This is a genomic window from Lysinibacillus sp. FSL M8-0337 (assembly GCF_038593855.1).
Classification (GTDB): domain Bacteria; phylum Bacillota; class Bacilli; order Bacillales_A; family Planococcaceae; genus Lysinibacillus; species Lysinibacillus sphaericus_D.
Genome location: NZ_CP151996.1, coordinates 2,249,183 through 2,479,868 on the forward strand (window position 1 = coordinate 2,249,183; position 230,686 = coordinate 2,479,868).

208 protein-coding genes, 2 pseudogenes, 3 riboswitches and 1 other annotated feature (2 of these 214 cut by a window edge) are annotated in these 230,686 nt (G+C 34.3%); of the genes and pseudogenes, 47 read left to right on the top strand and 163 right to left on the bottom strand.

Annotation, left to right across the window (positions count from 1 at the left end):
* On the bottom strand, positions 1-40 hold the beginning of the coding sequence (locus MKY08_RS10670) for a hypothetical protein (RefSeq protein WP_069512584.1). The gene continues 773 nt to the left of window position 1, outside the view; the window shows 40 of its 813 coding nt (coding positions 1-40); the start codon lies at positions 38-40; its stop codon lies off the left edge, out of view.
* 247 nt (positions 41-287) lie between these two features.
* On the opposite strand from MKY08_RS10670, the gene MKY08_RS10675 reads away from it, so the two are divergent.
* Positions 288-1,454 carry an aminotransferase class I/II-fold pyridoxal phosphate-dependent enzyme gene (locus tag MKY08_RS10675; RefSeq protein WP_069512583.1) on the top strand — a complete coding sequence of 389 codons (1,167 nt, stop codon included), beginning with the start codon at positions 288-290 and terminating at the stop codon, positions 1,452-1,454.
* A 111-nt stretch (positions 1,455-1,565) separates the two neighbouring features.
* On the opposite strand, the gene MKY08_RS10680 is transcribed toward MKY08_RS10675, so the two are convergent.
* Entirely contained in the window at positions 1,566-2,765 is a 1,200-nt protein-coding gene (locus MKY08_RS10680; RefSeq protein ID WP_069512582.1) for an AI-2E family transporter, read from the bottom strand.
* 63 nt (positions 2,766-2,828) lie between these two features.
* Positions 2,829-3,779, bottom strand: a complete 951-nt coding sequence (locus tag MKY08_RS10685; protein WP_069512581.1) for an LCP family protein — start codon at positions 3,777-3,779, stop codon at positions 2,829-2,831.
* A gap of 174 nt (positions 3,780-3,953) precedes the next feature.
* On the opposite strand from MKY08_RS10685, the gene msrA (MKY08_RS10690) reads away from it, so the two are divergent.
* Positions 3,954-4,475 carry a peptide-methionine (S)-S-oxide reductase MsrA gene (gene msrA, locus MKY08_RS10690; RefSeq protein ID WP_081327984.1) on the top strand — a complete coding sequence of 174 codons (522 nt, stop codon included), beginning with the start codon at positions 3,954-3,956 and terminating at the stop codon, positions 4,473-4,475.
* A 78-nt stretch (positions 4,476-4,553) separates the two neighbouring features.
* Here the strand turns inward: msrA (MKY08_RS10690) and recQ are convergent, their stop codons facing one another.
* The 13 genes from recQ to MKY08_RS10755 all read right to left on the bottom strand — a co-directional run bounded on the left by recQ (position 4,554) and on the right by MKY08_RS10755 (position 20,581).
* Positions 4,554-6,317, bottom strand: coding sequence for a DNA helicase RecQ (recQ, locus tag MKY08_RS10695; protein WP_069512580.1), 1,764 nt, complete (start codon positions 6,315-6,317; stop codon positions 4,554-4,556).
* An 8-nt stretch (positions 6,318-6,325) separates the two neighbouring features.
* Positions 6,326-7,513, bottom strand: a complete 1,188-nt coding sequence (locus MKY08_RS10700; RefSeq protein ID WP_256093195.1) for a hypothetical protein — start codon at positions 7,511-7,513, stop codon at positions 6,326-6,328.
* Positions 7,514-7,720: 207 nt separating this feature from the next.
* Positions 7,721-8,902, bottom strand: coding sequence for an MFS transporter (locus MKY08_RS10705; RefSeq protein WP_069512579.1), 1,182 nt, complete (start codon positions 8,900-8,902; stop codon positions 7,721-7,723).
* Positions 8,903-9,090: 188 nt separating this feature from the next.
* Positions 9,091-10,764, bottom strand: a complete 1,674-nt coding sequence (gene argS, locus MKY08_RS10710) for an arginine--tRNA ligase (protein WP_069512578.1) — start codon at positions 10,762-10,764, stop codon at positions 9,091-9,093.
* 41 nt (positions 10,765-10,805) lie between these two features.
* Positions 10,806-11,023 (bottom strand) — a binding site (T-box leader).
* A gap of 142 nt (positions 11,024-11,165) precedes the next feature.
* A complete protein-coding gene (locus tag MKY08_RS10715; RefSeq protein WP_069512576.1) occupies positions 11,166-11,480 on the bottom strand; it encodes a hypothetical protein in 315 nt (104 codons plus the stop codon).
* 293 nt (positions 11,481-11,773) lie between these two features.
* The gene (locus MKY08_RS10720) at positions 11,774-13,234 is read right to left on the bottom strand and encodes an aminotransferase class I/II-fold pyridoxal phosphate-dependent enzyme (protein ID WP_069512575.1); all 1,461 of its coding nucleotides are present in this window, start codon (positions 13,232-13,234) and stop codon (positions 11,774-11,776) included.
* Between the two features lie 106 nt (positions 13,235-13,340).
* A complete protein-coding gene (locus MKY08_RS10725) occupies positions 13,341-14,867 on the bottom strand; it encodes an MFS transporter (protein ID WP_069512574.1) in 1,527 nt (508 codons plus the stop codon).
* Between the two features lie 30 nt (positions 14,868-14,897).
* A complete protein-coding gene (locus tag MKY08_RS10730) occupies positions 14,898-15,800 on the bottom strand; it encodes a prephenate dehydrogenase dimerization domain-containing protein (protein ID WP_069512573.1) in 903 nt (300 codons plus the stop codon).
* Positions 15,790-17,250 (bottom strand): aminodeoxychorismate synthase component I, encoded by a 1,461-nt coding sequence (gene pabB, locus MKY08_RS10735; RefSeq protein WP_069512572.1) that lies wholly within the window; start codon positions 17,248-17,250, stop codon positions 15,790-15,792. Before pabB ends, MKY08_RS10730 begins: the two co-directional genes overlap by 11 nt.
* Complete coding sequence (locus MKY08_RS10740) at positions 17,231-17,842, bottom strand: aminodeoxychorismate/anthranilate synthase component II (RefSeq protein WP_069512571.1); 612 nt, start codon at positions 17,840-17,842, stop codon at positions 17,231-17,233. Before MKY08_RS10740 ends, pabB begins: the two co-directional genes overlap by 20 nt.
* Entirely contained in the window at positions 17,839-18,135 is a 297-nt protein-coding gene (locus MKY08_RS10745) for a chorismate mutase (RefSeq protein WP_069512570.1), read from the bottom strand. Before MKY08_RS10745 ends, MKY08_RS10740 begins: the two co-directional genes overlap by 4 nt.
* 176 nt (positions 18,136-18,311) lie before the next feature.
* Positions 18,312-19,142, bottom strand: coding sequence for a HemK/PrmC family methyltransferase (locus tag MKY08_RS10750; RefSeq protein ID WP_069512569.1), 831 nt, complete (start codon positions 19,140-19,142; stop codon positions 18,312-18,314).
* On the bottom strand, positions 19,142-20,581 hold the full coding sequence (locus MKY08_RS10755; protein ID WP_069512568.1) for an FAD-dependent oxidoreductase: 1,440 nt from the start codon (positions 20,579-20,581) through the stop codon (positions 19,142-19,144). Before MKY08_RS10755 ends, MKY08_RS10750 begins: the two co-directional genes overlap by 1 nt.
* Before the next feature lie 353 nt (positions 20,582-20,934).
* Here MKY08_RS10755 and MKY08_RS10760 point away from each other — a divergent pair, with 353 nt between their 5' ends.
* From MKY08_RS10760 to MKY08_RS10780, 5 genes are all read left to right on the top strand, one after another.
* Positions 20,935-21,852, top strand: a complete 918-nt coding sequence (locus MKY08_RS10760; protein WP_081327982.1) for a polyprenyl synthetase family protein — start codon at positions 20,935-20,937, stop codon at positions 21,850-21,852.
* Between the two features lie 14 nt (positions 21,853-21,866).
* The gene (gene comX / locus MKY08_RS10765) at positions 21,867-22,028 is read left to right on the top strand and encodes a competence pheromone ComX (protein ID WP_141705594.1); all 162 of its coding nucleotides are present in this window, start codon (positions 21,867-21,869) and stop codon (positions 22,026-22,028) included.
* 348 nt (positions 22,029-22,376) lie between these two features.
* Positions 22,377-24,674 carry a hypothetical protein gene (locus MKY08_RS10770; RefSeq protein ID WP_069512567.1) on the top strand — a complete coding sequence of 766 codons (2,298 nt, stop codon included), beginning with the start codon at positions 22,377-22,379 and terminating at the stop codon, positions 24,672-24,674.
* Between the two features lie 16 nt (positions 24,675-24,690).
* Entirely contained in the window at positions 24,691-25,347 is a 657-nt protein-coding gene (locus tag MKY08_RS10775; protein ID WP_069512566.1) for a response regulator transcription factor, read from the top strand.
* Positions 25,348-25,486: 139 nt separating this feature from the next.
* Positions 25,487-26,044: a delta-aminolevulinic acid dehydratase gene (locus MKY08_RS10780; RefSeq protein WP_069512565.1), complete on the top strand. Its 558-nt coding sequence runs from the start codon at positions 25,487-25,489 to the stop codon at positions 26,042-26,044.
* Positions 26,045-26,328: 284 nt separating this feature from the next.
* Here the strand turns inward: MKY08_RS10780 and MKY08_RS10785 are convergent, their stop codons facing one another.
* The 5 genes from MKY08_RS10785 to MKY08_RS10805 form a co-directional block, all read right to left on the bottom strand.
* Complete coding sequence (locus MKY08_RS10785; RefSeq protein ID WP_069512564.1) at positions 26,329-28,845, bottom strand: ABC transporter permease; 2,517 nt, start codon at positions 28,843-28,845, stop codon at positions 26,329-26,331.
* On the bottom strand, positions 28,838-29,518 hold the full coding sequence (locus MKY08_RS10790; protein ID WP_069512563.1) for an ABC transporter ATP-binding protein: 681 nt from the start codon (positions 29,516-29,518) through the stop codon (positions 28,838-28,840). Before MKY08_RS10790 ends, MKY08_RS10785 begins: the two co-directional genes overlap by 8 nt.
* Before the next feature lie 112 nt (positions 29,519-29,630).
* Positions 29,631-30,476 carry a HAMP domain-containing sensor histidine kinase gene (locus MKY08_RS10795; protein WP_081327980.1) on the bottom strand — a complete coding sequence of 282 codons (846 nt, stop codon included), beginning with the start codon at positions 30,474-30,476 and terminating at the stop codon, positions 29,631-29,633.
* A complete protein-coding gene (locus tag MKY08_RS10800; protein ID WP_103976583.1) occupies positions 30,477-31,157 on the bottom strand; it encodes a response regulator transcription factor in 681 nt (226 codons plus the stop codon).
* 324 nt (positions 31,158-31,481) lie between these two features.
* Positions 31,482-32,093: a membrane lipoprotein lipid attachment site-containing protein gene (locus MKY08_RS10805; RefSeq protein WP_069512562.1), complete on the bottom strand. Its 612-nt coding sequence runs from the start codon at positions 32,091-32,093 to the stop codon at positions 31,482-31,484.
* A 551-nt stretch (positions 32,094-32,644) separates the two neighbouring features.
* On the opposite strand from MKY08_RS10805, the gene MKY08_RS10810 reads away from it, so the two are divergent.
* On the top strand, positions 32,645-33,034 hold the full coding sequence (locus MKY08_RS10810) for a spore coat protein (protein ID WP_069512561.1): 390 nt from the start codon (positions 32,645-32,647) through the stop codon (positions 33,032-33,034).
* 474 nt (positions 33,035-33,508) lie between these two features.
* On the opposite strand, the gene MKY08_RS10815 is transcribed toward MKY08_RS10810, so the two are convergent.
* Positions 33,509-33,919, bottom strand: coding sequence for a hypothetical protein (locus tag MKY08_RS10815; RefSeq protein ID WP_069512560.1), 411 nt, complete (start codon positions 33,917-33,919; stop codon positions 33,509-33,511).
* A gap of 393 nt (positions 33,920-34,312) precedes the next feature.
* Positions 34,313-34,741: a HEAT repeat domain-containing protein gene (locus tag MKY08_RS10820; RefSeq protein ID WP_069512559.1), complete on the bottom strand. Its 429-nt coding sequence runs from the start codon at positions 34,739-34,741 to the stop codon at positions 34,313-34,315.
* 556 nt (positions 34,742-35,297) lie between these two features.
* On the opposite strand from MKY08_RS10820, the pseudogene MKY08_RS10825 reads away from it, so the two are divergent.
* Positions 35,298-35,513: pseudogene (locus tag MKY08_RS10825) on the top strand (DNA integration/recombination/inversion protein); the annotation flags it as partial.
* A 103-nt stretch (positions 35,514-35,616) separates the two neighbouring features.
* Positions 35,617-37,221: an ATP-binding cassette domain-containing protein gene (locus tag MKY08_RS10830; protein ID WP_069512558.1), complete on the top strand. Its 1,605-nt coding sequence runs from the start codon at positions 35,617-35,619 to the stop codon at positions 37,219-37,221.
* Between the two features lie 106 nt (positions 37,222-37,327).
* Here the strand turns inward: MKY08_RS10830 and MKY08_RS10835 are convergent, their stop codons facing one another.
* Complete coding sequence (locus MKY08_RS10835) at positions 37,328-37,798, bottom strand: DinB family protein (protein WP_069512557.1); 471 nt, start codon at positions 37,796-37,798, stop codon at positions 37,328-37,330.
* A 226-nt stretch (positions 37,799-38,024) separates the two neighbouring features.
* Here MKY08_RS10835 and MKY08_RS10840 point away from each other — a divergent pair, with 226 nt between their 5' ends.
* From MKY08_RS10840 to MKY08_RS10865, 6 genes are all read left to right on the top strand, one after another.
* Positions 38,025-39,020 carry a S66 peptidase family protein gene (locus tag MKY08_RS10840; protein WP_069512556.1) on the top strand — a complete coding sequence of 332 codons (996 nt, stop codon included), beginning with the start codon at positions 38,025-38,027 and terminating at the stop codon, positions 39,018-39,020.
* Positions 39,021-39,080: 60 nt separating this feature from the next.
* Positions 39,081-39,737 (top strand): hypothetical protein, encoded by a 657-nt coding sequence (locus tag MKY08_RS10845; RefSeq protein WP_069512555.1) that lies wholly within the window; start codon positions 39,081-39,083, stop codon positions 39,735-39,737.
* Between the two features lie 58 nt (positions 39,738-39,795).
* A complete protein-coding gene (locus MKY08_RS10850) occupies positions 39,796-40,623 on the top strand; it encodes a serine protease (RefSeq protein ID WP_081327979.1) in 828 nt (275 codons plus the stop codon).
* Between the two features lie 309 nt (positions 40,624-40,932).
* Positions 40,933-41,298 (top strand): DUF2089 domain-containing protein, encoded by a 366-nt coding sequence (locus tag MKY08_RS10855; protein ID WP_069512554.1) that lies wholly within the window; start codon positions 40,933-40,935, stop codon positions 41,296-41,298.
* A gap of 13 nt (positions 41,299-41,311) precedes the next feature.
* The gene (locus MKY08_RS10860; RefSeq protein WP_069512553.1) at positions 41,312-41,701 is read left to right on the top strand and encodes a hypothetical protein; all 390 of its coding nucleotides are present in this window, start codon (positions 41,312-41,314) and stop codon (positions 41,699-41,701) included.
* 10 nt (positions 41,702-41,711) lie between these two features.
* Positions 41,712-41,993, top strand: a complete 282-nt coding sequence (locus MKY08_RS10865; protein WP_069512778.1) for a hypothetical protein — start codon at positions 41,712-41,714, stop codon at positions 41,991-41,993.
* 104 nt (positions 41,994-42,097) lie between these two features.
* Here MKY08_RS10865 and MKY08_RS10870 read toward each other — a convergent pair whose 3' ends face one another.
* The 3 genes from MKY08_RS10870 to MKY08_RS10880 form a co-directional block, all read right to left on the bottom strand.
* The gene (locus MKY08_RS10870; protein ID WP_069512552.1) at positions 42,098-42,577 is read right to left on the bottom strand and encodes a DUF1232 domain-containing protein; all 480 of its coding nucleotides are present in this window, start codon (positions 42,575-42,577) and stop codon (positions 42,098-42,100) included.
* A 208-nt stretch (positions 42,578-42,785) separates the two neighbouring features.
* A complete protein-coding gene (locus tag MKY08_RS10875) occupies positions 42,786-42,986 on the bottom strand; it encodes a cold-shock protein (protein ID WP_004230088.1) in 201 nt (66 codons plus the stop codon).
* Between the two features lie 222 nt (positions 42,987-43,208).
* Positions 43,209-43,490 (bottom strand): DUF1033 family protein, encoded by a 282-nt coding sequence (locus MKY08_RS10880; protein ID WP_069512551.1) that lies wholly within the window; start codon positions 43,488-43,490, stop codon positions 43,209-43,211.
* 131 nt (positions 43,491-43,621) lie between these two features.
* Here MKY08_RS10880 and MKY08_RS10885 point away from each other — a divergent pair, with 131 nt between their 5' ends.
* From MKY08_RS10885 to MKY08_RS10900, 4 genes are all read left to right on the top strand, one after another.
* Positions 43,622-45,349 (top strand): globin-coupled sensor protein, encoded by a 1,728-nt coding sequence (locus MKY08_RS10885; RefSeq protein ID WP_069512550.1) that lies wholly within the window; start codon positions 43,622-43,624, stop codon positions 45,347-45,349.
* 42 nt (positions 45,350-45,391) lie between these two features.
* The gene (locus MKY08_RS10890; protein ID WP_069512549.1) at positions 45,392-45,673 is read left to right on the top strand and encodes an acylphosphatase; all 282 of its coding nucleotides are present in this window, start codon (positions 45,392-45,394) and stop codon (positions 45,671-45,673) included.
* Positions 45,674-45,914: 241 nt separating this feature from the next.
* Positions 45,915-46,565 carry a 5-bromo-4-chloroindolyl phosphate hydrolysis family protein gene (locus MKY08_RS10895; RefSeq protein ID WP_069512548.1) on the top strand — a complete coding sequence of 217 codons (651 nt, stop codon included), beginning with the start codon at positions 45,915-45,917 and terminating at the stop codon, positions 46,563-46,565.
* Positions 46,562-47,632 carry a toxic anion resistance protein gene (locus tag MKY08_RS10900; RefSeq protein WP_069512547.1) on the top strand — a complete coding sequence of 357 codons (1,071 nt, stop codon included), beginning with the start codon at positions 46,562-46,564 and terminating at the stop codon, positions 47,630-47,632. Before MKY08_RS10895 ends, MKY08_RS10900 begins: the two co-directional genes overlap by 4 nt.
* 64 nt (positions 47,633-47,696) lie before the next feature.
* Here MKY08_RS10900 and MKY08_RS10905 read toward each other — a convergent pair whose 3' ends face one another.
* From MKY08_RS10905 to MKY08_RS10945, 9 genes are all read right to left on the bottom strand, one after another.
* Positions 47,697-47,894 carry a DUF6501 family protein gene (locus MKY08_RS10905; protein ID WP_025219552.1) on the bottom strand — a complete coding sequence of 66 codons (198 nt, stop codon included), beginning with the start codon at positions 47,892-47,894 and terminating at the stop codon, positions 47,697-47,699.
* Between the two features lie 481 nt (positions 47,895-48,375).
* Positions 48,376-49,107, bottom strand: coding sequence for an amino acid ABC transporter ATP-binding protein (locus MKY08_RS10910; RefSeq protein WP_069512546.1), 732 nt, complete (start codon positions 49,105-49,107; stop codon positions 48,376-48,378).
* 13 nt (positions 49,108-49,120) lie between these two features.
* The gene (locus MKY08_RS10915) at positions 49,121-49,846 is read right to left on the bottom strand and encodes an amino acid ABC transporter permease (protein ID WP_069512545.1); all 726 of its coding nucleotides are present in this window, start codon (positions 49,844-49,846) and stop codon (positions 49,121-49,123) included.
* A gap of 315 nt (positions 49,847-50,161) precedes the next feature.
* The gene (locus MKY08_RS10920; RefSeq protein WP_069512544.1) at positions 50,162-51,016 is read right to left on the bottom strand and encodes a transporter substrate-binding domain-containing protein; all 855 of its coding nucleotides are present in this window, start codon (positions 51,014-51,016) and stop codon (positions 50,162-50,164) included.
* Positions 51,017-51,135: 119 nt separating this feature from the next.
* A riboswitch (Lysine riboswitch) is annotated at positions 51,136-51,321 on the bottom strand.
* A 389-nt stretch (positions 51,322-51,710) separates the two neighbouring features.
* Positions 51,711-52,943 (bottom strand): 2-oxoglutarate dehydrogenase complex dihydrolipoyllysine-residue succinyltransferase, encoded by a 1,233-nt coding sequence (odhB, locus tag MKY08_RS10925; protein WP_069512543.1) that lies wholly within the window; start codon positions 52,941-52,943, stop codon positions 51,711-51,713.
* Positions 52,944-53,034: 91 nt separating this feature from the next.
* Positions 53,035-55,857, bottom strand: a complete 2,823-nt coding sequence (locus tag MKY08_RS10930; RefSeq protein WP_069512542.1) for a 2-oxoglutarate dehydrogenase E1 component — start codon at positions 55,855-55,857, stop codon at positions 53,035-53,037.
* A gap of 232 nt (positions 55,858-56,089) precedes the next feature.
* The gene (locus tag MKY08_RS10935) at positions 56,090-57,475 is read right to left on the bottom strand and encodes a HAMP domain-containing histidine kinase (protein WP_069512541.1); all 1,386 of its coding nucleotides are present in this window, start codon (positions 57,473-57,475) and stop codon (positions 56,090-56,092) included.
* Positions 57,472-58,149, bottom strand: a complete 678-nt coding sequence (locus MKY08_RS10940) for a response regulator transcription factor (RefSeq protein ID WP_069512540.1) — start codon at positions 58,147-58,149, stop codon at positions 57,472-57,474. The genes MKY08_RS10935 and MKY08_RS10940 overlap by 4 nt, the downstream gene beginning before the upstream one ends.
* 109 nt (positions 58,150-58,258) lie before the next feature.
* Positions 58,259-60,283: a diguanylate cyclase gene (locus tag MKY08_RS10945; RefSeq protein ID WP_069512539.1), complete on the bottom strand. Its 2,025-nt coding sequence runs from the start codon at positions 60,281-60,283 to the stop codon at positions 58,259-58,261.
* Between the two features lie 549 nt (positions 60,284-60,832).
* Here MKY08_RS10945 and MKY08_RS10950 point away from each other — a divergent pair.
* On the top strand, positions 60,833-61,381 hold the full coding sequence (locus MKY08_RS10950; protein WP_024361631.1) for a GNAT family protein: 549 nt from the start codon (positions 60,833-60,835) through the stop codon (positions 61,379-61,381).
* Positions 61,382-61,435: 54 nt separating this feature from the next.
* Here MKY08_RS10950 and MKY08_RS10955 read toward each other — a convergent pair whose 3' ends face one another.
* Positions 61,436-62,512 (bottom strand): undecaprenyldiphospho-muramoylpentapeptide beta-N-acetylglucosaminyltransferase, encoded by a 1,077-nt coding sequence (locus tag MKY08_RS10955; protein ID WP_069512538.1) that lies wholly within the window; start codon positions 62,510-62,512, stop codon positions 61,436-61,438.
* A gap of 172 nt (positions 62,513-62,684) precedes the next feature.
* Here MKY08_RS10955 and MKY08_RS10960 point away from each other — a divergent pair, with 172 nt between their 5' ends.
* Positions 62,685-64,031, top strand: a complete 1,347-nt coding sequence (locus MKY08_RS10960; protein ID WP_069512537.1) for an MATE family efflux transporter — start codon at positions 62,685-62,687, stop codon at positions 64,029-64,031.
* Between the two features lie 78 nt (positions 64,032-64,109).
* Here MKY08_RS10960 and MKY08_RS10965 read toward each other — a convergent pair whose 3' ends face one another.
* The 7 genes from MKY08_RS10965 to MKY08_RS10995 form a co-directional block, all read right to left on the bottom strand.
* Entirely contained in the window at positions 64,110-65,189 is a 1,080-nt protein-coding gene (locus MKY08_RS10965; RefSeq protein ID WP_069512536.1) for a Ger(x)C family spore germination protein, read from the bottom strand.
* Positions 65,171-66,208: a GerAB/ArcD/ProY family transporter gene (locus MKY08_RS10970; protein WP_069512535.1), complete on the bottom strand. Its 1,038-nt coding sequence runs from the start codon at positions 66,206-66,208 to the stop codon at positions 65,171-65,173. Before MKY08_RS10970 ends, MKY08_RS10965 begins: the two co-directional genes overlap by 19 nt.
* On the bottom strand, positions 66,205-67,638 hold the full coding sequence (locus tag MKY08_RS10975) for a spore germination protein (protein ID WP_069512534.1): 1,434 nt from the start codon (positions 67,636-67,638) through the stop codon (positions 66,205-66,207). The genes MKY08_RS10970 and MKY08_RS10975 overlap by 4 nt, the downstream gene beginning before the upstream one ends.
* Positions 67,639-67,828: 190 nt before the next feature.
* Positions 67,829-68,500 (bottom strand): CAP domain-containing protein, encoded by a 672-nt coding sequence (locus tag MKY08_RS10980; RefSeq protein WP_069512533.1) that lies wholly within the window; start codon positions 68,498-68,500, stop codon positions 67,829-67,831.
* A gap of 388 nt (positions 68,501-68,888) precedes the next feature.
* Positions 68,889-69,791 carry a CobW family GTP-binding protein gene (locus tag MKY08_RS10985; protein ID WP_069512532.1) on the bottom strand — a complete coding sequence of 301 codons (903 nt, stop codon included), beginning with the start codon at positions 69,789-69,791 and terminating at the stop codon, positions 68,889-68,891.
* Positions 69,792-69,859: 68 nt separating this feature from the next.
* Positions 69,860-71,377 (bottom strand): S41 family peptidase, encoded by a 1,518-nt coding sequence (locus MKY08_RS10990; RefSeq protein WP_069512531.1) that lies wholly within the window; start codon positions 71,375-71,377, stop codon positions 69,860-69,862.
* A 364-nt stretch (positions 71,378-71,741) separates the two neighbouring features.
* A complete protein-coding gene (locus tag MKY08_RS10995) occupies positions 71,742-72,482 on the bottom strand; it encodes an N-acetylmuramoyl-L-alanine amidase (RefSeq protein ID WP_069512530.1) in 741 nt (246 codons plus the stop codon).
* 631 nt (positions 72,483-73,113) lie between these two features.
* Between MKY08_RS10995 and MKY08_RS11000 the strand changes: the two genes are divergently transcribed.
* From MKY08_RS11000 to MKY08_RS11020, 5 genes are all read left to right on the top strand, one after another.
* Positions 73,114-73,248 carry a DUF3953 domain-containing protein gene (locus MKY08_RS11000; RefSeq protein WP_256093194.1) on the top strand — a complete coding sequence of 45 codons (135 nt, stop codon included), beginning with the start codon at positions 73,114-73,116 and terminating at the stop codon, positions 73,246-73,248.
* A 153-nt stretch (positions 73,249-73,401) separates the two neighbouring features.
* Complete coding sequence (locus tag MKY08_RS11005; RefSeq protein ID WP_069512529.1) at positions 73,402-73,695, top strand: hypothetical protein; 294 nt, start codon at positions 73,402-73,404, stop codon at positions 73,693-73,695.
* Positions 73,696-73,847: 152 nt separating this feature from the next.
* Positions 73,848-74,048: a hypothetical protein gene (locus MKY08_RS11010; protein ID WP_069512528.1), complete on the top strand. Its 201-nt coding sequence runs from the start codon at positions 73,848-73,850 to the stop codon at positions 74,046-74,048.
* A gap of 95 nt (positions 74,049-74,143) precedes the next feature.
* Positions 74,144-74,326, top strand: a complete 183-nt coding sequence (locus MKY08_RS11015) for a hypothetical protein (RefSeq protein WP_069512527.1) — start codon at positions 74,144-74,146, stop codon at positions 74,324-74,326.
* Positions 74,327-74,532: 206 nt separating this feature from the next.
* Complete coding sequence (locus MKY08_RS11020; protein ID WP_069512526.1) at positions 74,533-75,714, top strand: amidohydrolase; 1,182 nt, start codon at positions 74,533-74,535, stop codon at positions 75,712-75,714.
* A gap of 140 nt (positions 75,715-75,854) precedes the next feature.
* Here the strand turns inward: MKY08_RS11020 and opp4C are convergent, their stop codons facing one another.
* From opp4C to MKY08_RS11100, 16 genes are all read right to left on the bottom strand, one after another.
* A complete protein-coding gene (opp4C, locus tag MKY08_RS11025; RefSeq protein ID WP_069512525.1) occupies positions 75,855-76,778 on the bottom strand; it encodes an oligopeptide ABC transporter permease in 924 nt (307 codons plus the stop codon).
* A complete protein-coding gene (locus MKY08_RS11030) occupies positions 76,775-77,749 on the bottom strand; it encodes an ABC transporter permease (RefSeq protein ID WP_069512524.1) in 975 nt (324 codons plus the stop codon). The genes opp4C and MKY08_RS11030 overlap by 4 nt, the downstream gene beginning before the upstream one ends.
* Positions 77,746-78,597 (bottom strand): ATP-binding cassette domain-containing protein, encoded by an 852-nt coding sequence (locus tag MKY08_RS11035; RefSeq protein WP_069512523.1) that lies wholly within the window; start codon positions 78,595-78,597, stop codon positions 77,746-77,748. The genes MKY08_RS11030 and MKY08_RS11035 overlap by 4 nt, the downstream gene beginning before the upstream one ends.
* Positions 78,581-79,585, bottom strand: a complete 1,005-nt coding sequence (locus MKY08_RS11040) for an ABC transporter ATP-binding protein (RefSeq protein ID WP_069512522.1) — start codon at positions 79,583-79,585, stop codon at positions 78,581-78,583. The genes MKY08_RS11035 and MKY08_RS11040 overlap by 17 nt, the downstream gene beginning before the upstream one ends.
* Before the next feature lie 21 nt (positions 79,586-79,606).
* The gene (locus tag MKY08_RS11045) at positions 79,607-81,217 is read right to left on the bottom strand and encodes an ABC transporter substrate-binding protein (protein ID WP_081327977.1); all 1,611 of its coding nucleotides are present in this window, start codon (positions 81,215-81,217) and stop codon (positions 79,607-79,609) included.
* A 36-nt stretch (positions 81,218-81,253) separates the two neighbouring features.
* Entirely contained in the window at positions 81,254-82,033 is a 780-nt protein-coding gene (locus tag MKY08_RS11050; protein WP_069512521.1) for a DUF1684 domain-containing protein, read from the bottom strand.
* A gap of 7 nt (positions 82,034-82,040) precedes the next feature.
* A complete protein-coding gene (locus tag MKY08_RS11055; protein WP_069512520.1) occupies positions 82,041-82,898 on the bottom strand; it encodes an alpha/beta hydrolase in 858 nt (285 codons plus the stop codon).
* A 147-nt stretch (positions 82,899-83,045) separates the two neighbouring features.
* Positions 83,046-83,246 (bottom strand): hypothetical protein, encoded by a 201-nt coding sequence (locus tag MKY08_RS11060; protein WP_069512519.1) that lies wholly within the window; start codon positions 83,244-83,246, stop codon positions 83,046-83,048.
* A 1,018-nt stretch (positions 83,247-84,264) separates the two neighbouring features.
* Positions 84,265-84,627, bottom strand: coding sequence for a hypothetical protein (locus tag MKY08_RS11065; protein ID WP_069512518.1), 363 nt, complete (start codon positions 84,625-84,627; stop codon positions 84,265-84,267).
* A 244-nt stretch (positions 84,628-84,871) separates the two neighbouring features.
* Positions 84,872-85,147 carry a PucR family transcriptional regulator ligand-binding domain-containing protein gene (locus tag MKY08_RS11070; protein WP_069512517.1) on the bottom strand — a complete coding sequence of 92 codons (276 nt, stop codon included), beginning with the start codon at positions 85,145-85,147 and terminating at the stop codon, positions 84,872-84,874.
* A gap of 350 nt (positions 85,148-85,497) precedes the next feature.
* Positions 85,498-85,977 carry a magnesium transporter gene (locus tag MKY08_RS11075; protein WP_256093193.1) on the bottom strand — a complete coding sequence of 160 codons (480 nt, stop codon included), beginning with the start codon at positions 85,975-85,977 and terminating at the stop codon, positions 85,498-85,500.
* A gap of 55 nt (positions 85,978-86,032) precedes the next feature.
* A complete protein-coding gene (locus MKY08_RS11080) occupies positions 86,033-86,299 on the bottom strand; it encodes a CPCC family cysteine-rich protein (protein ID WP_069512515.1) in 267 nt (88 codons plus the stop codon).
* A 26-nt stretch (positions 86,300-86,325) separates the two neighbouring features.
* Positions 86,326-87,339 (bottom strand): S66 peptidase family protein, encoded by a 1,014-nt coding sequence (locus MKY08_RS11085; RefSeq protein ID WP_069512514.1) that lies wholly within the window; start codon positions 87,337-87,339, stop codon positions 86,326-86,328.
* Between the two features lie 178 nt (positions 87,340-87,517).
* Positions 87,518-87,778 carry a hypothetical protein gene (locus MKY08_RS11090; protein WP_256093192.1) on the bottom strand — a complete coding sequence of 87 codons (261 nt, stop codon included), beginning with the start codon at positions 87,776-87,778 and terminating at the stop codon, positions 87,518-87,520.
* Positions 87,779-87,808: 30 nt separating this feature from the next.
* The gene (locus MKY08_RS11095; protein ID WP_256093191.1) at positions 87,809-87,910 is read right to left on the bottom strand and encodes a DUF202 domain-containing protein; all 102 of its coding nucleotides are present in this window, start codon (positions 87,908-87,910) and stop codon (positions 87,809-87,811) included.
* Positions 87,911-88,450: 540 nt separating this feature from the next.
* Positions 88,451-88,909 (bottom strand): DUF2231 domain-containing protein, encoded by a 459-nt coding sequence (locus MKY08_RS11100; RefSeq protein WP_069512513.1) that lies wholly within the window; start codon positions 88,907-88,909, stop codon positions 88,451-88,453.
* 368 nt (positions 88,910-89,277) lie between these two features.
* Here MKY08_RS11100 and MKY08_RS11105 point away from each other — a divergent pair, with 368 nt between their 5' ends.
* Both MKY08_RS11105 and MKY08_RS11110 read left to right on the top strand, forming a co-directional pair.
* Positions 89,278-89,547, top strand: coding sequence for a translation initiation factor 2 (locus tag MKY08_RS11105; RefSeq protein WP_069512512.1), 270 nt, complete (start codon positions 89,278-89,280; stop codon positions 89,545-89,547).
* 41 nt (positions 89,548-89,588) lie between these two features.
* On the top strand, positions 89,589-90,011 hold the full coding sequence (locus MKY08_RS11110; RefSeq protein ID WP_069512511.1) for a ferritin-like domain-containing protein: 423 nt from the start codon (positions 89,589-89,591) through the stop codon (positions 90,009-90,011).
* A gap of 337 nt (positions 90,012-90,348) precedes the next feature.
* On the opposite strand, the gene MKY08_RS11115 is transcribed toward MKY08_RS11110, so the two are convergent.
* The 6 genes from MKY08_RS11115 to MKY08_RS11140 form a co-directional block, all read right to left on the bottom strand.
* Positions 90,349-91,413 (bottom strand): DUF4085 family protein, encoded by a 1,065-nt coding sequence (locus MKY08_RS11115; protein ID WP_069512510.1) that lies wholly within the window; start codon positions 91,411-91,413, stop codon positions 90,349-90,351.
* Between the two features lie 307 nt (positions 91,414-91,720).
* Positions 91,721-91,951 carry a hypothetical protein gene (locus MKY08_RS11120; RefSeq protein WP_069512509.1) on the bottom strand — a complete coding sequence of 77 codons (231 nt, stop codon included), beginning with the start codon at positions 91,949-91,951 and terminating at the stop codon, positions 91,721-91,723.
* Positions 91,952-92,166: 215 nt separating this feature from the next.
* Positions 92,167-93,153, bottom strand: coding sequence for a HAMP domain-containing sensor histidine kinase (locus MKY08_RS11125; protein WP_069512508.1), 987 nt, complete (start codon positions 93,151-93,153; stop codon positions 92,167-92,169).
* A complete protein-coding gene (locus MKY08_RS11130) occupies positions 93,150-93,845 on the bottom strand; it encodes a response regulator transcription factor (protein WP_305143793.1) in 696 nt (231 codons plus the stop codon). The genes MKY08_RS11125 and MKY08_RS11130 overlap by 4 nt, the downstream gene beginning before the upstream one ends.
* On the bottom strand, positions 93,835-94,806 hold the full coding sequence (locus MKY08_RS11135) for an alpha/beta hydrolase (protein WP_069512507.1): 972 nt from the start codon (positions 94,804-94,806) through the stop codon (positions 93,835-93,837). The genes MKY08_RS11130 and MKY08_RS11135 overlap by 11 nt, the downstream gene beginning before the upstream one ends.
* Before the next feature lie 137 nt (positions 94,807-94,943).
* Entirely contained in the window at positions 94,944-95,159 is a 216-nt protein-coding gene (locus MKY08_RS11140; RefSeq protein ID WP_069512506.1) for a DUF3955 domain-containing protein, read from the bottom strand.
* A 202-nt stretch (positions 95,160-95,361) separates the two neighbouring features.
* Between MKY08_RS11140 and MKY08_RS11145 the strand changes: the two genes are divergently transcribed.
* Entirely contained in the window at positions 95,362-97,110 is a 1,749-nt protein-coding gene (locus tag MKY08_RS11145; RefSeq protein WP_069512505.1) for a methyl-accepting chemotaxis protein, read from the top strand.
* 123 nt (positions 97,111-97,233) lie between these two features.
* Here the strand turns inward: MKY08_RS11145 and MKY08_RS11150 are convergent, their stop codons facing one another.
* The 4 genes from MKY08_RS11150 to MKY08_RS11165 form a co-directional block, all read right to left on the bottom strand.
* Positions 97,234-97,788, bottom strand: a complete 555-nt coding sequence (locus MKY08_RS11150; RefSeq protein ID WP_069512504.1) for a DUF6241 domain-containing protein — start codon at positions 97,786-97,788, stop codon at positions 97,234-97,236.
* Between the two features lie 384 nt (positions 97,789-98,172).
* Complete coding sequence (locus MKY08_RS11155; protein ID WP_069512503.1) at positions 98,173-99,099, bottom strand: DNA/RNA non-specific endonuclease; 927 nt, start codon at positions 99,097-99,099, stop codon at positions 98,173-98,175.
* 297 nt (positions 99,100-99,396) lie between these two features.
* Positions 99,397-100,170 (bottom strand): hypothetical protein, encoded by a 774-nt coding sequence (locus MKY08_RS11160; protein WP_069512502.1) that lies wholly within the window; start codon positions 100,168-100,170, stop codon positions 99,397-99,399.
* A 362-nt stretch (positions 100,171-100,532) separates the two neighbouring features.
* The gene (locus tag MKY08_RS11165) at positions 100,533-100,988 is read right to left on the bottom strand and encodes a GNAT family N-acetyltransferase (protein ID WP_069512501.1); all 456 of its coding nucleotides are present in this window, start codon (positions 100,986-100,988) and stop codon (positions 100,533-100,535) included.
* Positions 100,989-101,489: 501 nt separating this feature from the next.
* Here MKY08_RS11165 and MKY08_RS11170 point away from each other — a divergent pair.
* Together MKY08_RS11170 and MKY08_RS11175 are read left to right on the top strand one after the other, a co-directional pair.
* The gene (locus MKY08_RS11170; protein ID WP_069512500.1) at positions 101,490-101,681 is read left to right on the top strand and encodes a hypothetical protein; all 192 of its coding nucleotides are present in this window, start codon (positions 101,490-101,492) and stop codon (positions 101,679-101,681) included.
* Between the two features lie 208 nt (positions 101,682-101,889).
* On the top strand, positions 101,890-102,144 hold the full coding sequence (locus MKY08_RS11175; RefSeq protein WP_069512499.1) for a hypothetical protein: 255 nt from the start codon (positions 101,890-101,892) through the stop codon (positions 102,142-102,144).
* Between the two features lie 594 nt (positions 102,145-102,738).
* On the opposite strand, the gene MKY08_RS11180 is transcribed toward MKY08_RS11175, so the two are convergent.
* From MKY08_RS11180 to MKY08_RS11275, 20 genes are all read right to left on the bottom strand, one after another.
* A complete protein-coding gene (locus MKY08_RS11180) occupies positions 102,739-103,452 on the bottom strand; it encodes a UDP-N-acetylmuramyl pentapeptide phosphotransferase (protein ID WP_069512498.1) in 714 nt (237 codons plus the stop codon).
* Positions 103,453-104,457: 1,005 nt separating this feature from the next.
* Entirely contained in the window at positions 104,458-109,746 is a 5,289-nt protein-coding gene (locus MKY08_RS11185) for a DEAD/DEAH box helicase (RefSeq protein WP_256093190.1), read from the bottom strand.
* On the bottom strand, positions 109,730-110,668 hold the full coding sequence (locus MKY08_RS11190; protein ID WP_069512496.1) for a hypothetical protein: 939 nt from the start codon (positions 110,666-110,668) through the stop codon (positions 109,730-109,732). Before MKY08_RS11190 ends, MKY08_RS11185 begins: the two co-directional genes overlap by 17 nt.
* Positions 110,668-112,635, bottom strand: coding sequence for a hypothetical protein (locus MKY08_RS11195; RefSeq protein WP_069512495.1), 1,968 nt, complete (start codon positions 112,633-112,635; stop codon positions 110,668-110,670). Before MKY08_RS11195 ends, MKY08_RS11190 begins: the two co-directional genes overlap by 1 nt.
* Entirely contained in the window at positions 112,632-114,137 is a 1,506-nt protein-coding gene (locus MKY08_RS11200) for a hypothetical protein (RefSeq protein WP_069512494.1), read from the bottom strand. The genes MKY08_RS11195 and MKY08_RS11200 overlap by 4 nt, the downstream gene beginning before the upstream one ends.
* Positions 114,138-114,350: 213 nt before the next feature.
* Entirely contained in the window at positions 114,351-115,436 is a 1,086-nt protein-coding gene (locus MKY08_RS11205) for a UvrD-helicase domain-containing protein (protein ID WP_069512493.1), read from the bottom strand.
* The gene (locus MKY08_RS11210; protein ID WP_081327973.1) at positions 115,423-117,027 is read right to left on the bottom strand and encodes an AAA family ATPase; all 1,605 of its coding nucleotides are present in this window, start codon (positions 117,025-117,027) and stop codon (positions 115,423-115,425) included. Before MKY08_RS11210 ends, MKY08_RS11205 begins: the two co-directional genes overlap by 14 nt.
* 118 nt (positions 117,028-117,145) lie before the next feature.
* Positions 117,146-118,429: a TIGR02679 domain-containing protein gene (locus MKY08_RS11215; RefSeq protein ID WP_069512491.1), complete on the bottom strand. Its 1,284-nt coding sequence runs from the start codon at positions 118,427-118,429 to the stop codon at positions 117,146-117,148.
* 16 nt (positions 118,430-118,445) lie between these two features.
* Entirely contained in the window at positions 118,446-122,684 is a 4,239-nt protein-coding gene (locus tag MKY08_RS11220) for an SbcC/MukB-like Walker B domain-containing protein (protein ID WP_069512490.1), read from the bottom strand.
* 2 nt (positions 122,685-122,686) lie between these two features.
* Complete coding sequence (locus tag MKY08_RS11225; RefSeq protein WP_069512489.1) at positions 122,687-124,075, bottom strand: TIGR02678 family protein; 1,389 nt, start codon at positions 124,073-124,075, stop codon at positions 122,687-122,689.
* Positions 124,065-125,567 (bottom strand): TIGR02677 family protein, encoded by a 1,503-nt coding sequence (locus MKY08_RS11230; protein WP_069512488.1) that lies wholly within the window; start codon positions 125,565-125,567, stop codon positions 124,065-124,067. The genes MKY08_RS11225 and MKY08_RS11230 overlap by 11 nt, the downstream gene beginning before the upstream one ends.
* A gap of 555 nt (positions 125,568-126,122) precedes the next feature.
* Positions 126,123-126,497 carry a hypothetical protein gene (locus MKY08_RS11235; RefSeq protein ID WP_069512487.1) on the bottom strand — a complete coding sequence of 125 codons (375 nt, stop codon included), beginning with the start codon at positions 126,495-126,497 and terminating at the stop codon, positions 126,123-126,125.
* A gap of 31 nt (positions 126,498-126,528) precedes the next feature.
* Positions 126,529-126,798: a hypothetical protein gene (locus tag MKY08_RS11240; RefSeq protein WP_069512486.1), complete on the bottom strand. Its 270-nt coding sequence runs from the start codon at positions 126,796-126,798 to the stop codon at positions 126,529-126,531.
* A gap of 150 nt (positions 126,799-126,948) precedes the next feature.
* Positions 126,949-127,653: a PD-(D/E)XK nuclease family protein gene (locus tag MKY08_RS11245; RefSeq protein ID WP_069512485.1), complete on the bottom strand. Its 705-nt coding sequence runs from the start codon at positions 127,651-127,653 to the stop codon at positions 126,949-126,951.
* The gene (locus MKY08_RS11250; RefSeq protein ID WP_176723207.1) at positions 127,653-127,814 is read right to left on the bottom strand and encodes a hypothetical protein; all 162 of its coding nucleotides are present in this window, start codon (positions 127,812-127,814) and stop codon (positions 127,653-127,655) included. Before MKY08_RS11250 ends, MKY08_RS11245 begins: the two co-directional genes overlap by 1 nt.
* Before the next feature lie 80 nt (positions 127,815-127,894).
* Entirely contained in the window at positions 127,895-128,491 is a 597-nt protein-coding gene (gene ssb, locus MKY08_RS11255; protein WP_069512484.1) for a single-stranded DNA-binding protein, read from the bottom strand.
* A 35-nt stretch (positions 128,492-128,526) separates the two neighbouring features.
* Positions 128,527-129,279 (bottom strand): hypothetical protein, encoded by a 753-nt coding sequence (locus MKY08_RS11260; protein ID WP_069512483.1) that lies wholly within the window; start codon positions 129,277-129,279, stop codon positions 128,527-128,529.
* Positions 129,279-130,511: an ERF family protein gene (locus MKY08_RS11265; RefSeq protein ID WP_069512482.1), complete on the bottom strand. Its 1,233-nt coding sequence runs from the start codon at positions 130,509-130,511 to the stop codon at positions 129,279-129,281. Before MKY08_RS11265 ends, MKY08_RS11260 begins: the two co-directional genes overlap by 1 nt.
* A 797-nt stretch (positions 130,512-131,308) precedes the next feature.
* Complete coding sequence (locus MKY08_RS11270; protein ID WP_176723206.1) at positions 131,309-131,509, bottom strand: hypothetical protein; 201 nt, start codon at positions 131,507-131,509, stop codon at positions 131,309-131,311.
* A gap of 60 nt (positions 131,510-131,569) precedes the next feature.
* Positions 131,570-131,860, bottom strand: a complete 291-nt coding sequence (locus tag MKY08_RS11275) for a hypothetical protein (protein ID WP_069512480.1) — start codon at positions 131,858-131,860, stop codon at positions 131,570-131,572.
* Between the two features lie 655 nt (positions 131,861-132,515).
* Here MKY08_RS11275 and MKY08_RS11280 point away from each other — a divergent pair.
* Both MKY08_RS11280 and MKY08_RS11285 read left to right on the top strand, forming a co-directional pair.
* Positions 132,516-132,905: a DUF5412 family protein gene (locus MKY08_RS11280; RefSeq protein WP_069512479.1), complete on the top strand. Its 390-nt coding sequence runs from the start codon at positions 132,516-132,518 to the stop codon at positions 132,903-132,905.
* 111 nt (positions 132,906-133,016) lie between these two features.
* Positions 133,017-133,835 carry a polymorphic toxin type 44 domain-containing protein gene (locus tag MKY08_RS11285; protein WP_069512478.1) on the top strand — a complete coding sequence of 273 codons (819 nt, stop codon included), beginning with the start codon at positions 133,017-133,019 and terminating at the stop codon, positions 133,833-133,835.
* Between the two features lie 508 nt (positions 133,836-134,343).
* On the opposite strand, the gene MKY08_RS11290 is transcribed toward MKY08_RS11285, so the two are convergent.
* From MKY08_RS11290 to MKY08_RS11365, 16 genes are all read right to left on the bottom strand, one after another.
* Positions 134,344-135,060 (bottom strand): hypothetical protein, encoded by a 717-nt coding sequence (locus tag MKY08_RS11290; RefSeq protein ID WP_069512476.1) that lies wholly within the window; start codon positions 135,058-135,060, stop codon positions 134,344-134,346.
* Between the two features lie 82 nt (positions 135,061-135,142).
* Complete coding sequence (locus MKY08_RS11295; protein WP_069512475.1) at positions 135,143-135,832, bottom strand: PH domain-containing protein; 690 nt, start codon at positions 135,830-135,832, stop codon at positions 135,143-135,145.
* An 81-nt stretch (positions 135,833-135,913) separates the two neighbouring features.
* On the bottom strand, positions 135,914-136,666 hold the full coding sequence (locus MKY08_RS11300) for a hypothetical protein (protein WP_069512474.1): 753 nt from the start codon (positions 136,664-136,666) through the stop codon (positions 135,914-135,916).
* A complete protein-coding gene (locus MKY08_RS11305; protein ID WP_069512473.1) occupies positions 136,659-137,810 on the bottom strand; it encodes an ATPase, T2SS/T4P/T4SS family in 1,152 nt (383 codons plus the stop codon). Before MKY08_RS11305 ends, MKY08_RS11300 begins: the two co-directional genes overlap by 8 nt.
* Positions 137,811-137,838: 28 nt before the next feature.
* Positions 137,839-138,546, bottom strand: a complete 708-nt coding sequence (locus MKY08_RS11310; protein ID WP_069512472.1) for a hypothetical protein — start codon at positions 138,544-138,546, stop codon at positions 137,839-137,841.
* A 28-nt stretch (positions 138,547-138,574) separates the two neighbouring features.
* Positions 138,575-138,934, bottom strand: a complete 360-nt coding sequence (locus tag MKY08_RS11315) for a hypothetical protein (RefSeq protein ID WP_069512471.1) — start codon at positions 138,932-138,934, stop codon at positions 138,575-138,577.
* A 32-nt stretch (positions 138,935-138,966) separates the two neighbouring features.
* Positions 138,967-141,792, bottom strand: coding sequence for a hypothetical protein (locus tag MKY08_RS11320; RefSeq protein WP_069512470.1), 2,826 nt, complete (start codon positions 141,790-141,792; stop codon positions 138,967-138,969).
* A 36-nt stretch (positions 141,793-141,828) separates the two neighbouring features.
* Complete coding sequence (locus tag MKY08_RS11325) at positions 141,829-142,248, bottom strand: hypothetical protein (protein ID WP_069512469.1); 420 nt, start codon at positions 142,246-142,248, stop codon at positions 141,829-141,831.
* A 153-nt stretch (positions 142,249-142,401) separates the two neighbouring features.
* Complete coding sequence (locus tag MKY08_RS11330; protein WP_176723205.1) at positions 142,402-142,557, bottom strand: hypothetical protein; 156 nt, start codon at positions 142,555-142,557, stop codon at positions 142,402-142,404.
* Positions 142,558-142,725: 168 nt separating this feature from the next.
* On the bottom strand, positions 142,726-143,397 hold the full coding sequence (locus MKY08_RS11335; RefSeq protein ID WP_069512468.1) for a hypothetical protein: 672 nt from the start codon (positions 143,395-143,397) through the stop codon (positions 142,726-142,728).
* A 31-nt stretch (positions 143,398-143,428) separates the two neighbouring features.
* Positions 143,429-144,160, bottom strand: a complete 732-nt coding sequence (locus MKY08_RS11340; protein ID WP_069512467.1) for a hypothetical protein — start codon at positions 144,158-144,160, stop codon at positions 143,429-143,431.
* A gap of 76 nt (positions 144,161-144,236) precedes the next feature.
* Complete coding sequence (locus MKY08_RS11345) at positions 144,237-145,073, bottom strand: S1 RNA-binding domain-containing protein (RefSeq protein ID WP_069512466.1); 837 nt, start codon at positions 145,071-145,073, stop codon at positions 144,237-144,239.
* Between the two features lie 264 nt (positions 145,074-145,337).
* Positions 145,338-147,089 (bottom strand): type IV secretory system conjugative DNA transfer family protein, encoded by a 1,752-nt coding sequence (locus MKY08_RS11350; RefSeq protein ID WP_229386752.1) that lies wholly within the window; start codon positions 147,087-147,089, stop codon positions 145,338-145,340.
* 61 nt (positions 147,090-147,150) lie between these two features.
* On the bottom strand, positions 147,151-147,504 hold the full coding sequence (locus tag MKY08_RS11355) for a hypothetical protein (RefSeq protein WP_069512465.1): 354 nt from the start codon (positions 147,502-147,504) through the stop codon (positions 147,151-147,153).
* A gap of 33 nt (positions 147,505-147,537) precedes the next feature.
* Positions 147,538-147,690: a hypothetical protein gene (locus MKY08_RS11360; protein ID WP_176723204.1), complete on the bottom strand. Its 153-nt coding sequence runs from the start codon at positions 147,688-147,690 to the stop codon at positions 147,538-147,540.
* A 271-nt stretch (positions 147,691-147,961) separates the two neighbouring features.
* A complete protein-coding gene (locus MKY08_RS11365; RefSeq protein WP_069512464.1) occupies positions 147,962-148,462 on the bottom strand; it encodes a hypothetical protein in 501 nt (166 codons plus the stop codon).
* A gap of 309 nt (positions 148,463-148,771) precedes the next feature.
* Between MKY08_RS11365 and MKY08_RS11370 the strand changes: the two genes are divergently transcribed.
* A complete protein-coding gene (locus tag MKY08_RS11370; protein ID WP_069512463.1) occupies positions 148,772-149,305 on the top strand; it encodes a hypothetical protein in 534 nt (177 codons plus the stop codon).
* Between the two features lie 288 nt (positions 149,306-149,593).
* Here the strand turns inward: MKY08_RS11370 and MKY08_RS11375 are convergent, their stop codons facing one another.
* The 10 genes from MKY08_RS11375 to MKY08_RS11420 form a co-directional block, all read right to left on the bottom strand.
* A complete protein-coding gene (locus MKY08_RS11375) occupies positions 149,594-150,727 on the bottom strand; it encodes a replication-relaxation family protein (RefSeq protein WP_069512462.1) in 1,134 nt (377 codons plus the stop codon).
* 322 nt (positions 150,728-151,049) lie between these two features.
* Positions 151,050-151,712, bottom strand: coding sequence for a hypothetical protein (locus MKY08_RS11380; RefSeq protein ID WP_069512461.1), 663 nt, complete (start codon positions 151,710-151,712; stop codon positions 151,050-151,052).
* Between the two features lie 313 nt (positions 151,713-152,025).
* On the bottom strand, positions 152,026-152,646 hold the full coding sequence (locus MKY08_RS11385; protein ID WP_069512460.1) for a hypothetical protein: 621 nt from the start codon (positions 152,644-152,646) through the stop codon (positions 152,026-152,028).
* Positions 152,647-152,662: 16 nt separating this feature from the next.
* Positions 152,663-153,691: an NlpC/P60 family protein gene (locus MKY08_RS11390; protein ID WP_229386754.1), complete on the bottom strand. Its 1,029-nt coding sequence runs from the start codon at positions 153,689-153,691 to the stop codon at positions 152,663-152,665.
* 67 nt (positions 153,692-153,758) lie between these two features.
* Positions 153,759-156,566 (bottom strand): hypothetical protein, encoded by a 2,808-nt coding sequence (locus MKY08_RS11395; RefSeq protein ID WP_069512459.1) that lies wholly within the window; start codon positions 156,564-156,566, stop codon positions 153,759-153,761.
* A gap of 114 nt (positions 156,567-156,680) precedes the next feature.
* Positions 156,681-159,272 (bottom strand): ATP-binding protein, encoded by a 2,592-nt coding sequence (locus MKY08_RS11400; RefSeq protein WP_229386755.1) that lies wholly within the window; start codon positions 159,270-159,272, stop codon positions 156,681-156,683.
* Between the two features lie 28 nt (positions 159,273-159,300).
* Positions 159,301-160,131, bottom strand: coding sequence for a TcpE family conjugal transfer membrane protein (locus tag MKY08_RS11405; protein WP_069512457.1), 831 nt, complete (start codon positions 160,129-160,131; stop codon positions 159,301-159,303).
* Positions 160,132-160,223: 92 nt separating this feature from the next.
* Positions 160,224-160,448 (bottom strand): hypothetical protein, encoded by a 225-nt coding sequence (locus tag MKY08_RS11410; protein ID WP_069512456.1) that lies wholly within the window; start codon positions 160,446-160,448, stop codon positions 160,224-160,226.
* A gap of 198 nt (positions 160,449-160,646) precedes the next feature.
* Positions 160,647-162,722: a hypothetical protein gene (locus MKY08_RS11415; RefSeq protein ID WP_069512455.1), complete on the bottom strand. Its 2,076-nt coding sequence runs from the start codon at positions 162,720-162,722 to the stop codon at positions 160,647-160,649.
* Between the two features lie 122 nt (positions 162,723-162,844).
* Positions 162,845-163,990 (bottom strand): S-layer homology domain-containing protein, encoded by a 1,146-nt coding sequence (locus MKY08_RS11420; protein ID WP_069512454.1) that lies wholly within the window; start codon positions 163,988-163,990, stop codon positions 162,845-162,847.
* A gap of 172 nt (positions 163,991-164,162) precedes the next feature.
* Between MKY08_RS11420 and MKY08_RS11425 the strand changes: the two genes are divergently transcribed.
* Complete coding sequence (locus tag MKY08_RS11425; protein ID WP_081327968.1) at positions 164,163-164,321, top strand: ribbon-helix-helix domain-containing protein; 159 nt, start codon at positions 164,163-164,165, stop codon at positions 164,319-164,321.
* A gap of 8 nt (positions 164,322-164,329) precedes the next feature.
* On the opposite strand, the gene MKY08_RS11430 is transcribed toward MKY08_RS11425, so the two are convergent.
* The 15 genes from MKY08_RS11430 to MKY08_RS11500 form a co-directional block, all read right to left on the bottom strand.
* Positions 164,330-165,433 (bottom strand): conjugal transfer protein, encoded by a 1,104-nt coding sequence (locus tag MKY08_RS11430; protein ID WP_069512453.1) that lies wholly within the window; start codon positions 165,431-165,433, stop codon positions 164,330-164,332.
* Between the two features lie 63 nt (positions 165,434-165,496).
* The gene (locus MKY08_RS11435; protein WP_069512452.1) at positions 165,497-165,718 is read right to left on the bottom strand and encodes a hypothetical protein; all 222 of its coding nucleotides are present in this window, start codon (positions 165,716-165,718) and stop codon (positions 165,497-165,499) included.
* Between the two features lie 267 nt (positions 165,719-165,985).
* Positions 165,986-166,261, bottom strand: a complete 276-nt coding sequence (locus MKY08_RS11440; RefSeq protein WP_069512451.1) for a hypothetical protein — start codon at positions 166,259-166,261, stop codon at positions 165,986-165,988.
* A 126-nt stretch (positions 166,262-166,387) separates the two neighbouring features.
* The gene (locus tag MKY08_RS11445) at positions 166,388-166,960 is read right to left on the bottom strand and encodes a hypothetical protein (RefSeq protein WP_069512450.1); all 573 of its coding nucleotides are present in this window, start codon (positions 166,958-166,960) and stop codon (positions 166,388-166,390) included.
* Between the two features lie 201 nt (positions 166,961-167,161).
* On the bottom strand, positions 167,162-167,620 hold the full coding sequence (locus MKY08_RS11450) for a barstar family protein (protein ID WP_069512449.1): 459 nt from the start codon (positions 167,618-167,620) through the stop codon (positions 167,162-167,164).
* A 178-nt stretch (positions 167,621-167,798) separates the two neighbouring features.
* Entirely contained in the window at positions 167,799-168,299 is a 501-nt protein-coding gene (locus tag MKY08_RS11455) for a hypothetical protein (RefSeq protein WP_069512448.1), read from the bottom strand.
* A gap of 19 nt (positions 168,300-168,318) precedes the next feature.
* Entirely contained in the window at positions 168,319-173,226 is a 4,908-nt protein-coding gene (locus tag MKY08_RS11460) for a DNRLRE domain-containing protein (RefSeq protein WP_069512447.1), read from the bottom strand.
* A 297-nt stretch (positions 173,227-173,523) separates the two neighbouring features.
* Positions 173,524-173,880, bottom strand: a complete 357-nt coding sequence (locus tag MKY08_RS11465; RefSeq protein ID WP_069512446.1) for a hypothetical protein — start codon at positions 173,878-173,880, stop codon at positions 173,524-173,526.
* A 17-nt stretch (positions 173,881-173,897) separates the two neighbouring features.
* Positions 173,898-174,950 carry a ParM/StbA family protein gene (locus MKY08_RS11470; protein ID WP_069512445.1) on the bottom strand — a complete coding sequence of 351 codons (1,053 nt, stop codon included), beginning with the start codon at positions 174,948-174,950 and terminating at the stop codon, positions 173,898-173,900.
* Positions 174,951-175,097: 147 nt separating this feature from the next.
* On the bottom strand, positions 175,098-175,562 hold the full coding sequence (locus MKY08_RS11475; RefSeq protein ID WP_069512444.1) for a metal-dependent hydrolase: 465 nt from the start codon (positions 175,560-175,562) through the stop codon (positions 175,098-175,100).
* Between the two features lie 741 nt (positions 175,563-176,303).
* Entirely contained in the window at positions 176,304-176,807 is a 504-nt protein-coding gene (locus MKY08_RS11480) for a hypothetical protein (RefSeq protein WP_069512443.1), read from the bottom strand.
* Positions 176,791-177,456 (bottom strand): helix-turn-helix domain-containing protein, encoded by a 666-nt coding sequence (locus MKY08_RS11485; protein ID WP_069512442.1) that lies wholly within the window; start codon positions 177,454-177,456, stop codon positions 176,791-176,793. Before MKY08_RS11485 ends, MKY08_RS11480 begins: the two co-directional genes overlap by 17 nt.
* Positions 177,457-177,576: 120 nt before the next feature.
* Positions 177,577-179,826: an ATP-dependent RecD-like DNA helicase gene (locus MKY08_RS11490; protein ID WP_069512441.1), complete on the bottom strand. Its 2,250-nt coding sequence runs from the start codon at positions 179,824-179,826 to the stop codon at positions 177,577-177,579.
* A 19-nt stretch (positions 179,827-179,845) separates the two neighbouring features.
* Complete coding sequence (locus MKY08_RS11495) at positions 179,846-180,790, bottom strand: hypothetical protein (protein WP_069512440.1); 945 nt, start codon at positions 180,788-180,790, stop codon at positions 179,846-179,848.
* Positions 180,791-180,871: 81 nt separating this feature from the next.
* Positions 180,872-181,309: a helix-turn-helix transcriptional regulator gene (locus MKY08_RS11500; RefSeq protein WP_256093189.1), complete on the bottom strand. Its 438-nt coding sequence runs from the start codon at positions 181,307-181,309 to the stop codon at positions 180,872-180,874.
* Positions 181,310-181,520: 211 nt separating this feature from the next.
* On the opposite strand from MKY08_RS11500, the gene MKY08_RS11505 reads away from it, so the two are divergent.
* Positions 181,521-181,895, top strand: coding sequence for a helix-turn-helix transcriptional regulator (locus MKY08_RS11505; RefSeq protein ID WP_069512439.1), 375 nt, complete (start codon positions 181,521-181,523; stop codon positions 181,893-181,895).
* A gap of 279 nt (positions 181,896-182,174) precedes the next feature.
* Entirely contained in the window at positions 182,175-182,639 is a 465-nt protein-coding gene (locus MKY08_RS11510) for an ImmA/IrrE family metallo-endopeptidase (protein ID WP_069512438.1), read from the top strand.
* 725 nt (positions 182,640-183,364) lie between these two features.
* Here the strand turns inward: MKY08_RS11510 and MKY08_RS11515 are convergent.
* The 3 genes from MKY08_RS11515 to MKY08_RS11525 all read right to left on the bottom strand — a co-directional run bounded on the left by MKY08_RS11515 (position 183,365) and on the right by MKY08_RS11525 (position 188,621).
* The gene (locus MKY08_RS11515; RefSeq protein ID WP_069512437.1) at positions 183,365-185,281 is read right to left on the bottom strand and encodes an ATP-dependent helicase; all 1,917 of its coding nucleotides are present in this window, start codon (positions 185,279-185,281) and stop codon (positions 183,365-183,367) included.
* 5 nt (positions 185,282-185,286) lie between these two features.
* Positions 185,287-187,284, bottom strand: a complete 1,998-nt coding sequence (locus MKY08_RS11520) for an AAA family ATPase (RefSeq protein ID WP_069512436.1) — start codon at positions 187,282-187,284, stop codon at positions 185,287-185,289.
* Positions 187,285-187,631: 347 nt separating this feature from the next.
* A complete protein-coding gene (locus tag MKY08_RS11525; RefSeq protein ID WP_069512435.1) occupies positions 187,632-188,621 on the bottom strand; it encodes a hypothetical protein in 990 nt (329 codons plus the stop codon).
* Between the two features lie 1,158 nt (positions 188,622-189,779).
* Here MKY08_RS11525 and MKY08_RS11530 point away from each other — a divergent pair.
* Entirely contained in the window at positions 189,780-190,451 is a 672-nt protein-coding gene (locus MKY08_RS11530; protein ID WP_176723203.1) for a DUF4365 domain-containing protein, read from the top strand.
* Positions 190,452-190,532: 81 nt separating this feature from the next.
* Here MKY08_RS11530 and MKY08_RS11535 read toward each other — a convergent pair whose 3' ends face one another.
* Positions 190,533-191,336 carry a hypothetical protein gene (locus MKY08_RS11535; RefSeq protein WP_069512433.1) on the bottom strand — a complete coding sequence of 268 codons (804 nt, stop codon included), beginning with the start codon at positions 191,334-191,336 and terminating at the stop codon, positions 190,533-190,535.
* Positions 191,337-191,665: 329 nt separating this feature from the next.
* Entirely contained in the window at positions 191,666-193,156 is a 1,491-nt protein-coding gene (locus tag MKY08_RS11540; RefSeq protein ID WP_069512432.1) for a DNA/RNA helicase domain-containing protein, read from the bottom strand.
* Positions 193,157-193,280: 124 nt separating this feature from the next.
* On the opposite strand from MKY08_RS11540, the gene MKY08_RS11545 reads away from it, so the two are divergent.
* Positions 193,281-193,835, top strand: coding sequence for a hypothetical protein (locus MKY08_RS11545; RefSeq protein WP_069512431.1), 555 nt, complete (start codon positions 193,281-193,283; stop codon positions 193,833-193,835).
* A 715-nt stretch (positions 193,836-194,550) separates the two neighbouring features.
* On the opposite strand, the gene MKY08_RS11550 is transcribed toward MKY08_RS11545, so the two are convergent.
* The 7 genes from MKY08_RS11550 to MKY08_RS11580 all read right to left on the bottom strand — a co-directional run bounded on the left by MKY08_RS11550 (position 194,551) and on the right by MKY08_RS11580 (position 202,264).
* Entirely contained in the window at positions 194,551-195,900 is a 1,350-nt protein-coding gene (locus MKY08_RS11550) for a cyclic GMP-AMP synthase DncV-like nucleotidyltransferase (RefSeq protein WP_069512430.1), read from the bottom strand.
* Positions 195,893-196,999, bottom strand: a complete 1,107-nt coding sequence (locus MKY08_RS11555) for an SAVED domain-containing protein (RefSeq protein ID WP_069512429.1) — start codon at positions 196,997-196,999, stop codon at positions 195,893-195,895. The genes MKY08_RS11550 and MKY08_RS11555 overlap by 8 nt, the downstream gene beginning before the upstream one ends.
* A 558-nt stretch (positions 197,000-197,557) precedes the next feature.
* Entirely contained in the window at positions 197,558-197,824 is a 267-nt protein-coding gene (locus MKY08_RS11560; protein WP_069512427.1) for a stage V sporulation protein S, read from the bottom strand.
* Positions 197,825-198,224: 400 nt separating this feature from the next.
* A complete protein-coding gene (locus MKY08_RS11565; protein ID WP_069512426.1) occupies positions 198,225-199,265 on the bottom strand; it encodes an Rpn family recombination-promoting nuclease/putative transposase in 1,041 nt (346 codons plus the stop codon).
* Between the two features lie 125 nt (positions 199,266-199,390).
* On the bottom strand, positions 199,391-200,326 hold the full coding sequence (locus MKY08_RS11570; RefSeq protein WP_069512424.1) for a hypothetical protein: 936 nt from the start codon (positions 200,324-200,326) through the stop codon (positions 199,391-199,393).
* Between the two features lie 63 nt (positions 200,327-200,389).
* Positions 200,390-201,394, bottom strand: coding sequence for a toprim domain-containing protein (locus MKY08_RS11575; RefSeq protein ID WP_069512422.1), 1,005 nt, complete (start codon positions 201,392-201,394; stop codon positions 200,390-200,392).
* A 684-nt stretch (positions 201,395-202,078) separates the two neighbouring features.
* Positions 202,079-202,264: a hypothetical protein gene (locus MKY08_RS11580; RefSeq protein WP_069512420.1), complete on the bottom strand. Its 186-nt coding sequence runs from the start codon at positions 202,262-202,264 to the stop codon at positions 202,079-202,081.
* A gap of 557 nt (positions 202,265-202,821) precedes the next feature.
* Between MKY08_RS11580 and MKY08_RS11585 the strand changes: the two genes are divergently transcribed.
* The gene (locus tag MKY08_RS11585; protein WP_069512418.1) at positions 202,822-203,994 is read left to right on the top strand and encodes a site-specific integrase; all 1,173 of its coding nucleotides are present in this window, start codon (positions 202,822-202,824) and stop codon (positions 203,992-203,994) included.
* 79 nt (positions 203,995-204,073) lie between these two features.
* Here MKY08_RS11585 and deoD read toward each other — a convergent pair whose 3' ends face one another.
* Both deoD and MKY08_RS11595 read right to left on the bottom strand, forming a co-directional pair.
* A complete protein-coding gene (gene deoD / locus MKY08_RS11590) occupies positions 204,074-204,781 on the bottom strand; it encodes a purine-nucleoside phosphorylase (protein WP_069512416.1) in 708 nt (235 codons plus the stop codon).
* A 118-nt stretch (positions 204,782-204,899) separates the two neighbouring features.
* A complete protein-coding gene (locus tag MKY08_RS11595) occupies positions 204,900-205,121 on the bottom strand; it encodes a YozE family protein (protein WP_069512773.1) in 222 nt (73 codons plus the stop codon).
* Between the two features lie 273 nt (positions 205,122-205,394).
* Between MKY08_RS11595 and MKY08_RS11600 the strand changes: the two genes are divergently transcribed.
* Positions 205,395-207,236, top strand: a complete 1,842-nt coding sequence (locus MKY08_RS11600; protein ID WP_069512414.1) for a methyl-accepting chemotaxis protein — start codon at positions 205,395-205,397, stop codon at positions 207,234-207,236.
* Between the two features lie 358 nt (positions 207,237-207,594).
* On the opposite strand, the gene msrB is transcribed toward MKY08_RS11600, so the two are convergent.
* From msrB to MKY08_RS11625, 5 genes are all read right to left on the bottom strand, one after another.
* Positions 207,595-208,023: a peptide-methionine (R)-S-oxide reductase MsrB gene (gene msrB / locus MKY08_RS11605; RefSeq protein WP_069512412.1), complete on the bottom strand. Its 429-nt coding sequence runs from the start codon at positions 208,021-208,023 to the stop codon at positions 207,595-207,597.
* A complete protein-coding gene (gene msrA, locus MKY08_RS11610; RefSeq protein ID WP_069512410.1) occupies positions 208,020-208,550 on the bottom strand; it encodes a peptide-methionine (S)-S-oxide reductase MsrA in 531 nt (176 codons plus the stop codon). Before msrA (MKY08_RS11610) ends, msrB begins: the two co-directional genes overlap by 4 nt.
* 13 nt (positions 208,551-208,563) lie before the next feature.
* Positions 208,564-209,145 (bottom strand): YpmS family protein, encoded by a 582-nt coding sequence (locus tag MKY08_RS11615; protein ID WP_024364120.1) that lies wholly within the window; start codon positions 209,143-209,145, stop codon positions 208,564-208,566.
* A 4-nt stretch (positions 209,146-209,149) separates the two neighbouring features.
* On the bottom strand, positions 209,150-210,079 hold the full coding sequence (locus MKY08_RS11620; RefSeq protein ID WP_256093188.1) for a GDSL-type esterase/lipase family protein: 930 nt from the start codon (positions 210,077-210,079) through the stop codon (positions 209,150-209,152).
* 187 nt (positions 210,080-210,266) lie between these two features.
* A complete protein-coding gene (locus tag MKY08_RS11625) occupies positions 210,267-211,109 on the bottom strand; it encodes a DegV family protein (protein WP_069512408.1) in 843 nt (280 codons plus the stop codon).
* A 266-nt stretch (positions 211,110-211,375) separates the two neighbouring features.
* Between MKY08_RS11625 and MKY08_RS11630 the strand changes: the two are divergent.
* Together MKY08_RS11630 and MKY08_RS11635 are read left to right on the top strand one after the other, a co-directional pair.
* Positions 211,376-212,010, top strand: a pseudogene (locus MKY08_RS11630) (hemolysin III family protein).
* Positions 212,011-212,308: 298 nt separating this feature from the next.
* The gene (locus MKY08_RS11635; RefSeq protein ID WP_069512406.1) at positions 212,309-212,539 is read left to right on the top strand and encodes a helix-turn-helix domain-containing protein; all 231 of its coding nucleotides are present in this window, start codon (positions 212,309-212,311) and stop codon (positions 212,537-212,539) included.
* Between the two features lie 601 nt (positions 212,540-213,140).
* On the opposite strand, the gene MKY08_RS11640 is transcribed toward MKY08_RS11635, so the two are convergent.
* Positions 213,141-213,884 (bottom strand): YwqG family protein, encoded by a 744-nt coding sequence (locus tag MKY08_RS11640; protein WP_069512404.1) that lies wholly within the window; start codon positions 213,882-213,884, stop codon positions 213,141-213,143.
* A gap of 519 nt (positions 213,885-214,403) precedes the next feature.
* A complete protein-coding gene (locus MKY08_RS11645; RefSeq protein WP_069512402.1) occupies positions 214,404-214,883 on the bottom strand; it encodes a dihydrofolate reductase in 480 nt (159 codons plus the stop codon).
* Between the two features lie 173 nt (positions 214,884-215,056).
* Between MKY08_RS11645 and MKY08_RS11650 the strand changes: the two genes are divergently transcribed.
* Positions 215,057-215,974: an alpha/beta hydrolase gene (locus MKY08_RS11650; RefSeq protein WP_069512400.1), complete on the top strand. Its 918-nt coding sequence runs from the start codon at positions 215,057-215,059 to the stop codon at positions 215,972-215,974.
* Positions 215,975-216,036: 62 nt separating this feature from the next.
* The gene (locus MKY08_RS11655) at positions 216,037-217,233 is read left to right on the top strand and encodes a class I SAM-dependent rRNA methyltransferase (protein WP_069512398.1); all 1,197 of its coding nucleotides are present in this window, start codon (positions 216,037-216,039) and stop codon (positions 217,231-217,233) included.
* 341 nt (positions 217,234-217,574) lie between these two features.
* Here MKY08_RS11655 and MKY08_RS11660 read toward each other — a convergent pair whose 3' ends face one another.
* From MKY08_RS11660 to MKY08_RS11690, 7 genes are all read right to left on the bottom strand, one after another.
* The gene (locus MKY08_RS11660) at positions 217,575-218,105 is read right to left on the bottom strand and encodes a phospholipase A2 family protein (protein WP_256093187.1); all 531 of its coding nucleotides are present in this window, start codon (positions 218,103-218,105) and stop codon (positions 217,575-217,577) included.
* Positions 218,106-218,504: 399 nt separating this feature from the next.
* Positions 218,505-219,320 carry a cytochrome c oxidase assembly protein gene (locus MKY08_RS11665; RefSeq protein ID WP_069512770.1) on the bottom strand — a complete coding sequence of 272 codons (816 nt, stop codon included), beginning with the start codon at positions 219,318-219,320 and terminating at the stop codon, positions 218,505-218,507.
* A gap of 22 nt (positions 219,321-219,342) precedes the next feature.
* On the bottom strand, positions 219,343-219,822 hold the full coding sequence (locus MKY08_RS11670) for a DUF2243 domain-containing protein (RefSeq protein ID WP_069512769.1): 480 nt from the start codon (positions 219,820-219,822) through the stop codon (positions 219,343-219,345).
* 165 nt (positions 219,823-219,987) lie between these two features.
* Positions 219,988-220,827, bottom strand: a complete 840-nt coding sequence (locus MKY08_RS11675) for an MBL fold metallo-hydrolase (RefSeq protein WP_069512394.1) — start codon at positions 220,825-220,827, stop codon at positions 219,988-219,990.
* Positions 220,828-221,026: 199 nt separating this feature from the next.
* A complete protein-coding gene (locus tag MKY08_RS11680; protein ID WP_069512392.1) occupies positions 221,027-221,230 on the bottom strand; it encodes a hypothetical protein in 204 nt (67 codons plus the stop codon).
* Positions 221,231-221,460: 230 nt separating this feature from the next.
* Complete coding sequence (locus tag MKY08_RS11685) at positions 221,461-222,135, bottom strand: precorrin-3B methylase (protein ID WP_069512391.1); 675 nt, start codon at positions 222,133-222,135, stop codon at positions 221,461-221,463.
* 38 nt (positions 222,136-222,173) lie between these two features.
* Complete coding sequence (locus MKY08_RS11690) at positions 222,174-223,169, bottom strand: ABC transporter substrate-binding protein (protein WP_069512389.1); 996 nt, start codon at positions 223,167-223,169, stop codon at positions 222,174-222,176.
* A gap of 162 nt (positions 223,170-223,331) precedes the next feature.
* A riboswitch (cobalamin riboswitch) is annotated at positions 223,332-223,518 on the bottom strand.
* A 179-nt stretch (positions 223,519-223,697) separates the two neighbouring features.
* Here MKY08_RS11690 and MKY08_RS11695 point away from each other — a divergent pair.
* Complete coding sequence (locus tag MKY08_RS11695) at positions 223,698-225,635, top strand: TetM/TetW/TetO/TetS family tetracycline resistance ribosomal protection protein (protein ID WP_069512387.1); 1,938 nt, start codon at positions 223,698-223,700, stop codon at positions 225,633-225,635.
* 87 nt (positions 225,636-225,722) lie between these two features.
* Here the strand turns inward: MKY08_RS11695 and MKY08_RS11700 are convergent, their stop codons facing one another.
* The 4 genes from MKY08_RS11700 to MKY08_RS11715 all read right to left on the bottom strand — a co-directional run.
* Positions 225,723-226,496: a hypothetical protein gene (locus MKY08_RS11700; RefSeq protein WP_069512385.1), complete on the bottom strand. Its 774-nt coding sequence runs from the start codon at positions 226,494-226,496 to the stop codon at positions 225,723-225,725.
* Positions 226,497-226,766: 270 nt separating this feature from the next.
* A riboswitch (cobalamin riboswitch) is annotated at positions 226,767-226,955 on the bottom strand.
* Between the two features lie 147 nt (positions 226,956-227,102).
* Positions 227,103-228,347 (bottom strand): HAMP domain-containing methyl-accepting chemotaxis protein, encoded by a 1,245-nt coding sequence (locus tag MKY08_RS11705; RefSeq protein WP_069512383.1) that lies wholly within the window; start codon positions 228,345-228,347, stop codon positions 227,103-227,105.
* 183 nt (positions 228,348-228,530) lie between these two features.
* On the bottom strand, positions 228,531-229,949 hold the full coding sequence (gene aspA / locus MKY08_RS11710; protein ID WP_069512381.1) for an aspartate ammonia-lyase: 1,419 nt from the start codon (positions 229,947-229,949) through the stop codon (positions 228,531-228,533).
* A gap of 152 nt (positions 229,950-230,101) precedes the next feature.
* Positions 230,102-230,686, bottom strand: partial view of an NAD(P)-dependent oxidoreductase gene (locus MKY08_RS11715; protein WP_069512379.1) — the 3' portion only. Its footprint extends 45 nt past the window's final position; the window shows 585 of its 630 coding nt (coding positions 46-630); its start codon lies off the right edge, out of view; it ends in the stop codon at positions 230,102-230,104.

Below are 230,686 nucleotides of genomic sequence, written 5' to 3' on the forward strand. Positions count from 1 at the left end.
TTCCTGTTCCACTTGGTCCACTTAAAGAACATACCTTCATCTAAAAAACCACCTTCCTTGCTTAATAATAGCAGAAATATATCGCTACTATCATTTAGCATCGTTACCCGTTATTATTTTGTACAAAAATATTGTCATTTAAGCTTAATTTTTTCCGCTAGCCTATGCAAGCATCTTCTCCATTACAAGAATATATTCTTTTTTCAGAATAACTTCCCCTTTCTGTGCTTTAGTATGATAAAATGTGTACTACTATTCTGTTATACAACTATAAGGAGTGTCCTAGTTTGAAAATCGTACCATCAAAAAAAATGTCTCTATTTACACCAGCAATTTTCGGAGATTTAAAGAACTTTGCTAAACAACAACAAGCAAAAGGTATGTCTTTAATCGATTTAAGTTTAGGTAGCCCTGACCTTCCACCACATGCAAAAATCCGTGAGCATTTATCTTACAGAGCAGGCTTGGCAGAATCATATGGCTACACATTAACTGGCACACAACGTTTTTATGATGCAGTTAGCCGTTATTATAAACGTCGTAGCAATGTCGATTTAGACCCTACAACTGAAATTATTCAAACAATCGGCTCTCAAGAAGGCTTAGTCCATCTACCAATCGCCTTTTGTGATCCAGGAGACATCGTTCTGTCAACAAATCCAGCTTACGTCGCTTACGATGCAGGCATTCATCTAGCGGGTGCCACACCCTACTATATGCCCCAAACAGCAGATAACGATTATTTACCTGATTTAGACGCTGTGCCAGAAGAAGTTGCACAAAAGGCCAAGTTACTTATCTTAAATCTACCAGGTAATCCTGTACCAGCTATGCCTTCTCTTACGTATTTCGAAAAGGTCATTGCTTTTGCTAAAAAATATAATGTGATTGTGCTACATGATGCGGCGTATTCAGAGTTTTACTTTACTGGTGACGGCCCGATAAGCTTTTTAGCGGCGCCAGGTGCAAAAGAAGTAGGGATGGAGATCAATTCCTTATCAAAAAGCTTTAGCCTAGCTGGCACACGAATTGCTTATATTGCTGGGAATGCTGACATGATTGCTGTCTTAAAACAACTCAAATCGAATTTAGACTTCGGTATTTTTGAACCAATTCAAGATGCGGCGGTAGTTGCTTTAGACCACGCGGAAGAAATTACAGAGAACTTACGTGCAACATTCTCAGTGCGTCATAAAACGTTAATGAATGGCTTACGTGAACTTGGTTGGGATGCAGCTCCTTCTGATGGTGGCATGTTCGTTTGGGCAAAATATCCGTACGATATCGACTGCACGGATTTAGCATTTAAGCTAATTGAACAAATTGGTGTTGTAACAGTACCGGGAACAGTGTTTGGTACAGCAGGGCAAGGCTACCTACGACTTGCTCTTGTTCAGCCAAAAGAGGTCTTACAAGAAGCAGTAGATCGTCTAAAAAACGTTTCCATTTCCTAATATTTAATAAAGCATGTGATAAGGATGATTCCCTTGCACATGCTTTTTATCTTTTCCGTTTGGTATTGCTAAAATAAAACAGCTACTGTATCTCACAGTAACTGTTTTTTGTTACACATCATATTTTTGTACTACTTCATCTTCGTAGCGATTATATCGTTGCTTAAATAGCTTAAATAAATGTGTGACGAGTACTTTTAAAATTGCATAGCCTGGAATCCCTAAAATTACTCCCGGTACACCAAATAATGAACCTGCTGTTAGCAAGACGAAAATGATCGAAATAGGATGGATGCTCAAGGATTTCCCCATAATTTGCGGAGAAATAAACTTCCCTTCTATTAACTGCACTATCGTCCAGACGATGGCTAGTTTAACAAGCATTAATGGCGAGTTAACAAGCGCAATAATAGCAGCTGGTGTAATTGCAATGACTGGTCCTAAATAAGGAACTACACTTGTTATCATAGCTAAAAAACCAAGTAGCAATGCATATTTCATGCCGATAATTAAGAAGCCAATTGTGACCATTGCCCCAATACACATTGACACTAAAATTTGCCCTTGTATGTAAGAACTAATTTGCTTGTCCATATCGTGTAAAACATCATGTAAACCTGGACGCATGCGAGGCGGGCATATTTTCATAACAAATTTCGGTAATTTCTCGCCATCTTTTAATAAGTAAAATAATATAAATGGTACCGTTACAAGCGATAAAATAATGCCTGTTAAAGTTGAAAGAAAACCGGTTATCCCTGTTGCAACACCTTGTGCTAAATTAGCCGCTGTATCTTTTACTGTTTCAATAATATCTGTCGTAAAATTCATAACAACTTTTTCATAATTAAAATCCATATTGGCTAAATACTCATTAACACGTGAGTTATTTAAGTATTCCACTATATTTTGTGTTAGTGCCATAAAATAGACAGGGAATTCCTGTGCTAAATTCGTAAATTGATCTCGTAAAAATGGATAGACCAACACGACAAGTAAAGTAATGACGCCAACTACACCAATATATAAAATTAAAATGCCCCAAATTCTTGGGATACGCCACTTTTCAAGTATTCCTAATAATGGTCGTAATAAATAATACCCGATTACGGCTAGTACCCCTGGTAAAATAACAACCTCAAATAATACTTGTAGCGGGGTAAATATAAAGGAAACTTTTCCAAACATGTAAATGACACATGCGAGTAATAATAAAATAATTAACGTAAATAATAAATTTTTACCACCTAAAAAGCGAATAAACTTCGTCGAAAAGAAGTTTGAATGCTCCCTCGGTCTTTTTTCACTCATCTACTCACCCCAATCCGAATGCTCACCTATATTTTACAGGATAATGTTGGCTTTTGCGAAGTTTCACTCTAAGGAAATTCCTAAAAATTTACTTAAAAACGCTTTGTTTGCCTTTTCATCAATCACAATAGCAGATCCTGCATGGCTAAAGTTTTGGAAATCATAGCTACCTTCAATAGGTATTGTCGCTTTCTCGATTGATACTTTCCCTTTAGACACCATTTTTAAAACTTGTTGGATTTCACCTGCAGATGAATAATCAGTCGTTACATAACCTTGTGCGGCACCGATGAATTTAGGTAAATTCAATAGATTTTGTGGTGCTAATATTTCATTTTTTAATGCTTCAATCACTTTTTGCTGACGAGCAACACGGCCAAAATCCCCTTCCGCATCATGACGGAACCTTGCATAGCCAAGTAATTCCTGCCCATTTAGATTATGGGTACCTTTTGTAAGGGTAACACCAATTTTTTCCGACATATCCTTTTCTACATCCATTTCCACACCATTAGGTGCTAAAATGTCTACAAGTGATTCAAAATTTTTAAAATCGACAAGTGCGTAATGGTGAATCGGTAAACCAAACATATTACTTAATGTGTCTTTTAACAGTTGAACACCGCCTAAATAATACGCCGTGTTTAGTTTATAGGATTGATAGCCGGGAATGTCTGCATAAATATCCCGCATAAATGATACTAGTTTCACATCGTTTGTTTTCTTATTCCAAGATAATACCATCATTGTATCTGTTCGCGATTTCTCCTCACCGCGTGTATCGATTCCTAATAATAAATAGTTCTCAATATCGTCCTTTACTTCGTCTCCACTAAAGTCTTCTTGGGGTACCAACGTGTCTGTAGCTAATTGCAAACCACTTCGATATTGCATAATACTGTATCCAGCAATGACAATGACACAGAGTAATAAGAACGTAAACAGTGCTCTTCCTTTACGCAATCGACGTTTCTTAGGACGTTGTGAGCGTCTTGTATAGTCTTGCTCTTCCATAACGAACTAACTCCTCTATTTTTTTATAGTTAATGTAACGATTGAAAGTAAGGAAAGTTTCATTTTTCTCCTACTATCCTCATCAGCATCTATCTATTCGTTATTTTACACCCTATTTGCCAGTAATGAACAAAATAATGCTATAATATTTTCACAAAAGAAAGGATGATGAATATGATAGAAAAAGCGACGTTTGCAGGTGGCTGTTTTTGGTGTATGGTAAAGCCATTTGTAGAATGGGACGGCATACATAAGGTTACATCAGGCTATATGGGTGGCCATTTAGAAAATCCAACATATGAAGACGTTAAAAAAGGCAACTCAGGTCATTTAGAAGTAGTCGAAATTGAATTTGATCCCACTATTTTTAGTTATGAACAGTTACTTGATATTTATTGGATGCAAATTGACCCTACAGATGCCTACGGTCAGTTTCACGACAGGGGCGAATCCTATGCAACGGCCATTTTTACGTATTCTGAAGAACAAAAAAGAATTGCGCAGGCATCGAAAGAAAAGCTTGCCAATAGTGGTCGCTTCGATAAACCTATTGTAACCACAATTCGTGATGCTCAACACTTTTATCCAGCAGAAGATTACCATCAAGACTATTACAAAAAAGAACCGAACCATTATAAACAAGATCGAGCGGTATCAGGACGTGATGAATTTATTGCGGAACATTGGAAAAAATAATAGAAATCAAAGACAGTTTCTCTAAATCATACAAAAAGAATCCATCGTGTGAAAAACACAAGATGGATTCTTTTTTCATTAAGTTAAGGTAAACGACTGCATTGCATCAAAGAAACGCTTGCCATACTTCTCGAATTTCACTTCACCAATACCACTCACTTGTCTAAGTCCTTCCAGCTCTGAAGGCTTTTTATCGCATAATTCACGCAATGTTTTATCAGAGAACACGACAAATGGTGGTACCTTTTCTTCATCGGCAATCTCTTTGCGTAATATGCGTAAGTGTTCAAATAATGGATCATTATCTGCAAGTTGTCGAACCGTAACAGCTTGTTTTCGCATAACTGTTCGCTTGCCTAACAAAACAGATTTTCCTTCCTCCGATACATAAATTGTTGGAAATGTGCCATGTTTAACTGCTAATAATCCTTCCGCAATTAAAAATTCGATAAAATTAGAAACCTCCTTCGAAGATTGCCCTTTTAAAATGCCATATGTTGAAAGTCTTGAAAATCCAAATTCAAGAACTTTTTGATTTTTAGAGCCTATTAATACTTGTGCTACCATTGTTTTGCCAAATTTTTGTCCCATTCTTACAACACATGCTAATACCTTTTGTGCATCTTCCGTGACATCTTTTACGTCCCGGTTATCTTGACAATTACTGCAACGTTTACAAGGTGCGGCTGCCTGTTCACCGAAATACGTTAAAATCGCATTTTGTAGGCAGCCTTCGGTATGACAGTAATCGACCATCGTTTGTAATTTTTCTAATTCCTGTGCGATACGCGCTTCATCACGTGTCTGCTCAATTAAAAAACGTTGTGTTTGTACATCCCCTGAAGCGTAGAGCAAAATACAAGCACTCGGCAAACCATCACGCCCTGCGCGGCCCGCTTCTTGATAATAACTCTCCATATTACGTGGCATTTGATAGTGAATCACAAAGCGAACATTACTTTTATCGATTCCCATACCAAACGCATTGGTTGCGATCATAATGCGAGCCTCATCTTTTAAAAATCGTTCTTGTTCAGTCATACGCAAGTTCTCTGACAGTCCTGCATGATATTTTGCAACCGACACACCCGCACGTGTCAGTGAGTCATACAATGCATCAACTGATTTACGTGTCGCCGCATAAATAATGCCGACTTCCGATTTATTTTTTTCAATATAATTTTTAATATAGCGCTCTTTATTTTCACCGATTAACACCGTAAAAGCTAAGTTTTCACGTTCAAAGCCTGTAATGAGTGTTGCCTTTTCGTCAATCGATAATAATTGACGGATATCCTCACAGACAGCAGGAGTTGCTGTAGCAGTTAAGGCAAGCACAGTGGGTTGTTGTGCCCATAATGTAAATAATTTTTGAATGGCGCGATAGCTGGGGCGAAAATCATGGCCCCACTGCGAAATACAATGCGCTTCATCTACAGCTAGCAATGGTACATATAATTGTGATAATGCTTGTAAAAAGGCAGCACTTTCTAATCTTTCCGGTGCAATATAGAGCAGCTTCAAATAACCTCCACTCGCTAGCTGCATCGTTTCATCCACTTCTTGTGCTGATAACGTACTATTGATATAAGCCGCCGGTATATTCGCTGCTCGCAATGACTCAACTTGATCTTGCATTAGGGAAATTAACGGTGAAATCACAATCGTTAAACCATCAAGCATTAATGCCGGAATTTGATAGCAAATCGATTTTCCTCCACCTGTCGGCATCACGCAAAGGCTCGACTGCCCACTTAATGTTTGCTCAATAATTTGCGCTTGTCCGGTGCGAAACGAATCATAACCAAAGTGATGCTGTAGCATTTGTCTTGCTTGCTCCATTCTCTTTCTCACTCCTCTGCTATAAGGCGAATTAGTTTGTAATCGCCTTGATCATTTTTGAAAATCTCATAGGTCATGATGGAATGTGCAAGTGCTTCCTGTCCCGCTGAATTGGTCAGCACGTATTCCGTTTTTGCACGCACAATAATATTTTGCCCTACTTTCTCTATCTGTTTAATAGTTGTATTAGAAAAATGGATTTTCGCTTGCTTGGACGCATAATAAGCAACCATATCTTTCAGCGTATGCTGTAAATCCTCTGCACCAGTAACAGACTGCATCACACTGGCATCATTAATCGCAACTGCCGCCTTTAAATGCTCATGAAATGTATCAATAAATATTTTTACCTCGTCCTCATTATAGGCAAAAATATTCTTCCCGTATTTATCAAGTATTTTTTGCACCGCTTCTTTGTCACCGACTTCATTATAAGCATACAAATTTTTAGATTGAGACAAACGATCCTTTGCCTTCATGCCGTCAGTAATCCATTCATCAAGTAACTGTACTATATCTTGAAGTGGCAATATGTATGGTTGAGAAACGCCCTGTTGCTGTCGATTAAAATAAACGCCCACAATTTGACCATTTTCTGCCTCCATCACAGGGCTACCGGGTGGTAAAGCTTGGTCTACATCTATATAATAAGCAGCGACCTTGTCACTATATCTTTTGATTGTGTGGGGTAAGCCATCGACATACACGGCCAAGTGATCCAACTTGCCATTGAATACAGTTGGAACATTGACCGACGCATTATATTTCACTTGTAAAATAGCAATATTATAAGCAGTAGATATATAGCGTACATCAGCTTCTACAAGTTTATCGTTACTAAATTGCACAAGGGCAGTAGGTTTTGATGCGACCAACGCTCCGTTTGTTACAATATAGAGCATCGAAGGGTCTTTCTTCACAATAATACCCGCGCCAATAGCGCTCTCCCCTACAACCGTCACCTCTGGAATAAGCTTTTCCTCTTGTTTCTCGACGGGTTTGTCAGATTTAATTGCTGTTTTTTCCTTGTTAAACATGTCGGCAACAGATTGATCACCACAACCTGTTAACAGGAGGGTTGCCGCTCCAACGATAAGCATCTTTTTTCGCATTTGTTCACCAATACTTTCTATCGAACTTCTTTCTTTACTATCATAAACAACGATGTCATTTGTTTCAAGTTTACATAATATCATTATTGAAATATATCCGTTAAAATAAGGCCATTTTTAAAAATTTATCTACTTACATTAAAGAAAAATAGCATTTTGTCATACTTTTCGAAGTGTTCTTTCTGTTCAAGAAGCACTCTTTAAACGAGCAAAAGGCAGTAACGACATGTTAAGTTGCCGTTACTGCCCTTGCAATTAAAATTTTTTTGAAACCTGCAAAAGACATGCTATTTATTTCTTCCTTAATACAAGTGCTGTAGTAATAATCCCAAACGTTAATAGCAAAAAGATAACGAAGGTAAACGAATGGTTACCTGTTAAATCATAGCAATAACCGATTAGTGTAGGAATAATTGCGCTCATCATAAATCCACCAGACATGACCATTGAGGACCAGCTATTGGCCTCTTCATGCGAGCGTGCTTCATCCAATGGTAATAATAAACCAATAGGAAACAATCCACTTAGCACAATCCCAATAATAAGAACGCCAATCCATACTAGCCATCCCGTTCCTAACCATAATAGTGCAAAACCGATAACACCGATAATTCCTAATGACAATAGCCATCGAATACGATTTGACCATTTTTCCATTAGGATCGGGACAACTATATTTCCTATCATCTGTATGATTGACAGAAAAGTTAACATCGAACTGGCAGCAACGAGTGTTAAGCCTTTATCTTGTAAAATAGGCGTTAACCAAGACATCATCGAGAAAAATAACGATGTTTGAAAACCAAAATAAAGTAAAATCGTCCACGCACGGCTGTTTTTCCACGGATTACGTACAGCTTCCTTTGTTCGCTCATCCTTTTGTACAGACGACTGCTCTACCTGATTTGGGATAACAAGCAACCAAATTATAAGAGCAAGCACAGCCAGCATTGCCCAGCTACCAAGGGCAATGGTCCAATCTTTATGAAACCCATTATAAAATGATACCGTTAATGCCGCACTTAATGTTGCACCTGTCCCAATGCCAAAAGAATACACGCCAACTACCGTTGCAAAACGATTTGGAAATTGTTCTTTAATAAATGCATTTACCATCGGCCCGATAATAGCGATGGCAAGACCAGCAGCAAAACTTGTAACCACAAGCAAAACGAAGCTTTCCTGTAACCATCGAAGTCCATTGGCTAACCCAATAATAGTTAAAAGTAGTGCAATTGAAAACTTTGTACCAAGCCGTCGCTGTAACGGAACAGCCACTGGTGCAAAAAGCCCCATACAAAAGACAGGAATGGATGTTAATAAACTCATTTGCGTATTGGATACTTGAAGAGACTCCATTAACACATTAAATAGTGGCCCTATGCTAGTTACAGCTGGTCGCATATTGAGGGCGACGAAAAAAATACTGACAACAACGACGATTGTCGAAGCTGTCCATTGTTTATTATTCATAACGTTGAATACCTTTCTAATGCCAAGTTCACTACTATGTCATTGTCCTTGATAAATAATGTTGTCAGACATCCGATTTCTTCTAGTCTTCTTTTAGCATTTTCTCTGCTTACGGTCAATATTTCATTATTTTTATATGCATCCTGCTTTATTTGTGCTTTTGGCACAATAAACTTAGAGAAGCATCATCACATATTTTTCGGTGCTTCGATTCCTAACAAAGCTAATGCTTCGTTTAGAATTATAGCTACACCTTGACATAATGTTAAACGGCAACTTTGTAAGCGATCTTTTGTTAATATTTTATTCGTTGCATAATATTTATTAAACGCACGAGCTAATTGTAAAGCATATTTAGCTACGATGGAAGGATCTACTTGTTCATAAGCGTTCGTTATTACACGAGGAAATTGTTCAAGTAACAACAAGACCTGCCATGCCTGTTGTCCTAACGGTTGGAAAGACACTTCCTCAAGTGGACCATCTGCTTTGTCCAAAATGGAGTGAATGCGTGCATGCGTATATTGGATATATGGGCCCGTTTCCCCTTCAAACTGCATCATGTCGTTTATAGAAAATTCAATATCATGGATGCGATTATTTTTTAAGTCATTGAAAATAACGGCACCTACACCAACCTGCCTTGCTACTTCTTCTTTATTTTGTAAATGTGGATTTTTCAGTTGAATACTTTGTTTTGCAGTCTCAATCGCTTCTGTCAATACATCATGAAGAAGAACAATTTTCCCTTTTCGCGTTGACATCTTTTTTCCATCTTGAAGTATCATTCCAAAAGCCACATGGCGTAAATCTTGTGCCCAATCATAACCCATTTTTTCAATAACGTGAAATAACTGTTGGAAATGCAATGTTTGTTCATTGCCCACGACATAGTAAATTTTTTCAGGATTATACTGTTGCTTTCGATAAAAGGCAGCGGCTAAATCACGCGTAGCATACAGTGTAGCGCCATCTGTTTTCATTATGATACAAGGAGGCATATCCTCTAATTCAACCACATATGCACCTTCAGATAGTGTCAGCAGTTCTTTTGTTTGTAATTCACTTACAACCGCTGGCATTTTATCATTATAGAACGCTTCTCCTTCGTAACGATCAAATTGAATACCTAACAACTGATATAGTCCCTTAAATTCTTCTAATGATACTTCTCTAAACCATTGCCATAGAGCAAGTGCCTGTTCATCTTGCTCTTCTAACGCTTTAAATGCCGCTCGCGCTTGTACAATTAACGTTGCATCTTGTTGTGCTTCTTCATGAAATTTTACATAAATTTTCAATAATTCTTTAATTGGTGCAGCTTCAATTGCTTGTTGGTTTCCCCATAGATGATAAGCGACAATTAACTTTCCAAACTGAGTACCCCAATCGCCTAAATGATTAATACAAATAGCCTTATAGCCATTTTTCTCTGCTAGATTGGCAAGGGCATTGCCTATAACTGTTGAACGTAAATGCCCCATTGAGAAAGGCTTGGCAATATTTGGTGAAGAAAAGTCGAATACGGCACTGCCTTTACTTATTGGACTTGTTCCATATAATTTTTGCTCTTTCATCACTTTGCTTAATACTTGTTGTGTGATGAGGTGTTGATTTAAAAATAAATTGACATATCCGCCAACTAGCTCGATAGATTGTATCAGCTCACACGTTACATTTTTTTGAATTTCAGTTGTAATGGTTTGTGGAGATTTACCTAGCTGTTTAGACAGTTTAAAACACGGCAGGGCAAAATCACCCAATGCTCTATTTTTAGGTTTTTCAAGTAATGTTTCAATCTCCTCGGCTGCTACTTGCTGATGTAATGCTATCGCTAAACTTTTCGCAATGTGTGTTATCAATCCATTCCCTCCTCTACAAAATAAAAAAGCTCCCGTCTCAAATAAGAGACGAGAGCAATGCATTCCCGTGGTACCACTCTAGTTGCCATTATTATGACCACTTTCAATTGATAACGGGGTGACGCCCCGGTATTCCCTACTAATATTTCGGGAAACTTCTCCAAAGTGCGTTTCATTCAAACGACCTGCATTAGGCTCACACCATCCCTAACTCGCTTGGCAGCTCAAAATGAATTACTGTCTTTTTCACAGAATGTACAATTGTTAATTTTGGAATATTTTACATGATTATATTCTTCAAGTCAACGTTGTTTTGGTTTAAGTAGCGAACGATGGATAATGTCAAATTTCTCCACTTACATTCAAGCTCACTTCTTCATTTAAAAAAATGCGAATATCTATTAACGTAATTCAATTAAATTAGGTAGCTTCTCCAATACTACTTTAAACTCTAGTAAGTCTTTAAATATATATTGTTTATCAATGCCATTAAAGAAAGTATATTGCGCACGTTCGAGATTATTCGTGATTTCAAGGGAGATCGAAACATGCGTCAAATCACAGTCCGGTAAATGACAGTGTTCTTCAGCAAACCATTTAACGAATACAGGTTCCGTTATCTCTTTTGTATAGAAAAGTAAATTTTGATCTTCATAAAATCTAAACTTAAAGCCCTTTTGCAATAACAAGTGTAATATTTGTTCTTTTGTCTCCATTGTTCATCCTCCTATAATGAAAATATTTTTTTGCTTGTAACAGTTTTACACCTAGATTATACCAAAGTAAACATTCCCAATTATATACATCTTTCTATGTTAACATTATTTGTTTGATTATTAAAATAATACACCTACATTTGCAACTACAATACCTACAGCTAATATGGTGTTTTTATACGTTTTGCAATAAGAAAAGAACATATTTTGAAAACCTATAATCAAAACATGTTCTTGATATTAAATAATTACATTTCAATAAATATGAAAGAAAGTGAATCGACAGCGTAACTTCAATTTTTGGCAGTCTGTAGCACCTTGCTCTTATTGACATCGGACAGCACTTTGACAGAAATAGCTCTTGCGTACTCATCCAAAAGTGCAATCGTCTTCTTTATTTCCATATAAGTTGTTTCAGGGTTAATCGTACACATTCTTAAAACTACTTGGCCGTTTAATATCGTCGTAAAGACCCCAGCATAAGCACTACTTACCATTTTTCTCGAAATTTCTGTATTCACTCTATTTATGATCTCATCGTCAAAATTCGATGGTGAAAATCGAAAATTGACGATTGCCAAGTTCGCTTTCGTTATAATGCTCCAATCCTTGTACTTTAAAACTTCACTTTCTGCATATTCTGCTAGACGTATACCATGATTAATCAATTCCTCCATCTTATCCGACCCTAGAACTTGCAACGTGAACCACAGCTTTAGCGCTCTAGCTGGCCGTGTCAGTTCCATACCAAAGTCCCAAAAATTAATTTCTTCATTATTTATTTGTGCATCCCTTAAATATTCAGGATTAGTATGAAAGCTATGAAATAATAGGTTTTTATTTTTAACCAAAATCATGCCACAACCATACGTCTGAAATAACCATTTATGGGCATCCCAACTGACGCTATCGGCATTTTCAATCCCTTTTAACTTACTTTTATGCTTTTTTGACAGAAGGACAGTCGCTCCATAAGCCCCATCAACATGCATCCAAAGGTTAAACTTTTGGCAAATGCGATGAATATCTTCCATACGATCAATACTTCCTGTATTAGTGGAACCAGCACTGGCAATCACTATAAATGGCTTTAAGCCTAATGATAAGTCTGCTTTTATTTGTTCATGCAGCAACATTGTATTTAATTTAAAATTATCAGTTGGAATAATTCTAATATTACGGTCGCTTAAACCAATTATTTTTAGACCTTTCATTACGGATGAATGTGTTTGATCGGAAATATAGGCTATTCCTTTGGCAAGATCACCATCCAATTTATTATCACGCGCTACGGTTAACGCAGTAATATTTGCAATCGAACCACCTGATACAAAAATTCCGCCAGATTGTTCGGTGTAACCAATTTTATTATTTAACCAAGCGATGAGTTCCTTTTCAATATAACTTGCCGTAGGTGTTGACATCCAACTTCCTGCATGCATATTGTAAGCATTGGTTACGACATCAGCTACCCATGATATGAGTGATGCAGGGCCTGGTACAAAACCAAAATAGCGAGGATGATTAAGCTTAGCTCTATATTTATAAATATATTCTACTGCATCAGATAGAACGTCGCACATCGGTCTACCTTCACTTGGTATTGCTAAATCATCCAATAGTTGAAATATATTGGCGTTTGAGAATTCAATGACCTTTTGGCTATGCAAATTTTGCTGCTCTGATAAAAATTTTCTTATAAAGTTTACCATCATCTCTTCTAGTTCAATTATGCTATCGATATTGTTATTCATACATCATCATTCCTTCATTTTAAGTTGTGCAACGTGCCATGTTTTTAGCAATTATTGTTGGTCACCCTACCAATCATCCGTTCTCCACTAAAAAATCCCCCTAATTTCAATGATTAGAGGGATGCTCTTCTTTAATAAAAAAGAAAGTTAAAATAGCCGTAAGTAATATGAAACAAAATGCTGCTAAGCTCGTATATTCAACGCCCTTTAGGAAGGCAGAGTTTGCAATATTGAGCAATTCAGTCGAGGAATCTTTTGGTAACGACTCACTTACCGCTAAAGTACCTGCAAGCGTATCTGTCGAACCTTCTGAAATCTTAGCCTGAAGATAATCTGGTAATAAAAACGATTGTCTATACCACCATGTAATCGCTCCCCCAATTAACGTCGTACCAAGGACAACGCCAACTTCATAGGCCGTTTCACTTACCGACGAGGCCCCACCCGCTTTTTCAGGAATAACTGATGAAATAATAAGGTCATTGGATACTGTAGTAATGATGCCCACACCACTACTAATGAACAGAAAAGATAAACCAATAATTAGAGGTGTAAGTGTTAAACTATAGACGGCTAAAAAAGAAATCGCAATAAGAATAAAGGACCCACTAATGATAAAATTAGGTTTCACCTTTTGCGCGATGACAACAATGCCTATTCCAGAAATAATCGCTACTATTTCACCTGGCACAAGGATAAAACTACTAATTAATGGCGATATTCTATGCGATATTTGAAGTAATTGTGTTGCAAAGAATATAAATCCTATTAATGAACCCAAGCTGACCATATTGATAAAGACAAGCGAAGAAAAGCTTTTATTTCTAAAAAGACTCATATCTAACAAAGGATTAGGTAAAACAAGCTGTCTTTTTACAAACAACATAGCAAAAATAGCGCCTATCCCTATGCTTAGTAAGCTTAGTTCCCATTCTCCACCAGTAGCAACTTGTTTTAACCCAAACATAATACCAAACATGGCAATGAAACTCATGCCAATACTGAAGAAATCTACTCTGCCAGTTAACTTTTCTTGTGATTCGGTAATAAAATTGTGAATAAAGAATATGACAGGAATAAAAAATGGAATTGAAATTAAAAAGATTGCATGCCACGAAAAGAAAGTAAGTAATACACCGCCAATAATTGGTCCAAGTACAGAACCAATTGTTAAGCAAGTAGCCCATGCTGCTACTACTAATCTTCTCTCCTCTCGGTCCAGAAAAGTAGAACGGATTAAGGCTAATGTAGCAGGTAGAATCATTGCGCCAAAAAAACCTAGCGCCGCTCTACCAGCAATAATTTGACCTGCATTTTGCGAAAAAATGATAATAAACGATATAATCGAAAATCCAAGACTACCGATAAAAAGTACTTTTTTGTGTCCTTTACGATCACCAATACCACCCATCGTAACAAGTAAACTTGCCAGCACTAAAGCGTAAGCATCTATTATCCAAAGCTGTTGAGCAGCACTCGGTGATAATGCATATGTAAGCTGTGGTAAGGCAAATGACAGAATCGTATTATCAATTGTTACACTCAAAACAGGCAATAAAATGATTAAAAGTGCCAATAGTTTTGGTTTACTTTTAATAATGGTGACGAAAGGACTTACAGATTTCTCCTCCATAATATGCCTCCTTTTCCTGTAAGCATAAGATTATTGACTATTAAAATAGCGGTTGCACTTTACTTTTAGCTCATTTAACGATTCACCTAAAACTTCTTTATGATTTTTCAACAAAAAAGAAAAGTCTTGGAAGCAATCCTCTTCAATAATCTGATTGAGATTCGTTATAGAATGGATTACATCATTTCTAATTTTCTCTGAATAAGGGTTAAACTTTTGAATATCCCAATATACATCAGGTGAATTTTGTGTGAGCCTGGCTGATAAACATAACATCATCTGCATAGGCGGTGGGGAAAGCTTCATCATTTCTTTTATGGAAAAATCATGTTTCTCCCCTAATACACTAATCAATGAAAGCATTAAAATATGAGGAAGTGCTTGCACAAGTGAAACTTTCTCATCATGGCGGTGGGGGTCAAACTCAAATACTACCATTTCATTGTATTCAATTAGATTTTTCATCATTGTATATGCTTCTGACTCTTCCTCTTTTACAAGTGCTACCGCTCTTCCTTGATAAGGTAAAGTAGGTGAAAACATAAAATTAATCCCTACCAAAGGGTTATTCGGTAAAAAGGTTTTCGCATGCTTAAAAAAAGAACTTTGTATCGAACATGTATTAATGATTTTTACTTCATCCTTCATTAAATGCGCTTTTGATGCTAATACATCTAAACAGGCGGATTCGGGTAATGCAAAAATAATTGCATCCCCCGAAGAGTAAATATCATTTATATCATCAGATAGTACATCAGATACGATAATTTCTAGGTTCGAGTAAAGATTTCCACACGCAGCCCTTAAGGAATCACCTTCACACGGCTCTTTATCTATAATGACTAGATGATGCCCAGACTTCATTAATAATGATGATAAAAAGTTACCAATTAAACCATTTCCCCCCAACACTAGTATTGTCTCATGTTTCATTGTTCTTTTGAACCCTCCTTATACTTTGAAACGGAACACATGCCTTAATTAATGTTTCACGGAACTCTTCTTCTGCATCTGATGCCTCTATAATAGCTCCTCCTACCCCAAAAGTTGCAACGTGATCTTTAATGACGACCGTTCTAATAACAATACTTAAATCTGTATAACCGTTAAAGCCAACCCAACCAATTGATCCAGAATAGATGCCTCGAGGAGACTCTTCCAACTCATCAATTATTCTCATCGTTCTCAGTTTCGGTGCTCCAGTCATTGAGCCCCCAGGGAAGCATTTTCCTATAGATTTAAAAATGCCATTATCCCAATTTAATTCGCCAACGACTGTGGAAACTAACTGATGTACAGATGAATAGGTTTCAACAACAAAAGCTTCTGGTACACTCACCGTATCGGGATGGCAAACTTCATTAAAATCATGCCTTACTAAGTCGACAATCATTAAATTCTCTGCTCTATCCTTTGAGGAAGTCATTAAACTTTCTTTCTCCAAACGATCTTGCTCTTCAGTCGTACCTCTTGCTCTAGTTCCCTTAATAGGTTTCGACGCCATTTTTCCGTTTTCGTCAATGCTTATAAACATTTCTGGAGAAGAACTTACAATTGAAAAACGTTCGGTATTGAAAAAAGCGCTATATCTTACGGGGCTCAAAAGTCTCATTTCTTTGTATAGCAGCAATGGATCAAAGCTATATGGCATGGAAGCGCGGTTTGTTAAACAGATTTCGTAAGATTCACCTTCAGTAATGTATGTTTGACACTGTTTTATCTTTTCTTTGTAGTCATCACTCGATATTTCTAAGTCAATCTCATGTTCTGTTGGAGGTATTAAAAATTCGACCGTTTTTCTTTGTATGGACTGTTCACTTTTCTGCAGTAGATCATCTGATATCGTTAAAATTTCACCCCAAAAGTTGCATACATAACGCTTTTGATTTCGATGATCAAACACTAAGATATTTTTAGGTAAATAAAGAACAGCATCTGGCAAATCTGAACTATGTTTATTCGGTATCCCTCGAAGTGCTTTTAACTCGTATCCTAAATAGCCAATGACGCCCCCATTAAATGGATGTAACACCTCTTTAGGCATTTCATTGGTTATTAAAGAAAATATACAGTCCATGACTTCGTAAAAATCTCCATAAACTGACTCTTGTCCTTTAGGACCAGTTATATCCAACCTTGAATCTTTCACATAATACATGAAGGAAATTGCCGCATCTACATCACAATTTCCCATAACTGAAAAACGGCTGCCAAACTCACTTGATAACTCTCCATCTAACCAAAAACTATCTTTTAAACCATAAAATAATTTTTCATAGATATTAATAGGAGAGGACACCAACCCTATTTCAATATTCTTGGGCGCTACAAACATTGGACACCCTACACCCTCTAGCTTTTCTTTAAGCGAAATCTCGTACATGTAATGGCCTCCCGTAGGATTTTTCCGCAGAAATATCAATAAAATTTTTAATTAATTCAACGCCAAACTCCGAATCAATGGACTCAGGATGAAATTGGACGCCATAAATAGGTAACTCTTTATGGGCAATCGCCATAATCAAACCATCTTGAGTATAAGCGGTTGCTTCAAGGGAAGGCGCAAGTTTAGTACAGATTAAAGAATGGTATCTAACTGCGAAAAAACTATTTGGCAAGCCTTTAAAGATATTATCACCACTATTGACAATCAGCTCTTTGTAACCATGTACGGGTTTAGGAGCTTTGCCAACCTCTCCGCCAAAACAATGATTAATCCCTTGATGACCTAAACAAATGCCTAAAATAGGAATATTCACTTCTTTAATCATCCTTTTACATATACCGAAATCTTCATCTTTTTCTGGAGTTCCAGGTCCAGGAGATAGAATGATATTATTAAATTCCGATAGATTAATTTTATGAAAAGGATAATCATTTGTTACGACGACGGGAGAAACATTCGTTACTCTATAAACATATTGCGCAATATTATTAGTAAAAGAATCATAATTGTCTATTATTAGTGTTTTCATTGGTTCGCTTTCATTCCTTTGATTAACTTATCTTCTACCTCACACGTTTCATTAATAATAACTTTAAATACATCTTCAATATATTTTGGGTTTAAATTCTTTTCTTTTGCTACGATGCTTGTTTTCTTTAATACATCTTCAATCCTTTTAGGCTGCATCATATTCACATTGTATTTGTATTTATATTTTGCTATTTCTGTACATACTTCCATTCTTTCCGATAACAGTGCAACAATTTTAGTGTTGATCGTATCGATTTCTGCTCTCCACTCTTCAAGTAATTCTTCTTTCATTATTTAATCCTCCTTCTCTAGTGAAATAATTTCGTTCTTACAAATTTCTAGCTAAAGATGAGCATCTAAATAAAATGCCTTTGGTATAGCATTAGAACAAATAGTAAATAAATATTGGAAATTAAGAACGGTTTATGAAAGATAAAAAATTGTTACCATTTTTCTAAGATATTTATTTATAACTTATAACCTATAGTAAAGATGGAGAGACCTGTCTCGTCAGAATATTTCTTATTTATAATTGTTTGGATGTTATAAAAATTATTGCTTGCTAATATCGCACTGACGCTTTCTCCCTGATTTTCATCATGTTCGATTAATACAACGCCATCTTTTTTTAATGCTCTATTCGCAAATAGAGCTGAAGCATTGATAATATCTAGGCCATCCTGTTCTGCATAGACCGATTCTTCAGGATGATGTACCCCCCATTCAGGAGGTTGCGCCATTTCTTTCGGTACATATGGGGGATTGGATATAACAATTTCTGCTTCGACTGGTTTTTGCAGCATTTTATCAAAATATTCTTTGATGTCTCCTTGATATACGGCAACCTTCTCGGCATGATGACGCAAGATGTTTCGCTTGAGATACTTTGTAGCTAAATCTGATTTTTCTATGCAGACAATGTTTGCATTCGTCATTTGCCAAATTTCTATCCCGATTGCACCCGAACCAGAACATAAGTCATATACTAAAGAACTCGGATCAATTGCTTGATTTTCTTTAATCCAATCAACGATCCCCAAACTTTGAATTCTCGGTATAAAGACACCTGTTCCAACAACATATCTATTAGAGTTCAGTTCTGCGTAGCCTACTATATGCTCCAACGGAATTCTATTACATCTTTCATGAATGTCTGCCTCAAATTCCTTTACTGCTTTTGGGTCATCTTGTCCCGCTTCTGTAAAATTATATTGATTGTATATTTTTTCGTAATCTCCCACAGGGTCCCATACTCCTGCGCTTTTTAAAAGGTTAATATAATCCTCTTTTGTCTTCATCATTCACTCCACGCATTGTAGTATGTTCTTAGTTGTTCTTTAGAAGATTTAGGATGTGTCAGGTAAAGAGAAAGGATTTCAGGTGGTGGAGCAAATTCCTTATGTAGCTCGTCTAAAATTTCTTCAAAACTATGAAGCATTCCTTTTTCTAAAATAGGATGCCAATAAGGTTGCACGTCCCAACGATATTCGTAACCAGTGGCGAACATTTCGGATGTTGTTTTAGCAATCAATTCATGTCTTGGTGTATTATAGAGAGGCTTTCGAATTGGATGAAAATCAGAAAGGTCAATATCGTTTTCAATCCCACTTATTTCGTTAGCTAAGTGTTCAGCGATTAAAGGAGATTGGTGTAACCCGTCTCTATATGTTCCTGTAGCTAACCAAAGACCATCATATTTAATTTGACCGATTAACGGGAATCCATCAGCTGGTATCGGTCTATTTCCAACTTGAATTTTTTTAATGTCGGCATTAAAAAGATCTAAGTGTAATTGTTCTACTGCACAATCTAATAAAAATTGTACATCCGATACATAGGCATTTTTCCTTGGAATATCCGATAGTATATTGGTTGCACCGATGTAAAGCTCTTTCCCATTTCGAGGAACGCAATGTAAACCGCAGGCAAATGCTCTATTTGGCGTTCGAATGACCCTGTTATAATTTTCTATGTCATCCAATTCTAAAAGTATTGATACACCGTATCCTGAAAACATTGGCGGTATTTTATTTTTCAATTCTAAATCGAAATCTAATAAATCTAACGACTGAACCCCTGCAGCGATAATAATATTTTTCGCAAAAATTTTCTGTTCGCTCAGTTCAATCCCACAAACTTGATTGCCTTCTGTAATTACTGATAGTGCATGTTCATTGAAAAGGGTCCCTCCAAGATTGTGAATGGCTTTGGAAAGTTTAGCTAATAAAATGTTAGGATCAACTGCATTTTCTTCTGGTATTAGTAATGCTTTAAGAGGCCTTACTTGTTCATCAGCCTTTAGCCATACGTGGTTATCTGGATCAATTATTTCATAGCGTTCCGAATTTTCTTTCAGCGCTTGTTCGATTTGCATAAAGTTTACAGAATCTACATCGCTTGTTCCTGCCGTGTTAAGGATTACTTCCGTTCCGTTGGCAATGATTACTTCTCTTTCATCACCTGAATCTTTCGTCAGTTTGGATAACCAACCTTCCCACATATTTTTAGCTTTAATATCCATTAATAATTTTTTTCGACCGAATTCACTTTTCATTAGACTTTCAGTCACTTCTCCATAACAGCCATTCATCGCGCCAGCAGCTATAGATGCTGCTGATTCACGTGCTTCCTTCCCTACAAGTGCAACCTTTTGACCTCTAGAGGAAAGTTCATATGCGATAGAAGATCCTATTGCTCCATTCCCTACAATAATCGTATCGAAATTAATATTGCTCATTATATAAGCCTCCAATGAAATTCAATTTTTTTGATGCACAGCAAATCATGAAACTACTTACTAAGATTTCTTAAAGTCTAGAAATCACTTAATTTACCGGTATTAAAATCATTCTGACATTTAAATCTTCACATATTTTCTGTTGCAATTCACCGAAAACCCCATTTCGGTATACCGAAAATAATTTGAAAAAGCCGATAAATCCATTCAGTTTGGCAGCGATAATGCGGACGAAAAAGCGTATTAAAACCTTTATTCAAACGATATTTATAGTTCCTAATTTTACAATGTTTAGGACATATTTTAATATAATGTTAATATGTGGTATTATTTACGGGATGGTGGTGTTATAGATGAGTTTAAATGTTAATAATCGATTGTATTCAACTATGGTAGATATTTTAGAGAAGTATGTAACGAATAAGGATATGAAAACGCAGTTATATGAATTTATCGACTTTAAAAAAGATGAAGGCTATTTATTTGGAGAGTTAGTCATACTCCATTATGTGATTTATAACAATAAACTAGAGAATCAAATTTTTAAAGTAGCAGCGGCAATTGAACTTCTTATTTTATCATTTGATATTTTAGATGATATTGAAGACCAAGATAATTTTTCATCGCCTTGGGTTCAACACCAAAATTTATCGTTAAATATTTCAAGTTACTTACTTTTTTTATGTCAGTTAATCATTAAAGAATCCGATTTTAAACATAAATATATCGCATTAGAACTTGTGGTCACAAAAGCTTTGCGTGCTATTGAAGGACAACATATCGATTTACTAAACAAGATATCTTGTGAAGATCGCTATATGGACATGGTTGTTTTAAAGTCTGGGTCCTTAACGGAGTTAGCTTGTTTAATAGGAACTGTTCTTGCGAATCCGGATAAAGCAACTGAAGTTCAATTTTACGGTAGTCACATCGGGGTAATCGGTCAAATTCAAAATGATATGGAAGGTATGAAACGTTGGGATGGAAAAAATGATTTGCTAAATAAAAAATGGACTTTACCCATTTTATATTTATTAGCCGTGGAACAAAATCATCCAGTGATAGAAAAAATCCAAAACTATTACAACGGTAAAATAGAAAAACACGAAATATTGAAGCTATTTAAAGTGATCGATTCACTTTTAGAAGAAACAGGTGCTTTTCTTTATTCAAAAGTCACCCAACAACTGTATCGGAACAAGGCTGAATCCAGCATTATGTCATTATCAATTAATAAAAAATATAAAGAAGCACTACTTAAATACATTTAAAAGGAGATCTTCATATGAAAAACATCATTCACTATCTAATGAAAGACACTGAAGTATTACATCTCTTAAAACACAATAAAATTTGTATTATAGGTATTTCTCCAGAAGAGAATAAGGCTCTTATAGACGTTGTCTTAAATAAAAAACCGCAGTTGCAAGCATATTATTGGAAATAAATTCAAATTAATATTATAAAACAATGGGACTATCACCTCGATAAGCAGAAAAGGAACACGATTCTACCTGTAGCTAGTCTTCTCGCATTTTTCTCGAAAAAATGTATGAGCAAACGAAAAAAGTAAGTTGAATACATCACAACTATACACACACCATCCCTGCCAATGGCTTTTGAAAGGAAAGACACCTCATAAATAAATTAAGGGTTAGACTCTTCATTTATTTGTAATGGCAACAAAACGGAATATGCTAAATCTTATTTTCTACGTCCATTTTCATAATCGCTAATGCCCTCTACCTTAATATGTCACTCCTATGGATTGTCACTTACTTCTAAGGAGGAAATAATGAAAAAGCAAAAATTTATTTGGATGGGGATCCCCATTTTTATTACTACACTATTAATCATTTATTTTTTTTACCTGACAATGAAATATCCTTTAATTGGAATAGAGGTAGTAAATAAAGATAAACATTACTTTGTAGATACCATTTATGAAAACTCATGGGGAATAAACCAAAATATCCAACCAGGTGACCAAATCTTAAAAGTCAACAACGCTCATCCTTCACTTCATCACTCTATCGTTTATTTCCAACGTATAGAGTTAGCGGATTCTCTAACTATCCTTAATGCTGCCAATGAAACGGTTTCATTTATCGTTGAAAACGGAAATAAAAGTTTAATGCTTGAGATACAACTCTTCGTTAAAATTTTATCTGTCATCATTGCGATTGCGCTAGCAATCATCTTGAATACTCGACATTCTGAAAAAAGTTCATCACAGGTTCTCACTTATTTTTTATTAACGATTGCGCTTTGTTATAGTAGCGCCCCGATTTCTGCAAGAGGTGATGTAATCGGACGTAGCATCAATACTATAACGCTTCCAATATTCGTTATTTTATTTATACATTTCTTATATTTACATTTCTCTTATTCTAAACTTCCATTCATTAAAAGCTGTTATCTTAAAGCATTATACCTTCTATACTTTCTTATTATGGCCATATCATTTGTCTCGTTTGTCAATAAAGACCTAGAAATTTCTAGCACAACTATTCAATTAAAATTTTTTTCATCTTTAATATTTTTCTTACTATTTTTACTTATAAGGTACTATTATATTAACCATGAACCTAATGTACGAATAAAACTAAAAATCATGTTTTCAGGTTATTTTATTGCCTTCTCACCATTTATATTATTTTATGCACTACCTATTATTTTCCATGGTAGTTATATCATTTCTGCTGAAATAACAGGAATTTTCATCTTTATCATTCCTATTATTCTAGTTTATCTGCAATTGACCTATGAATTAATTGATATTGACTTCTTTTTAAATAAGATTAAATACTTTACGTTATTATCTTTACCATTTTCTATACTAACGACATTAATAATAAGTTTTATGACTGAAGTACATCTATTATCGATTGAAATTCTCATACTGGGTATCTTTATATTTTATCTTTCTTGCATCTTGCTCTATATCAAAGATTATTTAGACTATAAATTAAATCCCCATTTATTTTCTAAAAATAATCGATTAGACATTAGTTTATATGGCTTTTTCCAAAAGGTGAAATTTGAAACCAATCCTTTTACATTGATTGATGCACTTCAAAAACAAATTAAAGATGTACTTTCGGTTGATAACTTAAACTATATCCAAATTGAAAAAAGACCCGCAGTAGACAATTGGACTGTTAAATCTGCTCACAAAAGCCTTGCGTATCATGCCATTCAAAAAATTAATTGGGCGCAGTATTCAAATGGTTCCTTGCTTAAAGTACATAAAGGCTTCGCAACGGTTATTGGTAGCAACGGCATTAGCAAAGAAATTATCTATTTTGAACAAAAGAAAAATAATGCAAAACTGAATCCACAAGAAAAGGCATGGCTAGAGTCGATATGTTATTTTTCAAGTATTGTATTAGAAAATAATTACTTAATCGAAGAGTTGAAATGCCAACTCGATTCTTATAAAAATAATATTGATGAAGTAATCATGCCCACTTCCTATTCAAAACTACTTATGCATGTGACCGAAAAAGAGCGTATTAATTTATCCATGGATTTACATGACAGTGTTTTACAAGGCTTATTACAATTAATAAGAACTATAGAAGGACTTATTAAAAATGCTGAAAAAACATCGTTAAGTAAAGAGTTAGACTGTTTAAAAGAAGATACGATTGACATAGCTCATCTAGTACGAGAAACATGCATTGAACTTCGTCCTCCCTTTTTGAAAGAAGAAGGACTAGAACAAGCCTTAGGGCATTTGATTGAATCAACACGACAACAGTGTGATTTTTCTATTTATTTTGATTATGATGGGAGGCTTGAAGGGCTTTCATATGAATTTGAAATTAATATTTATCGAATTGTTCAAGAACTACTCAACAATGCTCGTAAGCATGCGAATGCAAATGAAGTAGAGCTTTCGATATTTTACGATGAAAGCCACATCATTCTACTATACGATGATGATGGTGTTGGATTACTCGAGCCATCTGAAATAGATACGAATAAAATCGGTATGTTTAGCATTAAAGAACGTGTTCGGATTTTAAATGGATCGATAGAAATTAATTCTTCATTGAACAAAGGACTTCACATTTGCATCATTATTTAAAATAGAGGTGAAATTTTTGATTAGAGTTTTAATTGTGGACGATCATCCTGCGGTACGAACGGGTACAAAAACTATTTTAGAAACGGCAGGTATGGAAGTAACGATAATAAAAAATATCGATGAAATTATCCAAGCTGCCTCTAACCCATCATTCGATATTTTTCTTGTAGATTTGTATATGCCTGACATTAATGGATTGGAGCTGTCTAAAAGAATTTTACAAGTAAATCCCGAGGCAAAAATTGTCATTTACACAGGTTTTGATATTAATACACATTTTGATTTATTAATTAATGCAGGTATCTCTGGTTTTGTAAGCAAAATGTCCAGCTCTGAACAACTCGTAAATGCTATTTATTGTGCATTGAATGAAGAAGTAATTATTCCACTATCTTTATTGCGCCAACTCCGAAGAAATTCGATTTCTGCTAATAATAATTTTGAAGAAAACAGTATTATCACGCTTTCGAATAAAGAACAAAATATTCTTGAGCTTATTTCGAAAGGATACACCAATAAAATGATTGCGGAAGAATTATATGTCAGCCAACGTACAATCGAATATAGTTTAACTAAAATTTTTTCAAAATTAAAAGCAAATTCTAGAATTGAAGCACTACAAATAGCTCAAAAATACGGCTTAATCTCTAATCTATTTATTCCGGATAGCTAAATTAAATAGATTTCACCAAATGGAAATTGAAAAGACATGTCAAAGGGATACAGGCGGTTTCGTTCAGTTCGACTTGCTGCAATATCCCTTTAATTGTAGAGTTGTAGCATGTGAATTGACGTAAAAAGGAGGATGTAAGTTGAGTAGACCTGAAATGTATGTCAGTTTAGTCGTGGGACCGAATTGTGATATGGAATCGTATGCTATTAGATCAGCACTTGAGTATTTTGGCGTAAGAGTAAATATACATTGGATAGGTAGACCCAATGATCTGATCGATGTTCTATCTGGTAAAGAACTGGATAATAAAGTAGATTATTTAATTTTAAATTTTCATGGAGATGAAGGTAGATTATGTATGCCTGAACTTGGTGAGGATGTTTATGAAGGCAATGAGCCTAGAGGTCAATTTTTTGGAGAGCAAGAGATTAAACAATATACGATTATAAAAGATGTGAATGTTATAGGCTCTGGTTGTACATTAGGCAAAGAACAGCTAGCGAACGCTTTTCTTGCATGTGGTTGTCACTCTTATATAGGTCCTGATGATTACATAGATGGTAATGCTAATTTAATGTTCCTTATAACGTTTATGTATGAAATTATAAATAATCATAAAAGTCAAGAGGAAGCTTTTGAAATTGCTAGATCAATTGATGAAGAAACAGCAATGTACAAAATGTATATGTCAACGTGAAAACTACATTTATTATATTCATTTCAATTTCAGAGCAACGGCCATCATATAGACCTCATTAGGTAAAATAATATCTAAATTACCTTTAGCCAATTGAAGTTGCAAGTAATATTAATCTTGTAATAAAACCAAAGACGCGCCAAAAAGAACAGTCAAGCATTCACCGCTATCCCCTTGGCAGATAAACAAAAGGCAACCCCAAAAGAAGTTGCCTTTTTTGCGTGTAAGCTGTTTAGCATTAACAGAGCTATACTTGGCTTGCTAATGGATTTGATAACAGCATGCTACTCTATTTTACGTAATCGCTCTACAATACTGCTTTTTGAAATGACCTTTTGGCACATGACAGGAACTATTATGGCTATAACAAGTAGTACTGGAAGGCATAGCAGTGATGGAACAACTGTAAAATATAACTTCATATAGGCTGCCCCTGCTGTAAATGCATTTAGACCCAGATAGCAAATTGCACTTCCAATAGTAAGCGTTGTAGCTGTAGTTAACAGAATATACATGGTACTTTCCAGTATAAGCATTCTAATTACTTGGCTATTAAGCATACCGATGCTTTGTAACATCGCAAGCTCTCGTCGACGTTCATTGATGGAAGTAATGACAGAATTGATGAAATTCATTATGCCGATGAAAGCCACTAGAATGCTGATGGTAATCCCAACAATTTTCAACGTTTTTTGCAAGTTTTCAAATTCTGCTGCTAAAGACGCCTTGGATTCAAATTCCATGTTTTGGTCGGTGTTAGTGCTATAGTTTGCTAAAAAACGCTCCATTTTGTCCATTGCGCTATCTTGCACATCAATCGTGCTTAGCATTGGGGCTTTTTGTTCAATTTGCGCTAAAAAGACTTGGCTTGGCAAATAAAATGTTGGCGTTAACGGATGCGAGTGTCTTGCGCTTATGCTTTCTGGAATATCCGCAACAGCAAGCACTTCATATTCCCGCATTTGTCCGGTTGGATTGGGAAGCTGAATTTTATCACCAATTGCATAGTATAAAATATTGCCTTGTGCATCAAATGGTGCAGCTATCACATATTTTCCCGAATAAAGCTTTTGCTCCTCTATTTTGCCATGCAGTAAGATTAACTTTTTCAAAGCACCCTCATCAAGACCATACAGGTGCAATAGTTGTTTTGGTTCTTGAGCATAACGTTCAAGTGCTTCAACTTTCTTACTATCTGCGCCATATTCCTTCGCCAATTGTTTAGGAATATCGACAAAGCGCGGCCCTGTTGGTACTTCATATTCTGTAAAATAGATGTTATTAATGCTTTCTATGCCTTCTTGCAAGGACAGCTCAGAGAAAAAGCCTTCGCTTAACGTGTCTTGGTTGCTATAGTTGAGATTGACATTAAAGTTAGACACGTCTCCCACTGCAAAATCGTTAATGATGGAACGGCTTAAATATTCATCCATATCAAAGCTGTTTGCAATCGAATAGGTAGCATTTAAAATCACAAGCCCTAAAGAAAGTGAGATGGAGACAAGTACGACCTTCTTTTTGTTACGAGTAAGATTTGAATAGGCCATTGTCCACAAATTTACTTTAGTACCTTTCTTTAACTTACGTTTACCCCCTGTGTTGTTATCTGTGACACGAAGCGCTTCAATCGGACTGACTTTTGCAGCAATTTTTGACGGCTTAGAAACGCTGACAAAAACAGTGACTGCTGAAAAAATACCAGACAGAATAAAAATAAGAGGATGAGCCGATATTTTTATGACATCAGTGTTGATGATAGACAACACAATCGGTACCAGCAACATTCCTACAAGATAACCAGCAAGTAGCCCAATTGGCAAACCGATGAAACAAAGCCACATTGCCTGTTTACGTATCAATTTGCGAATTTGCTTTGGTGTTGTACCAATCGTTTTAATCAGTCCATAATACCGTACATCATTTGCCACACTAATTGTAAATACATTCGCAATCATTAAATAACCGCTAAAAGCAATCATTAAAATGGCACCAACAGTCGCAACGATTGTGCCTATGTCCAGAGATTCGCCGTTTCCGGTATAAGCCCAATTGACACCATAATCAATATCGTCCAGACTGAATCCACTGTCTACAATCACTTTTTGCAACTTGCTTTCAATATGAAAGCTGTTATTGAAATTGACATCAGCGCTGATATAACCTACATCATAGCCCTTCTTACTTGGTTTGTAATCAGCAAGTTGTTTTTCCACATAGCTTTTGCTCACCCATGCTTGACTTGCCTGCATAACCTTATCACCTGTCCAATAACCTACCAGTGTAAAGGTTTTGCTTATTTTTTTCCCAGCTAAAGAATAGTCCAAGGTGACTTTCTGACCTAGCTTAGCAGAAACGCCAAGTTGCTTTAAAACGAGTGTGTCTGTGGCAATTTCATCATCATTTTGTGGAAGTTTCCCTGTTGTCGGCATAGAAAACATACCCTTAGCATTGTTTTCACCGCTCGTGTATCGAATTTCAGTAGGATGTTTGGCTAGTTCTTTGTTTTCTCCCACGCCCAAAACGACAGAAAAAGAAATATCTTTGATATCAGGATGCGTTTTCAGCGTGTCATATTGTGCTTTTGACAGATATTTAAAGCTACCATGTGCACTGCCACCCACTTGTCGCATAGTACTTTCCTCAATCGATGCAACAAGGCTTGTAGCTACTGTAAAAAGCCCCGTAAACATGACCGAAGTCAAAATAATTGCAATGATAGCAAATAAGTTTCTCATTCTACTTGCTTTGAATGAACTTTTCGCAAGTAAATGAATGGTTCTTTTACTATTTACTTTAAGCATTGCTACCACCATCTACAATCTGTCCGTCTTCTATACGGACAATTCTGTCTGCAAGCTGTGCAATTTCCTCATCATGGGTAATCATGACAATCGTTTGCTTGAATTGTCTACTTGTTACTTTAAATAAAGATAGAACATCTTGACTGGTTTTAGTATCCAAGTTTCCTGTTGGCTCATCGGCTAAAATAATAGCAGGCTTTGATGCCAAAGCTCTCGCAATAGCAACGCGCTGCTGCTGCCCTCCGGATAAATTATTGGGCATATTTTGAAGTTTACGCTCAAGACCAAGCGTGTGAATAATGGCATTGACATATGCTTTATCCGGCGTATTACCGTCTAACCCGATGGGAAGAACAATGTTTTCATAGACATTTAAAGTAGGGACAAGATTATAATTTTGAAAAACAAAGCCTATTTTTCGGCGGCGAAAAATCGTAAGTTCTTCATCCTTTAACTTAAAAAGTTCTTGACCATCTACAATCACCATTCCACTTGTCGGGCGGTCAAGACCGCCAAGCATATGAAGCAACGTGGATTTGCCGCTACCGGAAGTACCTACAATCGAAACAAACTCACCGTTCTCCACTTTCATACTGACGCCATCCAATGCATGAACGGCCGTATCCCCTTTACCGTAAATTTTCATTAAATCTTTTGTTTCAAGTACGATCATTTAAATTTCCTCCAAAAAAATATGTCTTCCATCTCTGCAATTCATATTATAAACCTCGAATCTTTCGAGAATCTTTCTGAAGCAAAATCAAATCTAACAGTATTGAAAGATTTCAATTTTTTATTGGAAGAAACACCGAGAAAACAGAGCCAGTTCCCATCCTAGACTTGACCTTTATATATCCGCCTTGGGCTGTAATGATTTCTCTCGCAAGGTAAAGACCAAGACCGACGCCTTCTTTGTCGGTTACCTCCTGTGAACGATAAAAACGAGAAAAAATCTTTGCTGTTTCATCCTCTGAAATGCCGAGTCCTGTATCGGCGACATCAATTCTGCAAAAAAGCTGATACGGAGTGACAGATAACTGGACACTTTGGCCACTTGGTGTATATTTAATGGCATTATCTACAATGTTGTAAAGTGCCTCCACTGTCCATTTTGGATCAAAGACTGCCTCTACATCCCTACTATCTACTGTTAAAGCAATATTTTTTCCCATAGCTTTCGGTGTAGCCTGCTCTATAACTGTTTCAAGCATGTTCGCTACGTTGTTGTTTGTAGGGGTAACCGTTATAATTCCCGTTTCAAGCCGAGATGCTTTTACAAGAGAAGAAATAAGAAAGTTTAATTTTTCTGCCTGCTGCGTTAAAGCTGCCACACAGTTTTGATTATAGTCAGACAGCTCACTTTCGGCTAAAAGTTGGGTATAGAGCAGAATGTTGGCAAGAGGCGTTTTCGTTTGATGAGATATGTCGGAAATCAGTTGATTTATTTTAGATTTTTCGTCCGCTAACTGTATTTTTGTGGCACTGTTTGCTGTAAGGTAGTGGGATAATTTTGTTTCCAGTGCAGATAGCTTGCTTTCATCAAATCCGTTTTCAATCGGTCTTCCCTCTATTGCATTGTCAATCATTTTGTTTAATCGCTCAATGACCTTATTTGCTTTAAAAAACCCCATTTATTTCACCGCCCATAAATAACCTATTCCATATACTGTTTTTATATATACGGGTTTTGTAGGGTTATCCTCAAGCTTGTCCCGTAATCTTTTTAGCGTAACAGATAAGGCATTCTCGTCAACATAATGTGCGCCGCCATCGCTCCAAATACGTTCAACCAATACGCTACGTTCTAAAGTTACGCCTTTGTTCGCTGTTAAAATTTTTAGCAGTTTTTGCTCGGTTTTACTCAGCTCAACTGTCTTTCCGTTTTTAAAATATTCCATGCGGTCAAAGTCAAAAACAAAGTGATCTTGTTTAAATGGATTTCCTTTTGTGACCACTTGTTTTCTGAGCTGCGTATTTACTCTTGCACGCAGCACGGCAAGGCTAAATGGTTTAGTAATGTAATCATCTGCTCCCATTTCAAGTCCTGCTACAATGTCTGTTTCCATATCATTTGCCGTGAGCATAATTACGGGTATAGTACTATTTCTTTTCACTTCGCATAGCAAGTCTAGTCCGTTTCCATCAGGCAAATTAATGTCTAGTATCAACAAATCAAAGTTAGTATTTGATAACTGCTTTTTTGCTGATTGAATACTGTGAAATGTAAGAACGTCCATTTCGCTACTTTGTAATGCAAGAGCAATACCATTGGACAATGCCTTATCATCTTCAACAATCATAATTTTATACAAATACTCACCTTCCTTCAGAGCGAAGTTATGTAATTTCGCTCCTCCTCACTACCACTATAAAAATATTTTATCGGGTAATATATATATAAGTTTACCATGTTTATATCTGCTCTCGTTCAAATAACTTGCTAGAATATTATCTCCAGAACAAACAAAAAATAGTTGCACTTATTTGTGCTATGCATCGCTTTCATTATCATTTGAAGAGTACCCGTCATTCTATCAGTTAAGGTCATGGTAGTACGTACTGACATAACTCTCACCTCATTTTAGGGTTAAAAAAAGACATTACCTAACTTGGCATGTCTTTTCTGTAAATTATAATTATCTTATTATGTGTTCGTAAGTGTTGCCTTTAACTGAAATTACAGCTTTTAGAGGCTTTCCATCGTTTTCTATGTTTGAAGGAACGGACGCTAAAAAATGTAGTACGCCTGATTGTAAAGGTTCTATATTAGTAATATTCGTGTAAGTGAAGTTGGCACCTCCATCTTCTTCTAAAGTTGAAAATGTTGTGTATTCATACTTATTATCGTAAATAATTTTTACATTTACAAAATCACTTGCAGACTTTCCTGAAGTTTGTAAACTCTTCACCGTAATAACTGTATTTAAAAACACTTGATCCGGTTCTTTATTTTCGTAATATGTGTAGAAATCACCTGGATTAGGCGGATTAATTACTTGACCAAAGTTATTACTATTTACAGTGATTTCTGCAAAATCATTAACAACTGCCACTTCACCTATTTTTAATATGGGTACTGCTTTTGAATTTTTTTGTTCTGTTTTTGATTCTTTTTCATCTACTTCTGTATCACCTGTAACTTCTATTTTATCACTATTCTTATTAGTATCAGAAGCATTTTTTTCTCCTGAATTACCGCAAGCTGATAAGAATAAAATCATACCTAATAACATTAATATTTTCTTCATAAAATCCCTCCTATACATAAATATACATAATTTGGAGAGATTCTACTATGCTTTTCTAGTATTTATATCTTATCTAATCTTCTAATAAATTAATAGCTGGTAACGATTTAACTCCGTTTGCCTTTGTTTGCCCATTAGTTTGCCCTCCTAAGTGGTGATATAATTCTTTTACTAGATTGTTTTAGAAAGGCATGAACCAACTCGAGCTGTAGCGTCTAACAAATGATGCAGATTGTTTAATGTATAGGTAACCTTTATTTGCACAAAATAATTATTGAGTGTATCGCACGCACTTGCTGTGGCGCTGGTTGACCGTCACGGCCTCCAAATTATTTAGGGTCACTACTAGCTCAGTGACCTTTTTTAGTTTCTTTCCTCCAATTGTTCAGTTAATCTCCATGAATATCCGATATAAGTAAATCAATCTCACCCTTACTATTAGGTTCTAATGACTTCAGACCAGAAACTATTCTTCACTCTCCCTTCCTTAATGTCCAGACAATTGTATTCGATATGAATAAACTATTTATAGAATAGGAGGTGAATATAAGATGGCATCATTTGAAATTGGAGCGAGAAGTCTTTTCAACTTTCGAAACGAACGCTTTTTCCTATTAGTTGAAGATGAAATTACAATTCCGAATAAAGGTGTGGAGATTGATCCAGTTAATATCTATGAGATTGACCAACAAACTTTCAATTTTATCAGAGATGAAGGAGATACACGTGTAGTTGTACCACGTTTTAACCTTCCACCAGTACCACCTGGATTTGAATTAGAACGAAAATGTATTTTTACAGTCGATAATTCATACTTTGTTATCTATGATTTGGAAAATGGCACTGATAACAATGTACTATTAAGAATCAGTGCAGCTTTATTTAACTCATTGAGAAATGCTGGTGTTCGTGAATGTGTTCCTCAAGATTTCATTAATTAATAAAAATAAATCCAACCTTTATTAAAATTATTATCAATATTCAAAGTAATGTTCAGCAAGATTCCTCTTTACCTTGCTGAACATTTTCTTTCAAATCTTCACCTAGCAACCTTCGCATACGACTAATCTGCTCAAGCTCTTTCCTAATGCTCCTTAGTTCTCTATAAACCTTGCATCCTTTGCATTTCTGAGTGCTTAGGTTGTAAAAAAAACATCATTCATTCTCAATTCTTTTACTTTTCTTGACATTTATCGTCTTCCTTTCAATGAAACTTTAAAAAATATTAGGAATAAATCTATTTCATTTACTTACCTGTTCTTTCCCTTAGAAACGTTTAAAAACTATTCCTCAATCGTTATCTAATAGCAACTTCAAAAACTCCATTTTTAGATAAGTATGAGATTTTTATAAAATTCGAACATTTCCCAGCTATGTTGATCAACAATCGCCATTTTGGGATATATGAAAATTGATTAACCCTCAACAAGCCCATAGTATTTATAAAGTTTACCTTCTGATTCTACGAGTAAAATTGGTCCTCCAATTTCTTCTTTTTCTTTAACCGAAAAAACTTTTGCACCAACAGGTAATTTGTTCGACATTTCGTCTTCAAAGTTAGTATCTGTACCGTTTTTTGTTTTTATTTCTCCTACCTGCTCGTCTTTTGTTAAGTTTAGTTCTTCAACCCAATCAATTCCAGTCTGATAAATCACTCCATTGAATTGAAATATATCGGCTTCAGGATCTAATTTTAAAATCTCTTCCGCACTAGGATTTTCAGTTGTATAAACTTCTACTTTACCTTTATTCGATGAATTAGAACATCCAACAGCAGTTAATAAAATGAAAATAACCAAGCCCCAAAGTAATCTTGACACTTTCACGTTATCCCTCCTTAGAATTTTAGACGGATAAAGGTTAATTAAGTTACCTATTTATTCCGTAAATGGTCCGTTTGTTGAACAAAAAAACCCTGCATATCAACACAGGATTTTTAATCAAACTTTATTATAAATGATCCATCAGAGGTTGATATTTAGGATTGTTCTTGTTCCGCATGGAGTAAAGAAATTGTGCAGATTTTCACTTAAACTAAAAGAGTAGGTTAGTTTAATAAGTTGTTTGTTTTATCATTAAACAATAAAGATAGATGATCAAAGAAAAGAAGTAATACAATTTAATATTAGTTTCGATGAACCGCAGCGTAAGATAAGAAAAAGCCATTCCCTCCACAAGCGGAGAGAATGACTTTCCTTCATAAATCGAAAAACTACTGATTACAATTTTGCCCAACGTTCCTCTAACCAGTTCATAAATTCTGCACCTTTGTCGCCTTCATACGCATCAAAGACATCTAAACGCATACGTTTTAGTTTATCCGCAAAGTCTGCCACTGTATGGTCCTTTGGCAAGCTCTTTTTAACCCGCAGGAAAATTTTGTCTGTTCCTTTGATAATATCAAAACGTGCAGGTGATGGCTTCTCTACGTCCTCGCCAAGCGCTACAAGTGATTCATAGGCTGCTAATTGGACCTTGTTGACAGTATCATGCTCCATACGATTTTTTAATATATCTATGATTTTGTCATGTTGATAAGCCGATAATATTTCGACTGCGGCTAAACGCTCTCGCCAGCTAGACGTATAATTGGCCTGTTTTTTTAATGTTTCATACTGCTCAGGTAATGCTGTTTCAAATTGTTTCAAGTAAGTGCACCTCTTTTTTTCACTAGAGGAAAAATTTAATTCTTCATCTGCTTTTCTTATTATACATTGTCTTGGTGAAAATAGCGATGAATCGCTTGTAAGGATATATATAGAAAATGAAAACTAACTACATTAAGGTGAACCATATCATAATTAAACTAAAGCCCTCGTTAGTTTAAGAAGAAAGGCACTGGGCCTTTTTATATTTACTTATAGCGCAAATTGCTAATTAACTAACTTTATCAATAATTCTCACCAATTTTGGTTTAATAAAGTGTATCAAGTTACAATCTGTGATACCCTCCATTACAATTCATTTAAAACAGAGATAACGTTTGTTGATCCAATTCCTCAGTTTCCTTCCTTCTATCTTCCTCATGGTAAGGATTCACATAGAAAATACAATCCACTATTTAGATGCTTCATAATCACTTTCCTGTGTATTAACGACACGTACCTTATCACCCACTTTATGTTTCCATTTCTTCAAAATGCGCCATTCTTATCACCTCCCAAATACTAATTAAAAATAGGAAAAAGCTCCTTTTCTGATTAAACTTCTCTTCCCCAAATTACTTTGCATTGTTTACGTCATACTCATTGCACAATCTTATTAAATCGAGGAATGAATGTGAAAGTAATTTTAGAAAGATTGTGGAATACGCCAGATATGATCTATAAAGTGTATGGACATGTTTTAAAAGAAATGGAAATAGAATCTGTATATTTATTTAGTAACAGTTTAGAGATAACTGGACAAGAACTGTGCTAATCAATAAATCAATGAACGATAAACGTTGCTGTCATAATGTTTATAGACTATGGAACATATTTCATGATATACTAGAGCCATTGTGAAAAAAGGAGGAACTTGCATGATTCAAGTAAGTAATGTAGGTCTTCGCTATGGCGATCGTAAACTATTTGAAGACGTAAATATAAAATTCACACCGGGGAATTGCTACGGTTTAATCGGAGCAAATGGTGCAGGAAAATCAACATTCCTAAAAATTCTTTCTGGTGAAATTGAAGCACAAGAAGGAAATGTTTCAATGGGTAAGGACGAACGCTTATCTGTCCTTAAACAAAACCACTTCGAATACGATGAGCATACAGTACTGGATACTGTCATTATGGGTAACAAACGCCTATATGATGTAAAAAATGAAAAAGATGCAATTTATGCAAAAGAAGAATTCTCTGATGAAGATGGCATGCGTGCTGCTGAATTAGAAGGTGAATTTGCAGAGCTAAACGGTTGGGAAGCTGAATCAGAAGCAGCAACATTATTAAACGGTTTAGGCATCTCAGATGACCTTCACTATATGTTAATGGGTGACCTTGAAGGTTCTGACAAAGTGAAAGTGTTATTAGCACAAGCTTTATTCGGCCAACCAGATGTTCTATTACTGGATGAGCCTACCAACCACCTTGACTTAAAAGCGATTCAATGGTTAGAAGAATTCCTAATTAACTTTGAAAATACAGTAATCGTCGTATCCCATGACCGTCACTTCTTAAACAAAGTATGTACGCATATCGCGGATTTGGATTTCTCTAAGATCCAATTATATGTGGGGAACTACGATTTCTGGTATGAATCTTCTCAATTAGCGCAAAAAATGGCACAAGACCAAAATTCGAAAAAAGAAGAGAAAATTAAAGAATTACAAGCGTTTATTGCTCGTTTCTCTGCGAATGCGTCTAAGTCTAAACAAGCAACATCACGTAAAAAAATGCTGGATAAAATCGAGCTAGATGATATTAAACCTTCTAGCCGTAAATATCCTTTCATCAACTTCCAAATCGGCCGTGAAATCGGTAATGATGTTTTAACAGTTGATGGTTTAACAGCGAGTCAAGACGGTCAAACGTTATTTAAAGATATTCGTTTCTCAATGAATAAAGACGATAAAATCGTATTACTAGGTAGCCCAATGGCCAAAACAGCGCTTCTTGATATTCTAATGGAAGAAAAAGAAGCTGATGCTGGTACATTTAAATGGGGTGTTACAACATCTCAAAGCTATTTCGAAAACGATCATGATAAATACTTCGAAGGCTCAGAAAAATCATTAGTAGAATGGCTTCGTCAATATTCACCTGATGATGAAACAGAAAGCTTCCTACGCGGTTTCTTAGGTCGTATGCTATTCTCTGGTGAAGAAGTGAAAAAATCCCCTTCTGTCTTATCAGGAGGAGAAAAAGTGCGTTGTATGTTGTCAAAAATGATGTTAGCAACTGCTAATGTAATTTTACTTGATGAACCAACGAACCACCTTGACCTTGAATCAATTCAAGCGCTAAATGAAGGGTTAATCCGCTTCAAAGGTGCCATGATTTTCACATCTCATGACCATCAGTTCATCCAAACAATTGCTAACCGTGTCATTGAAATCCGAGAAGATGGTACGATTTTAGACAAACAGTTAACTTATGATGAGTTTTTAGAGTGGAAAGACAGCCAAGGTTTAAACTAAACCTTTCTCTAAATAACTAGTATGTTACTCCCCCACTACTTGGGGGAGTTTTTATTTTGGAAATTAAAAAACGACAAATACTGCTTGTATTTGCCGTCTAATTAGATTATTGCATTTCTTTCGTTGGTCCTAATACACCTGGTACAGGTAAACCAGCTTGTCGTAATAGTACAGTCATTTGTCCACGATGATGTGTTTGATGATCAATCATTGCGCGTAATAATGCTCCTTTAGAAATCGGTCCTTTAAAACTGTTCACTTCTTCTAGTAAGCCCTCATTTGAAAGCTTTGCCGCTTCCTCTTTAATACTGTTGGCTATCTTTTCATATGTCGCTACTATTTCTGCTGCTGTAGTTGGAACTGGATCTTCTTGACGAATCATTGGCACAGTTAAACCTGCTAAATAACTAAAATAGCCTGCTGCACCAACTAAATGCCAGCCTAACCAAGCTAATGAATTATGCCCTTCCACAATACATTGGTCTAACGTATCATCCGTCATTGCTTTTAGTACTTGAACCGTTCCTTCCGCTGCCATTGACCAGTCATTTAGAAAATCTTCTACTTGTCGATACATAGAAACGCCCCCCATTTTTTGACTCTGACATTATCATAGTCAATTCTAAACGGTATCGCAAGTTTCTAGAATATGGTTAACATATATAACGATATCAACTTTGCTACAAATGGTCTAAATTTCTGTTGATAGTAGCATCTATTTCATAAAGTAGCAGAGTTCACCCAAATAGTTGTAAAATCATGTATAATGGGCTACAACTTAAATAATTGGAAAGAGGTATTTTATGTTTTCCCCATTAAAACAAGGCGATACAATTGGTATTTATTCGCCTTCCAAACCAGCCTCAGTTCTTGCTAAAGCTCGTTATGAACGAGGTAAGGCAAGATTACAAGCACTCGGCTTTACCATTAAGGAAGGTCTATTAACTGGCAAGAGTGATACATATCGTTCTGGAACGCCGAAGGAACGAGCACAAGAGCTCAATGATTTACTACGGGATCCTACGGTGAAAATGATATTGCCTACGATGGGAGGCACAAATGCAAATAGTATGTTGCCTTATATAGATTATGCTGCTTTACAACAAACGCCTAAAATACTTGTGGGCTTGTCAGATGTAACAGCAATCCTACTTGCTATCTATGCTAAGACGGGTATCCCGGTGTTTTACGGTCCTTCAGTTGCATCCACATTCGGTGAATTCCCACCATTCGTAAATTATACAGAACAATATTTTAAAACTTTGTTTATGCAAGCCTTGCCAATTCCTTATGAGATGCCCACTCCCCCTATATGGACGGACGACCGCATTAATTGGCTTGAAAAAACTGTAGAAAAAACACAACATGATAATTCATGGTTTACTGTACAACAAGGAAGTGCGGAAGGTCGTTTAATCGGTGGTAATATCAATACAATGTATGGTTTTATAGGAACCCCCTTCTTCCCACAAATAAAAGAAGGCGATATTTTACTGTTAGAAGATACATCCAAAACAATTGCTGTAGTCGAGAAAAACTTCGCCATGCTAAAATTACATGGCTTCTTCGACAAAATTTCAGCAATTATTTTAGGTAAACATGAGCAATACGATGATGAAGGAACAGGACGAAAACCATATGATGTTCTGTTAGAACAGCTGGACGGGTTAAATATACCAATCTTGGCGGAGGTGGATTGTTGTCATACACACCCATTGCACGCCATGCCACTTGGTTTACGTGTCAAAGTGGATGCAACACAAAAACGCATTACATTTTTAGAGAGCTGGTTCTCTTAATATTCGTATCTAGTCGTCACTTCACGTATACTTAAAGAAAAATGGCAAAAGGAGTTGGATATGAGACAAATCCTATTCTTATGTCTAGCACTTATTCTTGTTGGCTGTACAAACAATCAAAGGACTGCGCGTCAGGAACAAACTAGCCTTGCAACGAATCATGACAAGACCCAATCAGAGGAGCAAAACACAAAACAGCTAGATGCAGAAATGTTTACTGACTATTTCCCACCAGATGGATCAACAGCTTACTTTCAAGGTGAAGGGAACGAATTTGCTAGTTACACACTTCAGACAAGCTATATCGATAAAACGGCAATTGCCCAAATTGAAAATAATGGCGGTGTCATTTTATTAAAAGTCTATCGCATTACGAATACTGCTATAGAACTTGTCTATATGGAAGCGGTCGATGAAGCACCTACTTTGCCAACAGCACAAGAAGTAGCAACCTTTCCGGTTATTGAAACAATTTTACAACAACCGCTGCAAGTTGGGCGCCGCTTTGATGGTTGGGTAATTGTATCGACTACCACCTCTATCAAAACGAGTTTCACCACCTTCCGCAATGTAATTGAGCTTAGTAAAACAAAGGACAACATAACGATAACTAAATATTTTGCCAAAGGTGTTGGGCTTATCTACACTAAAGACGAAATGAAAACAAATAGTGAAGAAATATTCAAGGTCACGTCAACGCTTGAAAAAATCGAATAAATTGTCTGCACTGGCGTCTCTCTTGGCGCCTTTTTCTTTAACTAAGGAGGTAGCTTCCATGAGCGACATACATAAGCACACTACTGAAGAAGAGTTAACAGAAGAGGAATTGATTGAACTTGTATTGGCGGAGCAACAAAAGGCTTTAGCTGAAGAACAGGAAAGACGCCTGCAAGGAAGCAAGGTAAGGAAGCAAAAGCCCATTATTAAATGGATGATATGGTGCATGGCATTCGTCTTATTTATGAATACGTTTGCACTGATTTTCCAAATTTACTCGATACCAGCTATTGAATTTCTCAAGGTCTCCAGTCAATTATCCAAACAAGAAGATATTCAGACATATAAAAAAGCGATTGTTGAAGTTTCTACTGGCTCTAGTAAAGGGACAGGCTTTGTCATTTCTCCAGATGGCTTAGTTGTAACAAATGCCCATGTGGTGGAAAATGCGCTTACATTGTCTGTTGTCTTTCCAGAACAAGGGCTTATGGAAGCACAATTAGTACAAAGTTTTCCTGAAGTCGATTTAGCTCTTTTGCAAGTTACTGGTACCAATCTACCGTCGTTAACGCTTGCCAATCGCCCTAGTTATCAAGAGGATGAAGCAGTTTATTTCATTGGAAATCCACTAGCTTTCACAGGTATTGCAAATAAAGGAACATTACTGAATGAAATTTATCTTGATGATTGGCAGGTGCCCGTTATGATGATGCAAGCACCTGTATACAAAGGCAATAGTGGGAGCCCTGTTTTCAATACAGACGGTGATGTGATCGGTATTGTGTTCGCCACCATGAAAAAGGAGCCTTATGGACGAGTAGGGTTGTTTATACCTATACATGTTTTACAAGAACAAATCGAGCAATATAACTTCTATGATGAATGAAAGCCCCGCCATCTATCTTCTATGGATAGCGGCGGGGCTTCTCATTTTACATCTTTCCTGGCATTTCGCATGATTTTTTACTCATCACTCACGATATGTTTTCAGTTAGACATACTTGTACTCTCCTTCGTAAGGTTAAGTCACTTCTCCTATCGCCCTTCCGCTCCACATAACAACACTAATATCAAAATTATTTATTAATTATTTAATGTTTTTTATAAATAAAATTAATTTATTTAATTTAAATGTTTATTTTATTTATTTTTTATTATATAATCTAATCAACAAATAGAAAGGAATGTCACGCTAATGGCTTATAAAGTAATTACGAATTGTCCGGTCTGTAGTAAAACATTAAAAATAACCAGGCTGAAGTGCTCTCATTGCCACACTACGATTGAAAATGAATTTGAATTATCAAAATTGGCTTCCTTATCAAAGGATCAGCAGCATTTTGTGGAAGTATTTTTGACATGCAGAGGGAATATTAAAGAAGTAGAAAAAGAATTGGGTATTTCATATCCTACCGTCAGAAGCAAGTTAACAGACATTATTTCATCCCTTGGATATGAGCCAAAAAAGAAAAATGAAATCGACGAGAAAAAAGTTGTCACTATGTTGGAAAATGGCGAAATCACAGCTGAAGAAGCCATTAAACTTTTAAAAGAAGAATAAGGAGGAATCAATGATGAAAGAGGAAATTTCAAGAGTGTTAACCATGATTCAAGAAGGAAAAATTGATGCAGACAAAGGATCTGAACTAATTCAAACATTAAAGGATAAAGAAGAAACGGGAAATATATCGTTAGAAAAACCAACTACCTATTTAGATAAAACATTAAAAATTCGTGTGATTTCTGCCGAAAATGATAATGTTACAGTTAATTTGCCTATAAAACTTGTAAAAGTAATATTAATGGCAGGTCACAGCATTGCTGCAAGCATACCTCAATCAGAAAAATACGTTAAAGATATAGATATCAACCTTATCTTAGAGGCAATTGAAAACGAATTGGATGGCCAAATTGTTGATATTAAATCTGCGGACGGGGATACCGTTTCAGTTATTATTGAATAGTGAAACGCTTATGATGTATGTAAAAGTGAAAGCAAAAGGTGTGCGCTTCACCTTTCCTATTCCATATGCACTTGTCAATATCGCTATTTCCGTTTTAACTTCAAAGTTATTGCAGCAAATGGCAAACAAATGGACAAAAGACCACTTTGAAAGAAACAAAATAGACTTTACGTTTCCTCCAATAGATAGAGAAATGCTCAAACCTATTGTTCGGGAGCTAAAAAATTATAAAGGAATTGTACTAGTGGATGTCAAAGCAAATGATGGTACTGAAGTGAAGGTTAAATTATAGTTTACAGTACATGGAGAAGTAACAGTGAACAAAGTGAACAATCCCCCCTTTCTAAAAGAATGGGGGGATTTTAATTCGGAATAATATAAGTTAACATAATATTATTATTTATTGTTTTTGTTCAGATAGTTTGTAACAATTGATTTTGCAGGAACCTTACTTAAAAGTTCCTCGCTTGTTTCTGTTAGTTTTTGTAAAAGTCCAAGTAATTTTTCATCACCAGTCCAATGTTTTTCAATCACTTCAGGGCCCAATTTATTAATCGTCATATTAAGAACATACGTGGCTAACATCAAGTCATCCAGAAAACCGCCAAAACCAAATATACCTTCTGGTAAAACATCCATTGGGAAAATAAAATACGTAATGGTTGCTCCAATTAATGTTTTACTTTTAGAGTCAATTGCAGGATCTGTCACGATTTTAATTAGTAAATGAAATATATCAGGTACAAATAATAAATAATCCGCATAGCGATGGTTCTTCCCTGTTTTTGAAGTGAAAAATTGTACAAATTTCTCCCGTAATTTTTGATAAAAATCATGATGTTCCTGCTTATTCTGTTTGTTTAAGTTGTTATCCATTTTGAGCTACCTCCTTCTACTCTTTAATTCCCTAATACCCTAAAACAAAAAATAATACTATTAATAATTAAAAATGAACTATTGAAAACGAGTCCATAGCAAAATACCTGTCCTTACTATTGTCGAACTAGCACAAAAGTATACAAAAAAAGCACCCTATATAAATAGGGCGCCTTTTTTTAACGAAAGTAATTTTAATTACTGAGAATTAAAGTTTAGTTACGTTAGCAGCTTGTGGTCCGCGGTTGCCATCTACAACTTCGAATTCCACTTTTTGACCTTCGTCAAGTGTTTTGAAACCTTCGCCTTGGATAGCTGAGAAGTGTACGAATACGTCGTTTTCGCCTTCAACTTCGATGAATCCAAAACCTTTTTCTGAGTTAAACCATTTTACTGTACCTTGTTTCATTTAAAAAAACCTCCAAAAAAATAAAAGTGAACAATATGTAATTTCTTCAACGAATTAAAAAAATTCACATATTACAAAGAGTACCGAACTAACGCGATCACTTTTTGTAATATGTGAATCCATGTTTCCGGTGAAGCAATTAAATTGTTAAGTTAAGTATACCATCATTCATAATTTTGTCAAATAAAGAAAATTGTTTTTTTAATTAATTTGAAAATTTATTTAACAATGCCCTTCAAACGCCATGATGCCATGGTATACTTGGGCATCATCATCACAGGCTTCACAGTAAAAACTTTCATCTTCAGACCAAAAAGCCCAAAAACCTCCCTCTTTAGTCGCTTCATGTTCATATACTGATCGAAAATGCTGTAATTTCCGTTGTAATGCCTGCTCAAATTGCTCTTTTGTATCAAACGTTTCTTTCGTTTGAATAAAAGCTTCCCAGCCTTCAAATTTCCACCAAGGCTCATAGTCAGCTTTCATGTAAAGTATTGTATACATATTTGCCACATTCCTTGCTGTTATAAGATATTCTAATTTTAGCAAACACTTCTGAAATGTCTATTAAAACACCCTGCAATATGCTATTATTACCTTATTATTCATTATTTAATTTGGGAGGTATTTTTTTTATGTTTTCAAGTATTCGACCTAAGGCCGAGCTAGAAGAATTGCTAAAGCGAGGGACCAACTTAAGTGCAACAGGCCGTTTCAACAAGACATTGGCATTTAATCATTTTAATCAACAAGATGAAGAAAATTTAAAGACTCTCTTTTATAAACTGAAGGATATTACGCCTTCTATGAATGCAATATTTAAAAATTATTTAAATGAAATCTCTCCCTCCTCTCAACAAACGATCAGTGAAGAAAATATTAGTCGCTATTTAACGCAATTTTTCTTGGCCACTCGTGATGATGAATATGTGGATGAAACGGTAAAGTTTTTTAATCTGTTTCGAAAAAACCAATATGAGCCTGGTAAGTTAATTGTAGTATTTAACCAATTTGCCTTTTATATTACGACTTACATTTTACATAACTTTGGTTTAAAACCATACAAAGCTTTTGAGTATATGAAATCTTTCCAATCAGCTGTCAATGTTGACCAGGAACTACTTGTGGAAGTATTAACAGAGCGTATTATCGAGAACGTTGTCGCTGAAATTTCTTCACTCATGGATGTAAATGCAAAAATTATGTACATGAAAGATTTAGTATTTAGTTTAGATAAACAAAATGAAGAAATACAATCATCTACTGCCGCAACAGAGGAAATTGCCGCATCGATCAATGAAGTTGCTCGTATGTCCTCGCATATTTCTGAGAAAACAACGGAATCAGTTGACCATGCTGTCAAAGGTAAGAATGCCATTGAGCATGCTTTATCGGAAATTTTTAAAACGGAAGAAACGTTTACTACCATCGTTGAATCGTTTACTGAGTTACAAAAACGCGTCAATGATATTGAACACGTTGTGACATTAATAAACCAAATTGCCGATCAAACAAACTTACTTGCACTGAATGCCTCAATTGAAGCTGCTCGTGCTGGTGAACATGGCAAAGGATTTGCTGTTGTAGCGCAAGAAGTCCGCAAATTAGCAGAAGGAACGGTTTCCGCACTTAGCGAAGTATCGACAAATGTTCACCATCTGAAAAGTTACTCCAATGATGTTTCGCATTCCATAACAGAAACAACAACGATTATTAAAGAAGCAACAATTGAAGCAAAACAATCATTACCATTGCTAAATGCTATTGTCGCTGCAATTGAAGGAATTAATCTCGATGTAACAAATACGGCTGCCATTTCACAAGAGCAAGCTGCTGCTATTGACGAAGTATCCGCACGAATGATTGAAATTTCCGGCCATCAAGATGATATTCGTGATTATAGTTATAATACATCAAGCGATATTCACTTACTCGGTCAAGAAATTAATCGCTTCCGTAATGATATTATCGCGAATAATAATGTCCAGTTATCTTCCATTGCTTTGTTACAACTTTCAAAAGCAGACCATATTTTATGGAAATGGCGTATTTATAATATGTTCCTCGGATTAGAAGAAGTTCAACCAAGCGACGTGTCTTCACATACTGAATGCCGACTTGGTAAATGGTATAGTGCTCCTCGGACAGTGGAACGTTTTGGTCATTTACAAGATTATGGTGAATTAGACGCATATCATTTACAAGTGCATAAATCGGCTAAATTGGCTGCGGAAGCATATCAAGAAGGTAATATTCAAAAAGCTGATGGCCATTTAAAAGAGGTAGACGAAGCCTCGAAGCGTGTTCTATTCTATATTAATAATTTAATTGCATACTTGGAAAAAGAACGTGTTATGCAGTAAGGTGGAGGGACTACCCTCCTCTACTTTTTGGGAGGTTTTAGCGTGAACAAGAGAGCGCTGATTAAATTTTTCGGAGATGTTTATGGAACAGGATATCGCTTTTTTATTAAACAAAAAGCGATAGAACTAGGCTTGAAAGGTTACTGCAAGTTGAATGCTCAAGAGCAAATAGAAGTAGAGGTAGAAGGTTCAAAAAAAGCAATTGATGAATTTCTACTATTTGTTCAAAAGGGTGTTAGCCTTCAAGCAGATTCAAATTCTTTTACTTTAGAACTTTTCGACGATTTAAAAGGTTATGTACGTATGGAGTCGGACATTGTTTAAGTCTGACTTCTTTTTTCTACTCATTAACGGACTTTTGCTAATGTTCTTTTATAAAACGAACATACTATAAAGAATATACGCCTATTAAAATGCGAATTCTATCCATTAGACAAGTGTATTTATTGAGAAACTTAGCAATTAGCAGTAAAATTTATGTAAGTCTTAAGATAATTATTGAAACTTTATGTCGATTTTAACGTATTAAAAGATAGACATATTGAAAAGCAAGGAGGAAGAAACGATGCTCAGTATCGGACAGTTTTTCTCAAGACATACCGCTAGCCTTTTAATTTCTCTATCAACTGTTTCTATTACAGCGTTTGCGGCAAATCCAGGATTCTTCCTTGGTGGTTGTTTGTTCGCTGGAACATATGCAACGAGCACAACATTGCTAAAACTCAATCAAAAAAGAAAAGTTATGCACATAGCAGGAATTACAAAGGATGAGTATAAACATATTGATTTACAGCTATCGACAGCTAACAAACATATTCAAACATTAAGCCAAAACTATTTACGTGTACGTTCGGTGTCAGCCTTTAAGCAATTACTCGAAATGACACGTATTTCAAAAAACATCGTCAAAATTGTCAAAACTGATCCAAGAAAGTTTTACAATGTGGAGCCATTTTTCTATGCGCACCTTCCTTCTGCTGTTGAATTGACTGAAAAGTATACAATGCTGTCAAAACAGCCTGTCAAAGATAAAGAAATCCAAATTACATTATCAAAGACGCGCGAAACATTAGCGGATTTAAATTCCACGTTTCAAATTGACTTAAAGGATGCACTGTCTAATGATATCGATCATCTTCAAATGGAAATTGAATTCGCAAACCGTTCCAATTTAAAACGGAAAGAACAATTGGAATGGCGAGGCGAGGAAAAATGACAGCTAACAGAGATGCTTTCGTCCATTTAGATTCATTGCAAGGAATCTCACCTCTTGTACAAAGCTATTTAGCATCGTCAAATCAAGAAGCGATGGAGACCTATGAGACATTGTCACCTCTTGCCCAAAGTCGTGCACTTTTATATGCAAGTCAAATCGACCTAACTAGTTTTGAATCCGTATTATCATTAGGTCAAGACTCTCAACGTGCAGTCTCTCAATTTGCAGATCGTATGCTCGCCCAAGTGAAAGATAAAGATGTCACAAAAATTGGTCAAATGCTAGATTCCTTAATGCAAACATTAGATCGAGTAGACCCTGCGGCATTAGAGCCAAAAAAACCTTCTTTCTTCAAAAAAATGTTCGGTAAAACGAGTCCTAGCATCAAACAAACGTTAACAGAATTTGAACGCATTAGTATTCAAGTCGAACGAATTGGTGTTCAACTCGAACGTGCACAACTACAACTGTTAAAAGACGTAGAACTGTTAGAACAGCTATATGCACACAATAGAGGATTTTTTGAAGAGCTTGCCACTGCTATTGCAGCTGGGCTGTTGAAAAAACAGCAAGCCATTGAAGTAGAACTACCTACAAAAATTGATATTGTACAAACAACTAAACAACCGCTAGCCGTTCAGCAGCTCAATGATTTTACTGCACAACTCGAAAGACTTGACCAACGTATTTATGATTTACAAGTGTCCCAGCAGGTTGCATTACAAACTGCCCCTCAAATACGGATGATTCAACAAGCTAATCAAACGCTTGCTGAGAAAATAGAGTTTTCAATTGTGACACTCATTCCGCTTTGGAAAAATCAATTAGCTATGATGTTATCCATGAATATGGATCATCATTATAACCAATTAGAAGAAAGACTGGCACGAACGAATGAGCGTTTTACCAGCCCTACTTTTGAACAGCAAGTAATGAAATTTAAAGAAACACAGCAGGAGCTTAAAACGGCCATTCAAGATGTTTTTGCTTTGCATACCGCTACAGAACAGGATAGACAACATTTACAACTCGATGTTGCGGGGATGAAAAAAACAACGAAGGAATAATCTACTGGGTCGCTAAATATAAAAAGGGGTGTCTCAGAAGTTCTCTGTGACACCCCTACTCATTTTATGCGAAATACTCTTTGTAGTAACCACCGATATTACCAGTGTTGTCAATAATGAAAATGAACTCTTCTGTTTCATTTTTCACTTCATACTCTTTTCCTACTGTTAATACGTTGGATACTAAATATTTTGATGCATTCGTATGTTTGCACGTAACCGTACGAAGTGTTGGCGCATCTTTCCATTTTAAATGTAACATAATTTCTCTACCTCTCTTTACTAGCACTTAGCTAACGTCTATTGTTTATTTTATACGATTTTAGCTCTTTTGTGGAGAAAAAACTATAGAAGTCTATATTTTGTACTTAATGACGTTTTATTTACACATTTACCCTAATAAAATGATACTAGAGGTGTTGTTATGAGTTTTGGTGGTGTTCCGCAATGGTTTTTTATCATCGCTGTTGCATTTGCCATCTGCTTTATTTTATATGCAGAATGGAATTCTAGAAAATAAATGAGTCCATTTGTTATGGACTTTTCAAACTGTAGAAACTTGTTTTTTCTTTCAAGATACTTTTCTAACACTCGCAAGCCCTACCACGACTTTTCATTGTAGGGCTTGCTTACTTGTAGATTTCTGATACAGAGAGCTCCCCTATTACAGACGTGACTGAAGCATTCTATCAAGTGCTAGCACGCGCTAATCCATTGATGCTGAAGATAAACGAACGCTAAACTTACTTCAGCGTTCGTTTTAAAAACTCTTTTGTACGTTCATGTTCTGGGTTTACTAGCACCTTCGATGGTGGTCCCTCTTCCACAATTACCCCTTTATCCATAAATACAACACGATCTGCAACTTCCTTCGCAAACTCCATTTCATGTGTTACGATTAACATCGTATTTCCAGAATCCGCTAACTCTCGCATAACTTTTAAGACTTCCCCGACCATTTCTGGATCTAGCGCAGATGTCGGTTCATCAAATAGCATCACATCTGGATTCATCGATAATGCCCGCGCAATCGCTACACGCTGCTTTTGACCACCAGAAAGTTGACGCGGCTTAGCATTGACGTATTGATCCATGCCAACGATTTTAAGATACTTCAAGGCTGTTTTCTCTGCTTCTTCTTTTGAACGTTTTAACACCTTTACTTGCCCTACTGTACAATTTTTTAACACATTATGATTGTTAAATAAATTAAACTGTTGGAAAACCATTCCTAAATGGGTACGATAAGCTTTAATATTATGCTTTTCGTCTAAAATATTTTCCCCTTTATAAATAATTTCGCCACCGTTTGGCGTTTCAAGTAAATTAATGCAACGTAAGAGTGTTGATTTACCGGAACCTGATGAACCGATTAAACATACAACCTCTCCTTTTTCTACTTTAAAATTCACATCTTTCAACACTTGGTTACGTCCAAATGATTTACTTAAATGCTCTATTTGAATGATTGCCATTTGTTCGTCCCCCTTAGTCAATTTCCTTTAATTCTTTTTGATAAGCATCCGGTCCATCAAGGCGTTTTTCAACGTATAATAAAATTCTTGATGCCGTAAATGTCATGATAAAGTACAGCACACATGCCACAAAGAATGATTCGAAATAGCGGAAGTTATTACCTGATATTGATTTCGTTTGGAAAAATAGTTCTGTTACGCCAATCACACTTAAAACGGCCGTATCTTTAATATTCATAATTAATTGGTTGCCTGTTGCAGGTAAAATATTACGCGCAACTTGTGGTAATACGACATACATCATTATTTGCACATGACCCATCCCAATGGCAGAAGCAGCTTCGTACTGTCCTTTATCAATGGAAACAATCCCTCCGCGAACAATTTCTGCCATATAAGCACCTGTATTAAGCGAAACGACTAAAATACCTGCCGTAATAAAGTGCATATCAATACCAAAAGCAATATCTAGTCCGTAAAATACTACCATTGCTTGTACAATCATTGGTGTACCACGGAAAAATTCTACATAGCATGTCAGTATAAAATTAAAACATTTTAATACATAATATTTTATACCTTTTTTACGTACTGGAATGGTATGCATAATCCCAATAAAAAATCCGATAAATGCACCAATGACTGTACTGATAATTGAAATAAGTAATGTATAATACGCACCTCGTAAAAACATTTGCCAGTTGTTTTCTATAATAGAAATGATCCAATCTAAACTCATGATGTTCCTCCTAACAACGCGTTGTTGCTTGATATCAAATATGCCTTAGCGAAATCATCTCTTCATTTGAATGATGTTGCTTTATTCAAATTATGTGAAATACACCATAGACATGAACATTTATCAGAAGGTGCCACCCTTCTATATAAACGAAAATAATTGAGGCTACCCCATATATGCTCCAAGCATACTATTGCCTTTGATGATAGCTGACCTTTGTCGCATTACGTAAGATTCAAACTTCTAAATCAAAAAATAGTATACTAGAAGTACTTCCAGTATACTATTTTCCATTTTGGCGCAACCCCAACTAAATTACTGTGCTGCTGGTTGTTGAAGAATTGCTTCTTCCATAATTTTTTGGCGATCATCTTCTGAAATACCTTTTAGGATTTCATTGATTTTATCTAGACTTGCATCACCTTTACGTAAACCAACTGCAATGGAAGTATTTGAAATATCTGTATCAAAGCCTTCTTCGAATGATACAAATGTAAATTTGTCATTCGCTGCTGCAGCAGAAATACCTTCTGGACGCTCTGCTACATAACCATCAATTTTGCCTGCTTCTAAAGCGACACGCATTGCAGAGAAGTTCTCCATTGCTGTTTGTTTTTCTACGCCCTTAATTTGATCGATTACATTGTAGTTAGACGTATTTAACTGTGAAGTCACTTTTGCACCTGAAAAATCTTGAATAGATTTTGCATCTTCATATTTACTACCTTTTTTAATTACCATGACGAAATCAGAAGTATAGTAGTTTTCTGTAAAATCAATTGTTTGTTTACGTTCTTCAGTTGGAGACATTCCGGCTACAATCGCATCAATTTTTTTGGATTGTAGAGCTGGAACTAAACCATCCCATTCCATTTTGACAATAACTAATTCTTTTCCTAAACCTTCAGCAATCTTTTTCGCCATTTGTACATCATAGCCGCCTGCATATTCTGCATTATCAGCAATTTTTACTGCACCATTTGCATCATCTTGCTGTGTCCAGTTAAATGGAGGATAACCTGCTTCCATACCTATACGGAATTCTCCACCTGCTTCTTCTTTCGCCGCATCGCCTGATGCTTTGTCTTCTGATTTGTCTCCAGCACCACAAGCTGCTAACAAAATCGCTGTCATTGCCGTTAACATAAATAGCAACCATTTTCTTTTCATCTAAAACTCCCCTTTTCTGTAAAAAAAATAAAGCAACTGTACAAAAAAAGACCTAAGTTTTGAACTTAGGTCTTACCTTTTATTGACAGTTGCCCAAATCCTCACTATAATTTCCATAATTCTGAGATAGCACAACCTAGTAAACTGGAATTAGATTTACTAGGACAGTCCTGCACTTATTCACTGCAGACCCAGCATAAAAGTACGAGCTCCTTTTATACTTCGGCGATATTTCCTTCTCCATTACGTCTTCGCTTGCTTTAACTCAGCAATGGACTAATAAATACCGCGCCTCTACCTCACATAATTAACAGTGAGGTTTGTTTATTTAATTGATATTTAGATATTACTATAAACCTAGTCTATTCGTCAAGATAGTTTTATCATTTTTCTGACTAATGACAAAATTAGGTTATTATCCTTCTAAAATCCATAAATTACATCTAAGAAAGTAGAAATATTGTAATTATTATTTTATATTTTTTCATAAATAATTATTATGTTCAACACCGCTGACCATACAAAAGATTCAGTATCTTTCTACATTTAAAGGCCTTTAGACTAACTTAATAATACAAAATTCAGACTATTTCTTTATAACCTTACCTAATTCCTACGATTCCTGCCTTTACATGGACAACAAAAAGCCCTGCAAACCGTTAAGTTTGCAGGGCTTTAATACATTTTTTTCGTATTAAGAATTTAGTAATAAATCTTCTGGATTTTCAAGTAATTCTTTAACTGTTTTAAGGAAGCCTACAGAATCTTTACCATCGATAATACGGTGGTCATAAGATAGTGCTAAGTACATCATAGGACGAATTTCTACTTCACCGTTCACTTCTACTGGACGTTTTTTAATTGAGTGCATTCCTAAAATAGCAGCTTGCGTACCGTTCATAATAGGTGTTGACATTAATGAACCGAATACACCACCATTTGTAATCGTGAATGAACCACCTTGAAGATCAGCGATACCTAATTTTTTATCGCGAGCTTTTTTAGCTAAATCTGCAATTGAATCTTCAATTTCAGCAAAGTTTTTACGATCAGCATCGCGAACAACTGGTACTACTAAACCTTCTTCAGTTGATACAGCTACACCAATATCAAAGAAGTTATTTAAGTGAATTTCATCGCCAACGATTTGAGCATTCACATATGGGTATTTTTTAAGAGCAGCCACTACTGCTTTAGTGAAGAATGACATGAAACCAAGCTTAGAGCCAGTTGACTCAAAGAATTGTTCTTTTTTACGTGAACGTAATGCCATTACGTTTGTCATATCTACTTCATTGAATGTTGTAAGCATTGCTGTTGATTGCTTCACTTCTAATAGACGTTTAGCAATTGTTTGACGACGACGGCTCATTTTTTCAATTGTTACACGAGATTCGTCAACAGCTACTACTGCTTTTGGTGCTGCTGGCGCTGCTTGTGGTGCTGCCACTGGTGCTGTACCATGAGCTGCAACATCTTGTACACGTACACGGCCTTGTGGATCTACTGGAGATACAGCTGCAAGGTCAATACCTTTTTCACGAGCCAGTTTACGTGCTGCAGGAGACGCAATAACACGCTCACCTGAAGTTTCTTCTACAACTGGTGCTGGTGTTGGAGCTGCTGCTTGTGGCGCTGCTGGTGTTGGAGCTACTGCAACTGGTGCTGCAGCTGGTGCTGGTGCTGCACCTTCGCCAGCTTCAACAACTGCGATTACTTGACCTACAAGAACAGTATCGCCTTCTTCAGCTAAAATTTGTGTTAATACGCCAGCTTCTTCAGAGATGATTTCAGCGTTTACTTTATCTGTTTCAAGTTCAACGATAAATTCACCTTTTTCAACGCGGTCGCCCACTTTTTTAACCCACTGTGCAATACTACCTTCTGTAATCGATTCTGCTAATTCAGGGACTTTAATTTCAGCCACTTTCATTTCCTCCTTTGATTAACGTGCATAATGCACATAAAAGGGCTACCGCCTTAGGCAAGTAGCCCAGCTTCCAGTAATGTTGATATGTTTATTTAACTTTAACCGTTTCAGCCACTGCTTCTTCAATAACAGCAGACTGAGCTGCTTTATGAGAATCTGCATCGCCTTCTGAAGTTGAGCTCATTGCAGGACGACCTACATAACGAAGCTTTTTACCTTCAGATAGCTCATATAATGTTTCTAATGCGTAATTCCAAGCACCTTGGTTTTTAGGTTCTTCTTGCACCCATGCAATTTCTTTTACATTTGGATACTTAGCAATAATATCAGCTACTTGCGCTGTTGGGAATGGGTAAAGTTGTTCTACACGCACAATGTGTAAGTGATCGAAGCCTTCTCCATCTTTTACGCGGTCTGCTAAATCAATCATTACTTTACCAGTACCTAATACAATACGCTCAACAGAATCCGTTTTTGTACCTAATCCTGGTTGCTCAATTACTTCTTGGAATGAACCATCTGCTAATTGCTCAGCACTTGCTGCTGCTAATGGATGACGAAGTAAAGATTTTGGTGATACAACAACAAGTGGGCGTACACCCTCTGTTTCTAACATTGCTGCTTGACGGCGTAATAAGTGGTAGTAGTTACCTGCATTTGAGCAGTTCGCAACAAACCAGTTATTTTCTGCTGACATTTGTAAATAACGTTCCATACGACTTGATGAGTGTTCAGGACCTTGACCTTCATAACCATGTGGTAAAAGGATGACAAAGCCTGATTTTTGACCCCATTTAGAACGCGCACCTGAAATGAAGTTATCAAACATTACCTGTGCCATATTTGCAAAGTCACCAAATTGTGCTTCCCAAACAGATAAAACATTGCCTTTTTCTAGATTGTAACCGTATTCAAAGCCTACAACTCCAGCTTCAGTTAATGGAGAGTTGTGAACTGTAAATGAAGCATTTGCACCTGAAATATGGTGAAGTGGTGTAAATACATTGCCGTTATTTTTGTCATGTAACACTAAATGGCGTTGTGAGAATGTTCCACGTTGCGCATCTTGACCAGTAAAACGAACAGGTGTACCGTCTTGAATAATTGTGGCATATGCTAATGTTTCAGCATGACCCCAGTCAATTTTAGCAGAAGTAAATGCATCGCGACGTTTTTCTAAAATTTTACCTAGTTTCTTTTGTGGCTCGAAGTTTTGTTCAAACACTAAAAGTTCTTCGTTAATTGTTTGTAAACGTTCAGCACCTACTGCTGTATCAATTTGTGGGAATTCAATTTTTAATTCTTCTGGCATCTCTAACTGTGTATGTTCATCTTTAGCTGCCATTTCTTTTACGTGATCGTAAGCCACTTGCATTTCAGCATAAATTGCAGAATCAAGTGCTGCTACTTCATCGGCAGTAACTAGGCCTTCTGACACTAATTGCGCACCATACAATGTACGAATTGTATCATGTTTTGCAACAAGTTTATATGTTTCTGGGTTTGTTACAGTTGGGTCATCTGTTTCATTATGACCATGTCGACGGTAACCAATTAAGTCAACAATAATATCTTTACCAAATTTTTGGCGATAGTGAGCCGCAAAACGACCTACTTGTGCTACAGCTTCTGGGCTATCTGCATTAACATGTACAACTGGTACTTCGTAACCTTTTGCTGGGTCAGAAGAATAAACAGAAGAACGTGAGTCTTGTAGTTCCGTAGTGAATCCAATCATATTGTTCGCAATGATATGAATTGTACCACCAGTTGAGAAACCTTCTGTTTTAGAATAGTTTAACACTTCTGTTACAATCCCTTGACCTGGGAATGCAGCGTCACCATGCACAAGGATACCTAGTCCTTTTGCAGGATTATGCACAGCTTGCCCTGGCTTAGATGTATCATCTTGTGTTGCACGAGTAGAACCTAATACTACCGGATTCCCAACTTCTAAGTGTGAAGGGTTATACGCTAGTTTGACATTCATACCTGATTCACGTGTATAGGAAGCACCCATGTGGTATTTCACATCACCAGTCCAACCTTTTGTAATTTCAAGTCGACCATGCTCTGGCATAAATAAGTCGTTTGAAACATGTGCAAAGTCAGAGAACATCATGTCATATGGCTTATTTAAAATATGTGTTAGCACATTTAGACGACCACGGTGTGCCATACCAATACGTACATTTTCTACTTTGTTTGCTTCTACTGTTTTTAAAATTTCATCAAAAAGGACGATTTGAGTATCTAAACCTTCACCAGAGAAACGTTTTTGACCAACAAATGTTTTATGAATAAATTTCTCGAAGTTCTCAACACGTGTTAAACGGTCTAATAACGCTTTTTTCTCATCTGAAGATAATGCTTGTTTTAAAGAACCAGATTCAATTTGAGATTGAATCCAATCACGTTCTTCATTTACAACAACATGCCCATATTCAAAAGCTATTTTATCTGTATATACAGATTTTAAATAATCAATTGCATCCTTACCATTTTTCACGCCCGCTGGCACATCTTTGAAGAAGATAGCAGCAGGAATTTCTGCTAAATCCGCAGGACTTAAGTTGAACGCACTTTCTTCAATTTGCGCTGTTTGAAGTGCACGATTTTTCAAAGGATAAATATCTGCTGCTAAATGTCCTTGTGAACGAATTGCATCAGCTAATTTAACAGCTGCCAATACCTTTTTATAATCGCCAGCAGGAGCTGCTGAACCACTTACTACAGCTACATCACCTTCTACTACGACTGGTGCACCAAATTGTTGGAATAATGATACTAACTCCGGTTCTACTTCTTCAGGAGACTGTAAGAATAAGTCGTATTGCTCCATCACATATCCTAAGTTAGGACCAGAGAAAGCTGACCATGGAGAACTTACAGTTGTAACGTTGTTCGACATGAAAAATGACCTCCAAATTTTGCCTATCGGCAGTTCCATTAATTAAATTACAATTAATTATATAATATTTTCCCGCTCATTAAAAGGATGTTTGACACAACTTATCCATAATTTAAAGAACGTTTTTTCCATCTCAATCTTACTACTCTTCACAGAAAATACAACTCTTTTTAGCAAATTAAGCAATTTTTTTCTCAAAGGCTAAAATTCTTAAATAAAGCGTGTATTTTTCTTAATATTTTAGCGGTATCTTCAGCAAGAAAACGGTTCCAACATTTACTTCACTCTTGACTTCTATTGAAGCATTATATTTTTCAAGTAACATTTTAGAAATACTTAACCCTAAGCCCGTACCGCCAATTTGACGATTTCTTGCTTCATCAACACGGTAAAAACGATCAAAAATATAGGGAATGTTTTTTTCAGCTATCCCAATCCCATTATCTGTTATTTGAAACTCCACTTTATCACCCTTCACCAAAAGGGAAATATTTACTTTCGGAACTTTTTCACAATAACGAATGGCATTTTCTACTATATTGCGAATTACTTGACCAAGAGCATTGGGTGTTATAAAAACAGCCCCAATTTCACCATTTTTCGACAGCGTAATAGTTGCATCTGGATACAATTTCGCCATTTCACTTATAACACCTTCAATGACTGCTACCGGATTTGCCTCACTCGTTTCATCTTTCTCTTCACGTCGTGCAAGTTCAAGCAACTCTTCAATCATTTTTCGCATCCTAGTAATTTCCGTTAATGATGTATCTATCGATTCCTCTAGAATAGCTGGATCATCCTTCCCCCACCGCTTCAGTAGTGAGAGATGGCCTTCAATTGCTTGAATAGGTGTCCGCAGTTCATGAGAAGCATCCGCAACAAATTGCTGCTGTTGAGCAAACGATATTTGTAGTTCATTCATCATTGCATTGTACATTTTCAATAAGTCACCAATTTCATCTTGTGATGCGTAAGATAGCTGGATAGGTTCATTAAAACCTTGGTCCATAACCGTTTTCATTGATGCACGCAATGCATGAAGTGGTTTCGTTAAATAATTCGCTAAATAATACCCAATGGAACCTGAAAGGAACAATGCACCGACTCCTGCAATAAGCATAGCGGTCAACAAATAACGCATTAAGGATTCAAAACGTGTTAACGGATGAATCACTTGAATATATACTTGAAAAAATCCGAGCTTTATTGGCTCGTTTACGACATATGCATCTTTTTTATCAATGGTCATTTGCACAATTTCTTGCATCGGAGAAAGAGGTGCAGCTTTTGAGGCATTATTAATTCGCAAAATTTCAATACCATCATTATTATATAGTCTAACCGTTTGCTCGCGATCCACAATCGATTTTAATAATCCTGTATTTTGCTGGATTTGTTGGATTGATATATTTGGCCCTTGTGATTCTAAAAATGAAGCGACGTCATCTCTTGTTCGTTTCACTTTACTAACTTCATCATTTAATAGCCAAGTATGCAATGAAACATAGACAACGATACAAATTATAGCGTAGCTAATAAAAATGACCGCACTCGATGTCAACATCCACTTTCTTTGCAAAGAAAGATTGCTGAAATATGCATTTATTTTGTTCATTCACGCATCACGTATCCTACCCCACGTACGGTTTCGATATAGGCATTTAAATCACCAGGTAGTTTTGTCCTTAGATGACGGATGTATACATCCACAACATTTGTCTCAATATCTGCATCATATCCCCAAATGGAAGTTAATATAAGCTCTCTTGTACATACACGATTTTTATGTTCTATTAATAACTTCAACAAATCATATTCGGTTTTTGTAAGATCCAGTTTTTGACCTTGCACTAATACCTCATATGCATCAATATCGATTTCAATATCTCGAAAATGTAATGTGTGACCCACCATTTTTTCATTAGGCTCCACTCGACGTAAAATGGTACGTATACGTGCCAGTAATTCTTCAATGGCAAACGGCTTCACGATGTAATCATCGGCTCCTGCGTCTAAACCCGCAACTCGATCCATCACAGCATCTCTGGCAGTAAGTAAAATAATGGGTACTTGAGACTGCGTGCGAATACGACGACAAATCTCAATCCCATTAATACCAGGTAGCATGACATCTAATAATAGAACATCATAGTTTTCTGTAGTAGCAAGTGCAAGCCCTTCCCGCCCATCAAAGGCTACGGTCACATCATAGCTTTCATGCTGTAACTCCAGTTCAACAAAACGAGCAATATGTTTTTCGTCTTCTACTAATAGTATTTTTTTAGGCATCTAATCACCTTCTAATTCAATCTAATAACTTCTTTTCTATCATAGCACTAGCATAACATCATTTAAAAAGCCTGTACCACAAGTAAATACTCGTTTGTACAGACTTATTTTAAAGAGGGCCAATAAATAAATTGTTTTTCCCACTTTCCTTCGCCTTATATAATGCTTGGTCTGCTAAATCCATTAGCTCCTCTAACGTAGTTGCATGGTCTGGATAATAGGCAATTCCAATAGATGCAGTAGGTGCAAAGAAATGATTTTCGATTGTCCAACCTTTTTTTAATTTATTGCGAATACGGTTAATGATATGCATCATTTGACCTTGCCTTGCTTCAGGTTTACGCGTTAAACCTGTTAAAATAATGATAAATTCGTCCCCACCCATTCGAATAACAAGATCGTGACTACGGACAGATGTTATTAACACCTTGCCAAATTTGCGGATAAAATCATCCCCCATATCATGTCCGAATTGATCATTTACATCTTTAAAATCATCTCCATCAATATATAACATGGCAATACATGCGTCTTTTGCATGTGCGTCCATCAGTATTTTTGGAAATTCCTTTGTTAAATACCTTCGATTCGGTAGCTGCGTTAAACTATCATGATAAGCTAGATAAAGTAAATCATTTTCCCGTTCTTTACGATGGGTAATTTCACGTGAAACCATAATAATTTGTGAGATTGTTTCGCGTTCCGAATCATGAACGACCGTTACATTGCCTTCTGTCCAAACAGGTGTGCCATCTTTCGCTTGGAGCAATAACTCAAATTGTGTATCCGTCTTCTCTGTAAAATCATTTAGAAACGCTTGCCACGCTGGTTTACTTTGCTCATCAATAATATCACTGTAAAACTGTCCTTGTAATTCAACAATGGCATAACCTAAATACATTCTGTAAGATGGTGAGGCATAAATAATGATGCCATCTTCATTTAAGATGACAATTAAATCATTTGTATTTTCAGTAATTAATCGGAATGTCCGTTCAATATTTTTTAATTCCGTTAACATTCTTTTCTTGTCCGTAATATCATAGTTAATGGATAAATATTGCTCCACTTGGCCAAATTCATTTTTCAAGGGCACAATAGCAGCCTCTACCCAATAGTCTGCATGATACTTTGTGCGGTAGCACAGCTCACCTCGCCACACCTCTCCTAATGCCAGGGTTTCATTGATTGCTTGAAAAACGCTTTTTTTATTATTACGGGGTTCAATAAGGTCATAAGGATGGCCTAGTAATTCACTGGCTGTAAATCCCGAAGCATTTAAAAATAAATCATTTACTTCCACGATTTTTCCTTCGATATCTAAAATAGCGATGGAAGTGGCAGAATTTAAAGCTGCCTTGTACACTTCAAGGCCATGAGATGTTGATCGCAATGCGGCCTGTTGTTCTGTAAATTGCGTAAAATCTTGCATGATTAAGAAAATAGCAAAGGAATTGTCTCCTTGCATTACTGGTGACATTGATACTAAATACATGCGCTCCTGTTGATCCAACGTATGTAATTTAATAAGCTTCTCTGCAATATTTTCGCCCATTGCTGCTCTTTGTAAATAGTCTTGTATTTTTTCTATTTCCTCTTTTGGAATGATGGGCAAATCGATAAATGGCTGATGTTTCACCATATCGTTATCCAAATCAAAATCTTCCATGAAGCTTGTATTTACTTCAAATATAGTACCTTCAGCAGATAAAATAACGGTTGAAAAAAAAGCGTGGTCAAAAATAGACCGCATAAATAAAAATTTATCTTCAACACTTCTGTCATATAAGATTTCTTTTGTAATAGCTAAAATATAGTATTCATTTCCGTCTTTAATCGGGCGGACAGATGTCTCATATTTTCGCACTTCCGATTGAACATAGGCATAATCGACATAATCGACCTGCTGATGTTGAGCAATTGCTCGATGATAATTTTCTTGAATAATGACAAAATTCCGACTAGAAGTAACAGCAGATAGCATTTTTCCAACGGTGTTATTGGATAACAGTACTTGGGCAGCTTGATTTAAGCGAATATATTGATAATCGTCTCCAACTCTCTTCATTAAATAGACGAAATCTTCTCCAATAAATAGTTGATTGAATAGTTTTTCGCTTAAAAGATATTCCATAATGTCACTCCCCATTATAAAGTCACATATATATAAATTCGTTATAAATGTATTTATTTATAAAATAAAAATTACACTAGTATTATAACATATTTACAATCATTTAACTTTGTAGAATTACGAAAGATTCTATCCTTTTTCGAGTAAAATTTGATAATATTTCACTTTTTAAAAGGCAAAACGATACTAAGGAAATACTTTTTCCGTCATTTTTATGAAACATATAACTGTAATAGTCTTTATAATCATATATAACAAAAGTAGGGAAATGATATTTTTCGCTATTTTTTCCGAATTAACTGACAATTAAACTTAATTTTCGTTTGAAAGAGCAAAATGATTGCACCAAGCAGTAGACTTGTTATATTATATTAATAAAACTAGCCATTTTTCGGTATGGTCGCAAAATCAGTAAGACAGCGGGAGATTATGGATTTCATAGTTATAACGTCTAGTTCTTTGGGTTTTTAATTCCAGTACGAATTTTAGTTTTATTCTTTATGCTTTAACGGAATTGTTTTAACTACCCTTGCAAAGGAGGCGTTTCGTATGCTTAAACATCGAGACCTACATGAATGTACAGAGCTTTATGAGCTATTATCGCATCCATCTGTTTTTCCCTTCGTTCGCCAAAAGGCACAATCTGCGGACGAATACTGGTTTATGACCAAGCAACTAATCGAAGAAGAAGCGAGAGGGCTCGCTATCTCCAGGACAATAACTGATGATTGGGGTCAACCGATTGGCACCATTAGCATTCATGATGTGGAAGACGGTGCTGGCTTCCTCGGAACGTGGATAGGGCTCCCCTATCAAGGGCAAGGTTACAACCAAAAAGCAAAAATGCTCTTCTTAAATGAATTATTTTTTGATTATAATTTCCATACGGTTTTCCTCCGTATACGAGTAGAAAATAGTAAATCACAGCGTGCCGCTTTAAAGTTGCCTTATGTTGTAAGTGCAAATGACAGTCACCCAACATTATTAGCACAAGTTAACAGCGGAGAAGCACAATTTAATCTATATAAAATACCACGTGACTTGTTCTATCTCACAACTGCCAATCAGACGCAAGAAGGCGAAGAACAAGCTATGTAATGACCAATTAAAAAAGCTATGTGCACTGTTTATTATAACAGTACATATAGCTTTTTATTTTTTATATTGCAATATTAACTTCGCCATCTCGTTTGGCGTTTTAGGTCTTTGCGTCTTTTCCATTGCTGGTATGATTTCTGATTTACGCGCTGTTAACGTATAAACTGATTTCATAAATGTTTCTTTTGTTAGTTCTTCCTCTTGTAAAACTTCAGCGTATCCTTGCTTTTTAAATAACTTTGCATTCAAAATTTGATCGCCGCGACTTTTTTGTGCAGATAGTGGAATTAATAACATCGGCTTATGAAGGGCTAAAAATTCAAATATAGAGTTAGATCCTGCACGAGATACAACAAAATCTGCTGCATGTAGTAAATCCGGTAATTCCGTCGTGACATAGTCAAACTGTTTATAGCCTTTCATTGCCTCTAAGCTTTCGTCTTTATTCCCTTTACCACATAGATGTATAACTTGAAATGTTTGAAGTAATTCAGGTAAATTATGGCGTAATGCATCATTTAACACAACTGAACCAAGACTTCCCCCCATCACTAAAAGAACAGGTTTTGACGCCGTAAAGCCACAGAAAGCAAGACCTTTCGCTTTATTACCATTAAATAATTCTTGACGAATAATGGAACCTGTACAAGTTGCCTTTTCTTTTGGCAAGTGCTGAAGTGTCTCTTCAAAAATAGTGAAGATATGCGAAGCAAATGGAAGTGCAATTTTATTAGCTAAACCGGGAGTTACATCAGATTCATGTATGACAACTGGTACGCCTGCCACTTTAGCTGCCATCACGACAGGTACAGAGACAAAACCACCTTTTGAAAAAATAACCTCTGGCTTTACTTTCTTTATAATGCGAAATGCTTGCATAATGCCAGCAAGTACTTTAAAAGGATCCGTAAAGTTTTTCATAGAGAAATAACGACGCAATTTTCCGCTAGCAATCCCATAGAACGGGACTTCCGGAAATGCCTCGCCAATTAATTCTTTTTCAATACCTTGCTCTGAACCAATATAGTGGACATCGTAACCTAGTTCAAGTAAAGAAGGTAATATCGCTTGATTAAGTGATACATGGCCTGCTGTCCCACCACCGGTTAAAATGATTGTTTGTTGTTTCACGTAAATTCTCCTATTCCTTAAAAGCCATTGTAGCAAACGCCACTTTTGTTTACAGTCTTTTATTTTACTATATGCGAAAGAAAAGATATAGATGAAGCTTTAATTTTTCATCATATTATGTTTACTATATGCTATACTAATTCATTATGCTTATAAAAGGAAGTTACTCACTATGTATAAAACGACAACATTAAAGCAAAAGTACTCTATAATTGTAAAAATCATCGTACCTATTCTAATTACCCAAGTAGCCATTTACCTCATTTCTTTTTTCGACATTTTAATGTCTAGTCGCTACGGTACTTCTGATTTAGCAGGAGTCTCTATTGGGTCGTCCATTTGGATGCCTATCTATACTGGGCTTTCAGGTATTTTATTAGCAATAACACCGATTGTCTCCCAGCTTGTTGGCGCAAAGAAAGAACAGTTAGCTAAACAAGCAGTGCAGCAAGGCTTATATGTCGCACTTGTACTTTCTGCATGTATTTTTATCATATTATTTATCGGGCTCGATTGGATACTTGGAAATATGCAATTAGACGCCTCTGTACATAACATTGCAAAATCTTATATTCATGCAATGTGCGCTGGTCTTGTACCACTTTTTTTATTTTTTGTTCTACGTTGTTTTATCGATGCGTTAGGTCAAACACGAGTAACCATGATTATTACACTGCTAGGAACACCTATTAATATCTTTTTAAATTATATTTTCATTTTCGGAAAGTTCGGTGCGCCAGAGCTTGGCGGTGTTGGTGCAGGTGTTGCGACAGCCATTACGTATTGGCTAATTTTCTTTATTACTGTGTGGATTATTGCCAAACGCGTGCCTTTTGAACACTTTACTATTTTCCGCGAATGGCCGAAGTTACAATGGCTTAGCTGGAAAGAAATCTTAGTTATTGGTGTACCAATCGGCATTTCCTTATTTGCAGAAACAAGTATTTTTTCTGCCGTCACAATGATGATGAGTAACTTTAGCACCGAAATCATCGCTGCCCATCAAATCGCTATTAACTTTACGTCTTTGTTATATATGGTTCCTCTCAGTATTTCAATGGGTGTTACGATTTTAGTAGGTTTTGAAATTGGTGCGGGACGTTTACGTGACGCAAAAATCTATAGTTATTTATGCGTAGGTACAGCGATTGTATTTAGTTTTTTTTCAGCTTGCGTTCTCTACTTACTTCGTGAACAAATCGCTACAATGTATTCAAGTGATGAGCTGGTTTTAAAAAATGCGCAAGTCTTTTTAGTGTATGCTGCCATTTTCCAACTATCTGATTCTATTCAAGCACCTGTACAAGGCGCATTACGTGGATACAAGGACGTGACCATCACATTTATCATGGCTATCATCTCGTATTGGATTATCGGATTGCCAACAGGTTATGTACTAGCTAACTATACTGATTTTGGTCCAGTTGGTTATTGGTTAGGGCTTGTAGCTGGTCTATCTGCAGGTGCTATTACCTTATTAATCCGCTTATTACTCGTACAAAGAAAATTTGCCCTATAATGAATAAAGCGCAAAAATGGTGATACAGACATCAACATTTTTGCGCTTTGTTATTTAAACAATAGATAAAAGCTCCTTTTAACGGAGTATGCCTGTACGAATAATCGTTACTTTCACTTTTGGTTCAATAGTAAGTGAAGCAAATTGCTCACGCCAGTCTTCCTGAAAGAATTTGGGATGATGAGCGCGAATATAACGTCCTATTCCTAAAGTATCGGACTTCTGTTCTTGTAATATTTTTAAAACTTCCTCAAAATCTGCTTGTATTCTTTGTTGGAACATTGCTTCTATCGTTTTAAATGTCTCTTCTTTATACAAATGATCTTTTGAAAACTCTTCTATTTCTACGTCAATTTTAAAATCCATTGTTATTTTTTTCATTTCTTCATTGATTATCCATTTTCTTTTTAAATGAATAACCTCTGAAGTGACAGGTATATCCTCATCATTGAGCTTGAGCATATATTCAATACGTGCATGCTGACTTGCTTTGTTCATTAATAAAAGCATATAAAAGGATTGCTTAGGATTTAAAATTTTCCCTGTAAACACTTGACCAGAAAATAACGCTACTCCTGCTGCTTCCGCACTATGTTCTTCTTCGTCCATTTTGATATAAGGAATGGCAATATCTTTAGCATTATCAAACAATGTCGATCCGATCATTTGTAAATTCAATTTAGGATAAATTGTATTTTTTTCTGTACTTTCAATAAAGCGTTCATAGTAACCTCCTGCATTGTCAGTTACTTCTTTTGTTAACTCAACAAAAGGTTTTACGCTCCCCTCAGTCACTGCCACTTTAATAGAAATTGGATTTTGAGGATCACGAAAATAAATATCTAGTAGGTCATATAAAGGTTCTTTCACCGTGTCAATTGAAATAAGTAATGTAGCGAGTTCAGACAAATCAAGTGTTTGTTCAACCTTTAAATCGGCATTATTCCGTACATCACGTGGAGAAATACCTTTTGCTTCAATTAACATAATTTGGCTTTGCTTATCAAGCGTTTTCGGGTAAGCATAATATCCTTTATACTCGCCCATTGTCCCTTCTATGCCAGCAAGAGATACAACTGACGAATTTTTATATAAACGCTCATCCCAACAACCCGCAAGTAGTACAACCAAAAGAACGATTATTGCTTTTCGATACACGTTTTCCCCCTCCATTTATTCCATAAAATGATGAGAATCGGTAAAAGAAAAGTGAAAAGTAATATTATATAATGGAAGGAATATTTCATCGTTTCAATCACCTTAAACTTAACAAAAAAAAGTGGAATAATCGCAAGCAATATATGATAAAAAACGATTGCCTTCTTAGAACCTTTCTTACCTATTCCAAAATGCACAACCCTTATCGTTAAATTAAAAATCAATACTGTGATGATGGACCATGACAACCAAATATATACAAAGAAAATATCAAGTCGCTTTACAAATGTAACTTCTTGAGATTTTAAAATATAAATAATTGGCTCTGGAACTAACTTAATCTCTTCAATAGTGAAAAACATTTGGGAAAACATGACAGAAATCAAATAAAAGACAAAAATTACAAGCTGATAAATCAATATTGACTTGTAATTTAAAGTCAATTCCTTTTGTAAAAAAGGACGATAAATCAGATACATTTCTGCGCCCATAAATGCAAAAACACTATGGATAAGACCTTGAATGATTTCCTTACTATTATTAAATTCAAGCGGTAATAAGTTTGTCCATGTAAGGTCTGGAACCGCAAGCATTAAAAAAATGATAAAAATAAATATAAGCGGAATAAACATAACCCCAATATTAATAACGGTTTCCGGTCGACTTATATTACCATATAACGAAAGTGCAACAATAAATAAGATGATTATCCACTCGGGCGTTTGAGGCAAAACCCATGATGCTAAAACATATACCATATAGGCTAAAAATGTCGCAATCATTAAAAACCAATACACCTTATACACCCATTGGAAAAATGTATTCAAGTAAAAATACCGATAATACCGTTCAAAAAATAGTAATACTAAATAATGTAATATGGTTGCTACGATAAATAGCACCCATGCCTTATTTTTACTTTCGCTAATTAAAGGCGTTTGAAAGGAAATATAAATAATACCTGTTTCAATGAAAAACAATAGTAAAAAAAATTGCCCTTTAGATAACGAAAAATTCAAGGTGTATCACCATTCTTTACACTGTCATCTTTCGGTGAACTAAAAGATGTCACTTGGACGGTAGGTTTAAAGAACGGTCCTCGCACGAACACTTTATAGATTTCCTTTGGTTGAAATGGCACAATTGGAGAAAAGTATGGCTGTTTTAAAGAGCTTAAATTAATTAAATGAATCAATAAAACAACTACACCAATAACAATGCCAAAAAAACCAAATAGTGAGGCTAACACCATAAATGGAAAGCGTAGCATACGAATCGAAGTATTTAATTCTACTGAAGGCACTACATAGCTAGAGATTGCTGTTAAAGCAACAACTATCACCATTAAGTTCGATACTAAACCAGCACTCACAATAGCATCTCCTATAACTAATCCCCCGACAATGCCTATCGTCTGCCCCACTGATTGTGGCAATCGTATACTGGATTCCCGTATAAGCTCCATAATGATTTCCAATATAAGCGCCTCTATTAAAGGTCGATACGGAATTTCATTTACATCATTTTTTACTTGATTACTTAATTCTAATGGTAGTACTTCAAAGTGAAAACTAATAATAGCAATATAAAAGGCTGGTAAGAATACAGCTGCAATAAATGACATTAACCGAACTATTCGATAAAAAGAACCTACCAACACTCGACCATTATAATCGTCAGGTGATTGATAAAAGGAAAAAAACGTAACAGGTGCAATCAATGCTGTTGGAGAGATATTCGTTATCAACACCACTTTACCTTCAACTAAATTAGCGACAACCCGGTCAGGACGCTCCGTATTGAGCAATTGAGGAAAAGGCGACCATACGGAATCTTCTAACTCATCACTTAGTTGACCAACACTATAAAAATAATCTATGTTAATGGCGTCAATGCGCTTTTCAATTTCAGCTAACGTTTCTGCTTTAATGACTCCGTCAATGTAAAGATAATAAGCTTTTGTATTTGTCTCTTTGCCAATTGAAAAAGATTTTACGACAAGGGAAGGATTATGAATACGTTTGCGTAATAAGGCTAAATTGGTTTCAACGCTTTCCACTAGCCCTTCATGTGATCCGCGCAGAACATGCTCATTATTCGGCTCATCAGGATTGCGATGTACTTGATTTACAATCGTGAGTGAAAGCATTTCACCTGTATCAGGAATAATGATTAGCGTTTCGCCATTACAAATATGTTCGATAGCTTGTGGTAGCGAAAACGGCTTAAGAGTCGTCATTATCGTTTCACTCCAGAACGGCTTGTTTGTATCTAAACGGGCATAAATTGTATCGAGTAATTTTTGCGCTTCTTTTGCATCCACAAGCGAGGAATAAAAACATAAAATAGCAGACGTTCCTTCTCGCCAGTCTACTTGTCTTACTGTAAAATTGGATGATTGATTAAATGCTTTTTGTAAGCTTTTCATCATTATTTCCACTTTATTCATAAAACGCCTCCTATACTTGGAAGTATAGGCAAAAATGGCTCATCTCAAACGGCATGTCTTTCGATTATGCAGTTTTCTTCACTGTTTATCATTTTTTTACCTTAAAAAAATAAAAAGACATCCAAATAAGCCACGAAGACTTATTGGACATCCTACTTGAATACGTTGTTTCTATTAAATTTTCACATTATTACTTTTGAATAAACTGTTGCGTCCAGTAGTTACCTGACTTCACATAACCTACACCAATATGTGTATAATTTGCATTTAAAATATTGGCACGGTGACCCGGTGAATCCATCCAAGCTTGCACGACTTCTTGTGGAGAACGTTGACCTTGGGCGATATTTTCACCAGCACTCTTATAAGTGATGCCTAAAGCTTTCATACGATCAAATGGTGACCCAAATGTTGGGCTTGTATGTGAAAAATATTTTTTCGATTGCATGTCTTGAGATTTTTCTCGTGCTGCAGCCATTAATTTATCATCCGTTTGTAAAGCTTTTAACCCTGCTTTTGTACGCTCAGCATTCGTTAATTTAACTACCTCTTGTTCAAAAGCATTTACATCCGATGTTGTTGTAGTCGGATTAGATGTAGTTGGTGGTGTTGTCGTTGTATTATTTTGTTGATTTGTTGGTTTATTTGTTTGTTGATTTGTTTGCGTATCTTTTGACGGTGCAGTTGTATTCGGTTTAGTTACAACCCACTTGTGATTTGACCAATTATTATAATAGTAAACTTTACAGTTCGTTGTCTGATTTGCTGTGTTCCCTTCTGTAGTATTAGAAGCAGCAGAAGCCAATTGAATTGGAGCTGCTAAAAGAAATGTTGCACAAATTGCAGTAAGTGTTTTTTTCATTTTGCAATTCCTCCTATCTGCAACCTATCGTAAAGTATGATTCTATAAAAAATCTTCCCAACATCTGCTAGCATGCCCAATAGAAAAGTAGTTTCCGTTAAACAGGGGTTTTTTTGTTATATTTTTTAGCAAGTTTGACCAATCTATGAAATACTTACGTTTTAAAGAGGGTTGACAGTATTCAATTTCTGTTCGTATTTTGGCTATGATTTTGATAGATTAGCACACTTGCCAATAACTAAAATTGCCTGGATAAAATAAAAGTGATTTAAAAATTGCTATGGCTATAAAAAATCTGCTCGGTTCCACTGAATGATTTCTAAGGATTCAGAAAGAACACGAGCAGATGAATTTGATTATATCAAGTAAAGCATGGGACACTTTTTATTTAATCAATACCAATTACATGAACACTGCCAATATTTTCACCTATTAAAACAAGCTTTGCGGGCATTTTAATGAATTCTGGCAACCATTGTACCATCCCATAGGCATACTGAAACAGCATTGGATTTTTAACGCCTTCTATCGGAACGTAGCCTTTCATTCGGTACACCGTATCTGGTAATCCACGTACCCACTCTTCTATTTGCTCTTGTGTAAAGTGAACATCTTCAAATTCAACTAAACGGGAGCCTAAATGCATGGAGGCTATCGGTGTTTTTTCAATATATTGCTTATCAATTTTAACAGTGGCAGATAAATTTTCTAGTAAATGGTACGGTACACGCCCATTTGTTGTTTGCAAAATAAATGCATGGGGATTAAAACCTTGTAGCTCATAGACGACTTGCGCTTGCTCCGCCTCTGATAGTAAATCGGTTTTATTGGCTAATAATAAATGCGCGTGACGAATTTGCTCCATAAACAATGTACGCACTTGCGGTGTTAATGTGTCCCGATGTAACCAAAGCTTCGAGTCCGCAACTGTAACAATCCCCTTGACATGTAACTGCTCGGCAAAGATTGGAGAATAGACAGCATCCAATGCTTCTACAGGGTGAGCCGCTCCAGTTGTTTCAATAATTAGAACGTCAAATTCACTATCTAATAGAAGAGACTGGATTTGAGCCTCTGTTTTTTCAGCTCCTGAACAACAAATACAGCCCTCTAGCATCTCTTTTAGCGGCACGTCCTCTTCTACAGCTTGAGAATCAAATGGCAGCTTGCCAAGTTCATTCATAATAACAGCGGGCTTTAAACCCTTTTCTTTTAGTTGTCGTATAACATCTGTCAGCATAGATGTCTTACCACTTCCAAGAAATCCGCTAAATAAATATACATCCTTCACAATTCATTCCTCCTAAAGAAAAAGCTGTCGCATTGCCGTACGAGACGACTTCTGCGACAGCTACAGTGTTAGTTTGTTGTTCCCTCTGTTTGTTTTTTTGCATCAGAAACTAGCTCTTTTGCTTTTAACAGTTGAGGATCCTCTGATTTCATTTTTTCACGTAACGCATCCATTAATGCGTAAGTTGTTTCGTTCGTTAGAATACCTGTTTCTTCAAGCTTATTGTCAGCTTGCAATTTTTTTACAGCTCGTTCTGTAAATTGATCAAAGATCCCGTCAGCTTTTCCAGGTTCATATCCTAGCACTTCTAACATTTCTTCAGCCACTTTGACAGAGTCTGACTGCAAGCCCTCTTTCATTTCAATCGTCGGGTCTAAAATTGGTAAAGAAGCATAAGCTGGATACGCTACTTTTACATCCGGTTCAATGCCTTTTTCATTAATCCAGTTACCGTTTGGTGTTAACCATTTACCGGTTGTGAATTTTAAATTAGAACCATCCTTTAAAGGTGTAACATTTTGTACGGTTCCTTTACCAAACGATGTTTCACCAACAATTTTAGCACCTACCGATTCTTTTAAAGCACCTGCTAAAATTTCCGATGCCGATGCACTGCCATTATCCACTAGAACGGTTACAGGTACGTTATATTTTTTCCCTGCTACCGCATTTGTAATAACTGGCTCCTCGTCTTTTTGCTGCACTTGTACAATCGCTTTACCTTCTGGTACAAATAAATTTGAAATTTCAACCGCAGCATCTAAGTACCCACCTGGATTTTGGCGTAAATCAAGGACAATCCCTTTCATGCCTTTTCCTTCGTACTCAACAAGGATTTTTTCTAGCTCTTCTGCTGTTTCTTCATTGAATGATGTAATTTGGATATGTGCAATATCTCCATCTAGCATTTCACCATAAACCGTTTCAACAGGAATATCATCGCGAATAATCGTCATTTGAATAGGTTCAGCATTTTCGCCACGTTTCACTGTTAGCTTTACAGGTGTACCCTTTTCGCCACGAATAAGTGCTACTGCTTCTGAAGCGCTAAAACCTTGAATGCTTTTACCATCTACCGTTAAAATAATATCTTTTGGTAATAACCCTGCTTTTTCAGCAGGTGAATTTTTAATAGGTGACACAACAGTAATAAAACCATTACGTTCTTGAATTTCAGCACCAATACCTTGGAAACTTGAAGATAATCCAGAGTTAAATTTTTCTGCTTCATCCTTCACCATAAAATCAGAATAAGGATCTTCTAATGCATCAAACATGCCGTTAATGGCGCCATCCACTACTTTTTCATCATCGATATCTTTGTAATACTTACCTTTAAGCATATCAAATGCTTCGTATAGTTTTGTAAATTCCGCACGTTCAATTGGGACTTTTACTTCTACTACTTTCTTTTCACCGAAAGTTAACGCAAAAATGGTTAAGCCTGCGGTAATTAAGATTGTAAAGAACATCAGCATAATAAACTTAAACGGCTTCATCTGAATAAATTGGCCTGCAGGTTTTACCTCTACTTGTTGTATTTGCTCTTGCTGTTGTTCTAAACCATCTTTTTTCTGTTCATCCATCTTGATTGTCACCACTCTCATATACACTAACTTGTTGTCACACTATTACCATCTTAACAGGTTATAGAGGAGACGAAAAGAAAAAGAGTGTCAAAATTTCATGACAGCTCTTGTCCCCCCTACTAACTTCATAAAATTGCACATTAATAAGCTACTTTTTCAGCATCCATACACTCACTACTAATAGATCAATGGTCTAAAAAGTCCCCTATTTTACAATTTTTCATTAAAATGTGCCTCAGATACCTTCTGAGGCACTGCCCTTAGCTGTTAAGTTTCAAGTATATAATAGTACTGCCTTTCTATTTTACTCATTTCCTAAAAGCAGTCAACTAAAATACTCATATAATTAGCTGATGCGCCATTATGCATCAATAATGTATGTCAGTTGCGCTAATTTAGCCGCTTTTATTTTATTTTCTGCACTTTTAGCAGCAGTAATACCTGTAAATGTCCCTGTTTTCACTCGATACTTGGACTCTTCCTGTTCAACATACGCAACCCAGCCAAAACGTTTTCTCATTATATCTAACACGCTCATAGCAGCGCTTCGAGTGCTATATGTTCCTGTGATTATACGATACTTCGATAACTCGTTAGGTGGTTTATCGGGCTTTGGCGTATCAATGCTTGTTACCATTTGCAAAAAATTAGTCCACGAGATTTTCCCTGTACGCATATTTCTAGGGCAGTTTTTACCACTAAAATAGTGGTGTTGAACGACATTGTCGATCGCTATATTTTCATCTTTCATTATTTTTGCTATTAAACTCGCCGCATTTTTTACTGCCTTATTATAATCTCCATCGCTATTAACGCATATTTCAACTTGAATGCCTTGTGTATTGCCTATATACGTTCCAGCTCCCCAGCATTCCCAATAATGTTCAAAAGATTGTATGGCCTCTTGATCATCCACTTGCCAATGCCAACTAGCATTTCTACTATTACCGTTGATTTGGAGTCGAGCATGGGCATCTGCGTCGGCTCCAACGCTTGTATTGTCTGTTTCATGTACAACAATATATTTTTTCGCATTATTTTTGCCATTTGTAATTTTTGCAGCTTGGGTCGCAGTTACTAATTTTTGACGTATTGATACCACGCGGTTCCCCCCTTCCAAAAGTAGATTCGTTTTAGTTCTCTAGAATGACTTATTTATGGTAGTGTTACTTTCCTTAAATAGAATGGATAGACTATCATGCTTTCTTTTTATAGTATGTGTTCGCACTCATTTTGTTTGTGTTTTTATATACACTCTCTTTTACAAAACTACAAGACTTTCGTTATGCTAATTGTAGTGATTAAGTGCTTCAATAAGAACATTAGTAGAATTTGGAGAAAGCTTCGAATAGTGGATTTTATTTTCGGTTGCCAAAAAAGCAAAGAACATCATCTACATTGGCAATCCAATTCAAAAAAATTATATACATATTAAGTGGAGACGCGTGAAACAGTGAAACTATTTACATAACGTATATACAACAAAATGTATTGGAGGAGGACAAAGTGGAGACTTGGTCTATCTGGCATGGGGAAAAGTAAGTCCAATACAATCATATGGACACTATCACATAAAATCACACTAATAGATTTAGTTAAAGTTTGAAAAAGTGAAAAAGAAATGATTTGGAGGGAATCACATTGTTAAAATATTACGTATATTATTTTCACTAGTGGGCATATCTTTGGCATTGTATGGCTTCATTACAAAAGACTTTAAGTTTCAAGCATAGATGATATTATTTTTAGGCTTAACGATGTTAATAATGGGGATACAAGAATTTCAACACCAAAAGAAATTTACAGGTTGGTTATTAATCATCATATGTCTTTTTTCTTTTTTTGTAGCCATTCAAAGCTTTACTTAATTAACCGTTTTTATAAAAAGTATTTTCATTATATATATGAAGGATTTTCAACCTCCCCCCTCGCGCTATCTTTTAACCATTAACTACCAATAATTCCTTTGTTATGTTACAATTATTTGCAAATAATTGCTAGTAAAGTGAGGTAAAATTGGTATGGCTTATATCAACGATTTACAATATTTTTTAGATAGTAGTTCTATTGGTTTGTTATTAGAACTTATTTTAGTTACTACTTGCATTTCCACAATTATTTTCTTCACCACGAAAAACCAATATATTTCCTATTTAGCATCGGCACCTATATTTTATTTTATGTCACAATGGTTTTATCAAAATACCCATTTATTATTCATCATCATAGCAATGACAGTACAAGCCTTTGTTATTGTATGTATTAAGAAGAAGCAAATTAGTCAGGATGAAACGTTAAAGAGCGAAACACTATAATTAAGATTCTACGATTAGGACTTACGCCGTTTACATTAAGCGTAATTGGCTAAGTCCCTTTGTTTAAGCATCAAAACAATAGAATAGTGATACGTATTAATAAAAGATATATACCATTCAATTCACTTAAATAAGTATGGGGGATAAGTCAATTGAGCCAAACTGTGACTTTTTCTGTTGACACGAAGTATAAAGACAGAATACAAGAAACATTTACTTTTGAACAATTAGGTCTTAGCGTAGAAATGAACGACGAAAAAATAAAAAAAGAAATAGATAAAATTTTTGAATCTTGGGTTTGGCATAAACTGAATATTTCCTACAGTATTGTCTTTAGTAAGAGTAGTGATTGACTTTATATATGTTATATCTATACTGATTCAACGACAAAACTAGGACAGATTACAATACTGCACTATCTAATGTAGAGGACATTGGAGGCATATAAATGATTTTGAAAATATTGAACGCCATTATTGGAATATTAATTATCTTTATTGGATCTATTTTCATGAATATAACCGTCTATAATGAAACAATGCAAACAATGACTTATAAAGGTTTTGGCTTTTTCATTATGATTGTTGGTTTTTTATATCTCAAAAACTTCGCAAAAATGGGGAAGCAATAAATAGACCAAAAGGATAGCACTAATGGTCATTTACACACACCAGACAAATATATTTAATTTTCAGAATATTTTGCGTGCCTGTTATTTCGCGTGCCTGTCACTCACTATCTTAAACCTAATGGCCTGCTCAATGTCTTTATACCATACTTGACAACTTGGTTTAATAAACGTATTATCAACTTCATACATTAGTTAGAGGTGATCTTGTGAATTTTCAAAATCAAGTAGCACAATTACATACACTTTTCGATGAAATTGTAGCAAATCGTCGTTATATGCATATGCATCCTGAATTATCATTTGAAGAAGACAATACAGCCATTTTTATTGCCGATACATTAAAAGCATATGGTATCCCATTCCGTGAACGAGTTGGTAAAAAAGGAATCGTCGCTAGCATTGATGGCGCGTTACCAGGAAAAACCATCGCGTTCCGTGCCGATTTCGATGCCCTTCCAATCAATGATGAAAAGGACGTGCCCTATAAATCCACTGTACCTGGTGTTATGCACGCATGTGGACATGATGGACATACCGCTGCACTACTTGCATTCGCCAAAATCGTGCAGCAAAATAAAGAGCAATTAAAGGGCTCTATTCGTTTAATTTTCCAACCTGCGGAAGAAAAACCACCAGGTGGCGCAAAATTTATGATAGAGGATGGCGCACTTGATGGTGTGGATTATGTATTTGGCGCTCATTTAGCGTCAGACTTACCTTTAGGAAAACTATCAACTGCCGCTGGTCCAATTATGGCCTCTGTTGACGCATTTACGATTAAATTATTCGGGAAAGGTGGACATGGAGCCTATCCACATACAACGAAGGACTCAATCATCGCAGCGACTCAGCTTATTCAAAACTTCCAGCAAATCGTTAGCCGCCGAGTAAATCCAACTGAAGCTGCGGTTGTCACTGTTGGTAGTTTACACGCGGGAAATGCATTTAATGTTATTGCAGATACTGCAACCTTAGAAGGTACTGTTCGTACATTAAATCAAAATGTACGTGACCAGATTGAAAAAGAGATTTTCGCTATTTTAGAAGGCTTAAAAGTTTCAAATTATGTAGACTATGAAATCGATTATTTAAAAGGCTATCCAGTGTTAATTAATACAGAAGAAGAATCTGTAGTCGTTGAACAATTAATAAAAGAGCACTTTACAGCAGAAGCGTTTGACATGAAAACGCCCGTATTAGGAGCTGAAGATTTCGCCTATTACTTACAACATGTACCTGGAAACTTTATTCACGTCGGTTCTGCTAATGAACAGACAACTACACAATTCCCTCACCACCATCCGAAATTTGATTTTGATGAGCGAGCATTGTTAAATATCGCGACAATATTCCTAAAAATTGTTGATTATTACGGTAAAGTCGAATAATAAACGCAACGGATTTGAAAAATAAATATTTTTCAAATCCGTTTTTGTGTCGTTTGCAGGAAAAAAATTTAAGCGGAAAATGGTAAATGCCAAAAAGGACAAATCCGAAAACTAATGACTTTTACGGATTTGTCCTTTTACTACTTTGAATTATGTGGGTCCAGTGCATCTCGCAATGCATCCCCAATATAGTTAATGGCTAACACTGTCAATAATATTAAAATACCTGGTGGAATCCAAAGCCATGGTTGATCTGTTAATATCGAAATCGACTGGGCATTAGATAGCATATTCCCCCAACTTGCATCTGGTGGTTGTACACCTAAGCCTAGAAAGCTTAATGCTGCTTCATCTAATATTGCCCCTGCCACACCAGATGTTGCATAAATCAAAATTGGTGCAACCGTATTCGGTAAAATATGCTTAAACAAAATACGTGGCGTGCTATATCCTAATGCAATACTTGCTTTCACATAGTCTGATTGCTTAATCGCTAAGACATTTCCGCGCACAAGTCGAGCAATACCTGGCCAACCTAATACCCCTAAAATTAAAATGATATTCGTTAACCCTGGCCCTACAATACTTGCCACAACTAAAATAAACAAAATATATGGAAATGACATAAACATATCTGTAATACGCATTACAATCCCATCTATCATGCCACCAAAATACCCGGAAATTAAACCTAACACCGTACCGATAATCGCAGAAATTGCCACAGCTCCAATACCTACGGCTAACGAAACACGTGCCGCATAAATAACTCGACTCAACACGTCTCGTCCCACTTGGTCAGTTCCTAGTAAGTGCTGCAAAGAAGGTGGTGCACTAAATTCACCAGTAATTTCAGCAGGGTCAAATGGAGCAAAAACCGGCGCAAGAATGGCTGCCATCGTTATAATCGCTAAAAACCAAAGTCCAATTACAGCTAATTTATGCCTTTTGAATCGTTTCCAAAACATGCCCTTCGTATTCGATACAGCAGATTCTTCACTCCAAGTGACCGTTTGCTCTGTATCATATTGTTTTTTATTAAAATATCGCTTAAATATACTCATCGTTTGCCACCCCCAACATAGCTTTTACGAATACGTGGGTCGACAAATGCGTATACAATATCCGTTAAAATATTGGCAGCTATAACGACGAAAGCTGCAACTAGGTTTAATCCCATAATTGTTGAGTAATCTCGACTCATAATGGATGAAAGTGTCAGCTGACCGATTCCTGGCCAAGAGAAAATTTGTTCGATGACAACTGCCCCACCAAATAAAATCGAAACCTCTAAACCGACAATTGTGACAATTGGAATTAAAGCATTACGCAACGCATGCTTATTCACGACAAAAAATTCCTTCACACCTTTTGCACGAGCCGTACGCAAAAAGTCTTGTCCCATAATTTCAAGCATAGCCGAGCGCACATAACGAATGTTCCGCCCAGCAACGTTTGCGACAAGCACGGTCACTGGTAAAATCATATGCCATAAAAGTGATCCAAGGCTTCCTTCAGAACCTAATTCTTTCATACCGCCTGAAGGCAACCAGTTTAATTGTATGGAGAAAATATAAACTAATAATAAAGCGAAAAAGAAATTTGGTATGGAAATCCCTAAAAATGAACCCGTTACAAAGGTATAATCAAGCTTTGAATATTGCTTCGTCGCACTATAAATGCCAATTGGAATGGCAATCATTAACCCTAACACTAAAGCTGTGCCCATTAAAATAACAGTTGGACCCATGCGGCTGGCAATTAACTCTGTTACCGGCTCATACGTAATCATCGAATAACCTAAATCGCCATTTAACACTAAGTTTTTTAACCAATGCCAATACTGAATGTAGGCTGGGTCATTAAGCCCTAATTCTATCATTTTAGCCTCTCTTGCCGCATCTGGTAGCTTAGGGCTTACAAGCATATCAACAGGATTACCTGGTGCCATTCGCATAATAATGAAGTTAATAACCGATACACCAAATAGCACGGGGATGGCGATTAATAATCGTCTTAAAATATAGCCTATCATGCATCTATCCCCTTTTCACGCTGAATAATACTTCGCTTCGTCGGATCCGGCTTCGGATAAGCACGTAGTAATTTTTTTGTATAGTCATGTTGAGGGTTTAAGAAAACTTGCTCTGTCGTACCCATCTCCACAATTTTGCCTGCATACATTACGGCTATCCGATCACTAATATATTTCATTGCACCTAAACCGTGTGCAATAAATAAATACGTTAAGCCCAATTCATTTTGAAGCTGCTTAAACAAGTTTAAAATTTGCGCTTGAATCGATACATCTAATGCGGATACAGGTTCATCACAAATTAATAATCTAGGTCTTACAGCTAATGCACGAGCAATGCCGACACGTTGGCGTTGACCACCAGAAAACTCATGTGGGTACCGTCCCTTGGCCGTCGCTGGAAGCCCCACTAACCCAAGTAATCGCTCTACTTCCTGTTCTATCTCATTCGTGGGGACAATTTTATGTACGCGCAGCGGTTCTGCAAGTAATGATCCGATTGTTTGTCTTGGATTTAGTGAAGAATAGGGATCTTGGAAAACAATTTGAATTTGTTGACTTAAACTTACGCGATCTGTGCGATAATCCATTTGTTGACCATCAAATAAAATACGACCACCTGTTTTCGGTTCTAGACCGATAATTGTTCGCCCTAATGTTGATTTCCCACAGCCTGATTCTCCTACAAGCCCGACTGTTTCACCTTCATAGATTTCGAATGAAACACCATCTACTGCTTTTACATAGTCGGTTTTTAAATTCATAAACCCTGTTTTATACGGATAGTATGTTTTAACCTCTTCTAAGACAAGTAACGGAGAGTTGTTTCGTTCAGTTTTGATTGTCATGACTACTCTCCTCCTTGTGCACTATCTTTTGCCATTCAAAGCATCTCGTTTTATGGCCATTTTCGACTTCAATTAATGGTGGTTGTTGTTTTTTACATTGCGCTGTTGCAAAAGTGCAGCGATTTGCAAAACGACAGCCTACAATATTTTGGTACCTTCCTGGTATCGTCCCTGGTATTGCCTTTAATTGTTTATCGTCAAAATCCATGGATGGAATAGAATCCATTAGGCCCATTGTATACGGGTGTAATGGTCGCTCAAACAATGTAAAAACATCAGCTTCTTCGACAACTTGCCCTGCATACATAACGATGACACGATCTGCCATTTCTGCCACAACACCTAAATCATGTGTAATAAGTAAGACAGATGTTTGTAACTCAGTACATAAATCATTCATTACGCGCATAATTTGCGCTTGTACCGTGACATCAAGTGCTGTTGTCGGTTCATCCGCAATTAATAGTTTTGGTTTACATACTAAGGCGATGGCAATCATGACACGTTGACGCATTCCACCTGATAATGAAAATGGGAATTGCTTCATCACACGTGTAGCATTAGGAATACCCACTTTATCTAACATATTTTGCGCAATTGCTTTTGCTTCCTTTTTATCGACATCTGTATGGAGTAAGATGGTCTCTACTAGCTGATGACCAATTGTAAAAACAGGATTTAACGCGGTCATTGGCTCTTGGAAAATCATTGAAATTTCATTTCCACGTAACGGTTGAAATTCTTTGTCAGAAAGTGCTGTTAAGTTTTTACCTTCTAAATTAATTTCACCATGCACAATTGAACCGCGCTTCCCTAATAGACGCATAATAGAAAGTGCCGTTACGCTCTTCCCGCTTCCCGACTCTCCTACAATCGCCAATGTTTCGCTTTTTTTCACATCAAAGCTTACATCGTCGACACTGACTACTTTTCCATATTCAGTTTCGAAAGCCGTTTTCAGCTGTTTTACGCTCAGCAAACTCTCCATATAAACACGTCCTATCTCTCTCTATTTAACAGTCCACTCATGTACGTTAATAAACATACCGAAGTCACTTGGTTTAGCGCCTTGAACACGTTTATTTACTGCTCCCAATGCTGTTGTTGCATAAATTGATGGCATCGGTACATCTTGTTGTGTAATTTCTTGTAATTCACCATATAACGCTTTTATTTTCACTTCATCTACTTCAGTCGCTAGTGCAGCTAAAATTTCATTCACACGTGCATTGTGATAAGCGTTTGGATTGCCTTCCCCTAAGAAGTAAGAAATATCCGGAAGTGGATTAATTGGTGTAATGGATACTGTTAAAATCGCTAAATCATATTTCTGGCTTACAATTTCATCAATAATTGTTCCGAAATCCATCATTTGGATTTCAGCTGTAATACCTGCTTCACGTAAGTTTTCTACGATGATGTTTGCAGCCTGCTCTAATGTGGCATCACCTGATAACACAGCTAATTTCAACTTTTTGCTTGAATCCCATCCAGACTCAGCTAATAATTGTTTGGCTTTTTCTAAATCATATTTAACCGGTTTAACTTCTTCATTTAAGTATGGGCTGTTGCTTGGGAAGAAGCCATCTGTTACTTCACCCGCACCTTTTAATAGGTTATCAATAATTAATTGACGGTTCATCGCATACGAAATTGCTTGACGTTGCTTCGCATCCGCTACAACGTTTTCATTAATATACATATATTGTGTAGCTAATGGCTCACCATAAGTCGATGTTAATGTATTTAAACCTTGCACATTTGCATAATCGGATACCGGAATAACACCTGCAGACGGTATATTCATATCAATTTCACCACTTTTTAATTGAGCAGCAATTTGATTTCCTTGTAAGACCTTAAAGTTTAATTGATCTAAAGAAGAAGCACCTTTGAAGTAATTTTTATTGGGTACCATTTCTACATAATGTGAACGATCCATTTTTGAAATAATGAATGGACCAGATGTTACGGTTGGATTTTGCATAAAATCACTTGCATTTAGCTCTTCCACTGCAATTTTTTCTAGTTGTGCCTTCGGTAATGTTAATAAATAACGCCCTACTGTATCTTGGAAAATCGATAACGTCGTTGGTTTTTTTGTTTTAATTTGAATTGTATCTCCATCTACTTTTGTCACGCCTGAAATAGATGTAGAACCTTGTGGTAAATAACCGCTATCATCTAAACCTTCCACAATCGCAAACATATACGCATAATTTGACGCTACGACAGGGTTTGCCATTAATTGCAATGTGTAAATGACGTCATCTGTTGTAATATCTGTACCATCTGTCCATTTTGCTTCTTTGTTTAAGTTAATTGTAAATGTTTGATTGTCTTGCGTTGTAATGGAATCAGCTAACATTGGCTGATAGTTTAATTTTGAATCTAAATCAACTAATGGTAAAAATAATAGATTTGAAACATACGTAGAAACTAATCCACTTGGTTGTAATGGATTAATGTTGCTAGCTGGGTACGTAACACCGATATTGACAACATTTTTATCACTGCTCTTTCCCTTAGAAGAAGGTTCATCGTTACCACATGCTGCTAAAACCACTAGTACTGCCATTGTTAATAACGCTAACATAAAATTTTTCGAGTTTTTGAACATTGTTATTTCTCCTATTTCTCTAAATTAGGTGCTTCATTATGAATGTAATGAAATGATTTGCTTTTCGCCCGCTTCTATCTTACTTTGTATACGATTACTCAAAGGAGGCATTGGACAGTTAAAAGAAGATGAAAATGCGCATGGCGGTAAAAAGGCTTTATTAAAATCAAGAAGTACCGTTTCATCGTCTAAATGCTCGATGACTACCATACGACCCATACTGTATGTTTCGTTACCACTTGTTGCATCTCGGAAAATAATAATTGAATATCGCCCAGATTGAAATGGTCGAAGCCTATAATGTACTCCGCCAATTTCCACTTCAATGACCCCTATTGATGCATGACTACGCGCTGCAAGATGGGCATCTCCCGTATGAGAAAATTCAATCATCGCATCATCTTTAATAAGCTTTCCGTTATAAATTGCTTGTTTGTTCATTTCGTATGCATCAATATGGCTAAATGTTTGTAATACAGGGCTGTTTTCATCCCAAATGGCTAATAAATGCATAGAGCCAGGCTGACTAGTTGCCATTGCAGAGATGCCATCTGTCGTTTGAACGACTGTTTCATCCGCAATTATATGCACCACACCATCCACTAGCACGCCGTTAATGAATAATTGGTCTTCAACAGTTGCCGTTAATGTTAGCCCTAGTTCAGTTGGACTTGTCGGCTTCCAGCTTCCAGCAATTTGTTTTACTGTTGTTTCACTTGTTAACTCGTGCATTGCGATTAAAGTTAAATCGCCTTGTGCACCCGTTACATCCAAATGGCGTTGCTTATGCCAAGCTTGTAATTGTTCAGTATTCATGGTTGCATCAGTCCTTTAATAAAAATTCACGTACAACGTTTAAGAAGTCTTTATGCTCTTCGATAAATGGCATATGACCACTCTTTTCAAATACAGCTAACTGTGAATTTTTAATTAATGAATGCATTATTTCTGACTGTGTTAATGGCGTAATCCAATCGTGGCGACCTGCTACAATCAATGTAGGCATTTCAAGATTAGCAATTTGTGCACGCACATCGTATTGTGGCATTAAATACTTAAATGTATAATTTGTAATTTCTAAAGATCCGATTGGACGGCTTCCTGTATCACCACCTAGTTCTTCTTGATAATCGTACCAGTATAAATCCCAGCAAATATCCCACCATTCAATTAAATGATTGTCATCACGAATGTTTCCTTCAAATAACTCTGGAATAGTTTGAACTTGTTGTTGCGTTCCGATACGTTGTGCAAACGCTTTAGCTTCTTTATAGAAATCATAGCTTGGTGCAGTGTTAACTAGTAATAACTTACTCACCGATTGTGGGTAGCGTGTAGCATATACCTGAGCAATCATTCCACCAAAAGAATGACCTAGTACAGCAATTTTATCTAAGCCTAAATAATTACGTAACGCTTCAATATCATCCGCTAGCTGTTCAAACGTTGCTGTCGTTACATCTATACGCTCTGATTGACCGTTGCATCTTTGATCTAAATAAACAATCTGGTAGTATTCAGCTAGTGGTGTTAACCACGGCTTAAAATCTGAGTGATCACTCCCTGGACCACCATGTACTGCAATAAGCACCGGTTTTTTTACCATCTTTGGTCCTAGTGGAATATACCCTGAACCTTCTACGTCAAAATAAATTTTCGTTCCATTGATCGCTGCAAACATTATGTTCCTCACTTTATCAGATAAATTTTATTTATATAATAATTAAAACTACTTAGTTATTATCTTAATTCCTATTTGTTTAGTCAAGTTTTTTTAAAAAGAGAAATACTATTACAAATAATAGAGTAATAGTGAAAAAAATTATAGTTATTTTTTCATAAAAAATAATGATTCTGCATAAAAACATGTTTTACCGCTAAAATTATATCCTATATAGTGTTTAGTACGATTTCCTTTTGCAATCATCTTCTTCGCAATGGCTTCCATACCTACTTGTATTCCTTTTTGGATTCCTGCTTGTTCGGCATAATATTTTGCATTTTCTATTGTCGCCGCTTCATTAATCATATATTTGACTCATGATGTTCGTTGAAATCCTACCCTATAGAATCGAGCCGTACTTTATGTGCTAAAAGTGAAAGCCACTCCAAAAGTTTGGAATGGCGACTTATTTATTTACATTATTTCAAATTCAAAATCAAAAAGAGAAACACAATGAAAATTTATATTTAGTCCTTCTCCCTTTCTTATGCCCAAATAATCGCTTTTTTAGATATATCTAATGCACTTACACTACAGCCTTGCCTAGCCATATAAATGGAATTTCTACCTGAGCCACAACCTAATTCTAAAACCCTTTTAGGAGAAAGTCCTTTACTAAAATATTCTTCCAAGTTCTCATCAGGTTCTTTAACCTTAAAAAACGGAATATCTTTTTTCTATCTTTATAAAAATTTTCCTAAAATTCCTTTCATTCTCTTATTAAATCATTTAACATTTTTAATAAATTTTCATAATCTAATATTCTTCTCTCCACCCTGATTACCTCCTTAAATAGCTCCACCTATATTTTACCAATACCTTACATAGATCTTGTTACAACAACGTTAAATTGCATTTAAATTGTAGAATTTTTAATAGGGAATACCAACTGCTAAATAGCATTTAAATAGCATGTTTTACTTGATTTAGAACGTTAATCATCTTTTTAATACCAATATACTACACAGAAATAAAAATGTTGAATGCGCTTCTATAGCAATTACAGGGTATTGTAATTTTGGTAATTTATATTTTTTGTAACAATTGTGACGATATCGTAACATCGTTCTCTAACTAAACTTCCTCATTAGTTTAAGTCCATTTAAATTAGGAGAACTACCCCAAAAAGTATCAAAAAAATCCATTTTGAGTTTAATCAAAATGGATTCTTTATTAAAATATAATTTTTATTTGGGATACTATTGCGCTCCATAACCACCATCAATAACAATAGACTGTCGCATCGCTAATTCCTCTAATACTTTATAAATATCTTCAGAGACTTTCTGTTTACGACCATCTACCATACCAACAAACACTATGTTCAGTTGACAAACTTACTTTTAATCATATGATCACTAATAAAAAAAACGGTAACATAAACAAATGCCACTCCTGTGTAAATGGAAAATAATTCTATATCCCATTCTGTTAACAGTAAAAGCACACAAACACAAATTAATCCACAGCCAAAATGTTTCATATAAGAAAGTAAAATATGTTTAGTTCGTAATTCAATCACGATGGATGCTAAAATTCCAATAGTAAATAGTATTGGAACTGAAATAATACTTACACCAAGCCCGATTGCGAAATAAGAGTTCGTAAAATCGTTAAAGAAAAAAGGTACGATAAAGTAACATATGATCGCTGTTACAAAAGCTGCTAACAATTTTCTGTTAAACATATTTTCACTCCTTCACTCACTACTCGTAATAAGCGATAATGTTTTATGTTTTCATTCAGTTGTCCTCTACTGAAAATACACAAGAACGCAAAGTGTTTCTTCTTATATAAAGATTAACTGATACACTACGCTCAATCAAATCACATAAAACTATAAACATAATGAAATAACTAGATTACAAAATCTAAATAAAACGCAAAGAGCAATCCGTTACTATTTTCGGATTGCTCTTTTTCGTATTTATTCAAATGCTACTCTGCGTCCACCATATATGATGCGAAGTTTTCGTTATGGATTTCTTCATGAACAGGGATGAAGATACTAACCTGCTCGGTAGGTTCGACATCGTCATTGGCAACCGAGTGAGTAGCAATTCGTTCTGATCAATATATGCGTAAATATCAGGTACTTCCATAAAATAGACATTTTCAACTCTGCGGCTCAATCCAGCTTCTCCTGCAAGGACTTCTACCTCTTCAAATCCCTCCATGCTCAAAACATCACTTATTGTAATAAACATATTATCACTCCAGACGAGAAAAAAGTTCCCTTATTTTCGTTTATTAGATTGCATGCATTATTACGTGACAGCTTCATTATGAACGGTTGTGGTGTTACCAATGAAAAAACACACCGACAATTCTTTTAGTTTCAATGGATACTTTGTCATACAAGATGTTTTTATTATAACAGGGATAGCGAACACCCTTTGGTCCTCGACAATTATGAAGCACTAGCTTAATTCAAAACCTATGTATTTTTATAAAAAAATGGGGCAATAAAAAAGACCCTGCTAGCTGACATAATCTTTCTAAGTCATGGATGATGCTGTTAATTTTGTTGCAACGTCATGAAGCAGTCGCGCTATTTTCAACCTTTTTTGTCGTATTGATTATTGTATCTTTCTATTACGATACAATGTTGTTCTTTAAATTTTTCATGGTTCGGATTGTACATTTGTACCAGATGATTAAGAGATAGCTCTTCGTAGTTAACGTTAACATACGGTATATGTAGATCATTCTCGTCATGACCAATCCACACCCTCCATAATTCCACTATTTGCTCTTCTCTAATATTTTTCTTTAGGTACGCCAGTAATTGCTTTGCCCTCAATTCCGAATATATAAAAGTAACTTCATAAATGAATGAATAACTTGTATATCCACTGACATCATAGTAAGCATCCTTTTTAATGACCAACTCATTTAAGTCCTCTTTATTTTCAACTACTACTATTTGGGCACTAGGATCCATCTTCTCCCAAGGTACCAACTCATGTGGTTTGATTGCTAATTCCATAGCTTCCCTAACAGTAATCGTCTTCGCTTTTGTTTCCACTTCTGGCATTGCATAATTTGTTGCGATAAAAGAACAATAACTCAGTTCAACTACCTCCTAAATTCTAAATTAACTGTTTCCAATTAAGATCTTTTTCATCTTTATCATTAGGTTTTCTGACAAACTCCATGCATCTTTCTTCACAAGCCCCAAATACCATAAAGTTTTTTTGGGCTTGCCTTAAGGATGGAAGATTAGCTCCTCCTTCCCAATCAGGGTCATCCCATTGAACGCCATCATCTTCCCAAAAACAAATTGTACATATGTCATAAGTTCCTGGGGGTTCTTCGTCTAATGTTTTATATCCACAACAAGGACAAGTATATTTCATAGCATTTCTCCTCTTATTCTCTGTCTTTACTTAAAGTTTTGCAAAACAATTCCTTTGCCCTCTACTACTTCTACTTTAGCATAAGCACCATTGATAAAAGTTATTTGTGGAGGAACATGACCACAATCCACATCATAAATAATAGGTATCCCAAGCTCATCAGACAGCTCTTTATAAACATCTTCCACTGTGTAATTATTTACAGGCGTATTCGCATCACTTCGACCGAACATAATCCCTGCACATTGCTCAAACCAACCAGCAAGCTTCATTTGAACTAATGACCTTTTTAAATCTGGTGTATTTAATTCACAATTCTCTAAATACCATAACACAGGCTCCCCACTGATATGTTGTTTTCTAAAGGTTTGGACATCACCATAAGCTGTCCCAATCAAATGTCTAATCACGTCTATACATCCGCCAAGTAAACGGCCTTGTATCTGTACTTGTTGATTGGACACAGTTTTCCAATAAGTTTGTTCTGTTAAATGAAAAACACATGGCGAGGGAGCATTGTGTTGCCATTCCTTTTGATATTTAGATGATGAATATTGCAGGACAGATTCCCCACTATTAGTCGATAATACAGCCTGCCACATGGCAGTAGTGTCATCTGAATATTCGCCTCTTAAATCTACAAGATTAGTACCATGAGCAGTAGCTATACCTGTTTTTAATGTAATTGCTAATAATAATGCACTGATATCTGAATATCCTACTACCCATTTGTTTTTTATCTGTTCAAAATCAATTTTATCAAGTATTTCAATTAACAGTTCCCCACCCCATGGAGGAATGATGATATTTATATGATCGGCACTCATCATTTCATTAAACTCATCCGCCCGTTTTTCGGCAGAAGCTGATTTAGCTTTTTCTTGAGTCCAAACCGTATCACCACAAATAATATGAAAACCTTTCGATTTCAGACGCTCACAGGATTGTTTAAACATCTCATGTAGCCCCTCCGGAACCCCTGATGAAGGTGCCGTGACTCCTATTGTTGCATCTTTTTCTAAGCGCGGGTATTTGATCATATTTATCTCTCCTGATTTTTTCATTATTTTACCAAATAGTTATAAAACGAACAATGACTAAATTGGTTAATACATACCAAAAAGCCACAAAACGTTAATTGAATAACATTTGTGGCTTTTTTATGTGTTTTCAAACCTATAAGGTCAGATTTGGTGAAAAAAGAGGATAGACTTTGATCTATGATAAAATAATCATCAAAAAGTAAATAATCACCAATAATATTAAGATAATTAAAAAATAAGAAATCCACATGATATGTCTATTTGATGGAACAAACTCTTCATTCACTATCTGTTTTCTTTTTGCAGAATAATTAAATGTAGCTGTAAAGATAATTAAAATCCCAAATAAACAAGCTAACAAGCCAATTATGGCTGATAAAAAATCTACCCAAAAATTCCGAACCGTACCTATGGCAAAGTGCAAACTTGTTGCCAAGAAAGCAACCCCTAAAATAGAAATGGCCGTTCAAATCCATGCTAAATATGTTCTTTCATTTGCCAAATGTTGCTGGGCATATTTTAATTGCTTCATTTCTATTTCTGCATGATTATAAGGGTGATTCTCCATCTAGTTAACACCTACTCTTTGGTTAGAATATTTTCAATTATTCTATTTTAATATATCCTATTGTAGAAAAAATAAAAGAGGATGATTGTTTTTTCAATTAATGTATGTTGAGAAATGATTTAAAACCATTTCTTTTAATCTTTTGTTCTACATATTGCTATGTAATGAGAAGATAAAAATGATTAATGACACACGCCACCGTCAGAATTCACTTGAAAATAACACGTTAAAATAGAAAAAATAAGGGCATCCCTCTCTCCGCTAAGAGAGGGATTCAAGTGTTTCATTGTAGAGCATATATTATATAGAGGTAGTAATGAACATTTAAGGCACAAGGAGCTATGAACTTGCACAACTTTCAATACCCTAAGTAGGTGAAGGTGAAAAAAGGAGAAAATTCAAGTATCAATGCTTTTATTATGATCATTTGAGAAATGGTACTCAACTTTAACGATCTAACAAATATTTGCAAAATAACATTACTTGCTATGAGAAATTGGCAAAACTAGCATTTACAGATAGGTAATACACGCCAATTTTTTAATCCCGATCTGGCAATTCGGAATGGTTTGTATAACTTGATTTTTCACTTTCATACACCATCTTTCCTCCCAAATGACCTGTATAAGCTAATGTAGAAGAACCTATGATACCTAAAATCACCACTAAAGTTAAGACCCATTTTGTATTAATTTTCAGTTTCTGACCAAATAATTTTAATATTGCAATCGCACCAAACAATATTAGAGATAATAAAGCCATATTTTCATGTAATTCAACTGTCGATTCTATAACTTCTCCCCATTTTTGTTCAGCAAATTCTTCTGCTCCATCACCTGTCATAAAAGAAACCAAACCGGTTACAAAACCAGTTACAAACAAAATAGTACTTGTCTTAAATAAATATTCTTTCTTTAAAAACAAATTGATGACTTCAATTACTGTTGCTGTTAATAATAATGCAATTGGAAAATGCACAACGGATGGGTGTAGTGGCACACAATTGCCTCCTTTTAAAAAAATTTACACAATAAATAAAAACAAACACCAGAAAATTTTATTCTGCGTTTATTTCACTTGTTATAAAATAGTCTATCCACTATGAATGAGATTTAACTAAAAATATTAAAATCATGAAACTTTAATTGTACTGTTATCATCAATAAAGTATTTCCATAAGGGACCACATGGGAAGTACACAATTCTTAACTATCCATCATGGCAGCGTGCTTCTTTGTGTACTGTTTTACTATCCGTTTTAACTTCATCATGCCGGCAAAAAATTTAGGTCGTCACCTTTCTTTTCCTTAATACATAGGATACGGTTAAGATTATTTTCCACTATAAAAGTAAAGGGGGATATTGTAATGAATAGACATAAAAAGAATCCACAACAAAATCTAGGTACGACGGAAATCGAAATAGCAAGACTAGCATATATCGGAGCATCCATCGCAACGTTGGGCGACGGTCTTTCTGCAGTTGCAGCAGGTCTAGCTCTAAATGCTTTAGAAAAATCAAATAATCAGGATCCTCAAAACCAAAATAGTGATAAATCGAAAGACGTAGATAATTTGCAAAAACAGATAGACCAAATAATCATTGAATTAAAACAAGTGAAAAAAATGATGCAATAATTATTACTGCCAAAGCATAATTAATAAAGGAGTGTGAACAGTTGCAATACGCAGTACAGCCAACTTCAAATAATCAATTTATTGTCAATCTTGTTAAAGCCATTAATGGCGAATATAATGCGATTCGATTTTATGAGCACTTGGCTCAACTTGCTCCAAATGAGGATGTTAAAAACCGTATTTTAGAGATAAGAAAAGATGAAATGCGACATTACCAAGGTTTTGCTTATATGTATACCGCCCTTACCGGTCAACATCCTTCTCCACAAATAACAGAGCCGTTACCATTAAATTTTAAAAACGGAATTCTAACTGCATTTAAAGACGAACAAGAAGCGGTCGAATTTTATCATCGTGTGGCTCGACAATATAATATTCCTTATATTAGTAACCAATTTAGTTCAAATGCTTCAGACGAACAAAATCACGCAGTTTGGTTTTTATTCTTTATAAGCCAATATTAACAATGCTATTACCGACTATTAGTCGGTTTCTTATTTATAATTCTCCTTTTACAATCTATATCATTTTGACACAAACCTCTTACTGTACTAGATGTTTCTACGCTGGTATTATGACTTCATATATTTTGCCACTGTTAATTATATATTTTTATAAACTTCATAAAACAATTCCGCTTTTAACAAATCTCTTAAATAATCCTAATGTATTTCCCTATCATACATATTACAAAATAATATGTTGAAACAACTTTAAGGTGAGTTTATGTATAGCCTATAAATTCGGTAAAGGGATTATTACGCCATAGTTCCATCAAACTCCAAATAATCTTTACTCCTGTTATTCCCTAAGCCATTTCAGTTTTACATCATCCTCTAAACAACCGAGTTGATCGAAATGGCTTGCCATAATGCAAAAATACATATTTTCATCTGCACTTTCGACTTTACGTAGCGTATCATTAACAATATATGCAACTTCCTCTCCTAGTGCAAAAATTGTGTTGAAGGCGCGAACTCGTATATTTTGGTCTAAATCAAACATAGCCAATGACAACTCATCCGTCGGAATAGGCTCACTAAAATGCGCATACGGATTTTCGTGAGTAGCACAATAAATTCGCTCTCTTGCCTCCTCAAAGGTATCACCTAGTAATTCCCCTCCAGCATAAATCCCATTATCTTTTTGCGAAAGGTTAGCTAAATCAATTTCTACAAAGTGCATATCTTTTACAATATAGTATTTGTCATCTTGATTTAGCGCAATTACATAATCGTCCCATGTAGCGATTTCTCCAGGTTCAATATAAACTGCAGGACGATATAAGTATTTTGCTGTCACATCTGTAAAGGAAATTGTCCATTCGGCATAAGGGCTACCAAAACTTGATAATACTCGTAATTCAAATCTATCTTCAATTTTTATTAATTCGTCATACACGTAATAACCTTCAAGATGACCCTCTGTTTGTGCATTCTGAAACACTAACTGGACAATTGATTCGACTGTAAACCCGCCGCTCATATCCAATAGAAGCGTAAAATTAGTTCCTTGTTGCGCAGCGTTCAAAATTTCACCATCATGAAATGACTGTGAAAAAACGGTTTGTGCGGACGGATTAAAGCATTCAACAAGTGCTTTACGCTTGTCATAAATAGCATGACTCTTAGTTGTGAACTGCTCAATTGTCACATTGCACCATTCTTCAAATTCTTCCATTAAAGTATTATTTCGAAATAAAGTTCGTTCAATAATTTCCTGCTGAAACTTTTTCGGTAAGACTCCTACATACAGGCTTAAATGCTCATACAAATGATTTTCAAATTCAGCATCGAACGCTTCCTCAAATGGATATACCTGTGCTGCGTTAAATACTTCCTGTCGTTCACGTGTTAAGAAAAACATCATTCCACTCCTTATTAGTTGTATAGCGAATAAAGAATAACTATTAAAATAGACTAGACTTTATAAGACTTTAACTTCAAAATCTCATTAAATAGTTGATTACTTTATTCTGAATAGATAGTGTTGCAAATCCAAAAGGATAGTTCCTTTTTTCTTCATTTCGCAAACCTTATCCTTTTATTTCTAAATATATCATGTTTTAATTAATACTTCTTATTCCATACGGCTCTTTAATAAAAACGAGCGCTAATCCTTATTACAGAATCGCGCACGATTGTTGAAGATTTAGCACATTTGAAGCCAACAGCTATCCAAAGTGATTGTGAAAACACCAAACAATAAGAAATATACTCACTATCCCCCAAGCAGCGGTACTCCATATCCACCAAATTACAGATTTCGCTTTTAATGAATTTTCTTCATCGTCCATATTTGCTTTTATATAATCGACCTTACTTTCCATTTCTATTTTCATAGAAGTGAGAACAACAAATCCAATTATGATGAAACTAATCGTTATCCAGAGTAATAGGTCCACCTTTACACTCCCTTTATCTAATTGAATGTCACTGCAAAAGATAGCTTAATAAATTATTATTAAATAATATGACCTTTAGCAAAAGAAGGCTCCATTTTTTTAAAATAGCGCCGGAATGTTGGATAAGGGTGACTGCAGTTATATATTTTTAGTAAGCTGTGTCAATACGATTTTGGAAAGCTTTTAATTTTGAGGTGTTGTTTTTATCAAAAGTATTAATATTGCGCATAGCTTATGGTCACTTGAGTACCTTTTTCATTGGATTGGATTGTACTCTGTAGATCAAGCACTCGACAAATATCTTCGATGATGCGTAAACCAGTGCCCTTTTCCTCCACATTAAACCCAATCCCATTATCCTTAAAGATAATCAAGTTTTTTTGCAACGTGATTTCCAATGTATCGCATGCTGCATGACGCAATGTATTTTGGAAGATATTATCAAATAAGCGGTGCAACCAAATTTCATTACTGCGCCATTGGCAGTTAGTTGCGCAATCGTTTAACACAATAGAGATTTGGTTGACTTTATATAAAAAATTCCACTTTAAAATAATTGTATTTAGAAGTTTTGGCACATCTACTTTTTCCATGATTACATATGAATTATCAACACGAGATAAACGCTCAAAATCATATTCATTGGATAACTTTGAAATATAGTTTATTTGTTCGTTTAAAGAATTGAAAATATCCTGATGTTGTGAAAAATCACGTTCGATTGTGTACAGTTGTAAGCGCATCGCTGTTAAAGGTGTATTAATATCATGACGCAACTGCGTTAAAAGTTCTTGTTTCATTCGCTCCTGTTGCTGTATTTCAATTTCCTTTGATATCGTCCGGTCAATAAGGAGGTTTACTGCATTGGTTAAATCCCCTAATTCATCATTTCTAGCGTAAGGAATCTTTTGAAGCCTCTTCTTGTCGTCACTCGCTAACTCCATAATCGTTTGGTTTAATACATTGATCCGTTTAATTAATGTATTAATGGATTTAGAGAACAGAATAGCCAAAGCAAAGAAACTAACGATAAATAATCCTAGCATAATTGGATAGGCTTTTGACTCATAAAACTGGGTTTCTGTATCAGTTGAAAAATGATTGTAGATTATGGTTACGAAAACACTAATCACCACAACAGAAAGAGGCACACTGCCTATAACCGTCAATAGCAATAGTTGATATTTCTTTTTTAGTTTCATTGTTTCATATGGGTATTCATACGATACCCTTCTCCATATACATTTTGAATAATTACACCATCTCGATCGTCAATTTTGCTGCGTAGCTTTTTAATATATACGTTAATTAAATTTAAATTACGATCCTCTAGCGGCCAAAGGTATTCCATGAATTGTTCTTTAGATAAAATAAAATCTGCGTTTTCATAGAGATAAAAGAATATTTTCCTTTCAATGGCTGTCAATTCGACTTCTTTCTGATGTTGCTTATTAAGGACACGCATATGCGTAACATCCACTGATAAATGCTGTATTTGTTTGTGAATGCCGTAAGAAGCAACTAATTTATTTTTTATTCGCATTAATAATTCCCTCGGATCAAATGGTTTTACCATGTAATCTTCGCCAATTTCAAGCCCTCTTAATTTACTCTCAATATCACTTCTTGCAGTTAAAAATATGATAGGAATATTATGCCCTAACTGATTAATGCGCATGGAAATTTGATAGCCGTCCTCACCGGGTAGCATAATATCCATAATGACAATGTCGACTTGCTTTATAACGGTATATATTGAAGCTCCATTTTCTAACCAGATTACGTTATACCCTTCTTCTTGCAGTATATTCTCTAATAAACTTCCAATCATTTTATCATCTTCTACCAGTAAAATTGTAAACAATATTCTCGTTCCTTCCTCACTATTTTTCAACCATCTCCTGCAAGAACTGTTGGGTTTCTTCATAGATTTCAGTAGAATGGTACAAGTAAATACTGTGCTTGCTTTTTATTTGAATTATATTCGAAATATCTAACTGCTTAGCAAAATCCTGATAGTCTTTTAGTGATGCTTTAGCAGCTTCAGAATTTTTATCAAGGTAAGCATCAATAAATAAAATTGGGGTCGTTTTCGGAATAGGTAATGCCGCAGACTTTTTACTATTATTTACGGCATGTAGCATTTCTTGTTGCATATCGTTGTTGATTCCCTGTTTATTAGATATCGCTTTAAATATTTCTTTTTCTTTTGGAGTCAGAAAATCTTTCTCTAAGACGGCCTCGTTATATGCTAAAGTCGGAAATACTCTTTGGAATCCTAAATCACTTAAAGCATTCCCTGCTTTCATAAAAATCTTTTCTGCGAAACCTACGGGATGTTTGATATATTGTGATGGTAAACCTATATCTAACGCCACAATGGCTTTTACTTCTTTTGGATATTTCTGCGCCCAATAGATGGCTTCGATTCCTGAAATAGAGTGTGGTACTAAAATATAAGGGGGCTTATTGCCGCTTTTCATAAGTGCCTCCCTCGTTTGTTCTAGTATTACATCTATATCCCGATCGTCGTTAAATACATCACTATACCCATATCCTGCTCTTTCCACAACGGCTATTTTATCTTCTTTTGAAAAATGATGATACAAGCTTTTTAATTCATACATCGGTGCTGCTACTGCTAAGCCAGCCATAAATACAAATGTATCATTGTCCTGACCTTCAGAATAAACATTCATCTTTTTCCCGTTAAAATCGATTAGTTTGCCCGTATTATTCTCTAATAACGAACTTTCTTTATTCTCTTTGAACTTATGGAAGCTAAAGACAGAGACGCTAAGCACAATCAATAATATACAGAAACTTACTGTAAACCACTTCATAATTTTTTTCATTTTCTAGTTGCCCCTTTCAATTATAGATACAAGGTTAACGTAAAAAAATATAATTCTTATAAACTTTTGATGGTTTTTTTTAATTTAAACAGTCAATAAACTAAATTTGGGCACACATCAAAAAGTCACGAATGTTATTAAATTAACGATTCGTGACTTTGCGAATAAACTATATAGTTAAACAAACTTTGCTTTTGAGTGATTAAAAAATAGACAAGCATGATGAAAAAAAGCAAAGCACCGATTGGCGTTACGAAGAAGTACGGCTCGTCTTTCATGCCATTTTCCTGTACAGTGACAGGCGCAAACTTTGAAGCGATGAATAAAATGATGCTTTTTGGTGATTTAAGCATGCTTCAAGCAACCTAGATTATCCAAGTGTAGTTTTAGAATAAAACTGAATCGATCTGATTTAAGTAGAAACTATTCTAAAAAGATAATTTTCTTCTGGCTTTTCATAAATCCTTTGTCCTAATATAAAAAAACAATGCGATACTATTGAATTATGTAGATTGTTGTCGAAATATACCTATATATAGTTGTGGGAGGAAGCAAATGAAGAAGAAAAATTTACAGTTACGAAGTATCTCAGGGAAGTTAATGCTACTTATCACAACTATTATACTTGTCACAGTTGTGATTATCGGCTCAACAAGTTATTTGGTTGCCAAAAATCAGCTCTTAGAATCCGGCCAAAGAGAACTACAAAGCATTGTTAAGGGGGCCTATACTTCATTAGAATTGATTAATGAAGAAGTAGAAAGTGGCAAAATAACACTAGCGGAAGGGAAAGAAAAAGCGAGAATTATTCTAAATGGACCAGTAAATGAAAACGGAGATTACGATTATAAAAAATCCGATTTTACTTACAAAGAAAATGGTTATATATTAGCTTTTGACGAGGATTTAGTATTACAACTCCACCCTTCTAAAGTAGGTAGAGCTCCTACCGATGAACTTAACAGAAATAATCGAGAAAAAATAGTTGCAGGCGGCAAGGCCAAAAATGAAGAAGATCGCTATGTCGTTTATTCGGACAAACAGCCAGATGGTTCTTTTAAAGATAAAACAGCCTATACAGAATATTTTGAGCCTTGGGGTTGGACTATTGGAATTGCTGTTTTTCAAGATGAATTTTATGCAGGATTAAACATTTTACAATATATTATCTTTGGTACAACAGTTGTACTCATTATTTTAAGTTCATTTGTGTTTTATTTAGGTATTCGGAGGAAAATACATACTCTGAAAGAAGTAGCTGAAACATCAGCAAAAATTGCTGACGGACATATAATGGTTACCAATCTACCTGAATCAAATGATGAAATTGGACAACTTGCGGTTGCTTTTAATAAAATGTCACAGCAATTACGTACGCTCGTCGAAAATACTAAAAATACTAGTGACCAATTATTGGATTCAGCGACTAACTTATCAGCAATTTCAGAAGAAACATCTGCTAGTAGTGATGAAGTTGGCAGAGCAATTACCGAAATTGCTACTGGCACGCAAGAACAAGCCCATGATTTAGACAAGATTAACCAAACAGTTGAGCTATTATCAAGTTCTATCGATACCACGGAAGAGCAAAGTAAAGTTATGTACGACATTACAAAACATGCAGAAAAAATAACATCCGAGGGAATTGAAATAGTTCAGCAATTACAAAAATCAAACAATGATTCATTAGTAGCATCACAAAAAGTCAGTTATGAAATTACAAATTTAAATAGTAAAATAAATCAAATCACGCAGGTAATGGAAACAATTGAAACAATTGCAGAACAGACAAATTTACTAGCTTTAAATGCGAGTATTGAAGCAGCAAGAGCAGGTGAGTATGGTAGAGGATTTTCAGTTGTTGCCGATGAAATAAGGAAACTAGCAGAACAATCTAAAAATGCTACTCACCAAGTACAAGGAGTCGTTTTGTCCATTGTTTCAGAAACTACTAAAACAGTTGAAACTGTAGAAGTAACAATGGACACTGCTAAAAAGTTAAATGATGATGTTGTTCTAACACAAAGTAAGTTCAATCAGATGTCTGATTCTGTTAAACAAATTGTGGAATCGATTTTAGCAGTAAATAAAGAAATGGACATGATGACATCCTATAATAAGTTGATGAGTGAAGGAATCGAAAGTGCGTCCAGTGTATCAGAACAAACGGCTGCTTCAGTACAGGAAATTGCATCTTCCATAGATGAGCATATTAAAGCAATTGCAGATGTTGCAAATGCTGCTGAAAAGCTAACGGAATTAAATCGCGAATTAAATGCTGTAATGGAGGGATATACTTTATAAAAAGCTAGTGATGTTATTACATCCATATTCCGCAAGCGCTGCGAACAAGTAGCACATCTAGTAAAAAGAAAAAAGACTGTAGACAAATTCAATGAATTTGTTCTACAGTCTGAATAGTGCTCATTATTGAGCACTATTTTCGGGTTTTAATGGTTTTGTAAAATAAAATTTGATGTGTGATTTTTCTTCTTCGGGCGTTAATAAACGAATCGCTTTTCCAACCTCTCCATTTTGCATTTCCCAGATAGAATTATGGTCTTCAACAGCATTAGAAAAGTCGCCTCCCGACCATCTCTCCAATATTTTTATATATACATCGCCATTGTCATAAAGTTTCATATTGAGTTTTGCTATTTCTAACAATCGGTCTACTTTAGCTTGTGTTATTTGCGTATTTCCTATTTTTATGTCATTTTCAGTTTTGACTTTTTGATGGGACATGTTATGGATAATGTTTCTCATTTTAAATTCTTCTAAATCGTCAGGATATGGTATGTTTTCTTTTGCTTCAGAAACAGTATTATCTTTTATCGTTACTTCAACATGTCCAACGGCTGCTTTTTCTTTTTCGGGAGTAGGTTTCCCCAACTGTTCAGTGAATTTGATGTAACCAAAAATTCCTCCAAAAATAACTAATACTGCAATGAGAACAATTGCCGACTTTGTTTTTCTCTGCATATTATTTTAACCCCACTTTTAATTTGTATATAATTGTTTAATTAGGTTAATAATAACAGATTATTGAATTTAAGTTCTACGAGTACCCAGTTACAAGGTGCACCTATATACATTATATATAGTGTGTTGTGTTAACCAATCCAGAATAGATTCATCCGTACAAAGTAAATCAGGTTAACTAACGCAAGTGGTCATAGTCGACTCACTAATAAAGGAGCGGAGTATACGATTAATTTGCAATCTAACAACGGTTTTAGCCGCTGTATAGTAGTGTTGCTCCATAATCGCCGCCCGATTATGATAGATTCTTTTACTTCTAGTTCCTATACAGATACTCATTTGCAAATTGTATAAATCGTCCAAGGAGAAGAAAGTTCAAGGAGCTTATTCCCCTACCATACCGTCGTTATCACGGTCTTGCATATATTTGTACAACCAGTGTTCACGCGTTATTGGCATACTATAACCTGCTGCTTTTGCTTCTTTAATCGTCACTTGTCCATTTCCATCTGTATCAACACTCGAAATATCTTCAGTGCCATTCGAAGCATTGGACTTATTCGAACTTGGTGCCTTATTTGCGTTAGTTGATTTACTTTCAGTTAATCCTAGAGATTTATTTATTTCATCAGGGTTGCCGTTAGCAAACTCATCTACAATTTTATTTCCTTTTAAAGTGTAAGTGTATTTGTAATGAGAAGGAATCTGCGTTTCCTTATTAGGATATGTAATAATAGCTTCGAAATTAGTAGCTCCACCAGCTTTACGAATAGCATCTTCCATATATGCTTGATCACCATGTCGATTAAGGGTGCTATTTTGTGGCGTAATATTATAAGCGTTTGATACCCCACCAAGGGAATCTGCAATAATATGTCCTTCATCTAAATCTGCTCTTTCTACACCAGGAACTTTTGCTTCATCCGCGTAGTATCTGCCAGCTGACGTTACGGGTTCTGTACGGTCATCTTGTAGAACGATTTCGTCAGCAATAACACGAACCAATTGCCCTGCCTCATTCGTAAATGCATAGTAATGACGGTCCCCAAAGCCAATGTCAACGACGACGTTAGGTTCGCGATGTCCTGACAAATCGCCACCATCCACTTCAATCAGTTTGTACCCTTTAAATAGTTCATCTTTTGTTTGAGTTGCTGTATTTTCTGATGCTGTTTTTTCTGTTACCGTAGTTGTTGTTACTTCTTGTGAATTTGTTTCTTTCACTGTAACGGATGCATCTTCTACGTTCGTACAACCAACAATAAAAATGGAAGTAACAAGTAAGATTAAATAGTTTAATTTCTTTTTCATTATAGGACTCCTTACTAGTTTTTTTCTGAATATTCTAGAACTCTGTTAACATTGTTAACCTATTTATAATAGCATATTACAATATTCATTTTATTACAGCAGATACAATTTCAATTTAAGAAGGTACTGCACCCCGATGGTTTTCATTTTAACTCAAGAATAACTCACTCTTTTTCCCCTAGAAAAAAACACCTCCAAATTGAAATCTAGATAGTTACACCCGGATATCAATTGAAAATGCTTTTTTGTCTATACCTATTTTAGGGTCAATTCTCATTGAGTGGTCTTTTTTCTAATCTATTCTTCAACTGGCTTCAATAGATTTGCTGGAATAAAACCAAAATTCACATCTCCCACCATCAAATAACCATTGATCTCAATTCCTGGTGAATAAAAGACTGTTCCCTTCAACTCTTTACCATAGTATCTTGTTATCATCGGACCATTATATTGTTCTGTATCTTCTGTTAATATATACGAGCCTTTATTTCTTGTTTTCTTTTCAAAAATTCCAATATCGGTGCTATCGAGAATACCTGTACTGCTTACATCTCCACCTTCAATGTCTCCAATACAATAATGGTAATTGAATTTACCATTCTCAATAGATACTAATGATACTTGTGGTCTACAAACCTCTTCTCGTTTTCCAACTATAAAAAGTGTGCCATATTCAATGAAGTTATCCATACCGTTCGTTTTCACACCCTGATGATTAATCATGACATAGGCTGGATTGTTATAGAATGATGAACGTATATCGATTGGTACTTCTTTGAAAACTACCAAATCCGTTGCTTGTACCCGATATTGACCCATTTGATAGAATGTTTTGCCATCATATTTTTCAATATCATACGTTTTAAAAAAGTTATTTCGCTTAACCAATAAAGAATCAAACGTACCATTTGAATTTTTCTTGTAAACCTTGATGTCTTTTTTAAAGGTCATTTTTCCTGTTTGCCCTTTTACAACCTCTGCTCCATCATACATCACTTTTGCTTCTGATTTTGTAGGATTTACTATCACAAACACACTTGCTACTAGTAACAAAATAAATATTTTTTTCATTATTCTCCCCTAACTGTTTTATTTCAAACAAACATAATTTCTCATTATTGTATACCAGTAATCTAATATTTACCAATGGATGTTAATAATCCAACAAAAGTAGAGTGTATTTTCTTAACATTATTTTATCCATCTATCATTCAAGCCAATTTAAAAATACCTATGCTATTTGTTTTTGTTGAAAAAATGACTTGCTAAATTGCTCGTAAAACATCCTTCCTTAAATACTTTTCTTTACTATACCATGTGCTACTTTTCTTCATTTCGCTATTTTTGATATCCTCTTGCCAATAAACAACCTGGCTCTTTAATGAAAAAAGCACTTTCCTTATTCCAGGAGAGTACTTAATTGCTTAATAAAACTATATTAAATCTTTTTTAAAAGAAGTTATGGATAGGCGTTCTGTTATACTGATTTCCTCTGTTTTTGAAAATCCATTTTTCAAATAGAAAGTCACAGCTGGTGTATTCTTGGATCCAGTGGATACTATTATTGTTTCAAATCCTTCATTGTCGTTTTCAATAAAATCCAATAATACCTTGGCAATTCCTTTTTTGAAATGTTTAGGATGTACCATTAACCGATGTATATCGATTATACCATTCTCTGCTTTTATAGAAATGACCCCACATAATTCTTCTTCTAAGTAATAACCAAAAAAAGTCTCACCACATTGTTGTAACGTGTAAACTGTATCCTTCAATGGCGGTATATCATAAAAGTCTATTATTTCTGCTTCTATTTTATATGAAGGTATTTGAATGTTTAAAACTTCTTCAGCAAGTTTAAGATTAGTTATATCGATTTTTTTTATCAAATTTATCCCCCTTTAACTTTTTCTACTTTAATTCTAAGAACCGGAGTTTAAGTAAAAGCCTTTTGAACCATCTAGATTTTAATATAAATTTTAAAACCCTTTAATAGTTTTATTTATAACAATCTGGTCGATTGAAAAGAAATAGCACATTGGCTACTTCATAATCTGACTCAAAATATTTCTTACTCTAAAAATTGTCGTACTAGATAATCTCAATGCTTCCCAATTGCACGCATGCTATCCCCTTCTAGCCATCTATGAAGGACTCCAACTTCTCTATTCCCTTCTCAATAATTTTCAATCCGCTGAAGTAAATACTCTTTTGTTATTTTAATTTGCCCTTGTTTGCCCATTACGTTTGCCCTTCTAAGTTATGATATAATGATTTATCTGACAAGCCTTAAAAGGGCATAAACCAATTTCGAGCTGTAGCGTGTGACAACGCTGCGGCTTTTTCTATGTTATAATTTACACAAATTACATATTGAGGTGATATTAGTTATGGAAAATAACAAATTAACCTGCAAGTCCTGCGGCTATAGTTCATTTGGTGAAGGTAAGCTTGATGGCCCTGCAGCATTAAGGCCGGTTAACAATATGCTCTCTATTGGATCTTCACTTATTTTTACTGTATGTCAAAATTGCGGAGAAGTAGCTTCAATTAAAGTTTCTAAACCTAAAAAGTTCAAATAGTTTCGTTTTGAAGCTGTAGCGTGTGACAATGCTGCGGCTTTTTTAATGTATAAATAACCTTAATTTGAACAAATTATTATTGAGTGTATCGCACGCACTTATTAGGTTGTGGCGTTGGTTGACCGTCACGACCTCCCTTCTTTACATAAAAGTTTCTAGGGATAAGTAAACCTCTTCTGAACAGACTAATTTGAGGAGGTGAAAATACTTGTCAAAAAATCGAAACAAGAACCAAACAATTGACCAAATTAGACAAAAAATCCAGCAAGCTGAAGCTAACAAAAATCAAGCTTCTGGTCGTTTTTTAAATCAAAATTTTATGAATTCAACAAACAACGTAGAATTCGGAACTGAGACAGATGTGAAACAAGTACGACAACAAATCCAAAATGCGGAAGCAGACTACATCCAAGGAGCTTCTGGACCTAAAGCAAATTATGGTTTTGGAAATAACTTAAATTAATTGTTTATCCGGCAGATTTTTCCTGTCGGTTTTTGATTTTAATTTCCCCCAATTTTCGCGGACTATTCAATAGTCACCTCTGCCCTTGAATTATCCGAATACACTTACAAACAAATAACTCAGTTACTTGGCTATCGTCATGCCATATAACCTTACTAAGACCGTCTTTCCCCCTTTAATGACCACTTCTTTTTCCATTATTCCGAGTATACCTATGAGGAAAAGCACAGTTTACCTACATGTCTATAATCAATATCCATGTAAATAATTTCGTCTGATTTCAACTCAAAATTTTCAATATATTGTAAGGGCAAAGTTTCAGATTTAAAAGTGAAACAAACATCACCATACGTACCTATTGATGTTGACTTGAATCATCGGTAGGTAAAACAAGCCATATAAATTTCGTTCCTTAGAACACCTGAAAGTACATTCCCTAAAAAGCTGTGGAAAATCCAAGAAATGTTGATTTAACAGCATTTCTCGAATTCGGTCTCTCTCTAAACTTTTTAGGAACGTTTTTTAGAATTATTTTGTATACTTTATAACTACTTGTTTTACTAAAGCCCTGTTACTTGAATAGAAATTTAATTTCTAAATAAAGCGATACTTACTTGAAAATTGCGTGATAACCAAAATACTCGTTAACCCAGCAATGAAATACCATATTGTATTAAAAGGAACTATATACATTAATACACCAAATAAAATAGCTGTTAAAAAGCTAACTGTAATTGATTGTACATTCGTAATTTTATCTTGAATTAAATAATATAAAGTGAATGGTAATGCTAAAGTAAATAACGGAATATAAATTGTTACAATAGATGTTTCAATGAGGGATATTGAAAGCACGGCTATTATGAAACCTATTGACGTAGTAAGTGTTCTCCCCACAAATACTTTCCCAGTAAAATAGCCGTATAGCAGAATAAACATAAGCGTTAAACTACAACAAATCCCCGTTATTAAAACAAATGGATGACCTATGAATAAAGCTGCTATTGAGAAAAAAACTAAAGAAACGAATGGCAGCAGCAATATTGAAGGATTTTGAACTTTTTCTATATTCATTACATTCGTAAAACTTACAAGAAGTAATAAAGTAAATGGAACCGTCAAATATCCCAATTCAAAGTGATTACCTAGACTAATATGACTAACCTCGAGGTTTCCGATCATTATGATTACAAGTGACGCACTGATTTGACCAAGCAACCCCAATGTGCTTGATAATTTAAAAGCTTGAGTAAGCTTATTCGTAATTACAATTAAAACGACACCAATAAATAAAGCTGAATATAACAAAATTCCCCCTCCTAAAATAATTCTTTTGAAATAATCAGATTTAAACACTTTAATTACAAATTATACATTATATGAAAAAAATAGAAAACCATAGTAATGCACTTAGTGTTGTAAAGCTATATGAATCACAATAAGAACTTATTTTTTATTTTTTAATTCTAAAAGTATAGGTGCTATATTTAGTAAGATAGAAACAATTGTCAAAAACCAAAATACCCTTTCAAAATTAGGTACTTCCCATAAAGCTGGCCAGTTTTCTACTTTTACCCACTCCGTTACAAGACTGTAGTTTTGTACGCCTTTTCTGTAAGCATTTTGACATTACCATCATATCTCGATTATTCGGTTTTTTCTTTAACATTAGGTTAAGTTTGAGATAGTATCCTCAAAATGTATTCCCATTCATGAATTAGTTCCAACTATACTTTAACCTAATCGTTTTTCAGTAATTTATCCAAGAACAATTTAGACATGTAAATATTAAACTGTTAATACCTATAGCCACTTAACTATGAAGATAAAGAAAAAGAAAAAGAAAAGCAACCGACTTCTTCGATTCCATTTTATAAAATGGTCGGTTTTAGGTCGGTTGCTCTTATTCTGATAGTTTTAGACTTGTTATAACCCTTGCTATATCAACTACTCTTGAATAGCAGCTTCTAAAGCAACAACGATCATATCGTTGAATCAGGGGTACTTTTTTAAAAAACAAGGTACTTCAAATGCCTTGATTTAACAACATTTTGCGCTTGATGAATTACATCTTAAATTGTTTAATTACTTCTATTGTTAACTAATTTTACATTGTTGGTCGCTTTTTGGTCGCCCAAAGTTGCTTCTTTTCTTTTTATACTAAACAAAAAGCCCACTTCATCATGGAGTGGGCTTTTTGGTAATTTATGGTTATCTCTAAGTTAGATATGTCATATTGCTTGGCTATGTCATTTTCCACGCATGACCAAAATGTATTAGGATAATTTTATTTAAGTTATAAACCTTTAATAATTATAAAAGTTCGTATACATTCGGTAAATCAAATTTAATCTCATATGGTGAATAATAACGGATGCCATTAGTACTTATTATTTTCTCAATATTATTTTTTAGGCCTAATACGTTTCCATTATTTAGCTTAATAAAAACATTCCCACTTTCTTCGACTATTTGTGAGTAGCCATTGCCATGATGTAAATCATAAGTTGCTTTAACAGGTTTTAAATACTGAATTTGTTCCTCGCGAGTATATTCTTTTGATTCTCCTTTTACTAAATATGTTAAAAGTTCCAGTCCGAGTATACGATTCAAATTTTCATGCTTCATTTGATTTTGGTAATTGCGTAAGCACTTATAGCAAGATGATTCACAGTCATTTATACAATGAGTTAATACATTAAATGTTTCAGGAATAATATCTTTAATTCGTTCTCCTGCTACATAAGAATATCCAGCACCCCCAGATAAGGTATCGAATAAATATAAATCGGCATAGCTATCACCTTGATCATTATGAACAATTCTGTATCCTACTGTTAATTCCTGCGCATCAATATCTAACACTCGGCTAGCTGCTAATACAAGACCTTCTCCTATTGTTAATAATGCATCATGAAGCCATTGTTTATTTGCATTGAAATCAAGTTGAGTATCCATATTGAAGCGGATTAAAAATAAATCGGAAGTGAATTTATTACCAAGATAAATTTGCTGTAAGTTACCGGAGCATTTTTTCTCAACCATGCCCTGGCGCTGGAATGGTTTATCATGACCTTTTGATAAATCGTCCTTCTCTAATACAGGCTTAATATATCCACAGTCCTCACACATATAGAAGCCGCTTTCTCCATCAATACCTCTATTCATTACAATAAGTTCTTCATTTTCTCTATGTTTGTATTGAATAAAGCCTAATTCATTATAATTTTCGAATTCAAACTTCATTATTTCGTTTGGAACAGGTAATTGTGGCGTGCTTGAAAAGCTATATTCCTGCGCTAAATCCCCCTTCCGTACCTCTCTCCCTTTTTCAGGCGAAAAGCCCGTAGGACGAATATAAGGCATTGATTTTAATTCTTCTTTACAGTTCGGACATTTTCCATCGGTATTGTTAGATAATTTTGTATAGTTACATTTCACACAGAAAGTTACATATTCGCCAATTAAATTTAGATCCTGTGCAGGTGCTTCAGGGTTTTTAGAAAATGGATTATAAATCCCACCTATACGATACGTCTTTTTATTTACTACAATTTGTCGTCCAGGTGCGTATTCACCTAAAGCACGGTTTAACTCCAATTGTGGTCTTTGTTCCGTAATGACTTTATTTTTCTTATCACGCCCTTGTATATAAAGACTTGTTAAATCTTGTGGGAAAGCGTATGTTGGCAAGAAACCATGATTGAATAGAAAGTTTAGTAATAATTCATCTGAGTGTTTTTCTATGAATTGGTCATCTTCCTTAATTAGTCCCTCGCATCTAATTAATTCTTCTTCAATGATACAAAAAGCATCATATAAATCCTGTTCTATATTTTCTGCTGCTTCTTTAATTAAAAGCCATTTATCATCTTTATTTTCTATTGCTTCTTCAGGAATAATGGAGAAAATCTCAGGATACTTTTTAAAATTTGTTTTTACATGCTTAACTAACCAATCTGCAAAACTATCTAAATTAAACTCTGAGTCACCTTTAAAGAAGTCTAGAGTAGTGCCTAGAGAGTCAGAAATATTACTAGTTGCTAGTTCCCCATCTTGTGCATGGTTATGGAAATATGTCTGAATTAGTAAAGCATTTAAATGACGCTTAATAATCTTTTTGTTGTTAATATATATTAGTGCTTCTCGCGTATCTCCACTAATTATTAACTTCGGATTATTAAAGTAATAATGATCATGTGGTCCATCCTGTGCATAGGTGATAACAGTTGATAATGATGATCCACGACGGCCCGCACGACCCGCTCTTTGTTGATAGTTCTCACGCTGTGGTGGTATATTACGCATTCCCACAGCTGTTAAAGAGCCAATATCAATACCTACTTCCATAGTAGTTGTACAGCTTAAAATATCTACAATTCCTAAGCTTTCATCAAGTACGATGTCTTGGAAAGCCATCTCATATTGTTCTGTTGTAGCTAATGCAATACTTGAATCCTTTTGAGATAACTGTGCAGTATGTTCTTCCACTGAAACATTTGTAACCTTTTCACCTGCTAATACCTCTGCAATCGGTGTTCGCCAGTACCCTTTTTCAGCTTTTAACATATCACTATTTGGTAGTAATTCTTTAATAGTATTTGCATTACAGCTAGGACAAATATTATGTGGTACAACTGCATGAATTTGTTTACAAGAAGTACATTTATACCATGTAAAATTAATGCCGTCGGCAATTTTTAGTTTATCTAAATCTAAGTAGTATTTATCTAACTGGCTTCTACAAAGTTGATCAAACAAATGCTGAAGAAGTTCTTCTTTATGTTCTTCCCCTACAAAACTAGCAATGATAGTCTGTAGCTGCTTTGAAATAGTACGGCTTGTTTTACCCCATTCTGATTCATCACGATACACGCCTAGTAATTCACGTCTATCATAGACATCTAAACTAATATCAATACAAATATTATCTAGCAATTCCTTAATAAATAGTATAGCAATCTTCTCTAAATCTTCTTTACTAATCCATTCTTTCACTTGATCATCACGGTATAACCTTTTCATATTCGCTGGCACAACAATACCCGTAGTCGTATCATAAATTGAATAACCTGGGGAAGAAATAATTTCTAACATACGTAGTTTAAATTCTTCTCGAATAGACATGGAAATCTCATCAAATTCTACATCAGATAATCTTTTTTCATAGAAGTCTTTAACATAGCTTTTTATATCCTTAATTAAGTCTTTTCTTTGCAATTGCGAAAATAAAAGTAAGCGGTTTTCATGTATAAAATGTAAAACAGTAGGATATAATTCACGACCTATTGTTGCACGTATACCTTGTTTTTCAAGCTCAAAGGCAGCTTTTAAAATTAATTGACGTATAGCATCCTTTTCTACCTCATTTGGAATATCTCGTGCCAAACGTGCAGCCTTTTGACGCCCATCTGAAAAGATAAGTACTTTACGCCCCTCGTTTATATTCTTTTCTTTACCTTCTACAGGTGGCTGTATATTAAATTGCTCACGAATTAAATTGGCAAATGGCTGTTCCCCTTTAATTCGTAGATCTCGAATATTAAACTTCGCACTTTTTAAACAGCAGGGGCACTTTTCAAATGAATGTGCATTTGAGTAGTATTTATTATGTTTTCGCTTAGAAATTTTTTCAACAGACTCGTATACCTGGATATACTCTTCCTCTGAAGTGGGTGGCTCTGCTCTAAGATAACCCGTTTCTATATGCAACCATAAAGGAGCTATTCTATTCTTCTCTATAGCCTCCGGATGCGGCACCTCGACCAACAAATGAATTTCCTTTAATTTCTCCCCAACAATTCCATGTCCGCTTTCATTCCAAAGGTATGTTGGATAGGTTGCGTTTTCTTGGATATAACCTTTAATAAAAGCAGACCCACAATAACGATGTGTCACTACTTCATAGACACGAGCTCCACAATTACAAGTTACACGGTAATCATCAAATATTTTACCTAGTAAACTAGATTCATTACAGCTAGTACATTTAGGATTTAAACATGTATAGATACCCGATAAACCTCGGAAAAAGATATGTACACGTGCCGGAAGTAATACACGTCCGTCCTTATTCGCTGCGTTCGCCAATAATAAAAGATTGCTAATGGCTTTCTCAGCAATTTCTTGCTCAATGCCTGGACAAACAAGATTTACGATTTCTTTTAAGGAAGTTGCTTGTCCACTAATTTCTGAAATTACTTTTTCCAATGGTCCAAAACCGTTTAATTGTTCATATAAATACTTTGGAAAATCACTATGTTCACCTGGCGGTTCAATCCACTTCAGTGAAGTAAAGAATGAACTCATTTCCTGTATGCTATCTTTATATTCAGTTTTATATTTAATAAATGATTCACTATTCATAGCTGCTAATGTTTGTATTTCTTCTAAAGTTGCTACTCGAGCAGGTGAACGTACTTCCTTTGTACCTTTAATTAGCTTAAATTGACGTGTCGCAGGTTTCCCTGTCAATTGTTCAGCGAATTTAATTGGAGCTTGTAAATCATCTTCTTTACCTAAACTTGCAGATGTTAGAATACATTTCATCCGATCACGTTCAATACCTAAACGAGACTGAAGACGACGAATCAGTAACGCTACTTCGGCACCACCAGTACCTCTATACATATGTGCTTCATCTAGAATTAATAAGAAATGATTGTCTTTACTTTCGGCTAGCCATTCTTTTGTATGTTCCCAAATTGAACGTTCGATTGGACGCATTAGCATATATTCTAGCATCGAGTAGTTTGTAACAAGTATATCAGGAGGAGTATCCTGCATCTCGTGACGTGTAAATAGTTCTGCATCTGAAGGTAGACCACGATAACGATCTCGATTGTTCTTTTTAGAGTTTCTGAATGACTGTAAATCCTTTGCGGGCCATTTTCCTCGTTCCACCATTTCCTCTACTCTATCAGGCATCGTTTCTTCTAATCTCGTGTAATAATTTAAAATATCATTTAATTGATAACGATCCTTAGAGGCTGAATGTGCTCCCGCATAAGGTGTTCTAGATGTGTACATTCCAAACTGAACATTTCTATTAGCAACATCATTAAACTTTTGCTTTACATGGTTATCCCCAAACAAACGGCGCAAACGAGTCATTTGGTCACTTACTAATGCATTCATGGGGTAAAGAACTAATGCACGGACAGCCCGTTTTTTGAAATGCATAGGTCTTTCACAAGCTTCTTCATAAAGTGTATTTAAGACAGGATGTAAGAAAGATTCGGTTTTCCCCGAACCAGTACCTGTTGAAACAATTAAATCATTATGATGATGTAAAAATGCCTCCATTGCTTGTTGTTGATGCAAGTACGGGCGAGAAAATACACCAACAGAGTGCTTTAAATTTGCTAATTCCGTCATAAACTTTTGAGCTACTGTTGGTATGTCCATATCGACATATAAATCCCCTTGTTCATAAACTGGTGTAGATTCAATATATGGTTCTGTAGAAATAACACCTGGCTTATAGAGTAATTCTGTACGCTTTTTTTGAAGTGACGGCTCACTAATTGGATACTGTGTTTCAATATATTCAGCTAACTTTCGATGCAAGCGTTTCGTTACATAATTAATTGTGTATTCCATCAATTAGTACTCCTTCTTCTGTTAATTTGCAATTTGCTAGTATTGCATGTACATTGTGGATTTGATTTTCTGTAGTAAGGTAGCTTTTAGGCCATTTACTTTCATTTGGCGTAGCAATTAGGCGTAAAAGTATATTTTCTTCTTTTGGAATTAAAAAATTTAACTTAATCTCAATATAGCCATTTTTATGTCTAATTAATTCATATTTAGAGGTTACATTTTTTCGAAAACGGAGTGCCAATCGAAGCCTGACAAACATACTATTGGCTATTTGAGTAACGTACCATTCTTCATTTTTCCATTGTGCCAAATACTTCTCAGGTTTAATATTGCTCCCGATTACTCGATCAAAATAAAGGATATACAATTCATCTTCTTGCATATTTTTTATAGTAGAAGTTTTAAATGAACCCTTCTCTGAAAAAAATATCATTTCATCGGGTTCAATATCGTGGTGATTTGTTAGCTTACTAGTATAAACACTTAATAACGTATCAAAAGTTGGTCGATAAATATATTCATCATGTGTAAGAGATACCGATAATGGTTGAGAAATGCTTCGTCCAATACCTAGTCCGCCTGGGTTAGGTTCATTTAAAGAACTTATTGCTACATATTGTCCGTCTGGAAGTTGAACAGTCCTTTCAGGTGGCAATGTGTAATAACCGTAACCTACATGAATAATTTCACCCTGTTGAGCAAGATAATGAATAAACTGTGTAGGAACTGATTGTTTTTCATCTTTAAAAAAAGTTAGGAATATATTATTTTCTTTTGTAAATATTCTTTCAAGCACAGATGTTAAAAAACGAGAATGCACTTTATTAGTTTGAAACTCCTCACAAAGTCCAATAATTAAATGTTTTACATAGCAACTATAATGATTAATACATTGTTGTATAATGCTGTATTCGTTGTTCATTATACCCCCGCTCCTATTAAATCTTTTTGCTTGATCTTAATTGAATTTTGGAATATTATATAACACCATTCATATAATTCATCTTCAGAAACGAATTCTTTCAGCTGATTTAACCATTCCACCAATTGATGAGGAATTTCCACATCAAGATCTTTAACATCTTCAATCCATTCTCTGAAATCTCTGCGAATTACAATTGGATTTTCTTCAATAACAGATATTTCAAGCTGCCCAAGTGTTAGTTGTCCTGATTGGAGCGCTTTAAAATTACGTTTATTCATAAAGCGAGAAATGTAATCCACCGAATTAATAAGAGGTATATTTGGCATTCTCTCTATGAACGTAGTGGCTTCTTCGATAGAATCAATTGTGATAAATGTCACATCTGGCGTTAGCATGTCTTCTACCCATTTATTTTGCTTAAAGAATGTTGGTAAACTATATAATGCTGCAGTTGTATGTGGATTATGAATAATAAGTGCTTTAACCACTTCAGACATTGAAAAATGTGAGTACTGGTGATGTAATTCATTTAATGAAAATGTTTCTATTTCTGGAAGTACAGTTAAAGTTTGTTCACTTGCAATTGTTTTAGCAATACATTGTGCTAATTCGAAACTACTATTCCCATAAATAATGATAGGCTCACCTAATATAACTGCGGTTAAAACAGTGGCAGCTAATGCACCATTTTCGTCATTTCCTTTAAAAATTATAAGGTTATTGTTAAGTTGATATTTAAAATCATTAAAACTTAATAATGACTCCCCTATAATTGATTGAAGCTGAGCAAAAACACGCTGCATATTATTTGGAGAAGAAGTAGCTGTTGCTAATTGTGGAAGTAGTAGGTTAGATATAGCTAGTTGTTCTCCGTATACAGTAGAGAATTCATTTTGTAATTGCTCGATTTTATTTTGCATGGTTTTTTGAATACCTGAAAACTGCGCTTTTATTGTATCTAAAGCTTGTGATTCAATATAGTAAGTATTTTTTAACCGCTCTAATTCTTGCTTCCAATTATTATTTTCTTTTGCAAGTTTCTCGTTTTCTTTTAAAAACTTATCATATTCTTTTTCAAAATCCTTTTGAATTTGTTGTTCGATGATTGTCTTTGTTATCTCTAAATCTAATAGTAACTCTGTAAATAACGAGATTGTATCATCTGATAGAGTATGACCCTCCATTATTTGAATGGCCCTTTGCAAACGTTCTCGTAAATGTGTTCCCTGAGCCTTATCAGAACCATACCAATCCTTTAATCGGCCAATCATTTTACGTGACAACTCAGATAAATCAGTATTATCTTTTAACTGTTTTAAAGCATCACTAATTACTCGTTGTTCATTTGCAACATCGATCCAACCTACTATATTTTCTGATTCAAGTTGATCCGAACAAAAAAGACGTTCTTGATTTCGATAAGTATCAAATATTGCGGAAATGTCAACATCTTGTTGGAAATATGGTATGAAATTAAGTTCTTTATCTTTGCAAAGATAAATGCCGTCTTTAAATTCCATTTGAAGAGGACCTATTAAATAATCATCTGCAGTTCTAAAAAGTATTTGATTAGATACCACAAATGGAATAGAAATACCTTTACTTAATAACTTTATAATACCCTGTTTATCATTATTAATAGTTTCATCAAGGTCAATTACTTCATAGAGATTAAGATTAAAGATTTCTTTTCCTAGGAAGTATTTCATTGAGCCTATTCTAGAAGTATCAAATGTATTAGATTCAATAAGCTCATAAAAACGAAAAACTTCTTTTTGTGGTGGTATAAAAGATTCTGTAATAAAAACTCTACCTGTATTAGGGAATACAGAAAGTAAATCATTTTCATCTAAGACTTCTATTCCCCCGTTACTGTATAAAGCATATGGTTGTGCACCTGTTGCATCAGAGGAATGTCCTTCTTTTTGAATTATACGTTTATAAATTTTAACTAAAGCTATCATTGAATAAGTTTCATCTCCTTTATTATCTCTACTATTGGTTTCGGCATACGTATCCCTAGGCGACGAATATAATATAGTATTTTATCTTTATACACATAGGTGCTATTCATTACAGTATTATTTAAAAACAGAACGTCATCTATTAAACAAATCACCTTTGGATATAAATGGTTATTTTTATATAACTTCAGAATTTCTTCAAATGCTATATTGTTAAGTAAAGCAGACGGTTCTTTAACATTAATACTCCACAGAGTAGGAAAGTCGATACGTATTGGCGCATTAAAAGTATTTTTCCCGCCATATTTAATTTCATAATTTATATCTGACTCAGTTTGAATAGCTATGGATAAATTTGTTTGCAAATCTATTTGCTCTGTATGTAGTTGGCTAATCTTAAAAAGCATATCTTTATTAGCAAATATAGCTTCTCCCATGAAATTACGGTTATATTTTAATGATGGATTATAACGTACTGTTATAAAATCTGATACCTCTTGATCCACATAGAGTAAATAATCTCCAGGTTCTTTTAAGGTTATATCTACTTTCTGATTACCTTGTATTTTAAATACCTGTCTACTATTATTAGGTTCTATGATAATTATTCTCTGTTCGATTGGTCTTTCTCCGATATTCGTTAATTGCCATGTACTCCTATAACTATTTATCTCGATAATTGTGCCAATTTTTTTAAAAGAGACTGGTGAATAAAGATCTAAATAACAAGTTGCAGCCAAAAGTGTATAGTAAAGAATTCTTGTAAACCAATTTTGCAATTCATCAGAAAAAGCTATAGGCATTATTAACTCATATATATAGAATTCCTCGTATTTTACTTGACTAACTAATTCTATATCTGAATGAATAGATATTAATGGTATCAATGATACAACAAAGAACTTTCCAGATAGTGTTATCCTACGATACGGTATGCTAATGTACTGGCCTTGTATTTCTTTAAATATTAGAGGTCCTTCAATGAAAGGTTCAAAATCTCCGCTAATTTGAAGTCCCACTATTTTCTCGTAACGTTCATTTGAAGAATACAATCTATACTTACCAAGCAAAGGTACTTCATGCTCAGAAGCAGCACGAGCTGGTAATAGACGAACAGTATTAAATTCAAACTCTGGAATCTGGTCACAATGATACGTATAGTACAAATTTTGAAGTTGCATATTTACATTAAATTGCTTAATCAATGGTAACTTTAATTGAAACATGTAATCTTGGTCTTCCCTTTTTAACACAAGCCTCACTCTTTGACGCGCTTTAAGTTCTTGATCATACATACTGTATTCTCCAACGCTCTGAGAATATAATTCACAAACAGCCTTTACTTCATCTGAAACTCCTTTACCATGTCGAAAATGCGGTGTATTCTTTCTTCCTGGGTAAAAATGAAGGGCCTCATTGCATGAAGGACAAAAATATCTTCGTCCCTTCACCGCATCTTGCGTTGTAATTAACTGATAGTCCGCTGTGTATGCTATGTTCATTTAATCACCCCCATAAAAAATCCTTATTAACAAAGTTATATACAATCATACAATATTACCCATGGTAAATAAATATAATAAGAAATTTTACCCATCTAAATTTATTACTAAAAAAGCAGTAGCTATAGATTATTCTAATAGCTACTGCTGCTTCAAAAGTATATAAATTAATTATTAAATCCTAACACCATATTTTATGACTGAATATAAAAACTAAGGTTTATAATAATTAATATATGGATATGAAACATTTTTTTCATCACTAACAACACAGACACTGTATTTGGCACGAGTTAAAGCAACATAGTAGGCTGCTTTTGAACCATTAAGAGCATTGAAATCTCCTGTCTTTAAGAATTTATTTATAGGACCATTGCTGATAATAAGTGTCCTATCAAAAGTTAAACCTTTAGATTTCCCGAAATTTAATGATCTATAATGTTTGGGAATTTTGGCTCTTTTATCATATCGTAGTATTTGTGGCTTGAATTGTTCAATATACTTTTCAATGTCACAACTTCTTATATAAAAAATCCCATCATGACCTGTGATTTTATTATTGAACGATTTGGTTTTCGGCATTTCCGGATAAAGAGAATCCGCTAAATCACAGATTAATTGATTACTTCTATGACATTCTGATCTATATTCAACTTCACAAAGCCCCTCATTTTCCCAATCCCTGAAAAATGTAGGGATAGATATACCTCTTTTAGTTTTATGTCTAGTAGAATGATTCGTAAAAAAAGTGGATTGTCTATTATCTCCTACTACTATTATCTGAATATTAGATTGTAAAAGACAATACAAGAAATCTAAATCATAACCTGCTAAATCTTGAACTTCATCTAACATTATGACGTCATACATTTTTTCTAATCGATTAATGATTTTTCCATTTGAAATTGAATTGACTCTTAAAATAAAATCGGACATCTTGTCTGTATAAATTCGGACTCCACCTTTTAGATAGTAGTTTTTTACATTCGTTTTAGGAATGCCTCTCGTTGATTGGGATGTAACAAACTCGATGTTTTCAATTCTTTTTTCACTATATAAAAAATTTTGATAAGGTCGGACTCCTTCATTCAATAAAAAAGAAAACCATGACTGTATTTTAATATTTTCGGGAATAAACCCGGGCTTCATAAAAAATTTTCTTCTAATTTCTTCGGTATTATCAACAGTAAAAGTAGTAATTAATATTCTTTTAGTATTTAATTCTGTAGCTTTATTAACCAGTTCACTTGTTTTTCCAGACCCAGCAGCTGCAATAATAATTTTATTATTCGATTGCATTAAGTATATACTCCGGAATATTAAATTCTTGATCAGTATCAAATAGTTTTAAGGCACATTCACTTTTCTTGTTTGAACTGGTCATATAATGAATTAATTCTTCATCTGTAGAGTGATTTGTTCCTAAAATTGTATTTAAATTCTCTATTCCATTAGCTTTTACTAATTGTGGTTCTAATGTTTTGTAGTTAATGTCATCACTGTAGCAAATTTTAATATGACTATGATTTAAATAATGGTCTCCATATTTACTGATAATGTTTTTTTGAACATCTCCATCATTATCAGTTATTACAGTTACATCTTTAGAGAGCTTATCAGCAACTTCTAAAAATCGTTTAAACGAAAGACCTCTAATCGTTATAATGTCTATTCCATCTTCAATAGGCAGTCTCCCATTCTTTTGAAGGTATGCTTTTTGCACAATTAGTTCATCTGAAGGTCCTTCTACTAAAATCGCTTTTTGACTTAAAATTAGACGTAATGTATCGTAACCAGGTAATTTTTTGAAGTAATTATATGTATCATTATCTAAATCCCTCAATGTCATGGTACTCCCATTGTTCATAAAAATAACATTGTCTAAACCTAGTTTATTTAATACATAGGTACTGTGCGTTGTAATTAATAGTTGTTTACCATCGCATTTTTGTGAAATTTGTTTGACTAGTTTACTCATATTACTAAAAGAGAGATGTGTTTCGGGTTCCTCAATAAGTATAATGTGGGTGTCTTCTACATTAGTTTCTAATGACAACTTTAATTTAACAGAATTTTGTTCCCCTTTACCTATAAGGTCAAACGGAATATCATCGAGATATGCAGTTAAGTTACTTTCCCAACCATTTTTCTGTGAAACATCTAAAGAAATACTAAAATTTTTGTCTGATATTTCTCCCGTTTTTGATGATAATTGATTATTAATTTCCTTAATAGAATCAAAATTAGAAAACTGTTCTTTTAAGTCTCTGTAATTTACATTTAAGGCAACTCTTTGTTTGACTTCAAGCGTATTGCCAATAATATTTGAAATATATCGTTCTGTCCCATTCCACGCTTTGCCTTCAGTTGCATCAATTAAAATACAACTTATAGGATTACTTCTGATACTCATCGCATTAAATGAGAACGAATACCATTTGACACAGTAATATTCAACGGGAATATTATTAATATTTTGTGGATTAGATATGTATTCATTGTATTCTGTAGCAAATTCATCATCTAATTCAATTGATAAACTTATTCCTGGAGCATCTTCTCGTAGTGAATTATTAGTACCTTTTAAGCCAGATACTAAGTCTGATTCTCTAAAATATAGTTCGATAATAATTGTTGGTGGTAATGCTGTTTGATTGGCTTTTAAAGCCGATAAATACTCAATAACAGCTTCTTTATTAAATATGTATGGAGAAACTTCATTGTGTATGTTTCTCCTATTTAATGTAGCAGTTAGAGCAAGGTTAACAGCTTCTAATATAGTTGATTTTCCTTGTTCGTTATCTCCTACCAGAATGTTGATTTTATCATCTATTGGTAAAACTAATTCTTTAATTGATTTGAAATTTTTTATTAAGATTTTTTCTATCAAAAAAACACATCCCATCTCTTTAAAGTTAAAAACTCTTTTTTATTATCAAATTTTTGACGTAACTTCATAAAATCTCCTATTTGTGTGATTAAAACTTCAAAGTAATTAAAATGTAATTTCATTTTGTAATACTTTTAATGTCTTTAACCAATTCTTTTATTTGTTTTTCTTGATAAGCAACTTTTTTTATTTCTTTCATTTGTTGAAGCAAATTCTCAAGTTCTACATCTTTAATATTATTTAACTTTTGTAGTCTATTGGATGATATCTCTACATTTGATAAGTTCTTAATATAATCTTCCACAGAATACTTCCAATAGCGGATGTTTGTTGGATATCTTTGTTTTAAAGCATATGCCATTAATAATCCTTCTGGATCGAAGTCTCCAGAATAATAAATGGTGCAGTCTTCTTTGGCTAACAGTTTTATGATTTGAATAGCAGCAATTTTGAATTGCCCGTGTGTACAGATTATTGAAATAGAGCAATCTTCTAATTCATCTATAATACTTGAAAATACACCGGAATTCTCTACGACAAAAACCGGTCCATCCTTTGTTATTGGATACACCCTATCCAATTTTGCAATTTCTCTTAAAGGTTCATTCCTTACAGACTTTTCGCGAAAAGATTCTTCCCAAGAACGCAGAACGTTTCCACTCCGCTCTCCTATTAGACCAAATATTGTTACATCATTGGTGATATCATCTTTTAATATGCCAAAGTCAAACAACAGTTGATTAATAAATTCTGCATTAGGATTATTTTGGATAGCTACTCCATTTAGTTTTTCTCTTATCATTTGCAAAGCACTAATGAATTTCCCATCATTGTCAAATTCGTGTGGATTCCCAGTTACTTTTTCTGCAAAGAGCGGTAATCTGATGGGTTTTTCTAATGGCAAAACAGATACAGCCTTGTAAACCTTTTCTAGTTCATTTAGAGTCCCTCTATTATAAGTTGTACTAAATCCGACGTGTAAAGGATGTTTTTCAAGAATAGCAGTAGTTAATAAGATGGAGGTTTCAGACATATAAGTTTTTTCTAGTTCTTTAAAAAATTTATTTTTTAGTCGTTCATTTTCATCCTTTTCCTCTTTTTTGTACACTAGTTTTCGGACGAGCACTTCTTCAACCACCTCAAATAAAGAAGTCCCCTCGAATCGAGTTCCTTCGAATTTTTCTTCAAATTTTTTCAAAGATATTTTCGCGCTTTTCTGTGAGGAATAATCTTTTTGAAACCAGTTTCGCAAAAGAACTTGTTCTTCTTGAGTTAATTTTGTTAGTACAACGTGGCCGCCGACATAACCCAAACTTTCAATCCTTTTTGCAAATTCAAGAAAGAGACGTGAAAAACCCGCTCTTTCGCTAAAATATTTTATCGCCTCTTCTTTTGGTGACATTTATAGCCCCCCCTTACTATTTCCTAACTAAATCAAATAGGTGCATTTGCTCTAAATTCGGTTCGATAATATCTTCCTCTTCTTTTTTTGAACTTTCTTCCCTTACCGGAATAATCTCTTTCCCATCCCATTTAAAGTGAATAACTGTTACATCTTTCGAATTTTTCGGTCTTATGATTTCCGCGATAGACAAACTATCCACCGTATCATAGTCCCCCCATAAAGATTGGGAATTTAGGATATAATTTAAATCCAGATTGTCAATTAATTTGAACATATCTCGTATGTTTGTATCATCTACTCCTGCAAAGGCTTCATCCATTGAAATGACATATGGAGCATCTTTTGATGCAGAACTGTATTTTGAAAATAAGGCTGATAATAATGGAATATACATAGACATTGCTCTTTCCCCCCCACTTAGGGCGTTGAAACGATTCTTCGTAAGTTCTTTTTTATTATCTTCACCTTTTTTATAATAAATCTTAAACTCAAACCATTTACGATAGTCTAGTACATCCTTAATAACATAATCTAAAGACTTTTCTTTATTCTCTTCATCTTGCTCATAGATGTCTTTGGCATATTGTATTTTAGATGTAAAGTGCTTAGTCAATTTGTTATAATCACTATCTTTTAATGTACTAGGATCCCGTTGTAGTAAATTAATTAGTTCTGATGTTTTTATTTCGTCAAGTTCTTTTGCTTCATTTGGTTTCCATTCAATGAACAGTTGCAAGGCACTGGACGTTTGACGTTCACTCATTAGTTTATTGATTTCCATTTTCCATCTGTTAGCTTTACTGATTAGTTCTCTGATTCGTTCACCGATTTTATCCATAATGATTTCCTTATACATTTTTTCATCTTCGGCTTTTAAAGCAGATTGCATAACTTCAATTTGAGATTCTAATTCCTTTTGTACACCCATTGGTGAGAAAGATTTTCCTTCGTACATTAGCGAAATAATGGTTCTTTGATTAGTATGCTCCATTTCTTCTAGTTCTTTAGCAAATATTTCAAAACCTTCGTCGCTCACTTCAGGAAGAGCTAAAGAGTCTTTGTTGATAGTCGGATGAAAATCTTCCAATCCTTTTAAGCTAATATCTCGTAACTCAGTATTTAGATCATCCTGTTTGTCGTAAACTTCTTGATACGATGTTTCTCCTAATTCTTCTACTACAATTTTTGATAACAAATAAATATTTTCCTCATTTGACAGGGTTTCGCGGTCGAATGATTCAATAAATTTCTTATTGATTTCATTAACAAAGATATCACCTTTTATTTTTTGGAGTTTATTGTAAAATACAATAGAACATTCCTTGATTCCGACATTTTTAATTAATTGAGGAACCCGATCATTTAATGATCCCTTTATCTCTACCTTTCCTAGTAAGATTACTGGAATTAGGGTTTTTCGTTCTTCTGCTTCTCTGATTTCTTTTTCAATGTCAGAAGTACCCTCTTTTTCTAAATACTCTTTCAATTCCTCAATAGAATTTTGTAATTCTTTTTTCGCTTGTTCTGTTTGATTACAAGAATACCTCATATCATCAATATCCACTTCGGCATCTTCAATTTGATTTTCCAAAGAACGAATGATGTTCTTCGTATTATTATAAGATTTTCCGTTGAAACGTAAATCATCTAATAACCGGGCGTACTTATTACATTCTTCACTCGCACCTTCATAGGCTTCAATCATAGGTTTTAATTTCCTATTCTCTGACCTTTTAATACGCTCGGTTCTAGTTTCGGTGTAATCAATACGAATATTCTCAATCCCTTTTTCAATACGTTCTTTTAGCTCATTCATAGATTTAACTGTTGTTTCGAGATTTTTAATATTGTCATTTTGTTCGATTAATTCACGACTAGATGGGAAACACTTTTTTTCATTTAATAATTGTTTTGTTGAATTTGTGATATTTTCTAAAATAATCAACAATTCATTGTGTTCACCGTTCAATACTGAAAGTTCCTTTTCTAAATCTGTTATCAATTTTTCTCTGTATTGCGTTCTTGCCTCTTTTCCTATGAAGGTGGCTTTTTCTCTATATGGAGCATAACCTTTTACGACTCCGTGTTGATAAGAACCAAATGGTGTCACATACGAACCATCTATAACTTCTTCGATTGAAATGCTTTTTAAAATAGCATCTACTTCTGACTGCAAAATTTGATATTCCTCGGGTAAACGTACTTCTAAGTACTCATCTAGTGTATTGACTTTTTCTTTTAATGTTTGTGGAAGTAACACTGCGTCGGATTCTACAACTAAGTGGATAAAACGTTTACTTACAATCAATCCATCCAAAACTCCCATTTCCATTAATGAAGATTCAAGCCTTTCTCTCTCTTCAGATGTTACACCCTTGAATTCTACAGCTTCATAAAATGAGATAAAAGGAACTCCTTCTTTTTGCATTTTTTTACGGACCTTTATTGTTTGTTCATTTCTTTCTGGTTCAGGATCCTTTTTCTTACGAACATTGTCCAACTCTTCTATTTTTACTTTGATTTTATCTCTCAATATACTAAGAGTTGCTTCAGAGTTAGCTTTATTTTGGATTAGTACATCCCGCAATTTCGAATAAAATTTATTAACTAATTCGTCTATATCAGATAAGAGTGTCTCCTCAAACAAGCTATTTATGACTGTTACAAATTGGTTTAATTCATCTTTTTGTAAATTGAATTCAGTATTTGTATCATTCCAATCAGTAATATCACGATTAAAGAATTCTATTTTTTCCTCCAATTGAAGCTGAAGTTTAGTAATAGCCTTCTCTTCATCTTTTAATTTTTCATCAAGTTCAATAATTTCTTGATTCCGTTCATCCAATTTGATTTTCAAATCATTTTCTCGATTTAACAATTTCGCAATATCACTGATTTCTTTCATATGACTATCTAAAGTTGCACGCCACTGATCTGCTACAATTGTCGGGTCTTGTACTTCAAATTTAGATACGAAATTATCACGATTCAAAGTATGACTTTCAAAATCAATATAATTCACCTTCTCGTCAAGGTCTTCCAAAAATAATTGATTTTTCTTTTCATATTCGAAAAGTTCATCTTCCTTTACTTTCAAATCAATTTCCAGCCGTCTTTGAGTATCTATTTTGTTTTGCAGTTTCGCTATTTGTGATTGATATTCACTTTTTTTCATTTCTAACTGAGGCTCTAATTCAGTTAGTCGCCTTTGAGCTTTTCTAATATCATTATCTTCAAAAGCCCTTAACTTTTCATTCAATTGTTTCTCTTCTAACTGTAATTCCTTTATTTCGTCTATCAACATATTCAATTTTTTTGTAGTATCGGCCAATTCTTTTTGTGCTTTTTTGTGGTCTTTTTCTGCTAAGTTTTGTTTTACTACTGTTTTATTAAAATCCGTTGCTTTAAAGGATAGCACCTTTTGATTATATTCCTGGTATTTGCTCGCTAATTTTTTCAGTAATTTATTGTCTTCTTTAGCTTTTCTTAGCCTTTGATTGTGTAAATCAATATTTTGAATAGTTTCTGTTAGAGAGCGTAAATCATTAAATGAAAGTTCCGGTAATGAACGCTCTAAGATTTGATAAATGACATTCGGACCTAAATCATTAGACAATTTCGGGGTACGGATTCTAACAACTAGGTTTACCATATCCAGATAATCTTCCAATGATTCAAACTTAAATATGTAATTATTCACCAGTTCTGCATAGTCTTTTTGTTTTTCTTTGACATAACCACATTTCTCTCTATCTACGTAACTTTCCAATTCCTTTTGACTTAGTGGCACCATAACTTTTTCGCCGTTTTCATCCAATTGATATTTAAAAAGGTCAAAGTCTTTTCCGACCCGTTTGTTCTTAATCAAAAAATGCCAGCTATCCACTTTATCATTGTCGAAATTAGCTTCAAAACCAATACCTGTAGTAATGTATTCTTCTGTATACTTTCTTTTGTATTCTAAGAAAATATAGCTTGTTTTTTGGGATACATCAGGATTCTCTCCAAAAATGTAATCAATCATTTTTCTTGAGCGAGAACCAAACGGATCTAATCGACTAGGCTGTTTGTTTCCGTCTAACAGTAAAGGCAAAAAACTTTGTGTAGTAACGGATTTCCCACTGCCATTCGCACCTCTGATAATGAGATGCCCGTTTTCAAAATGAAACTCTTCATACTTGTAATACCAATAGTTTAACACCCCAGCTAAGTTCATAACCCACTTATTAGGTTGTGACAGAACATTTTCCATTTTCATTTTGCTCCTTTTATTGCACGTATAATTTTCCCATCATTCAGTTTTATAAATTCTTCATTTTTATTTACTACATATTTATCTATGACATCTTGTGCGTTTTTCAATCTTATAGGTGAATTACTTTCAGAGTTGTTATATTCTTTGATTATTTCTTCAAAAATAGGCGTAGGCAAAGAATAATCCCAATTAGCTACTGAACTCATATCCTTGATTTTTTTAATAAAATATCGTTCAAATATATATTCTCTTGGAAATTTCCCACCAACTCGAACTAAAGGAGGATACAGTACCACCGAGTGTGTTTGAACATCATTAAAAGCAAATTTCCAGTCCTCTAAATACTCTAAGACCCTTTCAGCAACATCTTCAGAATATGACTCCCTGAATTCTTTGCTCCATCCTTGTCCAAATTCTTCTTGCAATTCTTCAATCCATTTATCAAACTCTCTTCGCCCTATAATGTATTCGAACTCAGGGAACTCATTATCCGAAAGTACTTTTAATTTTTCTTTAATAAAAACAGAAAATTGTAATACTATATCTGAAATCGTTTTTTGGTTTGGATGTTGTTCGCCAGTTATGTTCCTTTCTTTCGAAATCAAAAATATTTCATTTCGATAAACTTCCATTTCTAAATATGTAAACTCAGGTATATTATCCACCATACGGAACGATTGATGATTCAGGTACTTTTTTTCCTCATCGGTTAATTCATTTTTATAAACAACAGGAGAAAAGAATAGTCTTCGATTCAATGACTGCAAGTTCATTCTAGGTGTTGTTTCTAAGCCAGGAACTTTCCATCTATCGTAAATTATTTCATCAATATTTAGAAAATGTTGAATAGGCTTAGAGAAAAATCTCATATAATACTTCGAAATCATAGTGGGGCGATATAGAATTTCTTCGTTTTCATTAGTTTTGTATTTTTCAATTTCCCCTTCTAAGGATTCTATCAAATCCATTGATTGGGCATATTTCACGGCTCTATAGAAAGATAACCGATGTTTATAGATTTCCCATTTAACATTAAGATCTTTATCAAAGAAATTCTTCACATATTCCGCTAGAGCACTTACCAAAAATAGATCATCCTTTGCTTTATCTTCCAAATAGGCCAAAATAGCAATAAAAATAGAATAGTCGATTGGCTCTTTAAAATCTTGAATCCCCATCCAAGATTCAGCTTGATAAGGAACTTTTTCTAATTTAAATAAGTCAATACCTGAAAACAACTGGTAACCAAAGTTATCAAAATAGTATTTTTGTATCTGATTTTTATGTTTTTTGATAAGCATATATTCATTTGGTTTATGTTTTTTTTGTATCCAAAAATTTTCCATCAACGAAGTTATTCCAATGCGAATTTGTTCTTTATCTTCCAATGGTACTCTCCTTTGCAAACTCAAATACTATATCCGGCATTTCCATTACACCATCATTGCATTGAAGTTTTACTTTCTCGTTACTAGCTACATAGAATCTGAACGTTTCACCAAAATCCGTTTTCCCCGTATTAGTTTTAGTTTGAACACCGCGAGCAATCCACGTTAAGATGGATTTTCTCACGAATGAATCAACTACTCCCAAATTCTTCAATACAATTTTGTTATTTACGATTAACGATTCAATGATTTCACGCTGCTTTTCTCGATTCTTTATATATTCTTCTATTTGTTTTTGCTTCTCCTCTACTGAAGCTTTTACATAGGATTTTATCCTTTTCGTTCTTTGAAATTCTTTATTTCTAGGTGTCGTAGTAAAGGTTGATTGGTTCTGTTCCCAGACTTCTTCATTATGAGTATCAGTTAACTTTTCCTCCCCATAAATATGCTTTGTATTAGCTACTCCAAAACACGCAGCAGAAAGTTTGTGGGCTTCTATCAAGTTCTCGCACGCATAGAACATTGAAGCAAGTGTTTGGTAATCTTTTTTTCTGTTTTGGTTATTTCCTTTTATTTCAGATAGTCGTAATGCGTAACGACTAATAGTTTGAATACTAATTTCTGTTTCCTTTAATAAAATCTCAACATCGCAATCGTTGTCATTGCTTTTCACAAACCAATTTTTCAGCTCAAGCCACCTTTCTGTTTGGGTCCTTTCACTTCTTTCTCGATCAAATTCTTTCCCGTCTAAAGTTGGAATAGAAGCGAAATAATCTACCAACCGGTCGATGTATTGATTTACGAATTCCTGATCAATGTTACTGATTGATTTTGCGATTTTATGCTTATTTCGGTTCATTGTTAAAATGAACTTTGTTAGATAATCCACAAATTTCTCTTTATAAAGCAAGAATTCCTCCGTTTTAAAAAGCTGTTCCGCCCTTTCACTTTTTAAATGGGACAGATAATTGATTGAATTTCGCTTTAAGTTTTCCAAACGCTTCAGAAGTGTGTTCCATTTTTCGTATAGAATCACATTATCTGTTTCTTTCAGTTTGACTTCAGCTAGCTGATTTACGTCTTTTAATATTCGTTCGAATTCTCTGCTTTCAAGAGCACCTGTTAATTCATCCTCTAAGTCGTCCAGCTTCTTTAAGGTACTTTCAATTTCATATACAGGTTGAGTGATTTGAAACTTTAATCGTTTATTTTTAAATTCTTCGATGGTGAAGTAGACTAACTCCTTATCCTGACGAGAAACGACACAATCCCACACTTCTAGTTTTTTTAGGTCATCATATAAATCGCTCTCTTTATACGAATCTTCTACTACATTATTTTCCCGTAAAAACTTTAATATTTCTTCAGTTTTACTAAAATATTTGAATTTTTCGTATTGTTCATATAAAAACCGAATGATGGGTCTATATCTGTATGCATTTTCAGTTGTGGCATATTTTAATAAATTAACGGTATCTAATTGATACTTCAAAAGAATCATTCCTTTTTAATTGTTTCCACATTAGTTATATGTACCTGTTTAATTTTAATTATATCGAACTTGATTTTGAACTATATTCCAACTATACATTAAAATGGTTGTTTATTCGACTCTTCACACATAGAAAAGAGTAATAATAATACAAAAACACTTTATTGCATGATGTAATTGCAACACATAAATTGATTATTGCATTGGCGTGATGAATCCGTACAGAAAAGATGTAAAAACCTTAAGTACATTTACTAGTAATGCACTAGTTTTTTTAAAGTAGGGAAAAGCCAAACCCTTATATTTCTAACTTCAATGTATGAGATTTAGGTACATTTGTGCACTAGTATTAAATCTGCTGAAATTGCCATCTTTATTGTAGGGAGACAAAGTTGTTGTTGTTGTTGTTGTTATCCTCTCATCATGTTGTCATTAATAATTATGTATATTTGTGCACTTCTATGGGAATAAATCTAATTCAGTAGATTTTGATTCAAAATAAAAAAGGCTCTCAAAAGATAATAAAAATCACCTTTTGAAGAAGCCTTTTATTCTTTATTTTTTTCTTGAGATAAATCTTTTCGTTGTTTTCTTTTGACCTAATTGATTAATAAAGGAGTCAGACCATCCTAACTTTTTTAAATTCGAAGAAGATATAGACAACAGCGCCCAAGGATTCTCTCCTTCAAGAACAATATTTTCCGCAATATTTTTCATCTGCTCTGGATTAAACGAGTAAGATACGGATTCGTTGAAATCCCATATAACCGAATCAGTCTCAATTGGTCCATTTTTTTGGACATACGCTTTCATTTGGTCTTTCATTACTTTTAACACCGCTTCGATTCTTTCTACTTCATTCGCTAAATTAATTGCTTCATTCATTGTTTCAATTTTAGTACCAATTTTAGTAAGAATATTGTTTGACATAGTAGTATCTCCTTTTAGTTTTATTAGTAAATTAATTAACAATTGATTTGCTATAATAACCATGACCATTTACTTTATATTTTTTGCTAGAAATACAAAATAAAATTTTAACCACGTCTTTGTCTGTAAGGTGTGTTATGTTCGTTTTTTCTAGGAGAAAGAATGAACTATTCTCTATAACAAACCACCTTTGTTTGCTTTTATCTATAAATAAAATATAGTATTTTTCAGCTGATATAGCGTTATTTATTTTCTGAAATATCGCCCCAAAATTCCCTGTATTTAATGTTGCTGAAAGCATATCCACCAACCTTTCTTATTTTTTATAAAAAAATCGATTGATACCCAAATAGTAGGAATCAATCGACTTTTATCATTACTTTGTTATCAGCTTATTTTCGTAGCTTCCTTTTTATTGACTAATGCAAAGCCAATCAATCCTTAACTTTTTTCAACAAACCTTGAATGTTTGAAAACACTCTAATGCAAAAGGACAATGTCGACAATTACTTGAAGGACAGGCTGGAAATATTTCATCTTTACTTTCAGGAACCATTGAATACATTTCTAATTTTGAATGAATAGCGTTTGCCAGCCCTAAAGCCCATTGCCTTGCATTTTCCATATCATTCAAATCAAACGTATAACTACTCGCCTTTTTATGACGCAAAAAATATACAGTGCCAATTACTTCTTTAACATGGAACATTTTATGAACCACCCAAGCATATAACCCTAGTTGAAAAGTATCGCGTACACTGTACAGTATATGATTAGTTTTCCAATCTGTAATATATTTACCTCCATTTTCTACAAGATCAATGTAACCCCGAATCTTCGTTCCCTCATTATTTTCATCGAGAACCAACTCAAAATAGACCTCCGTCTCGCCCATCTTGGGATACACGTTAGCATTACTAGCTAAATAAGAAATGGTTTCAATTTTCACTTCTGGATGGAAATCGCATTCTATATAGCCATTTAAAACCGCTTCTGCATGTTCTATTCCATTAACTTTATCCTCAATCGTCTTATGAACAGCTTTCCCTAATGCTAAAGACTCGGTTACTGGTTCCTCATACCCCTCCACATATTTCTTAAAGAATCTGAAAGGACACTGCTCAAACAAATACAACCTTGAGTATGAAAAAATCATTATCTTTCATACCTTTGTATATTTTTTAGTAGCCCTGATAAATAGAAAAAGGATTCTCTATCATACTCTTTAAGTGCAATATCAATAGCATTTAAAATAATTACTTTCTTTGCATCATTAATGATGTTTTCTGTTTCTGTTAGTTGCTGAACTGTTAACATATTAATACCACTCCTTATTCGTAAATTGTCATTTAATAAAATAGAAAAAGGACGGTAAGGTAATTGCCGCCCTCATGATTTTAGAAAGGAAGATCATTTTGATTAACACCACTGTTACTAAATGGTTGTTGTTGACCTCCCCACGTTTGCTGTCCGCTTTGATTAAATTGCTGTTGCTGATTTCCCCATTGTACGTGTTCTCCATTATTCAAGGGTTGTTGCTGTCCATTCCACTGTGGCTGGCCCCCGTATTGCTGTTGCCCTCCCCAGTTTGGCTGCGTATTCGCCACGTTCTGATTATGACCTTCGCCATAATAATGTGGGCTGTTGACTTGTGGATTTTGACCATTTTCACTGTTTGGTTTTGGATCAAGGAACTTTACTGAATCTGCCACGATTTCAGTTACATAAACCCTCTTTCCATCTTGTCCTTCGTAACTTCGAGTTTGTATTCTACCTACAATGCCAACTAGTGAACCTTTACGAGTGAAATTAGCAAGGTTTTCGGCTAATTTATCCCAAGCTTGAACTAAAATAAAATCAGCTTCACGATCTCCCTGATTATTTGTAAATGGACGATTGATAGCAACCGTGAAATTCGCTACAGCTTTCCCTTGTGGTGTATATTTAAATTCAACGTTTTTTGTTAAACGACCAATTCCATTCCAAGTATTCATCTTCTTCTCTCCTTTTAAATTTTATATTAGAAGCTTTATCTGGCTATTCTTTCATTCATTTTCATCTGACTTTCCTTATCTTTTATATATAGAAAGTGAATAAAAGGGATTTGTAAAATAATTTTCGATAAATTAAAATCATGTTGTTGTCTGCATATTTCCCAAGAAATACGAGCAATTTTAACACCATCTATTGCCCAATCCAATCGATAATGCGGCTCTTTTTTATATTCCTCTATCAACCTGGCATAACACGAATAAATCGTTGTCTTTTCACATCGTTCTTTGAGATACAACAATAACTGTTTTCGTCTATTACTTTGATTTTCTAAAAACATAATGACTATAAATTCTGCAAACAGTTCACTCAGCAGATGATTTTCATATCTTTGCCACTCTTTATAAACCAAGTCCCTTTGCTTTTTAAAAGCTGTTTTATTCTTTGGGGAGGGTCGCCACCCGATACATTCCAGTTGACTAGGGCTTAACCTTTCCGCAGGATGTATATTTTTTTGGATTTTACCAAAGTACTTATTTTTTATTTCATGATAGGGTGTTCCTGTTAACTTTGATTCAAAATCAAGAACACCACCCTTACCCCCTTTATCTTTACAAAACCAACATTTATAGACCTGGTCGTGGGTATTTAAAGATAGATAGTACTTTCCATTCTTATTAGCATCCTCATGACAGAAAGGACACTTGGCTAGTGTCTCTTTCTTTCCATAAGTACGAGGATCGATGACAAGACCATGTTCTTCAGCAATATCTAATATTTTAGGCAGCATTATTTAGCACCACCTAACGATACAAAAAAGTTGAACCCATTTTCCTTTCGAATTGCCATTGCAACTTCTTGACCATCGACTAGATGATTTGTTTGCTGAACAGCTTGTTCATCTGGCGTAAAAACCATCATTTGTTCATTGTTACTTAGTTTCGTAACAAACAGCTTCGTATAGGGAATACCAGACGGTGAGTTCCCGCGCTCAATTTGATTGATTAAATATCGCTCTGCACTGCCATTGCTAAATTGTTGTTGATTTTGTGGTTGCGCATTTTGCACATCAATAATATGTTCTAAGAAGTAGAAGCCATTTTCTTGATAAAATGCAATTGTTAAAAGGCTGCCCCATTGAATATCCTTAATTGTTTCTATTAATTGAGCATTATCTTTTACTAAAATCACTACCTCTTCTTGATTAGCAGTTAAGGCACAAATTTTCCCATAAGGTGCATTTTGATTGTTGAACCCTGTCTCATACTGTTTCAAAGTGAAGGTATCATGAATGATAAAGTTAGTAGAACCAATATCATTACTTTGTTTAGGAGATTTCTCTTGTTTACTCTCTGCTGCTTTTATCCAATCAAGTAACATGCCACGAACAGCTTTGTATTTAGTTGCATACAGCCGTTCAAAAGATTTAATACCTAATTGAAGTGATTGAATAATACTATCGATTGGCACATTTCTCATTGATGCAACTTGTGATGCATAGTTCATCAATTCATCCACTTGTTCCCGTGAAATATAATTTGGAACCGTAGCATCCATTTTATTTTGGAAACTATCCGGGTCGTCAGTGTCCGTTGCAATGTTAAATTGTTTCAGAAGAAAATATTTCTCAGCATACGTTAGCGCTTTTCCGACGCCTTTTTCTCCTTCTGTATCGATGCCTTGTGCATAGAAAGGCACTACGATCTGCTCACCTGAATCTACATCAACCCACATAAACTCCATTTTCAATTCAGTTAGTAATTTTAAAGATACTTTTCTATTTCCAAACTTATCGTTATTTTCTACAGGCGTAACAATTACGTTCGAGTCAATAACTTTTGGGAATAACATTAATCCAACTTTATCTAATTGTTCACGAACAGCCCCTAAAACTTGTGAGCTACCTACATAAACATATTGATGACCTTGAGTTGCTTTTTGTAGGTAAGGAACCGTTTTTCTTACTTGGAGTAATTTTTGATAAATGTTTAACTGACTATTTACTTTAAATTCTGCTGTCATTTTTATCTCTCCCATTTTTATGATTTAATAAGAAGCCTGAAATAAACTGTCTATAAACTGTATCTGTTTGTTTGTACATCTCTCCTTCTATAAAATTTTTGGGTACGCAAAAAAGCCGATTAAATTCTAAATAGAATCAATCGACTTTTTAAATATTTACGTGGTAGATTTATTAGTAGCAGCAATCGCAATCTTACGGCTAACAAACTTCTAACGTAAATAACCTATAACAATAATGTATTATGCTAAAAGCATATTTTTACAACTAAGTAACCGTAATTCCTTTTCAGCAGAGAAGCATTAAAAAGAATTTGTGCCGATTCTCCTTCTTCATTTTGAAGGTTTAACGACTTCCACCAAAATAGTGACTACTAATAACAAATTGAATATATTAAAATTATAACAAAATGTGTATGAACGTTCAACACTTTGTGTAACTTGAATTAAAAATTTTTTAATTCTTTTTATATATCTCAAATCACCATCAAAATATTTCACCAGTAAATTTTATAATTCTGAATTCTGTCATTTTCCAATACCCATGATATAATACACTCCTGACAAACCTTAAAGGGTAACCAATTCTTAACTGTGGCGTCGTCATATGCTGCAGTTTTCTATTTTTATTCAATTCGTTTCCTCTTCCACTAGTCTTTCTTCCATAAGTTTTAATAATTAAGAAGCATATTCATCAATTTCAGGTTTAACAGCCTCTCCCACCCTTCACCATACCTTATAAATAATCAAAATATAATGCATTTCTTTCATTACTATCCATAAAGCCACACTTTTAATTATTATATTAGGCTTCCTTCAATCAACAATAATTCAGGTTTATTACTATGTAGCTGCTCTAAGATTTCTTCCGCTGAAATCAACTTCCCATTCTCATCTTTCGTTTGACTAAACATAATAATGGCATAATGTATCTTCATTTTGTTTGTCGAACCAAAACATACGACTTCCACAACAGGCATCCAGCACTCGCTGCATCGCAATACTCCTCCCAAACACTTTTATATTTACTACATAAAAACTATTTCTTGCTTACATATTAGTTAACCATCTAAACTATCCAAATACTCTACTTCTACGAATTCAAAGCGCTCCATCATGTTTGTGTATCCAAAGTTGCAAATAGCATTTTTCCCGAATTTCGATTTAATAAATTGTTCATGCTTTTTCATTGCTGTAATGATTAGTTCTTTATCAACAAATAATTCCGCTTGTTTGAAGTCATCAGTTAGATAGTCGTCTGTTTCATCACAGAAATAGAATTCTTTATCTTGGTTTTCTTGATACTCTTTCTTTAACCGCAATATCCAGCCCGTCTTTAATTCTTCTGTCACCAAAATCCCTCCTTAATAAGACAATAAAAATTACTGATACATGGAATGATTATTTTCAATTCTTGACCGATTTCTCTTCATAAGGTAGTTATTCATCTCTTTTAAATATATATTACTTTTTTAAAACCATAATAATATACACACAAAGTGTAGGTAAATAAAAAAATATTCAAAACGTATATTTTATAAATTTACATAAAAAAATTTCTAAATAAAATTAATCGTTTTTTATATTTACTATAATTAGTTTACTAGTAGTAGCAATCTTTATAGGCTACAAACTTTTAACGTCTCTTATTAATAATAATGCACTTTTCTACATAGTATATTTTAAAATTAAATAACCTAAATTTCTTTTAGCAGAAAAAACATTGGAAAGAAAATGTGCCGAATCTCCTGCTTCATCTTGAAGGTCTATCGACTTCTATCACATTAGTGGCTAGAATAACAAATTGAATATGCTAAAATCACAACAAATCTAGTATATGAGTTCAACATTTTGTATAACTCATTGCGATGTTTTTAGTATAAAAATGAATTTTACACTATTATGGTGTACTATTATCTAATATCAATATTATAGAAAAAATGATAATTAAAGGTTACAGTAAAAAAAGAACATGCTTTTAATTTTAAAGAAGGTGGGAAAAGGATTATGAACAAAAAAAAATGGCTATTATTTTCAACTCTTCTATTTATCTTATTAGTATCTACTTATGGTATATATGATTTTCTTGATGTCGATTTAGACGAATTACCCGAAGGTGAATTATTATCAGAGCATCCTTCCCCAAGTGGAGATTACATTGCTAGGGCATTCTTAATAGACCAAGGGGGTGCTACAGTAAGAACAGCATTACGTGTGGAAATTGATTATGGACATAAAACAAAGACAATTTATTGGTGCTATGATGAAAATAAGGTTAATTTAAAATGGTTAGGAAAAAATACAATTGAAATAAATAATCATAAATTAGACATTTTCAAAGATACCTATAACTGGAAAGAAGATCCTGACTGGGAAAATAAAAGAGGAGAATATTAGTAGTAATCAAAAAACAAATATTTACATTTTATCAATAAAAAGTTTTACAAATCGACAAAATACCTTTATTATTAATTTGTACCAAAAAATAACAATAAAGGGGTTGTTTTTTTGAAGAAAATTTTTTTAACAATTGTAAGTATTTTATTTGTAGCACTATTAGGTAACTCTAATGTTTCTGCAAAAGAAGTACTAACGGAACCAGAAGTATATGACTTTCCAGAATTACAAAAGTATGTAGTAGAAAGATTCAATGATTTACTGAAGTTAGATGGTGAAGGAAAACTATACATTACTGATATAAGCTCTTTAATATTGAATGAAAATACCAAGCAACAATATCTAGAGGACCTTAAAGATATTAATAGAGGTGTTGAACTAGGTGTACTTGACTTTAATTCCGAACTAATTCCTGTACAGTCAAACAGACATTTAGAAATGATAGATAATAGTATTGAACAAGGATTTCTTATTAATACTTTTGCAGATCCTGATCAGCCTCCAACTTATGGTCTTGGTGCCGTGGCATCAAACAATGCTCAAATGATGAAGGATACATACCGATCATATATTAAATCTGGTATGGATCCAAACTCTGCATTCATTGCAGTTGGTATTTATTTTACTAATAAGGTTAAAAGCGGTGGAGAATGGGATCTAAAAAAAGGGCTTGGTTTAACTAAAACTTATAGAGCTATTGTCGGTACCAAATCTTATCTTATTACTGGTGAAGATTTGGGGAATATCCATTATGGATATGTAGGTAGCACTACGTTCGGTCCAACTGTTTTAAAAACTGCGGCAGGCTTAGCACAAATAACGGATGGTACAGCTAAAAAGGAATGGTGGGCTACTTATTTTGACGATCCAAGAGATCAGATTGCTATTCAAAGAGGTATTGATTGGTATAATACAGGTACTTTAAAATAGTTATTTGGATAGATGTATTAGCTACAATTGCTTTTACATCTATCATTTTAATAATTCCCTTTACGAAAAAAACTTTTTGGTTTCTTGTTTGGCATCTATGTAAGATGACAAAATCGCTCCTTCATCATTTGTTAACTTATTATAATTTTTTGCCACCCCGTTTATGATAACTATTACCATAAATCTCTTCACACTTTTCCCAAGATTTAAAAATATAAATCCCCCCTTTTGAAGTTGATTTTTAATAGTTATTGTCTCATTAGTTAAATATTGTACTTTTAAAAAAATCTTAAGCAAATTCCTTCATATAAATACCAGTGTAAGGAATGGATCGCATTTACAAATATTCATTGCAAAAGAAGATTTCTATTATATTAAGATTTAGTACAATAGATTGTTACTAGATACTTTTTTTCTGACTCACTTAATCAAAAATCTAAATAACAAATAGATTCTAAACCAGATTCCAATCCTAAATTACCTGCTTTTTTACCATGGCATAATATAGTTACTTTTTATTTTTCTCACAAAAACCTAATACTAATAAAATTAGTACTAGAATAAGTAAAATATAAAACACCCTTAAAATGCTATTGATACTATTTTCTTTAGATTTTTTGTCTTGACTTTGAATTATATTTGAATCTTCCAATGAACCGTCATCTTTTAAATCCGTAGAGGATTTGAGATACATGGTTATATATAAACTTTTTTCCAATTTTGTTAAGCCAAAATGCCTTGATTCCATTAGTTCTTTATCCTTTGAACTTAACTGATTGTAGTAAATCGTATCAAAGTATGCTAATATTTCATTTGCGTCTTCTTTATCAAAATCCACTAGTTCTAAATTCATAGTAGAAATCCTTTCTTTCATCATCGCAAAACCAGTAGTAGGATTAATTAACACCCACATCCTTCCACCAAACGAAAATTCATCACCATTTCTCAAATCCTTCAAACTTCTAAATTTCAATAAACCTTGCTTTGATTTTTCTTCTTTCTTAATTTCCTTTACTTCATTCATTGTTTCAGTTATAGAAATATCATTATCAGGAATTATTATCGGTTCACTTGGTGTCTGGACTTCGGCTTCGTTGGCATCATTAACTTTTAATTCAATAGAACTCTCTGCCGCTCCCCTTTCAGCTAGTAGAAATACACCAGAAATAAAAAATAAAATAGTAACTAAAATAAACATTTCCTTTATCATTCTGTATTTGTACATAACTTATCTCCTTATTTTGAAAGTAATTTAGGTTTTATAGAAAAATGTAAAAAGGACTCCCAAAAGGAAGCCCTTACTTTTACTAATATCGATTATTAGGAGTCTTATTTTCTTGAAAAATCTCTAAAAAATCCTCATTTGCATATGATTGCTTTTTCTCCAACAGCCATTGATCTGCAAAATTCGTGACTTCTTTGAACGCGAATGACACTGAACAATCATTATTTATCCCAGCCGCAAAAGAGTTAAATGCCATGTTAAGGGTCTTTTCAGCCGCTTCTAAATTCGAAATATTTCTTTTCTGTATTTGACCTATAGTTACCAATGTCTTATAGAGTGCTTTTAAAGCATCCAGATTGTCTTTATGAATAACAATCGTAAATAGTATTTCAGACTTTCCTAGAGTTTCTTTTAACGGAGGATGTTTTTTATGCTCTTTCGCTGTAAATTCAGCAGTTGGCTTTAAAGTTATCACCATTTCCGCATCTATATCCATTGTGCCTGTTTCCAAAGAGATACGGTCGAATACATACGAACTATAATCATAACGATTTAACACATTTCGTTTATTTTCAGTATGTGTACCATCCATATGAATCAAGGCACGATTCGTAAAACAATATTCATTTGTTTTAGTCTGAATTAAATAAAAAATCTCTTCCAAATGATCTAATATATAGTTATTAGCAAGTGTATTTTCTAAATCTTCATCCGCAACAAATACACCGATATTTGATAAACCGAACGCACTTGAAGCTAAACGTTTAAACATCTCGAATCCTCCTATACTATTTTCTTTTTTATAGTTTCACAGAACATTAAAAAGGTAGCCTTTCGATGCAAAGGCTACCTTTCATACTCTTATTGAAATATCCAGTTTCTTTTTTTGTGTAAAGTACAGAAGCAGCAAAATAGCTGCCTGGGTAATCAATAGGACGGCTAAACTGACAGTGGTATAACTCAAGAAGATATCCCATAAATCTGCGACCATAAAACGTAACAGAATTGGAATGAGCGCCACTAATCCCAATAATACATAGACATTCTTCGCAAAGGACTTTCGTTTTTTGTATAATTCATCCCTTTTATCCAATTCGAACATCATATTTTTTTGAACAGAATCAAATAATTCTTGTGGATCTCCACCATGTTCATAACTAATTATTAGATTTTGATGAAACTGATCCAATGATGGGAATTTATATTTCGAAAAATGTTCTGTTTGTAATATAGCCTCCCTTTCAAGTCCTTTCACAACTTTCTCAACATCTTTTTGAATAGATAAAACTGTTAGTGTTGGTAACGTTGAATTTAATGAATACATCACATTTTCACCTGTCTGTAAAAAGAACTTCATGTTTGTAACATATTTTAATAAATTACTAAGCTGTTCCTGATATCGATTTAATTTCTTCGACTGATAGGAATAGACATAGAAGAAAAAGAGTAACCCAACAATTCCAAAAATGATACTCACCGTATTATTTTTGGATATCAGATAAAAGTAGCCGAAACTAAAAGCGTATAATGCAGCAAATAGAAAGATAAGCTCCACTAGACTATAAATATCTTTTATATTATTTATAAAAATACGAAATCTAGACATTTGTCAGTTCTTCCTTTCTCTTTGAATATGCTAAGTTTGATATGAACATTTCAGGCAATAAATGGACTAATTGTTTATCCTTGATTCCTTCTAAACTTTTTTCAGATAACGGATTGAAAATTTCTTTAGCATAATACTGACCACTTTTTTTGTCATATTTTTGCATATGACGATACAGATAAGTCCCCTTCGCACCTTTCTCTGTATAGTCTGTGTACTCCATAATTTCTTTTATTCGACGAACAATCATGCCATTTTCAATTGTATACTGCATGTAGATGCCAAAACGTAAAAACTCAATGATTTCTCTCCCTACAATTAAATCACTCATAATTGCATAGGCAGGAGCCTGGCGTATCATTGGTACTAAACGTGAAGGAACATTTGCAGCACCTTTTGCGTGAATTGTCGTGATAATCGCATGGTCTGTTTTGACACTATCTAAGATATCTGCCGCTTCTGCACCTCGTGTTTCAGATATAATGATCCAATCGGGATTGTTACGTAATGCCGCCTTTATTAAGTCTGACATGGTGATTTTTTTTGTTCGATCTTCCGAAAGTAACGTTTGCCATCCGTATATAAATTTCTCTGGATACAGTGCCTTAATATGACTATCTCTAGTATCTTCAATTAGTGCAATGATTTTTGTGTCATCAATCGGTCTCACAAGCATTTTTTGAAGTTCCGTTTTTCCCGAACCAGTTCGTCCAGCAATAATAATGTTGCTTTCTGCCATAATTAAGACATTTAATAAATCCTCAATATCTTTATTATTTCCATAGGTCATTTCGGATAAGGAAGCTACAGCAAGCCTTGGTCTCGAAATCCGCAGTGCAAGTGATCGACCATCAGGGCTGACCGCTTCATGCACAGCATTTACACGAATAAAGCCAAACTCTGTATCTAAAATAGGCTGCGTATCGGTGATTGTTTTCCGTTGTAAATCGGCAATTTGCTTTGTTAACTTTTTTATTTCTTCTATATCCGGTTTTTCATCAACCATGATTGCTCCTTTTTGATTATGTTGAATTCTTAACTTTTCTGAATCGAAATTTATGTCGGTAACGCCCTCATCTTTTAAATATTTCCCTACAAAACTTCCTTCTAAAATTTCTGATATACGGTTTTGATATTCAGTCATAAGAACACCTCTTTTTCAAAAGTATTTTTTATTGACCAATATTAGAAATGGAGCCTGATATGCCACCCATATAATACATAAATAAAACGCCAGCAAATCCTATTACTGTAAACAAAGAAATAAAGATTGGAATATACCCTAAGTACTCCATACTGGACATTTTCCTTTCAATCATTTCATCCACTTTGTTTTTTTGAATTTCTGAAATATACTCTCGCAATTCTTTTAACGCTTCTTTTTTCACCCCATATTCCGAAAACTGATAAATCATGTCCATAATCATGTACGATTCACCCGTACCAATATATTCTGCAAATTTTAAGTAGTCCTCACGTTTATTAGCTTGTTCTATTTTTACAATTAAATCTTCTAATCTTCCTTTCAATGGCTCTCTTGTATAAGGTAAGACACCTACAAATGTTTGATATACATTACCTGAAATCGGAAGTAATGCATCAAAACTTTGTAGAAACTCTGGAAAAAGGTATGAATTGAGAACATCATCTTTTTTCCTTTTCGATAGCAAATTGTAGTAAGGAATTTTATATCCGACTATTAAAGCAATGATTGGGATAAAGAATAAATCGTATCGCTGCATGTACACAATTAACATACTTGCAAGTAACATATATGCTATGGCGAAAATTAAACGTACCTTTAAAAAGTTACTTGATTCTTTTTTATAGTATTTTAAGGTATCTTTTAATCTTGCTTCTCTGATTAACTCTGTAATCATACGGTGATCCTCCTTTATCTTTAGCCTTCTACATTCGTTTCATATTAAACACTTTATTTTGTGTGTTTAATGTTATTTCTTGAAAAACACCCTTATATTTATAACTGTAGGAAATATAGATTGTCTCTCCGTACCCAACTGCACCTGTTACAGGCGTTCCATGTTTATCTTTAAAATCGATCAAAAACCCTTTGGAGGACGCTTTATGGATATAAATAGATACTTTACCTGTAACGCCACCTTCTTCTTTCACTAATTCCGATACTTCCGATGTGACTTTCAAAAATGCGTTTTCATGAAGAGAGTCAATCCAGAAGTTTAGAATACCAGGTACAAATATTGCGACAAAAAGAACCATGGCAATTAATGCACCTTTTAATTCACCCATAATGAAACACCACCTGTCTGTTTTAATTTTCACTACTGCCAGGCTTCATATTCCAAGGTCATATTATATTGATAATAGTTCGTTTGCCTTGTATTGGTTGAAGCGGGTTTTGTCACAGTACCGCGATATTTATACACCCGCGTGTCAACAGTAGGCTTTTCTACAATCCCTCTATACTTGTACACTCTTGTATCCGTTTCTGGATGTGTAACTGTTCCTTTATAATTTTGTACAAATTCATAAACACGAGTGTCTATTTCGGGTCTTTTCACGATTCCACGATATTTATATACACGAGTATCTTGCGCATCCTTAGTGACGACCCCTACATATTCTTGGATAAACGTATAATAATCAGCGTTAAATATTGCCTTAAAGTGTCTAGCATATTCACCTGATTTCTTATCAAAAAAAGTAGATGAAGTGAATTGGAGACTCACTAGTTCTACATTTTGATAACCTTGTTTTTCTAAAGAGCCTATTACTAAATCATTAATTAGGTTTTTACTGTATCGAGTTGTTAATTGTTCATCCGTGAGATAAGCAATTTCTGATTCACTAGTACTATTAAGTCGAAAAGCACTATCAGCTGTACTTAGAGTTTGAATTGCCTTAGCTGTTGCATAGGGCTGGCCTGTTGCTTGGAGATTTCCAGTGTACATTGCAGAGTCTTTTAACCCATTAGAAGCACCCATTTGTGGGTCATAATTAATTGTTTTAAGTGGTGATAGTTGAGAAACATTATAACCGTAATAAGGGCGTTTCCAACTGATGGCCTTCGTATCTTCCGGAATATACTCTCCACTTTCCACATATTTTTCTAGTGTGCCTGTGTAACCGTCTTTGTTATAATTTTGGATTTCTAAACCTTCTACATATTTTTCATCTGCTGGAATATACTTTCCGCTTCTTAATTTCTCTATAACGTCCCCATCTTTCATTAAAGTACCAACATAACCACCACTCGAATAGTCAAGCGTTTTGGGAATTGTATCAAGTCCTTCTTCCCTTACTTCTCCTGTGTATTCTTGTTTATACTGATAAACACGTGTATCCTTTTCTGGTTTCGTTACTGTTCCTGCATAAGTTTGTCGAAATTCAAATATCCTAGTATCAACTGCTGGCTTTGTTACATAACCACGATATTTAAATAGTTGTGTATCCGGTCTTGTGACTACCCCTTCAAAAATCGCTTCGTAAAGGTGTCCATCCACTCTAATAACAACGTTCGCTTCACGTTTATAACTATACGCTGTTCCTTTATCATTGAACGAACCACTTTGTACTGGACCTTTCCATGCAAATGACGCAATTGTTGGGTTCACAAAATAATTACCGTCTGCATTATTTGGCCCAAAAGTGTTCGCGATATCTTGTCGTGTTTTTTCATAGTCAACTTGTGTAAATTCGATTGCATTTGCATCAGTTGAATAATACGTATATTGAATATCAAGTACCACTGATTGAGGAACAGTCTTCCATACCTCGGTTTTCTTAGTTAAAGTACCTGTATAGCCTTCTTGATTATAAGGATAGCTTGGCTGAATATTTACTCGCTTGTGCCATGTTGGATGTTCTGTTTTTGCAGTGATTTGTTGAACTCTCGAATCCGCTGGTGTTCCACTTACGAGATATTTTTCAAGTGTGCCAGTGTAGTTATCCTGCTGATAATAAGGTGAATCATGATTCCTTATATATTTTTGCTCCGCAGGTATATATCCACCAGAAACAACAGTACTTGTGGGAGAACCATACTTATATAACGTGCCGTCGAAATTCTCCTTCGAATAACTTAATGTCTCTGGGAACTTTTTTTCTTTAGATGTTATTGATTCGATTACATTCTTACTTTGAGCCGGTGAATATTCCCCCTTTACTACTTGTCTCATGACATGACCTGATTTGGATAATGTGCCTTTGAATCCACCTTTGTTGTATTCCATTGTATTTGGAAACATATTTTCATCAGAGGTAATCGTTTCGGAAACACGTTTTGATTTAGCTGCAGAATAATTTTCTAACGTTAGTGACTGTGTAACTTCCTTGCTATCCTCCTGTAAGTAATTACCGCTTGCAAGATACTTTTCTAGTTTTCCGACATAGCCATCTTCGTTATAATCTGGTGAATCGTGTTCTTTGATTTCTTTTGTTTCTCCTTCGATATACTCTCCACTCACTACATACTTTTCAAGTGTTCCTGAATAACCGTCCTTGTCATAAAAAGGACCATCATAATCATCCACAAACTTTGTATCCGCGGCTTCACCTTCATGAATTTGGGTTTGTCTTGTTGGAGAACCATTTTTCATACGAATGGTTACATTTTCTCCAACTACATTTACAACTTGAGCTGATCCCGTTTCACTTACTAGACGTCTAATCCCTTTTAATCCTGGAACTTTAAATGTTTGAAAGAAATCATTTTGATTAGTTGTTTCATCTGATTGCAATGTAATTGTTTTAATAACACCACCATCTAAATTATTGCCGCTTCCTTGACTATTACGTTTTAAAATTTCTATCGTATTTTTTGTCGTTAACGTTCTGTCTATAAATACATTCGTATATTTGTAAGTATAATTAGATACGATGGTTTCCCCAAAATCGACAGTTTGAGAAATGCTACGGCCATTGCTGTCTTTAAACGAAATGGTATAACCTCTTTTTTGCAGTTCATTGACCGTATTTGCGACTTTTTCAGTAACGCCGCCTTCTTCTTTAACCAGTTCACCAACTTCGGCTGTAACTTTCATAAAAGCATGTTGATGTAGAGAATCTAAACCAAACATAAATAATCCTGGCGCAATAAAAGCGATAAATAATATTAAAACCTTTAGAGCACCTTTATGTTCGCCCATACATACACCACCTTTTCTTTTTTTAATTAAATATTTCTACTCATTTAATGTGTTTATTGTTAAGTGTCTTTCGGCTGTTGCTTTGATTTCGTCCTTATTATTTTTAAATTGGACGATTAATTGAAGCCCCCTCATATCACTTTCATTTTCAGTTACATTTCCGCTTCTATCTAAAAAAACATATTGTAAATCGATATTGTAACGATGATTCTTTTGAACATTTGCAACATTTGTTGTTAAGTTCGATATGACTTCTTCTTTATCAAAATATAAATAACCATCATCGGATTCTTCCAGTTCACTTCTTATTAAACCTACACTTAGATTTTCTGCTAATGCTTCAATTTCTGAAGTAGTTCGAACTGCAGCATGTTGCAGTATCGATGTATAGGTAATAATGAACACTAGGAAGAGAATTAGGAAAAACCAAAATGACCATTTAAATGGTGTAGACACCTTTCCTACCTCCTTTCTATTGAATTAAGTTATTGAAAAAAGCCCTCGACATAAAATCGAAGGGCTTTTTGAAAAGGATAGAATGTGATAATAAATAACATACAAAGGTATACATCTTCTGCATCAACTCTCCCTAGCTATTTAGTAGCTATATTAGGGCGATGGTAAAATATTGTTAACCAACGAAGTGAAGTTGGTTCCAATCGTTGTTAGTAATGGCCCAATCGTATCTCGACCAAATGTTACCCACAAACCAAATAGTAAAAGCACAGCGATAATAATTGTTAATGATCCCTTATGCTCTCCCATTAAATCTCTCCTTTCTTCTGTATAAATTGCTATTTAATTGTTAAGTAATCAAGGAAAATGTTATTTCCTTATGCTTTTACTTTATCAACCCTAGGGCATATCGAAGTCCATGAAAAGTACTTAAAAAGTATACAAAAAGTACTTGGTAAGTACACAAATAGTTCGCCGTTATTGATTCATTAAAGATAGACCTAACCAATATAAAGCTTCTTTCTTTTGCTTATAATAATTGGATCTTCCTATGTGTAGTTCTGAATAGATAAAATCATCAATGGGGAAGCGGCCATTTGATTCTAGTTGTAAATATTTCTTTCGAATAATCTCTTGATGTAATGCAGGTAACACTTGTAATCTTGAGTGAAAGAAATCAAGTTTTGCTTTATTAATCGATTTTTCTTCTGATTCCTTTGAGTCCATATAAGTATTTGTATACGCACGTAAATGCATCTCATAATACTTTTCAATCCATACCTTCATTACATAGTCAATAACAGCTTCACGGTCCTCCATTGAAATAGAACTGATTTCATTTGCACTTCGATTTAATTCTTTTCCTGAATAATTATTAACGGTCATAAATTTTTGATAGTCTAACTTTGTAAGTTTGTTTTTTTCCATATAATTAAAAATGGAAGCCAACTGCTCAAATACATCAGATGAAATAAATTCCTCCTTCACTCTTTCATTTTTGTTACTATCCATATCCACTTTAACGGTGTAAGGGACGTTATTTACACAAAGCATTCCATTATAATAGGTTTTATAAATCACCATCTCAACTAACTTTGTTGAGTTAGTTTCCGTCTGTTTTCCTTTCATTTTTTTAAATTGCATCCCCAATTACTATCACTCCGTTTCCTTTATCTCTTAATCATTTGGCATTTACTAAATTCGCCTTTTCCCTTAGAAACTCGCCATCTTCGATAAAATAAAATAAGTTTTGAATCTGGTCGACATCATTGTATATATCTTCATCTAATGCAATTCGAATTTTCAGTTTGGATAAATGCCATTTTAATGGCTCCAAATGACGTAGTGATTCAGTCAAAATTATTACACGCTCATCGAAATGTTCATTCCATTTGAAAAACATACTCAAATCATTTGTCTCATCTCGCACAACATAGACATAAAATAATCTATCGTTTAAGGTAACTGCCCCTGTAAACGGTTTTGGGGCTGGCTGAACGAGGACAGTAGCTGACTTACGAAATTGTTTATATAACTGGAAAAACAGAATGCATTTTAAAACATCTTCTATTCTAAGTGAAATCCAATAGTTCAACTGATAGCTTTCTTCTATCCCAGCCATAACTGCGCCATTTACGCCAAGAGTATAGATTGGAATCACTTGATGATTTACCTTTAGTTCATGCCTAATAATTTTCTGTTCGATTACCATACTTTTCAGTCTTTTTTTATCAAGGGAAAACAATTTTTGTAGTTGCTGCCCACTGATGACACCTACAGCAGCTAATGCTTTTAAAGCTAGTAACTCTTTTGGCGATTCTCCATTAAAATATTCCATTCTTTTAAAATTCGAAGGTAATCTAGTCCAGTATAAAGACCAATTCCGTGATACTGAGAATGGACTTTCAGCCATATAGATATACACTCCTTTCAACTAATTTAAGAAAATAAAAAGGGAGTACATTTTTATGTAACCCCCTTTGTCCGCTTCAGTTTTTAATAATACGGACAATTCTGCATCGGATTTGCTGATTTTCTTCATCGATGCTATTAATTCGAATGAGTACTTTATCCCCTTTGTTCACATGTTGGAATTTCAAGTGACTTGCTAACGAATCCACACCGTCTTCTAGATTGACGAAAATACCAAAATCACGCACACCTGAAACTTTCCCCACATACTCACCATTTCGTTTGTATCGATCTTTGGCTGTTTCCCATGGATTCTTTTGTAATGCTTTAGCGCTGACAGTGACTTTTAGATTTTCTTCATCAATCTCCATGACTTTGACTTTTAAATGATCACCTACTTTGACATACTCTGTTAAATCATCAATCCATCCATACCTCATTTCTGTTAAAGGAATACGAACCTCAATCCCTCCAATATCAGCACGCACTAAAGTTGGGCTAACATTGCGTACTACGGCAAGTATTTCATCATTTACGTTAATTCTTCGGAGCGTGATAGCGGCCATTTCTTTTAATGCATCTATACGTGAAGCCATAAAAATCCGTTTATCATCTTCCTCCACATACTCCAATACTTTAAAAACGGATGGTTTACCTGTCATAGCTCGTAATTGGCGGAGGTTTTCTACCCCTGTAAATTCAATTGGAATATAGCCTCGAATATGCCCTACGCATACAACTGCACATTCTTTCCCTCCTACTTGTTCAATCCCTGTAATATCTGCCTGTAATACTTTATCGTTTTGTTTGGCACTGACAACTGTTTTCCAATCCTTGTCATAGCCTTCTTCCTTTTGCATTTTAGAAGGATCAAAGCCTTCAATTAATACACTGTTTAATTCTTCAATAGCCATATATTTTCTCTCCTTTTTTAATTATTTCTTCTTTTCCTAACTCAGTATTAAGCAAGCTATAAACATTACATATAATAGTGTTTAATGCATTCACCATCCCACCTTTTAATTTGATGTAAATAACATATAATTTCCGTCAAAAATCACTCCCTTCAAAGAAATGAGAATCATTCAAAATGAATAAATACTTTTTTAAAAAAGCAATTTTATACACATAACGAGTAACTTATTGACAAAAAAAATCAGCCTTTTCTTTCCTTATGTTTAGTCCCAAAAATTATCTTTTGAGTTTAAATTAATTTCTTGATTGGATTCTGGATATTTTATTTTTTCTTGTGACCCTTTATTAATTGATTTATTTTGATTTTTTTCATACAGCTTCTTGATTTCTGTTTGTAAAAATCCTTCTTTGCCATCTAACTGCTTGCTTTGTTCTTTTGTTAATACACTAGTGAGATTGTCTTTCCTTATTTCAGTTGCTATACATTTCCCATCGCCACCATTCATCTGTGTGGATACATTAGTTTTAAATGGACGATTATTTACGTTCAAAGGATCTTGACCAGATTTTTGATTCATTAAATTGTTGCTTTCAATGCTTTGCACATTCAAATTTTGCGTATGGATGCTTTCTTCTTGTTTATCAACACAACTCGTTTCCTTTTTTCTTCTTTTCCTTCCGTCTATTAGCATACTTAATATAGGTATACTACTCAGAAGCGGTCCCATTTTCAAAGTAGTTTTATCGTTCCTTTGCTCCCATTCTCTTTCTTCTTTCCAATCTCTACGTACAAATTGTCCTTTTGCAATTGCCGGTTTTTGTGGATGTCCATCCTGTAACAATTTGTGAACAAAATGAAATCGAGGTAAACCATCCATTAAGTCCGTTGCATCGAAGCGGTATTCTTCAATTTCTGTATCTCGATAAGAATCTGGGAAAAGATTTGGCAATAGTATGCTATTTTTATAAGTGCTTTGTCTCATCAAGATTTTATCTTTACCAAATTCCTCTGCAAAATCCTTCGCATCTTCGCTCTTAATGCCTCCAAACACTACTAAATTGCGACATCCTCCAAGGATTGCTCGTTTCATTGCTTTTGCACTGATTTTCCCGGATTCTAATTCTAATTGACCTAAAGACTGTGTCGCAAATATACCCGCTACGCGATATTCAGCAGCTAAGTTTAAAAATATCTCAACATCTGGGTTTATATACCGCGAATATTCATCTACGATTAAAAAATGAGGAATGCGAGTAAATTCCGTTCCTGGCCGTCTAAAGGCACCGTTTTGTAAATGCATAATTAAAAACTGACCAAATGCATCTCCAGAGGTACGCAACATACCCAGAGCCGTATTAACAGCTAAGACCCCACCTTTTGCATAATGTTCATCGATATTGAAACTACTCTTACCTGTCATGATTTGACGCAGGGCATCATTCGATACAACATTTTCTAGTTGTGCTCTTAATCCAATGACAAATTGACGATATTTATCTTTCATGCTTCCTAGTAGCTCTGATTCAAAGAAATGCACTAAATCCGTCATACCATCCCGAGCCTTTAATTCAGCCACTTTCGCAGCAAGGACACGTTCATCGCGTAACGTATTCATGACATCGACAATATCAATGTTATCCCCGTGTAGCTCTTTTAATAGTTTCGTAACGTTGCGTGCTGATAATTCTTGCACCGTTGCAAAAAAGGCATCCTGCTTACCGAATAGTCCCTTTAGTACAATAACGGTAGCTTCAGCAACAGCGTTGATTTCACCTTCCATCGGGTTAAACTGTGCCGTATTTGACATCATAGGATCAATATGCGTACATGGAATCCCCATTTCAAAACACATTTCATTTACCATTGCTGCTACATCACCTTTTGGTTCGATAACAGATAACCCGAGTGGAACACCTTTAGCCTTTAGCACTAATAATTGATAGATTAAGGGTTTTAATATGGTAGCCGTTTTTCCACATCGAGTAGGTCCAACAACTAACATATGGGTAAACATGTCACTCCCACCCCATCTAACAGGTATGCTCAAATAAAAATCACTCCTTTAGAAATAAATTCTATTTTCTTAATTTTTCTGGAGACGTCTTTTCTTCATCATCTGCACCTGTATCATTTATGGCTTTATTAGTAGGAATCTGTAGTCTCTCTTTATACCAAATCGGTAATTTTCCTTTAGGTAAACAAATGAAAACAGTTATAACAGCGCTGACTAGACTAATCAATACTGAAATTATCACATCCAAAAGAGAAGATTGTGCAACTGGCATGACAAAAAACTGCATGATTGTAAATGAACCTGCAATTACTTTATAAAACAACATGTTATGACCATTTGGATTATCCTTTTTTAGCTCGACAATACTTAATCCCCAAATCGACAAAACTAAGAGAAGCGGACCAATATACATCATAAATTCTCTATTTCCTCCCTTCCTTATTTCTTCTCACAATTTCCATAGCCAGATAATTGGTTCAATTGATAGTATCCATGCCATCCATTTCTCTTGTTTAAGAAAAAGAAGATAGCCAGTGCTAATCCATAATAAGAAGAGGCCAAATAAAACCATTCCTAACTTTTTTGTTTGGCCGATTCTCACAGTTCTCTCTCCTTTCGTTAGTTTCTTAACTCTGTATTCTCATAGTTTTGAAGCGGGCTTTCTAGCGAATTCTAAGGTTCAGCTTGTATTTCAGATTCTTCAACCTCTGTGATTGGCGCTTCTTCTTGACGATCAGCTTGATTGAAAAATTTAAAATAAATGAATGTACCCAACACGAAAAAAAAAGAACAAAAAAAGAACAGTTTTCATAAATAATAAACTGTTCTTTACTCTTTTATTGTAAAAACATAACCTACTATATACATTGTTTTTATTTATTATCATCACTTTCCTCCGCTTCACCTAGAACTATATAAATTTCATTTAGTTTCTTCTGATTTTTTCGTCTCTTCCATTTTTCTATAACGGTTTCATTTGGTTGTTCTTTTATCCGTTGGTTACCTCGCTTTTTTTTATACGATATTTCCGCTCTCATCACAACATAGTTTAAATAAAGTGTAAGAACCAAAAGTATTACCATCGCTAGTTTCATTAGAAACGTAGCACTAATCAATTTATCAAATGTCCAATTGTAATAAATAAAGCTTGATATCACTAATACCCCGTATATTGTTGTAGTTACTGTGACTAATCGATCTATCTTCCGCTTCTTCTCTTGGGTTAGATACCGAATAATTATATGAACTATCAATGTACCAATCCCTAATACTATAAACCATACGGGTGTGGGAATAAAATTACCTTCCCACATTAGCACGATTCCATAGGCACTTGCTCCAAAACTGATTAATGCTACTATTATTTGTGACATTTAATCATCCCCATACACCTCCGATTGATAACGTATTGAAACACCTTTGTCTCTCAAAGCGGATTCCACCCGTAAATGTGAAACTAAAGAACTTAATCATATTATGTTATTTCATACCGGCTTGAACTTATACGACTAAAGCTTCTTATTCATTTGACAAACCCAAAGAGTAAAACACAATATATAAAACTCAAATACAAATTCAATGACTAAAAATAAACTGAAATGCAAATTCAATATTTACACTTTTTCTATTTTTTGCTATATTAATTATTAGTTTTACTCAATTAAATCCTAGGAGGCTTATTTATGGCAATCTATAAAGCAACTCTAAAATTTGCAACACCAAATCAAGCAGGTCAAAGTTTAGATTTTGAATCTGCTTCAGTTTTAAAAGAAATTCACACATATTTTAAAGATCATAACGAGAAACAATCAAAGACTTTAAAGATTCTTGAAGTTAAAGAACATTCTTTGACAGTAATAATGAGTGCAGGTAATGTCTATGGAGATGGTCGTGATTTTACAGCGCTAAGTAACATTTTAAGAAACAATGGTTGGTTAAAATTCAGTAGCACCAATAATTTATTAACTGCATCTTCCTTCGAAAAAGTTGAGGATGTTGATTTTAGTAAACGTCCTTTGCTTCCTAAAGAATACAACTATATTTGGACACAAGATTTTAATAAACTTATTACAGACCAACATGCAATAGACTTATTAAAATCATTATTTATCTTAGCAGCAGAAGATCAACAATATTTGACTTCAAAAGCATCAAAACAAAAATATGAAAATTGTCTATATCGTGTTAAAGAAGCTTTATTTGATGCATTTCATTAAGGAAGCTGTTGGATTTTCGTAGAATCAAAGAGATCAAAATAATATTATTTTTGCAACACCAGAAACCATTAAATCATATTAAACTCCAAGAGCTGATTAAATTATTTAATCAACTCTTATTTTTTCCTAATTTTCAATTCCCCTTTCAAATCTTTTCAGCATCACAGCCGCTCAGCATTCGAAAATATTCATTAAAGCTTTGCACAGACACTATTAGTTCAAATAAAAGTAGTCTATGAAATTAGACTACTTTTATTTGATGATTTGTTTTATCTTGAGTACAAATAATCAAATGATATCACCTCGATCTAACGCCCTTCTTCTTAGTGATTGAAGCTGTTTTAAAAATTGAATGATCTCTTTCCCTACTACTAAATATTCGATATGATGATAATTTCTTAATACTTCTTCATGTAGTCCCTTCATTGTATGAATGACATAGACTAACACCTTCCTTCCATCTTTTTTATATTCTTCTTTTTTATATTGCTGCAGCTCAAACACTTTCTTTAAATCGTTATCCACTAAGTTAACAAAATATTTTTCTTCCCCTTTATGCGTAACAAGACAATCCAATCCGGGATACTTTGGATTTATCTCTGTTTTTTCAAAACGTCTTTTGAAGGACATTTCGTTTTCAGGAATTGCACATGCAAATCTCAATAAATCCTCTTCCATTTCTAGCTGCCTTAAATAATATTTGCCAAAAGTATAAGGGAATATTTTCAAACTTCTTACTCTGGCGATGAGCTCCTTATTATCTTCACGAGTGAATGTTTGAACTATGTCGGTAAATCCCTGTTCTCCTTTTTTGAAAATCATGTAATCGACAAGAGCTGTGCTATGCTCATATATACTCGTGTAGTTTTTTATTTCCCTTATCATCTTCTCTAAATTTTTTTCACTAACACTGTGCATGTACGTATAGATTCCATACTCTTTACTGCCTGTATAAATGTTTTGCAGCGTGCCTTGTATGTTGTCACTTCGATTCATATGGAAGCGGGATTTTATCTCTCGACTATCGCTTAGCACCCATCCATACGGCTCTAGGTCAATCATTAAATCATTAGTAGCTAATAAAAATGGGACTAGGTTTTCTGCCACTTCTAACTGGTGTATTTTCTTTTCCGCTTGCAAGCCTTTCGTTCTTAGCAAAGCGAGTCCTTCCCTCGTAATGCGATGATACTTCCCTTGACTCCTCTGACCTGATCTATATCTGATGATTGGGTGACTGCTAATAAAGCCACTTATTCTTAATAGGCGAAGTTTCCGATACGTATATGCTTTAGTCATTCCATATCTTTTTTGGATTTGATCCGTACTCATTGCGCGGTACTCATATAACCCCACCAAAATATCAACGTCTAGTGGTTGAATTTTTTTAATCCCTGCCTTATTAGAACGTTCTGCCTGTTCCAACAACCTCCCCCTCCTAACTAAACTTGATAAAAGAACCCATGTGCAAAAGAAGGCTGTTTCGTTACGTCATATACTCATGAAATCGTACATGACTAACAAAACTATTGTCGATTTTGACTTTTTCCCATATACCAATTTGTTTGTACAAAGATTGTTAAATGGGCTTTTCGCATATTAAAATGTGTATAATTTAATGAAAACTACCATGTACAAATTAAGGTATTTTTAATTGCTTTATTTTGTACATAGAAAGCTCTAAACGTTTATTTAAATTTCATGTACAAATTAATTGAAATACCATGTACAAATTAAGATAAATTACTTAAAAAAACTCCCCTATTTCTTCTCTCATTTTTAGCTCAGATGTTACCTCTTTCGTTTCTTCATTGTCCATTTTTTCATTCACTTCCTTCCAACTAATCACATTTTCAAACTTGTCCCTGTTATGAAGTGTTAAATCATTTTTGTGTATGAAGAATTGCTGTAAGTATTGCTCTTCTAGTAAATAGACATTTACATACGGTGCACACTCTTTATTGATAAAGCCTTCTTCTAAAATTGATAAATTTTTAAAGTTATCATCATCAATTAAACCCGTATGTCGAATTGCATCAATTAAATATTTTCTATTTCGATTGTCCAAGTCTCGAATAATGCCATTTTGGAATATGTGTTGAATAATAAGGACAGCTTTTTTAAAATGGAAATTTATTTCGGTAAATTCATACATACTTAATGTCACTTGATAGTAGTATTCACGTACAAGTGCAAGGTACTTCTTATCCGTTTCTTTATACAAAGGCATTGCTCCCTCATATCTAAACTGGAAAACTGGATATCCATCAATGATAAGGGGCTGGTAGAATTGGTGGGCATCATTGAAAATTATTTTGGAAGAATACATTTCATTATCTACCTTGTCCATTAACAGACTAACTCTCAACCATTCTAAGTGATGCAATGTATCCTCCATTACATGTTCCATATCATCACCCTTTCCCTAGAAGATAAGACGTATTTATGCTTTAAGATACCTATTATATTGGTACTTAACTTAATTCTTGTCTGACGCAAAAAGAAGCCGTTTTTACTATTATTTGTGGATTTAAGACGTTTGTTAAAAGAAACATCACTAAATCACTGCTATAGCAACATTTTAAGGACTAAATAACGTCTAACGTATCTATTTTCAATCGTCAGACGCTCATTAAAAATACTATTATCGTATCTATGTTTTGATTGTTATTTACGTCATCACGACATCTTTCAAACTATGAATAGCTAACAACTACAAAAAATTAAAAGCTTTCGATTTTATTAACAAGCCAATTGCCATTTGATTTAATTAAACTAACATAATATATTTTGCTTTGATTATTTACTACGGCCTCTCCGTTCATTACTTTCCATTCTGCAAAAATAGAAAATCGCATGTCATCTTCAGTTTCAAGTTGGGTAGGAAACATCTCTATACTAGTTATCTTTCTCGTTAGAATATCTTCAAATGCAGCACTATCAAATACATTATTTATATAGAAATCTTCCGTAGCTATATTCAACCATTCTGACTCATTATCTTGATCCAGTATCCATAAACCAATTGCCATACCAGCCGCTTCTTTTGCTTGATTCACTTGGTCAATACCATATTTCTCTTTAAACTCATTTTCAAAATCAGGTTCTGTTGGTCCTCCGATTCGTGTCTCTTTCTTTTCTTCGTATGTTTTTTCAAGCATGACTATATCAGATTCATCAATAGGTTGTTGATTACGAACAAGACCTTCATTTTTTTTCGTCCTAACCTCATTATTTTGTTGTAGGTTACTATGGTTATCCGATTTAAAATTAACTAATAATAGAAAACCTATTCCGATAAACACTAATGAGGTTACCGCGATAATAATTGAACTTTTTCTCATACATCATCACCTTTCCTTAATTAGAAAAATTGCCAACGCGACCGTATCCTACAATTCTTGATCCCCAATAAGCATCAAATGGATTTGAATACTCAACTCCCGAATCATTTGCATTAAACATTTGGTCATTTCCAACATACATTCCTACATGTGTTACGGGAGCATAACTAGCCGTCTTAAAAAAGATTAAATCGCCTGGTTGTAAATCACTTCTTGTTATCGGTGTACTTGCTTTATATTGTTCATAAGATGTTCTAGGCAACGTAATGCCTGCCATTCTGTATCCCCACTGCATGAGTCCAGAACAATCAAAACCAGTAGATGGGGAATAACCTCCCCACACATATCCCCAGCCCTGATACTTCAACATTTCGTTAAGAATAATTTGAAACGCTTCATTCCCTAACATCTCCACTTCCGCTTCACAATTTAGTGTTAGACCACCTAAATCTGCAGTAATTTTAGTTACATTAGGCACCCAATGACTGTTTAGATTATTAGGGTCATTACTAGCCCCAATCGGCGCATAAACTGCTCCTAATTTTTCAATCGTATTGAGTCCATCTTTAATAATTCGATTGTGTAACGTTTTGCCCATCGCACGCAAACCTTCTTCTATAGTATTAAAAAGATATAATTGTTTACTTCCTGTCGCTGGGTTCATTAAACCACCAGGATTATTATTATTTACGACAGCATTTGAAGTCCCATAACCAGTTTCATGCAGAGCAATAGCAGCCATTAACACTGGATCAATACCAAATTCATTTGCTATTGAAATAAAGGTGTCGTCCATTCTTCTAAAAACTCCAGCATTTGATAACACGCTACTAAAGGCAGCCATGTCAACTTGTCCTTCTGCTCTGCAGAAAGTACCAAAAGCATTTTTATTTGCGTCATTGTCATCTGTAATCAATACAAATGAAAGTATTCCTAAGATGACAGTAAAGAACAAAACGATAGGTAAGCATCCTATCCCTAATAATGCTGAGCCTATGAATAGCCCTTTGCTTTTACTCTCCTTTGTTAAGTTTTGTTCATTCACAAAGCCCTGACCTCCTCTAAAAATAAGAAAACAAAAACGTGACGGTAAAACCGCCACGTCAAAAGCTCTATTCATTTTCCTTGTTTTCATTTTCAACTATATTCATTTCTTTTTTCTCTTCTTCCCATGCCTTTTGAGCTTCAGTATAGATGTTCTTCCTATGGGTATCGCGTACTCGATAAGAAGGTTTATTTAATGGACTGTTTTCAATAGACGAACTGTTCATCGAACTGCTTTCCATTGTTGTATTTTCTAATGAATTACTCTCCATTATTGGTTTATGATTTGTCTTTTCATTAGCAGATTTAATAAATGGTTCAGTTGGTAATGGACTATTGTCAAAATTAGTATTTGGTTGTATTGGCGTTAGCTTGGTTGGTTCTTCAAAGGTACTATTTGAATTAAAGTTTGGATAATCTTGATTTGCATAGTGCGATACGTCGCTAGAATTCCTGTGAGGTTTAGTATTAACATGACTTGGTTGAATAGTTGAAGTGTTGATTGGAGTACTTGTTGAATGAGTAGTATGATTAGTTGTTTCAAATGGTTGAATGTTTTGTACTATGTCGTTTTTAAATATTTTTCTGTTTTGATTATGAATATCCTCATTACTTCTTTCATTGATTATGCCTTGTGTAAATGCTTTAGCAAAATCCTTATTCAATGTACCGTTGTGATATTGTTGTTCTAATTTGTTGTACTGTTGTTCCATTTCTTGCATCGATACATTATGCAAACCTTTATTTTCTAACGATTGTACAATGTTAGTCACCATTTCATGCGAACTAACATCTAAACCTTTATTGTGGAACAAACGCATAGCATTTTCAGATGTGATAGAGTGCTTATTTTGTTTCATTTCTTCTTGTTTTTCATCGTCCAGTTTGGCTGTACTAAACGAATTATTATGATTTTTCGTTTGTTCTTTCGTTTGATCAAACTGTTTCCCTATATCTTTAGACGAATCATGGTGCAAATCTTCCGTAGATACATTGTTATTTTTAAGTGTCTTTAATTGTTCTTGCATCTTATCAGTAGCACGCTTATCTTTAATACCGCTAACAAAATCAGTAGCAAAATCTTTTTCTAAATCTGATGACTTTACTTTTTCTGAAAGGTCATCGAATTGATTATTTAATTCATCCTCCGTAACATCTGTCATATTATTTTCCTCAAATTGTGAAATGGTATCATCTACTGTTTCTTCGTCAAATCCTTTATTCTTTAGGAAATCCATTATTGTTTGTTTATTCGTCGCATCCATCGTATTAGCACTTTGCTTTTTAGAGTGAGCTCTAAATTGAGCGTACTTGGCATTTGATGCTGCTGTACTTGCAATATCTCCTACTCCTGCATCACCAGTAAATACCTTGCCTGTTGTGTTCCCAATGGATGCACCCATTATAGCACCTTGTGGACCCGCTACTGTTGCACCTACAGCTGCACCAGCCAAAGTTGTTGTAGTGTGAGCCATTTTCTTTATAAAGCTTGGACTGCCTGCATTTGCTCTTAATCCTGAAAGTATTTGAGAACCTGACATAAAGATATCTTTAATTCTCTTTCTTAACATGAAGATTGTAATAAAGAGAATAAACTCTAGTATCCCAATTCCTACATAACTTACAATGTCGTTTGTGCGATTAAAATCTAGTTCATATAATAATTGAGAAAGAATTAACACAAAGAGTGTAAAGAAAGAGAAAAACACTTTTAATGCTAATGGCACAATTAATTCAATAAAATACCTTTTGGTTACACCACTAAAACCCGGTATCACGCCCACTAATAAAGCAAAAGGAGCGATTGCTGCAATGATTAAAAACCAAAATTGTAACATGACTAACAAGATAGATAACAGGTAAACCGGTATTGAAACTAATCCATTTATGATTAAATAAAATGGTGTAAAGGCAACTTTGTCTGTAACGGAACTGTTTAGCATTAACGTATTCCCTTGCCCCACTACTTCGTTTACTAGGACATAATTATAACGATCTTCCCCTGGTCGCATTTGCATTAATGTAGCAATTCTATTTGAACCTATTTCATCAACACTGTGCTGTCCATATTGTAAATATAGATAGGGTCTATCTACAAACATAGACCATAGCGTATCTTTCATTTTTGCTAATGTAGGTGCAGATTCATTTACTAATTGGCTAGAAGGAGACGCTACAATGTATGACGAAATCTCTTCTGAAAATCCATTAGCCGTCTTTAAAAACGTGCTGTAATTCGAGAATAAGAGAAATGAAATGGTTAACAACAAGACTGTTTTAAATATTGTCCCTATTGACGCAATAAATGCGCGTTTCACGACATACACATATAAGGTATAAACGGCTGTAATAATGACGACGATTTGCATTAAATTTCCGAATATTCCGCCACCTATAAGCCCCCCTGATTGAATGCCTGTAATACTCGGCATTAACTTACTTAATGCATCGATTAGATTGTCAATCACCTTGAAGTCATAGCCGAACTCCAAACAAATGATCATCACTTTTGTCATGAACACGTTAAATTGAAACAGTATGTTGACCATTGCGTTTAGCGCATAATGAAATTTATCGGTAATTTTTCCTCCTACATCTGTCCATCCAAATAGCGCATCTTTAATCTCTTCAAATATGCCATTCTCTTCTAGCTTTTTAGCATCTTGGTCGCTTACACTATCAATTTCATAGTACTTTGAAGGCAGCTTAAAATCTCCATACTGATCTGTCATAAATGCTTCACTAAGTTTTGTATTTTTTTCTGCAGGTGGGTCATTGTCAGCAAGAACTATTATGGTTGAACTGCTTAATAAGAGCGTGACAAGTATAAGCACTAAATAGATGGGTTTCAATAAAGTTACTTTATTTTTCTTCAATCTGATGGCATGCAAATATCCCCTGTCGGAAGCTCACAAGGGATAGGTCATACCGTCCCCTCCTTTCCACTTGAGGTTCGGTTCTTATCTAATATTTTTTGTTCGCAAATCATTTTACCCCGTAATCCTAGCCTTTTCTCGTTCCCTTTCTTCTGTTGAAGAAGTAGAGGAATCAAAGGCATCGTATAGTTCTATAAAGACCGGATTGATTCGAATCACAGCTGAACGACCATAAATATCTTGGAATAAACACTCTCCTCGATCTAATGTTTTTAATTTTTCAACGTTACTTTTTATTTTCGGTAAATTTAAATAATCCAACATTTCTTCTGCTTCACTTGTTTTTCTTAAGCCAAAGCTAAACTTCATTCCCATATTGGCAACGTCCTTACCATGATCAGATGCATTTTGAGAGCCTTTTAATAAAGTCGTGTTATAGTAACGACCCATTCGAATGATGAAGTCCATTAATTCTGAACCGATGGCACTTCGTTCAATAGCACTTGCTTCATCCTGAAGAATATATTTATGTGTGTTTCGCTCACTATTAAACATGTATTGTTTAGTCCAAGCCGTAATGGAAATCATAATCGCTTCGGAAATCATATGAATTGGCCTTTTCTTATTTTCATCTTTAGCTGTAGGCAATTTTAAATTTTGAATCATTAACACTTGCAGCGGCTTATCATGTTGAAGCGTTTTAAAATTTTGACCTACTTCACCAAACAATAACATGGACAACTGACTACGTTTTAAAGTCGTAATAGTATTAATTAAGGATTCTAATGCTTCAAATCGCTTTTGAGACATGTTTTCTGGTTTATTTTGATATAAGTATTCTAAATGGCTCAGGACAACACCAATACATGGATCATCACTATTACCTGCTTCCTCAACCGCTTGGCTTAAAATACTATAAGCATCATCATCAATGTCGATATTCGCTAAATATGAAAGGATATCCATCGTAATATCTCTTGCTTCTTCGATACTTGTACTTGTTCGGAAAGGATCAAGAGAACCTGCGTCCTCTGGGTCAGCACCTAATGTCCAAACATTGATAAACTCTTTCGGTATAAAAGGTAATCCTCTTTCCCAACCTTTTCTGTCTCCCTTTGGATCAATAATGACTCCCTTTGAACCTGTTAGCGTCGAAAGATATACAAATAAATTCATAAAAAACGACTTACCTTTACCGGTCATACCAGCTACTAGTACAGATATAGAATCCACGATGTTTCCTAACCCTTCAAACGCTTTGGCAGCTAGGTCGGGCTGGATGAAAACTGGTTTAGCTAGTCGTGAAGAATAACCGATATAAAATCCTCGATTATCACCAATATTGGTAGTTGCGCCAAACATCATACCTGCTAAAATCCCTGGCGCTACTTCAATCTTGTAATCTTCCCGGATTTTCTTTGAGCCCGGTATCATTTCCATAAACAAGGAAAGTTGTTCACCATAAGGCGATAAGATATTTATACCGAATTTCGATAATTCATCTCGTAATAATTCAACCCGTGTTTTTAATTGTTGTGAACTTTCACCCGTAACTTTTAAAATAAACGAACATGCGAAGCCGGGGTAACCGGTTTGCGTAAAGTAGTTTTCCATTTGCACGGTACCTTCCTCTGATACAGCCACACTCATATCGACCTGTTGGCCACCTTTCCATGCTTCTTTACGTTGGTCATGAATTTCTAATTTTGTATTCGTTAATTTCTTTTTCACCATTTCATTCGGTTGATGATCCATTCTGATTGAAATCGTAACAGGGAATGGCATTTGCATCTTTAAATGATATAGCCACTCACTGCCAGGATGGTAAAGCACATCTTTCATATCCGAAATGACTAAGTTTTGAACGAACAATTCTTCAATTTCATTGTCTTCAGTAATTCGACTTAATAGAAGCTCTTTCGGACTAATTTCTTCTATGTTGGTATTCTGCAAATCGATAAAGTCTTTTTTATTGCTTCGAATAGCTTTGTATTTCTTATTTTCATCGTCGATACCTTCTACTTCTTGTCCTACTTTAAACGCATGCCGTATGGCAACATCGGAATGATTATTTCGAGTGCTATATAATTTCTCAATAATATAGACAAGCTCATATGTTTTTACCTTACTTACTCTAGAAGAAAAGCCATTTGCAACGGTTGCTTCAATAGAAGCGGCTTGACTTCGGTACGCCTGAATATCACTTTCTAAAATATCATGAGGGTATAAGCCTACCGCTCGATATAATGGTGAATTAAAACCATCGAAAAAAGCCTTCATCGCATTCAATGTATTAATACCGATATTTCCAGAAACGTATTTATTTTTCCTTTTATCTAATTGAATACCCACGTAATCATGATATTCGTTGGATTCATTCAACTCTTTTTCATTTTCTAAAGCTTTCTTAACCTGTTCCATAAATGCAATGCCATTCTCTCTTAAAGGATACGTTTTCGTTTTCATTTCTTCGATTGTCGCATCCAGAATGCCTGTTATATCCGTTGGACTTGGAATCGATAGATAGTGTAAATCCAAGCCGACATTCGCTAGGAATGATACTTGTTGCAGAAATGGACTTACTTTTTCATCATCATCTAAAAAGTCATAATTAAAGCCACCAACTTTGTACCACGCCCATACTGTATCATCATGACCAAAGATTAAATTTCCATCGATGTGTTTGATAGGAAAATTTATTTTCAAACGAATCTTCCTTTCTTCTCTTAGTTACTCACTTTCTTTTTGATTTCTTTTTTGTATTTTTGGTTCTTGCCCTATACCTCATAGCCATAATTAAAAATTGCCATAATGATGTTTTTCTTTTGCTCTCTTTATAAGGGTTGATATTCAATGCTTTCTTCTTTCTATTTTCTTTTTCTCTCTTCACTCCAGATTGTGGAGTTGGATTTTCCTTTTCAAAGTGCACAAGAGATACATTATTTACATTTGATTCTTCATCGTTATGGACATCGTTTAAAGCATCATTTGTATTTGGTGTTTCATTCTCACTGGCTAAGGATGGACGAACTAAAACAGGTTCTTTTGTTTCCTCAATGTCATTAATAACAAGGTTCTGTAATAATCCATTCTTATGACTTTCTAACTTTGCCTTTTCTATCACGTCATATTCTGGATGAGTGCCTTGCAAAATGGATTCTTCCTTAGATTCTCGAACTGTCATATATCCTCGAAATTGATACTCTCTCTGTTTTGCTATCGAACGTCCTCTAAAAAATGATTGCTTATCTAGGTACTTTCTTTTTTGATAAGCAAGGAATGATTGAAAAAAATAAATGGGGGAACGCCCCTCTGTTACTACATCTGCCAACAGCCAAGCTAGACCAATTGGGATTAACAATAGGATTGAGAAAGGCAACCAATTTATCAAATTTCCAATCACAGGTGTGTTATAAATAATCACTTCCATCGCACCTATTGCAAAGAAATAAATAACGGTTTTTACACTTAAAGCTCGCCCTAGTTGCAATCCGAAAACTTGATAAATTTTCCTTTCAAACTTCAAAAAATTATTCAGTACATATAACGGGATTTTGTTGTTCAAAATGTCACCACCAAACAATTAAAAAATTTTATAAAATAAAAAATAAAGAGATCTATATAACGAAATAGATCTCTTTATTTTTGGACTCAGTATCAACCACCACCAAATTTCAATAATCCTGTGAGCCATTCAGCGAGAGTAATAATTAAGTCTGGTTTAACAATAAACATTGCAATAACGGCTAAACCCGCTAGTACACCAATCATTGCTATCCAAGCTCGTTTAAATCCTGTTACGATTAGTAAGACTATCAAAGTAATAAAAATTGCCCATTTTGCTTCGCCAGAAAACCACTCAAATACGCCTTGAATCGACAAGGTGCATCCTCCTTTCTTTTTTATTTCTGAAAAACAAAAAAACCTCAAATAAAAAATAAGAGGTTGATACAATAAAAATAGATTTATTCATTTATTAAAACTAACTTTAACATTGTAGTGAAAAAGTGAAGTCCGCAAAAAGTATGTGAATTGTACAAAGCTAATCATTAATAGAGTGCCTAGTAATCACTAAGCACTCTATTCGTCGCTATCAAGTATCGCATTCACTTTATCCTTAAAATCTCGGTCAGAAAAACGGAATCCATGCATTCGAACATCCGTTCTCTCTTTTTTTGCTTTTACTAATTCTTTTAATTGTTCATTAGTGATAGTAATTTTGTTTATAACACTAGGGTCTAGTGATTTAAAATCTATTCTAGACTCTACTTGTTCAACCAACCATACATCATCTGCCGCTGACCCAAATAGGTAATGGTTAAAGGAAAATGTTTGATCAAATTCAAAAATCGCATCAGTTAGCCCCATGTTTTCATACACAATATGATTCTTATACGTTTCCTTTGGATGTAAAATAGACGTTGCATCCACTGGTAAGTAGTGTCTTTGCAGTTTATTTACTGTTGGTGGATTCGCGTGTAAAATATTGTCTATATATTTTTGACCTGTTGATCTTTCAAATTCCGATTGTACTTTAGCTCTACCTTGAGTAATATAGCTATTTAATTCAGGTAAAGCAGAACCATTTATCATACTTTGTTTCACGGCATCTGCATACGGTACACCTACGAGGAAACCCGTATGTTGTGTAAGTAAAAATAAATCAGTCGTATAATCCATTGTAAATGTACGTTTTTTCCCTCTTGCTCCCTTATCGTCCATGACGTGTTGTTGAAGCGGAAATGCATAGTCATACCCACTATAGTTTGTTGCGTTTCGATACTCGGCTTTCAAACTATCGTCAATATCCATAGGGAAGTAATAACCTACACTTTTTTCTTTACGTAATGGATCGAACGATGATTCTAGCTGTTTTCCCGAAGGTAGTTCTACTGTATAATCAATAGCTCCCTGTAAGATTGGTAGATGCGTTTGTGTCTTTAGATTAAAGGAACTTTGCACGTTATTGGAGGCAGCACGCTTCCACTCTTCATGGAATACTTTAGATGACTTGTCTGGATTCCAAGCATCTTCACGCCCCACAATCCACTTCTTACCTAAGACATTATCTAATGTGTCCCACTGCTCTGTAGCCCCCTGTTCATGATCCACAGGAATGGAACCACCTATATTGAACTTTTGTACAGCTCGCCAATCTGGATTGTCGTTCCATACACAACGACGCTTTTCGCCAGCCCCTGTACACACCCAACCAATTTTCTTATTTGTATATTCGTATTCAAAGGAATAGCTCATATCTCGCCCTTTTACTTGTTGAGCATTGATATGAAATTTGATAGGCCCTTCTTGTTCGACACGCTTACTGCCAATATTTACACGATGTTTAATATTACGGACAGCTACATGTTTGTCATACTCACCTTTAAATTCGCTTAAAACAGCTACTTCACTAGCTCCATTTTTATTTGTTCTATCTAGTTCCCAATAAGCTCTGCCTAACCCTGTACCTTTTTTATCTTCGGGTTCTTTCCAGTGGACATCAAACGTTGCAGTAACGAAGAAATCGTTATTATTATACGCATAAGCTTTCTCACCATTTTGGCAATGTACGCCGAAATAAGTTGTATCTTTGTTATAGATTGTATAGCGACCTTGTGTACCATGGAATCGGCCAGTTGGTCCATTTAGAATACGAGAGGGCACAGGCGTTGTTGGGTCATAAAAGAATTGAGCATTTGCTGCTAAAGCTAACTCATATAGTTCTTGTCCCTCCGCACCGTAATGTTGAATAATGGCGTCACGTAGCCTTATTGGACTATGTGGTACATGACTGTCATCCGTGCTGTGAGCCCCATTATTTTCCCAATAGGAGTTAATCCGTAATTTGTATATAGGATTGTCTCTTGAGTCATAACCTGCTATATAAGGAATCTCTTCTCGAACGCAACTATATGCTATTCCACTCCACCCTGTACGTTGAGGATGACTTTCCCCTCGTGAAAGTATCATGTCGTGGATTTCGTTGGGATTAGTTGGCTCTATACCAAAACCTTCTCCTACAGTATCAGGAAACTTTACGGTCAAAGTAATTGTATCTTTTACTGGTTCAGCGGCTTTTATTTCCACTGATGAACTCTTAATACCTGTCAACAGGAATGCACCAAGAATAAAGGTTAGGAACATCCGCTGTATCATTTTCCGTCACTCCTTTTCTAAAATTTTATAAATAAATTAAGCTAAGTTAGAAATCTACATCCTCATCACCCCTTTCAAGGAATAGAAAAAAGACTTTTCTTTTGAAAAGTCTTTTAAAGTAGTTAATAATCCGTATGATTTCTTACACCTGATTCGCGAACCATACCATTCTGATAATCAAAATATAATGTGAATGTTCCACCATTGTATACTTCACCAGTATCGATAACACGATTTACAATACTCACATACTCATCATAAGAAACACCAACTTGTCTAGCATACATATGAAGTAGTTCTTCAAAAGAATATGGGCTATCCTTGAATGCATCTTCTCTAATGGAATATGAAGCAATATAACCATGTGCATTTTCTGCCATTATCGTTTTAACAATTTCTGCATTTGCCTTCTCATGCTCTCCTGCTACATACCCTTCTGGACGAGGAATTTTTGTTCTAATATCGTGATAGCTCCAATCACTATATTTGATTGGGCTTGTACTAGTTTGTTCTGTTTCTGGTTGAGGCGGAGGTGTTGGATTTGGTTTAGGTTCCACTTCTGGTTTTGGTTGCGGTGCTGGAATTGGTTTAGCAACGAAATTTTCATCTAGATTCATCGCTCGATGCATGAACAATACATAATGCACACGTGTTAAGGAACCATCTAACTTAAACGTATAATCTTCGTAGCCCGTTGTTACACCATTCGAATATAGTGCTTTAACATATTCCTCATATTTTGACCCTTTGACATCCCCAAAAACATAATCTGCTTTTACTTTAAGTTGGAACGCAACAGCTAAGATTTTAGACATTTCTCCACGAGTTAAGTCTTTATCTGGATTTAGGTTGCCATTCCGATCTGTTTCTAAAAGACCAGCTTCCATCAATGCTTTGAGGTCATTGTAATAAGGATTGCTTGTACTTAAATCTTTTGGCTGCTTAAATTCTATTGTTTTATCAAGTGATAGATTATTAATTTTAAGTGCACGACTAATTAATGCAGCTGCATGTTGCCGGCTTAACGTAGTAGTTGGACGGAATGTTCCATCTTCGTATCCATTAATAATGCCTGCATCGCGCATGTCATGGATAATGTGATAATATGGGGAATTCACTTTTACATCTTTGAATGGGTTATTGGCTAACACAACGACCCCATTTGCTTCTGCGTGTTGAGTAGGAAACGGTGCAACCATCACAGGAATAGCTAGGGCTGCCGCAAGAGTTGATACGATTAATTTGTTCTTCACACTTTTCTTTTTCATAAAAATACCTCCCTATTAGTAATTAGAATTAATAGATTTGAATTCGACTAAAACTAAATTGCCAAAGAGAAAACTTCTTACTACAAAAAATACAATCAATTTTCTACCGTTTCAAGAAATAGCATGTTGTTTTATAATATAAATTAGTAATGTAGAAAGTCCGGTGATACTAGTGAAAGACAAAGCTCCAAAAAGCAGAACTGCTATCTCTAATACAATTGATAACGAACTATACAAAAAGCTAAAAGAACTTTCTATTGAAACAAAGATGCCTCTAAACAAACTCCTCGACGAAGCAATTGAATATTTAATAAAAGAGAGAAAAAGTTAGCTTCTCTTTTATTCGCCATCCTTTGAGTTTCTTAATCGATCCAAATAAGCTTTATTCTCCAAATGCTTTACTATATACCCTTGTTCCGTCCGTTTAACAACCAATGTATAAGTTGCAACAAATGGTACGCCTGTATCTGGTTCTTTCAGTGTTACATCTGTTGTCACTACTTTCTCGGATTCAATTTGTCCTTCAAACACAGCCAAGTTGTTGAATTTAACGAATTCCATTGTTTGATTTAAGCCAGTGATGTTTTCTGGATTCTCAAATAAATAAGCCAACTTTTCTTTTGAATCATTTATATAAGAATCAAAAAAGGTCTCTAAGAACGATTTTATTTCTTTAGCTTCACTGTCATCCTTTTTAAGGCCATCTGTTTCTGAAAGGAAATTCGATGGATTATCCGCTTCCTCTACATAAGTAAAACTAGGTAACTCATATACGATGAATGATTCATTTACCTCATCATAATAAAGCTTTACGGCCAAAAACTTAACTTTCCTAGTTAGCTTCACAATCTCACTTTCTTCAACTGTCTTTTTCTCATCTTCAATGGCTCCTGCCGTTTTAGTAAAAATAGGACTAATCTTAAATGTAATGTGCGCCTGATTATCTCCGACATCCTCAATATTCTTTAAAAGAATACTATCCTTTTTTAATTCGGAGTTCCAAATAGGTGATGTCGTATCTGCAACAATATTGACGAGTTCATTTGGTAAGTAACGACTCATTAAAGCCTTACGCTTTTCCTTAGCATCTGAATCATATTCTCCAACATCTATCCAAGTAAAATATTTCTGGAGAAAGTCTTTTGAAAATTCAACTGCTTCTTCAGAGGTTGCTTTATTCATTCGGAACTCTACTTCATTAGTATTGGATTCACCTTTAGTTGAAACCGTATTAACTAGAAAGACACATAACATCATAATAAATAGAAACCAAAAGGAGAATACACCGAATCTTCTCGCCCGATATCCTCTTACCCTGTTATTCTTTTCAGCTTTTCTCGCTTCACTTTTCAATTTTTCATGTTCGTTCGCCTTTTTGAAAATCATTATAATTTTATTGATTTTGTCCTTTTTTTTATTTTTGCTGCTAATTTTTTTAACCATTTCATAACTCCTTTCTCAATAATCTTCAGAGATAAAGCACATTTTAGTGTGAATAAGGAAGTATCAAACTTTTTTTGAACTGCCAACTAAAATAACGATACTAATAATAATTAAGAATGTAATACCAGTTCCATACTCCATTATGGATAAATCATATAGATTTGTAATATGCATTTTAAACTCTTCCCACAGTGGAACTAATGATGGGAATTGTTCAAGAATAACGCTTCCAAGCATAGCAATTAAAAATATCATTAAGGCAATCATGAGAAGAAATTTCAACACCCAGAATCCTCCTTTTTAGAATGGACGAAAAGAAAAAACACATTTACCCAAACGACACATTATGATGAATACAAAAAGACAACCTTTACATTTTACAGTAAAGGTTGTCCTTCATAAGTTAAACATGTTACAAAAGTTAAATGGTTATAATACCAAGGTATCAACCCTTTTTGAGTATCTATAATCTCAATATACTCTTTATGTGTAATTATTTAATGTAAAACTATCACACTCTCAAACTTTTTGCAACTATTAATTTCAGAATATTTACATATATCTTTTTTCAACTTTTAATTCTGAGCAGTACATAATATGGTCACTTAGAATATCCAATTTTCTATCTATATTCTTAGTAAATTCGAAAGCAGTTTGTAGTAATAGATACTCAGAATCATCTTCATTTAATTTTTTAGATAGTAACATCAAAACTTCCGTTAGAATATTATTTTTTTCTTGAATTTTTACAGTATTTAAAGCTAATTCTTGTAGTGATGAACTTAACTCCACATATAAATTATTTAATTGGTGATTCTGTTTTGTCATTTTCATCTCTCCTTAAAAATGTACTGTCTTTATTATATACTGTTGTCCATTTTCATCTAAAACTCTAACAACCCAATTTAATAAAACTATGATTTTCAAGTATATTATTCAATATTTTAATTAGTACTATTCATTTAGGTATATTCCTTCATAGTCTATATCTTTTGGAAAGGTTTTAAACATTTCTTTAGTGTTTTTTAAATTAGAATCATTCGATAAAATAAGGATATTTTCACAATCATGTCCAATAACAAAAATACTCTGATTATCCATAACCTTCATTTCGTTATTTAAGTTATTGTTACTGAAAAAAATATTTTTATGAGTAGCCCACATCACAAGTTCTCCTGCACACGCTATTGTTATTGCTAAAGAAAACATCAGTTTAAATTTTTCTGGATTTTCAATTTCGATAATTTTAAACTTATCTCTAAAGTTTTGAGGTTTAAAAGAATATTGAATACAAAATGAATCAATTTCTTTAGCTATATAATCTTCTACTTCTATGAAAAAATAGAGTGGAAATCCGTTGATATTATCCATCCAATTAGGAAACCAATTTTCATCACATCCAGGTAAATAAAGTCCAGAAATATCCAGAAGAGATTGTGGAAAATCACTTATAACAAAAGGAATCTTTTCAAAGTATTCTTGTATACTTTCACTATCTATATTTACATCCTCAATATAAAATCTCATTATTAACCTCTTTCATATTTGTTACCATACCCACATAAATTTCTTTTTATCATAGAATGTATAACCCTTTCTATACTGTTCATCCATCTGGTAACCGATAAAAAATATGTGCAAAAAAACTCACTTTATGTCTAAGAAAAAAACATGACAAACCAAAACCTAGTTTGTCATGTTTTTGTTTAATATAGTAAAAGATATAATCTACTTTAAAAAATTATTTTCACTTTCACTGTGAATTACAATATGAAATGTGGCTGAAGACACTATATTATTCATTCTTCCAGACGTCCATTCATCCACTGTAAGTTTTAGAATATCAATAAATGTTCCAAACTCATTTTTTTCATCAGCCAATATATGGTCAAAATCTTTAATAAACAAAATATAGTGATGACAGTCTAACCAATCTAAATCATTTAGACACTCATCAAATGCATCCCAATTTCCCCCAAAATAATCTGGAAATTTTAGCTTTAAAGCGAATTCATTAAATAAGCCTTCTAAGTTAAAACAACATGTTCCTTCAAGCATTGTATAAAAAGTTTTTTCTTGTTTATTACATGTTTGATCTAGTAAGTTATATATTTCATTAAATTTATCTATATCATTAATCCGATGTATAAACGGAATTGTTACAGCATTTAAAGCCCCCTCTTGCAACGAAGAACTTAACTCAATATTTAAAATAATTACCTGTTGATCTTGTTCTGAAATTTTCCTCTCTCCTTAAAAATTAATAGTAAACAGTTAGCATCCTTATTTTTAGTTTAAGAAGTTATGCTTTGCAAAATATCTTTTTCATTTTAATACAAAATTATCAGTTAGAAAGATACTTAAATTAACTATTATTTTGTAACCATGTATCAAAAGCATTTTCTACGGCTGTTTTGAAGTCATCATCTTCTTTTATCGTTATATCAAAAAGGAATATTCCATAGTTTTTTAAACTACCGCTTTTACCACTAAATCCTTCGAGATTACCATCTTGATAATAAATTTCCCAATATCCCTGCTCTAGATTAACTGCAATAGATTCATGAACTATTTCATATTCTTCTGTATCAGAAATATCTCTATATCTTGTAAGATGGTAGTGTGGATACATAATATTAGTAATGTCAGAAAGAAAAATGCTATATAATTCATTTATCTCATTTTCCAGTATGGAGAAGTTTTCTTTAGTAGTAAAAAAATTGAAAAAGAACACTTCTCTATCATTTTGTTCGAGATAGTCAAATATTTTTTGCTTCTTAAGAAAATCTTTAATATAAGTTTTCAAAGCACTGTAGTTATTTTCTTTTTTATCTAGAATTACGCAAAATTCTAATTCTATGCCCATATTATTATCCTTCTTTCTATTATTTCCACGGCAGTTTCGGGTAATTATTACCGAATTTCACATTAAATAATGGGTAATGTTTATCTAAATCAGGAGGAATATGATAATGTACATTCCCTACGTATCCCTGCCCCTTAAATCTTAAGTCATCTATCCTCAAATCAACACGTAAAAGTTGCTTTTTCTTATAGGAAAGTTTAAACAATGTATAATTGTATTTATTGTCTTTACTTCTTTTCGGGCCAGTAAATGTAAGATTCTTTCCATATTTTAAAATAGCATTAGTAATAATGGGTGTTAATTTCTTTATTGCCTGTTTTATAACATTTTTGGCAACCCAACTAGTAAGTACTACTAATCCGGTTTCAAGTGCACTCACTAACAATGGTAATAGGAAAGCTATATCCCCATCAGGATCCACATTCATCATTGGATTATTATTTGCATAACTATAACCATTCATTAATGAAGGATTCTCACTATCTCCACCTACAGGATCTAATGAAAGGAAGCTACCTGTATCTGGATTATAATAACGAGCCATCAAGTAATAATGTTTTGTATCCTCATCATAACGATAACCTGCATAGCGATAAGGATTAATAGAGTCCATATCATCTGTACCACTTTGCGTTAAAATGTTACCCCATGCGTCATAGGTATATGAAGCTACAAGCTTTCCACTTTCATCGGTCATTCCTAATACATCACCACGATAATTTGTTAGGTAATGATAAGGTACACCTTTGTAAATCATCATGAGAGGGAATCCATTATCATCGTAGACATAACTTTTTACAGCGAAAGTACTACTATCCTTTTCATAAAGAACGCGGTTGCTATCTCCATCATAAGTGTAGTAGATAGGACCATTACTATCTTTACTATAGATTCTTCTACCTTTTTCATCATAGCTATATTCGGCAATAATAGTGCCAGAATTACTCTTTACTTTCGTTAGCTGATCAAATGCATTCCATTCATACGTATACGTTCCATCATTTGTTAAATTTCCATCTGCATCGTAAAAGTATTCCTGATTATTTACAAACGATAATTGATTCGCTTGATTATATTTATAAGTAGTAGATTCAGTTTTCCCTGAATTTATCACACTTTTGGTAAGACGATTACCTACCTCGTCATACGTATAGTTCATTTGAGGACCATCAATATATGCTTCTTGTATTAATTGATTCAAAGCATCATAGCTGTAATTTACTTTATCAGTGTTATTTTGGATAATGTTTTTAATATTGTTATTCGCATCGTACTGATACGTGAACTTATTCCATTCTGATGAACTATCAAGCAATATTGTTTCTTCTTGTAAACGGCCTGATTGATAAACTTTCGATAATTTGCTACCGTTGGTGAAATTAGTATCTTTTAATTGTCCGGTCACATTGTCATAAGTAAAGGACGCGAGTGGATTTCCGTTTAACTTTATTACCTTTGTATTATAAGCATTGTCAGGTTCATATGATAGAGTATTATATTGTTTAAATCCTGGGAAAGACAGTACTGATAAATATTCATCACCTAAATATTCATAGTTAATATCACCATCAATATCCCCTTTATCAATCGATTTTAATAATCCATTATCATAGTAGCTAATCCGCTTTAGAGTTGATTCATTTTCTCCATAAATTAGCTGATCGTCCCCATCTTTTGTAAAACGCCATACTACTTTTCCATTAACAACTACTGTTGAACTAGGCGCTTCTTGATTAATTTTATACTCAATACGATCACCCTTAGGTGTATTAAGTAATGTTAACTCCCCATTCTCATCATATTGATAAGAAGTTATATCACCTTTAGGATTTATTTCTTTTTCTAGTTGATTTTTCTCATTATATTTAAATTCAGTGGTAAAACCTTTTGCATTAATTATTTTATTTAAATTTCCATTCCCATCATATTCGTAGGCAGTTTTCTTCTGATTAGCGTCGATGACGGTCTCTAGTTCATTTTTTAAATTATATTGATACTTTGTTTCATTTTGCTTTCCGTCTTTAGATGATAAAACATTACCAGACAAATCCTGCACAGTAGTTGTCGTGTTATTAAACGCATCAGTATGGGTAATGACTTTTTGGGAATCATTGTAATTTGTTGTATAAGATTCTTTAATACCATCAGATGTTTCCATCCATTCTAAATCACCGTATTTGTCATATCCATAAGTGGTCGTAGCTAGACTGGTTGATGAAGGTATTTCGGATTTTATCAAATTACCGTTATCATACCATAATCTACTTACTTTACCTTTTGAATCTGTAAACGTGTCAACATCTTGGAATGTAGTATACGAATACGATTGTATATTATTTTCCGCATCCTTTGTTTTTAATAGATTGCCGTTACCGTCATACTCGTTGGTTTGCAAAACCTTCGATACACCATCTATAGTTTCTATTTCTTGTAGAAGATTATAGTTTTCATCAAGTTTGTACGTTCTCTCCTCCCCAGCAGGAGAAATGATTTTTTCAATAACATAATTATTGTTAACAAAATATTTTGTAACACTTCGTTCAGGGTCCGTAATTGTTGCAACGCCTGTTGCTCGATCCAATGAGTATTCTGTTTTAGGTTGATTTACAGTATCTTTAGATGGTTCGTACACATATTTTAAATCTGCACCATTATATTCAAATTTTGTTCGTTTATCATTCGCATCTACAATTGTCGTTAGAAACTTATTCGTGTACATAAATTGTGTTGTAGTTATTGTTACTTTGTTATCCTTGCGGTCTTTCAACACATCTACATATTGTAAATAGCCATCTGTAGTATATCGATACGTAATTTGTTGATCACCATAAGTCATTGTGCTAATTAAGCCATCTTTATCATAACCAAACTGAAGTTTTTTATTTAAAACTTCCTTACCTAAATCCGTTGCAATCTCTGTCAATTTATTACTAGTATCATAAGAATAATTAATTTTATTATTATTACGATCTATTTGAGTTGTAATATAAGCAACCTTTACATCTGTATCATTTGTAGACTCACGAACTTTAAAAATTGTTTGGTTGCCATATAAATCGTAAAGAGTAAATGTATCTTCTGTATTTTTCTTTATTTTGTCGTAATTACCGTATTCACCTTTATACTGGTTTGTTAGTGTATCATAAGTAAAAACATGAATTGTACCATCGGCATCCTTATACTGTAGTTGATTACCTTGACTTCCTGTATTAATGAAAATCTTCTCATCACCAGTAAAGCTCCAGCCATAACCAAAAGCTGATTTTTCATAGTCCTTATTATTGTAAGTTCTAGTAAAAGTTAAGCTAGCATCAGCACGACCTAAAATAAACATATCTTCATATTGTAAAATATTATTATTTGTTGTGAGGTTTACATAATTTGTACCATTCACCAATGGTCGTGAATCATAATCCCAATAATCCTCTAATCCTAGTCTTGCAGTTGTTTTATACGTGACAACTAGTTGTGGTTTGTATTGATTTAAAGTAGATTGTTCACTACTAGCAAACTTTTTATAAATTTGTGTAGCTTCATTATCACCCTTTAATAGAAAACCATAGTTAGTAGATGGGTTATTAATCCATCCTTGTACAACATTAAGTGGAACCTTCCAGTTAACCATTGCGTCTGCTATATTTGTTGGCGGTGTTCCGATATTTTTTACCGAACCAATAGTATTTGTTGAGAAATCCCCACCTGCAGTTTTCCATGTTGTATAGGGAATAGTTTTGGCATAGGTCCAAGAAGCTTGATTTTCCTCCCACGGGCTAGTTACATTGTGCAAATTAATGGAAATAGGAGAATTATTATTTGTCGATGAAAACCATAAATTTAAATCAGCAGATACGATTGTTGTACTCGAAGGTACAACACTTAAATCAAATTTTAATAAGCTCCTAACCGTATTACCACCTACCGCAGTCCCTACGCCGAGTTCAAAGTCATTTCCCCCAGTTTGTGTAGGTGCAGCGCTACGTATTGTCGTATCTTCCATGTTTGCTGAAGTTTGTAGGCGAACAATTGTTGGATCAATCGTAATTGGGTATACACGATCCTCACTATTTAACCAGGTAACATCTGGTGCTAAGTAAACAAATAAATCTTGACCAATTACTTCATAACTTAATTTTAATAAATATGATTTTGCTTCTTCAGGAACTGATTGTATTTCATCAACACTTTGGTATCCTTCAGGTTTATAGCTATCATACATGTACGGTGCTTCAATTAAATATAAAGGAGCATTGGTAGTGGCATCCTTTAAATAGATGGTTTGGTTAACTTGTTCGACTGTTAATCCTGTCACATTTACTTTATAAGTAAGTTTTTGTGGAAAACCACCTGTAGGCTTTTCACGATAAACAATATCTTCTTTTACTCGATCAGAACCTACTGTGTAAATAACATCAGCATCCTCTAAAATGTTCGGGTATTTTATTGTATTATCTTGCACAAGACCTTCAGTATTTTGAACTGGTTCGGTTTTATTTGATTTCTTATGGTGGGCTGAAACTAGACCAAAATCGATTTTACTCGTTTCATCAGTAATTGTGATGTTTTGTTGTGAAGAACTAGTAGCTTTTTCAATCTCTATAGAGAAGTCGTTCGCCTTATTCTTCACTGTTTGCCCATTCTGCGTTTCAACTAAATCATTATTAATGTCTTCCCAGTTACCTTGTTCATTTTGAAAGTGAATAGGCTCTTGCGCAATCTCTGCTGTATACGTCCCATCCATATTATCAAAGGTTTTTGCATTCTCTGTTCTCAACTCAACTAATTCAGTTGGCTTTTTTTGTTCATGCTTATTTTCTTCTTTGTTGTTTTTTGCTTCTGCATGTAGCGCAAAATTACCAAATGGAATATACGCTATAAAGAGCGCAAGTACAACGCTACAACTTAACCATTTTTTCCAAAATTCCTTCACTTACATTTCTCTCCTAAAAAATTATATATTTTTGATATTTCGTCCATAAATATCAAGAATATATTGTATCAATGATTACCAAATAATAAAATGGTAATAAATAGTTACAATTTTTAGTTTAATTATGATTATATTGCCTTATATGAGAAATTCCTTTGATAAATAGAAATGTATACCTCAATTCCCCTCAAAACTAGAACTTTATAGCCTCTTTTCCAGTCCAATTGTGCCATTTTTTTCAGAAAACATAATACGGTACAATTTCTTCAAAACAAATAAAGAAATCTTTTAACCATATTAATCCATATCAACACCAAAAGAAGTTAACATTGCATAGGCAGAATCTTCTATCGCTTCTTCTGAAATTTCATATTCTTTTTTCAACGAATCCATTATAGTTCCATTCTCTAACCTGTTCATAATTTCTTTATGGTTTTTTAAGACAGTCTCGTTCAGTAGTTTAATTTCTGCTTTCAAAGCATCTATTTGTTCTTGTTCTTTCTGTTCTCTAGTCATCGTATTATAAGCGAAGTGAAGCATCTTACGGATTACTTCGCTGCGTTTGTTTTTCGGTACATTTTCTAAAAATGTTTGGATTGTGTCATCATCTTCTGTTAGACGAAAAGTGTATCGTTTTTCCCAACTATTAGTCATTCGTTATCACATCTTTTTTAGTTTTTAATCGTTTTCTCGAAAACAGATTTCCCTAATCTAAAGTAACCAATTGCGTTGGCAAATTGACTTTCCGTTACGTTAATTAGTCGATTGTCAAAATGAGGTTGGAGCAAAGATTCAAATAAACTCCCCCCTCCACCAGCCAAGAAGAGAGCATCAAATAAATCAGACTCATCGCCCCAGACATTTTTCAAACGGTCTGCAATATTCATTATGATGGACTTTTGACTCTCTTCAATAATTTGGCTGAAATCCATCTCTTGCCCTTTGTATCGAATCTTTTTATCCTTCAATACGCGATTTAAGAAAAACTCATTCAAATCTGCACCACCAGATTTAGCTTTGAAAGCTTGACGTACATCCCGATGTAAGTTGACAACACCATGATCCACAGTTCCAGATAATTTTGCTTTAGGAGCAAAGGAACCATTTTCTTGGATTTCAACAACAACATAATCTGTTGTTCGGAACCCTATATCAATTAAAGCTATTAATGAACCAGGTATCATATATTGAGGATAAACATACTTCCCTTCATGATTTATTAGTGCAGCAAATACTGCAGAAGCACCTTGCGGAAAAACAATCGCTTTTTCAATAACGTTTTCAATTTTTTGTCCTTTCAATACTCCTGATTGCCATTCTATTTTTGCCTTCGATCCTGTAATAGCATCCTGAAAACTTTTTACCTGCGCCTTATAAAAATCAAGCGGTAATCCAGTTGCTAGATAAATTGGACCAGAATCCTTTTCTGTCACGAGCTGAATGGCAACATTCAATAAAATATGTGTATAGAGATGCTCAAAACGTTCTCGCTGGAACACCCTCGATAAAGACCTCGATTCATTAGCAAGCTCACCTACAAACCAATTTTCATTTTTATAAATGATTTGCATATTGGATAGTTGATTTTTTTCATCGCTAAATATATCGGTAATTGTTCTTTCGTAACCTCTCCCTACTAATGAAGGAAACAATACTCGTTTTCCTGATGATGATATAGCCTTCACAAATCCATACCCGATATCTACAGAAACAATTATTGCCATATTAACTCCTCCTAAATTAATATTGATTGCACTTCTAAATAAGAACGTTTGTTTCTAATTTTATCGCAACCCAGTAAATTTCGTCTATCATTAACACAGTCACTATTCACATTTTTGAGTAGTAATCTTCTTTTCAGAAATATATTGCTAGATGGATATATGCATAACTTTTTCCCAAAGCCACCAAATAACAACTAATAACAATACGTACCTTGTAACTCGATCAATTAATATAAAAAAAGAACGGGGTATTGGAATACCTACCCTCTTCTTATATGGATAAAATAATTGAACTTTGCCCGTTAGCATATCCGCAACTATATGTGAAAGAAGCCCTGCTATTATCGCAAGAGTCATTTCACTGTCTAAAAATGTTAAGGCAAAGCCACTTGAAAGTAATACAAATAATAGTGAATGGGTAAAAGTTCGATGTGCAAAAAACATGCTAAGAGGTATAGATATAAAGAAAAACATTTTACCGAACTTTGATTTTGGCTCATCTAAATCTGGCACAATACCTGCAACACCACCTATCAACGCACCTCTCCAATCTCCACCTGTGATTGAATATCCTGCTACAACTCCTGATAACAAATGCGTCTTCCATTCCATAAAAATAAATCCCTTCTTAAATTTTTTTATACAAATTTCATATGCTGTTTAGGGCTGGGACTAATAAATCCTTTCTAGGTTTACTTTTAACAAAACTCTACTACAACTTTGCTTTTATTAATTATTCTTAATTTTATATAATGCTAGTTCACGTACTAGCTCTTTATAACTTAATTCAAAGATGCTTTTACCGGAGGTCGTAGTTAGTATATTTTTATCTAACAATTGGTTTAACACATATGATTTTTTCATCTCTTGTTCTATGCAGCTAATTAACATATCTATTTGCATTCCTACACTCTCCCTTATAACCGATTAAAGGGGCTGGAAAAAAGATTACTTCGCATTATCATCTCCTCAATCTGTCCAGCCCATTTTTCTCATTCTTTATTCAATCTAATTGCATTTAGATTGAACTTTTTTTGCAGCAAAAAAGAGTAATTTACAAATAGATACATTTGCAAACCACCCTTTTATTTTACTTCGCTCGTATATATAAAGAGTAAGAAGAAGAACACTACATTTTTACCCAAAATCACAGCAATATCAACGCTTCTCGGCTATTTTATATTGTGGACATATATCTACACATGTGAGGACTTTTGTCTACACCTAGAAAACGGACTACTCCCATCAAATAGTTAGAAAAAACACAATTAAGCTATACTCTACTAAAAAATTTAATGTGTAGATATTTTTCTACACCATTGAACTCTTCTAATATAACTACACAAGTTCAATCTATATTTTATATTGTATTTCTTTAAAAAAATGGTCGATCCATTCCCTTGGATAAATCATTCCATATTCTGCGTCAGGCGCCAGAAATACTTTGAATGGCATCTTAATTTTTCTATCGATTTTATCGAAATGGGATACAAGAGTGCATAAGGTAGCATCGACCTTAGTTACATCTCCACGATACATAATTTCAGGATTCATAAATAAAGGTCTACTAGAGGTCATGGAATGATAATCATGAATGGTAACCTTATTAATAAACTCAAATAGTATGCCTTTCTTTACTAAAGAATTAATGTTTTTATCCGCTTCATTGCAATCCATATCTAGATAACTCGATATTTCTTGAATTGTCATAAACCCCACATGATTAGTGGATATAGCGTTTGTATGATGTTGAATCAGGTCGCTGACTTTGTTTAAAAATTGGATTTCAACAGGTGTCATATAACCCTCTTTTGTGAGCAAATCAATGTTCTGATTAATTTTAATTAGTTTTTCCATCCTTATCACTTCCTTTAAATTTCAAATAGGACTTTCTAGCATATAAACGTCCGCTTCTATTGCCTTTATTAAACCAAACCTTCCAAGGCAGATAAATTTTGTTCCCTTCTAGAACATCGTTTGAAATAATGAGTTTGATTAAAGTCTTGTTTATATTGTTTTTATCGCCGTTGTATACAATTTCAGGGTTCATTAATATGGGTCTTTCTGTTACAGTGCGATTGAACAGCATCAAATCTTCTGGATCAACAATCTCTAATAAAATTCCCTTTTCAATTAATTTATTAACTGTACGACTTATCCCTGACCGATCTTTGTTTAAATACTTTGCCATACCTGCAATTGTTATCGATTTTTGTGTCTTTCTATTCACAATTTCATTGGTTGATATAGCAACCAATGGTTTAATCATTTGCACAAAAGCATATTCCGCTGTTGTAAGATAATTCATTCGGTTAAGGACATCTAAGTTGTCAATAATATCTTGAGCAAATGGACATCTATTAGAATCCTTTATTTTATATAAGCCATACCCTAAACTATTGGCTTTCCTTTCTTGCTCATTGACTGTGGCTAAATTTACACCGCTCTCAAAATCCCGCATCCTTGCATTTTTTTCGGCGATTTCAATTTGCTCCCTTAAACTCATCTCTCACACCGCCTTTCATCGCAGCAGGGAAATTGAAGCATAGAGAAAAGACGCCCTGGTTAGGAACGTCTTTACTTTACCTATGTTTCTTTTTGGTTTGACTAATATTTCGACTCCATCTTACTCAGCTTCAAACAGATTGGCTTGGGTTTTAAAACGATTATTATATCGAACATAGTGTACAATCCTTTCTGCCAAGCGACTATTCCTTTTAGCAATCTTATCGTTCGCAATTGCAATATGCATTGCTTTATGGGAGCCTATAAAAACCATGATATTTTTAGCCCTTGTTAAACCGGTATAAATTAAGTTTCGCGCTAACATAACGTAATGACTAGTTGATACAGGAATAATAACAATTGGTGATTCGCCACCTTGTGATTTGTGAATTGTGATGACGTATCCAAGTTCTATTTGGTTTAATTCTTCTTTATAAAATGTAACTTTTCTACCTGAAAAATTACATATCATGATATCCTCTAATTCACCGTTAGCATTTTTTTCATTTGTGATTTCAAGGACGATGCCAATATCTCCATTAGAAAGATTCTTTTGGTCATTATTTTTGATTTGTATTACTTTATCGCCCTCACGAAATTTCTTCTTTCCGATTATCCATTCATTGAGACCAGTGTGAAGCGGATTAATATACTCCCTGATCATTTCATTTAAAACTTGTGTTCCTACAGGTCCTTTTTTCATTGGACTAAGGACAAGAATATCTGAAAGAGAATAACCAAGATTAATAAAACGAGCAATACTAAGTACGATTAATTGTGCAATCTGATTAGGACACTCACTTTCGATAAAATAAAAGTCATTTTTTTCTTTGTTAATTAATAATGGCTTTCCCTTATTAATTCTGTGTGCATTTGTTACAATTTGACTTTCTTGTGATTGTCGAAACACCTGTGTCAATTTCACAGTCGGTAATCCAGCATCAATTAAATCCTTTAATACATTACCTGGGTTAACAGATGGCAATTGATCAATGTCACCCACAAATAAAACTTTAGTGTTTTTATCAAGCGCATCGATTAATAAACTAGCCAATTGTAAATCGACCATCGACATCTCATCGATAATCAAAAAATCAACTGGTAATTTATTTTGGGCATCATATATAGGTTTTTCTCCTTGTCTATAACCTATTAATTTATGAATCGTACTTGCTTCCATTTCAGTTACTTCAGATAGCTTTCTACTTGCTCGACCAGTAGGCGCTACCAAAGCAACCGTTGCTTTGGGATGTAAGTTTCTATATAGGTTTAACATTGTTTTGATGACGGTAGTTTTACCTGTACCTGGTCCCCCGGTAAGGATAAGGAGCTGCTCTTGAAATAAATAGTGGATAGCTTCCCTTTGCTTTTCAGCAAGAATAATTTGATGTTTTCTTTGATAGCCTGTTATTAAACTATCTAAAAAAGACAATGCTTCGCCATCGGTAGAATCATTCATTAATGAAAGATTCTCCGCTAATTTTTCTTCATATTGGAATAAAAATTTAGGATAGACACGGTTTTCTTTAATGACTATTTTTTTATCCTCTAATCTATATATACTCTGTTGAATATCTTCAAGTGTGACAACATCATTTTCTAAAGAGTTATGATTTAATGCACGTAATACTTCGGTATATAGCTCCTCTTCATTGATAAAACAATGTCCTAAATTGAAGCATTTACTTTTTAAAACAAATTCTACACAAGCATCTATACGATACGTAGATAATGGCATAATCCCTATTTTCTTAGCTATTTCATCCGCTTTTAAGAACCCTACTAAATCTAATTCAATTAACTTATAAGGGTTCTTCTCTAATACATGCAGCGTATCAGCACCGAATTTTTTATAGGCTTTCATAGCCATATTGACTGTTATCCCATAAGTCAGAAGCGCACTAATTATCCTTTGAATTACAAATGTAGAACGTATACTATCGACGATTTGACTTGATCTTTTAGGTCCAATGCCTCTAATATTCTTAAAAGCCGCTACACCCAATTGATTAATCACTTCGATAGCATGTTCCCCTAGTTGTTCAACTATCTTTTTTGCATTATTAGCACTACAACCTTTTACCAGGGATGATGATAAAAATGCTATAGTCTGATTCTTGGTAACAGGCATTGGCCGCTCCCAACGAACTACTGAAAATTGGTTACCGTATAGAGAATGGTATTCCCATGCCCCACTCACTCTAATATTTTCCTTTTTTTCAACGCCGTACAGACTACCTTTAATTCTCATCACATTTTTATCTGAAGTAGTGAAGGTCGCTATTATAAAGTCATCCTTTTTAAAATGGATTTTAGAAATAAAACCTTCAAATTCTTCTAATGTTACCTCTCCATAATTTTTTGAGTCCATACAATAGTTCTCCTTTACATCAACAATTTCTAAGAATTAGTGTTTTCACTCTCTCTAAAAAATCACTTCGAGTAAAAGAAGTATCATTTGGCAATTTATGACGTGGATACAATAAATGAAATAAAGGCAACGGTATACTAACCTTCTCCTTCAGCCTTTGAACCGAAACCTTAATCGAACTTAACATTGTTTTGAACATATCTTTACCGTGACCATCCTGCTCACTTAGGAAGTCGTCATGATGATTATCAAAAATTTGTGTGAGTTCAGTTTCTAAATTGCTATCCAGTATTTCCATTTGTTCATAGAGTTCTTTTGCTCTCTCTGTACCGAATACTTGGTTTGCTTCATGTAATAATTCATTTTTAACTTTTTCAATTTCAGCAACAGAAGCTATAAAACTATCGAATTCCATTTCAACTTGTGGCGTCATATCAAGATTCTCAAAAAAATGATTAATTTCATCGCTAGGTACGTTAAATTTGCTAGGTATTCCAATTACTTTTGGAACAGACTTTATTACATGCCATAAGGAGCTAGGTAGCGTTTTATAGTTCCATACTGTTTCAACAAGTACATATCCTTTTAAAAGTGAACGTATTTTTGCAGATTTCTTTCTTGTTCCTTGAAGAATTTTCCTAAGTGATTTAATTTGCTTCTGATAATCTTCTAGTAAAAGTAGAGAATCATTTGTCATGTTCTCTTTTATCTTTTCACAGGAAATGCGTAAGTTTGTAATGAATGTTTGAATTCTCTTTATATGTAGAAACTCCGAGATTGGATACTCTCCCATTCCCTCTAGATTATTATCAGTTGGAAGTTCTTTCATTACCTCTGTATAAGTTTCCATTGCGTAAATTGCTTTAACCTCTTCATTATTTAACCTGTCCAAAACAATTTTTAACATTTCTTTTGTTTCTACTTCAGCCCCAGTTTTCACCTGTACAACAAAGAATGAACCCATGATACATCACAACCTCCTTATGTTATACTGATCACATTTATCCTCAAATAGTGTAACTACAAAATAATATAAGCTTTTACTTTAGTTATTCATTTTGTGTATATTTTGTGTAAAAAAAAGCTCTTCTACTTCCACATTTAATATTTGCGAAATCTTAACAGCATTGATAAAACTTAAATTTCTTTTCCCATTTTCAATATTTGCATAGCTACTTGGCCTTTTATAACCTAACTTCCTAGATATAAATGTTATTGAAATACCTCTTTCTTTTCTATATTTCTTTAACTTGTCGACAGTAAAGGATTCAATTGAAATGTTTGTAAATCCCATATTTAATAGCTTAAAAATTTTTACACCGTTGATAAAACTCAAGTTTCGCTTGCCATATTCAATGTTTGCATAGCCACTAGGACTTCTAAAACCCAACTGAATAGACATATAGGTTTTGGTCATACGATGTTTTTCTCTATTTTTTCTAATTGTCTCAATTACATACTCTCGATCTTGATAAGCAATCATAAATTCACTCCTTTTGTTACACCCTTCGAATAATTTGATATTATCATAAACTACTCTAATTGTGTATGTCAACTTATATGTTACCCCTAATGACAAATAACTTTCTTAATTTGTGTAAGTGTGGTACTATGTTCTTGAAAAATGCATACTACCATGTTTTTGCAACCTATCACTAAAAACAATAAAATTTTAAGAAATAGGTGTTTATTAAATGAAAAATAAAAAAGAGCTACCGCTTCCTCAAAAAATGAAGCAACTTCGTGAAAGTAGAAAATGGACGAAAACAGATGCAGCTAGCAAATTAAACAAAACTTTATCAACATATGCTAACTGGGAGTACGGTCTAAGAGAGCCAGATAGCGAACATTTAAAAAAAATCGCTGATTTATATGAAGTATCTATTGATTATCTATTAGGTAGAACCGATAATCCTAATACAGTGGAAAGAAACGAAGAAGAAAAAGGATTTTTAGAAGCCATTGAAAATTTAGAATTAAAAAGATGGATTTTAGATTTACCTAAATCTCCCGAGGAAGATTTAGAAAAACTACGATTAATGTGGAAAATTATCAAAGACGAAAAATAGAAATTAACTATAAATAAATATGTTAAACAAAATTCCCTATCTTCTCATATCAATATTCGATTTTTGATAATGAAGCTAGGAATTTTTTTAAACCAGAATCGAACATAAGTTCTTAAGTAAATTTTTTGAAAAGTTTGTACATTCCGTTGTCAAAAATACATTATTAGTGTTATCATATTAGCGAATTTTACAATAAATTGCATATTTTATGGAGAAAAAGAAGAAGTATTAGGGAGAAAGTTATATCGTTTTCAAAATGTAAGAAGGGAGTTTTTATCAATGAAAAATTTTATTCAACAAATTTATACTAATTTAAACTTAGAGAATGAGGGAAATATTTTTAATAAAATTGATAATATCTCGAACCATCTTAATTTAAAAACATATTATATTCCATTTTCTTCTGAAATAAATAACTTAGATGGTAATTGGAGAATTTTCTTAAATGAGAACCACAGCAAACTCCAAATTTGGGAGGATTTTGGGGTATTATTAGGTATTTACTTTCATTCATTTGAAAAGCTAGACAAAATTAAATTAGAAACTCCTGTTGAAGTAATAAAAGAAATTAGTCCATTTGCATATAATTTTTGCATTCCGGATTTTATGTTAAAAAAAATAGCATTCTATTCTGATGAACAACAGACAATAAAACTAATCGCTAGAACATTTACAGTGGGTGAACGTTTTGCTGCTAAAAGGTTATCTCTGTATCGCTGTGATTTAAAACATTCAACAATGTAAATTAATTTAATATTCTTCCTACATAAAATATGATAGCCTTGCTACAAAGTATTGTAGTAAGGCTATTTCAATTATATTATATTCTTCCACAAAAGCTCTGTTAGTTGAAATATAATCTTCCCAAAGCAATGTTTATTAATATTTCCTAAAAGTTTGCTAGCTGGCCCTATTTCTTATAATGCACAAATTGTCTTCAAGAATTGCGCCCGTTTGTGGAACAACAAGTTAAACAACACTCCACAACTAAACTGCTTATGGTTCTAACTACTGAATTATACTCTACAATGATCAGTATTTTTAAGTGAGCAACAACTTATACGAAAACAGCCATTATTTGAGATAGAGCTTATTAAAATAAAAAACATCAAGGAAACCGAGGAATCCTTGATGTTTTTTATTTCTTTTTACTATTTTTTATTACCAACATGAATTGTAATACCTTCATCAGCAGGGCTATAAATAGCAGTTACTTTTCTTCCATTTGCAGTGCATGTTTCTGGAATATCATTTTTACCGAGTCAATTAGCTCTGTTCTCATCAAAAATTTTTTATCATTATGAGAGAAAAAATAACATTACCATTTGTCCAAATTAAATCGGATAGTTCTCAGATAAATTTTGAATTATTCTCTAGGCTTATAATCATTTCTTCATAAGCTGCATTAGACTCAATGATCTTTTTTCTATTTTCCCATTTATCAAATTTCATTTGTACCTCAAAATAATTTAATTTGTATTGGCGAGCATTGATTTTGGTACGGTTGGAACACCAGCATGTTTAAGAGTTTCTAATAGTTCAGAAATTTTTTCGGTAGTTTGAGCTAAATTCTCTATATTTCCAAAATTAGAAACCTCTCTCTTATCACTAACCGTGAATATTATTCTTTCTTTTGCTCTCGATAGAGCCACAAAAAAAGCATTTTTATCTGCTTCTCTTTGTGTAGAAAAACTCCAAAAAGCTTTATCTTCTACTCCAATAAAAATTACCGTATTATACTCCAATCCTTTACTTTTATGAATTGTCATAATAGGAATACTATATTCTCCTATAAAGTCACTAATCAATTCTTGCATAGAAATTCCGGATTTATAATTTAATTTAGAAATCATCTTTTCTATTAAGTTATTTAAATAGTCTCCTTGATTGTATTTAGGATATACGGATTTAATAATATCTTCCCCAAAATAATCTATTATGTCTTTTAAAACACTCTCAATATCAACGGTAAATTTACTTTCATCTGTATTAGTAAACCGATTTTTAATCTCTGATAATAATTTTAATAGCTCTTGTTCAATAGATATATAATTGACACTTTGGGGTTCTAAATTACTGTACTTAATTTCAATAATTTCATCAATAACGCTTAACCACAACTCTGGAGATTTTTCTTTATATGATAATTCTAATATTCTTATTAGAATTAAAATCAGTTCTTCAGATAATAACTCCTGATAATCTTTTTCTATCCTACTTTGAATATCAAATTCAGATAATTTATCTATTAGTGAGGCTGTATAAATATTTTCTTGTTGTTTAACAATGATACAAAAATCCTTTGGTTTAAGTTGTTCTTCTACAATCCAATTTTTGATGTTTTCCGCTAATATAGTTGCTTCATTATTATGATTATCAAATTTCCATATTTCACAAATACCATCTTCTTCATTCCAACTTCCGGCTGCTCTAACTTCCGGAGATTGACTACTTAAAGTTTGCGAGAAAATATTTTGTATATACACCAATTTAGGGGCTGATCTAAAATTACATAGAAGAGTAGTTTCTTCAGCATTAAAATCTGATTCAAATACTTCAAAAGCATTTGGCAATGCCCCTGCCCACCCCATAATTCTTTGCTTAGTATCTCCAACAGCTGTTAATTTTGAATCTGAGCTATAGAAAATGGTTTTTAATAATTTATACTGTAAATCTGTTGTATCTTGAAACTCGTCTAAAAAAACATGGCTATACGTTGCTCTTAAAGCCTTTACTATTAAAGGATTTATGCTTAGTAAGTATTCAACTAATATTGTTATCATTGGAAAAGTTAATGAGCTTTTAAGATCACCTTTTCCTTTAATTAAAACTTTCCATAACCTTATATTAATCCAAGAATATAAATCCTCTTCAATACTTACTATAGGTAGGCTCGTGTTCTTAAGAGTATTAATTAATTGTGGTATATGATATTCATGTTGCCATTTTGTATATCTTAGATTAGGCTCCGTGATATAGGATTTAGCAATATCATTTATATTTCTATCAGATAGTATAATTTCATAATCTTTGTTAGGTCTATACTCCTCTGGCAGACCATTTAAAAACTGGTCCAGCAAACCTTTAGCAAATGCATCAAATGTTTTAGACTCAAAGCTTGAAGATACATTTATTCCATATCTCTGTTTAACACGTTCTTGAAGATTTTTAGCGGCATCTGTTTTGAAACTTATAGCTAAAATTTTTTTCGGATAAACACATTGATTTGTTTCAATTAAATACCCTGCTTTATGAGCTAATAATTCCGTCTTTCCTGCTCCTGGACCTGCAGCTATTGCGATATTATTTACACTTTTTATAGCAGATAAAGCAGCCTCTTCTAACACAATATTATTTGATGGTATCCAGTCAATAGATTGGTTCATATAGATCATCCTTCATTTGAAAATCCAATTTTTTCTTTTATCCGATTCACAAGTTTCAAAAGTTCAGGTGGTGCTTTTTCAATTAACCAGTCATTATCTATTTCTTTAAGCGCTTCAATATGTGTACTAGGTTTTCCTCTGCCTAAAAATAATGAATTATACCAAATCATTGCCTTATGTTCTTCAACAGTATATGTTTTCCCTGTAGCTTTTGAACTTTTCAAAGTGGCTTTTATCGAGTCATCTAATTTAGCTTTGTATTCCTCAGAACTTTCATCATCAATTCCTCTCGGCCCTTGAGACATTGTACTATGATATTCAGATTCAAAATTTAACAACATACTAAAATCAATATCCAAAGGATAAGAAAAGAAAATATCCTCTTTTTCTAATTTCTTTATCCAAACATTCATGCTGTTCACATCTTCAACTTTTCTACTATGGAAGCTTTCTACCTCATTCATTGTGTAAATATAAACTTCACTCTTATCACCAATAAGCCTTTTAACTTTTAATATATCTTCAGAAATTCGATTATTAGCATTTAGTTGCTGTAAAACATATTTTATTCTCCCCCAACCTCCGCCACCTCTCTCTCTATCTAAATCTAGTAGGGTAACATGAGGTATTGATAAATCATTTAACAATTTCCACATATGATTTACATGGCGTCCACCTAAAGGCACTACAGAAATATTATAATCATCTAATAAAATGTCTGATGCACTTAACAACTTAGGCAGTATGATTTCTTCACTATCCCCTTCTCCTAAAACGACTAATTTAGAAAAATATAAATCTGGGTAAGCTTTGATTGCTTCTTTAATATAGGTATGCGCTGCATCAGTTTTTCGAGGTAGTGTAATTTTATTTACTATTGATACTGAGTTTTGAATTTGCAAATGTCTTATATTCTCTGGATCTATTTTTCCAATTATAGAAGAGTTATGTGAAGATAAAATAACTTGTGCATTATCTTTTATAGCTATTTCTTTTAAATTCCTGACAACTCTTCCTAATAAATGTTGAGAAATATGATTTTCTGGCTCCTCTATAGCCAGTATATTTAATAATGGCTTATCTGTTTTTTCTTGCTTACTCTCTATTTCTAGTAGTGAAGAAACTAACGTGATATAAAATAGAGATTTTAATCCATCCCCAAGTTCATCAACTTTTACAGCATTCCCATCAACACTTGGATTAAATAAGATTTCTACATTCTTCAAAAAGTCATCTAGTGTATTACTATTAAATTTCAAATTACTATTTAAGAACCTAGGATCTTTATGATACTTATTCCATTGCGTGTTTAATATCTCTTGAATACTTTTAATTCCTTCTACATCCTTAAATAACGTTTCTATAGGTGTTGTCAAATTTTCTATATCAGCATCTAAAGTTTCGGGCCACTCTATACCATCAAAAATTCTCCATAATAATGTCCCTGATGCATTTTTTAATTGATTTGTAGGATTTCTCATAGCCGGTACATAGATCATTTGTATTAGATTTCTATGATGTATTGGTACTTTAACCAAATCACTATCTGCTTCGGTATGTCCATAGGGAACTTTGACATAATACAATTCCTGTTCTATGTTACCATCTGGACTTGTTCCCTGAATCCACTTACCAATTAATCTTATTCTTAAATAAGGTGTTGTACCCGGTTGCTCAACTATTAAATGTTTAATGAATTCAGGTATAGTATCTATATCCTCAGTATTCTGAGTTTCCAATTCTGGAAAGACTATTTTAGCCTCTATTAAAAGATTCTTTTCTAAAGATATTAGAGTTGTTGTACTTTCTGGTACATGGAAATCCGTTTTTATTAAAGAGCGATCAGAGTTTTTTTGTCCAAAAAGTCTTAATAACCCTATTATTAAACTTGTTTTCCCCGCACTATTTCCGCCTATTAATGCTGTTAAATCATCGATGGTAACTACTTGTGTAGTACTTCCAAAAGACCTGAAATTATTTATATGTAATTCAGAAATCCTCATATAAAAATCCACCTTCTCTTATTTATGTAATTAAATTAATAATAAACTATTTATATCAGTTCAATAAAAAGAGTTAAATACCTTTAATCTCCTAAAATTGAATTATTTTTTTCGTACTGAAGTAAACTAGCAGAACTTAAAACATATATTTCACGCCAATTAAATCTTAAAAACACTCTAACCGAATTATCAGCTTCATTATTAGCGCGGTTAGTTCATCCGAACAAGGCATACATCGAAAAACACGCTTAAATACGGATTATTCAGCTCGTTCAAGCCAAGCGACTTCTTCACAGTGTGCGGAATAATTAAAATGAACAAATCCTAATGTGGCAGTACTCGCTTATTCACTCTGTCTGACCAACACCTAGGTAATACAAAACTAAAGGCAAGATAATTAGTAAAACAACTGGAACAACCAAAGAAAGTATTGCAATTTTTTTAATATATTTAAGTTTAATTTCAGATATTTTTTCTCTTTTCTCTCTCTCTGCTCTTATTTCTTGCATCTGACTTTCGAACTGTTTTTGATTTTCCTTTAGTTTCTGTTCGTTTCTGATGTAAGCATCATTAAACACATGATCTTCCCTTAGTTCATTAAGGGGGATTTCTCTTATCACTTTTACTTCACTAGCAAAATATGAATATTCATCATCGCCTTTCCAAGGCTCTGACAATATTTCTATTTCTAAATATTTCATTGCATATGGGTATTCATAGTATTTAAGAGTCTCTGAAGCCTTAACACAATAACTACATCCATGCTCTGATTTGAATACCTCTCCTATTTTCAATATGCTTTCAATATTATTCTTGAGGCAATAGTCTTCTCCAAGTTTTGCTACAGCTTTAACACCCAAGTCGCCCTTACTTATTTTCCTGTCTAAAGTATTAAAAGCAGCTATCTCTTGCTGAATATCTGTTTCTGAATAAAGCTCCCTTGGGGTATTATTTTCGTAATACTGACTGTTGTTTTCATATATAGAAAAATCTATACGAGTTCTATTCTTAAACTGATCAATAGTAGCATCTATTGGTTCGCCACATACTAAATTATATGTATGAATGTATCGACCTCCATTAGCTGAAAAAGTGCAATCAATAATTTGGTTTTCACTGTCAGATAATCCAAACTTAACATTTATAATGTGATGAATAAGACTGGATACAGTTACACACGCTTCAAAATATATGTTTTCGCCACAGGTGTTCTCTTCATAATAGATTTGCCTTGTCCAAAAATCACCTTCCTCTAGTTTCTTTTTAAATACAATTTTATATGCCTTTCTTGCTGTATCAATAATATACTTTTTTTGTTCTAGAGTTAACTTTTCCATGTTATATCCTCCCTTGTTCTTACAACCCTCATTTTGACCACATTTGAACCCTCCTTTGCTTTTAGCAAGCAATTTTTTTCCGGCGAATTAACTCAATATGTTTGCATGAACATACAAAACCCAAAAAATGTCCACAAGAACCGACACTATCAGAAGGAGTTATCTCTATCGATCCTGCAATCGCTTCTTCGATTCTTAACAACCCAAATCCTTGAATCTGTTCTCCTAATTTTAAAGATGATTTGCGACTGAAAGATATTGTAGAAAGAAGCAAGAACATTTTTCAATGCCACAACCTCCACTAAACTGCGTCACATTACTTCTCCAAGTAAAATTATACCATTTGTTAGAGTCAAATTAATTGTATCTTCCCAACCTTATCCTTAAATAATGTACTGAAATGTTATCCCTTATACATCAAGTACAATCTATCTCTTGGATGTAAACTATCCCGCTACAGAACAACAAAAAAGCCCTCTCAATGAAGAGAGGGCAATCCCACATTAACCAGTAACAACGTTCCAAACTAATAGTGAACAACACTCCACATGTATGGAGTGTATGAACATATTGATGTTGAGGTTTTTATTATAAACGTCTGGTTCTTATTAAGCTTGTTTGGGGAGGTTTATTAATCATAGCAAAATCTTACATAAAAGAATGTTATTCAATAATATGGCCCGATTGTTGAAGATTTTTGTCCTTTTTAGCTGGCCAGCTCAGGACATATTCATCTTATCAAGAGGTCATTTTTCATACAAATCTCATTTTCATTTATTACAGGAATGCTTCCCCGTTTGTTCAATAAAAAAATGCCAACCCGTATAAGGCTGACTCAATGCATGATGTCCGCTTAATTCAAAACATTCACTCCGACTACATTAGCTCCCAACTTGTCTATATTTAAGAAGTTAAAACTCTGTATTTTTAACCCATATAAGCATGATATAATTATTTTATTTAATATCCTTCAACCGTAATTACACTTTTATTGTTTTAAAGGGGAGATTATTATTTCAGATTTAGAACTACCAATTTATCCCGAATCGGAGTATTTAGGTGATCTTGGCGTTAGAACTGTCGAATCGGTAATATGTGATAAAATCGGTTTAATTTTTCGTAGACAAGAAAAAAATGACCTCGGTATTGATGCTCAAATTGAATTTATACAAGAAGATAGAAAAGGAACAGGGATTAATAGCAATTCAGATAAAATGTGGCATATCTTTTTTTAATGAACAAAATGATGAAGGATTTATATATAGAGGAGAATTAGAACATTACTATTATTGGATTAATCATTCCCTTCCAGTTTTATTAATTATTTGCCATCCTACAACGAAAGATAGTTATTGGGTACATGTTACAAAGGCTAATACTAAATTATTATCAAAGTCTTGGAAAATAACTATCCCATTTAATAATCGTTTAGATTCAGAATCAAAATATGAGCTAAAGCGTATAGCTGATCAACTACAACACGGAGATATGGCAGAGCTAGCTTTATTTAAATTTCTCCACGAAAAATATGAAAACAGAATAAAAATCGTTCCTCTACTTCAGGAGCCACGTGATTTTCATGGTCTATCATATATTATTGAATTAGATGGACAGCTACATATGGTAGGTTACTTTTTCGTTAATTATAGCCAATTAATCCAAAAACACATAGAAGAATTTGAATCCTTATATCACTCAAACATGTCTTCCATGGGTTGGGATAGTTATGAGAAGGATGCCAAACTATTCCTCTTTATTATTTCCGGTTCCCGTGATGACCTAAAGTTAAGTAAAGCTAAAATACAATCCTTAGTAGATTATATTTTTTAAAGTACTTCACTCTGGAATACGCAGGGCCTCCCTTTTTCCATTTGACTGAAATTTGTACTGTGCAGCTATGTATTAAAAAGTTTAATTCTCATCATCGGGTCTTAACCAATCCATAAAATTACTAAATATATTATTTTCTAATTCTTCAAAGGATACATCATCTTCTTCACCAGGATAATTTACAAAGTTTAGATATTTATAAGCCTGATTATATACATTAATTTGACTGATTTTATTTTCTTCTGCTATATAATCTACCCATTCTTTACTATATAGCTGTATCCAATTCCAAACGTCATTTGGAGCTGACATGTCTTCATATTTCATATTCCAAAAAAGTTGTATTAAAAAGTAGGCAGGGGATACATTAAATAATTTTGCCTCCTTTTCAAAATCTGAAAGTTTATTTTCATTATATATACAGGGCTTCTTTACATACTCTTCTTCTCTGGTTTTATAAAGAGTCTTATCCTTATTGAAAATAGGGAACAATGTATTTATAAGTAGGAACTCCATTGTTTCCCTTTCTTCTTGATCATCTATTAAATATGTATCAATACGGTAAATATAGTCTTTAAATCTGGAATCTGTGATATGGTCATTTAAACGGGTATTTAATGAACTCCAAATACCATCGTTATTAATACCAACATACAGAACGGTGTCATTTTTATCATATAATACATATAAACCTTTTTCACCTGGGGGTATCTGAAAAGGACCAAACAATTCAAGATGCTTTTTATCGTTCTTGGTCACTTTTTTTATGTTCCAGATAGCATATGTCATAAAAGGTTTCGGGAATTTAAAGTCTAATTTTATTGAAACTTCACCTTGGATCTCAGCAAAAGAAAAATTTTCTATACCTGATTTTCTTTTCTCCACCACAACACACCTCATTTATCATTATTATTTTAGAAGTCAGCAAACGCATAATAGTTTTCGATAAAATTATACACTATTTAACTAACCTACTCATTCTTCTACAATGTCACTTAAAAATAAAGAGATTTATTGTGCAGTAAGAGTATGCTATGCAATATAAGAGTTACTCAACAATCTGGCCCGATTTTTGAAGAAGAAAAGATCCTGCATATAACACAGGATCTTTAATCAATCTCTTTTAAAAAAATACATATTAAACATTATTCATGAAATATTCAATATGCATAAAACCAAAAACTGCCTGTGAAAGAAAAATCACAAGTAGTTTTTTATTTTTTGTTTAATATTTTCAAACAATATTTATAAATATCAATATTACCGATAATAACTAATTTTATTTTTAATCTTGCACGTGTAAGAATTTGGTACAGCATTTTATCCAAATTGTATCCTGGAGATTTAGGTATAGGTCTCGTTTCTAACAATGAATGTTGATTATAAAAAAATGTTTGATCAATTACACCAACAATGTTATCAAACTCTTGCCCTATAATTTTATGAGCATTTTCATTAAAACTGAATTGATACTTTTCATAAACTAATTTATCAAAAAAAGAACCTGTATAGTTAAAAACTTCCCAATCCTGATTAATTAAAAATTTAATATGGCTTTTTGCCAGTTCTATATTATTAAAATAAATTAATTCTACGTTAGGATACATCATATTTTGATTGTACTTAGTTTTATCGAAAAGGTTATTGATAAAGCTAGATAACTCTTGGTTGATTCTAATACTATTGGTTAGAGTAAATACTTCTGCATGTAATTCATTTTCAATTACAGATGGTATATTTCTTTTAAATTCTGCGTCTGAGAAACATTGTTTTCTGTCATAAGAAAAAATATATAGTTTTTTATTTTCTTTAATTTTTTCAATTAACAAATCAAATTGATAACGTTTATTTCGTTGACATTCATCAAAGATTATAACGTCATAATCTTTGATATCACTTATAAATGAATCGAATTCTGAAATACCTTTTATATCCCAATTAGGTACTCTATTTAATCTTCGTTGTCCCCTATTTAAATCACCACAATGGATTATAAGTACTTTTTTTCCGTTATCGATAATGGTAGAAGCAATATCATATGTTAATAACGTTTTACCTGTTCCTGGACCTCCTGTAATACTAATAAAAACGTGTTCAGTTTTTTTCTCGTATTTATCTATAATTTTATTCTTAATTTCAGTTTGTCGCTCTGTTAAAATATACTTTTTATCAATAAACTTTTTGTGGGAATTAAAAGGTGAAACTAAAAAATTCTTTGGTGAAAATAGTTCAACAAGGTCTTTTTTTTCAAAATTTATTTGTTCCCTTAGACTTTCAATCACTGTATCAATTGAAATTAATACAAAATTGTCTTCAGCATCTATAAAGTAGAATTGATTTTCATCTGCGACAAAGGTAAAGCAGTATGTAGGCACTTCTAAAAAGTTCAAATAAAACTTATGTTCTAGTAACTGCTTTCTTGCTTTTTCAATCTTTAAAGTACTTTTTAATTCAATGTTAATTATACTTTCGTTACTAATTCTTAATAAATCAAATTCACAATTAATTTGCGGAATTTTAAAATCCACATAGAAATACTCTAAATTATAATATTTTTCTTCAAAAAAACATTTAACTAATTCATTTAAATCATTTAATTCACTTTCTTTAAGTGATACACCAAATGAATCTGCAGTTTTTTTGTATATATCTACTTCAAAAGTATTCCTAACACTTAAAAGCGAATATAAATTAACTGGTTGCATAAAATAACCCTTTCTAATAATAGGAATTTTTTAATAATTATTACCTCTATTATATAAAATTTTGCATTAATAATACGATGGTTTATTATATATAGTAATAAAATAATTAGAGGAGTTGGTTAATATGGATGATGCATCATATAAAAAAATCTTAAAGTGCGCAGCAGCAGCCAAGGAACTACATTCGGATTTTGATAATCGCATAAGTTGTTTTCAAGAAGACTATAACAATGCTTTCAAATTAAATGATAGATCAAAACGGTTAATTAAGTTAAAACGCATAAGAGATGAACTTAACGGATACTTCATCAAAATATATCAAGTAGTATTAAGTGGAACTACTCTATATAAAAAGAAAAAGAAACGTACCAAGCATCAGGAACAAATGATGGAGATTTTTAGGGATGATATTAGTATTTTAGATGAGGCTATAGATAAGTTAGCACATGCAAGAAACCTTTCTGGTCATCCAATTGCATATCAGTTAAATTTAGAAGCTTTTAAGCAAGAGGCATTTATAAAAAAAGTTTTATTAAAAGTTGAAAACAAATTAACTGAATTACTTGAAGTTAATGAAGAGACTATTTTAACCGAAAAAAGAAGACAAGAAAATTGGCTAGAAAAGGAATCTAGAAATCAAATCTCGGTAAGAAGATCATCCAATAAAAAAGCAAATTAAAATTCATTAACTAGATTGTAAATTAAGATTTATGGTCTAGTTTTTTATATTTTTATTACTTTCGCTAGATTATCATTATAATAAATTCCTTTTTATCACAATTCAATACTCACACAATATCGCGTGCTACTCACTGTTTTCTGTTGCTTTGAAATAAAGTTTGATCAAAAATATCCTAAAAACCAGAATTTCATAATAAATATAAAGAATCCAGCTAGAAAAAAGATTGATCAAAATGGATTCTTTATCAGCAGATATTAGTTTCTTTTTTATAAAAGTTGGATCGTTTCGTAATGATGTTGCTCAACAATCGCGCCCGATTGTGGAAGAAGAAAAAAATATAGGCTTTTTAATCAAACTTTTTATAAACGTTGTGACTTTATTTCAAATCTACAATACTTACCCATTTTAGGTATAAATATTTCCATTGAATATCCTCTAAATAAAAGAACCGCTCACTTATTTTAATAATAAGCGAACGGTTCTTAACAGTGTACTTTTTAAACGACTTTATTATTTATTAAACAACTTTATTATCTTCTAACAAGTAGTTGTAGATAACAAATTTTCAGAAAAGCGTGGCTTGTTGAAATAGCTCACCGGCTATATCTAATTTATTCCTATATTTCTTTAATTTCATTATTTAGCGAAACTCCGTATCGTTGATTTAACAGAAGAATAGTGTTAGATAGTGGTCTATCACTATTTTTTAATTCTATAAAATTTCAACGTTTATTGTCTTTTTAGCAACCGTTTGACCGTTTTTCATTACAGTAGCAGTCATAGTATGAGTACCTTTGTAACTCGTAGATTCCCAGTGGTAAGTCCCTTCATACCAATACTTTTTCGTTTGATGGTATAAATGATTTGCGTCCTTCGCTTCATCACCACTATTATGCACTTCCCATATTACTTCATACGGAGCTGCAGTATTGTGAATTGCTTCAAACATCAACCAACAATGCTTTGGATTAACCTGGATTCCCCTACGATTCTTTTTATAACTTAACCGATTAATTTTGGTAGCATCATAAAGCGTATACCGGATCTCTAAAGGATGTACTTCAGGATGTTGAACTACGTGATCAAGACTTTCTGTATAAGCAGCACTTTTTTGCAGAGTAGTATTCCAAAAATCATGTTTGAAAAAAGCCTTCCATGCTTTTTTTGCATCCGCTTCTATGCACCCTACTTCAAAGAGAGGTTCCAAACATTTTAATTTTTCTTCAATACATTCGTTCAACTTTGTTACTCGTTTCCGATGATTTGCTTTGGGAGTCAAGGAAAGAGCAGAATCTGTTGGATTCTTTACTTCATCGGACAGAAAAATCCTATTTTTTATAGCTACTAAGGTGTCACAAAAGGCTTGATCGTCCCTGGTATTGTGTGGTTTATAACATTCCACCGCTAACGTAGTTAAGATAACTCCTCCCGGAAGACTCCAATCTCTTCGGGAGCGACAGAACATTTTTAGCAGTTTGACAATTCGACGTAATTGATTATTTTCTACACTTACGTCTTCATTCGCTTTATCAGGACTAAGCGTTTTCACCCGTTCATTAAACCAATTACGAATACTTCTTGGATGGCGTTTTGCCCAATCAGAACCCGCATGCTCATATTCAAACTCATCGTTTTCATTTTTAAAACGGCGATATACCGCAAAGTCAATATGATATCCCTCTTGGTATTGAACACGCACCGCATTAGTCCCAGCCTTTGGTGGGTTTACAAAATTCTTAGCTTTGCGTCCTATAGCATCTTCTACTAGCTTTCTACAGTCTAACGCTTTAGAAGGGATATTATCTTTATCGAAAATAACCGCAACGTCAATATCGTAGTCACATTCATCATTTTGAGTAACTGTGAACATGGCCACACTGCCTTGAACCACATTATCAGCAATAGAATAGCTTTTATTATTTTCAGTATTAATTTCAGCAAGTCCATCGGTAAGTCGTTTGATATTTATTTTTTTAAATCTTAAAAGTTCTTTGGTTTCCTTTCCAGAGAGAGTTACATGATTGTTGTGAAATTTCACCATTTCGTTGTGAAGATTATACATTTGGTTCCTCCTGAGCAAAGTAGATTAGGTCATCTAGGCGATTTGCATCAATGTGTTCTTGTACCTTTAATGCCCATGAATATTCAATTGTACGGCCACGATTAAAATTATGAATTAGCACTTTTGGGTCATTTCTCGTTAGTGAAGCACCAAAGCTATACACAAGGGATGTTTGTGCTGAAATAAAAACGTAGATCGTTTTTATTTGTCGATGGTCTCTCTTTATAGCATCCACTAAGTTTCGGAATTGAGTTGTATACTCTACCAATTGATCTTTACATTTTATTGCATGCCGCGCACATGCATCTAACTTTAGGTGATACATGGTTTTACCATAAACACTAAGCCCTTTTAATTGTTCTGAATAAATCTCTTCAGTTAAGGAAACGCAGATAGCTACTTCTGTTTGTTGAGCTGGTTTTCCTACCAAATTACTATGAAGAAAAAGCGGAGGATATTGGTCTACCGTTTGTGGCAATGTTTCCCACTTACGGATATTTTCATCCCATTCAGAAAATACAATATCCCGTTTATCTGAAAGCTGGTATCCCAGCAAAAAGACAAATGGAATATGAGCAATCCCTTCATAGTGTAAAATCGGTTCATCCCAACGTTCAACAATATAATGGACGTTGTTAACAAATTCTTTTTGCTTTAATAGTGCTCGCTCGATCCATGCCCGTTCAGGTTCTGCTTCATTTGGACGTTGATCTAAAACCGCATAGGTTACACGCTTTGGATTTTTAGATGTATCATTTTTTTCAGTAGAATTAATGGAATACTGCTTGATGATTGCTTTTGTTTTTTCATCTGCGTTTTTTTCAATACGCACTAGGTGCTTGTTAGCAAGTATTACACCCCATACAATTAAACCTAATCCTACCATCGTGGCAATTAGGCTTTGACTTTTATCAAGCCAAGTAACATTTGCGGAAGTTCTTTGCAATAAGTCAATTACAAAAGGCAACCAAGGAAACCCAATCAAACTTGCACCAAGTGTAAGTAGTGTAATTGGTATTTTTATCCTAGCTTTATTCACGAGCATTATTCGAAAATAAGGGTATGCTCGGTACTTAAAAAAACGTTTAAACCTACCCATAGACTTCCTCCTTAGTGTGATGATTAGAAAATTTACACTATAGTAGTCGAAATTATCTGATGAAAAAATCAAATTTATTTCTACTTACCCGTATCAATTTTCATTTAGCTAATTACTGGACCACTTGGTTTTCATAATAATAAGATTTAGCCCCCTTCCTAAATCATATTCAAAACTAACTTTGACTTTGACTTTCTTTGACCATTTTACATATCCAATTAATGTATGTCAAATAATATACAAAATCTACATTTTATGGCGAATAAAAAAACAATTTGAAAAAAGTTTGTTCAAAATCTACATTTTATGTACAAAATTTCGCTATCAATGTATAGTGTTCCTTTAATGGTTCTCGAAGCGTCGTTTGGTAAACTTTCATAAAAAAACGGTATTCAATAATATGTCCCGTTTGTTGAATAAGGAAATCCGACAATATAGGGTTTTTCGATCAAATTTTATTGCAAATTATAAACCTTAGCTATCCTGTCTTTAACTCCTTTCAAACAAAAAAAGTCGATCAATTCCTATAAAGAACAATCGACTTTTTAAATATTTATATTAAATGTTTCTCTTTTCAACAACTAACTTCAATGCTGTTCGTTCTTCACCTGAAATTGAAATATCTACAAATGCTGGCGAACAAATTAAATCTATTCCATTAGGTGCAACAAATCCTCTAGCAATAGCAACAGCTTTGACCGCTTGATTTAATGCCCCAGCCCCAATTGCTTGCACTTCAACAAGCCCATTTTCTCTAATAAAGCTAACTATAGCACCAGCAACTGAATTTGGGTTTGACTTCGAAGATACTTTAAATGTTTCCATTTTAATTCCTCCAAATCTTGTTATAGTATTTAATAACACATATATTCAAAACGTGTATATTTATATTAAATATTATCAAAACGAGTATAAAACTTCAATAAATAATGTTTTTTTAAAATTAAAACTATCTTACCTATGGTTTTAGAAGTTATTCAATCGTTGTATTTTTATTAAATTCACTTTTGCCCAATATACGTATTTTAATAATATAAGCCTCCATTACTTCTTTAGCACTTTATGATTTACGAATGAAACTTCTTTTTTTAGAAACAGACAATGAACGAATGAATATCCCCTTCCCTACCGCATTTCAACCCACTATACCATTTTTTCAAAACCTTAATTTCAAAAAAAAATAAAAGCTCAAATAACCAAAAGGTCATTTGAGCTTAATCTATTTTCATTTTACCTCTTGTCTTAACACTTGAATTTCTTGAATAGTTAAGTTTGTTAACTCAACTATCTCTTCATTACTATTTCCTTTTGCAATCATCTTTTTGGCAATTTCTCTCATACCTTCTTGTATACCTTTTTGAATACCTTTTTGCATTCCTTCTTGTATACCTCTTTGCTTTCCTTCTTCGATGCCTTTTTGGATACCTTCTTTCATTCCTTTCTGGATGCCCTTTTCAATTCCTGCTTGTTCCGCATGATATTTGGCATCTTCGAGTGCGGCCGCTTCATCAATGATATATTTGACTCTTGATTGATACGCAATAATGGATTCTGGATCTTGACTAAGTTCTTCCCACGCTTCAAACGCTTCACGTAAGTGAATGTCTTTCATCGCTAATTCCTCCAATACTTTATAGATATCTTCATTTACTTTTCGTTTACGTCCATCTACCATCCCAAGTAATAGTAACCATTTCGCTAGTTTATCTTCTAACGGATTTAGTTCTTCCATTAGCCACGTTTTTAAAAATTTGTTCATTTCGATAAAGTGAATTTCCAAAACCTCACCTTGTACACGTAGCAATGTCGTATCTTCATATAAATGATATGTACTATGGTAATGCTCGTTACCTTTGAACATTGTAAAATCACAAATATTAATTGTAATGGTTGGATTCAGTGTATGATAACCTTTGCCCTTTTGTAACTGTGAATTGTAAAGCCTTGACCAATAAAATAACGTTCGTTTGAACATATCATTTTTATTCGCTAGTTGTATTTCAATATTAATGTACTCTTCATTTTGTGTTTTCACGACAATATCTAAGCGTGATTGTTTATCTTCTTTATGCTCCCCACCAACTTCGTGGTTAATAAAAGTGACTTCTTTTATTGTATTTCTACCTGTACGCTGTAATAGTGCGTTGAGAAAGACAATCGTGAGCGATTTATTTCGTTCACTACCAAAAAGGTGTTTAAAAGCAAAATCAATCTTTAAATCCATTAGGTTTTTAAGTGGTATTCGACGAAGAGCTTGATACTCCATTTCTCATCAACCCCTGTTTTAAATATTATATCATGCTCTACTATTATTTTGATTCGTCACTAAGTCAAAAAAATTTAACTACTAGCTATTTATTTTTTCATCATAAGTATTGTTTCTTAGATTCACTATCTTGAATTATGGAGTCTAGCTAAACGTTCTTTATCTAACTGAATAATTTCTTTATCTTCATCAGTTAAAGATTGTTCATATCTCTCCATTGACCAACCTGCAGGATAAATAATGGTTCTATTATTCAAAATCCCCCCTCCCGATGAATGGCTCATATATTTAAAAATAAGCGCCACTGTTTTTTCATCTTTTGCCTGTGATAAACATGCCAAATTAAATTCTGTTGGTGAGAATATTTTAAATACAGGATAAGCAGGAACTTTAAAAGAACCGCTAGCCTCCCAATCCCAATCACGTCTACCAAAGAAAAAAGCATGCTTTTTAAAGAAGTTTTCCATTTCATTAATATCAGTAATTGGTATTACATGTTCTGCAATGACTGGTAGTACATATTTCTTAGCCCATTTAGAAGACACGGAGTTCATCATATGCCCCCTAGAAGAAGGTACTTTCATAAAGTGATTTAAACCTAACTTCATAGCCAATTCTTTCGTTACCTTACTTTTTTCAATATAAAATTGATTTCTAATTTGATCATTTTTATATTGTATAGGACCAAAGAAATTTCTTAAGTTTAAAAAATGTTTATACCAACATACATCTGGTTTAGCTAACAATTCATTCGCTGAGTTTCTATATTCTTCAACTAATTCATTGACCGTATGAAACTTTAAATATTTCCGTTTAATTTGAATAGCATCATTCTTAACTTCTATCCAACCATTTTCTTTAAAATCCAAAAGATGTAATTTTATGTTTGAGGGCAAATTGTTCATCCCAATATAAATTGGATTTCCTCTCTTTTTAGCAAGCTCCAATAATTCACTAAATGCGTTACTGAATCTCTCCTTTCGCTTTTTCACGTCTTGAGGTTCATTTGCCCCTAGTACAATTTCTTCATCAAAAATTGATAATTGTCCTTTTATATTCATTACTTTATTCATCTCCTTATAATGAAAAAAAGACCCAAATTTAATTATTTAAGGTCTAATTTTTTATAGAAAATTATTCAATTTTGTACGAATAACTTGCCTGCAAAAATCTGTAGAAATACCAACATCTTGAGCGAGGTCTTTAAAATACATTCTTTGCTCTTTTGTAGCTGGTACACTATTGAGAAATTGTAGAACTTCATTCACATACTGTAATTGATCTATTTCAGTTGTTAGGTTTTTATCCAATTTCGTATACTCTTTTATAAACTGAAGATATGGTAGAGCGTTCTTAATAACCTTTTGAACAAATCGCTCTATTCCATGTTCTACAATAAATTCATGTGGATCTCGCCCCTCTGGAATAATAGCAATACGGACTTCAAATCCCCATGCTAGAAGCAATTCACTATTACGTTTCGCACTTTGATAACCAGCTTTATCTCCATCAAGACAAAGAATTACACGATTGGTAAGCTGTCTTAACTTAATAACTTGCGCTTCTGTCAACGTAGTTCCCATCAATGAAATTACATTAAGAAGTCCACTCTGCGCTGCGATGGCTGTATCAAAATAACCTTCTAAAAGAATTGCTACATCCTTTTCCTTAATTGATCTCTTAGCCATATCCAGATTGTATATGACTTCACCTTTACAAAAATATGGTGTTTCAGGTGTATTCAAATATTTTGCTGGGTGTGTATTATGCGGAAGTGTTCTGCCAGCAAACGCTAGAATTTGACCATATTCATTTCGAATTGGAAACATGATACGTCCATAGAAAAAATCTCGGTACTTAGGTTCCTTCTCAAATTGTTTAAATAGACCGTACTCTTTTTCTATTTCTAAGTTATAACCATGTGTGTTAAGTAAATGTCGCAAAATATTTCCTTTATATGAGTAGCCAATGTTCAGTTTTTTAATTGTATCTCTTGTGATTTTTCTACTTTCTAAATAAGCTAATGCCTTTTCCCCTTCTACTGTATTGAGAAGAATGTGATTGTATAATTTAGCAACCAGCTCATATAACTTTAAGTATTTTATTAATGAAGTTGCTTTATTTTCCATACTGTCACTACCTTTCTATTAGTATTATAATCAGGGCTGGGAAACGCGTTTATTCAATCAGATTTCCAAATCCAACTACGAACCTTTTCTTTATATTCTTTTAAGAATGATAATTAATAAATCCATCTTTTTTTATCCCCCTATTCTTTTTTATTTATTAAAAAAGAAAAAGCCGAATGTTCAATTGAACACTCGACTTTTCTATATTTAACACATTACATGTATACACTAAACATAAACTAATTAGGCTAGAAACACTTTTAGGACATTACGCCATCTCTTTGTAGAAATCAAAGCAATATATTTTTGCCGAATCTTTCTTGAAAACAAGAATGTGACGACTTTCGCATAATGCGACTACTAAATACTATAAATTGATTATAACAAAATGAATATATAAGTTCAACAAAATGTGTAAGTTCTGAGAAATTAATTGCTTAATAATCTAAAATTTATAGAACATAAATCAATGTAATTGCTATAAATATTCTCGTTTTTTCAAATTCGCTCAGTGCATCCAGCATATAATTGGATGTTACCAATAGCCTTTAAAAGCTTAGAAAATTCTATGTTTATTGGGTGTGGTCAAATAGTTTACTCTTATAAGCGGACTAATATATTTGCCTAAAATTGAATGACCTTTCTTTCTTCCACCTTAAAGTACTTCATTCTTCTTCTATGTGCTCACTTGTTTTTTCCACTTAGCCATGAATCGATATCATCTAAATCAAAAAGTAGAACTCTAGGAGCTGGTCGATTAAACGGAATGCTATTAGTGCGCATTAGTGTATAAATTGTCGATTGACCCATTGGGCAGTTAATAGATTCTAGATAATTTACTAAAGCTTTGACTCCTCTAACTTTTCGCATATCATAACCCCTTCCTCTTTTTTTGAAATATATAATCTTTCGATTATGTTTTGAATGTTACTGAGTCTCTGCGCAATTATGACCTTAACGCCCTTGAATAATGTCCGAAAATAAGCTCTCTTAATACCAAGCAACCCTTAGCATTTTTAAAACTTCTCATCTTACTTCCTAAGCATCACAAAGAAATCAAATTATTCCGCCATAGGCTCGATATGAGTACTTATAAAGAAATCGGAAAAAATTCAAGCTAAATTAAGCTGAAAATATTGGCTGATTTTATGCGAATAGTTTAAAATAATGTCATTAATTAAGTCAACTATTTTTATGCATATAGATTTAGAGTATTTTTAAATTGCACTTTAGAATAGAAAACAGGCTCTTTCCCCCAATCCACTTTACAATTTGATTCGGACCATTATATTATGTTACTTCGATTGAATTAAAACACAAAAATACAAAACCTAAAATTTTTTACCTTAAAACAGAACATACCTTCCCTTAAAGGTGGTGATGAAATAATCTCAACTTTACATCATTTATAAGAGAGGAGAATAATTATGGCAAGTTATAAAGTATTAAAACCTTCGAAAAACGGGAAACCACGTATCAAAATCACAGTTGAACTCGGATATGATGAAGAAAAAGGTAAACGTATAAGAAAATACAAAAATGTCACACTTAATAGTCTATCTGATCGATCTATCAAAAAAGCTATTACCGAATTCGAAATCGAAGTAGCTAATATGGAGATTGAAAAAGAGATAGAAAATATTAATTTTGATCAATTTGTAAGTCGGTGGATGGATGTTTATGTACGTGTAGATTTAACGGTTAAATCTCGGAATAGTTATGAATCTTGTTTACAAGGAGGTATTCTTAAATATTTTAATAATATGAAACTGTCAAAAATAAAAACATTTCATATTGTAAAATATTTCAAAGAAGAAAAAGAACAAGGTAAGCGTAATTTAAATGGAAAATACATGGTATTGAAAAGTATTTTTTCCAAAGCTATTGATTGGGGAGTCATTCAGGAAAATCCAATGAAAGGAGTAAAACGTCCATACGTTGAAAAAAGACATCGTGAAATACAATTTTATAATGCAAATCAGCTAAAACAACTACTTTCCATTCTCGATCAAGTTTATCCAAAACACAAACTACAAATCAAACTTGCGGTTTTCGGGGGGTTACGAATGACTGAAATAGCTGGTATCCGATTAGAATGCTTAGATTACACGAATAATTCAATATTAATCGATAAAACACTACAATATGATAAAGAAACTAAACATTTTTTCCTCGGTAACACTAAAACCAAGCGAGCAAGAATTGTATTTATCCCTAAATCTTTGATGAAAGAAATAAAAGAATACGAAAAGGATTTAAAAAAATTAAAATTAAAATCAGGTAAATTGTGGACACCTATGCTCGATAAGGATAACAATCCAATAAACCTATTATTTGTGAAAAGTAATGGGTTTCCTTCACATCCTGATAGTATGTCTAATAGATGGAAAGAAATTGTGAAAAGATTTAACTTACCGCTTCTCACTTTTCATGGATTACGTCACACTTACGCTTCGTATATGATTAGTAAGAATGTGAATTTCAAAATCATTCAAGAACAACTCGGGCATACGGATATAAAACAAACCCTCAATACCTACAGTCATTTAACAGAACAGGACAAAATAAAAGCAAGTGACCTGTTTGACGAAATCCTGTAAATGGTCGCCTTTTCGTCGCCTCTGGTCACTTGCTCACTATTCACAAAAAAAGAAAGCCTTTAAAACCTTGCTATATCAACTACTCTTGAATAGCAGCCTCTAACGCAACAACGATCATGTCGTTGAATGTTGTTTGGCGCTCTTCTGATGTTGTGACTTCACCAGTAATAATGTGGTCACTTACTGTTAAGATAGAAAGTGCTTGGCGGCCATATTTCGCTGCTAATGTGTAAAGTGCTGCTGATTCCATTTCTACAGCTAGTACACCGTATTTAGCTAGTTTTTCATTTTGGTGCTCGTCTGAGTAAAATAGGTCTGCTGTGAAAATATTACCTACTTGAAGGCTTAAACCTGCATCTTTACCTGCATTGTAAGCTTTTAATAATAAGTCAAAATTAGCGATTGGTGCAAAGTCAATATTGTTGCCCCAAATGATTTGATTCATACGTGAATCCGTTGTTGCTCCTTGTGCTAAAATAACATCACGAACTTTAACATCTTTTTGAATTGCACCACAAGTACCTACACGAATTAATTTTTGTACATCATATTCTTGCATTAATTCTGTTACATAAATAGAAATAGAAGGCACGCCCATACCAGTTCCTTGTACAGAAATACGTTTGCCTTTATACGTACCCGTATAACCAAACATATTGCGGACTTCGTTATAGCATGTAACATCTTCTAAAAACGTTTCGGCAATGTATTTTGCACGAAGTGGATCTCCCGGAAGTAAAATAGTGTCAGCGATTTCGCCTTTTTTTGCATTAATATGAATACTCATACTGCAATCCCTCTTTTCTGTCAGTTATCACTATAAATAATACTTGGTTTCACGTATTTACGCAATGCTAGACGTCTAGCAACTATAAAAGTACGAATAATGAAAGTATTGCGAATCATTATTGTCCTTGTTCCCTGTATAAATCCCATAACTCATCAAATACTTCAGTTGTTAAATTTTCTGTTGCAAACGTTTCGATATATGTAGATAACTCATCAAAATCCATGCTTTGTTTAGGAAAGTTATGTTCATGAAATACTTCTTCAGCAAATCGAACTTTTGCATCTGACCAATCTCCCCCTCTGAATGTTAATACATATAAATAAAAGCTCTTTTTCATTGTTGAAAAATGCCTCCCCTTTTCATTTTTACTTTCCGCTAGTTTATCAAAAAAAATACATTTCGTCATAAAATGTATCATTTTTTTCTTTAAGTATTTTTTCCTAGTGCAGAAAAACTGCATAGCCTTTTTCACCTTAAAGACTTTTGTCATGCAAAAATGTTACGCTTTTTTATCTGAAAAATGAAAATTTTGTGAAATTAGGATAGAATTTTTTAGTATTATACGATAGAATTGTAGTCAATCAATGCAAAAATTAGGAAGGTGATGGCGATGAAAAACAAGAATCAAGCTAGTAAACCTAAGAGAAACCGCCCTTCTCTCTTAGATTCTAATTTTTTCAGAAAAAAGAAAGCTATGGATTCTAAAGCTAGTAGGCACAATCTCCCTCCTACTACAGAAAAACGACAACGTTTTTATCATTTGATTCGAGGAAAAGTACTTATCATTTTTACTTTGCTTATTTTTATTAATGCAGCAATGGGTATATTGTCTTACATCAATATTACGAATCTTCAACAACAAATGGAGGATTTTACTGAGAAGAATGTACAAGAGCAGCTTACAGTAAATCAGCTTGCCTATGAAATTGCTAGATTAACCAACCTCGAACAAGCTTACCTAATTACCGGCAATGGTAGTTATTCCACTTCTTATAAAATGAAGATTGATTCTATTAATAAAAAAATAGCGGCTTTACAAGAAAAATTTGCAGACCGCGAAGTGGAACTTGGACATATACAAGCAATCAGCCAGTATTATAAAAACTATCTCCAATACTCAAAAAAGGTGATGACAATGCGAGATGAACTTGGTCTTGAACAAGCAAGGAAGCTCATGATTGAGGGCACTGGCGAATCAATGAAATTGCATATTGATAATAATATTGATGCCATTAATTTAGTAATGGACGAATCGAACAAAACAAAACTGAATAAATTGAATAAACAGGTAACTGTATCCAACACCTATTTCTTTATTTTTTCGATTATCAGTCTTATTGCCATTATCATTTTTGGCTATATGTTATTTAAATCATTAAAAAATAATACACGTGCGATTAACCATTCCATCTTAGATATTGCGCAAGCGGGTGGTGATTTAACAAGGCGCGTGCATGTGCGTAATCACGATGAATTTTCTACAATTGCTAACTCGACGAATACGCTTATTTTGTCTATTTCAAACCTTATTAAACGCGTCAGTGAACTTGCTGATCATGTATCAAATAGTAGCCGAGAGCTCATGACGCTAGCTGATGAAAATGCACGTACAATTCAAAATATTGCAGATGCAAGTGCAGATATCGCAAGTGATAGTGAGAATACCATCAATAGCATGAATAGTGCTCAACAAAAAATGAGTGATTTAGACCATTCTATGCATCAGTTGAATGAGCAAGCCAATGCCGTACAACGCGCTTCTGTCGCCATGCAACAAGCAGCAGATGAAGGAAGTCGTTCAGTACTTCAATCTACATTAGTCATGCAGTCAATTGAAGAAACGATAGCTTCTACCTCCACAACCGTTGAGGCACTTGGCCGCAAATCTGCAGATATAACCTCCATTATCGGTACGATTACAGCAATCTCTGAGCAAACAAATTTACTTGCATTAAATGCGGCAATTGAAGCAGCACGTGCTGGAGAGCATGGTCGTGGCTTTGCTGTCGTAGCAGATGAAGTACGCAAGCTCGCTGAGCAATCACAAACTGCGGCTAAAGAAGTAACAGCCATTGTAAATTCTATTCAAGATGAAGTGGCATCAATTATTACACAAAATCACAAAGGTGTCACAACGGTTATTCGAGGCGTTGAGGTGACAAATGAAACAAACCAATCATTGTCCAACATTTTAACGCAAACAAAAGAAACAACTGCCATTATTGCCACAATGGTTGATAAAATAGCCCATACGCTTGATTATAGTAACGCTGTAGCAAGTGATTTTGTGCATATTAACGCTTATGCTGAACAAACAGCATCCAATACCGTGATGTCTGCTGCTGCAGCTACCCAAGGATCTGCATCCATGCAAGAAATTAACGCGGCGGCAACCGAGCTGGCACATCAAGCTGATAGTTTACGTAGTGTTGTAGGTGCGTTTAAAATTTAAAAATGAGACTAGGACACAAGAGAAAAAGTGTTAGATTGACTGCAATCAATCTAACACTTTTTTGCTAAATCATTGGTGTCCACCACAGGTGGCACTTTTCGCTCAGCACAGTCAGACCACAATCTTCCCTAATGGGCATGCCCGCGTCTGACGTCTTTATGCGTTCTATGCAGGAGGCGCTTCCCTTCTCTAACCATGAATTTATTTTTTACAAAAGCAAGAATAGCTTAGTTCTCCAAGAATAGCGAAAATTTACGAATACCTTCCTCTATTTTTAATTATTTAGTTATATCCCACCCTCTCTTTTTTCCAATAATAAAAACGCCTGTACGAATTAAGCGTACTAGGCGTTTGATTATTACTTAAATAAAGCGCTATATTCAGCGTAGCCTTCTTGTTCTAAATCCGCTTTTGGAATAAAACGAAGTGATGCAGAATTGATACAGTAGCGCAAACCACCCAACTCTTGTGGACCGTCTGGGAAGACATGTCCTAGATGAGAATCAGCTTCTTTACTTCTTACCTCTACACGACGCATTCCATGGGAAGTATCAAAATGCTCCGTCACATGCTCTTGTGCAATTGGTTTTGCGAATGCTGGCCATCCACAGCCAGAATTGAATTTATCGTGGGAGCTAAAGAGTGGCTTTCCTGAAACAATATCGACATAAATTCCTTCTTCAAAATGTTGATCATATTCATTATGAAACGGTGGCTCAGTCCCATTTTCTTGCGTTACATAGTATTGCATATCTGTTAGTTCTTTTAAACGTTGCTCTTTATTCATCTTTTATGCCCCCAATGTTGTTCCTGAAATGCTTTGCGACCAGAACCGACTGCATAACGTTCGTAGTGCATTGGATTCTTTTTATAATAATATTGATGGTAGTCCTCCGCAGCATAAAATGTGCTTGCAGGTAAAATTTTTACAGCAATTGGCTTATCAAACTTTCCAGAAGCTTCTAAATCAGCCTTTGAACGTTCAGCTAATTCACGCTGCTCTTCATCATGGTAAAAAATGGCCGTTGTATAGGATTGTCCACGATCAAAAAATTGCCCACCAGCATCCGTTGGGTCAATTAATGTCCAAAATGTAGCTAATAATTGCTTGTATGAATAGACGTCATCATCAAATGTAATTTGAACCGCTTCTACATGACCTGTTGTTTCCGAACAGACTTGTTCATAGCTTGGATTTTCAACATGTCCACCAGTGTAACCAGAAACTACAGCTTTAATGCCAGGTGTTTCATCGAATGGCTTGACCATACACCAAAAACAGCCGCCTGCAAATGTCGCATTTTGTATTGCCATTTATTTTCACTCCTTATTTTCCTGGGACGATAATTTCCAATAAAATCTTATCGTTCGGTAAGTCTAATTCCTTCGCACGAACCCTCGAACCTGACGCAATATTTACTCGCGATAAATCAATATAAATTTCAGCTTTATTTGGATTGACTGTAATCCATGAAGGGAAATCCACCGAATCTCGCATAATTTTCATGGTCGTCTCCGGCGGAATGTTTAAAAGCCCTACATTCATCCCTGTTTGCTTTAAAATAATATTGCCTTTTTCATCAACGATCGGGTCAAAATTCATTGAAATCGGAATTTCTGTATAAAAAACAGTTAATTTACTTCGTAATTCAATATCATCTCCAATGGTAAAATCCAATGGCAATGGTGAGCCTTTAGCTGTGTCCTTTAAATATTTTTTGGTAATTGACTCTAACTCTTTCGTAGTTGTTTGGACTACAAGAACATTACCTGTTACGTTTTCTTCACTGTCTGCACTCTTCGCTAATTCAAATCCTTCAACTGGCTTCGTTGCTAAATAAACGACGAGGAGAATTGAAAAAATAACCATACCTGCTAACGCAAAAAATGCGAATTTCCATTTATTCATTTTTTCACTCCCCGAAGCCTATTTCCTTATTAATTTTTTGTTCCATTTTACATTGCTCCATTGCTGCTAAAATTCGCTCCGTCATTTTATCATATCCCTTTGCATTGGGGTGAAAAAAATCCGTGTGATAGACCAGTTCTTCATTTGAATCAAACAAGTCTTCTACAGAGACATAACAAGCGTTTGAATCCTTACTTGCTATTTTTTTGATAACGCTATTCCATTCTGTAATAATCGTATCAAATTCGTTGGCCTCATTTGTGACAATTGAAAAGGGATTATAAAACCCAATAAGTAATAATGGTACAGTTGGATTTTTTGCACGTATATTGTCAATTATTTTACTGTAACGATTCTCATAGGTTAATAATTCCTTATCAAAGGCATCTCTTTTCAAGTTAAACAGGTCTTTTTTGACTACTTTCATTACATCATTGCCACCCATTGTTAATGAAATAAACTGTGCTTGTTGTAACTCTTCATCATAATGCCCTTTTTTTAATAATTTTAATAGCTGATCGCTACGTCTCCCTCTTTTTCCCCGATTTTCAACCTTAACTTCTGATATCGAAGTCCAAGCTAACATTGAATCTGCTAATCTTCCAACATAACCGTCTTGACCATACTCATCCCCGACACCGTCTGTTAATGAATCTCCAAGTGCCAAGTAATGTAGTTGTTTTGCGTTGTCATCATCAATTTGCCGTAAATCCTCTGGTGTAGGCTCAAAAAAATGTTCAAAAATTTGCGTCAATACATTACTAGAGTGCTTTGCCTCTTCCTCTGCTTGTTGCTCATCCTGTCTCATATCTTGCTCCGTCCCTGACTGTTCATTTTCATCGTCAGCCTGCGGACTCGGTTCATCTATTGATATTGCACAACCACTTAGTATTAAGACGGTCAAACATGACAAAATAATTCGCCAGATGCCCATTTGACCACCTTCCATCATTTGCTGTTAGTTCTATTATAGATAGTTGTCACTACAAAGAAAAGTGACGATGCTCCAATTTATCAAGAAAAATCTAAGCATATTCATCTCAATACTTGTTAACCATTTTCCAAGCTGACTAAGAACAGTAAAAAGCTACTACAATTACTTATGTAGCAGCTCTTATCGATTATTCGGCAAAATAAATAAAACCAATTGCACCTGGACCGGTATGTGTAGAAATAATTGGAGAGGTAAAAGCAATTTCTACCTCATCAAAGCCTGTTCCTTCAACTAACTCTTTTAATGGACCGCCCATTGTTGTTAAGCCATCAGCATGTGAAATTCCTACAGCTTTTACTGTTTTACCAGCAGTATCCGCTTGGAATTGCTTGAATAAGTAATTGACAACCTGTTTGTGACTACGAACTTTTGACACAGGATTATATGCGCCACCTTCTAAGTTCGCAATTACTTTTATGTTGAGTAAAGAACCGATAAAGCCTGTTCCTTTACCAATTCGACCGCCCTTAATTAAATTTTCAAGTGTATCAACAATCACATATAAATGAGTATATTCACGTACTTTGTCTAAACGTGCGACGATTTCTTGCACAGTCGCTCCTGCATCGCGCATTTTAATGGCCTCTCGTAATTGTATCGCAAGCCCTATTGCAATAAAGCGAGAATCAATGACAGTTACATCTGCATCTGTCATTTGTGCCGCCTGTCGAGCTGATTCGACTGTTCCACTCATGCCACCTGTCATATGAATGGAAAGTATTTGATCCCCATCTTTTCCAAGCTCGTCGTACAATTCTTTAAATTTCCCTGGTGCAGGTTGAGAACTTTTCGGCAAATCTTTCGCATTTTTCATTAAACCTAAAAAAGTTTGTGGCTCTAAATCCACTCCATCTATATACGTTTTCCCATCAATTTGAATGGTTAACGGCACAATATGTATACCGTGTTGCATTACTTCTTCTTTTGTTAAATCACAAGTTGAGTCCGTTACAATATGAATTCGTCCCACTTCGACACATCCTTTTACTTCATTGAAATTATTATATAGACTAATGTTTCCATATGTAAACATGACATTTGTCATCTGACTTGTCTATTCCAAGTCTGTTTCATGTACACTACCTTGGATACTATAGCCTTTTTTCATTAAATTTGTCTAACATTTTCCTCTATAAATCGACATGACATTTTAAATAAGTAAATATATGACAAACATACATAGAAACAGTCAAATGAATGGGCTATTGTAAACATATAACGACGGGAGGGTGTACGATGATAAATTCATTTGACTATAAAACACGGAAGGAAGAATTGTGGAATGCCATCACCCACGGCGTAGGTTGCTCGCAAGTATTCCAGCGCTTGTGCTGTTACTATTAACCGCTGTCCACAACGGGCGAGCACTTTATATTACGACTTTTAGTATTTTCGGTGCATCTGTCATTATCTTGTTTATGATGTCTACCTTACTCCATAGTCTGCCTGAAAAATATAAATATTTTTTTGCTATCCTTGACCATTCCGCCATTTATATTTTAATTGCTGGGACCTACACACCATTTTTATTAATCGCACTTGGGGGTACATTAGGAATAACACTATTATGTATCATATGGACGCTTGCCTTACTTGGTGTGCTATTTAAATGCTTTTTTATTCATCGTTTTGATATCCTATCTCTTGTTTTTTACATTGGTATGGGCTGGCTTATTATGTTTGCCATAAAGCCAATCTATCTGTTCTTAGGGAGTCATGGCTTTGCTTATTTATTAGCTGGTGGTTTGTTCTATACAATTGGTGCTATCTTTTACGCGTGGCGCTCACTGCCTTATAATCATGCAATTTGGCATCTGTTTGTGTTAGCTGGATGTGGTTCAATGTATGCTTGTGTGTATCTGTATTTATAAATTAATGCATCCACATCGAATATAAAAGACAACGCACGGTGTTACTCTGTAAAATTCAAGTTAAGTGAATGTATTATTAAACAGTAATATCAAGAGGTTGTCTTTAATGTCACACATTATATTAAATAATTAGTACATCACTCATAATATAGTGGTGTACTTTTTTGTTTGTTAGACCTCTAAAGACCTCGTTTATCAACACCTCTACCCTTTATAAGTAAATATTTACAGTAATTAAATGTTGTGGTAAAACAGAACGAATATTCCCGAAACGTACATTCTGTTTGGAGGCAATAGCTTGAAAGAATATAAAGTAAAAGAAGTGGCTGACTTATTAGATAAGCACGAAGAAACTATTAAACGTTGGATACGGTCAGGCAAATTCCCTAACGCATATAGAAATAGCGATAAAGAAGGTTGGAGAGTTATTGAATCTGATTTATTGAAACTTAATAAAATGATTCCAGTTAGTGAGTTTGAACAGAAAGGTACTATAAAACCTGAAGTCAACACGCTCGTACTGAACTGAAAGAAATTGAGTTGATTGAACAGTATAGAAAAGAAGAAGACTATGACCCCGACATTCAATTCAAAAAATAAACGGCCTTGGCTAACCGAAAATCATAAAAGACTTAGTGACTGGGAGATACGAATAGGCAAAGAAACAATTGATTGGTTAATAAACAAGGGTATACCTGTCTCTTTTGCCAATGTTGCTCAATGGTCTAAAGAAGTCGATACTGAAGTTAAGGGATTCACGAAAATACAATACGGTCAAATGAAGAGTTGTATGAATATTACAAGCAACATAGTAAAACCTTTAAACAGAGAGAAAATAACAAAGGAATTAAAACAAACAACTTGAATCTGACGTTAGTTTCCAAATGCTTAAACCCAATCGTAATCTTGACAATCTTCATAGGAAGTATATGAAACTATCAAAGCAAGAACTTGCACAAAGACTAATTCTTGCTGAACAGTATATTTCAGAAAACGAAAATAAATGGGTTAAAGCTCATTTTGAATCATTTAAGGAGTAAAAAGAGACAGCGATTGCTGTCTCTTCTTCAACTAAAGCACCCCGTTACACAAGTGAAATGTTTCACAAATTCCTTTTTCCCAATTGCTCTTTAGCCTGCATCTGACTTTAGCCTACTAAAGTCCAAGTTTTTCAGTCGTTCTATTTCAATAAATATCATTAATTTATCGCCGTCATGCCAACACCACTCAAGACTCTCATCCGAATCAACGGTTAAAAGTGAGATCCATTCTGCTCCAGGCGTTGGATCATATGCTAGTGTAGAATGCGAAGGGTAGCCTAGAAGATAGTCCGAACTTTTATGTAGAGAATCCCGGATTTCGGTGTATATGTCGCTCTGTGCATCATCGAAAGGCCAGTCCTTCAACTGGTATTCGTCATAAGGAATATCAATAGTCGGGAGAAACTCAAGCACTGTGGTCTTGCCAATATCTGAATGGGGTGGCATCATCGTCTCAAGATTCGTTGTTTCGGGAATATAGATACCATGAATATATCCGTCCTCAAACGCCTCTAGATAACCATCATCTTCATTATCATAATCATCTGCTACAAAGAGACTTAGGAGTCCTTTCGATGGCAGACCTCTTTCAGTTGAAGCGATTTCTGCGAAATTGATCTGGCCAAGGAAGCGATAAGGCTTCTTCTCATACGTTGGCCATTCGCTACCAACTGGTAAATCAGGTGCTCCTCCAAAACGACTACAGCCCAATTGTGGTTCGGCATCTGTATGCCTAAGTATATCAATTGCTGGCCTCAATACTTGAGATAAAAACTCTTTATGATTTGCAATATTTGACTGTTCAATCATCTCTAGAAATTTTTTCTTAATCATTATATCCTCCCTGCGTATGTTTTTCTTTAAATGCGGTTTGAATTTCCCACATATTTAATTGTACTTCATCGTATTTGCGAAACCAACAATAATACCATTAATGGAAAAATATAGACAAGTTGTTATGTGAGAGTTAACAACACTATTCAACTAACCTGCATCGTTAGTTGAATAGCAACAATCTTTTAGAAAACAACCTATATTATTACATAGAAGTTTAAGAATTAGGCTTTAATGTACAATTAATAATTGATATAAGCTCCTTTTAAATTACTGCAACATTAGATTGATTTAATGTTGTAGTAAATAGGGGCATCTGTGTTAAAAAAGAGGATAGATAGAGCGAATTTATTTAAGCTCTTCTATCCCTTTAATTTCTATATATAATGTGTGATATTAAATTAGAATTAACTATTAATAATAGTTTCAGCTTATAACTTGAATTCTAATAAAAAAGCTCACACCGTGCGTTTTATGCAAGTTGGAAAACTTTTGTTTGCTGCTAAATCCTACTAACTGTCATTGTCTGCGTTCATAAATTTGATATTGAAATGTGTAACCTTCAGGTGCTGTTTCTGGTTCTTGTGACGAAACTAAAACAAAATCATCTTCATATGTTGGGAAAAATGTATCCCCTTTAAAAGAATGATTAATTTTTGTAATGTATATGAGATCCGTTAGCTCCATAGATAGTCTAAAAATTTGTTCACCGCCAATAATCATGATTTCAGGAACGTCCCCTGCTAATGCAAGAGCTTCCTCAATACTTGTCGCCGTCTCTATTCCATCCGCACGATAATTTGCATCACGTGTAACGACAATATTACGTCGCCCTGGTAGAGGTCGACCAATCGATTCAAATGTTTTACGACCCATAATCATAGGCTTGCCCATCGTTTTTTGCTTAAAATATTGTAAATCCCCCGGTAAATGCCACGGCATACCGTTTTCATAGCCAATAACATGGTTATGATCATGTGCTACTATTAATGAAATCATACTTCCCCTCCAAGTTATATCCTTCATTCTATTATAAACATATTTTTACTTTACTATCGGAATAATTCTGCTCATTATTAAAATAATTTTCTTAATTGATACTAAAACCTAGTAAAATTATAAGAATAGTTTATAATAAAGATTAATACTTAAACGATTAAAGGATGATGATCATGACACGTTTAACAAAAGAGGCTATTCGCTATATTCAAGAAACAGCTAGAACACCCCATTATTATGAAATGACACCACAGGAAGCCAGATACGCACGTACAGTTCCAACATGGCAATCCGGCCATTCACCACAACTTGCTTCTATAGAAAATAAAAAAATAAGCGTGCGTGATGGCCAAGAAATTAATATTCGTATTTACATTCCGGAACAGGCAGAAAAATTACCCGTAATTATTTATTATCACGGTGGTGGCTGGGTATTCGGCAATTTAGAATCCGCTGATGCTGGTTGTCGGCTACTTGCAGACAAAGCCCATGCCATTGTCGTATCCATTGATTATCGCTTAGCACCAGAATACCCATTCCCAATACCTTTACACGATGCCTACGATGGCTTACTGTGGGTTTTTGATAACATTGCAACTTTTGGTGGTGATAATAGTCAATTATCAGTAGCTGGGGATAGTGCTGGGGGCAACTTAGCAACCGTTGTCAGCTATTTAGCTGCGACATTTAATGGCCCCAAAATTACTGCGCAAGCATTGATTTATCCTGTTGTAAACCTTGATTTTTCGACGGCTTCTTATAATGCTTTTGGCGAACACTTTGGTTTGGATAAACAAGGGATGCAATGGTTTGCAGCGCAATATACGGAGACAAACCATTTTATGAATCCACTTGTCTCCCCTTTGCATATTGAAGACTTTAGCGTTCTTCCCAAAACAATGATTATTGCAGCTGAAGCAGATGTACTCTACGATGAAGGACTTGCTTACGCTCATAAATTAGCTGAAGCGGGCGTTTATGTCGAACATATTCACATGGCTGGTTTGATTCATAGTTATTTCAGTAAAATGGCATTTTTTGAAGCAGCCACAATTGAAACAGTCGAAAAAATTGCGACATTCGTGAAATAAGTTTGTGTAATGACACTAAACAATGCGATAATAGAGCAAAATGTTTTTTAAAGGATGACAACATGACACAAACTATTGCATTACAAATTAACAATCAATTTGCAGGACCATTAAAAAAAGGTTATCCGCTAATTTCAAAAGATGCCGTTGATACACGTAAACTGCCTGCTGAAGAAGGAGCCCTACTTCGTCTGTTAGATATTCATAACCGCTTTATAGGGACAGGCTATTATGGTATCCAAAATAAAGGCATTGGCTGGTTGTTGTCTACCGATGCTAATGAAGAAATTGACAAAACTTTTTTTGCAAAAAAAATTAAAAAGGCCGTTCAAAATCGTGAAGTATTCTTTAATAATCCTGATACGACTGCTTTTCGTGTCTTTAACGGCGAGGGTGATGGCATCGGTGGTATGACAATTGACTTTTTCGATGGCTATTATATGGTGAGTTGGTATAGTGCTGGCATTTATTCATTTAAAGAGGTCATTTATGAGGCACTTTCAGAAACCGTAAACTTTAAAGCGATATATGAGAAAAAGCGTTTTGATAGTAAAGGACAATATATCGAACAAGACGATTTTGTAATGGGCACACCTGGTGAGTTTCCACTAATCGTGAAGGAAAATGGTATGAATTACGCTGTCCATTTAAATGATGGTGCTATGACAGGTATTTTCCTCGACCAGCGTGACGTACGATTTGCTATTCGTGAACGCTATTCAAACGCTAAAACTGTGTTAAACACATTCTCGTATACAGGTGCGTTTTCTGTAGCAGCGGCACTAGGTGGAGCTACGAAAACGACAAGTGTCGATGTAGCCAAACGCAGTTTAGCCAAAACTATCGAGCAATTTAGTGTCAATCAAATTGACTATGAAGCACAGGATATTAAAGTAATGGATGTATTCCATTATTTCAAATATGCGCAACGCCATCAGTTGAAATTTGATCTTGTTGTATTAGATCCTCCTAGCTTTGCTCGAACAAAACAAATTACGTTCTCAACTGCTAAAGACTATCCTAAGCTATTAAAAGATGCAATCGAGATTACTGAAAAAAATGGTATTATTGTGGCTTCTACAAATAATGCAAGCTTTGGTATGAAAAAGTTTAAAGGCTTTATCGATCAAGCGTTTAAAGAAACGAATATTCGTTATAAAATCGTTGAAGAATATGGTTTACCAAAGGATTTCCGTGTACCACGTGAGCATCCTGAATTTAATTACTTAAAAGTTGTTTTTATTCAGAAGCTAAACTAAAAAGAGTGACTTAAGTAAAGTCACTCACAGAGCTGTAGACAAAGTCGATTATTTCACCTTTGTCTACTATTTTTTCTTAAATCAAGCTTCCATTACTTTGTTAAAAAAACGAAAAGATAACCTAAAAACATTAGGATAAAAAAGCTAAAGAATGTGAGGATATTCCCAATAATTAAAATTTTTGATTTAACATAAACAGATAAGGCAATACCTACTGCGGAGAAAACAAACGTGAAAATCCAGAAAAATGATGCTTTTTGAAACACTATATTAGGTACCCAAAGTAATAAAGAAATTATAATCATACTAGTAGCTAAAACTTTCACCATTTTAACCATTCCCTAATTCAATGGATTACATAGTGTATTACTAAAATATAATTTTATTGCAGCTGCAGCTATTTTTTCTTTGAGTCCCATTCTATGAAAATTTCTATTTATATAAGCGACAAGCTCCCAATCACAAGAACAACTAAAATAACCTTTATCTTCATAGCACTTATCATGTATTTGACAACCTCTATCTAATACATCTTGTGGCGTACCAGAACCATGCCCAGGACCACACCAATTTCCCCAAATAGGTATCCCTTTTTTAGTATTCATTGTATTGTTTGCTTGATAGTTCGTATAACTATTACTAATGTGATTCACCATCATACTAATTTCTATGTATTCTTCTGCTAAACCATCTGATTTTACTTTTTCAATATTAACAAATGGTTTTCTGTCTTGATAATAAATGTAAGCTCCTAACTGTTCTTCAGCATTTAAAAGTTCTTCATCTGACATTGCAAAAGCTTTTGTACCTCCCCCCAAAAAAACTGAAGAAACTAAAACCAAAGTTACAAAGATAGAAACAATTCTTTTCATCTAATCTTAGCTCCTTTCCAAATTTTATTCAGCAAAAAAAATAAGTTTTGACTCAACATCCAAAAGCAAGAGTGAAAGTATAAGTTTTATTTTTAATCAGAGTGGAATTCAAATGGTAGAAAAAAACAGCAGGAACAATATTTAATTTTATTAAGTTGATAGTAAAACTCTTTATAATACTATTGAACAACAAATTATATGTATATTTTATTAAATAATCTAAAATTTCTCAATACTAAAGGGTGCACTTTTTATGACGCACATTTCAGTAAAAATAAAAGTGTTAGACCACCCTTTTTTCAGTCAATCTAACACTTTTTTTCGAGCCATATAGACGCCGTTATCAACAATTATTACTCGGATGGGGCTGTAATATATTCTCCGTGAGTAAAGACACTTCTAGACAGAATCAATTTGTTGATTTTCTAAACTTTTACTATTTGGCATCGGTTCTATTATTCGCGGTCTTACTGCTTTGTACCATTGTAAGCAAAGGATGAAAATTATCATCGCATCAATTACATCTCCACCATAATACATAACCATACTTCCGATTTCTGCTTGTGCGATTGGCACACCTTCAGGGGGATGTGCATAAATATATTTTGATAATATTCCATGTCCTGCCAATGCAATAATTAAAATGATTGCTCTGTAAATAAAGGATTTTCTGTGAAACACAGGATCAACATAAAGTACGGAAATCGTAAATACATACCCTGCTAGAAATACATGTAAATGGACAACTAAATGTAAGAGACTATTACCATGCATAAGTGCATATAGGTTAGTCGTGTATAATAACCAAAGCCCCCCGATATTTAGTAAAATCGCAACTATTGGATGTGTAAGTATACGGAGAGGTCCGCTTTTTAGTATTTTGGTAAGTGCACGTGCTAATGAAGTACTCAAAGTTCTTAGTAAAAGTGTCATAGGTGCTGCCATCACAATAAGCAATGGGGCTAACATTCCTAAAAGTAAATGACTCACCATATGTGCTGTAAAATCCATCATTGCACGATTTGCTAAAGGCCCAACAACGGCAATAACCGCTAATATTATTCCCAAAACAAAACATACAATGCGATAAAGTGGCCACGTTTTATAATGACGATTCGTAATAACCACAGCACTTATATACATTATTAATAAAATACTAAATAACAATAAAAAAAATAGTTGTACAGAATCATGTAGAAAACTATACTGATTCATCTCCGCAATATGATTACTATGCTTAGCGCTCATAAGATGTAACCTTAGGTATGTGATAAGTGTTTTTAGTACGGATAGTAAGATAAATCCCTATAATGAGTAGTATTGCAGCAAGAATATTCCAAATTAAATCATATGTTATTACATTTTCTACATACCTTATCTGATGTATCCGCATTAACTTATGTTGAATAATACCATCATATAATTGAAACCCTCCTGCGCCTAAAAATACACCACCTAGCCATCTTGCAAACCTTAGTCCATTTTTACGACGTAAATCTGCAAATAAAAATAAACCTGCAATTGTCGCAAACCAACTAAATGCGTGGAAAAAGCCGTCCGATATTAAACCAATTTCAGTTGTCGATTTATCGTAAAAGTGATGCCAGCGTAATAGTTGGTGAAAAAATGTTTCATCAATAAATGCTACTAATCCTATACCGAAAAGAAACCCTGACCAGACATTTCGCTGTGCGTAAGGATGTCCATTTTTTAGCATTGAACGATTATTCTCATCATGTTTTTTTATAATCATTCCTTCTTTCTCTAATAGTTTGTGTTATTATTCCCTAATGTCACAGCGATTACACCTCAGTACAAATGAAATGAATGATTTGGCACTAATAAAAGCCCCTAAAATCTTTAAGCTTTAGGGACCTATCACTTAATTCTGATAATACTTAGGCAGAGCAATTTGATTGAAATCATTCACTAAATTTCGCAGTGCTTCACTCAATTCGTCACCAACCATTGGTAAACCATGACCAGTAATCATTACATTAGGCTTTAATGCTGCTAACTTTTCAACTGACTCTTTGGCAGCAGACCAATCAGTTGTAAAATATTGAGGCGGTCCACTTATCTCTTTTTGTTGCGTCAGCACTTTATAAAGTGACTCTTGTTTTACCGTAACAAAAGCATCCCCAACAATTAGTGTGCGATCTTCCTCTCTAAATAAAGATAGATGTCCTGGTGTATGTCCTGGCGTGTGAATCCAACGAAAACCAGGCATATAAGGAATGCTACCATCAGCAGGAATTTCTTTTATATTTCCCCCTAAATTAATCGCTTCATGTGGAAAAAAAGGTGACATTTTCGCTACCCACCCATTGCTAACAGCAGGGTCTGGATTTGGATAGTTTTGTTTTCCAGTTAAATAGGGAAGTTCTAAACGATGTGCATAGACAGGTACATGCCAATGCTTTATTAATTCAATAATACTTCCAACATGATCAAAATGTCCGTGTGTCAAAATTATTGCTTTAGGCTGACAATCATCGCCAAACCGCTCTTCAACTACGGAAATAATCTCCTCTGCACTTTTTGGCATGCCAGCATCAATTAATACAAATTCATTCGTATGTGGATACCCGTATAGCACGATATTGACAATTTGAACTGTATACATATATACATCATCTAATACTTCTATTCCAACTCCACTTCTAACAGATGTAGCAGGAATATATTTATAATCTTCTCCATAGTTTAAATTTTCCTCCATAATAACCACCTTCTCTTATATTTTTCTTTTCGTAACAGTTACCATCATTAAAAATCGTTTGTTACTCTTTCATCATGTCTATGCATGATTTTAAGTATAGAAAGACAAGAAAAAGACAAAATATAAGTTCGTAGTGTTTCACTACTTATAGGGCTGCTGAGAGAAATCAAAGCAGCTTTTTGTTATTTTTCCCTATATTTCAAGTCATCAATTTTTCCATAATAGCCCAAACTTTATTGTATGATGAATGGAATCGTTTTTTATCATTTTGAATTCCACGCCTTACTAAACGAAATCCTCTTGCTTCAAGATCTGCAATAGCAACATCTAACTCCTTATTATTTTTCCGCTGTATTGGTGGTAATCGAAACACACCATTTTGTGCTGATAAACGATTAAACATTTCTACATCCCCTTAAAATGTAATCGACTTATCGTGAGCACATGGCATACGTTTTATTCAACTAAGCTGTCGGTATATATGTCCAATTTAAGAAAAAGTGTTAAATTGACATCAGTCAATCTAACACTTAATTACAAGTTGCTTCCCACTCTTCGCTCCATAGGCTATATCTATAATTATAGATAGCGATACGGTCATCGCATACAAACTATGTCATGGATAGCCTTACTTTATTTCACATTATGCATTGTTTGCCAATATTCGGCGGTATTCGTTCTGCGATAAAATTTATAGAAAGGCTCATTTGGACGTGCATGTTGTTGATAAAGCGCAATAATATGCTGTAAAAAGTTTGCTATTTTTTGCACCGAAACGCCTTTAGCAAATAATGTCCCCGCCTGTGCTTTTGCCCCCACTGGAATAGCCCCTAAATAAACATCGAAGCTATCTTTTTGATAGACAAGTCCAATATCATCATAGACAGCATTATAGCAAGCTGACGCACAGCCATTGACATTTAACCGCAATGTTGATGGCACCTTTTGTCCCTGCAACTCAATGTATAATTGTTCTGCAATCTCGGCCACTTCCATTCGCTCTCCATCACAAAAATCACAAGCCTTGAACGCAACAATGGAGCCTGATGGTGAAATATATAAGCCCACTTCTTGCAGTTCACTTATAACGTCTTGAACTGTTCGCGTAGGAATGGACAACAATATACAATAGGATGCTGAATATTTAATGGCTCCACTGTCCCCTACGACTTCTGCTATTTTTTGAAATTGCTCGGGTGTATAATGTTTATTAATAATACCCGGACTTACTGCGAGACGAGTAAATTGACCATCTATATTTAATTTTTCAAATGTACGTTCTGGTATATTTGAACGAAATGCATTCATTTTTTATTCTCCTTAAATCTCGCTAGTCTCTAAAGTTATTAAAAATTTTCTGGATAGAATCCTTTAGCCAAAATTTTGATAGCCTCTGCCGCACGAACCCCTTCTGAAGCAGCTGAAAGCGGTAATATAACAAAACGCTCATTGTGCACAGCATCTGTTTCCTTTAATGCAGGATCATTTTTCAGGAAATGTATTTTGTCTTCAGCACTTTGAGAACCATAATCAATCACGACAATTACCTCCGGGTTGCGTTCTACTGTATCTTCTTTTGAGACAGTTGTCCATCCAGATTCAACTTCACCAAAAATGTTTTTACCACCAGCGACAGTGACAAGCTCATTCATAAAATTTTGAGCAGCAGTAAAGACTTCCTTATCCCCACTATCATAGACAAGCACACGTAGCTCCTTTTCTCCTTGCGGTAACTTTGCACGCACTGCATCAACATCTTTTGTCATTTGATCGACTAATGCCTCTCCTCGATCTTCAACACGGAAAATTTTTGCGATATTGCGAATATCCATAAAAATATCATCTAGCGTCGGTTTCGTTATACTTGAAGAATGATGTAAATATGTGTGGATACCAAGTGTCTCTAATTCTTCTGGTGTACCAACACCCTTTTCACTAAAGCCACTTTTCCATCCAGCGTATAAAAAATCGGCTTCACTATCTATCACTTGTTCTTTTGTTGGGTACTGCTCTGCTATTACTGGTACTTTATCGTAGGCAGCTTGTAAAGGTTCATAAATTTTATCATCTAAATAGGCTGTACCAACCATTGAATCTTCTAAGCCTAAAGCTAACATAATTTCCGTTACATGCTGATTTAAACTAATCGCCTTTTTTGGTGCCTCTGTATAAACTTGTGTAGTACCATTATTGTCAATGGTTACTTCTGTCGCCTCGCTTTGTGCAGGGTCGATATGCTCACTTTGTGTAGCACTTTCCGAGTTGTCTTTCGCACTACAAGCTCCTAAAATGCTTATAATCGCAATGGCAACAACTAGCCACATGCCTTTCCATTTGTTCATGGTTCCATTTCTCCTTTAATTATGTAATTGGATTTGTATAGGAAGAAATTAATGATTTCCTTGCTACTAGCACATAAAAAAACCCCCTTGTTTCCAAGAGGGTGACATAGTGATAAATACATTGGGTATTTAAACAATCACTATCACCATCCTCGTGGTGTTAAGTAAAAAATACATATTGGCAGGTATCCTGGCTTAGGTTCATCGCTTATACGTCTTCCCATAGTTCAACTACAGTGACTATTGTATAAACTCCCCATTTACAGTTGCGGGACAGCATCGGAATTTCACCGATTTCCCTTTTAAGCAAATGACTAAAGCCATTTGCACCAATATATAGCAGTTTTTAGTTATAAAAATAGACTAGCAGAAGGTATTTTTGATTTCAATCACACAAAAAAATCCATAAATGATACTTGTTAATAAACTATCACTATTTAAACATGAAAGCGAACTATTTGTCACGAAATGTTTGAGCGATCATTCTGGTACAATGAATAGAGACTACATTAGAAATGAGGATTTTTTATGTATAAAACGATTGGTGTACTCGCACATGTCGATGCAGGAAAAACAACTTTTTGTGAGCAATTATTATTTCACACAAATAGTATCCAATCTCGTGGAAGAGTCGATCATCAAGATACATTTTTAGATAATCATGCAATTGAACAAGCCCGAGGAATTACCATTTTTGCGGAACAAGGACGGATGCAAATAGAAAATGATACATATACGCTGATTGACACACCTGGACATGTAGACTTTTCACCTGAGATGGAACGTGCCATACGTGTAATGGATTACGCCATCATTATTGTCAGTGCTGTAGAGGGTGTACAAGGTCATACAGAAACAGTTTGGCAGTTGCTCCGTCAATACCATATACCCACCTTTTTCTTTATTAATAAAATAGACCGTGAAGGGGCGGATATCAATGTGGTTATAAACCAACTACAAAAGGATTGTTCTGACAACATCCTGTTAATCGATGCCCCATTACGTAAAGATTTTATACAAAGCTATATTGCTGAGTGGCTAGCCGAGCGCGATGATCACCTTCTCGAGGCCTTTTTAACAGATACACTCGATGCCTCAACGTGCCTGTTACAGTTACAAAAGATGATTAAAGAAGAGCGAGCATTTCCCTGCTTTGTTGGTGCTGCTTTAAAAGATTTTGGAATCAAGGAATTTGTATCACAGCTTCCCCTCCTGACAGAGACACACTTCGACCTTCAAGCACCCTTTCAAGGAGAAGTCTTTAAAATTCGCCATGATGGCACACAACGCTTAACTTTTATAAAAGCTTTACAAGGAACATTGCATACTCGCGATGACTTTTCATTTGGCGATGTTACGGAAAAAATAACAGAAATTAGGTTGTATAATGGGCGCCGTTTTCTTACAACCCAAGTTGTGCAAGCAGGAGACATTTTTGCAGTGAAAGGGCTTAGCCTAGCGAAGATTGGGGACATTTTAGGAAGTACAATAATCCCTAAACCTTATGAACTTGTGCCTACATTACAAGCAAAAGTACTGTATGAAGGGCAACAGCATATAAAGGAAATTTTACAGATTTTTCGCTTACTCGAAGCCGAGGAGCCGTCGTTACGAGTCGTTTGGCAGGAAAAATTCCAAGAAATTCATGTACATATTATGGGTGTCATACAACTTGAAGTACTTGCTGAAGTTTTAAAAAATCGCTTTTCACTTGATATTACCTTTGATAAGCCTCAAATTTTGTATATGGAGACGATTGCAACGACTGTAACTGGTTACGGACATTTCGAACCGCTCAAACATTATGCCGAGGTACACTTATTCATGGAGCCGAACAGCCGCGGAACTGGGAATACGTTTGTTAACGCCTGTCATGCTGATGATTTATCAGTTGGTCACCAACGCCTTATCGAAAAACATTTGTTTGAACGCGAACATCACGGTCTATTAACTGGCTCTCCTGTTACCGATATTCGTTTTACACTGTTGACAGGACGAGCGCATATCAAGCATACCGAAGGAGGAGATTTTCGGGAAGCTACTTTCCGTGCATTAAGACAAGGGCTAGAACAAGCGGAGAATATCTTACTTGAGCCCTATTACCGCTTCAAAATGAAAGCATCCAATGATTTTATTGGGCGAATGATGAACGATATCCAACAAGCAGATGGTACTTTTGATTCTCCGATATTGTCAGAGGAGCAAGTCATTTTAACAGGGCGTGTACCTGTTGCTACATTTATGCACTATAGTACTACTTTCGCTGCTTACACGAATGGCAAAGGCTCTTTATCTTTACAATTCGATGGATATGATAGATGTCATAATAGCGAGGCAATAATCGCACAAATCAATTATAATAAACAGGCTGATCCTGACTATACGTCGTCGAGCATTTTTTGTGCGAAAGGAAAAGGCTATTCAGTCCCATGGAATGAGGCAAAAGCAGCCATGCATTGTCTATAAAATAAATAGGCATCGAATGTTTTTCGATGCCTTTCTGACAGAAAATCGAATACTGCATAACATGCGTACCAATACATTTTATATAATCTACAACGCTTTTTTCGTTTTCCTATTCAAAGAATTCGCTGACTCCGCAATCACATACCCATGATGATTTGAGAAATCCACAAGAACCGAACCAGGCTTACTTTTTAAAATCTGTAATTGCTCAATACGTTGGAGTAACAATTGATGACCGTTGCCACGTGGATGCCAATTTAAATGATAATCATTTAATTCTTTTACACTTTGTAAAAACTGAGCATATTCACGCTCTACATAGTCTAGTAAATGTTGTATTTTACTATAGTCTTGATTTTCTTGAGCTACTAACGATAAATCTTCCATATACGTCTGATAAAAACGCATTACCATCGAACATAGTAAATCATTGACCCTTGCAGCACTTAAAATAGGCTTCGATTCTACATTCAGGCGATCCAAATTGGGTTTAGCTCGAATTGAATCGATGCGTGTAATTAAATGATAGACTTCCTCATTTACTTCGTAAACGATTGGATTGGTTGGCATATACATCATAAAACCATTCTTTTTTGTTTTCAATTCATCAGCCACACTTGCTTTCGCAAATAAGTATCCTTCATAGACATCATTTTGAATCCAAATAATGTCTTTATTATAAAAAATGCAATCAAATAATCGATCGTGCGGAATAAGCCCTGTGGCTAAAAACTGATCTACTAGTGCTTCAATAACCATTCTCGTTTTTCGTTGCTTGGCAACTTCCGTGCGCGGTTGCTTACAAATCTTCATATCAACATTTTTCTTTTCTCGTGTTGAACATACCTGAATTTTTGTCATACTTGCACCTCTTCTCGTACATATTTTCAAAACGAAGGTATCGATTACATAAAAAAACGGATTTCCTGCAAATGTAGAGGAAATCCGTAATTATGGCCATCGTACTTCAAAAATATCATTCATCCGATAACATCAAACAGTGCACCAATGGAAGCGATCTGGCTTGATGCCGTATCCCTTTACATCCTTTGGTGTTGGTCGTTTGACGTACTGTGACGAACAGATTATTCTGTTTTGTCAACATGCCACCTCCTATTCCTCGTAGGTTTATGGTGTGTACTCGTAACAGGCAGGTCTCCTGACTTATGGTCATCGCTTCTTTTCACCTTCCCGTCGTTTGACAGTGGTCATAATTTGAAAAGACGCTCACATTCACAGTTGCGGGACAGCGTCGGATTTGCACCGACTTCCCTTTTAAGTAAATTGCACGCAATTTACACCTCTTACTACACGCTATTCAGTTGTGAAGGAATTTGTTAGAAAATTCCTATTAAACTATTACTTTATATTGTAAAGTAGTGGTATTTTAAAGTCAAACAGCAGCATAAAAGTATGTGCATTGCTATCAATGCACGAACTGTCACCTAAAGAACGATCCATTTTTATTTATACATGAAATTGATTTGTAATCTTTTGTAAATCATCAGCCTGTATCGTTAATTCCTGCGAAACTTGATTGACTGCTTGCATGGAAGCCGTTTGTTCATCCATTGATTGTAGCACAACTTCTGTATAGCTGGACAATTGATCCATGCCTCCTGCAATTGTTGATACTAAATTAGCCACCTCATTTGCACGATTTGACAAGTAATTTACAGTTGTCGAAATGCCTTCGAGTTGATCAGTCATTTGGCTAACGTGCTGCGAAATGTTGCCAAAAGATTTTGTTGCTTCATCAATGACATAGACCCCCTGTTGAACATTTTTTAAGTCTTCTTCCACAGCCACAGCAACTTGTTTCGTATCACTTTCAATACCTACTACAAGATCCACAATTTGAATGGCAGAGTGCTTGGATTGCTCTGCTAATTGACGAACTTCTTCTGCAACGACTGCAAAACCTTTCCCATGTTCTCCAGCCCGTGCCGCTTCAATCGCAGCATTTAGAGCAAGTAAATTCGTTTGATCTGTAATCGTAGTAATCATTTCTGTCATTTTTTTAATATCCGTCATTTTATTTGATAATTGTTGTATTAAGGTACTTGTTTTATCTGTTGAAGATGAAATAAACTCCATCTGGTTTTTCGCAACATGCAAAATTTCTGCACCATTTCCTGCGATATCATTCGCTTCTTTCGCGTGGTTGAAAACATCCTGTGTGGCAACCGAAATACGCTCAATGCCATCCACTGTTTCCTGCATCGCAACAGCACTATTGTTTGCCGATTGTGCGGCTTGTTTAAGGCCATTTGACGTTTTTTCCATTTGATGGTCAACTTCTTCAACAGCCATTGTAATTTCATTTGTACTGGCAGACAATTCTTCGATACTGGCAGATAAATCTGTCGAACTGTTGGCAATTGTAAGTGTCATCGTACGCAATTGCTCTTTCATCTCTAGAAAAGCATTTGCTAATTCTGAAATCTCACTATTGTCTTGTACAGTAATGACATCAGAGTCAAAGTTACCTACTGCAATTGCTTTCGCAGCATTAGATAATTGGTTAATAGGTTGAATCACTTTATATTTAACATAGAAGATATAGGATAAAGTAATGGAGATACCAATAATCGTTAATATTGTAGATAGCCATGCTAATGCTGTTAAATTAGCAAGATCTATTATTAACACTACAATCATTATTAAATTTAATAATGAAAAACCAAAAATACTTTTTTTTCGTAAAGTCATACCAAAATCCCCTAACTATAATATTACTATAATACCATTATTATAGTTTATTTATACTAAGATTGATAGAAATACGCCCATCTTTTATATGTATATTGGTATACTAAAAAAAGACAAAGGGAATAACGATGCCCTTTGTCTACAGAAAAAGCACTTTGCGTAAAACAAAGTGCTTTTTAAAAATTATTTTAATTTCATCATACTAGAACCAGCGATACCTGGATGTGTCATTTCATATGGATCTAAAATTAAATCCAATTGCTCTTTCGTTAAGACACCTGCTTCAATACAAAGTTCACGAATTGAACGACCTGTAAGAATGGCTTCACGTGCAAGACGAGCAGCTACTTCATAACCGATATGTGGATTGACTGCTGTTAAAACACCCACACTTTTCTCTACATATTCCTTCATACGTTCTTCATTTGCTTCGATATCTTTTAAACAGTTTTCTGTAAATGCACGGAAAACGTTATTCATTATGCTAATTGATTGAATTAAGTTGAAAACAAGCACTGGTTCCATTACGTTTAATTCTAATTGACCCGCTTCAGATGCTAAAGAAATGGTATGGTCATTCCCAATTACTTGGAATGCAACTTGGTTTAGCACTTCTGGCATTACTGGATTTACTTTACCAGGCATAATAGATGAACCAGGTTGACGTGCGGGTAAAATAATTTCTCCTAAACCGGCACGAGGACCAGATGCCATTAAACGAAGGTCATTCGCAATTTTAGACATATTAATCATACAAATTTTTAATGCCCCTGACACTTCCGTATAAGCGTCCGTATTTTGCGTAGCGTCGACTAAATGTGTAGCACCTTTTAATGGTAAGCCAGAAATTTCAGCTAGATGTTGGTCTACAGATTTAATATAGTCTGGGAAAGCGTTTAGCCCAGTACCGACAGCTGTTGCCCCCATATTGACATCATATAAGTTTGGACGTGTTTGACGGATACGAACAATATCACGGTTAATTACACGACAATAAGCTTCAAACTCTTGTCCTAAGCGAATTGGTACAGCATCTTGTAAGTGCGTACGTCCCATTTTAATAACATGTGCAAATTGCTCTGCTTTTTGATGGAATACGGCTTGCATATTTTCCATTGTCACCAGAAGGTCATCGATTAAATTTAATACAGCAATATGAATCGCTGTAGGGAAGGCATCGTTTGTTGATTGTGACATATTAACATGACTGTTCGGACTAACCGTCTGATAGTCCCCTTTTGCTTTACCCAAAATTTCAAGAGCACGGTTCGCAATAACTTCATTCGCATTCATATTAATAGAAGTGCCTGCACCACCTTGGATTGGGTCTACTAGAAATTCAGCATCCCATTTACCATCGATGACTTCTTGTGCAGCCTCGACAATAGCCTCTCCAATTTCTTTTGATAATAGGTGTACTTCCATATTACCTAATGCTGCTGCTTTTTTTACAATACCCATTGCTTTAATTAGGGCTGGGTGAATTTTATAGCCTGTAATTGGGAAGTTTTCTGTTGCACGAAGCGTTTGAATCCCGTAATAAGCATCTGCTGGTAATACTCTTTCACCTAAAAAATCTTTTTCTATACGTTGTGTGGACATTATTGTCGTCTCCTTTGAACTAATACTCACACTGATAGTAGCTAATAAATGCCGTCTTGTAAACAGTCATTTATCAGTAAAATGAAAGTTTTTTTCGTAAACGACGATAAACAATGAGAAACCGAGCATATTTCTTACGCTCGGCAGTAGGATTATTTAGTTGAGGAAACGGTAAAACGTCTATTTAAATAGTGTGGATTTTCTATTTCATCTAATACTGCAATCGCATAATCACTATAGCTGACATAGCTTTCACCTTTAGCATTCACTAACAAATGATCTATTCCAGTTGTATAGCTACCTGAACGTGGCCCTTCTGGATCAAATAGGGCAGAAGGACTTAAAAATGTCCACGAAATACTTGATGCTTGTAAGTCTTGAAGGTTTTCACCTTGATTTTTTGCAGTTGCCAAAAACATTTCCGGAAAATCGGGCGTCTCCATAACACGAATCGTTTTTTCTGGGTCTACAAAAAGGCTGCCTGCTCCACCCACTACGAATAGTTTTGTGGCAATGCCGTTAAAGATAGCAATTAAATGACGACCTACAGCAACATGTAATGCTTCTTGTCCAAGTGGTGCACCAAACGCATTCACAACAACATCAAAACCCTTTACATCTTCTTGTGTTAAATCCAATACATCTTTCTCCATCACTGTAATGTTCTCTTTTACTTTAGAAGCTGAACGAACAATGGCTGTAACGTTATGACCACGTTGTAATGCTTCCTCCACTAT

Coding starts and splice junctions, on each gene's coding strand:
- MKY08_RS11140 (WP_069512506.1), bottom strand. CDS start 95,159: ATGCTTAAATCACCAAAAAGCATCATTTTATTCATCGCTTCAAAGTTT.
- aspA (WP_069512381.1), bottom strand. CDS start 229,949: ATGTCCACACAACGTATAGAAAAAGATTTTTTAGGTGAAAGAGTATTA.
- MKY08_RS11050 (WP_069512521.1), bottom strand. CDS start 82,033: ATGAATACTGAACAATTACAAGCTTGGCATAAGCAACGCCATTTGGAT.
- MKY08_RS11385 (WP_069512460.1), bottom strand. CDS start 152,646: ATGAGAAAAAGTTCAATTATTATCGCGGTAACCTCATTAGTGTTTATC.
- MKY08_RS11215 (WP_069512491.1), bottom strand. CDS start 118,429: ATGTCACCAAAAGAAGAGGCGATAAAATATTTTAGCGAAAGAGCGGGT.
- MKY08_RS10845 (WP_069512555.1), top strand. CDS start 39,081: ATGAGACAAATCCTATTCTTATGTCTAGCACTTATTCTTGTTGGCTGT.
- MKY08_RS11585 (WP_069512418.1), top strand. CDS start 202,822: ATGGCAAGTTATAAAGTATTAAAACCTTCGAAAAACGGGAAACCACGT.
- MKY08_RS11035 (WP_069512523.1), bottom strand. CDS start 78,597: ATGACAATCAAAACTGAACGAAACAACTCTCCGTTACTTGTCTTAGAA.
- MKY08_RS11500 (WP_256093189.1), bottom strand. CDS start 181,309: ATGATTGCTTATCAAGATCGAGAGTATGTAATTGAGACAATTAGAAAA.
- MKY08_RS11200 (WP_069512494.1), bottom strand. CDS start 114,137: ATGAACATAGCATACACAGCGGACTATCAGTTAATTACAACGCAAGAT.
- MKY08_RS11055 (WP_069512520.1), bottom strand. CDS start 82,898: ATGTTTGCAGCGATCAATGGAACGAAAATTTATTTTGACGTAGAAGGT.
- MKY08_RS11265 (WP_069512482.1), bottom strand. CDS start 130,511: ATGACAGCAGAATTTAAAGTAAATAGTCAGTTAAACATTTATCAAAAA.
- MKY08_RS11345 (WP_069512466.1), bottom strand. CDS start 145,073: ATGGCTATTGAAGAATTAAACAGTGTATTAATTGAAGGCTTTGATCCT.
- MKY08_RS11340 (WP_069512467.1), bottom strand. CDS start 144,160: ATGGCTGAAAGTCCATTCTCAGTATCACGGAATTGGTCTTTATACTGG.
- MKY08_RS11065 (WP_069512518.1), bottom strand. CDS start 84,627: ATGTTTAACAGAAAATTGTTAGCAGCTTTTGTAACAGCGATCATATGT.
- MKY08_RS11240 (WP_069512486.1), bottom strand. CDS start 126,798: ATGCTTTCAGCAACATTAAATACAGGGAATTTTGGGGCGATATTTCAG.
- MKY08_RS11000 (WP_256093194.1), top strand. CDS start 73,114: ATGATATTATTTTTAGGCTTAACGATGTTAATAATGGGGATACAAGAA.
- MKY08_RS10990 (WP_069512531.1), bottom strand. CDS start 71,377: ATGGATGAACAGAAAAAAGATGGTTTAGAACAACAGCAAGAGCAAATA.
- MKY08_RS11495 (WP_069512440.1), bottom strand. CDS start 180,790: ATGGGTTCATTCTTTGTTGTACAGGTGAAAACTGGGGCTGAAGTAGAA.
- MKY08_RS11505 (WP_069512439.1), top strand. CDS start 181,521: ATGAAAAATAAAAAAGAGCTACCGCTTCCTCAAAAAATGAAGCAACTT.
- MKY08_RS11510 (WP_069512438.1), top strand. CDS start 182,175: ATGAAAAATTTTATTCAACAAATTTATACTAATTTAAACTTAGAGAAT.
- MKY08_RS11685 (WP_069512391.1), bottom strand. CDS start 222,135: ATGAATGCATTTCGTTCAAATATACCAGAACGTACATTTGAAAAATTA.
- MKY08_RS11560 (WP_069512427.1), bottom strand. CDS start 197,824: ATGGAAACATTTAAAGTATCTTCGAAGTCAAACCCAAATTCAGTTGCT.
- MKY08_RS11660 (WP_256093187.1), bottom strand. CDS start 218,105: ATGAAAAGAATTGTTTCTATCTTTGTAACTTTGGTTTTAGTTTCTTCA.
- MKY08_RS11565 (WP_069512426.1), bottom strand. CDS start 199,265: ATGGAGTATCAAGCTCTTCGTCGAATACCACTTAAAAACCTAATGGAT.
- MKY08_RS11485 (WP_069512442.1), bottom strand. CDS start 177,456: ATGAGTTTAAGGGAGCAAATTGAAATCGCCGAAAAAAATGCAAGGATG.
- MKY08_RS11595 (WP_069512773.1), bottom strand. CDS start 205,121: ATGAAAAAGAGCTTTTATTTATATGTATTAACATTCAGAGGGGGAGAT.
- MKY08_RS10785 (WP_069512564.1), bottom strand. CDS start 28,845: ATGCTTAAAGTAAATAGTAAAAGAACCATTCATTTACTTGCGAAAAGT.
- MKY08_RS11080 (WP_069512515.1), bottom strand. CDS start 86,299: ATGAAATATACTTGTCCTTGTTGTGGATATAAAACATTAGACGAAGAA.
- MKY08_RS10730 (WP_069512573.1), bottom strand. CDS start 15,800: ATGAAACATGAGACAATACTAGTGTTGGGGGGAAATGGTTTAATTGGT.
- MKY08_RS10980 (WP_069512533.1), bottom strand. CDS start 68,500: ATGAAAAAAACACTTACTGCAATTTGTGCAACATTTCTTTTAGCAGCT.
- MKY08_RS11515 (WP_069512437.1), bottom strand. CDS start 185,281: ATGAACCAATCTATTGACTGGATACCATCAAATAATATTGTGTTAGAA.
- MKY08_RS10850 (WP_081327979.1), top strand. CDS start 39,796: ATGAGCGACATACATAAGCACACTACTGAAGAAGAGTTAACAGAAGAG.
- MKY08_RS10930 (WP_069512542.1), bottom strand. CDS start 55,857: ATGTCGAACAACGTTACAACTGTAAGTTCTCCATGGTCAGCTTTCTCT.
- MKY08_RS11190 (WP_069512496.1), bottom strand. CDS start 110,668: ATGAACAACGAATACAGCATTATACAACAATGTATTAATCATTATAGT.
- MKY08_RS11320 (WP_069512470.1), bottom strand. CDS start 141,792: ATGGGCGAACATAAAGGTGCTCTAAAGGTTTTAATATTATTTATCGCT.
- msrA (WP_081327984.1), top strand. CDS start 3,954: ATGATAGAAAAAGCGACGTTTGCAGGTGGCTGTTTTTGGTGTATGGTA.
- opp4C (WP_069512525.1), bottom strand. CDS start 76,778: ATGAGTATATTTAAGCGATATTTTAATAAAAAACAATATGATACAGAG.
- MKY08_RS10900 (WP_069512547.1), top strand. CDS start 46,562: ATGACAGCTAACAGAGATGCTTTCGTCCATTTAGATTCATTGCAAGGA.
- MKY08_RS10905 (WP_025219552.1), bottom strand. CDS start 47,894: ATGTTACATTTAAAATGGAAAGATGCGCCAACACTTCGTACGGTTACG.
- MKY08_RS11370 (WP_069512463.1), top strand. CDS start 148,772: ATGGCAATCTATAAAGCAACTCTAAAATTTGCAACACCAAATCAAGCA.
- deoD (WP_069512416.1), bottom strand. CDS start 204,781: ATGAGTATTCATATTAATGCAAAAAAAGGCGAAATCGCTGACACTATT.
- MKY08_RS11470 (WP_069512445.1), bottom strand. CDS start 174,950: ATGGCAATAATTGTTTCTGTAGATATCGGGTATGGATTTGTGAAGGCT.
- MKY08_RS10950 (WP_024361631.1), top strand. CDS start 60,833: ATGCTTAAACATCGAGACCTACATGAATGTACAGAGCTTTATGAGCTA.
- MKY08_RS11490 (WP_069512441.1), bottom strand. CDS start 179,826: ATGGACTCAAAAAATTATGGAGAGGTAACATTAGAAGAATTTGAAGGT.
- MKY08_RS11455 (WP_069512448.1), bottom strand. CDS start 168,299: ATGGGCATAGAATTAGAATTTTGCGTAATTCTAGATAAAAAAGAAAAT.
- MKY08_RS11135 (WP_069512507.1), bottom strand. CDS start 94,806: ATGAAAAAAATTATGAAGTGGTTTACAGTAAGTTTCTGTATATTATTG.
- MKY08_RS10885 (WP_069512550.1), top strand. CDS start 43,622: ATGTTTTCAAGTATTCGACCTAAGGCCGAGCTAGAAGAATTGCTAAAG.
- MKY08_RS11545 (WP_069512431.1), top strand. CDS start 193,281: ATGGATGATGCATCATATAAAAAAATCTTAAAGTGCGCAGCAGCAGCC.
- MKY08_RS10740 (WP_069512571.1), bottom strand. CDS start 17,842: ATGAAAACACTAATAATAGACAATTATGATTCTTTTACTAATAATATT.
- MKY08_RS11520 (WP_069512436.1), bottom strand. CDS start 187,284: ATGAGGATTTCTGAATTACATATAAATAATTTCAGGTCTTTTGGAAGT.
- MKY08_RS11040 (WP_069512522.1), bottom strand. CDS start 79,585: ATGGAGAGTTTGCTGAGCGTAAAACAGCTGAAAACGGCTTTCGAAACT.
- MKY08_RS11570 (WP_069512424.1), bottom strand. CDS start 200,326: ATGAATATAAAAGGACAATTATCAATTTTTGATGAAGAAATTGTACTA.
- MKY08_RS11695 (WP_069512387.1), top strand. CDS start 223,698: ATGTATAAAACGATTGGTGTACTCGCACATGTCGATGCAGGAAAAACA.
- MKY08_RS11600 (WP_069512414.1), top strand. CDS start 205,395: ATGAAAAACAAGAATCAAGCTAGTAAACCTAAGAGAAACCGCCCTTCT.
- MKY08_RS11680 (WP_069512392.1), bottom strand. CDS start 221,230: ATGTTTAATCGTTTATCAGCACAAAATGGTGTGTTTCGATTACCACCA.
- MKY08_RS10945 (WP_069512539.1), bottom strand. CDS start 60,283: ATGGAATATCTTTTAAGCGAAAAACTATTCAATCAACTATTTATTGGA.
- MKY08_RS10705 (WP_069512579.1), bottom strand. CDS start 8,902: ATGAATAATAAACAATGGACAGCTTCGACAATCGTCGTTGTTGTCAGT.
- MKY08_RS11125 (WP_069512508.1), bottom strand. CDS start 93,153: ATGAAACTAAAAAAGAAATATCAACTATTGCTATTGACGGTTATAGGC.
- MKY08_RS11440 (WP_069512451.1), bottom strand. CDS start 166,261: ATGACAAAACAGAATCACCAATTAAATAATTTATATGTGGAGTTAAGT.
- msrB (WP_069512412.1), bottom strand. CDS start 208,023: ATGAATAAAGAGCAACGTTTAAAAGAACTAACAGATATGCAATACTAT.
- MKY08_RS11580 (WP_069512420.1), bottom strand. CDS start 202,264: ATGCGAAAAGTTAGAGGAGTCAAAGCTTTAGTAAATTATCTAGAATCT.
- MKY08_RS11690 (WP_069512389.1), bottom strand. CDS start 223,169: ATGAACAAATGGAAAGGCATGTGGCTAGTTGTTGCCATTGCGATTATA.
- MKY08_RS10960 (WP_069512537.1), top strand. CDS start 62,685: ATGTATAAAACGACAACATTAAAGCAAAAGTACTCTATAATTGTAAAA.
- MKY08_RS11540 (WP_069512432.1), bottom strand. CDS start 193,156: ATGCAACCAGTTAATTTATATTCGCTTTTAAGTGTTAGGAATACTTTT.
- MKY08_RS11300 (WP_069512474.1), bottom strand. CDS start 136,666: ATGTCTAGATTTCGTATTTTTATAAATAATATAAAAGATATTTATAGT.
- MKY08_RS11640 (WP_069512404.1), bottom strand. CDS start 213,884: ATGATTAAGAAAAAATTTCTAGAGATGATTGAACAGTCAAATATTGCA.
- MKY08_RS10685 (WP_069512581.1), bottom strand. CDS start 3,779: ATGGAAGAGCAAGACTATACAAGACGCTCACAACGTCCTAAGAAACGT.
- MKY08_RS11015 (WP_069512527.1), top strand. CDS start 74,144: ATGATTTTGAAAATATTGAACGCCATTATTGGAATATTAATTATCTTT.
- comX (WP_141705594.1), top strand. CDS start 21,867: ATGAAAAACATCATTCACTATCTAATGAAAGACACTGAAGTATTACAT.
- MKY08_RS10760 (WP_081327982.1), top strand. CDS start 20,935: ATGAGTTTAAATGTTAATAATCGATTGTATTCAACTATGGTAGATATT.
- MKY08_RS11155 (WP_069512503.1), bottom strand. CDS start 99,099: ATGAAAAAGAAATTAAACTATTTAATCTTACTTGTTACTTCCATTTTT.
- MKY08_RS11525 (WP_069512435.1), bottom strand. CDS start 188,621: ATGGAAAAGTTAACTCTAGAACAAAAAAAGTATATTATTGATACAGCA.
- MKY08_RS11260 (WP_069512483.1), bottom strand. CDS start 129,279: ATGCTGCCTAAAATATTAGATATTGCTGAAGAACATGGTCTTGTCATC.
- MKY08_RS11430 (WP_069512453.1), bottom strand. CDS start 165,433: ATGGTTAAAAAAATTAGCAGCAAAAATAAAAAAAAGGACAAAATCAAT.
- MKY08_RS10720 (WP_069512575.1), bottom strand. CDS start 13,234: ATGAATAACAATATCGATAGCATAATTGAACTAGAAGAGATGATGGTA.
- MKY08_RS10805 (WP_069512562.1), bottom strand. CDS start 32,093: ATGAAGAAAATATTAATGTTATTAGGTATGATTTTATTCTTATCAGCT.
- MKY08_RS10700 (WP_256093195.1), bottom strand. CDS start 7,513: ATGATATTATGTAAACTTGAAACAAATGACATCGTTGTTTATGATAGT.
- MKY08_RS10920 (WP_069512544.1), bottom strand. CDS start 51,016: ATGAAAAGAAAATGGTTGCTATTTATGTTAACGGCAATGACAGCGATT.
- MKY08_RS11555 (WP_069512429.1), bottom strand. CDS start 196,999: ATGGGTAGGTTTAAACGTTTTTTTAAGTACCGAGCATACCCTTATTTT.
- MKY08_RS10910 (WP_069512546.1), bottom strand. CDS start 49,107: ATGGCAATCATTCAAATAGAGCATTTAAGTAAATCATTTGGACGTAAC.
- MKY08_RS11295 (WP_069512475.1), bottom strand. CDS start 135,832: ATGTTTAAACGTTTAGCTTCAAGTGCGTTCGGTTTATCAAATATCGGT.
- recQ (WP_069512580.1), bottom strand. CDS start 6,317: ATGGAGCAAGCAAGACAAATGCTACAGCATCACTTTGGTTATGATTCG.
- MKY08_RS11365 (WP_069512464.1), bottom strand. CDS start 148,462: ATGTCACAAATAATAGTAGCATTAATCAGTTTTGGAGCAAGTGCCTAT.
- MKY08_RS11235 (WP_069512487.1), bottom strand. CDS start 126,497: ATGTCAAACAATATTCTTACTAAAATTGGTACTAAAATTGAAACAATG.
- MKY08_RS11070 (WP_069512517.1), bottom strand. CDS start 85,147: ATGTTTATTACAATAAGTGATGTTTTGAGCATGGAGGGATTTGAAGAG.
- MKY08_RS11245 (WP_069512485.1), bottom strand. CDS start 127,653: ATGATTTTTTCATACTCAAGGTTGTATTTGTTTGAGCAGTGTCCTTTC.
- MKY08_RS10880 (WP_069512551.1), bottom strand. CDS start 43,490: ATGTATACAATACTTTACATGAAAGCTGACTATGAGCCTTGGTGGAAA.
- MKY08_RS11220 (WP_069512490.1), bottom strand. CDS start 122,684: ATGGAAAATGTTCTGTCACAACCTAATAAGTGGGTTATGAACTTAGCT.
- MKY08_RS11075 (WP_256093193.1), bottom strand. CDS start 85,977: ATGCCAGAAGTGGAAACAAAAGCGAAGACGATTACTGTTAGGGAAGCT.
- MKY08_RS11305 (WP_069512473.1), bottom strand. CDS start 137,810: ATGACTGAATATCAAAACCGTATATCAGAAATTTTAGAAGGAAGTTTT.
- MKY08_RS11670 (WP_069512769.1), bottom strand. CDS start 219,822: ATGCTAAAAAATGGACATCCTTACGCACAGCGAAATGTCTGGTCAGGG.
- MKY08_RS11330 (WP_176723205.1), bottom strand. CDS start 142,557: ATGGGAGAGCATAAGGGATCATTAACAATTATTATCGCTGTGCTTTTA.
- MKY08_RS11480 (WP_069512443.1), bottom strand. CDS start 176,807: ATGGAAAAACTAATTAAAATTAATCAGAACATTGATTTGCTCACAAAA.
- MKY08_RS10750 (WP_069512569.1), bottom strand. CDS start 19,142: ATGAAGACAAAAGAGGATTATATTAACCTTTTAAAAAGCGCAGGAGTA.
- MKY08_RS10835 (WP_069512557.1), bottom strand. CDS start 37,798: ATGTATCGACAAGTAGAAGATTTTCTAAATGACTGGTCAATGGCAGCG.
- MKY08_RS11160 (WP_069512502.1), bottom strand. CDS start 100,170: ATGAAAAAAATATTTATTTTGTTACTAGTAGCAAGTGTGTTTGTGATA.
- MKY08_RS10725 (WP_069512574.1), bottom strand. CDS start 14,867: ATGGAGGAGAAATCTGTAAGTCCTTTCGTCACCATTATTAAAAGTAAA.
- MKY08_RS11290 (WP_069512476.1), bottom strand. CDS start 135,060: ATGTACAAATACAGAATGATAAAGGAAATGTTTATTTTAGTTACTATT.
- MKY08_RS10680 (WP_069512582.1), bottom strand. CDS start 2,765: ATGAGTGAAAAAAGACCGAGGGAGCATTCAAACTTCTTTTCGACGAAG.
- pabB (WP_069512572.1), bottom strand. CDS start 17,250: ATGTACGAGATTTCGCTTAAAGAAAAGCTAGAGGGTGTAGGGTGTCCA.
- MKY08_RS10810 (WP_069512561.1), top strand. CDS start 32,645: ATGGCATCATTTGAAATTGGAGCGAGAAGTCTTTTCAACTTTCGAAAC.
- MKY08_RS10840 (WP_069512556.1), top strand. CDS start 38,025: ATGTTTTCCCCATTAAAACAAGGCGATACAATTGGTATTTATTCGCCT.
- MKY08_RS11415 (WP_069512455.1), bottom strand. CDS start 162,722: ATGATACAGCGGATGTTCCTAACCTTTATTCTTGGTGCATTCCTGTTG.
- MKY08_RS10745 (WP_069512570.1), bottom strand. CDS start 18,135: ATGAAAGAAGAATTACTTGAAGAGTGGAGAGCAGAAATCGATACGATC.
- MKY08_RS11315 (WP_069512471.1), bottom strand. CDS start 138,934: ATGGGTGAATTAAAAGGTGCATTAATTGCCATGGTTCTTTTTGTCGCA.
- MKY08_RS11550 (WP_069512430.1), bottom strand. CDS start 195,900: ATGTATAATCTTCACAACGAAATGGTGAAATTTCACAACAATCATGTA.
- MKY08_RS11350 (WP_229386752.1), bottom strand. CDS start 147,089: ATGTTTACCCATATGTTAGTTGTTGGACCTACTCGATGTGGAAAAACG.
- MKY08_RS10830 (WP_069512558.1), top strand. CDS start 35,617: ATGATTCAAGTAAGTAATGTAGGTCTTCGCTATGGCGATCGTAAACTA.
- MKY08_RS11030 (WP_069512524.1), bottom strand. CDS start 77,749: ATGATAGGCTATATTTTAAGACGATTATTAATCGCCATCCCCGTGCTA.
- MKY08_RS10790 (WP_069512563.1), bottom strand. CDS start 29,518: ATGATCGTACTTGAAACAAAAGATTTAATGAAAATTTACGGTAAAGGG.
- MKY08_RS11105 (WP_069512512.1), top strand. CDS start 89,278: ATGAATAGACATAAAAAGAATCCACAACAAAATCTAGGTACGACGGAA.
- MKY08_RS11280 (WP_069512479.1), top strand. CDS start 132,516: ATGAACAAAAAAAAATGGCTATTATTTTCAACTCTTCTATTTATCTTA.
- MKY08_RS11005 (WP_069512529.1), top strand. CDS start 73,402: ATGGCTTATATCAACGATTTACAATATTTTTTAGATAGTAGTTCTATT.
- MKY08_RS11675 (WP_069512394.1), bottom strand. CDS start 220,827: ATGGAGGAAAATTTAAACTATGGAGAAGATTATAAATATATTCCTGCT.
- MKY08_RS10770 (WP_069512567.1), top strand. CDS start 22,377: ATGAAAAAGCAAAAATTTATTTGGATGGGGATCCCCATTTTTATTACT.
- MKY08_RS10715 (WP_069512576.1), bottom strand. CDS start 11,480: ATGGAGACAAAAGAACAAATATTACACTTGTTATTGCAAAAGGGCTTT.
- MKY08_RS11145 (WP_069512505.1), top strand. CDS start 95,362: ATGAAGAAGAAAAATTTACAGTTACGAAGTATCTCAGGGAAGTTAATG.
- msrA (WP_069512410.1), bottom strand. CDS start 208,550: ATGGCAATACAAAATGCGACATTTGCAGGCGGCTGTTTTTGGTGTATG.
- MKY08_RS10940 (WP_069512540.1), bottom strand. CDS start 58,149: ATGCCTAAAAAAATACTATTAGTAGAAGACGAAAAACATATTGCTCGT.
- MKY08_RS10935 (WP_069512541.1), bottom strand. CDS start 57,475: ATGAACAAAATAAATGCATATTTCAGCAATCTTTCTTTGCAAAGAAAG.
- MKY08_RS10755 (WP_069512568.1), bottom strand. CDS start 20,581: ATGAGCAATATTAATTTCGATACGATTATTGTAGGGAATGGAGCAATA.
- MKY08_RS10875 (WP_004230088.1), bottom strand. CDS start 42,986: ATGAAACAAGGTACAGTAAAATGGTTTAACTCAGAAAAAGGTTTTGGA.
- MKY08_RS11445 (WP_069512450.1), bottom strand. CDS start 166,960: ATGAGATTTTATATTGAGGATGTAAATATAGATAGTGAAAGTATACAA.
- MKY08_RS11705 (WP_069512383.1), bottom strand. CDS start 228,347: ATGACTTTACGAAAAAAAAGTATTTTTGGTTTTTCATTATTAAATTTA.
- MKY08_RS10860 (WP_069512553.1), top strand. CDS start 41,312: ATGAAAGAGGAAATTTCAAGAGTGTTAACCATGATTCAAGAAGGAAAA.
- MKY08_RS11045 (WP_081327977.1), bottom strand. CDS start 81,217: ATGTTCAAAAACTCGAAAAATTTTATGTTAGCGTTATTAACAATGGCA.
- MKY08_RS11085 (WP_069512514.1), bottom strand. CDS start 87,339: ATGATCAAATACCCGCGCTTAGAAAAAGATGCAACAATAGGAGTCACG.
- MKY08_RS11700 (WP_069512385.1), bottom strand. CDS start 226,496: ATGACAAAAATTCAGGTATGTTCAACACGAGAAAAGAAAAATGTTGAT.
- MKY08_RS11060 (WP_069512519.1), bottom strand. CDS start 83,246: ATGATTAATGAAGCGGCGACAATAGAAAATGCAAAATATTATGCCGAA.
- MKY08_RS11655 (WP_069512398.1), top strand. CDS start 216,037: ATGACACAAACTATTGCATTACAAATTAACAATCAATTTGCAGGACCA.
- MKY08_RS11380 (WP_069512461.1), bottom strand. CDS start 151,712: ATGGAACATGTAATGGAGGATACATTGCATCACTTAGAATGGTTGAGA.
- MKY08_RS10865 (WP_069512778.1), top strand. CDS start 41,712: ATGATGTATGTAAAAGTGAAAGCAAAAGGTGTGCGCTTCACCTTTCCT.
- MKY08_RS11170 (WP_069512500.1), top strand. CDS start 101,490: ATGGAAAATAACAAATTAACCTGCAAGTCCTGCGGCTATAGTTCATTT.
- MKY08_RS11420 (WP_069512454.1), bottom strand. CDS start 163,990: ATGAAAAAGAAAAGTGTGAAGAACAAATTAATCGTATCAACTCTTGCG.
- MKY08_RS11185 (WP_256093190.1), bottom strand. CDS start 109,746: ATGGAATACACAATTAATTATGTAACGAAACGCTTGCATCGAAAGTTA.
- MKY08_RS11355 (WP_069512465.1), bottom strand. CDS start 147,504: ATGATGTATATTGGTCCGCTTCTCTTAGTTTTGTCGATTTGGGGATTA.
- MKY08_RS11475 (WP_069512444.1), bottom strand. CDS start 175,562: ATGGAATGGAAGACGCATTTGTTATCAGGAGTTGTAGCAGGATATTCA.
- MKY08_RS10855 (WP_069512554.1), top strand. CDS start 40,933: ATGGCTTATAAAGTAATTACGAATTGTCCGGTCTGTAGTAAAACATTA.
- MKY08_RS11645 (WP_069512402.1), bottom strand. CDS start 214,883: ATGATTTCATTAATAGTAGCACATGATCATAACCATGTTATTGGCTAT.
- MKY08_RS11620 (WP_256093188.1), bottom strand. CDS start 210,079: ATGGGCATCTGGCGAATTATTTTGTCATGTTTGACCGTCTTAATACTA.
- MKY08_RS11115 (WP_069512510.1), bottom strand. CDS start 91,413: ATGTTTTTCTTAACACGTGAACGACAGGAAGTATTTAACGCAGCACAG.
- MKY08_RS11095 (WP_256093191.1), bottom strand. CDS start 87,910: ATGGAGAATCACCCTTATAATCATGCAGAAATAGAAATGAAGCAATTA.
- MKY08_RS10795 (WP_081327980.1), bottom strand. CDS start 30,476: ATGGGGTTTTTTAAAGCAAATAAGGTCATTGAGCGATTAAACAAAATG.
- MKY08_RS11465 (WP_069512446.1), bottom strand. CDS start 173,880: ATGACTAATAGTTGGGAAAAACGATACACTTTTCGTCTAACAGAAGAT.
- MKY08_RS11650 (WP_069512400.1), top strand. CDS start 215,057: ATGACACGTTTAACAAAAGAGGCTATTCGCTATATTCAAGAAACAGCT.
- MKY08_RS11575 (WP_069512422.1), bottom strand. CDS start 201,394: ATGGAAAATAAAGCAACTTCATTAATAAAATACTTAAAGTTATATGAG.
- MKY08_RS11310 (WP_069512472.1), bottom strand. CDS start 138,546: ATGATTACAGAGTTAATCAGAGAAGCAAGATTAAAAGATACCTTAAAA.
- MKY08_RS11250 (WP_176723207.1), bottom strand. CDS start 127,814: ATGTTAACAGTTCAGCAACTAACAGAAACAGAAAACATCATTAATGAT.
- MKY08_RS11195 (WP_069512495.1), bottom strand. CDS start 112,635: ATGATAGCTTTAGTTAAAATTTATAAACGTATAATTCAAAAAGAAGGA.
- ssb (WP_069512484.1), bottom strand. CDS start 128,491: ATGAATACTTGGAATGGAATTGGTCGTTTAACAAAAAACGTTGAATTT.
- MKY08_RS10895 (WP_069512548.1), top strand. CDS start 45,915: ATGCTCAGTATCGGACAGTTTTTCTCAAGACATACCGCTAGCCTTTTA.
- MKY08_RS10975 (WP_069512534.1), bottom strand. CDS start 67,638: ATGAATAAAGTGGAAATAATGATGAAAAGCTTACAAAAAGCATTTAAT.
- MKY08_RS10915 (WP_069512545.1), bottom strand. CDS start 49,846: ATGAGTTTAGATTGGATCATTTCTATTATAGAAAACAACTGGCAAATG.
- MKY08_RS11150 (WP_069512504.1), bottom strand. CDS start 97,788: ATGCAGAGAAAAACAAAGTCGGCAATTGTTCTCATTGCAGTATTAGTT.
- MKY08_RS10870 (WP_069512552.1), bottom strand. CDS start 42,577: ATGGATAACAACTTAAACAAACAGAATAAGCAGGAACATCATGATTTT.
- MKY08_RS11205 (WP_069512493.1), bottom strand. CDS start 115,436: ATGCAATCGAATAATAAAATTATTATTGCAGCTGCTGGGTCTGGAAAA.
- MKY08_RS11665 (WP_069512770.1), bottom strand. CDS start 219,320: ATGAATCAGTATAGTTTTCTACATGATTCTGTACAACTATTTTTTTTA.
- MKY08_RS11615 (WP_024364120.1), bottom strand. CDS start 209,145: ATGAATAAATGGAAATTCGCATTTTTTGCGTTAGCAGGTATGGTTATT.